The organism is Hyphococcus sp., from assembly GCF_041986965.1.
In the GTDB taxonomy this organism is placed as follows: domain Bacteria; phylum Pseudomonadota; class Alphaproteobacteria; order Caulobacterales; family Parvularculaceae; genus Hyphococcus.
This window is the reverse complement of the sequence record NZ_JBHIXB010000001.1, coordinates 1,225,826-1,454,339: the sequence shown is the minus strand read 5'-3', so window position 1 is coordinate 1,454,339 and position 228,514 is coordinate 1,225,826. Positions and strand designations below refer to the sequence as shown.

The following is a 228,514-nucleotide window of genomic DNA, read 5'->3' as shown; positions in this document are numbered from 1 at the left end:
GCAAGGTCGTTGAGGCTCATCTCGACGCCGGCGGTTTTGAGCGCTGCATATTGAAGAGCGGTTTTGATCGGCGGCACGTCCTTTGGCGGGGCGCCGGCCGCCGCAGCAAAGAACAGCGCTTCATCCGCCTGGGAAAGCGCGCCGCGTTCACGCAGCAGATTCATGGTGAGATCGAAAGCGTCCAGTTCGCCGGCCCGAGCGTAACAGAAGGCTCTGAGCCGCACCCAGAAGATCGCCTCGCGCCCGCCGGAAAGTCCCGCCCCGCGGCGGCAGGCGCTGTCTGCATCACCGCCCAGGAGGCTGATCGTCGCATCGGCTTCCGCCACGGCAAGATCGTTGCGTCCTGTGGTGGCGAGACTTGCAATATTGCGGGCTTCGTCAACAAACCCGGCGCGCGCCAGCGCCAACAGCTTTTTCCCGCCAAGAGAGGGATCCGCACCTGCCGGTTTCGCGCCCGGCGACAGAAGGGTGCGCCGCATGGCATCGCCGAGGCTCGGTGAGGCCGGGCGCACCGGCGCATGGGACAACAGAAAATCAAGCACCTGCGGATCGGCGTCGGCCCAGAGCGTGCCGGGCAGCGCCCGGTCCCCCTCTTCAAGCCCGCCAATAGCGAATGCATCTGTCGGGAGCTGGGCGGTTTCGACGCTTTCGGGAGCGGCGATCTGAGCCATGGCGAAAGGGGCGAAGGGGGCGATCGCCCCGGCGACAAAAGCGGAGGCGGCCGCCACGAGGAGCTTATTGCGCGTCATAATTGGCTTCCGTTTGAATTTCGCGGGTCTCGGGCTCCATCATCTGGCCGTAAACGAAAAGTCCGATCAGCCCGGCCAGAGCCGCCAGCAACAAAATTCCTACAAACCGCACGAAACCGCTCCCTTCGAGGCCCCTCGCCCGTCAGCGCGCCATTCTCCCGGCGAGCCGCCCGCTTTTCCTCACACGGGCGCTCCGATCTGCATCCTAGCTAGCATCCCGAAGCGCGCTCCCCTACATCTAGCCTTCATGGGGCAAGCTCGTAAACACCCTGACCTTTCCTGCGCCCGGCCAGTGGTCCTTGTCGGTATGATGGGCGTTGGGAAAACCACTGTAGGACGGCGCCTTGCGTCGCGCCTGGACTTGCCTTTCTTCGACGCCGATCACGAGATTGAAAAAGCCGCCGGCATGACCGTTTCCGATCTGTTCGCCGCTCATGGAGAGCAAAGCTTCCGCGAGGGCGAGGCCCGGGTGATCAAGCGCCTGCTCGAAGGGCCGCCCCATGTCCTCGCCACAGGGGGCGGCGCGGTGGTCAATCCCGAGACGCGCGCGCTGATCGCCGAACAGGCTGTCTCGATCTGGATCCGGGCGGATGTGGACACCATCGTCAAGCGGGCGACCAAGCGGAATACACGGCCCCTGCTCCAGAACGATGACCCGCGGGAGACGGTGATCAGGCTGATGAAAGAACGCGAGCCTTTTTACGCAAGCGCCGATATTCATGTCGACAGCCATCCGGGACCGCATGCAAATACGGTGGAACTGATTCTCGACGCGTTGCGCGCCCGTCCGGATCTCCTGACGGCAACCAAGGAGCCTTCTTCATGACCACCGAAACCGTGCGGGTCCCGCTGGGCGGCCGGTCATATGACATCACCATTGGCGCCGGCCTGATCGACAAGGCCGGAGCGCTGTTAAAGCCGCATCTCAAACGGCCGCGCATCGTCGTCGTGACGGATGAAAATGTTTTCGTGACGCAAGGCGAACGCCTCCGCGAAGGGCTGGCGTCAGCGGGCGTCGATGCCGACTTCATCACGCTGGCGCCCGGCGAAGCGACAAAGTCCTTTTCGGAGCTTGAAAAACTGACCGCCCGCCTGCTCGATCTTGGCGTTGAGCGCGACGATGTTGTCATTGCGTTCGGCGGCGGCGTGATCGGCGATCTGACAGGGTTTGCCGCATCGGTCCTTCGCCGGGGCTGCCGCTTCGCACAAATACCGACAACCCTGCTTGCCCAGGTCGACAGCGCGGTGGGCGGCAAGACGGCGATCAATGTTCCGCAAGGTAAAAACCTCATCGGCGCTTTTCACCAGCCCGTAGCGGTCATTGCCGACATTGCCTCGCTCGACACGCTGCCCATGCGCGAGCTCAAGGCGGGTTACGCCGAAGTGGTGAAATACGGGCTGATTTCGGATCCCGGCTTTTTCCGCTGGCTTGAAGACAATGGACCCGCCCTTCTTGAGGGCGACGGTGCGGCGCGCATCCAGGCCGTCAAGAAATCCTGTGAGGCCAAGGCGGCGATCGTCGGCGCCGATGAAAAGGAAAAAGGAAAGCGGGCGCTCCTTAATCTCGGCCACACTTTCGGCCATGCTTTTGAGGCGCATTTCGGTTATTCGAGCAAGCTGCTTCACGGCGAAGGCGTCGCTCTGGGGATGGCGCTCGCTTTCGACTATTCGGTCAGTGAAGGGCTGTGCCCGGCTTCTGACGCCGACCGGGTCAAGGCGCATCTCATAACCACAGGACTTCCAGCCGAAATCGCCGACCTCAAGTCAGACATAACAGCCGATATCATCGCCAAATACATGATGCAGGACAAAAAGATCGAGCAAGGAAAGCTGACGCTGATCCTTGCCAAAGCGATCGGCGACGCCTTTATCGCCAAAGACGCAGATCTTTCCCGCGTCACCGCCTTCCTCAAGGAGAAAACCGGCGAATAGCCGGCGAGAATTATCCCATGCCAAATTTTGACCCGGCTCTCTTCCTGCCTATCGGAACCATCATTTTCCTGCTTTTTCTTTCCGCCTTCTTTTCGGGATCGGAAACAGCGCTGACGGCAACGTCCAAAGCGCGGATGCACAAGCTGGAAGGCGACGGCAATCTGAATGCGCGCCGCGTCAATCTTCTCATCAAGGATCGCGAACGGCTTATCGGCGCCATTCTCCTGGGTAACAACCTTGTGAATATTCTTGCGTCGGTAATCGCTGCAAGCGTCTTTAACCAGCTCTTCGGCGCATCTCTAATTGCAACCGGTCTTGCAACCGCAACCATGACGGTGCTCGTGCTTGTATTCGCTGAAGTGACCCCAAAGACAGCAGCCATCACGCGCCCGGATACCGTGGCGATGCTGGTCGCGCCAGTGATGCGGTGGATTGTGTATATCCTCGCGCCCATCACCTGGCTGGTGCAAATGGTTGTGCGCGGCGTCTTCCACGTTTTCGGATTGGACATTTCAAAAGACAGCGCCGTCTTCTCAGCAGAAGAAGAGATTCGCGGAACGATCGACCTCCATCACTCTGAGGGGCGGGTCGACAAGGAAGCCCGCGACCTTATTCGCGGCGCGCTCGATCTCAATGAGATCCGCACGGAAGAGATCATGATCCACCGCAAGTCGATTGAGATGCTCGATATCGACATGGCGAAGGACGCGCTGATCCGGCAGGCGCTGAAAAGCGCCCACACACGCCTGCCGCTTTACCGTGAGAATCCCGACAATATTATCGGCATTCTCCACGCCAAGGACCTCTTGCGCGCGCTCTGGGATGCGGAAGGCGCCGCGGACGCAATCGATTTCGAGGCGCTGGCCCGCGAGCCTTATTTTGCGCCGGAAACGACCACGCTTCAGGAACAGCTCGACGCCTTCAAGGTAAAGCAGGAACATTTCGCCCTCATCGTCGATGAATATGGCGCGCTGATGGGCCTCGTCACCCTTGAAGACATTCTCGAGGAGATCGTCGGCGAAATCGAAGACGAATATGACAGTCCGGTTCAGGGCGTGCGCCCGCAAGGCGACGGTTCCTTGACGGTGGACGGCGATGTCACCTTGCGCGATTTGAACCGCGCCATGGACTGGAACCTCCCCGACGAAGAAGCCGTGACCGTCGCAGGTCTTGTCATTCACGAAGCCCAGAGTATTCCGGATGTAGGCCAGACCTTTTCGTTTTACGGGTTCCGGTTCAAAATCCTGCGTCGCCGGCGCAACCAGATCACGGCGCTCAAGATCACGCCCATCACCTGATACGATAAAGAAAGAAGCCGGACATGGCGAAAACTGCTGGCAAAAGCGCCTTCGTTTTCATTTTCATCACCATCCTTCTGAACATGATCGGCTTTGGCGTGATCATGCCGGTGATGCCGCAGCTCATCATGCAGGTGACGGGCGAAGACGTTTCTCATGCGGCGAAATGGGGCGGGTATCTTTCCGTCGTCTACGCCATCATGCAGTTTTTCATGATGCCGGTCATCGGCGGGCTTTCCGACCGTTTCGGCCGCCGCCCCGTCATGCTGACATCGCTAGCCGCCTATTCCTTCGACTTCTTCATCATGGCGATCGCCCCGACCATCGGGATTATGCTCGTCGCCCGGATTCTCGCCGGCGCCTTCGCCGCAACATTCTCGACAGCAAACGCCTATATCGCCGACATCTCACCCCCTGAAAAACGCGCCGCTAATTTCGGCCTCGTCGGCGCCGCATTCGGCGTCGGCTTCATCATCGGGCCAGGCATCGGCGGATTTCTCGGCGAACATTTCGGCCCCCGTGCGCCGTTTTATTTCGTCGCCGCCACCGGCGCCGTCAATTTCATCTTTGGCTTCTTCGCCATGCCGGAAACCCTGGATCCGGAAAACCGGCGGCCCTTCGATTGGCGGCGCGCCAACGCTCTCGGGAATTTCAAGCAATTCGCGCAATATCCGATCATGTTGCCAATTGCGGCGGTCCTCTTTTTCGGACAGCTCGCCCATTGGACCTATCCATCGATCTGGTCATATTACGCGATTGAGAAATTCTCCTGGAGCGAGGCGATGATCGGCGCGTCGCTCATGTATATGGGCCTCATGTCGGGGCTTGTTCAGGGTGGACTGACGCGCGTCGCGATTCCAAAACTCGGTGAGCGCAGAGCCGCTCTCATCGGCCTCAGCATCACGGCGGTCGGCTATCTTTGCTTCGCACTCGCCGGAAAAGGGTGGATGATTTTCGTCATTCTCACCTTCACCGCCCTGGGCGGGCTCGCCCAGCCGTCGCTGCAAGGCATCATGTCGCGCACCATTCCGCCGAACGCACAAGGGGAACTGCAAGGCACCATCGCGGCGCTCAACAGTCTCACCATGGTGTTCAGCCCATGGATCATGACGCAGCTTTTCGCCGCTTTCTCTTCGCCGGGCGAACCGTTCACGCTTTTCGGCGCGACGATCCTGCCCGAAGGGGCGCCATTCTACTTTCCGGGCGCGCCATTGGTGTTCGCTTTCGTGCTGGAGCTGTTTGCGCTTGCGCTCTTGTTCCTCGCTTTCAAGCGCATTCAGCGGCCGCGAGAAAATGCGGCCGAGGCGGCGGAAGAAGCGGCGGAGACGTCGTCGCCAACCAACCTCTAAACAGGCGCGCGGTGATAGACGCCGCCGCGCATGGGCGATGGAACCCGCGTTGTCTTGGGATAGCTGATCGGCAGTTTCTTCAGGTTGCGGACGGCGAGATAGGCGAAGCATTCCGCCTCGAGATCATCGCCGCGCCAGCCTGCGTCTTCAGCCGTGATGACCTTGGCTTCGAGGCGATCCCGCAGCGCCTGCATCATCGCCGGATTGTGCCGGCCGCCGCCGCAGACAATGTAACCGCCCGGCAGGTCGGGCAGAAATGTCTCTGACTGCGCAATGCACGCCGCGGTAAAAGCGGTCAGCGTGGCGGCGCCGTCTTCCACCGATAATTTTTTCACCTGATCGAGTTTGAAGTCGTAACGGTCGAGCGACTTTGGCGGCTTGCGGCGCAGATAAGGGTTGAGCAGCATCATGCGAAGCGCTTCTTCATTGACCTTGCCCGCCAACGCCAGCGCGCCGTCTTGGTCCATAGGCTCACCGGTTTTCATCTCGACCCATTCATCAACCAGGCCGTTGCCGGGCCCGCAATCGAAGGCGACGAGATCAAGGGCGTGACAGCCTTCAGGCACATAAGTGACATTGGAAACGCCGCCGAGATTGATCACGCCGACCGGACAGTCCGGCCGCTCCTTCATCGCCGCGACAAGGGCGCGATGATAGATCGGCGCGAACGGCGCGCCTTCCCCACCAGCCGCAACATCATTCGAGCGAAAGTCGTTGACGACATCGATACGGACCTCATCAGCCAGCGTGCGGCCATTGCCCAGCTGCCAGGTGCGCCCTGCGATGCCCGCTTCTTTCGACGGGCGGTGCAATATCGTCTGTCCGTGAAAGCCGATGACGTCGACTTTCTTGCGGTTAAGCCCCGCCTTTTCGAGAAGCTGCTCCACGGCGGCGACATGAGCGTAGGTGACCTCCCCCGCCGCCTTGCCGATCTCTTCTGCTCCTTCACGGCCTTCCAGCGCCGCCTTGATCGCGCGCCGCACCCAGATTTTGAGATCGCGGCTGTAAGGAACATGGATCGCCGGCCCCGGCTCCACCCGGTCATCGCCGTCGGTGATCAGCACCGCCGCGTCGATCCCATCAAGGGAAGTACCGCTCATCAAACCGATGGCTGTCAAAGTGTCGGACATGGATCAATCCCGTCAGAGGCGAGGCAAGCCTATCCAGACTCGCGGCGAAAACTGAAATGTCTCTTAACCATACGCTCTCAATCCTCGCCAATACGTTGGAATTCAAAGCGTAAGGTGCTAGGGGCTGCCGTCCCGGCAGGCAGAACAACCCCGAGAGCGGCCCCATGAGCGGCAAGACGATTTACAAATCAGACTTCCTCAACGTGCTTGAGAGCCGCGGTTTCATCGCGCAAGGCACCAATCTCGAAGGCCTCGACGAAAAGGCCTCGTCCGGGGTCGTGACCGCTTATATCGGCTTTGACGCAACGGCGAAGTCGCTTCATGCCGGAAGCCTGATCCAGATCATGATGCTTCACTGGTTGCAGCAGACCGGCCACCGGCCGATCGCGCTCATGGGCGGCGGCACCACCAAAGTCGGCGATCCGACTGGCAAGGACGAACAACGGAAGCTTCTTACAGACGCAGATATCGAAGCGAATATCGCCGGCATCAAGACCGCCTTCGCAAAGTTCCTCAAATTCGGCGACGGCGCGACGGACGCCATGATGGTCAATAATGACGATTGGCTGTCAAAACTCGGCTATGTGGAATTCCTGCGCGACTATGGCGTTCACTTCACCATCAACCGCATGCTGACCTTCGATTCAGTCAAGCTGCGGCTCGAGCGTGAAAGCCCGATGACGTTCCTCGAATTCAATTACATGCTGATGCAGGCCTATGACTTTCATGAGCTTTACAACCGTCATGGCTGCATCCTGCAACTCGGCGGCACGGACCAGTGGGGCAATATCGTCAACGGCGTGGAGCTTTGCCGCCGCAAGGATGGCGCGGAAGTTTTCGGCCTGACGACGCCGCTGCTGACCACCGCCTCCGGCAAGAAGATGGGCAAGACTGAAGGCGGCGCCGTGTGGCTGAACCCCGACATGTTCAGCCCTTACGATTATTGGCAATATTGGCGCAACGCCGAAGACGCCGATGTCGCGACGTTGCTCGCACGGTTTACGACGCTTCCCATGGATGAGGTGAACCGGCTTGCCGCGCTTCAGGGCGCTGAAATCAACGACGCTAAAAAAGTGCTGGCGACGGAAGCGACAGCCCTTCTTCATGGCCGCGACGCGGCGGAGAGCGCTGCGGCGACAGCGCAGAAAACATTCGAACAAGGCGGGCTCGGCGGCGACTTGCCCACGATCGACATTGCGGCAAGCGATCTTGCGAACGCCGCCCTTGTGGACCAGTTCATCGCCGCCGGCCTTTGCGCTTCCAAAGGCGAAGCGCGCCGTCATATCAAAGCCGGCGCCCTTAAAGTGAATGACGAGGCCGTCAGAGAAGAACGCAATCTCGCACAGAGCGACATACGCGACGGCGCGGTAAAGCTTTCCGTCGGAAAGAAAAAACACGCGATCATCCGCGTGCAGTAATTATTGCTGTGACGGCTCTGTTTGCTCAGATTGGGCTTCTGGCGCCTCTTCCTCACGCAGCGGCGCTTCTTCGTCACCCGCACTCTCTTCCGCAGCCTCCGGCGTGCGCGAAGGTTGCATCAGCTTGCGGAAAATCCCGGGCGTCAGCACTGACAGGGGATTGACGAAAACGCGTGGATCGCTGGTCTCGCCGCTGACGCTATAGGAAAAGGCGACGATCCCCTCGCCTTTTTTTCCGACCAGAATGTCGCCGATGATCGGCGCGCTGCCGAGAATGGAATTGAGCGCATAGACTGGCGCAACCGCGCCGGTGAGATGCGCGACGCCGCCCGGGCCAAGACCAATATCGCCATCCGCTGTAATCCCGACAGAAGCTCCCGTGGCGCGCATGTCATCGACGGAGACCACGCCGTCCTTGTAGTCGAACTGACCATAGGCGTAGTCGAAATCGATGCCTTCTCCGTTCATAAGATTGGCGAGCCCGTCAAGCGATCCAGCGGACAGGATGCGCGCCAGCAACGGGGCATTGGCGATTTGCAGATTGCGCGCCTCAAGCTCGCCCGCGAACCCCGGCACGCCGGGCTGATGCAGGGCGATCCGCATCGAGCCCTCGCCGCCTTCAATGGATTGAATGCCGAAAACGCCTCGCAACAACTCGCCGATGGCGCTTGTGCGTGCATCCAGCGCGCGCTGCGGGCCTTCCGCCGCGCCGGTCAGCGCCATGTTGACGCGCAAAGGTTTCCCCTCGGAGCCGAAAGCGGAAAAATCAAGCGCCTGCAACCGCGCCGCATCGCGATTGAAATCCAGGGCGCCGTCGCGATAAACGACGCCGTTGCGCACGGCAATTTCATCGATGCGCGCCTGCAAATTGACGCCAGCCCCCCAGTTAAAGGGCTCCCCTTCCTCACCGCCTGTTTCTTCCAGAATCTGTTCGATCATGGGGCCGGCATTGAGGAACGGCCCGACCGCCGTAAGGCTGAGCCCGCCCGTGGCGTCTCGCGCCGCCGTCATCTTGAAATCCGCGGCGTCGGAAAAATAAAACCGGCTTAAATCCGCTTCCTGCAAGGCGCCATGTTTGTCAAAGGAGAGCGTGCCGCCAACATCGACGCCGTCGCCCGCAATCGTCAGGCTGTCCACGATGACGCGGTCGGATTTGAACGTCATGGACAGATCACCGACGGCGGCCGTGCCCGCCGGCTTGCGCCAGCCGAGCGGCCCAAGAGTGACGACCGCGTCCGCGAAATCAGCTTTGATATCCATGCTCTGGAAATCGCCAAGATCACCGATGGCTTTTGCGTCAAACCTCACCGGGCCGCGCAGAAACTGTCGGGACGAAACACCGAAAACATCGCCTGCGGAGGAATTGAAGACGCCGGAGATGGCGATATCGGATGGACCGTCACTCTCAAAGAAGTTCTGGCGCCACACCATTTTGATCGGCGCATCTTCAGCGATAGCGGCGTCCGCCCGAACCGTCATCGAACGGGGCCTCAGATCAAGATCGCCTTTCGCGTTCATGATCTGAATATCGCCGATCAGCCCATCGAGCTTCATGTTTTCAAACGTCGCTGTGCCCGTATAAGCGTATTCTTCCGGATCGACTTCACTTTTGTTCGGACGCATGATCTCCACGACCGCGCGCGCGTCACCCGTGAACTGGTCCGGAGACAAATTCACCTTTGACAACAAAAGAAGAGGTTTCTGGTCAAGAATGCCGAGCATGGCTTCAGCCTTGCCAGTCGCTGTGAAGCGGTAATAAGTCGGCTCCCATTTCGGAATGAAGACCGGGAACGCCACCTCCCCCTTGCTGATCGCAACATCGCCGACGCTTGCGCTATCGACCTTCAGCGTAAACGAGTTCCCGCGTACGATACCGCTTCCCCTGCCGCCGCGCAGCGGAGTCATCCCCTTCACATAGTGTGCCTTGGCGTCGCGCGCATCAAAAGTGAGCTGCAGCGCGTCATCGGGAAAACCGCCATCTTCCCCAATCGCGCCGGGCAAGAGGTTCATCGTGAAAGCGAGATTGTCGATATGAGCGGTTGCAAGGCGATCCTCGACCCATTCGCGCGCGCCGTTCGCCAATAATTTCGGCCAGACAGTGAGCAGTCTTTCCGGATCGAGCGCGCCTTCAATATCGAGGTCGGCGATAGCCCCGGGAGACGGCGGCGGCGCGCCATCAGCGCCTCTCGGCCGCAGCAAAGTCACATTGCCCGTGATCGCGAGACCGGCGAAAGAAGCTTCTGTCTGCCGCAGCGCGAGGCGCCGGTCGGAGACAAAATACTGGCCATCGAGAAACAGCGCACTGACCGGCAAAGGCTCGGGTAGCTGCTCCGGCGCAGTGACGACAATTTCATCGGAAGAAAGGGTGAAGGAAATGCTCTCAGGGTCCCGGATATCTTCACCGAAAGAGATCGACACCTCGCCGGCAAGCGCCCCTTTGGCGCCTTCGAGATCAAAGTTGAAATGATCGATGGAAAAGCGGTTCGCCTCCGGATCAAACCGGGTCTCCCATTCAATGAAGGAAACTTTTCGCGGGACGCCGCCAATGCGCAAGGCGCCTTCGCCCAGTCGCGCATTGAACTTCGATGACAAGACCGCCCCTTCAGGCGTAAAGGCGATATCGGCATGACCGCTCGCCGGCGCATCAACGATCGCGGCGACATCGCCATAAAAAGTGCTGAGCACATCGCCGACCGGGAAGTTCTCGCCATCGACCATGACATTGATGACGCCGCTTTCGGAACGATAATCAGCGGTTGCTTTCACGCCGGCTTTGACCTCGCCCATGTCGATGTCACCATCGAGCATCGCCGTCAGCCCTTCGTCACCACGGCGAAGGCGCACCTGCGTCGACGGCGCCGTCCATGATCGTTCAGAGGCCTCATCGAAGAAGATGATTTCCGCGTTCGACAATTCCGCTTCTTCGAATGCGCTTTTCAGCAACCTGCCTTCAAGCAGCGCAGAGAGGCCAAGGCCCTTTTTTCGGGTCGCTTTCGCCTGAACGATGGGAATATCGACATTGAGGTTTTCACGACGAATGATGCTGAACCGGGCGCCGCCCGAGATGACGGTTTTCGGTCCGATTTCACCTGCGAGAAAATCGCCCAGATCGAATGTCATCAACAATTGCGGCGCGCTCGCCGCTTCATGATCGTCTGTATCGAGAATGGAAATATTGTTTACAGCGAGACGGTATTCACCGCGCGTCTCCGTACGTCGCAATTCGATTTCACCGAGTTTTGCGTCATATCCTTTGGGCAGACGCCGTTCGATCGCGAATTCAACGCTTGGTTTGAATAAATTGAGAAAGACCGGCCCCTGGCCGAGCCGCCAGGTCAGAAAGATCAGCGCGGCGGCGGCGATAGCGATCACCAGGGCGATGACTTCAAGCGCTATGACAGCCGATTTCAACGCCCGCTTTTTCATGCAAGCCGCAACCCTCGCGACACTCTAACCTGTCCGCGGCCCCCGCCCCATCCATCACCGGCGCCGCAAACGTCTACGGGTACCGGCCAACGCTGCTGTCGGCAAGGGAGCGGACGAAAAACTCGCGGCAAGACCACGCACGCACTGGAGATTTCGGCAAAGGCCGATATGGTGCCCGCCATCAACAACATTCTTAGGACATCACCATGACGAAAGCGCTTGCCGAGGGCTCGAAAGCCCCGGCTTTCACCCTGCCCCTTGATGATGGGACCACACTGAAACTCAAGGATCTCGCGGGACAGAAGGCGGTTCTGTATTTCTATCCCAAGGACGACACGTCAGGCTGCACCAAAGAAGCCATCGCTTTTTCTGAAGACATGGCGAAGTTCAAACGCGCCAAGACCCGGATCATCGGCGTGTCGCGCGACACCATCGCCAAGCACCAGAAATTCAAGGAAAAACATGGCCTTAAAGTCGATCTTGGCGCTGACGAGACTGGCGCCGTCACAGAGAAATACGGCGTCTGGGTCGAAAAGAGCATGTATGGCCGCAAATATATGGGCATCGAACGGGCGACCTTCCTGATCGACGAAAAAGGCGTGATCCGGAAGATCTGGCGCAAAGTGAAGGTCGCGGGCCACGCCGAAGACGTGCTGGCGGCGGTGAAAGCGCTTTGAACGGCCCCGACACCCTTTTGGCGGCTGCGGCCGCCGTGCTGACCGCAGCTGAACCGGCGCAAAAAGCAGACGCGGCGGAGAAAGCCGACACTCTGCGGCGCGCCGGCGCTCCGCTGGGAGAGGCCCAAAGCCCGCCAGACCGGCCCGCCCGGCCGAAAGCCCCAAGACTAGTGCCGCCGGGCAAGGCGCCGCGCCGCCGTTTTGGCAGCCCTGAAGGCCGCGCCGCCCTTCTCCACGCCATCGCCCATATCGAGTTCAACGCCATCGACCTCGCCTTCGACATGGCCGCACGCTTTGCGCCTGCGATCGCCGATGCGGGCCTCGACGAAGCCGCTTTCACGCGAGACTGGGTCCGGGTGGGAGGCGAAGAGGCGCGACATTTCCGCATGGTCGACGCGCGCCTCGCCGAGCTCAATTGCCGTTATGGAGACCTCCCCGCCCATGACGGGCTCTGGGAGGCGGCCGAAACAACAAGCCATGACGCCCTTGCGCGGCTAGCAATCGCACCACTCATTTTGGAAGCGAGAGGACTTGACGTCACGCCGGACATGATCGAAAGGCTAAGGTCTGTGGGAGATGAGGCCAGCGTTGCTGTGCTCGAGGTCATCTATCGAGAAGAGGTCGGTCACGTCGCCTGTGGAAAACGCTGGTTCGACGCCCTCGCTGCGGCCAGAGGCCTTGAACCGGAATCCGCCTTCAAGGACCTGCGAAGCCGCTATTTTAAGGGCCAGCTGAAACCGCCCTTTAACCATGAAGCGAGAGCGAAAGCCGGACTGTCACGAGGGTTTTATGAACCTATTGGAAACGAAACCCGGGTTTAATCATAACTTATGATAAAGACGGCGAAAAATAGCGTTACAGCATCACATAACTATTGCGTAATGCGCAATTTTGCGCTTCCCTGCGAGCAGGGGTGGCTAGGTTGCGTGTGTAAGCGCGTGCAAGGGGCGTTCGTTTGATGAGCCGTCGTTCCGGCAAAATGAGGCGCGTACTCAGCCGTATCTTCAAGGAACGGCAGATTTACCATCGCAGCGATGGTGTCGTTCACTTCATTTCCATGTCGTCCAAGACCCAGATCGCACTTGCGGTCATTGTCGGCGCGGCGCTTTTGTGGGTCGCCTACGCCTCGGTCAATGTGGTCTTCAAAGAGCAGATCATTGTCGCCAAGGATCGCGACAGCCGGATCATGGAGACCACCTACTCCAAACGCCTCCATGACGCTCAGCGCGCTTATGACGACGTCAGCGAGCTGAACCAGATCATCAAGCAGAATTTCGACGAAACGCTCTCGGACATTTCGGCCCGCCACCAGCTCCTTCAGAACATGGTGGAGCGCAAGGCGGTGATTGATGAAGGCCTGAACGCCCTGGCCAAGGGCCTTTCTGAAGCGGGCGGGCCCAACGGCCAGCGTCCGACCAATGGCAACCGCATCATGATTGACATCGCGCCGGGCGAGCCGACCCCGCGTCAATCACGCATGTCCGCCGCCCGCAAGCTTGGCGCAGGCCAGCCCGCCAAGTCCGAAGCGAAGGGCGGCGCGTCAGAAGCCATCAAGGCCATGAATCACGCTGCAGCGGATCTTTATTCCGAACAGATGCTCCTCATTGCCGCTCTCGAAGAAAAGGCGGTGGCAGAGCGCGAAAGCCTGACCCTGTTGTTATCGAGCGTGGGCGTGCCGGCGGAATCGCTAGTAACGCCTGCGAAAATCTCCAACACCATGCTGGCCCAGGGCGGTCCTTTCATTGACATCGCCGCCGGCGGCGAAGCCGCCGCAGTGTTCTACGAGCACGCCAATCGCGCGGCCGCCGCCGTGGACGACCTCGCCGCGATCTACAAGGCGCTGCAAAATGTGCCCCTTTCCTCTCCGCTCGTGGTCGGCCGCCGCTTCACCAGCGGCTTCGGCATCCGCCGGGACCCGATCAATGGTAAATATTCCCGCCATAACGGCATTGATTTTGCTGCGCCCTGGGCGTCGCCAGTGACGGCGACGGCTGACGGCGTGGTCCATTTTTCGGGTACACGCTCTGGTTTCGGTCGCGTAGTTGAAATCAACCATGGGAACGGGTTCATTACCCGTTACGCGCATTTGAACCGGAGATCGGTGAAGACAGGCGAAAAAGTCTCTCTTCACGATAAGATTGGGGAGCTGGGGTCTAGCGGCCGTTCAACAGGACCGCACGTTCATTACGAAGTGCTGTACAAAGGCAAGCCGCTCAATCCTCGCCGTTTTATAGAGGCAGGTAGATATGTTTTCGAAAGCTAAACCAGCTAAGCAGCAAGGCGATCTGAAAACCATGAACAATGCGTCTCAGGAGGCGCCTGTTCAGCAGTCAAGCATGCAATCTGCGCCAAGAAAGGGATCAGGCGTTATGAAATCCGCCGGAGTGCCGTCCATCATCTCTTCCGACGTCGTCATGCGCGGCAACGTCAATTCAGCCGGCGAGATCCAGTTTGACGGCTCGCTTGAGGGCGACATCAAAGCAGGCTCTTTGATCATCGGTGAGAAAGCGTCGGTCAAAGGCGAAGTGATCTGCGAGACGGTCACCGTGCGCGGCCGCGTCGAGGGCGGCATTCGCGCCAAGTCCGTCTCCCTCGCCTCCACCGCTCATATTCAGGGCGACATTCTTCACAGCTCGCTTTCTGTAGAGACTGGGGCGCATTTCGAAGGCAATTGCCGTCATTCCGACGATCCCTTGTCGGAAACCTCAGCAAAAGATTTCCGCCGCGCGCGTCCGTCGAGCCCGGCCCCCGCGCCGCGTCCGGTTGCAAATGCAAGCGACGAAGCGGAGCCTGCAGCGCCAGCGAACGAAACGCCGTCGTTCCTCAGCGTCGGACGTTCGCCCCTGCGTTAAACGCGAATAAAACAGAATTAAAAAAGGCCGCCTCTTTTCAGGCGGCCTTTTTATTTACCCACTCGGCAATTGCCGGCTCAGCAGGCGCTATCGCCCGCGCATGCCGGAAAGCCCTGTAATCGTGGTCAAAAGCGACAGCCCCGCCGCAAGGTAAGCGCCCCATTGAACGCCGCCCAGTCCGGCATCTGACCCGATCATGCCCATCATGAAAAGCCCCATGGCGCCCAGCGAAGCGAGCCCCGAGGCGAGTGTGACAACACTCGTCAGACGGCCAATCACCGGCAAAAGACCTGGAATGCCGAGAATGGCGGCGATCCCGCAAAGGACGCACGCCCAGGTCAGCGCGCTGCCAACAGTCGTGCCGTCATTCATCCGCCCTTCGGTTGCGCATTCCTCGCCCAAGGGCAGCCGCATATCCATGACGCAATCAACCGCATTGCCGATGAAATAATCTCCTGTGACGACGGACATGCTTTCGCCGCGTACAGGGTCCGTGGTTTCGACCGCAAACATCGGTCCAAAGAATATCGCCGCGACAATCGCCAACGGCAGCAAAATCCGGATCATCTGGAATCCCCATCCTTACCCAAGCCCAGTATCGGGAGCTTACCGGCTCCGGCGCGCCAAGCCAAGCAGGTGCGGGAATGAAGCCTAACCCGTCAACGCGCTGGCTTCAGACCGGTTTTATGCTGCACCGCAATCAACCTGGCGCCCGCCTGCCAGGATCACGCCGCTTTTGCTTTATCAGAAGATGTCGCGCCGAGCCCGCGCAGTTTCCTGGAGAGGTCGCCAAATTCCGCAAACGGATTGAATTGCGCCGGCGCATCGCCGCTCTCGTCTTCGATTGTCACCGCGGCGAGCCCGCTGGCCACAACAGTCTCTCCGGATGGGCCGAGAACGATCAGATATTCAAGATCATCACACCGGACAATCGCAAGACGCCGGCGCGCATCAAGCGGCAGCGATTCAGAGAGCGCAAGCCTGCGCTTTTTTCCCGAGGCGCCTGCAAGGTTTGCCAGCCCGGCTTTGCGCGCCAGAAAAGCAGAACCGCCAATCATACCGAGAACGGCGATGAAGCCGAAAACAAGACGCAGTATTTCAGTCGCCGGCATGTTCAGTTCCTCACAGCTCTGTGCAGGATATTAAAATACCGGCCTCATGCTTAACGCGGTGTTAAGGCTGCTCCGCCGCAGCATAAAGATCGGTGAGCTCACCAAGGGAAATAATGTCGCCGCCAGTGGCCTCCCTGAACCAGCGCAGATAGGCCGCGCTTGTCCGCAGCAATTCATCAACCTGTTCCCCATCAGTCGCATAGGCGTTGGCGCCAGCGGTTAGGGAAGTTGAATGAAGCGTAAAGGTGAAAACAGGCGTCTTGTCTTTGACGAGACGGCGAGTGAGCGCCTGAAGTTCTACAAGGCTCGTTCCTTCGGGCGACAGGCGCATGGCCCGCGACATCTCCGGCGATTTTTGTTTCACATAGTCGGGAAAGCCGGGCGCGGCGTTCTCTTGCGACAAAAAACTGCGTGTGCGCGCTATCGCCCGCGCGCCGCAAACCGGCGTCACCTTTATCAGCCAGTCTTCGTCAAAAGCCGTGAAAGGGCGATTGGACATGGATGAAAAATCAGGACCGCCACGGCTGGAAAAGTCAAAACCGGCGCTCGGGCTGAAGTCCTGTTCGATCCCCACTTCCGCCAGCAATCCGTAGCATCCTTTAGAAATACCGTAGCGCCCGGCGCGATGAGTGCGCGCTTTTTCGCCAAAAAGATTTTCATAAGCCTGGGCAAGCGTTTTCAGTTTTTGGCGCTGCGCCTCGCGGGGAAGGTTCTTCTGAAAGGAATAAAATTCGCTCCAATACTCGCCTGGCGGCGTCACCCACTGATGAAGATGCAGCCCAAACGACGCACGCCCGTGCGCATGCAGGGTCTTGAACAGCGCTGCTGTTTTCTCGTCTTCCATCATCGGCAGAGTGAGAAAATAGATCGGTTTAGCGCCTGCATCCTCGCAAAGCGTCTGAAAGCGCTCGACGCCTGACGGATCGCAAACCCGCCATCCGGCGTCATCAAAACGCGACCAGTCGAACGCTTCTTCTGTATCGACCGTCACGATCAGACGCGGTCTGTATGAATCATTTTTGATTTTAATAGGCGCTATCTTCAGCGATTTCGCCGCCGCTTTACCGGCCAGCTCTTCAAAAATCCGGTGCATTCCATCAGCGGTTTCATCCCAGGAATGACGCTCCGCATACGCCCTCGTTTGCTTGCGGCCGGGCGGCGCGGCCAATAGCGCCTTTATTTCTCGAGCGATCGCTTCAGGACTTTGTTCCTGAACAAGCCGGCCGGCCTCGGGCGCCGAGATAACTTCACCCGATCCGCCAACGTCCGTCGCAATGCAGGGAGTCCCGCAAGCCATAGCTTCAAGCAAGACATTTGCCCAGCCTTCGCGCGAGGAAGCCAGCACCAACATATCAGCCGCCGAATAGATGCTGCGGAGTTCATGATGGCCGACCTCCCCCAAAAATCGCACGCGATCGGAAACGCCCGCCGCTCCGGCCCGGCTTTTGAGCGACGCCTCCAGCGGCCCCTCACCGGCGATCAACAAGGTCGCGCCTGGCAGGGATTTCAGCGCATCAATAACAAGACCGTGCCCCTTGCGTTCAATCAGCTGACCGACGCTCGCCAGCACCAGCCCCTCCACACCGAGAATGCGCCGCTCCTGCTCACGATCCGCAGGGGCGAACTTTTGAAGATCGACGCCGTTGCGCAAAACGGAAATTTTTTGCTCAGGCGCGCCCAACCGGACAAGCTCCTGCTTTAACGACGACGCCACCGCGATAATCGCGTCAGCGCGTTGCGCCGTATCCTGAATGATCCGGCGCGGCCCCTCGAAAGACGGCAGCAAGGTGACATCGGTGCCGCGGGCCGTGATTACGAAAGGCTTATCAAATTCACGCGCAATCTGCGCCGCAGCGGCGCCGTCAGGGTAGAAATAATGGGCGTCGATAAAGTCGAAATCCCAGCCGTTGTCGATCAGGTCACGCGCCGCTTTTCGCAGACATCGCGTCAATGACGCCGGGGCCACATGCATGGCGACTTTTGGCGCGATCAGATAGCGTGGATGAAAAACTTCGATCCCATTGCGGGTCTCACGCAAGGGCGCGCGCGCGAAGTCTGCATATTTTCCGAACGCTCCATGCTGGAAGGGAAACCATGGAACCGGGGCGATCACTTTTACGTCCGCCTCATACTTTTGACAGTAGGCGGCAAGACGGTTCTCCACAAAAACGCCGTGAGCCGGACGGGCGCCGTTCGGATAAAGCGTGGAAAACAAAAGAATGCGCATGGACCTCACGCCGTTCAGCGTAGCGGATTGTGATGTGACTGCGCCGCTCGTCGCCAGCCGTCTCCGAACGGGCCGCCAATGTGAACCCTCATTAACAGTTCTTTGTTCACTGTCCGGTTAAGCTCGCCACAGGACTGACCCGGAATGGAACAGATGCCCCTCGCAACCCACGCCAATTTGGTACGCGCCGCGTCGGCAAACAAAGAGCGGCTGCCGGCCCTTGCTTGCATTTCCGTCTGGTTTGCAATCTCGGGTGGAATCTGGGTCGCCATCATCGCTTTTCTGGGCCGCTGAGCGCCGCAAAACGCGGCTCCCCCGCGCGAAACGCCGCTCATTCTTGATCTTGTCACAATAAATTTCTTAACTTTTCGTTAGGCATGCATTATGCGGAAACAGTCTCGACTGTCGAATTCTGGGACATTGAGACTGCCGGGGGCGCGCCTCCGCAAAATGGAACTGGGGGAATGTTCTTTCATTACGCCATTGCGCTGGCCGCCGCTGCGGCAGGCGCGGCCGCGACCAGATATGCATTCGGCCCGGCGTCGCGCCGCGACCGTCATCGCACCACGCTTTACCGCGATGCGACAGCGGAACAGCATGAGCAAGCTCCTGGCCAAGCCACTTCCTACGGTGAAGCGCTAAACCTCGAGACGGCTCATTGGGATGAGATCGAAAACGCCGCGAAACGGGGCCGCACGCCTTTTTCAGCCGCAATCAAGCGCGGGCTCGACATTGTTTTGAGCCTTTGTTTGCTGGCTTTTTTGGCGCCGCTCCTCGTCTTGACCGCGATCGCAATCAAACTCGACAGCCACGGTCCGGTCCTATACCGCCAGCGCCGGGTGGGCCTTAAAGGCAAGGAATTCGAGGTTTTCAAATTCCGCTCCATGATTGCTGACGCGGAAGCAAACGGGCCCCAATACGCCGCTGTGAAAGACAACAGAATTACGCGCGTCGGGTCGATTATCCGGAAATTCAGGATCGACGAGATCCCGCAGGCCATCAACGTTTTACGCGGGGAAATGAGCTTTGTCGGCCCGCGGCCGGAGCGTCCCGAATTCGTGCGCGAGCTTGAACGGGAAATCCCGCTCTATCACTGCCGCCATCTCGTCAAACCCGGAATCACCGGGTGGGCGCAGGTCAAATATGAATACGCCGCCTCTGTCGCGGGCGCCCGCAACAAGCTTCGCTACGACCTTTACTATATCCGGCATTCTTCCCCATTCCTGGACCTCCTGATCGTCCTGATGACCGTCAGGGTCGCCCTGTTCGGGCTGGGCAGCCGATAAAACCCTTTAAGGTTACTGACTTTCGCGGAATCAGGGAAAGAAAGGCTGGCTGTGAAACCGCCCGGACCCAAGGATTCCAAGGTTTTGCATGGCGCCGCGCAAGGGGGAGGCATGGCAAAGATTTTGCGTTGCCTTTAAACTGACGTGCGATTTCTGAGGCTTCCGCGCCGGCCTGACGCGCATTGGCGCCATTGAGGTGATGAACATGATGAAAATTCTCGACAATTTCCGCATTCTGGCCGCGGTCGGCGCAGCCATGGCGCTATCCGCCTGCAGCGCCGTCGGCCTTGGCGGAGAAAAACTCGCCGCCGCGCCGGCAAATACGTCCGAAGCCGCCGCGACGGCCCCGGATTATCTTATCGGACCGCTCGACCAGCTTGAAATCTTCGTCTGGCGTGCGCCAGAGTTGTCGACCAAGGTGACCGTGCGCCCGGATGGCCGCATTTCGACGCCTCTGGTCGAAGACATGGTCGCCGCCGGCAAAACCCCGTCAAAGCTCGCCAACGATCTTGAGGGCGTCTTGCGTGAATATGTGCGCACGCCGGAAGTAACCGTCATCGTCAGCGACTTCTCATCGACCTATGACCAGCAAGTGCGTGTCCTCGGGGAAGCGCAACAGCCGGTCGCCCTCGCCTATCAGGCCGGCATGACCGTTCTTGACGTCATGGTCGCCGTGGGCGGGCTCACCGAATTCGCCGCCGGCAACAAGGCCGTGCTGATCCGCGGGCAAGGCGAAGACCGTCAATCCTATCGCCTGCGCCTCGACGATCTCCTGCGCAAGGGCAACATTTCGGCGAACGTCCCGGTCCTGCCGGGCGACGTCATTTTGATCCCGGAAAGCGTTCTTTAAACGGAACGCCCGAAGGGTTTGGGGAAAGCAGTAGTGTTTAAGTTTTCCGATCTGCCGCAACCGGTCCTGCGCAGCCTTAACGGGCTCTGGCGCAGGCGCTGGTTGGTGATCGCTGTGGCCTGGGCCGCGGCGCTCGTCGGCTGGCTCGCCGTGTGGCTCATACCCGACAAGTATGAGTCGCGCGCGCAGGTCTTCGTACAAACGGAAACAATTCTCGAACCCGTGCTCAATGGCTTCACGGCGCGCCCGGATTATTCCCGGCGCGTCGAGGTCATGCGCCTTCAGCTTCTGACGCGGCCGAATGTGGAGGAAATCATCCTGCGCTCCGGCCTCGACAAAACAATTGAGGCGCGCTCTCCCCTCGAACGCCGCGCAAAAATGCAAGGCATGGTCGATTGGGTGGCGGGCCAGATCAATATCGAAAGCCCGCGGGAGATGTATTTCATCATCTCCTACAAAAATAATGATCCGAAGATCGCGCGCGCTGTCGTCGACGCTGTCCTCAACATGCTGATCGAGCAGGATCTCGGCGCCAGCCTGACCGAGAGCGAGGCGGCGCGGCGCAGGCTCGACCTGCAAATCGAAGAGTATGAAGAAAAGCTGGTCTCCAATGAACGCGCCGTCGCTGCGTTCCGCGCCGAGCACGCAGCCGAGCTCACTTCACTTCAGGGTGCGAGCCGCCAGCGCGAGCTCAAAGAAAACGAGATCGTTCGCGTCGGCGATGAACTTGAACGCACCAAAGGCCGCGTTCTCACGCTGCAAAATCTCATTTCCGCCACGCCGCGCCGCGCCTCCGGCGGCGAGCTCGACCGGCTCAGGGTCGAACTCGCGGCGCTGCGCAGTCAGTATGAAGAAAATCACCCTGACATTCGCGGCGTTGTCGCGCGGATCGAAGAACTCGAAAAAGAGAACGCCGCCCTCTCCGCCAATCCGGAATATATTCGCCTGCAATCGGAGCTTCGGGTCGCGCATGATTCCGTCGCTGCGCTCGAAGCACGCGAAGCGCGCCTCAAGGAAGAACTCGGCGCCCTGGACTTCGCCGCCGGCCAGGCGCCTGCGGTCGAGGCCGAGCTCCGCCAGATCGTGCGCGAATACGAACAAACGCAAAAGACCTATGAGGAATTGCTGTCGCGCCGCGACCGCCTCGACTTGACCCGCAATCTCGGCGCAGCAGGACGCGGCGTTGAGTATCAGGTATTCGAATGGCCCTCCGAAGCGCTTGAGCCCAGCGATCCGCCGAGGCTTCTTCTTATTCTTGGCGTCTGCATCGCAGCCTTGGGCGCCGGCGCCGCGGCGGCGCTTGGCCTCAGCTTGCTGGACAAAAGCTATACGCAGGCAAGCGAGCTTCAGTCCGCTTTTGGTCTGCCCGTCCTCGGCGCCGTTAGCGAGACACCGTCGGATGAAATTTTTGCCGCCCGCAAACAAGACCGCATGCGCATCGCTTTGGCGAGCGTCAGCTTTGTCGCTATTGCCGGGCTATATGCTTACCTGACCGTTTTCCGCCTGCCTTCGACGGACCCCGCGCTTGAAAAAACGGCGTCCGCCTTCTCTCTACAAATGGAGGCGTCATCATGAGCGTTGTTGAAAAAGCCGGCGCCAATGTCCTTAAAGCCGCCTTCGCCAAGAAAGATAAAAAGAACAAGAAGGACAAGAAAAAGCGAGACGCCGCCGAACTGACGGAAACGCCGCAAACAGGAGAGCCTGAAAAGATCGATCTCGACTTTTCGGCGATGGCGCATCACGGGTTTTACAACCCTCAGGACCGCTCGAGCCAGCTCGCGCTGGAAATGCGCGCCGTTAAGCGCCGCCTGTTGCGCCGCATCGGCTATCTTCGTTCCAGCGGCGAACGCCAGGCGTTCCGCACGCCCGGCAAACAACGCAATGTTATTCTCATCACGTCGACAAGGGCTGGTGAAGGCAAAACCTTTACGGCAATCAATCTCGCGCTCAGCCTGGCGCTCGAAGACCAGATTGAAACGCTCCTGATCGATGCAGACCTCTCACGCCCAAAAATTCGTGAGCGGCTGAACCTGCCTGAAGCGGCCGGCCTGCATGACCGCATTCGCAATCCAAAACTCGATGTGGAAAGCCTCGGGTGGCGTCTCAATGCAGCGCCCCTTACGATCATGCCCGAGGGCGCGCAGGCGGAACGGCCAACCGATCTCTTTGCGACCAAAAACGCCCAGGATATGTGGACTGAACTTTCCACCGCCAATCCTCAACGCCTGATCATCATTGATGCGCCGCCGGTGCTGGCCGCGACGGACGCCGTCATGCTCGCCAAATACGCTGACGAGATTGTCTTCGTGGTTGAAGCCAATTCAACGCCGGAAGCCGCGGTCGCCGCCGCGGTCGACGAACTGATCGACATCAATCCGAATGTCAGCCTGATGCTCAACCGTTGTCAGATTGGCGCCGGCGGCGCCCATTACGGCTCTTACGAATATTACGACCGCAGCGAGAGCGCGCCCGCGCCCGCCGGCAAACCCTCAAGTGAAGGATAGTCTCATGGGGAAGCACACCAACATTCTGGCCGCCGCGCCGCGCACGAAAGCAGCGCTCCTCGCCAGCGCCGGCATCGGCGTCTTTGCGACAGCCTCCTTCGCCCAGGTCGCGGCGCCCGATGCGCCGCTGAAAATGCAGACCGATTATTTCGGTTACGCCGCCAGCGCCTCTGTCCGCGCCGGATACTCCGACAACATCAATCTTCAGCGTTCCGGGTTGGAAGAGGACGAATATATTCTCTCGACCTTACTTTCCGGCGGCGCCATTTATTCAACGAAGCGCGTCACCGCCATTGTTCTCGGCGATCTCGACTTTTCTTACCTTCTCAATCAGAGCGATTTTGCGGTGAACCAGAATATCGCCGGCACAAGCACTTTTACCGGCGTTGAAAACTGGCTTTATTTCGATTTTTCCGGATCAACATCGCGGCAACTGCTCGGCGATCAGGCGCGGTTTTCCGGCAACATCAACGCCGGGCGCAACCAGCGCGCTAATGTGCACACCTATGCGGCGAGCCCCTATATTTTTCATGAGTTCTCCGACGACTCGAGCGCCGAGCTGCGCTACCGCTTCTCCCAGGTGTTTGTGGATGACAGCGGCTCGCTCTCTTCTTTCTTCGCCGGCAACTCCATCAACGATTCCCTCACCCACGAAGTGCTTGCGCAATATGACAGCGGGCGCAAGCTGGACCGCATGCGCTTCCGCCTGACCGCCTATGGCAGCGACACGACGGAGGACGGCGTCAGCTTCTTCCCGGACTTTGGTTACAGGCAGGGCGCTCTTTCGGCTGACATGCAGTTCTCGCTGACCGACCGTTTCGCCCTGTCCGGCGGCGTCGGCTATGATGAACTGGAAACCGAAGGCGCCGCGTCCATCTTTTTCAATGACGCCGATCTATCGGGCTTTTTCTGGCGCGCGGGCTTCACCGCCCAACCTGGGCCGCGCTCTTCAATCAGGCTCGAATATGGCGAACGCTACGGTGATGACTTCATCGACGCCAGCGCACGCTATCAGATCTCTCAACGGTTCGCCTTCACCGCCGGGGCCAGCCGGTCTTTCCGCACACGGGCGCAATCGGTGACGTCGCAATTCCAGACCACCCAGCGCGAAACCCTGGAATTCGCCGACCGCTTGCGTGAAGGACAACAGCTTTCGGCGCGCGACGTGATCGAAGCGGCGACCTTCTACGCAACCAGCCGCAATTTCGGCAGCGCCCAGACCAATGGCGTTTCGGTTTCCGATTCCGCATATGTTTCCCTGACTGGCGATTTCGATCTTACGGAACTGTCGCTCAACGGCTTTTATTCGGACGATGATTTCGGCTTTCGACAAATCGAAACCTACGGCGCAAGCCTGAACCTCAACCGGCGTCTAGCGCGCCGCATCACCGGCTACGGCTCGGTATCCTTCCGTCGCACCGATACCGCCTTTGAGGAGGCGACCTGCGTGGCGAACCCGCTGATTTTCGGCATCGACACCATGGATCCGTTATTCGACGCCGTTGCAGACTGCGCTTCGCTGGCTTCAACCAACGGCGTCACCAACACGCTTATTGGCCAGATCGGGGCGTCCTATCGGATTTACAAAAACGCTTCCGTCTTTGTCGAGGCGACGCATACGGAACGCTTTTCGCCAAACGCGCTCCTCGAATATAACGAGAACAACTTCCTGGCGGGCATCACCGTGGATTTCTAACCATGTATGAAGAGTATTTTCGTCTTACCGATGCGCCTTTCCGTCTCAACCCGGATCCGCGTTTCTTTTATGGCAGCCGCAGCCATAACAAGGCGATGGCCTATCTCCATTACGGCCTGAAGCAGTCGGAAGGCTTTATCGTCATCACCGGCCCTGTCGGCGCGGGCAAATCCATGGTGATCAGCCACCTTCTCGATCAACTCAATGCGTCCAACATTGTCGCCGCCAATCTCCTCACATCGAATATCGAAGCCGAAGACCTGCTCAGCCAGATTTTGTCGGCCTTCCGCATCGAGCCGGAAAGCGAAGGACGCGCCGGTGAGATCGAAGCCTTCGAGGATTATCTTTTCGACCAGCTTAATCGTGGACGGCGCGTTCTTCTGATCATTGACGAGGCGCAGAACCTGCCTTTCAAAACGCTCGAAGAACTGCGCATGCTGTCCAATATCGACTATGAAGGAACGCCCCTGTTCCAGGTTTTTCTGGTCGGCCAGCCGGAATTCCGCACGATCATGGAACAACCCAATATGGAGCAATTGCGCCAGCGCGTGATCGCTTCCTACCATCTGGAAAACCTTTCAGAGGAAGAGACCCGCGACTATGTCCTGCATCGCCTTTCAGTCGCAGGTTGGCGCGAAGACCCGGCATTCACTGATGACGCTTTCCGCGCCATCCACGAACAAACAACCGGCCTTCCCCGCCGCATCAACACGCTTTGCAACCGGCTGATGCTCTATTGCTCGCTGGAGGAAAAGCACGAGGTGACCGCCGACGTCGTCGAAACCGTTTGCGCTGAATTAAAGGAAGAAAAACTCGACGCGCGCAAACCCGCAGACGCCATGCCCCCTGTTGCAAGGATCGAAGACGAACCGGCGCCGCAGCAAGAGCGGGAAAAAGAGCCTGTCGCCGAGAAGGCGGCAACACCTGAGGAAACGCCCGCCGAAACACCAGCCGAAACCTCCGGGACCGATGAGGCTCCCGGTGACGACGCGGAAACCAATATTGTCTCGCTGGAAAGCAAGCGAGCGCGCAAAAGCGCCGCCGCCGTTGAGCCCGACCTGGAGAGCCCTGTGGAACAAGAGCCGGAAATCGTTTCCTCATCCATGAGCGTTCTCGATCGACTGCGCGCAAAAAAACATGACACCGCACCGCAAGAGGCCACGCTGACTGATGTGGCAAGCGCCATCAAGGCGGCGAGCGAAGGGGCGGCTTCTACAGCGGAAGAAGCGGCGCCGGACCAGGACGACGCACTGCTGGCTTCAGCCGCTGCGGACGGCCCACAATGGAGAAGCGCCCTCACCCGCTCCATTGACGAAACGCGTGAGGAGTTGAAACGCGCCCATTCCAATGTCGTTGACCTCACCCGCACCGTCGGCGCGGGCGAACAAACGCGAAGCGAGCGGCGTCAGAAAATTGCCGACAGTCTCGGTCGCGCCGAAGCCTTGCTCGATGCTATGCGCGCCGCTGAAGGCTGACCCAGCGCGCCGGAGAGAGAAACATGAGCGACGCCGACGGCACATCTCGGCCCTGCTTCGCGCTTTCCGTTGACGTGGAAGACTATTTTCAGGTTTGGGCGTTTTCCGGCGTCGTCTCGCGCGCATCATGGGACGGCTTCGCCTTGCGCGTTGGCGACAACACGCGTCGGTGCCTCGACCTTTTCGACGCGCATGGCGCCAAAGCGACGTTTTTCACGCTCGGATGGGTGGCGGAGCGCGACACGGCCCTCATCAGGGAAATCGTAGCGCGCGGTCATGAACTGGCGAGTCATGGTTACGACCACACAAAGGTCAACGAGCAGACGCGTGAGCAATTCCGCGCGGATGTCAAAAAGACAAAAGCGCTGCTGGAAGACCTTTCCGGCAACGCTGTGAACGGCTATCGCGCCGCCGGGTTTTCTATCGGCAAACAAACGCCCTGGGCCCACGAGACCCTTGCCGAGGCTGGCCATATTTACTCATCCAGCACACATCCAATCACGCATGATCATTACGGCGACGCATCGGCGCCGCAATCGCCTTACAAAATTTCGGGTCTGATTGAAGCGCCGGTGGCGACGGTTGATCTCTTTGGCAGGAGGGTCAGCGCCGCAGGCGGCGGATGGTTCCGCGCGGCGCCGCTTGGACTGTCAAAAGCGTTGCTCACAAAAGCATCAAGGACGCTCAACGGCCCGGTGATCTTTTACTTTCATCCCTGGGAAATCGATCCGGACCAGCCGCGCCTTACCCGCGCCCCGCTCAAATCGAAGCTGCGCCATTATCTCAATCTGAGCCGCATGGAAGGCAAGCTTTCGAAAACGCTCGACGCCTTTTCCTGGGGGCGCATCGATGGCGCGCTAGGCCTGCAATGAACACGCTTTCACCGATAACGCCCAGCGCATCCCTTTCCGTGAGCTGCGACACGCAATGCGACACGGCCGAATGGGACAGCTATGTGCGCGCTGAACGCCAGGGAACATTCTTCCAGCTTTCAGGATGGGCGAAGGTCGCAAAAACCGCTTATGGGTATGATGCGTTCTACATAACCGCGCGTAGAAACGGTGCGCTCGCGGGCGTGTTGCCGCTGACTTTCGCCAAAACATCGCTGCTGGGCGCTTCGCTGATTTCCACCGCATTCTCGGTAGGCGGCGGACCGTTGGCTCGTGATGGCGAAGCGCTTCAGGCGCTCCTCCACGCGGCGCAGCAACTCGGTGAAGACAATAATGTTCGCTATATCGAGTGCCGGTCGGATTTCGACGCTGACAGCTGGCTGAAAAAAAGGGGGCTACATGCGGGCTTTGAGATCGCTTTGGTGGAAGATGAAGCAGAGGCGCTGTCTGCAGTCCCCCGCAAGCGTCGCGCGGAAATACGCAAAGCCATTGCTGCGGCAAATGAAGGTTTATTGAGCATCCGGCACAATGGCGAGCCGGACCTCTTTTATAAACTCTACGCAACATCGCTCCACCGGCTAGGCACGCCGGTTTTTCCACGGCGGTTCTTGAGTACGCTGATGGATGCCTTCCCTACGGAAACAGAAATTTCCGTAGTCGAATATCGTGGCGAACCGGTCGCGGCGCTGGTGAGTTTTTATTTCAAGGATAAAGTTCTGCCTTACTACATAGGCGCATCGGAGAAGGCCCGATCCACGCGGGCGTTTGACTGTGTTTACTGGGCGGTAATGCGCCGCGCCGCAGAAAAGGGATGTGCAGTGTTCGATTTTGGGCGCAGCAAAGTCGACACTGGCGCCTATGCGTATAAAAGACTGTGGGGCGCCGAACCGCGCCCCGTTACATATCGCATCAACCTCATCGGCGATGAGGCGCTTCCGGATATCAATGCAAACAACCCAAAGTTTGCCGCTTTTTCAAAGCTCTGGCCGCACCTTCCCGGCTTCGCCGCGAACCGCCTCGGCCCCTTGCTGGCGCCGAATTTCCCATGAAACCGGAAATCTTGTTTCTGGCGCACCGCATCCCCTATCCACCGGATAAGGGCGACAAAATCCGCTCCTGGCGCATTCTGAAATTTCTGGCGGAACACTATCGCGTCCACCTCGCCTCTTTTGCTGACGACCCGAGAGACCTTGCGCACAAAGAGTTTCTGGCTCGCTTATGTGAAAGCGTCACCATCATATCGCTTGATCCACGCACCGCGCGTCTTAACAGCATAAAAGGTCTTCTCTTGGGAAGCCCTTTGAGTTTTCAATATTTTCGCGACGCCCGCATGTCGGCGGCAATCCGCGAGCTTCGAAAAAAACCGCTAGGCGCTGAAATTGTCTTTTCTTCTTCCATGGCGCCTTACATTGAAAAGCCTGTTGAAGGCCGAAAGCGCATTGTCGACTTTTGCGATGCGGACGCTGAAAAATGGCGCGGCTACGCAGCAGAATTAAAAGGCCCGATGAAGCTGGTCTATGCCCGCGAGGCGAAAACATTGGCGCGTAAAGAAACCGACATCGCAAACTGGTCTGATGCAAGCTTCGCCATCAGTTCAGAGGAAGCGGCGATCTTCAATGCGCGCGCCGGCATGACAAAGACGGTCGCAGCCTTTTCAAATGGCGTTGACGCCGTTTATTTCGATTCCCATGCAATCGACGCTTCAGAGGCGCCATGCCATGACTGCGTCTTTACCGGCGCCATGGACTACCGCGCCAATATCGACGGCGTTATCCACTTCGTAAAACATGTCTGGCCAGCAGTGCGAAGTGCGCGGCCAGACGCCAGCTTCGCTATTGTCGGCGCCAATCCAGCCGCCGCAATATCTGCACTCCATGGCACTGAAGGCATCATCGTCACCGGCCGCGTTGATGACATTCGTCCCTGGCTTGCTAACGCAAAAATCGCCGTGGCGCCTTTGCGCGTCGCCCGAGGCATTCAAAATAAAGTGTTGGAAGCCATGGCGATGGCCAGGCCGGTTGTCGCCAGCGCGGAAGCCATGACCGGCATCGCCGCGCCGCGCGATGCCGCGCTTACGGCTGAAACAGACGAGGCCATGGCGGCGTCAATCCTGGCGCTCCTTGAAGACGCGCCTCAATGCGAACGCATGGGCCGGGCCGCGCGGCACTTCGTTCTCACGCATCATCAATGGGATCAGGCATTGAAGCCGCTTGAAGACAAGCTCACAGCACTGGGCCTTTGAGCCTATTTCTTCTTTTCTTCGGCCAGGACTTTTTTCACATAGGCGTCGATATCGACATCGCCGGAAACGCGCCCTTCAATCTGCTTGCGGATTTGTGACGGCAATTGCGCGGGATCGATCGATCCCGCGCTTTTTATGGTCGCGCGAATGAGTTCTTTCAAACTCTCTTCATCGTCAGGCTTCCATTTTTTATCCGTCATCTCTCGCCTCAGTTCAGCAACGCTCCGGCGGCCGGCTCATCGGGATGCCCGCCGCTGAGTGAGAAGGCATCACGCCCGCCCACCGGCTTGCCATTGATGGTGAGACCGGCGTCATCCGCCGAGATCTCCAGCGTTTCGCCGTCACCGACCTCTCCGGAAAGGATCAACTCCGCGAGCGGGTCCTGAAGCTTTTTCTGGATGACCCGTTTCAACGGACGCGCGCCATAGATCGGATCATAGCCACTGTCGCCAAGCCAGTGCCGCGCCTTATCGTCCAGCTCCAGCGTGATCTTGCGATCGGCAAGCAGCTTTTGCAGGCGCGCCATTTGAATATCGACGATGGCGTCCATATTCCCGCGCGAAAGACGGTGGAACAGAATGATCTCGTCGAGACGGTTGAGGAATTCAGGGCGGAATTTGGCGCGCACCGCTTCCATCACTTGCGGGCGCACGGCGTCGCTATCCTGACCTTCCGGCTGGTTGGCGAGATATTCAGCGCCCAGATTCGAGGTCATGATAATCAGCGTGTTCTTGAAGTCGACGGTGTGGCCCTGACCGTCAGTGAGGCGGCCGTCATCAAGCACCTGTAAAAGCACATTGAAAACGTCGGGATGCGCTTTTTCGATCTCATCGAACAGCACGACCTGATAAGGCCGCCGGCGCACGCGTTCGGTCAGAACGCCGCCTTCTTCATAGCCGACATAGCCCGGCGGGGCGCCGATGAGGCGGGCGACTGAGTGCTTCTCCATGAATTCCGACATGTCGATGCGCGCAATTGCGGTTTCATCGTCGAACAGGAATTCGGCGAGCGCTTTCGTCAGCTCGGTCTTGCCGACACCGGTGGGCCCGAGAAACAGGAACGATCCCATCGGCCGGTTCGGGTCTTTCAGCCCGGCTCTCGCCCGGCGCACCGCCGATGAAACGGCTTCCACCGCTTCATGCTGGCCGATGACACGCTTACCAAGCGCTTTATCCATGGCGAGAAGCTTTTCACGCTCGCCCTCAAGCATCTTGTCGACGGGAACGCCGGTCCAGCGCGACACGACGGCGGCGATGTTTTCGTCATCGACGACCTCATGCACCAACGCTTTGGACTGGTCGGCTTCCTTTTCCTCGCTCGTGGCGAGCTGTTTTTCGAGGGCGGGAATTTCGCCATATTTCAGTTCTGACGCGCGGCCCAGATCGCCTCTTCGTTCCGCGTCCGCCAGTTGCTGGCGCGCATGGTCGAGCGCTTCCTTGACCTTGGTGGCGGAGGCGAGGTTTTCCTTTTCCGCTTTCCAGCGCGCGGTGAGATCTGCTGATTTCTGCTCAAGCTCGGACAATTCCTTGTCGAGCTTTTCGAGACGGTCTTTCGATGCGTTATCGCTTTCTTTTTTCAGCGCTTCGCGCTCGATCTTCATCTGGATGATGCGCCGATCAAGCTCATCAAGCTCTTCCGGTTTGGAGTCCACTTCCATACGAAGGCGCGAAGCCGCCTCATCCACAAGGTCGATGGCCTTGTCGGGGAGGAATCGGTCGGTGATATAGCGGTTGGACAGGGTCGCCGCCGCAACAATAGCGCTGTCTGAGATCCGCACGCCATGGTGCATCTCGTACTTTTCCTTGAGACCGCGCAGGATCGAGATCGTATCCTCAACCGTCGGCTCATCGACAAACACGGCCTGGAAGCGGCGGGCAAGCGCGGCGTCTTTCTCCACATATTTACGGTATTCATCGAGAGTCGTCGCGCCGACACAGTGGAGCTCACCGCGCGCCAATGCCGGTTTCAACAGGTTCGAGGCGTCCATGGCGCCGTCGCTTTTGCCGGCGCCGACGAGCGTGTGCATTTCGTCGATGAAAAGAATGATCTTGCCGGCGGCGGCCGTGACTTCGTTCAGCACGGCTTTGAGGCGCTCCTCAAACTCGCCGCGATATTTCGCGCCGGCGATAAGCGCGCCCATGTCGAGGGCAAGCAGAGATTTGTCCTTGAGGCTTTCCGGCACGTCGCCATTGACGATGCGGAGCGCCAGGCCCTCCGCGATGGCGGTTTTACCGACGCCAGGCTCGCCAATCAGGACCGGATTGTTTTTCGTCCGGCGCGACAAAACCTGCATCGTGCGGCGAATCTCCTCATCGCGGCCGATGACGGGATCGAGCTTGCCTTCCCGCGCCGCTTCGGTGAGGTCACGGGCGTAGCGCTTCAGCGCGTCATAGGCCTGCTCCGCAGACGCAGTATCGGCGGTGCGTCCCTTGCGAATATCATTAATCGCTTCGTTGAGTTTCGTGGCGGTGACGCCGGAGTCTTTCAATATCTTCGCTGTGCCTGCGCTCGCCTCCACTGCAAGGGCGGTCAACAAACGTTCGGCGGTGACGAATTTATCGCCGGCTTTCTTGCCAATCTCTTCAGCCGTCGCGAACACCTTGGCGGTCGGCGGCGCCATGTAGATCTGACCATTCCCGCCCTCAACCTTGGGCAGCTTGCCCAGCGCCTCATCGGTCAGCTGGAGCGCTTTTTCCGGCTGGCCACCGGCGGCGCGGATGAGGTTGGCGGCGAGTCCTTCCTGATCATCCAAGAGAGCTTTAAGGACATGTTCAGGGGTGAATTGCTGATGGCCGTCACGTAGCGCGATGGTCTGGGCGGCCTGAATGAGACCGCGGGCGCGGTCCGTATAATTTTCAAATTGCATATCGACCTCAGGTGAGCGTCAAAAAGGATAATAGCGTCCCGTCAGCGGCAACGCCTTGTTCTATCTCAAGATGGTGGCCAGAGGGCCAAGATCAAGCGGCTGCGGCAAAATTTCAGCCATTTTGACGACCGCCCAAGCTCAGGCGGCAAGCCATTTTTCCCGGTTCAGCCCCCGAATCAGGAGCCACAGCATTAGCGTCCCCTCGCCCAAGAGCGCCGGCAAAATGACAACGTAAAGGCCGGCGCCAGAAATGCCGAAATATCCCAGATCAAGGATGTTGTTGAAGCCATCGATAATGTAGCCGGCGCCCGCGATCATCACCAAACCCCCGATCAGGGTCGGCAGAAATGAAGACCGGATCACCAGATACCCAAGCAACAATAGATGCAGCCCGAAAAAGATCAGCGTCAGGGTGAAGCCCGTATTATGGGCGCTTAGATAATAATACGGCCATGCGCTTTCGTTCAGCGCCGCTAAAGCATTTGCCGGGTCTGAAGACGCCACGAAATCAAGGACGCTCACAAGATTCAACAAAACGCCGATCTGGGCGACGGTATAGGTCAGGCGAAACAACGCCGCCAGCAGCGACAGGTTCGGATCGACCTTTTGAAAGATCAGATACAACGCCCATGATATGAAAACATCGCAGATGAGAACGACGAAAAACGCTGCGATAGCGAGGCGAAAAAGACTCTCATTTGACGCGATATTAGCGGCGGTCGCATCCGCGTCGCCATCAACCATCAATTTCGACAGCACAAACACCTGCGCGAAAATCGCAAAAACAAAGATCAGGAGATAGTTTAATCCGGCAAAGCGCGCAAAGGCCCGCGGCGCCGTGATCGTTGCGAATTGTCCCATATCCCCCCTCGCTGTTCTTGTCGTTAAATCTATCCCGCCATCATATTAAGCCAGCAAGCGGGCTCGACGGATCGGCATAGCGCTTTTTCGGCATCCGCCCGGCGAGATAGGCCTCCCGTCCCGCAATGACGGCGTGTTTCATGGCGCTCGCCATAAGGATCGGGTCTTTCGCTTCCGCGATGGCCGTGTTCATCAAGACACCGTCGCAGCCGAGCTCCATGGCCATGGCCGCATCCGATGCTGTGCCGACGCCGGCGTCGACAATGACGGGCACGGAGGATTGTTCGACGATGAGGCGGATGTTCACCGGATTCATGATCCCGAGCCCCGAGCCGATCAACGATCCCAAGGGCATGATGGCGCAACAGCCGGCGTCTTCGAGCTTGCGCGCATAGACCGGGTCGTCAGAACAATAGACCATGACGTCGAAGCCTTCCTTGATGAGGAGCTTCGCGGCGCGCAGCGTTTCCTCCATATCCGGATAAAGCGTCTTCTGATCGGAGAGGACTTCAAGCTTTACGAGCTCCCATCCGCCCGCCTCGCGCGCGAGCCGTAATGTGCGGATCGCATCCTCGGCGGTGAAACACCCGGCGGTGTTCGGCAGATAGACGTATTTTTCCGGGTCGAGATAATCGACCAACATAGGTTTGTCGCGATCCGTGAGGTTCACCCGGCGCACGGCGACCGTAACCATCTCGGCGCCCGCAGCCTCGGCAGCCTGCGCGTTCTGTTCATATGTCTCGTATTTGCCGGTGCCGATAATCAGGCGCGACTTCAGCTTCCTGCCGGCAACTTCCAGAATATCCGTCATCTTCAAACCCTAATCGCCGCCCCTAGCCGCCGCCCACAAACTGGACGATTTCGATCTTGTCCCCGTCGCAAAGCCCCGTTTCGTCAAAAAGCGACTTCGGGACGATTTCGAGATTGCGCTCGACAGCGATCTTGCGGGGCTGGAGCTCCAGCGCCGCGAGGAGCCCCGCCACGGTGATCGGCCCCTCGACCCGCTTTTTCTCGCCATTCACGGTAATATCCATGAAAATTCAATCTCTTCAGTCTATTGCGCCAGACAAAGGCCCGTTTTACTAGGGCGTTCGCGCCGCTTTCGGGCGCAAGATGTATTCAGGCGCGGCGGGCCCCGCAAGGAACCAGAGGGCGAAAACATGGCTTCGAAGACGATCTATGTCCTCAACGGCCCGAATCTCAACCTTCTGGGGACCCGAGAGCCCGAAATCTACGGCAAAACCACCCTCGCCGACATTGAGGCGGCCGTGAAGGCGAAAGCCAGGGAACTGGGCTTTTCCGTCGAATTCCGCCAGTCCAACACCGAAGGCACCCTGGTCGACTGGGTGCAGGAGGCCGCCGCCAAAGGGGCCGGTCTCATCATCAATCCCGGCGCCTACACCCACACGTCTATCGCCTTGCTCGACGCGCTGTCCGCGGCAAAGCTGCCCAAAATCGAGTTGCACCTGTCGAATATTCACGCCCGGGAGGCGTTTCGGCGGCAATCCGTCACGGCGGCGGCGGTGGACGGCGCCATTATGGGGTTCGGCGCGCCGGGCTATCGTTTGGCGCTCGAAGCCCTTAAAAGCCTTATCGAAAGCCGCACGGCCTCCTGACGGCCGCCCCGTAACAGGGGTTTGGGCGGCGCGTTGCATTAAAGAAGCGGGAACTGCATGTCCGACAAGAAAGACCACAAAGATCACGGATTGGAAGCGGCGTGGATTCGCGAGCTCGCCGGGATCCTCGAAGAAACCGGCCTCACGGAAATCGAAATCGAAAAAGACAATACGCGACTGCGCGTATCGCGTCAGGGCGGCATGGCTGCCTATGCGGCGCCTGCGCCTGTTGCGGCGCCGGCGGCGACCACAGCCGCCGCTCCTGCGCCGGCGGCGCCTGCGGCAAGCCATCCGGGCACGGTCAAATCGCCCATGGTCGGGACCGCTTATCTTTCGCCCTCCCCTGGCGCTGACCCGTTTGTACGCGAAGGAACACAAGTCACCGAAGGCCAGACGCTCATGATCGTCGAGGCCATGAAAACCATGAACCCCATTGCGGCGCCGCGTTCCGGCAAGGTGACAAAGATCATTGTTTCTGACGCACAGCCGGTAGAGTTCGACGAACCGCTGCTCATCATCGAATAAACGGGATTGGCGGGTAAGACATGTTCAACAAGGTCCTGATCGCCAATCGTGGTGAAATCGCCCTCCGCATTCACAGGGCGTGCAAGGAGCTCGGCATTTCCACCGTCGCCGTGCACTCGACCGCTGACGCGGACGCCATGCATGTGCGCCTCGCCGATGAAAGCGTCTGCATTGGCCCGCCCGCGCCAAAAGACAGCTATCTCAACATTCCGGCGATTATCTCTGCGGCTGAAATCACTGACGCAGACGCCATCCATCCCGGTTACGGCTTTCTGTCAGAGAACGCGCGTTTCGCCGAGATCGTCGCCGCGCATAACATCACCTTTATCGGTCCGGATGCTGAACATATTCGCGTCATGGGCGATAAAATCGCCGCCAAGGAAGCTGTTGGCAAAGCGGGCATTCCGCTGGTGCCGGGTTCTGACGGCGCCATCCTTTCCTATGAAGACGCAAAGGAAGCCGCCGAAAAGATCGGTTTCCCGGTGCTGGTCAAGGCGGCGGCCGGCGGCGGCGGGCGGGGCATGAAGCTGGCGCGGACGCCGGCTGACCTTGCCGAAGCGCTCTCCACGGCAAAAGCGGAAGCCAAAGCGGCGTTTGGCGATGACGCCGTCTATCTTGAAAAATATCTTGAGCTTCCGCGCCATATCGAACTGCAGATCATCGCCGACAGCCACGGCAATGTGGTCCAGCTCGGAGAACGAGACTGTTCGCTGCAACGGCGCAATCAGAAAGTTCTGGAAGAAGCGCTCTCCCCGGCGCTGGATGACAAAGAACGCGCAAGGATTGGCGAGACCGTCAGGAAGGCGATTGAGAAGATCGGTTATCTCGGCGCTGGCACAATCGAGTTCCTTTATGAGAACGGTGAGTTCTATTTCATCGAAATGAACACCCGCCTGCAGGTGGAGCACCCGATCACCGAACAGGTGACCCGCACCGACCTCGTGCGCGAACAAATCCTCGTCGCCGCCGGGAATAAACTCAGCATGAAGCAGGAAGATGTGGTCTTCAAAGGCCACGCCATCGAATGCCGGGTCAATGCGGAAAATCCGAGAACGTTCCGTCCCTCGCCGGGCGAAATCAAGCAATTTCACCCTGCCGGCGGTCCCGGCGTGCGCTTCGATTCAGCCGTTTATACGGGCTATAAAATTCCGCCCTATTACGACTCTATGATCGGCAAGCTGATCGTCTATGGCGACGACCGCGCCCATTGCATTGCGCGTCTCAAACGCGCGCTTTCCGAGATGGTATTTGTCGGCGTTGAAACGACGGTGCCGCTTTTCATGGACCTTGTTGACGATCCCGCCTTCCAGAAAGGCGACTATCACATCCACTGGCTCGAAGAGTGGCTGGAGAACCAGGACTAATCCAGCGTTCGCTGGAAGCGCAAAAGAGCGACGCCTGCGAGCACCAGGAGGATCAGCAGCAGCGGCCCGAGGTCGCCGGCGATGTCCCCCATCCCCGCGCCTTTCAGCATGATCTCACGGACCATCCGCAGGAAATGTGTGTTCGGAATGGCTTCGCCCAGCGCGCGCGCCCAGCCCGGCATCGCGCGAAACGGAAACATGAACCCCGACAACAGGATCGACGGCAGGAAGACAAAGAATGTCATCTGCATCGCCTGCATCTGCGTCTTCGCCACCGTCGAAATGAGATAGCCAAGCATTAAATTGGTCAGAATGAAGAGGGAAACGACCAGCAGAAAAGCCAGCGCATCTCCCATAAACGGAATGTGAAAAACATACCGCGCAGCGAGAAGGATGATCGCTGTCTGGATGGCGCCAACGATAATATAGGGCGTTGTTTTGCCGACCATGATCTCAAGCGGGCGCACCGGCGTCGACAAGAGCGCTTCATAGGTGCCGCGTTCGCGCTCGCGGGTAAGCGCAATTGATGTGATCATGGTCATTGTCATGGTCAAAATCACACCGAGCAGCCCGGGAACGATATTAAAAGCGGTCACGCCCTCCGGGTTATATTGCCGGTGGATGACGACCTCATAAGGCGGCGCGCCGCTACGCAAGTTCCTAGGCAACCGGTCAAGCTCCGGCGCAAAAGCGCGACGCGCGATCTCGTTTATGGCGCCGACGACGCCCGACGCCGCCACCGGATCTGACGCATCAGCGGCGACCAAAAGTTGCGGGCGCTCGCCGCGCACGAACTCTTTTTCAAAATTTTCCGGAATGACGATGAGAAAGTTGACCTTGCCGGAACGCAGAAGGTCCTCGCCCTCTGCGTCACTGTGAACAATCTCCGTAATCTCCACATAAGTCGATTGCCGGAGACTGGCGAGCAAGGCCCGGCTTAGCGGGCCATCGTCACGCAGCTCTACCGCCGTCGGCAGATGACGTGGATCGGTGTTGATGGCGAAGCCGAAAAGCGCGAGCTGCATCACCGGCACCATGATCATGATCGCAAATGTCGGCCGGTCCCGGCGCATCTGCACCAGCTCTTTGATGAAGACAGCCGCGATGCGCGAGAAGGAGATCATGCGGCCGTTTCCACGCTGAAATTGTCGTCGCTCTCGGTCATCAGATAGATGAACGCTTCTTCAAGGCCAGCCTCAATTTCCGAAATCCGAACGCCTGGCTCCCCCCTCACACTGTCGACTGCGGCGGCGAGCTTGTCTCTGTCGCGACCGCAAACATGAATGGAAGCGCCAAAACGCGCGAGAATGTCGACGCCGGGCGCGCCTTTCAGCGTCGCCGACAATTTTTCAAGATCGCCATTGTCGATCTTGAACGCATGCAACCCGAGACGGCCCGGAATTTCCGCCGTCGGCGCGTCGAGCAGTTTCTTGCCATAGGCGATATAGGCGATGCGATCGCATTGCACCGCTTCATCCATGTAGTGCGTGGAAACCAGCGTCGTCACGCCTTCGCGCGCATAAGCCCTGATCGTATCCCAAAAATCACGGCGCGCTTTCGGATCGACACCAGCGGTCGGCTCATCAAGCAGCAATAATTGCGGTTCATGAATCATACAGGCTGCAAGGGCGAGACGTTGCTTCCAGCCACCGGAAAGACTGCCGGCAAGCTGGGTCGCCCGCCCTTCCAGCCCCAATGATGCAATCGCCTCATCAACACGGCGGCGCATATTGTCGAGACCATAAAGCCGCGTGAAAAATTCCAGGTTCTCGCGAATGCTTAAATCTTCATAGAGCGAGAAGCGTTGCGTCATGTAGCCCACATGGGTCTTGATCTGCACGCTGTCATGAAGAACATCGTAGCCGAGACAGGTCCCTTCGCCTTCGTCAGGCTTCAAAAGACCACAAACCATCCGAATGGTCGTCGTTTTGCCGGACCCGTTCGGTCCGAGAAATCCATAGATCGATCCGCGCGGCACTTTGAGATCAAAATGATCGACGACGGTCTTGTCGCCAAAACGCTTGGTGAGGCCGCGCACATCAATGACAGCCTCGCCCTTCATGGCGCCTCAACGTCGACCGGCAGGCCGGTTCTCAACCCTTCCGGATTGAGGGGGCGCGCTTCAATGAGAAAGACCAGCTTCTCGCGTTCATCGAGACTGTAGATCACGGGGGGTGTGAATTGCGGCTCCGCCGCCACATAGGTGATGCGCGCCTTCAGGCCTTCGGCGCAGCCATCGCAATCAAAACCAATCTCCTTGCCGGGCGCGAACGAGGCTAGCATGCGTTCCGGCGCATAAAAGCGCAGCTTGAGATTATCCGGCGGCAACAGCGCAACCACAGGATCGCCGGCGGCGGCGATTTCACCGGCGCGGCGATAAATACGCTCGATGCTTCCCGCTTCCGGCGCCGTGACCGCAAGATCGTCTAGGCGCTGTTTGGCAAAGCCTGCCTGCGCCTGAACCGATTGGTAGTCTTCTTCCGCCGCGTCCCTTTCTGCACGCGCCCGCTCGAGCCGCGCCTCCGCCGCCGTCAACGCGGCGCGGTCGGCGTCGTAACGCGCCTTGGCGACAAAACCGTCAAGATAGAGCTTTTCAGTCCGGACGAAGTCAGAAGATAAACGATCAAGATTGGCCGCCGCCTCCGCCACCCCCTTGGCGAGAGCGCCATTATCATTGGCGCGTTTTTCCGCTGCGGACGCCGCCGCTTCCGCCTGTTCCGCCTGATAGGCGATCCTGTTGGCGCGCATCCGGAACAGCGTGTCGCCGGCCCGGACCCGGTCACCCTCCCTGACCAGAAGCGCATCAACAACGCCCGCCTCCTGCGGCGCCAGGTAAAGCATTTCCGCTTCAACATACCCGCTCAGGCGGTCAGGCGAAGCTTCCGAGCATCCAGCAAGAAACGCTGCGAGGGATATGAAAACGATGTTTCTCATGGCCGCAGGGTCAATCCATTGAATAAAATATCCGTATGCGCCTTAACGCGCGCCTCGGCGCTAAGCGTGCCTGGGTCTCCAAGCAGGACATGAGTGTAAAAACCATGGAGGAAGATCGGCCCAAGAAACATGCGGGCGGCGATGTCCGGCTCGCAAGGCCGGAAGACGCCTTTCTCAACGCCTGCCTTCAACAATGCCGATATGGCGGAGAGGCCCTGCTCCACCACATTCTCTCGGTAATAGGCGGCGATATCCGGATACCGCCCCGCGAGCGACAGGACGAGGCGGGGCACGGCGAATTTTCTTTTATCGCTCGCCAGTTCCGTCAGGGCCGCCGCAATCATGCGCAATGCGCTGACCGGATTTTCAACACCCGTCTCTGCGACAACGCGAAGATTGCGCGCCACGGGCGCCACCTCGCGCTCGATTAGCCCACGCAGGATAGCGTCCTTGGCCTCGAAATAGAGATAGACGCCCGCCTTGGACAGATTCGCCGCCTTGGCGATGTCTTCGACCCGCGCCGCATCAAACCCGTCCTGTTCAAAGATCTCTAGCGCCGCATCCAGAATCTCATCCGGCCGGCTTTCAGCGCGGCGGCGCCATTTCGGCTTTTGTCTGGCGAGCGGGCTCATATTTCGGACTACAACTAACTAACCCGCCAGTCATATATCCTCAGCGCTTAAAAAATCAATAAGCAGTGCCAGTTAGCAGGCAGGTGACGGACGACGCCAGGCCAGCCTAGACTGGGCCCATGGCCCGCGATTCGGCGAATTCGATTTCTACCGAGGACCTCTTAAAGGCCTACACCCTCGGCTATTTCCCCATGGCGCGTTCGCGAGAGGACGCCAGCGTGGTCTGGGTCCTGCCTGATGAGCGGGGGGTCATTCCGCTGAACGCGCCGCACATCCCGAAAAAACTGGCCAGACTTCTAAAAAAAGAGCCCTTCGAAATCCGCATCAATTCCGCTTTCCCGGAGGTCATCCTGGCCTGCGCCGAGGCAACGAACGCCCGGCCCGACACCTGGATCAACGACGCCATTATCGAAGCCTATTCAGAACTGCACTATCAGGGGCGCGCCCATTCTGTGGAGTGTTGGCGCGAGGGGCGTCTTGTCGGCGGCCTTTACGGCGTTGTCCTCGGCGCGGCTTTTTGCGGCGAGAGTATGTTTTCGCGTGAGAGTGGCGCGTCAAAGATCGCCATGCTGCATTTGATGGCGCGGCTTAAAATCGGCGGCTTCCATTTCATTGACGCACAATTTTTCAATGAGCATCTGGTGCAGTTCGGCCTCGTCGGCATGGATGACGCAGACTATCAGGTCATTTTAGAAAAAGCGCTAAAGGCTCATGCGAATTTCTTCGCCGCGCCGGATCAATTGTCGGCGGATTTGGTTTTGCAGTCGATCACCCAGACATCGTAGACTGGATGTTCAAGCGCGTTGAGCGCTGGCGTTGAAGCAAACATCCAGCCGCGAAAAATATTGACGCCTTCCGCCTGCGGACCGTCAAGAACTTCCGGCGCGGGCATGTTCACTGCCTCGCTTTGCCGGTCATCCGCAATCGGCGCCTCACCCACGGCTTCACCTGGCAAAACGTCAAGCTCTGTCGCCGCGATCTCATCCTCGATGACTTCGGGCTCCTGAATTTTCAAATCGCTCTGACGGTTTTCGAATTCCTTATCGAAGATTTCCAGAAAGGCCGATGTTTCGGGAAATTCTTCCGGCGGGCGCTTGTCGCAAGTGCGCGGCTGAATTTCGAGCGACCCGAAATGCGCAATCTCATTCATCTTGATTTCAAGATCGGTGTAACGCGCGGTTATCTTGTTCAATGCCCGCAATGTCACTGAAACCGGTTCGCGGGCCTCAGTATCAGCAACCGCGGCAAACGGATCATCCTCCGCCTGCGAAAGCAGATCCAGCTCACTCAAAATGTCATCAACCGGCGCTTGTTCGTCCTGCGCCGTCGCAGCGGCGGACACAAAACACAACGCCGCAAGAATGGAAACGCAACGCATTACATATCTCCCAGCGGATCAGCGGCCTTGTCGTCTTTATCGTCGCTTTTGCCGCCGCCCGATGTGAAAGCCTGAACAGCCAGACTTAGCAAATCGACGGAGCCTTGGGTGATGGTGAGCTTGTCGCCTTCCAGAAGCATTTCCTCTGCCGCGCCAGGCTCGATCGCAATATGCGCGCCGCCGAGAATGCCGTCGGAGACGACCTTGGCGACAGAGTCCTGCGGGATTGCAACGCCGCGATCAATCGCAAGCTCCACATTCGCTTCATAGGTCATGGGATCAAGGCTGTTGCCGGCGACCGAGCCGACCTTGACGCCGGCGATCCTGACTTCCGATCCGACCGTCACGCCATCGACGCGGCCGAAGACGGCGCCGACACGATAATGATCGCGCCCGACGCCTTTGCCGCTGACCCCATAGGCATAGGCGAGAAACCCTGCGGCGACGGCGATCACCAGCGCTCCGACAATGGTCTCAAAAAATCCGGCGCGGCTCATAGGTCAGCCTCCCCTTTTTCCGGCCTCACGCGCTTTCCGGCGTCCAGGCCTCATAATCGTCATTCACATCGGCCGGACCGCCAGCGCGCGACAGGCTCCCCTTCGGATGATAGGCGAGCGGCGTGCCGGTCATATTCGGCAGATGATCCTTCTCGAAAGCGCGGCGCGTCAAGGGCGAGACCGTCGGCGCTTCCTCAAATGTGTGGTGCAGCCAGCCATGCCAGTCGGCGGGCACGCGCGAGGCTTCGGCGATCCCGTGATAGATCACCCACCGGCGGCGGCGCTTGCCGTTGCCGCCCGGCAGGGTCGGCTCTTTTTCTTCAAAATAGCGGTTTCCCTGCTCATCCGTTCCCACGAGGCGCGCGCCCTTGCGCCAGAGGGTGAAGGAGGTGCCGAAGGTGGTTGAGTTCCACCAGGTAAAAAGCTGCGAAAACATGCAAGGATTCCTGAATCTCCGGGGTCCATAATAGCCCCTTGTCGCGGCGCGAATATGGCGCCCGTCGCCGGGGCCCGCAAGAGACCGCGCCGGAGCCGCCGACAGGCCCCATACCGGGCGCTTTTCCCTTGAAATTAGGGGAAAATTAGCCGACCCCCTCAAAAAGGCCGTGAGCTGACAGGGGCTTGGCGGGCCCGGTGGAGCCGGAGCGCTCAGACGACTATATTGTAATCAGGGCCCGCCCTGGCGAAAACCGGGAGCCCTGAAGGACAGGAACGAATGCGTATTGATCGGCGATATTCGGAAAGCTCGGGCGCGCCTTATGGCGGCGCCGTCTTCCGGCGCGCCGATTCGGAAATCCGCACCTTTTCCGGTGAGATCATTTTCGAGATGCGCGACCTTGAGGTTCCCAAAAGCTGGAGCCAGACCGCCGTCGACATCCTCGCTCAGAAATATCTGAGGAAGGCTGGCGTTCCCGCCCGCACCAAGCGGGTGAAAGAAAAAGGCGTGCCGGACTTCCTGCAACGCTCCATGCCCGACATTGCGGCCCTTGCAAAACTTCCCGCCGACGAACGCTACGGGCCGGAGACATCGGCGAAGCAGGTGTTTGACCGGATGGCCGGCGCCTGGGCCTATTGGGGATGGAAAGGCGGCTATTTCGACGATGAGAAAGCGGCGCTTTCTTACTTGGACGAGATGCGCGCCATGCTCGCGCAGCAGGTCGGCGCCCCGAACTCTCCGCAATGGTTCAACACCGGCCTTCACTGGGCTTACGGGATCGACGCCGCCGGCCAAGGGCACTTCTATGTCGACCACGCCACCGGCGCGCTTACCGAATCCGAAAGCGCCTATGAACGCCCGCAGCCGCACGCCTGTTTCATTCAGTCCGTCGATGACAGCCTGACAGGCGATGGCGGCGTCATGGATTTGTGGAAACGCGAAGCGCTGCTGTTCAAATACGGCTCCGGCTCCGGCACGAATTTTTCCAACATTCGAGGGCAAGACGAACCGCTTTCGAGCGGCGGCAAAAGCTCCGGTCTGTTGAGCTTTTTGAAAGTCGGCGACGCTGCAGCGGGCGCGGTTAAATCCGGCGGCACCACAAGGCGCGCCGCCAAGATGGTTGTTGTCGACGCTGATCATCCGGACATCGAAGACTTCGTTTCATGGAAAACGCGTGAAGAAGAAAAAGTCGCCGCGCTGGTGACGGGATCGCGCGTGCTCGCCAGGCACCTGCCTCGCGTGCTCGAAGCCTGCTGGCAGGATGAGGACGCGGAAACCCGCTTTGATCCGAAAGCAAACGAGACCCTCAAAGCTGCGGTCAAAGAAGCGAAAAAAGCCTATGTCCCTGACGCGTCGATCCGGCGGGTCATTGACTTCGCACGGCAAGGCTATCGCCGGATCGAGGTTGAAACCTTCGATCTCGACTGGGATTCAGAAGGCTACCGCACGGTCTCCGGCCAGAACGCCAACAATTCGGTGCGCATCACCGACGCCTTCCTGAAAGCCGTCAATGACGATGGGCCGTGGCCCCTTACCCGGCGCACCGATGGCGAGGCGATGAAAACCATCCGCGCCCGCGCGCTCTGGAGCAATATCTGTTCGGCGGCGTGGACCTGCGCCGATCCGGGCCTGCAATTCCATGACACGATCAACGCCTGGCACACCTGCCCGGCGGGCGGCGATATCCGCGCCTCCAATCCGTGTTCGGAATATATGTTTCTCGACGATACGGCCTGCAATCTCGCCTCGCTGAACCTTTTGAAGTTCAAGACCGAAACCGGCTTTGACGCCGATCTTTTTGAACATGCCTGCCGCCTCTGGACGCTGACCCTCGAAATCTCCGTCATGATGGCGCAATATCCGTCTGCGGAAATCGCCCGGCGCTCTTTCGATTACCGCACGCTTGGCCTCGGCTTCGCCAACCTTGGCGGCCTGTTGATGTCGTCGGGGCTGGCTTATGACAGCGAGGAAGGCCGCGCGGTCGCCGCCGGGATTTCCGCGCTCATGACCGGCGCAGCCTACCGCGCCTCAGCCGAAATGGCGTCTGTCGCCGGCCCCTTCGCCCAATTCTCTGACAATCGCGAAGACATGCTGCGGGTCATGCGCAATCACCGCCGCGCCTGCGCCGGCACCGCGATTGGCGGCGCCTTTGAAGGGCTGGCGGTCGAACCTGCGCAATTCGACGCTGACGCCTGCCCCTTTGAGACGGTGACGGAGGCGGCGCGGCGGGTCTGGAACGAGGCCTATGAACTCGGCGCCATTAACGGCTTCCGCAATGCGCAAGTGACCGTGGTGGCGCCGACCGGCACGATCGGTCTGGTCATGGATTGCGATACGACCGGCATCGAACCCGATTTCGCGCTCGTCAAATTCAAGAAGCTCGCTGGCGGCGGGATGTTCAAAATCGTCAACCGCTCCGTCCCCGCAGCGCTGAAGGCGCTTGGCTATACGGACACGGAGATCGAGGATATCGGCCACTACGCCGCCGGTCGCGGCACGCTGGAGGATGCGCCCGGCGTCTGTCTTGACGATCTTCGCCGCGAAGGTTTCGAAGACCGCCACATCAAGGCGCTGGAAGAACGTCTCAAAACAACCTTCGATCTCACCTACGCTTTCACGCCGCAGGCGCTGGGCGAGGATTTCTGCGTTCATGTGCTCGGCATGCATGAAAGCGAATTGACGCTGACCGGCTATGAGGTCCTTCAATATCTCGGTTTTTCCGATGAAGAGATCCATCAGGCCAATCTCTTCTGCTGCGGGGCGATGACCGTTGAAGGCGCGCCGCATCTGAAAGAAGACCATTACGCCGTTTTTGACTGCGCCAATCCATGCGGCCGGATCGGAACGCGGGCGCTTTCCGTCGAGGCGCATCTTAAAATGATGGCGGCGGCGCAACCCTTTATCTCCGGCGCCATTTCAAAGACCGTGAACCTGCCCAATTTCGCCAGCATCGGGGATTGCGCCAAATCCTATATGCTCGCCTGGCGCATGGGGCTGAAATCCATCGCCCTTTACCGCGACGGCTCAAAACTGTCGCAACCGCTTGCTGCGGCCCTCCTTGCGTCGGACACGCAGGAAGAAGAAGACGATCTTCAAGATGACATCGCCGCGGCGCCCGCGGCGGAGAAATCTAAAATCGTCGCCGAGCGCATTGTCGAGCGCATCATTGAGCGCACGCCCGGGCGGCGGCGGCTCCCCGACCGGCGCAAGGGCTACATCCAGAAAGCCATTGTCGGCGGCCATAAAGTCTATCTCCATACCGGTGAATTCGACGACGGCGAGCTCGGTGAAGTCTTTATCGACATGCACAAGGAAGGCGCCGCTTTCCGCTCGCTCATGAACAACTTCGCTATCGCCGTCTCGCTCGGCCTGCAATATGGCGTGCCGCTCGAGGAATTTGTCGACGCTTATGTCTTCACGCGGTTCGAACCGGCGGGGCCTGTGCAGGGCAACGACCAGATCAAGAACGCCACATCGATCCTCGACTATATCTTCCGCGAGCTGGCGATTTCCTATCTTGGCCGCGGCGATCTCGCCCATGTTCACCCGGAAGAATCCGCCGTCGACGCCATCGGCCGCGGGGTGAGCGAGGAAAAAACGCAGGCCGACGCCACGAAACTCATTTCCAAAGGGTTCTCGCGCTCCACCGTCACCGACAATCTTGTGATCCTCAGAGGCGGCGACTTCGATCGCTTGCGCCATTCGGCCAAGGAAGCGCACGGGCCCGATGAAGAGGAAGAAGACATCGATGTCGAGATTGAAGACATTGAGGAGCCGGTGCGCGCCGAAAGCCCGCCGGAAATCGAAGCGCAAATCGCCAAGCTTGCTGACGCGGTGAACCAGAAGGCGCCGCGCGGCGTTCTGGCGACGCCCGGCAACGCTCGCACCGAAGCGCGCATAAAGGGCTATGAAGGCGACGCCTGCGCGGAATGCGGACAATTCACCCTTGTCCGCAACGGCGCCTGCCTCAAATGCGACAGTTGCGGGGCGTCCTCGGGATGTTCTTAACAACTCCCTAACAGCCTGCGCTGTGACAATTCGAATTTTATCCTTAATCGGACATTGACCCGGCCTGCCGTAACTTGTGAGGGAGGAAGAACCCGGGAGCCCCGCGATGAAGTTGATCGCGTTTATAATGGTTTTGATGATCGTCTTGATGTCCGTGATTACGACAATCACGCCAGGATCAAAAAACTATAATAAATCCAATCCTGTCGCGGAAATCGGCAAGGAGATCGCCAAACCTTTGACACAGGTGGAGCAGATCGGGCCTGAGCTGGAGAAAGTGCTCGACGGCGCTGGTGTGAAACTTCCCGGCATCAATGTCGGCGGCGCCAAGGCGGTTAAAGAAGACCTGAAACATGTGGCGCAGGATTTCAGCGGCGAAAGCTTTTCAAACCAGGACCTTCCAAAGTCGAATTTCGCAAGCTCTTATCTGTCGCAAGCGCTTTTCAATGAAGCGTTGCTGGACGGCGCCAGCCTCGAAGGCGCCACCGGCGATACGGTGAATTTCAAAGGCGCGCGCATGGCGAAGTCGAACCTCAATGCCGCCATGTTCATCAATAGCGACTTTTCCGGCGCCGAGCTGCGCGAAGCGAAAGCGCGTGCGGGCGATTTCACCGGCGCCAAATTTATTGACGCCGATCTGTCCTTCTCAAGCTTCGCCGGCGCCAATCTTTCCAAAACAGATTTCCGCGCCGCTTACGCGACCGGCGCCTCCTTCAATGGCGCGAATGCAACCGGCGCGCAGTTTGACGGCGCAGATTTGACCGGGGTCCGGTTCATCAATGCAACGCTCGGCAATGCGACTTTCACCGGCGCCGATGTGAAAGCGGCTGATTTTTCCGGCGCGATCCTTCGGGGCGCCGATCTCTCCGGCGCCGTTAATCTGACGACGGAACAGCTTGCGAAAGCCTGCGCCGCAACGGATACGAAACTGCCGGAAGGCGTCACCGCCCCGCGCTGCTGAACAATAGCTTCTCAGATTTAGACTACGCTATGACCGGTCCTGGTCGTCACGATCCTTGCGAAGGGATGTCGGGTCAAGCGCATCGAGAACGGCGAGCGCCGTCGCGCTATAGCCACTGACCGGCGCCTTCTTGATGGGTGATGTGAACGCATCAACGATCTGATGCATATAGCTGCGCACCGGAGAAAAGTCTCGCGTGGATTGTGTTTGCGCCGCCGCCGGGACGCCGCCGGTCACATTGGCTGCGCCGCCCATGGAAGTTGCGATGGAGGCGACCACTTCGCCCACGCTTTTTGCGCGCGCGCCGTCATAAAAGACATTGCGGTTCGCCGCCGCCGCCTGCGGTAACAAATCGGCGGCTTTCATGCTTGCGCCCGCAGAAAGAAGCTTCACCGCGCCGGCGGGTCCGAGAAAATGCGCCGTATAAAGGTCAGCGCTGGTCGCGGCGCGGCCAAGCCGGCCTTCAATCATCATTTTGTTTTCATTCGCCAGCTCGCCCGCCATGGCGGAAGCCGCTTCAGCGTTGAAACGCAGATTCAAAATCTTTTCGCGCGCCGCCGGATCGCTCACCTGATAACGTCCGTTGGCGTTCTGGGAGATCGCGTTCGCCGCCGCGCCGAGCCCATGTTCGGCGCCGTATTTTTTGACCGTCGAAAACCATGTCTGTTCAATAAACTGAAACAGCCCCGCAGCACTCGACGTCTTCGCCTGCGCATTGGGGTCGAAGCCGCTTTCGCGGGCGGCCATTTTCATCAGGAAATCAAAGCCGGCGCCGGTGGACGCGCTTGCGCGTTTAACCGCGCCTGTCACAGACGCAGCGCCGGTAGTCGCAGCGGCGGCGATTTCGGCAGTCATGGGCATCCCTCTGGCGGCGTTTACAGCTCAGCCCGCTCAATTTGGCGGCCAATCGTCAACAAAGCGCTAACCATCGCGTCCCGAACTGAAACGGCTTTTCGAAAACGGCGCGAGATCGAAGGGCGGCGTTTCGCCGAGGATCAGCGCCGCCATGGCCTGCGCCGCCGCTGGGGCGTGGAGGATGCCGTTGCGGAAATGACCAAGGGCGAGAAATCGCCCTTTCTCGTCCTGGCCCATGATCGGGGCGCCGTCCGGCGTGCCGGGCCGCAGGCCGGCCCAGCGCTCCAGCTCCTCAGCGTCTTCAAGCGCCGGGACGGCGCGGGCCGCATTGGCGCGAAGCCCTGCGATCGCCGCCGGAGAAACGGAATGATGGTCGAGGGGGCCGATCTCCTCGGTCGCGCCGATGACCAGACGGCCTTCGGCTTTGGGACAGATATAAGCCCCGGGCGCGCGCACGACGCGGCTAACGGCGCCCTCACTCGCAATCGCCGTCGCCTCTCCTTTTACAGGATAGACCAGTCCCATGGGCGTCAAGCCGCTGACGGCGCCGGCGGCGAGCACGATTGTCTCGGCTTCATAATCATCGCCTTCGACGCTGATGAACTGGCGCGAAGCGTCGCCGTCGCCAAGAGACAGGACCCGCGCCTTGATGATGTCAACCTGCCGCCGTTCAAGAGACGCGGTGAGCGCCGCCATCACCCGGCGCGGATCGACCTGGGTGTCCTTCGGCGCATGAAGCGCAGCGACAATCTCCGCCGACAGCGCCGGCTCCAGCTCGCGGGCTTCATCGCCGGAAATCATTTCCGCGGCGCCGCCAAGGCTTGTCACCCGCGCCGCCTGTTCGGCGAGGATCTGTGTCTGGGCGTCGCGATAGGAAAGCCCTAACGCGCCATCGCCGCGATAGTCGACAAAAACGCCAGTCTCTTCTTCCAGCACCGCCGCGTAGTCTTTCCACATGGCGAGACTGAGGGCGCCAAGGCGATAAACGGCCTCCGCCGGGCCGCCGAACTCTTCGCCATATTCAAAAGACGGCGCGAGCATGCCGGCGGCGGCATGTGTCGCCTGGGGCACGGCCGACCCGGCGTCGATCACGGCGATGGCCGCGCCGCGGTCGGCGAGCGCGCGGGCGAGCGTCAGGCCAATCACCCCGCCGCCAATGATCGCGATATCAAAACCCCTGGCTTTCATCCCATCCTTTTGGCGTTTGCCGGACCCGTTGTCATCCCGCATCCATGCGCTATTTCTTCGCGGTCGTCTCCATGCTTTCACGCGCGGCCCCTTCAGGAACCGGGAAGGCGATGAGCCGCGTCTTTTCCCGTGACCCGGCGGAAGAACCGAAAAAATAATTGACCACCGCCGCCGTCATGGTGGCGAGCGCGCCGAGCATGATCGAAAATTCAGTCTCGGCGCCCGGCGGCAGTTTTTTCGCGACCATAATCGCAAGCACCGCGAAGAAACCGATAATGACGACCGCGCCCAAAACCGAAGGTGTCCAATCGTTCATCTTTATCTGCCGCTCGCGCGCATCTGACCGGTCGCCAGCGGCGATGCGCAATTCGTCAACGCCGGCCTGGCGCAACGCGATCTGAAAATCCTGTTCTGCTTTTTTGATCGCCAGAAGCTGTTCCGGGGTTGCGACAGCAAGCGCTTCGGCAAGCGCATCTTCGTCAACAACATTGTCGCCAAAAATTGCGCGCGACAATTGCTCCACCGCAGCGCCCGCAAGCGGACCGCCCAGAGCGCGGGCAAGCCCCGGCGCCGCGCGCGCAATGGCGCGTTTTATCCGCCCTCTCGGTTTCGATGTTTTGTTCTCGCCCGACGACGCGCTCATTTTTTTCGCCTCTTTGAAAACTCATTTGGCGCATAGTCTAAGGCCGAAAAAAAATCCGTGAAAAATTATCCACCACTTTCATTTTCGTGGTACACTGGAGCAGCACCGGCTACCCCCCTGTTACACATTCAAGAATGCATTCCCGTTTAAGGCGAAAAATCCGCCGTATGCGGTCTATTCTTGCGAAAAATTCAATTTGCAATTGTCGCCGGATCAATTCATCTTCGCGGGAAATGATTCGGCGCGCGTGGAAAGCCCCATAACGATGTCGAATCGCAACGGCGGTCAAAAAAATCCCTATGGCGTTCGCAGGTGCGGCGGCTCTCCTCGCCGCTTTATTTTTGATTCTTGGAAAGTCCAAAGGCGCGGCCTTGAAGGCGGTGGACGCCGCTGCGCGCGCGCCGGCCCTGCTTCTGGCGGCAGGCGCCGCCGGCTCTCTTCTCTGGCGCTTTTCAGGCGGGCCTTTCGCCCCGTCCGAATGGACCGCCGCCGGGGCTGACGCGCTTCTTGCGGCGCTGGCTTTCGCCGCCGCCGCCCAGTTCCGGATCACGAGGCTCGCCAGCGTCTGCCCGGCCTCCTTCCGGCTGACCCTTGGCGGCGCGCCTTTATTCCTCATCGTCTGCGGGCTCGCGGCCTTCATCCTTGCGCCGCAACTCTCCTTCAGCGCCGCGTTCCTGCTTGCGGGCGCGCTGACCCTCAATGGCGCAGCCTTCGACCGCCGGGCGGTCACCGGCGCGCCGGCTCCCCAGACCATCAAGGCGGCGGTCCGGCTGGAGAGCGCCGCGATCCTTGCGCTCGGCCTTCCCTTCGCCGTCATCCTTGAATCCATCGCCACAGCAGCGCCGCAGGATATGCCGGCTGTGACGCCGCTGTTCGAAGCCTCACGCAGCTTTCTCATCGCATTTGCCTTGGGCGGCGCCTTAGGCCTCGCCGCAGCTTTTTATGGCAACAAGTTGAAATTGAAGAAAAAAGCCGCCGAACTTGCAATCCTGTCCGGCCTTGTTTCTTTCCTCCTCGCGCCGGTACTCGGCGGCCACCCGGTCCTCGCCGCAGCGGCGGCGGGCCTCCTCTGGGGCGAGCAGTCGAGCGCCCTCGCCGTCACTCGGGTCCGCCTGCGCCGCATGGCTGAGCGCGTCGTCGCGCCACTCGCCTATATCGCCTTCGGCGTGGCGCTGGCCCCGCGGGTGTTTCAGGCCGACCTCCTGACCATCCTCTTCGCCGCCGCCGCCGTCACCATCATGCGGGCCGGCCCCCGCCTCGCGGCCTTGAAGAAAACGAGCCTGCCGCGAGAGAGCCAGATGTTCCTCGCCTGGTTCGGCGGCGCCCCCGGCGCAGCCTCGGCCCTGTTCCTGATTTCCCTTTTCGATGCGCCCTCCATCGTGGCGCAGGACGCGATCCTCACCGTCGGCGCCGTCGCCGTCACCTTCGGCGTCTTCGCCGCCCGCCTCACCTCGCGCCCGCTGGTCAAGCTGTTCCTGAAACAGTCGGCGCTGGCGAAACGGCGCGCAAGGTTCGCAGACTAGACTTAGCCGTCACTTCATCGGCGCGCTGGCTACCACTCAAAGGTCTCCAGATGCGCGCGGAGATGAAACACCGTCGGAAACTTCTTGAGAATTAAATCCGAGCGGTTGCCCATGCAGATGTCGCGGATCGCCTGGGGCTGTTTCTTGTAATGCTCGCGCCCGCCAACCATGTCGTAAAGCAGCCGCGCCACACACAGGATGTCCGAGCGGCGCTCCACCGCCGGGGTGCGGCCCCAGTCGTGAAAGTCGATCGTGCGCAACTTGAAGAAAACGCCTGTGCGCTCGACGAAAATATTGCCCTTGTGAAGATCGCCGTGAAACTCCTTGCGGGCGTGGATTTCTTCGATGCCGATGGTCAGGGCGTAGATAAGACTGAGCGCCTCAAAGGCCGGCATGCGCCCGCCGCGATAGGTTTTCAGCAAATCCTCTAAAAGCGCGCCCTCGAAATATTCCGAGATCATGCAGTAGATGAACCGGTCATTGATCCACACCTCTTCGGCGTGGAGATATTTAACGACGATGTCGCAATCCCTGAGCGCATCGAGCTTGCGGGCGTGGCGGATGAAGACCGGCGCGGTCTTTTCCTTGGTTTCAAAATAAAGCTTCGCCGCGCGCGTTAGGCCCGTCGCTTTCTCCCGGATCTTGTAGACTTCCCCTTCCGAGCCCGAACCGATGCGCTCAATCACTTCATAGCGCCAGGTCAGCCGGTCGCCCTTGGAAAGGCCGAAACTGTTCTTGTTGGTCATGGCCGTGAAAGTCGCATTTTTTGCGCCCGGCGAAAAGCGGGGGCGCCAGCCTTTACCGGCGCGCCTTAAAAGCTCTTGCGGATCGCAATTTCCCATGTCCGCGGGGGACCGACAAAGACATTATAGCCGATGAACCCGAAGCCTGAGACGGCGTAATCCTTGTCGAGGAGATTGCGGCCCCGCAGCGCAAGCGCCAGCCCGTTGTCAAAGACCAGCGCCGCCTCGGCGTCGGCGATGGTGTAGCCTTCCTGACGGCGGTCCTCGAGGCCTTCGGCGTCGAGATAAAAGGCGCTTTGATATTTGGCGTTCGCCTGCAAGGCGAAGCTGACCCCGCCACCAAGCTCGCGGACATAGCGGGCAAAGCCGGTGGCCGAAACCTCAGAGGCGAAGGGCAAGGGATTGCCGTCGAAAAGGGCGGCGTTGCCGCCGATGTCTGTTGTCTGGCTGATCTCTGTTTCGAGCAGCGTCACCGACCCGCCAAGCGTGAAAGCGGGCGACGGCGTCCAGTCGAAACTTCCTTCAAGACCGTAAGCTTCGGCCTTGTCGAGATTGGAAAGCGAGTTGGAAATGATCGATCCGCCGCCCGGCAGCGCAAAATTGACGAAGATGCGCGCCTGCGGCGCGTCATAGTCCTGATAAAACGCAGCGGCCCGGAGCGCGAGGCCCGGGGATGGCTCGCCCTTATAACCAACCTCATAGGCGTTGACGGTCTCGGCGCGGAAGAGGCCTTCATCGCGAAAATGCGCGGCGTTGTTTTGCACCTCGCCATTAAAGCCGCCGCTTTTATAGCCGTTGGAGAAGGACGCATAAATCATCGCCGCATCAGAGAACCGGTAAGACAGCGCCGCATTGCCGCTGAACCGGTTTTCCTTGATGCGGTTTTCACCGACTGCCGGACCGAGGCCGTCGCGATTGTTGAAGGCGATGACGCCGTCATCGAAAATGTGAACGCCCTGGCCTTCGCCTTTGATGTCTTCATAGGTGTAGCGCCCGCCAAGGGTCAGCGTCAGCGCGTCAGTGAGGTTGATGTCGTTATAGGTGAAGATCGCGGCGGTTTTGCGCGTCTGATCGATGTCGGTGATGAGGGTTGTTGCAACGCCCGGCGACGCCGGCGACGGGCCAACACGTCCCGGCGCGCCCACATAACGGCAGGTTCCCAGCAGCGTCGCGGGATCAAGCTCGCCGCACCAGATCAGATATTCCTGTTCGAAATCCTCGCCCGCCGCAGAAACGCCAATCAGGCTGTGGCCGAGGGCCCAGTCGCCCTGCAAGCGGATCTCTTCACTCCATTGCAGAAATTCGCGGTCGTAATGGAGGTTGGCGTTCAAGGTTGGATCGCCAAAGGGCGCCGGCGCCCCGTCGAAATCGAAACCGTAATCCTGACCATAGCCTTCAAGCGCCGTCAGCGAAAACAGCTCCCATTCACCGACGGGAATGACAGACTCCAGCGAGACGCCGTAAAATTCATTGTCGGTGTCCTGTATGCCGTCGGCGCCAACAGAAATCTCATGCTTGCCAAGGTCGAGATTGAGATTGCGCGGCGCCGGATTGACGCCATTGTCTTCTTCGTAATGCGCGCGGAAGAGAAAACGCGCCGCCTCCCCTTCCCATTGCAATGACCCGCGCAATCCGAACTCATCGCGTTCGCCGCCAGCGCGCTTCGGCGCAGAAATATCCGGGTCGGTCTGAACATTATCGAGCGCCGCATCCTGTTTCAGATAGCGCCCGGCGATGCGCCCGGAAAATCCGCCGCCAAGAGCGCCGCCAATGGCGCCCGACGCATCGAGCCGGTCGAAGCGGCCATAAGACCAGCCAAGATAGCCTGTCGTTTCTTCACTTGGCGCCGCGGAAATAAAATTAACCGCACCGGAGGATGCGTTGCGCCCATAGAGCGAGCCTTGCGGACCTTTCAGAACTTCGATCCGTTCAAGATCGTAAAGCAAGGGCCCCGTCTGCACATTGGTCGCGAGAAAAACGCCGTCCAGATAAACGGCGGCGGCCGTCGGCGTCAGCGCCTGATGGTCGACGGCGCCGATGCCGCGAATCTGGAACGCAATCTGGTTGCCATTGGCGACAGCGGCCTGAACGCCCGACAAAAGCTGCGTGATTTCTTCCGCGCTGTTGAAACCGTTCGCCTTGTCGATTTGCGCCCCGCCGATCACATCGACACTCGCCGCAATATCGCTGAGGCTTTGCACGCGTTTTGACGCTGTGACGGTGATAACATCTGTTTCCGCCAGCGCTGTTTGAAAAAGGCACGGGACTGTAACCGCCGCAAAGAGAGGTAGACTGATTAGTTTTCTACGCAACATCAAAACCGTTGTTAACTGCGGCCCGAAGCCCTATCCGCATCCTCACGCGATGTCCATTGCAGAAATTCTGATGACGCCGTTAGCGAGTGCGGCGCGACTGTTAAGTCAATCAAATGTGATCGCAAACATGTAGATGTTGCATACTATTCAACGCGCCGCGCCAGCTCTTCTTTCAGAGCCTTGATCTCCCGCAGGATCGCCCGCTGGTTTTCCAGAACGTCGTCGACGACGGGCTCTGAATCCTCCTCAACGACGCGCACCACGATAGCGACGAAAAGATTGAGCATGGTGAACGTCGCGATCAATACGAAAGAGAGAAAAAATATCCATGACCGCTTATGCGTTTCGGCGACTTGCGACGCGATATCCGGCCAGCCTTCCAGCGTCATCACCTGAAACAGCGTATACATGGCGTGAAAGACATCGCCGAAAAGGTTAGGATGCGCCGGCCCGTAAAGATTGGCGGCGATCACCGCAAAGACATAGACGATCAGCGCCAAGACAACGCCGACCGAGGCGATGCCCGGGATCGAATCGAGCAGCGCCGACACGACGACCCGCATGCGCGGAATGACCGTGATGACCCTTAAAACCCGCAACACACGGAAGGCCCGGAGCGCCGCAAGCCCAGATGTGGCGGCGCCGATGGAAACAAGGACAATCAGGAAATCGAAAATATTCCAGCCATTGCGGAAATAGGCCCCGCGCCAGGCGATGATCCTCATGCCGATTTCCACCACAAAGGCGTAGACGATGACGCGGTCGACAATTTTGAGGAGCGGCGCGTCCTTGAACGCCGGAAAGGTCTCCGCGCCTAAAATAACGGCGTTGACGATAATCAGCGACAGAACGACCGCCTGAAAGGCCGAACTTTCTACAAAACGCTGTAAAGACGTTCGTTTCGGTTCCGTCATCCGCCTTGAGAGCCCTTGAAATGGAGCTGGCTGGGGAAAACCCGGCGAGCTTTCTTCACGACTTTGCTAGGCGGATTCTGCGCTACGCGGAAAGCGCCGGAAATTGAAGGTCTTTCCTTTAGTCGGCCGGCTGCGCAATCATTGCCAAATAGAAAGTCGCCGATCTTCCGGCAATTGGCCGCAAACGATTGGCTGGCTTCACAAAATCAGCTATGCGGGGCGTTTGCGGCGCATATGGGGGGCAGTCCCCATGAGGTGAGCGAAGACGTGAGCGATCTCGACGACGAACAGGAAAAAGCCGGAGGCGATGACGCTGGAGACAGCGCTCCTCGCATGCGCTTCAAGGGCATCGTCGAAGCAGAGCGCCGCGACGCCGCCAGACGCGACGATGGGCGCGAAGGCGGGCGCGACGACGGCGAGCTGATCTACTTCACGTCCAACGAGCAACGCTGGAACGCGCGCAGCCGTCAGATCTGGCACGCCGCGCGGATGACGGCGGTGTTTGTCTTTTTCTCGACCCTTGTCGGTCTGCCGCTCGGCAACTGGTTCGCCCATAAGCAAATCACAGCGCTGACCGGCGTCGACCGGCCATGGAACCCCCTTGGCGCTTTTGAAATCGAGACCGTGCTGTTCGCTTTCATCATTCCGGCGCTGGTGTTGTTTACAGGCTACGCCGTTTCACGGCTAATGGAGATGATCCGCGCCGCCGAAGCGATCGCAATCGCCGCGCAGCGTTTTGTAACGCCCGATGTCACTGCGGCGCATAATGTGGAAACAGTCGGCGCCGTCGTTCAGACACAAGTGAACGCGCTCAATCAGGGACTTGACGGCGCCCTCTCCCGCCTTGCTTCTGTGGAAGCCATGATCCGCCAGCATGTGGAGGCGATCGAAATCGCCGGCGAAGCGATTGAGGCGAAAGCCACCGGCGCCGCCGGACGCGTCGCCGATGAACGTTCGCGATTGATGGAGCTTACCGAAAGCCTCAACGCCCATGCCGACAGTTTCGCCGCCGCGATTGCGGAAAAAGCGAAGGCGGCGATTTCGTCTCTGGAGTCGGCGGAATCCACATCCGTGCAGGCGGAAAAGGATTTCGACGAGCGCCTCCATCGCCTTGAAACGGCGGCGGAGCGCGCCTTCAACTCATTTGAATCCCTGCGTGATGCGCTGCGCGATGTGGATGAAACGATGCGCGCCTCGGCGCAAGCTGTCGATCAGTCTGCAGAAGAAACCCGCGGCGCCACCGAACGCGCCAAAGCCGCCGCTGACGCCGCGGCGGAATCGGCCGCGCGCAACGCCGCCAATATCGGCTCAGCAGCCCGCGCCGCTGCAGAACAGGCGAAGAAAGCCGCCGATGACGCTGTTGAAGCTGCGCGGGCCGAGGCCGAACGCACAGCAAAAGGCGCCGTCGACGCCACCAACGAAGAAGCCATCCGCGTGCAGGACGCCACGGCGCAGGCGCTGAAAGACATTTCAGGCTCCACCGCCGACGCCCTCGCCGCAGCGGCGGAAGGCGCCGCCAAAGCAACCCGCGCCGCGGAAGACGTCACCGAAGCCGCGCGCCGCACGGGCGAAGCGGCGGAAAAAGCCTCCAGCGATGTCACCGCCGCCAGCGAACGCGCCCGCAAATCCTCGGAAGACGCCATGAAGTTCTCGGAAACCGAAGCCCAGCGTATCGAAGAGCGCAATCAGGCCCTGGCCGAAGCACGCGCCGCGCTGGAACAGGAAAATGCGCGCCTTGAATCGCTGATCGATGAACAACGCAAACGCGCTGACCGTCTCGCCGAGGCCATTGCCTCACAAACCGACCGCCTGTCGCGCCTCGCGGAAGCGCAATTGCGCGAACAGGAAGCGGCCGCGCGCCTGGCCGAAGCGCAAAACGAGATGCAGGCCCGCGCCGACCGTCAGGCAGCTGAAAAGAAAAAATCTGAAGAGGGCGAACGCAAGGCGGCGGCGGAAGAAACGGCTATTAAAGCCGACAAAGAAGCGCAGGAGACGCTGGACCTCACCCCCGCCGCCCGGCGCAAGGAACCGCCGCTCACCGCAAAGACCGCCGATCCGGCGGCGCAAAAGGCGGAAAAGAAATCCAACGGCGCCGCCCGTCTCGACGAGCTTGCGCGGGACATCGCTGAACGGCGCCCAAGCAAACAGGCGCCGCCGCAAGAACAGCCGCTCACGCTGGGCAAAGACGCCCAGAAAGGCCCGGGCGCCGCGCCCGGCAAGCGCATGAAAGGCGACGTCTCGTGGAAGGAAATCCTTGACGCCGCCGATGAAGGCGAACCGCTCGATCTCGGCAAGGCGACGAAAAAATCCGACGCGGAAGACGAAGCGCGCCGCGCGGCCGACAACGCTATCCGCATCATCGCCAGCCTGCAGGATTTCACGCAGGAACTTGAAACCCGCCTCTATGGCGATCCGCCGCCCGCGTTGCAGGAACGGTTCGATCGCGGCGACCGCAATGTCTTCGCCAATCGCCTGCTGCGCCTCAATGAAGCCGACGTAAAACGCCGCATCCGGTCGGAATCGGGCCGCGACCGCAATTTTGAACATGGCGTGCACGACTTTCTGCAAGGCTTTGAAAAACTGCTGGAAGACGCAACGACATCAGAGACCGCCGACGAAGAACTAGAGGAATATCTCTCCTCGCCGCTGGGCCGCGTCTATCTGTTAATCGGGGCGACAGTGGGGTATTTTGCGTAAGGCAGGTCTCTTGGGGAGCGCCGAATGCAAAAGACAAAGACGCCTGACGCTTATTTTAAAAATGCAACAAAGTGGCGCGACGAGCTGATCGCGTTGCGTAAGATTCTTGTGTCGACAGGCCTCACTGAAGAAATCAAATGGGGGTCGCCTTTTTACACTCTGGACGGCAAACACATTGTCGGATTGACAGCCTTCAAGACTTTTTTCTGTCTCTGGTTTCCGCAGGGCGCGCTGTTGAAAGACGAACGACAAGTCCTCATGAATGCGCAGGAAGGCGTCACCAAGGCCCAGCGCCAATGGCGGATGCAGAGCGCCAGGGACATCAAGCCCGCGATCATCAAAGCCTATGTGAAGGAGGCGGTTGCCCTCGCCAAAGCCGGCAAGGAGATCAAGCCGCAGCGCAAGGGCGCGCTCGTGCTGCCGGAAGAGCTCAAAACGGCGCTTTCAAAAAACAAACGCGCGGGCGCCGCCTTTGAAAAGCTGACGCCCGGTAAACAGCGCGAATATGCGGATTACATCGCCGAGGCGAAACAAGCGGCGACGAAAGAACGCCGTCTTGAAAAGATCCTGCCCATGATCGCCGCCGGCGGCGGCTTGAATGACAAATACAAAAACTTCTGACCTTTACTATTCGGCGGTCACAACCTCGTCGATTTCTGCAAGCGCTTCGCCGCCGCATAAGACAATTACGCCGCCATAGGTTTTTGTCAGCGCCGGTCCTTCATATTTCACGCTTTCGGTGGTGACGACTTGCGCCGCCATGCCGTCCGGCGGCGTCAGCGTCAGCATGAGGCGTTGCACCGGCGTCGCACTGCGATCAGCCATGCCTTCTTGCCAGGCGATGTCGTAACCCGGCGTCGGCAGATCAACATCGCCCGCAACATGCAGCATCGGTTTGGCGTCCGGCCCCGGCATGGCGTTCACCCAGGCGGACCAGTTGCGCGCCTCGATTACCGGACACTCCGCGGCGGCTTGCGGCGTTGACGTTTCACTGACCTCCGGGGAGTCCGCCCCGGCTTCCGTATTGTCTGCGCCGCCGCAAGCGGCGAGCGGGAAAAACGCAACACAGGATAACAGGGATATCGCCTTGTTCATGACGTCAGCTCCTTTTCGGCTGACGCCAAGAGTAGGCGCGCGGCGCGGCGAAGTCTAATGACGGCGCATGAATTCGGGGTCAGGCGCCAATCAGGAGTTGGCCCGGACGGAGGCGCCAGTGTCGAAGGTCCATTCCACGATGCCTGAAATGACCTGATCGAAGGCGCTGTCGAAAGCGGCGTAAACATCGTCTGGTTTTGTTGAGGCGGCGGAGATGCGGGCGTCAAATTTGCGCGCCGCGTAAACGGCGCCTTTGCCGTTTGAAAGACGCGCATAGATGGAAACAACCGCCGCATCGGCGCCTTCGACATCAAGCTCCAGCCGGCGAATATCTGTTTGCAAAACAAGATCGGCGACGGGAATAGCGGCGCGATCGCCAACCGCCAGAATGCGCCCAGCGTCTTCGAAAGTCTGGATCATCGCCGTCTGGAAGAGGCGCGGCGCACGATCAGCCCATTCAGCGCCCGCGAGATATTCGATGCGGCCGGGCGCAGCGGAGACGGCAATGCGCGGGGCGTCGTAGACGCGTGTGGCGCGCGGTTCGTCGACAACCAGCGAAAACTGAAGCGCGTCGCCGGCCAGCGCGTCGCCGTCAGCAGCGGCGATGTGGAAACGCGGCTTCGGGGGCGCTGCTTCCGGCAAGACGGAAACACAAGCCGGAAGGGCAAGCGCAGAAAGGAGAGCGACGCTTTTCAGCAACATCTTCATTGTCATTCGCCTCCAGCATATTCCGGCGCGCGTTCGCCGAAGAAATAGGCGTTCGGGTCGCGGTCGATTTCACGCAACACCGCATCAAGCGTGCGCATCAAACGGCGCGCCTCGGCAAGCGCCGGCGCAACCTGGCCCAGCCCCTGATCTGCAAACACCCGGATCGACGCGCGGTTCTCATTCGTAATGGCGCGCAGATCCGTGACGAGCGCGCGCGATTCAGACAACAGCGCTTCAACGTCTTCAACAGCGCCTTGCGCGTCCTCCTCCATGAAATTCTGGAGGCTTGTCGCCGCAGCGTCGAGCTTCGAAGTGACTTGCGCAAGGTCGGTCGTAATGGTGTTCAGATTGTCCAGCGTCGCCGTGATGTCATCTTCATTATTGGCGAAAGCCGCCGTCAAGGTCTCCACATTCGAGATGATGCCGGAAATGCCGTTGATATTGTCATCGGAAAGAAGACGGTTGGCCTGGGCGAGAACATCGCCGGAGCCTTCGAGAAACGCGCCGAAACCGGACATGTCGGCCGAAAGCTGCGGCACGCGCATATCGCTGACTTCTTTCAATAACGGGGCGTCGCGGCTGCCGCCGACAAACTGGATAATCGCGAGGCCGGTGAAACCGACAAATTCAAGTTCGGCCTTTGTGTCGGTTTTCACTGGCGTGTCTTTATCGACGCGCACGCGCGCAATCACGATGGACGGGTTTTCCGGATCGATGGAAAGCGTTTCCACCTCGCCTTTCTGAATACCGTTAAACCGCACCGCGGCGCCGACGGACAGGCCGGAAACACGCTCAGTGAAGATCACATCGTACTGATCATACTCACTGCTCGTCTGACTCATTTTTATGATGATATAAAACGCGAGCGCGATGGCGCTTAACACCACCGCTCCGATTACAACATATGGCGCACGCGTTTCCATCGGACTCTACTTATCCCCTAGCTCGCCTTGACGGCGAGCGCGGCCCTGCCCCGGGGGCCTGAAAAATATTCCTGTATCCACGCGTGGTCGGTCTTGCGGACTTCCTCAAGAGGTCCGCAGGCGATGACGTGCTTTTCAGCCAGCACCGCCACCCGGTCACAGGTTGCATGCAGCGTATCAAGATCATGGGTTACCATAAACACTGTTAACCCTAAGGATTCCTTGAGATTGACGATAAGCTCATCGAATCTGGCCGCGCCGATGGGATCAAGGCCGGCGGTCGGCTCGTCGAGAAAAACAACTTCCGGATCAAGCGCAAGGGCGCGCGCGAGGCCCGCCCGCTTCTTCATGCCGCCCGAAAGCTCTGAAGGATATTTCGCCCCTGCCTCTTCCGGCAGACCGGACATGGAAATCTTAAGCGCGGCGATGTCCTTAGCTAATTCTTCAGGAAGTTTAAGATGTTCCCTAATGGGGGCCATCACATTCTGGGCGACGGTCAGTGAGGAAAATAACGCACCGCCCTGAAAGAGAACGCCCCAGCGCTGTTCAATAACCTCACGCGCCTTGTCGCTGGCCTGATAATAATCTTCACCGAAAATGCGCACGGTCCCGGCGCTCGGCCGTTTGAGGCCGATAATGGCGCGCATGAGCACGGACTTGCCCGTGCCCGACCCGCCGACAACGCCGAGGATCTCTCCCGACCTCACATTGAGATCGAGATCTTCATGCACAACAAAGTCGCCGAACTGCGTTTTCAGCGCTTCGACTTCAATAACGTGCTCATGTTCTTTTCTCTGGTCCGTCAAAAGTCGATCTCCAGATAGAACATGGCGAAGAAGGCGTCGATGACGATGACAAGAAACAGAGACTGCACCACGGAAAGCGTTGTGCGCTGACCGAGAGATTCGGCGCTGCCTTCCACCTCCATCCCCTGAAAGCAACCGATGATGGCGATCACGAAGGCGAAGAACGGCGCCTTGATGAGGCCCGCCCAGAAATGATTGATGACGATGGTTTCCTGAAAGCGCGCCACAAAAAGCGCGGGAGAAATATCCATCGCCGTCGCGGCGACAAGCCCGCCGCCGACAACCCCAAGAACCGCAGCGACCAGCGCCAGAATGGGAAGCATGATCACCAGGGCAATCACACGCGGCAGAACAAGCACCTCCATGGGATCGAGACCGAGCACCTTCATGGCGTCGATTTCCTCCCGGATTTTCATGGAGCCGATTTGCGCCGTGAAGGCGCTGCCCGACCGGCCGGCGATGAGAATGGCGCTTAACAAAACGCCGAACTCCCGCAACACCGAGATGCCGACCAGTTCCACCGTGAAGATGTCGGCGTTGAACATGCTGAGGATTTTTGCGCCCATATAGGCGACAACGGCGCCGATCAGGAATGACATGAGGCCGATGATCGGCATGGCGTTCAGACCCGCTTCCTCCATGTGATACACAGTGGAAGTCCAGCGCATTCTTTGGGGCTGGAGCGCAACGCGCCCGGCCGTCGACAAGGTGCGGCCGACGAAACTCATGACCTCAAGCGCTGCGTAGTAAGCGTCGGCGACGCCCTTGCCGAGGCGATTGACCACCGCCAGGAAAGGATTGCTATGCGTCGGCTCCACATGGCAGGGCTGCAGATGGCTTTCGACCTGCGCCAGCAGCGCCGCCTGCGCCTCATTGGCGCCGGTGAACTGTGACTCGGTCCCCCGATTCGAGCAGCAATGCATGGTCCGCTGCAGCATCATCGCCCCGACCGTATCGAGACGATCCACCCTGGACATGTCGATGACGAGATCGCGGCCAATCGAATCATCGGCGAAATCTCGCAGATCATCGTCAAGATCGCCCAGAAAGCGCGCACGCCAGTCGCCCCTCGGAACCAGTTTCAAAGTTCCTTGCGACATATCTATGTCGAAATGCGCCGCCGAATCCGCCATGGTTAACGCTTCCTTAAGGGACTGGACGCTGGCCAACGTAAATAGGCCCGCCCCTTGCAGTGTTATGGTTTAAAGCAGGATAATAAATTCATCCTGAAGAAAGGCTTGCAAGGCGGATGTGAAGGCCTAAGCCCTTATTCGGAGTGAGTGGAAAGGGTCGTTCTTGACCAAACGCATGTTTTCCAAGCCGTTTCAGTGGCTGACCGCGCTGCCGCTGCTGGTGGTGACGGGTGCCTTGGCCGTAATTGCGCTCGGCGCGCTCGCCGGGGCCCAATCGCCGGACGCCCGCTGGCGCGAACGGCTTTTCGATTATTTTCAACGGCTTGACCCGGCTGACGGCGAGGCTGTGGAAAACTTCCATCTGGTTCTCATCGACCGCGAGAGCGTTGACGCCGTCGGCCCCTGGCCATGGCCGCGGACCGTTCTGGCCGGCCTTGTGGAGGCCGCCGGAACAGCCGGCGCCAAGGGGGTCATCCTCACTGAGGCCGTGGACGCCCCTGACCCGCTGTCGCCGGAAACAATCGGCGAATTCTGGCTTTCCGGCGCCCGGGACGAGGTTTTCGCCCAGCAGCTCGCGCTCCTGCCCCGCACGGATGAGCGGCTCGCCGAGGCTTTCAGGAATGTCGACGGCGCCGTCGCGGTGTCGCTCACGGCGCCGTCGGACCCGAACCGGGCCTCGTCGTTCCAGCGCACGGACACGCAAGACGCAAACTGGCTCAACACTGGCGATACGGATTTTCTCGCCCTGCCCGCGGCCCGTTATTTCTACGCCATCAATCCCGATCTCGCCGCGGCGGCGCGTCCGGCGGTCTCATCGCTCGCCCCAGACAGCGACGGCGTGTTGCGACGCGCGCCGCTCCTCTGGTCGCTGAATAATGCGCCTGCGCCGGCGATTGCACTGGAAGCGGCGCGGCTCGCCGCCGGCGATGTCACCGTGACCGCCGTCATGCGCAGCTCAGCCGCCAGCGCGCAAGGCCGGACCGTTCAAAATCTCAGCCTCAACGACCACAACCTGCCGGTGTCGGAGACGACGTCGCTGCGGCTTTATCTGCCGAAAAATATTTCCGTCCCCACCACATCCGCATCACGCCTGCTGTCAGGTTTTAACGGCGCGCCCGCGACCATCGCCGGCTCAAACCCGCAATTGAAAGACGCCGTCGTCATCATCGGTCTTGATACGGAGCTTGGCACGCCGGTGCGCACCGCCCGCGGATCGGTCTCACCGGCCGCCGCCCATGCGCTGACAGCCGCGCAAATCCTTTCGGGCGAAGCGCCAACCCGTCCGGGGTGGGCCGGCTATATCGAAGCGCTCGCAGTGATGCTGTTTGGCGCCGCGGCGATCATGACCGCGCAGCGCCTTGAGTTCTGGCAGGCCGCCGGTTTCGCCGCGCTCCTCTCGGTTATCCTGATGCTCGGCGCCTATGGCGCTTTTGCATTCGGGAATCTGCTTCTCAATCCCATACCGCCGGCCATGGCGCTGTTTCTCGGCGCCTTCTCCGTCGCCGGCGGCAAGTCGATCGGCGGCGTCCTGCGCGACGATAATTTGCGCGGCTCGTTCCATGACACGCTGCCTGAACCGGCGATGAAGCGCCTGCGCGAAGACACCGGCAGCGACTTGCTGAAAGGCGTGCGCCGGGACATCACCGTGCTTGCCTGTGAGTTGCGCATCGCCGACGAAGATCTGCGCACTATGGAGAACTTGCCCGACGACATCACCAAGCTGCTCGCCGCCGCCTCGCTCGATCTCCGGCAGACGATCATCGACGCAGGCGGCGCCGCCGACCAAGCGGAGGGCGGGCGCCTGTTCGCCTATTTCAATGCGCCGCTTGAAAACGCCGACCATGTGCAGGCGGGCTGCGCCGCTGCGCTGCGCCTCATCGAAAGCATGGACAAGGTCAACGCCGATCTCGATGCGTCGAGCCGCACGCGGGGCTTGCAAATCCATCTCGCCATCGGCGTCGCCACGGGTCCCTGCTTTGTCGGGCCCATGGGTCATGGCCGCAATAATCGCTATTCGGCGGTCGGTCCCGCTGTCGACCGCGCCGCCTTCTTGCGCAGCCAGTCGGAGTTTTACGGCCCCGCGATGATCTGCGACGAACAAGTCTACAAGGAAACCCATCATCATTTTGCGTTTCTGGAACTCGACAAGCTGAAGCTGCGCGGCGAGACGCGGCCTGTTTCGATCTATGCGCTGATCGGCAATCCGTTCATCAAATCATCGAAAGCGTTCCGCGCCCTTGATGACGCCCACCGCCAGCTTCTTGCGTCTTATCGCTCCGGCGACATGGCGGCGGCGCGCGCCAGCCTTGAAAAAGCGAAGTCCTCGCCCGGCGCCAAGATCGCCCTCTTCGACATCTATGAAGAGCGCATCAAACAATATGCGGAAAAAGGCCTGCCCGAAAACTGGGACGGCGCTCATACAGCGGGCGTTTGAGCGTTACTCAAACAACTTCCCGCCGCTCCAGACACGCCGGAGCAATAGCGACAGCAAAAGTGCAAGCGCGCCCATCCCCGCCATCATGAAATAGGCCGCCGTCGGCCCGGCGCCGTTCCAGACATAGCCCGCGGTGACGGTCGCAACGCCGGTGACTGCGCCGACGCCGGTGGTCGACATGATGGTCATGCCTGTGTTGACGAGACGCAGCGGCGCCGCGCGATCCAGAAATTCAATCGAGCCGAGATAAGCGCTGGCGAAGGTGAGCGCATGAAGAAGCTGCACGGCGAAGAGCACCGGCAAAGGCGGCTCCAGCCCGATCACCGTCCAGCGCAGCGCCGCCGCCGCGCCGCCGACGGCCAGCAATGTCGCCGGGCCGAAGCGTTTCGCAAGTCCGCGCGCGCGCGCCAGCAAGAAGATTTCCGCAACAACGCCTGTGGCCCAAAGGCAGCCGATGATCAGGGTTGAATAGCCAAGCTGTTCCCAGCGCAAGAATGAAAACGCGTAATAAACCGCATGCGCGCCCTGAATGAGCCCGGCGGCGGCGAGCACGATCAGGAACGCCGGATTGGAAACAAGCTTGGGCGCTTCGCGCCAGGAAACCGGTTTCGCGCCGCCCCGCCCGCCTGCGCCCGCAGGCAAGGCGAAGGTCATCAAAAACGCAAATGCCGCCGCAATCGCCATGGCCGGCGCCACAGCGATGACGCCCGCGCGCGCCAGCAAGGCGCCGCCCAGAATATTGGTCGCCAGAAAAAAGACCGAGCCGGCGGCGCGCGTCTGTCCGTAATGAAGCCAGCCATTACGGTCGGCGCGCAACACCGCCGTATCCGTCAGCGGCACCAACAACCCGAAACACCACATCATCAGCGCCGCTGCGGCGCCAATGAGGATTTTTCCCGGCGCGAAGATCAGACCCGCGGCGCCAAGCGCAAAGAAAAAAGTGACAATGCGCAAGGACCGGCGTTCGTCGCTCTGGTGATCCGCCCAATAGGCGACGAAAGGACCTAGCAACAGCCGCGCAATTAACGCGGCGCCGGTGATCCATCCGATTTCCGACGGATCAAAGCCTTTGAGCGCAAGCCAGCCCGCAAAGAACGGCAATTGAAAACCGAGCAGGACAAACTGGCCGCCATAATAGAGCGCATAAAGCGGTCCGGCCTTTTTGTGAGCGGCGTCGGTCAATGGGCCTCTTTATTGCGGTATCCGGCCCAGCCTTTGGCGCGCAAGTCGCAAGCGGGACAATCCCCGCAACCATAGCCCCAGTCATGGCGCTTTCCCCGCACGCCGCGATAACAAGTGTGGCTATGCTCATTCACGATATCGACCAGCGCCTTGCCGCCGAGCTTTTCCGCCAGACGCCAGCTTTCCGCCTTGTCGATATGCATCAACGGCGTTTCGAGTTCAAAATTCCCGTCCATACCGAGACGCAACGCTTCAAGCTGGGCCGCCAGGGCGCTTTCGCGGCAATCGGGATACCCTGAATAGTCCGCCTCGCACATGCCGGCGACGAGCACGCCGAGATTGCGGCGATAGGCGAGCCCGCCCGCAAGGGAGAGAAATACGAGATTTCGGCCGGGCACGAAGGTGTTGGGCAGACCGTCATTGCCAAGGACGATTTCCGTTTCATGGGTCATGGCGGTCTCGCCAAGATCTTTCAGCCCCCGCGCATCGACGAGTGTGTCTTCGCCCAGCTTGCCGGCCCATTTTGGGAATGCGTCAGCGATGGACTTCCGCACGCCAAGCCGCGCGCCCAGCTCCACCGAATGGCGCTGCCCATAGATAAAGCCGACCGTCTCCACGTGCTTGTAACGGTCGAGGGCCCAGGCGAGGGAAATCGACGAGTCCTGCCCGCCGGAGAAAAGAACAAGGGCGCGGGAATGATCGAGCTTGCGCATGCTATCCTGGCGCGCGGGAACGGCGCGCTCCATATTGCTGAGGGCTGGTTTAGGCCGGAGCCGCCAAAGCTGCAATGGGAGGCCGGGAATGTCCGGAATCGTTTTTCTTTACGTCACTGCGCCCAACGCCGAGACGGCCGCGCGCATCGCCCGGTCTCTCGTGGAGGAAAAGCTTGCGGCCTGCGTCAACATCCACGCCGAAATGCGCTCGGTCTATGAGTGGGAGGGCAAGGTCGAAATCGGGCTTGAAACCCCGCTGATCGTCAAGACCACGACAGCCGCCGCAAACGCCGCGCGGGACCGGATCATCGCGCTCCATCCTTATGAGGAGCCCTGCGTCGCCGCCCTGCCTGTCTCGCCCGAGGGATCAAGCGCAAGTTTTCTCGACTGGATTAGAGGGGCCACAAAAACGTGATGGGGCTTGCAGTCATGGCGTTTCGCCCCTTTATCATGGCCACAAACTGGCAGGAGACTTTTTATGACCGAGACCGCTATATTCGCCGCCGGATGCTTCTGGGGCGTTGAACAGGTCTTTCGCGACACCAACGGCGTCACCGCGACGGAAGTCGGCTATACCGGCGGCCATAAGGAGAACCCGACCTATCGCGAAGTCTGCGCCAAGACCACGGGCCACGCCGAAGCCGTGAAGATCGAGTTCGACCCGGCGGTCGTTTCCTATGACAGGCTTCTCGACATTTTCTGGGCGTGTCACGACCCGACACAAGTCAATCGCCAAGGTCCCGATGTGGGCGACCAGTACCGCACGGCGATCTTCACCCTCAATGACGCCCAGCGCGACGCGGCCCTTGCCTCCCTTGCGGCCGAAGACGCGTCCGGCCGCCACGCCCGCCCCATCGCCACGAAGATCGAACCGCTCTGCCCGTGGTGGAAGGCGGAGGAATATCACCAGCAATATTTCGAGAAAAACGGCGGCGGCGCCTGTCACATCGCGCCGCGTTAGCGGGCGACAATCCCCACAATAATTCCTTAAGCCTGCTTGCCTATGATTTGATCTGTTGCGGCAAACAAACACGCCTTTAAAGGCGCCGGGTTCTGCTCCCCTCACCATGCCAAGCCCGGGTTGACCTGCCGCAATGCGATAAGCGCGCCGAGTAACGTTGTTTTCGCGCTTACCAATTGAAACGCCGCGGCAACGTCAAACGACGTCCGCGGCGTTTCTGGTTTCGACAGTGATAGCGGTCAGACGGCGTGGTTCAACGCACGCCCTTTAGAAGCCCCTCTCATCGCAGCGCGCCTTTTCACCGGCGCGCTGCGCATCCTCCCACGAACAAGATTGGAGCCCACGAGAAGACCCGTCAGCAAAATGGCGAGCCCCATAACATCGCCGATACGCTCAATAGTTCTTTTAAGAAACATCGCGCGCTCCATTTGATTCGTCTTCGCCATTTTGCCTGCGGCGTATGACAATTGCGTGAAACAGCGCACAAACTTCAAGGCGCGCACATGATGCGTCCTGCGCAAATTGAGGAAGACGATTTGCAGGAGAAAGAGCATAATTTCATTTGGGTTATTTTATTTCCAGGCGCGATTTCATCGGCGCCCTTCATCTGACAAATGCAACAAGTACGCATTTGTCACAAAAACTTTCCTTGAAGAAAAAGCGCCGCCCACGCCACTAAACCGGTGGGGTTCGCACAGGTCAGGCGGGGCGTATTTTTGTGTCAGGAAATCCGGCGTCGCTTACGCTCTGTGATCTAACGCAATCCTACGCCGCAAAAGGCGGCGGCGTGAAAACCTATCTTCTGGAAAAGCGCCGTTTCATTCTTGAGCGCACAGCCGCCAATCATTGTCTTATTGTTCCGGGCGAGCGCGACAGGATCACGCGCGAGGGACGGGCCACAACGATCGAAATCGCATCGCCGCAAGTGCCCGGCAGCCCCAATTACAGATTGCTGTTGCGCACAAAAGCGGTGCTGGAGGCGTTCCGTTACGCACAGCCAAACCTTATCGAATGTCAGGACGCGTATAATCTTCCCTGGACGGCGCTTTATTACCGCGGCCGCAACCCGCAAACCGCACTCGTCGCAGGCTATCACACGGATTTTCCGAGCGTTTATGTGGAGCGTTATCTCGCGCCACGTGCCGGCGCTTATGTCGCGCGGCAAGTCAAACGCCTCGCCTATCGCTACGCCGCCAATCTGTATCAACGGTTCGACGGGTTTTATACGCTGACGCAAATGGCGGCGGAGCATTATGGCGCGCTCGGGATCGACAACCCATTCATTCTTTCACTCGGCGCCGATACGAGCCTGTTCACGAAGGCCCAGCGCAGCGAGGATCTGCGCGCCCGGGTTGGCGTTCCGTCTTCCGCGCCATTGCTGATTTACGCCGGGCGCATCGACTATGAAAAGAAAGCACGGCTGGTTGTTGAGGCGTTTCGAAAACTGCCGCCAAGCTGGAACGCAAGTCTCGTGATGCTTGGCGACGGCAAGGACCGGCTCGCGCTGATGAGCGAATGCGCCGATGAAAACATTCACTTTCCCGGCTTTGTGGATGACCGGGAAACCCTCGCCGCCTATTTCGCCTCATCGGATATTTACGTTTCCGCGATGGAGAACGAGACCTTTGGCATATCTGTCATCGAGGCGCAGGCCGCCGGTCTTCCCGTTGTAGGCGTCAGGGCCGGCGCCATGATCGACCGGGTGCCGCCCTCGCTTGGCCGCCTCGGTCCGTGCGGCGACGCCGACGCCATGAGCGCAAACATCGCCGCCGTCTGGATGGACCGTCTTTCCGGCATTGGCGAACGCGCCCGCGCCCATGCGCAGGAGAATTTCTCCTGGCCCAAAACATTTGAAAAACTGATCTTTGAGATCTATCCGGCGGCGTTGAAAAAACGCAGCGGCGCCGGGCTTTGCGGTCTTCTCGACCAGCCGCAACGCCCCCGCGCGCAGGCGGGTTAAGACACCACCCTAAGCTTTTCCCGACTCTCTTCCCCATTCTCTTCCCAGGGGCGTTCGCGCAATTTCAATTCATCATGCGCGCGCGCCGCCATGCGGGGGCCGAGAAAGCGATAAAAATACCAATCTTTCAGTTGAAAGGGCGTTAGGTGATAGAGAACACGCTCAAACAGCGTCCAGCGCTTTTGCAGGACGGCGCTGCGGCGGTCGCTCGCCCGGCACCAGAGCATTGGATCGTGCAGGACCCGCCCCTCTTTCCAGACGCGATGGATGAGTTCGTGATCCTTGCGCAAATGCGGCCAGAGGCGCCGGGAATAACCGCCCGCGCGTTTCAGCGCATCGGTGCGAAAGGTATGCGCATATCCCCCGGCGTGACACTGACGACGCAAAAGATGCGGCACGATGCGCATTTTTAACCGGCGCAGCTTGCTGTCCAAACAATGCGGGGCGTCATAAAGCGCTGTTGCCAGAATGGCGACGACCTTTCTTCCTTCGCTATCATAACGCGACTGCGCGCGTGCCAGATATTCCGGCGGATATATGGTGTCGGCGTCGCAAATCGCGACGAATTCGGTTGATGCATTTGCAATGCCGAGTTTCAGCGCCGCCGCCTGTCCGGGCGTGTCTTCGTGGATGAACAGAACGTCTATGCCCTGAGCATCGGCGAGTTCGGCGCGTGCAATTTCCGAAGATCCATCCGTCGACGCATTATCAACCAGAATCAATCGTAGCGGCCGCACCGTTTGCGCCTTGAGCGACGCCAGAGTCGCCGCCAGAAAGTCCCGCTCATTATAATAGGGAACAACGACCGACCATCCTTCGGTTCGTTCCTGCGCCATCTTCGCCTCTCAAACGCCGACGAGGTTTCATAGGCGGAGAATATCCCAACTTGATGACACCCATACGCGCTGCACATGCCGCCTTGCGGTATGTCGCGGGGCCTGTGCGCGTTGCGTAGCTTGTGTATTTCGCGATGACCGGGATCAAAAACCCGACGGTTTCTATTGCCGGTCCCCTGCCGCCTCAAGTCGGCTTTCGATCCACGCTGCGCAGTCGCGCCAGACCCGTTTGGCCTGAAGGTCGCGGAACAGCATGTGCCAGCCTTGGGGGTAGCGGCGGAACGTGACGTCCCCGGACAGCCGCATAGCGGTTTTTTCCATGGCCTTCAGCGGGATGATTTCATCCTTCTCTCCCATGAGAAAAAGAATGCTTCCGCGAACTTCGTCAGCGCCGCCATAGGCCGAGCCCATGACGCGCGTGACGCCAAGCACCGCATCGACGCGCGTCTCCTTGATGACCAGCGGATCTTTTCCCATTTCGCGCAAGGCTTCGATATTATCCGTGGCCTGCCGGGCGGCGCGCTCACCGGTTAGTGTTTTTCCAGGCGTCACCATCGCGGCGAGATTTGCGCCGATGCGATAGGGAACGGGCAGCGCCGCCCCGCCCCAGACACCGGGCGCGGCAAGAATGATCCCGTCAGCGCCGAGCGGCGCTTCCGCTTCGGCGGCGAGAATGACGCCCGCGCCCATGGAATGGCCGGCGACAAAAACAGGCAACCCCGGATGCGCGTCCCGCGCAGCGACAATGGCCGCGCGAAGATCGGCGACCATCGTCTCCTCGCCGGGCCAGTGTCCGAATTGCGGCGACCGGCCAAAGCCGCGCTGATCGATGGCGTAGGTCGTAATCCCTTCACCCGCCCAGAACGCAGCGGGCCCTTCGAACATGTGCGAGTAATCATTCATGCCATGGAGCGCGATAATGATTGCATGGGGAGCCGCCGCCTCCCAGCGCCTCAGGCCGAGCTCTGCGCCGTCAATGGAATGAAAGCTGTCTTGCTCAAAGCGCGGCGCAAATTCCGCCGGCGGCGCGTCGGGAAAGGACACGCATGCGGTGAGCGAGATGGCCGTCAACGCAGCCAACACCAGATTCTTCATATAGCTGCGCAGCATCTTCCCCCACTCATTCCCGCGAAAGCGGGGATCCATAACACGAAGAACTACTCTTCAATTTCTGGATTCCCGCTTTCGCGGGAATGTGCGGATTTTGATAGGATTGGGATTTAGAAACAAGCTTGGAAGAAAGCTGGCGGCGACTACTCGCCGTTTTCCAGCGCTTTCGCTTCAAGCTTTTCAAGCGCCAGCCGGAACGCCGCCGCTTCTTCGGGATCAAGCGTTGAAAGAAGGCTGTCCTCATAGTCAAGCGCCAGCGCCGCAACCCGGTCGAACACCTTGCGGCCATCGGTTGACAAGGACAGCATGGAAACGCGGCGGTCGCTCACATCCGGCGCCCGATTGACAAAGCCTTTCTGTTCGAGGCTCGCAACAGCGCGGCTGACCGTCATCTTGTCCATGGGGGTGCGCTTGACGACATCGCGCGCCGCAACGCGCTCCGCCTCGCCAATGACGGCGAGAACCCGCCATTCGGGAATGGTGATGTTTTCGTCGCGATAGGCGCGCGCCAACCGGCCTGAGATCGCATGGCCAAGCGCAACGATCCGGTAGGGCGCAAACTGGTCCAGGACAAGTTTGCGTTTGGCGCCGGGCTTGGTCTTTCGCGATACGCAGGCGACGGTCATGCGCAGACTTTACGCAGATTCTTTCAGAACGCCGCGGCGAATCTGATCTTCCTCGATCGATTCGAACAGCGCCTTGAAGTTGCCTTCACCGAACCCTTCATTCCCCTTGCGCTGGATGATCTCATAAAAGATTGGTCCAATCGCGTCCTGGGTGAAGATTTGCAGGAGCAGGCCCTGGCCTTGCGTCGGTGCGCCGTCGATCAGAATGCGGTTCTTGCGCAGGCGCTCCAGATCTTCGCCGTGATCCCCGACGCGCTCGTCAACCTTGTCGTAATAGGTGTCGGGCGTGTCCTGGAACGGAACGTCGCGGGCGCGCAACGCCTCAACGGTTTCATAGATATCGCCAGTCCCAAGCGCGATATGCTGAATGCCTTCGCCATTATAGCGCTCAAGGAATTCCTCGATCTGGGATTTATCGTCGCGGCTTTCGTTGAGGGGGATGCGGATCTTGCCGCAGGGGCTCGTCATCGCTTTTGAGACGAGACCGGTCATTTTACCTTCAATGTCGAAATAGCGGATCTCGCGGAAATTGAAGATGTCCTCATAATAGGCCGCCCATTTGTCCATATTGCCGCGATGGAGATTGTGCGTGAGGTGATCGATATAAGTAAGGCCCATATCGTTCTTCGACGGATCGGCGCCCTCGATGGGTTCGAAGTCGACATCATAAATTGTACGCGCGCCATAGCGGTCGACGAGATAGACGTTGAGGCCGCCGATCCCTTCAATGCCCGGAATATTCAATTCCATGGGGCCGGCCTTCGCTTCGATGGGCTTGGCGCCGCGCTTTATCGCTTCCTCGAAGGCGGCCTGTGCGTCTTTCACGCGGAACGCCATGGCGTTGGCGCCGGCGCCGTGCTGGCCACAGAAAATTTTCGGCTGGCCGGTCTGTTCGCGATTCAACAGAAAGTTGATGTCGCCCTGACGATAATGAATGACATCCTTGGAGCGGTGCTTGCCAACCGCTGTAAAGCCGAGGCGCTCGAACAGGGCGGCGAGCTCGTCCGGATTGCTGCTCGTATATTCGACGAATTCAAAACCGTCGGTTCCGATCGGGTTTTCGAAAAGGTCCGCCATGGCTATTCCTTTCGGAGTTAGATGTGATTTTGCGGCAGTTAGTAACATATGTTACTAATTTGACGCAAGGAAAGTTGCACCGCCTGCAACAATAGAGGCAAGCACATGAAATTATTCGGTTATTGGCGCTCCAGCGCGACCTATCGGGTGCGGATCGCCCTCGCCCTGAAAAATCTGTCTTACGATTATGAGCCAGTGAACCTCCTGAAAGGCGAGCAGCGGAGCGACGCCTATCTCAATAAAAACCCCACCGGGCTCGTGCCGACGCTCGTCACCGATGACGGCGCGCTCATCACCCAGTCGGTCGCGATCATCGAATATCTGGAAGAAACCCATCCCGACCCTTCGCTTCTTGCCGGGAATGCAGTCGCGCGCGCCAACGCCAGGGCGATCGCCGCGACGCTCGCTTGCGAAGCGCAACCCTTCGGCAATGTCCGTATCCAGAATTATCTCAAGAACGAGCGCGGTTTCGACGCCGAGGCGATGAAGGACTGGATGAACCGCTGGCCCGGCGGCGCCATGGCGGCGGTCGAAAAAATGCTGGCGCGCACCGCCGGCGATTATTGCGTCGGCGATGTGCCGGGCCTCGCCGATTGTCTCCTAGTTCCGCAGATGTATGCCGCGGCGCGGTTCGGCGTTGAAACCTCAGGCCTTGCAAAAATGAATGAGATTTACGAACGCTGCTCGCAACATCCTGCGTTCATCAAGGCGCATCCCGATAACCAGCCGGATGCGGTGAAAGGATGATTAAGGCGTAGCCTTTATACATACGGGACCATCTCACTGTTGTCGTTTTCTCACCCCCCACCTATGCTTTACAGTAACTGCGAATTTTGGAGGGGGTTTTGCGGTATATAATATTTGCTCTACTGCCCGTGATGATGTGGGGCAGCGCGACCGCCATGCGCTACCGATTGCCGGATATACCTTCCGACCCAGCAATTCCGCTAAGCGCCCCCTTACCGTCATTGCCTGAAGCTTGTGCTGGTCAACCAACCGTAAGCGGTGATGGTTTGCGCTTCATAACACTCTTCGGCTCGATTGACTGGGAAGGGCGCGCAACACAGGCCCAAGTTCAGGAACCGTCTGACAGCTGCCTCAAAGAAGCAGCCATCGAAACCGTCCGGCAATGGAGATTTGAAGCCGTTGACCCAAAAACTGAGGACTACTGGCGGCTCGGTTTCGAAACGACATTGATTTATCCAGCTAATGACGCGCCTCGATTCGAAATGTCTGCAAATGATGCAATTAAGCGTTATCCGCCACGCTATCCTGAGAGATGCTTTTCCAAGGCAAGGTCTGTCGAAGTCGTCTCCGTTACTTTCGATGTCACCGAAGACGGCGTTACGGAAAACATTGAGAGTGTGTTTTCAACCTTTCCTTGCCTGACAAGCGCGGCTGAAACCTCCATAGAAAAATGGTCATACGCCCGCCGGCTGATCAATGGCCGTTCCTATCCAAGAAAGCAGGTGCATACGGAAGTAAGTTTCCAGCTTGCTGACAACCTGACTGAAACTAATCGACGCAACATCGCAAACGCCTTTGTATCCGTCGGCATTGCTTTAGACCGAAAGCTTGATGCAAGAATTGCTCTCGAAAAAATCGCCGCGATTGAAAAAAGATTTGAAAGTAGACTGACTGAAAGCGAAAGGGCTGCATTGTTGCGTTATCGCGGCGCTGCAAAAATTGACGCCCTGGAGTATTCGAGCGCACTGGAAGACCTTCGCGCCGCCCTTGAGCTTGAAAAGAATAAAACGACCGCAAAGGGCATTGAGAATGTTATCAGCCAGCTTGAAACGGCGCTGGCGTCACCGGATGAGGCTACCCCTGAAGAACCCTCGGATATTGATGCGCAATAAGCGCCTGCATAATTAATGACAACCGGCCCAGCCGGTTGCGCTTAAGCCGCCATCTTTACCGATCACCAACTTCTAGCCGCTAAAATTATCCGTATCGAAAACATGACTAACGAATGGTTACCCGTTCGAGAGATGAACGATGCGGATAGAACGACGTCAGGACGTTGCGCGGGAAACGCGCACTATCGATGACAGCCTTGAAGAGATGGCGCACGCCGCCATTCGCTCGGGACCTGTCTGCGCGTCCAACTGCGCGCGCGCCGGAACATGTCCTTGCGTCAGAGACTGTCCGCATATTCCCGAAACGCTGTCCAGCGACCCACAGAATTTTCCAATTGAAAAGGGCGTTGCGCCGCTGGCCTTCGAAATCAAAAAGCTTGGCGTCTTTACGCCCTGCTGGTCCTGCGAGGGACACAATGACGCCGACGGCGCCATGCGCAATGCGCCCGCTGTCTGGTTTTACGCCCACTCCGTCACTCATGTGCGCGTCCTCAGCGATGCGGTCGCCGACATGTTATATGACAAGCGTCTTTCCTCACCCTGGCAAGTGCGCCTTACCTTTTCCGATCCGGGTAATCTGAGCGCCGCGTTTTCGCTGGAGCCGGTAGCCGGCGCGCCGGATCTTTCAGCGCTTCAGCGCGATCTCGCGCATCTCGCAGAAGACATTGACTGGCGCGTTTCCTCCCGCATCGCTGCGCTGAAACGCAGCATTGCACCTTAAGAGCGGGCGTGACAGGCTTGAGGGATCAACAATCCGGAAAAGCCTCGCCTCTTATGAAACCGCTCATTTTCGCCATTGGCGACAAGAAACCGAAAATCCACGAAACCGCCTTCATCGCGCCGGGCGCCGTCGTCTGCGGCGATGTCGAACTGCATGAAAACGCGTCCGTCTGGTATGGGTGCGTCTTGCGCGGCGACACCAACAAGATCGTGGTCGGCAAGGGATCGAATGTGCAGGACGGCACGGTCATTCATGTGGACGATCCGGCGTGGGGCGGTCTGCCGACGATCATCGGCGAGAATGCGCTCATCGGCCACAAATGCATGCTTCATGGCGCAACGGTTAAGGATGGCGGCTTTGTCGGCATGTGCGCGACCATGCTCGACGGATCGATTGTCGAAACCGGCGCCCTGCTCGCGGCTGGCGCTTTCCTGTCGCCCAAGAAAGTCGTCCCCGCCGGAGAGATGTGGGCCGGAATGCCGGCGAAGAAGTTCCGTGACTTGCGTGAAGGCGAAGACAAAATGGCGCTGATAGGCGCCGGTCATTATGTCGAGGAAGCAAAAGCGCACGCGCAAGCGTTGAAAGCGCTTTAAAGCGCAAGCTTGTTCCGGATTTCAGCCACGATAATCGGCGTGGCGTCCAGCGGCTGGCGCGCATAAAACGGCGCCTCATCCTCAAACAGCCGCGCATGCCCTTCCGCAATGACCTGCGCGACAAACCAGACGATCTTGGGGGCGATATATTCCGGCCGCCAGATATACACCGGCGCAGATGAGGCCAGCGCTTCGCTCGTCATGTTGTGTGAGTCGCCCGGAACAATCAGCGCCGCCGCCCGCGCCAGAATATCCCGGTACGGATTGTCGCCCGTGCGATCCCAGACAAAGACATGATCGTGCGTAAGGTGACGTTTCAACATCGCTGTGAAGTCTTGCGGCGTTCGGCGCGAAGGCGTCACCGCAATCGCCCCATAGGCCTCACCCGCCTTTGACAGCCGCATTGCGAGATCGCGCGCAGCGCCGCCGGAATAATCGGCGCCGCCGGAGGGACCCCCTAGAACGACGCCGAGAAACGGCGCCGACAGATCCGCGATCGCCGCGCAAGGGGGACCGGCCTGGGTCAATGCCGGCCCGAGACTATGAGGCGTCGTCAAAGTTGAAATGACATTGGCGCCCTCAAGCTGATCATGCGCCGGCGCCCAGAGAACATCCGGCACGTCCCGCGCAAAACGCGGATCTTTGAGCATGACGATGCGCACCGCGCCGCCGCTGGCTTTTTTCAGCGCGCGCGCATGGGGAACCGCCCGCCGCCCGGAAATGATCGCAATATCGGGCATGGGCCCGGCGAGCGGGCCGCCCGCACGTCCCGGGGCCTCGCCCGGGTCCACCGGCCCCCAGGGCGCCATCCATTCCCATGGCGGGCGCGGCGTGACTTTACGTTCCTCGAAAGGCAAGCCGAGCGCCTCGGCGACCGCCATGCACTGGACAGCGTCGCCGGCCTTGCCGTCGGTCAGCACCCAGACCTGCATTACCGCGCCCCTCCCTCGCCTTTAAGCGGGCTCACGCTGCACATGTCTTCACTGCTCCTGCGAACGGGATGTGGTCAGAAGAACCGATTTTATTAGATAAAAGTATTCGTATTTTGGCACTTTCTACCATTTTTTGTTTTTGGGGAAACATTTTGCGATTTGAGGCCCTTTTTGGATGCTGCGCCGCAATATTTTCTTGCGCCCGCTCCGAATCTTAACGCAGACTAAGGCGACACGTCGGCGTGAGCACCTTGCGCCGAATAATGGCTGTCGCGGAAAAAACAAAACAGGGGCTTAATGACCATGAGCGCAGAAGCCGTCCTAAGACGCATCAAGGACGAAAAAATCAAGTTCGTCGACCTTCGTTTCACCGATCCCAAAGGCAAATGGCAACATGTGACGTTCGATGAATCGCTCGTCGACGCCGACCTTATGTCTGAAGGCACAATGTTCGACGGATCCTCCATCGCCGGCTGGAAGGCGATCAACGAGTCCGACATGATCTTGATGCCGGACACAGATACAGCGGTAATGGATCCCTTCTTCGCACAGCCGACTTTATCGATCACCTGCGATATTCTCGAACCGTCGACCGGCCAGCCTTACGGCCGCGACCCGCGCACCACCGCAAAAGCCGCGGAGGCCTATCTTAAATCTTCAGGCGCCGGCGATACGGCGTTCTTCGGTCCGGAAGCAGAGTTCTTCGTTTTCGACGACGTCCGCTGGTCCACCGAACAGAACAATATGGGCTACGCTGTGGACAGCGTCGAAGGTCCGTATAACAGCTCAACCGATTTCGACGGCGGCAACCTCGCCCACCGGCCGGGCCCCAAAGGCGGTTACTTCCCGGTGCCGCCGGTGGACAGCTGTCAGGACATGCGTTCTGAAATGCTGGCGCTGATGGGCGAGATGGGCCTTGAGCCTGAAAAGCACCACCATGAAGTCGCGCCCTCGCAGCACGAACTCGGGATGAAATTCTCAACGCTGACGGTGATGGCCGACCGGCTGCAGATGTATAAATATATCGTCCATCAGGTCGCCGCCGGTTACGGCAAGACGGCGACCTTCATGCCAAAACCGATTTTTGGCGATAACGGCTCAGGCATGCACGTCCACCAGTCGATCTGGAAGGGCGGCCAGCCGACCTTCGCCGGCAACAAATACGCCGATCTGTCCGACACATGCCTCTATTACATTGGCGGCATCATCAAACACGCACGCGCAATCAACGCCTTCACCAACCCGCTGACCAATTCCTACAAGCGTCTGGTGCCGGGCTTTGAAGCGCCTGTTCTGCTCGCCTATTCGGCGCGCAACCGCTCCGCGTCCGTTCGTATTCCCTGGGTGTCGTCACCGAAAGGCAAGCGTCTCGAAACGCGCTTCCCCGATCCCGGCGCGAACCCCTATCTCGCCTTCTCGGCGCTCCTCATGGCGGGCCTCGACGGCATCGAGAACAAGATCCATCCGGGCGATCCCATGGACAAGGATCTTTACGATCTGCCGCCGGAAGAGCTGAAAGACATTCCGACGGTTTGCGCCTCCTTGCGTGAAGCGCTCGGTGCCCTCGACGCCGATCGCGACTTCCTGAAAAAAGGCAACGTCTTCAACGACGATCAGATCGACGCTTATATCGACCTGAAAATGGAAGATGTCCTTCGGTTTGAAACGACCCCGCACCCGGTCGAATTCTCCATGTACTATTCGGTCTGACGGCCGCTGGATAAACGCCCCATAGACGGGAGCGAAGAACGGGGCCCCTTTCGGGGCCCCGTTTTTTATGCGCGCGCGCTCGACATCTGCTGACCGAGCGCTGCAACCGCTGAACCGTCGAGTGGTTTGCGGACAGCCTGGGCGTATTTTTCGTGATAGAGCGGATGCTCCGTGCCCATCAGCCGGTCCCACCAGGTGAAATAAAGACCGTAGTTCCAGCCCGCTTGCGCATGATGAAGGTCGTGATGAGTGACCGTCGTCATCCAGTCGAAAAGCGGGCGCCCGTCGCGGCGGCTGGGAAAGAGTTCGTAGCCGCAATGGCCGATGGCGTTGCGCAGGATCATATGCAGCAGGAACAGGATGATCGCCTGCACGGACGTGGGCATGAGAAAGAGGATCAGCGGCAAATAGGCGGCGTTGATCGCAGCCTCTGCAACATCAAAGGAATAAGCCGTCCATGGCGACGGGTTGTGCGACTTGTGGTGCGTGCGGTGTACCCGTCGAAAGAGGCGCGGATGGTGGATCAGCCGGTGCGTCCAGTAAAACCAGGCGTCATGCGCCACAATGAGAACCGCCAGGGTGAAGGCGAAATAGGCCCAGCCACGCTCCGCGATCACATAATAAGTGGCGAGCCAGCCCGCCTTCGCCGCCAGCACCGTAGCGACGCCGGAGAGCGTAAAGATCAGCGTCGTGCGCAGGGAGATCACAACCTCCCGCTTCATCTGCTCAGCCTTGGGCGAAGAGGGGCGGATTTTGCGCCCCGCCAGCCGGCCCGCGAAAAGCACGTTCACCAGCAAAAACACGCCGCCAGCGCCGAGCACATAACGGGCGAGGTCATTGGGCAGGATGTGCAGGAAAATGCCGATAGCGGCGGTCACCGGGTCGGCGGCTTCAATCAGGCTGGCTTGGGCTTCCACGTCTGTCTCCATGATTTGCGATGGGCAAAACATGCCGGCAGGCGCGCGCAACCTCTCCGCAAAACCAGAAAACATGCGGCTTATTCAAAAATGATCAGGCTTTTTCGGAACTGATCAGCCCATTTTCGAGCGCTGACTTGCGAAATTCCGTCGGCGTCTGTCCCGTCGCCTGTTTGAAGGCGCGGTTGAACGGCGCGATGGAGCCATAGCCGAGATCGAGAGCGATCTGAATGATCTGCTTGCGGGCGTTTTTTCCGTCGCCAAGCTCTGCTTTGGCGTCCTCAATGCGGCGCGCATTGAGGAAGGAAGAGAAGTTCCGGAACCCAAGGGCGCCGTTAATGAGCTTTCTCAACTGGTGCTCGGGCACGCCGACTTTTTCCGCAAGCGCGGCGACCGACAGGCCCTCCTCGCGATAGACGCCCTCATCCATCAACGCCAGCAGGCGGTCATAGGCTGGCCGGTCAGCCGCCGGCACGCTTTGCGCCTGCGCCGCCCAGCCGGGCTCGCCCGCCGGCGCCGCTGGAGGGTCGGCGAACAGCGCCGCGCGCGGCCGCAAGAGCCACGACCCGAAGATCAGATTGAGGACGCAGATCGCAACCGCATGAATCATGCGCAGCGTATCCGGCAGCAAATAATTGCGCTCGATGGTTTCGGCGCTGGCGATAATCAGTCCGAACACCCCCACCGTCACGGCGATCGCAAACCGGAAGCGCCGGCGCGGCGTGACAAGGTCATCGCCGGCGTCAACCAGCGCCAGACGCAACGCATCCAGAAATATCAGCGCATTAAGGCCGATATGGCCGTACCAGAGCGTTTTTTCGACCCATCCGGGCGGCGCGAGGATATGGCCGATATGCAGGAACGGAATGACAACCGCAGGAGCGATCCGCCACCAGCGCCAGCGAAAATCATCGTCGAACAGCGCCGCCGCAAACCACCAGAAAAAGATCGTGCCGTAGATTGCAATAAACGAAACCGGAATGAGCGCCGGACCGAAAAGCGCGCGCGAGGCCTCGCCTGCAAGAAGGACATAAACGCCAGTTGAGAAAATAAAGAGCGCGCCCAGTCGCCGGACCTGCACACCCTCGCCCCCTCTCAAGGCGAATACAAAGGCAAGCAGGAATGACGTGCCCGCGCCGGCGCCGCGCAATGCCGTCTCCAAAATGTCGGCAAGATCGTACATGGAAGGCGGACGCTGGCCGCAACCCTTTCTTCTGTCAACGGAAAATCAGAACTGCGCGAAACAGGCCCATGGGGAGTTGACGGCTGGCGTTTTTTATGTAACCTATACGTTACATATGATAAACGCAAAAGATATGGACGCCGTTTTTCAGGCGCTGGCGCATGAAAGCCGCAGACGCATGCTCGACATCGTGAAAGAGGAGCCGGGCATCGGAGTCGGCGCGCTTGCAAGCGAATTCGACGTCAGCCGCATTGCCGTGATGAAGCACCTTGCGGTGCTGGAGGAAGCGAACCTCATCATTTCGGAAAAGGACGGCCGGACGCGCAAGCTCTATTTCAACGCCGCGCCGATCCAGATGATCCACGACCGCTGGACCACCGAGTACAGCGCCTATTGGGCGGGTCAGATGACACGTCTCAAATATCTCGCCGAAGCCCGGCACGACGCCGAGAGGGTGAACAAGAAAAAGGGGACCGACAAGTGAGTGAAGAAAAAAGATTTGTGGAGAAACAGTTTTATCGCGTTGTCATCAACGCGCCGATCGAAACGGTCTGGTCTGAGCTGGTCAATACAAAATCACCGCGTCCTTTTTTCTGGAACGGACGCTGGGATACGAAGGCTATGGCGGCTGGCAACCGGTACCGCATCGCCGCCAATAACGATAAAGTCGTGGCCGTCATCGGTGATATCATTGAAATGGAGCCGCCGAACAAACTGGTGACGACCTTTCAACTCACATCCCTGCCCGATCCCGCTTCAACCGTCACTTATCTCCTAAAAGAAGTCGACGGCGGCACCGAGTTTTCTCTTGTCACGGAACACATCATCGCCGGCTCCAAGAGCGAGAAGTCGATGGAAGCGGGAGCGAAGTTCATCGTCGAGAATTTCAAGGCCTATGTGGAGACCGGCAAGGTCACACTCAGCGCACGCATCATGAATGCGCTTTACGGATTGATGGCGCCGATCACGCCCAAAGCCATGCGCGCTGAAAACTGGCCTCTGGATTAAGGGAGAAAGATAATGGCTAAATCACCCGAAGAAATGGCGAACGCAATGATCGCCAATATGAAGGAAAAGACCGGCAAAACGCTGGCGCAATGGATCGCGATCGCAAAAAAATCCGGCGAAGAAAAACATGGGCAAGTCGTCAAACATCTCAAGGCTGAGCACGGCCTCACCCACGGCTTCGCCAATCTTGTCGCGCATAAATATCTGAAAAGCGACGCGGGCAGCGCCGACGGCGGCGGTGATGCCCTCGTCGCCGCGCAATATGCGGGACCGAAGGCGGACTTAAAGCCGATTTACGACGCGCTCATCAAGGCCGCGAGCGCGCTCGGCAAAGACGTCGAAGCAGCGCCGAAAAAAACCTATGTGAGCCTGCGCCGGAAAAAACAGTTTGCGCTTATCCAGCCATCGACAAAAACCCGTGTCGATCTCGGCATCAATCTGAAAGACGAACCGGCCAAGGGCCGTCTTGAAAAATCGGGGAGCTTCAACGCCATGGTCTCTCATCGCGTTAAGCTCGAAAAACCCGGCGACGTCGACAAGGACGTCAAAGCCTGGCTCAAAAAAGCCTACAGCCAAGCGTGAGATGAAATCGAAAATGGAGGGAGTTATGTCACAATCATCAAAATTGCCGGTCTGGTTCTGGATACTCGCGGCGCTGGCGCTGGTCTGGAATTTACTTGGCGTTTTCGCCTACATTCAGCAAATGACCATAAGCGACGAAGCGCTTGCCGCTTTGCCTGCCGCAGAACGCGCGCTTTATGACGCTTATCCAGCATGGGCGGCGGCCGCGTTCGCCGTCGCCGTTTTCGGCGGCGCCGCTGGTTGTGCTTTGCTCCTCTTGCGCAACAAACTCGCCATCCCCGTCTTCGGCGCTTCGCTCGCAGGGATCGCTGTGCAGATGGTTCATTCCCTGTTCATCGCCAATTCCGTCGCCGTCTATGGCCCCGGCGCCGCGATCATGCCGGTGATGATCGTCGTCATCAGCGCCGCGCTTTTATGGTGGTCGATGCAGCTAAAAGCCAAAGGCTGGATCGGCTGACGCGAACTGCTTTTCACACTTGCATGGCGGCGATTCCGGACCGACCATAACGCCTATGAGCGAGGAACCCTCTGTTCTCACAAAAGCTGACGGGCCGGTGCTGATCGTCACGATCAACCGGCCCGACCGGCGCAACGCCGTCGACAGCGCCGCTGCGAAGACACTGTTTGAAACTTTTCAAAAATTCGATGACGACAAGGACCTCTCTGTCGCGATCCTCACCGGGGCGGGGAGCAACTTCTGCGCCGGTGCCGATTTAAAAGCGCTCGCTTCCGGCGATCAGCGCGAGCTCGCCGAAGACAAAACCGCCGTGAACACGCTGGCGCCCATGGGCCCGACGCGGATGCGGCTGTCAAAACCCGTTATCGCAGCGGTCGAAGGGTTTGCGGTTGCAGGCGGGATAGAGCTCGCGCTCTGGTGCGACCTGCGCGTCGCGGCTGAGGGCGCAACCTTCGGTGTTTTCTGCCGCCGCTTTGGCGTGCCGCTGATTGATCTCGGCACGGTGCGCCTGCCCCGTCTGATCGGTCATTCCCGCGCCATGGATATGATCCTCACCGGCCGTTCGGTCGATGCGAGAGAAGCTTTGGAGTTCGGTCTCGCCAATCGGCTGGCGCCGAAGGGCAAAGCGCTTCACACAGCTCTTGGCCTTGCAAAAGACCTTGCCGCCCTGCCCCAGGGCTGCTTGAAGAACGACCGGCTCTCAGCGCTGGAACAATGGGACCTTTCAGAAGATGAGGCCATGCGCAATGAAATGCGCCGCGGTCTTCAGACTATTTCTTCCGGTGAGACGTTATCGGGCGCGGCCGCCTTCACCGGCGGCGCCGGGCGCGGCGGTCAAAAACGGTGACGTCAGGCGGCGGGCCGCCGCGAGACGAACCCGACGCAATCATATTTCTTCTCTTTCGAAGACAGCGCCGTTTCCATCAGCAGGCGAACGGTTTCAGCCTTTGAATGAACAGGCGGCATAACGCTCGCGTCACCCCCATCTTTGACGATGCCTTCGCGAATATGGTTCTCGGTCGCGCGCCAGGCGTTCTGGAAATGCCGCAGGAAGCCATCGTAATAATCGCTTTCAACCACAAAGCCCGCTTGCTCAATCGCCTTGCGAAGATTGTCCGGTGTGAAGAAATAAAGATGACGCGGCGTATCGAACATTTCCGACATGATGTTGAAGCGTTCAAAATGAGCGCAGGCACAGTTCGGCACCTCGCATAGAAACACGCCGCCCGGGCGCACCAGCGAAAACGCTGTCGCCAGCGTCTTCACAGGGTCGAGGCAATGCTCCAGCGAATGGGTCATCGCGACAATGTCGAAAACCTGGCCCTCCAGCGACGCCGCGGGCGCTTCACCCGTGCCCTGATGCGCCTCAATGCCCGCCTCTTTAAGATGCGCTAGCGCATCGGGATCCGGGTCGAGCCCGGCGGGCCGGGCGCCGAGTTTTTGAAAGCGCTTCAGGAGATCGCCATGGCCGCAACCGATATCGAGGACTCGCGTCTCCGCCGCCGGTTTGCCGGCAAGCGCGATCAACGCCTCAGGCTTTACCGGCTCGCCCTTGTCGAAACGCCAGGCGAGATGATCGCGAATGCGGTCGGGAAAGCTTTGCGCCTCACCTTTCTGGAAATGCGATTCGCCATGGGTGTAATAGGCTTCAAGCTGGTAGAACGCCGGAAGCTCCGCCGCCGAGGGCAGCGGCTCGACGGCGCCAAGGCCGCAATTGCGGCAACGCGTGACGCGCCCATAGGGTGTCGGCGCCAGCGTCTTGGCGTCGATGGGACAATTGAGCCAGTCCTCGCGCTCGCCTCCGCAGAGTATGCAGCCTGCCATCAAGTTTTCCCCAATCTCAGCGGCGCGGATTTCCCCGGACCGATTGCGCTTTGCGCTCTAACAACAACCGGTCTAAATCGTTCTGCCATCAAGCGATTCCCGAAGTGTTAATGAATAGAAAATTATGAGTAAACGTGGCGGTAAAAACGGTTCCGGCGGCAAAAACGGCTCTGGAGGCGACGATCTTTTCGGCGATTATTCCGCCAAGGACATCGAGGTCCTTGAGGGGCTGGAGCCGGTGCGCAAACGGCCGGGGATGTATATCGGCGGCACCGACGAAAAGGCGCTGCATCACCTTTTCGCCGAAGTGCTCGACAACTCCATGGACGAAGCGGTCGCAGGCCACGCCACGCGGATCGAGGTGGAGCTGCATGATGACGGCTATCTTTCCGTCGCCGACAATGGCCGCGGCATCCCCGTGGACGCGCATCCGAAATTCAAGAACAAGTCGGCGCTGGAAGTCATCATGACCACGCTGCATTCGGGCGGCAAGTTCGAGGGCAAGGCCTATGTCACGTCAGGCGGCCTTCACGGCGTCGGCGTTTCCGTCGTCAATGCGCTGTCAGACGATTTGATCGTCGAAGTCTGCCGCGCGCGCACCATGTATCGCCAGTCCTATGCCGAGGGGCATCCGCGCTCGAAACTGGAAAAAGTCGGGCCTGCGCCGAACAAGCGCGGCACCATGATCATGTTCCACCCGGACCCGAAAATTTTTGGGCAAAACGCGAAATTCAAACCGGCGCGGCTTTTCAAAATGGCGCGCTCCAAAGCCTATCTTTTCGGCGGGGTCGAGATCCGCTGGAAATGCGCGCCTTCCCTCATCAAGGACGACACGCCCGCCGAAGCCGTCTTTCACTTCGAGCGCGGACTGACCGATTATCTGAAGACCCTCGCCGGGTCGAAGCCGACCGTCACCGAAGATATTTTCTCCGGCAATGTGCAAAAGAAAGAGGATGGCGGTCACGGCAATCTTGAATGGGCCGTCATCTGGGGCGCGGCCGGTTTCGGTGAAGCCGACGGTTTCGTTCACTCCTATTGCAACACCGTGCCGACGCCCGAGGGCGGCACCCATGAAGCGGGACTGCGCGCCGCGCTGACCAAGGGGCTTAAAGGCTACGCCGAACTCGCAGGCGTCAAGCGCGCGGCGAACATCACCGCCGAAGACGTCCTCGGCACCGCGGGCGCCCTTCTCTCCGTCTTTGTGCGCAACCCGGAGTTTCAGGGCCAGACCAAGGACAAGCTGGCGACCGCCGAAGCCCAGCGCATCGTTGAAAACACCGTGCGCCCGGCCTTTGACCACTGGCTCGCCTCAAACCCGAAACAGGCGGGCACCCTTGTGGACTGGGTCGCCGACCGCGCTGACGAACGCATGCGCCGCCGCAAGGAAAAGGAAGTCTCGCGCCAGCAGGCGACGCGCAAGCTTCGCCTTCCCGGCAAGCTCGCCGACTGTTCCAACGCCAACCGGTCGGGCACGGAGATCTTTCTGGTCGAGGGCGACTCGGCCGGCGGGTCTGCGAAACAGGCGCGCAACCGCGCGACACAGGCGATCCTTCCCCTGCGCGGTAAAATCCTGAACGTCGCAAGCGCGAGCCGCGACAAGATTCTCGCCAATCAGGAAATCGCCGACATGGTTCAGGCGCTCGGCGCCGGGATCGGCGCGAAATTCAATCTCGAAAATCTGCGCTATGAAAAAGTCATCATCATGACCGACGCCGATGTGGACGGCGCCCATATCGCCGCGCTCCTCATCACGTTCTTTCATCAGGAAATGCCGGAGCTCATTCGCGCAGGACGTCTCTATATGGCGCAACCGCCGCTGTTCCGGTTGAGCGCAGGCGGAAAGTCCATCTACGCCATGACCGAAGAAGAGCGCGAAAAGCTCCTCAAGACCGAGTTCAAAGCAAGCCAGAAGGTTGAGGTCGGCCGCTTTAAAGGTCTCGGCGAAATGATGCCGGCGCAGCTCAAAGAAACCACCATGAACCCGGAGACCCGGGCCCTCGCCCGCGTCGTCATCGCCGAAGACAAGGAAGATGAGAGCAGCGACCTCGTCAATCGCCTCATGGGCAAAAAACCCGAAGCGCGCTTCCAGTTCATTCAGGAAAACGCCGCGTTCGTGCGGGATGAGCTGGATATATAGGCGCCTCCTTTTTTCTCCTCCCCCGCCTGCGGGGGAGGTGTCAGACCGAGCGACAGCTCGGGATGACGGAGGGGGCCGCCCCCATCCCCGGCTTCGCCGGTACTTCCCCCGTAAACGGGGGAAGAAGGTCTTCCCGTGAAACAATTCCCGTTTTTCGCCCTCTCCCGCCAGTTTTCGCTAACGTCTTTACTGGGCTGTAGCGCGATCTGGCGCCATTTGACATTTTCTGCTCGCACCATTTTCACTCCATGACTGGCGCGCAAATCACGCCAGCCTGAGAGACGTATACGGCCAAAAGAAAAGTGGTGAAATTTTATCCACGGGTTCCGGTTTGGCCTTATACTACGGCCCGCCGCCGCACGACTATCTCCGGGAACGCCACGCGCTTCCGGGATATTTTTGGAAAAACCTTCCCAGTAATTCTCCCATGTTTCCATATCGCGCTCATACTGAACTTGAGCGTTCCGGTAATTTTCGTAGCAGACATGCAACCGCTTGAAATCGGCATAGGTGGGCGAATCCTTGCTCAGAAAAATTTCTTCCGGCGGTAAATGCAAATCGTTGTCATATCCCGGCCATTCCGGTTTGCGCGCGAGAGGCGGAGGCGGATAGTCATAGCTCCAGTTATCTCTGACATCGTATTCATTGATGAGCTCGTGTTCTTCTGACAATCTTACTCGATCATAGAACACGGAAACGACACGCGCGACCTGCGCCTGACTTGGCGTAGCATAGGGAAAGAAATACGCTTTCTGGGCCAGAAACGCGCCGCAAAGTCCGAGGATGAACACGAATTGGAACACCGTTTCCAAACGGTTTAAGTTTTTGCAATCAAACAAGCGCAATAGCCAAACCACCGCGCATAATACAATTGCGAGTCCAACGATCTGGAACGGCGACCAAAAGCTCTCCCAACCGTCAAGCCATGACAAAGGATACTCACACCCAACCATTAGTGTGGTGGTGTAAAAGTGAAAGAACCAATAGCTGAGACCAAAGCCTAGAAGAAAAATTGTGAAGGGCGAGACAGCAATCGGATGCTTTGAGCGGGCCGCTCGTTTGATTTTTATCCAATTGGCTAAACGCTTACCCATTTCCCCTCCTGTCGAAAAATATGGTGGCGCAAATTACATGGGACAAGGTCACAAGCGTGGAAACGCAGTGCAGCATTCTCAAAAAAAACGCCTTGACATTCTCTCTGAACGAACTATTCACCCCTCCCCACGCGTGAACGGTCACGCGCAATGGGCTGGAGCCCATAAGGAGCAATGGATGAAAACGCGCAATTACAATTGGCTTATCGCCGTCTGAACCGCGCCGCCCTCTCTTCCGTAGGCGGAGCGTGACGACTACGCCGCCCTTGTATTTTCATTGAAGAGAGACATCCGATGACTTTCCATCAAGCAAATGGACTGCGGGCGCTCGCGCCTGTGGTCAGCGCGCCTGACCCGCCCGCCGCGGCCGCCATGACCGGCGGCGCCTATGGCTGGCTCACGCCCTATATCGCCGCACTCGCCGCGAGGAATGCGCGCATCGCCGCATGCGCGCTGACCTTGAAGCGCCGGGAGCTGCATTTTATCGGGCTATGCCTGGCGCTGATGGGCGACAAGCGCGACGACGCCGATCATTTCGCTGCTTTTGCTGCGGACTATGGCCGGCTGCCGCAACGCTCCGTCCTTGCAAATCATATCGATCCGTCGGGACCGGCTTACTCGCCGAAAGTCGTCACCCTCGCCTCCCGCCTCGCCGGGGCGCCGTGGCGGGTGAACGGCTATCGCAAGCTGGAGGCGCTGTTCTCAGAGTCGCACGCCCGCAAGACGCTGCGTCACATGCCGGCGATCACGCGCCGCACGGTTGCGATTCTCTGGCGTCTGCCGCCCGAATACCGGACGACGGGCGTTTTGAAGATGGTGCGCCGGCGCCGTGATTTGAGTGAGGTTATCTTCGCCATTGAGATTGTGCGCCGCGTGCGCATTGATCTTGATGACCGGCAGATTATCGCCTCGCTCGAAAAAGCGGATGGCGGCTATATCCGCGAATGGGTGATGCGCCACTATGAGCGCATCCCTTTTCCGGAACCGCCGACACCGGCTTTGGTGATCGACGGTGTCGAAGCTTTGCGCCCACTCGCTTGCTTCGACGCCTTGGCCGAGGCCGCGCGTGAGTTCGACAATTGCATTCGCGACTATCTGTGGCGGGTGCTGAAAGGCGATACTTATTTCTACCGCTATGCGCCGAAAGCGGGAGAAAAAGGCGTCGCCATCGTCGAGCTGCGCCGGGCGCCGGTGATCGGCTGGGTCGTGCATGAAGCGCTCGGCCCGAAAAACGACGCCATCAAGGGCGCTGAGCGCGCGGCGATCCTCAGCGCTTTCCGCAAGGCTGGCGTCGGCGCGGCGCCGCAGGCGGTAAATCCGGACGCCTGGTTCGATCTGGGCTAAGGCTTAGTAAGGGCGCGTCATGACCAAACTGGACATGGCGCGCCCACTCCCCATATTGCATGGGTCTTATGAACCTTCTCATCATCACTCTCATCGCCGGGGCCGGGCTTTTCATCGGCGGTCGCTGGGCGTTGCAACGGCGCAAGACCGAAGCGCTGATGGCGGCGCCGTTGCCCGCGGAGCACCGGAAAATCCTGCGGTCGCGCGTGCCGATCTATAACGCGCTGCCTCATGAGCTGCGCAAACGCCTCGACGGTCTCATCAACCGATTTCTCGCCGAGAAAAAATTCTACGGCGCGCAAGGCTTCGAGATCACGGATGAGGTGCGCGTCGTCATCGCGGCGCAGGCCTGCCTCCTCATCGTCAACAAGGAAAACCGCTGGTTCAAAACGCTTCACACCATTCATGTCTATCCCGCCGTGTTCACAAGCCGCATGGCGCGTGTTGAGGGTAATGTGATGATGGAGCACCGGCCTGTGCGCTCCGGGGAAAGCTGGGCGCGCGGACCCGTCATTCTTTCCTGGGATCAGGCGGCCTATGGCGCCTTCGCCGCCCATGACGGGCATAATGTGGTGATGCATGAATTCGCGCATCAGCTCGACAATGAAACCGGCGTCACCGACGGCTCACCGTTGCTCGACAAGGACCAGAGCGCGTCCCGCTGGGCGCACGTCTTTCAGGATGCTTACGCCCGGCTGCGCGCCGACCTTGAGGCGGGACGCGCGAACATTCTCGATCCTTACGGCGCGACCAATCCGGCGGAGTTTTTTGCTGTGGCGACGGAAGTCTTTTTCGAACGGCCGCGCGAGTTGCGTGAGGAAGAGCCCGCGCTTTATGGAGAGCTCAGCGCGTATTATCAGCTTGACCCGGCGGAGTGGTTTTAACCTCTAGATATGCAACGCATGTCCGAGGGTTCTAAGGGCGGCTTCCTGGAAGGCCTCGCCGAGGGTCGGGTGGGCGTGGATGGTTCCGGCGATGTCGTCGAGGGTCGCGCCCATTTCGATGGCGAGGCCGAAGGCGGTTGAAAGTTCCGAGACGCCTTTGCCCGCCGCCTGAACGCCCAGCACCAGACTGTTGTCGGCGCGCGCGACGATGCGGATGAAGCCGTCTTCCGCCTCCATCGACATGGCGCGGCCATTGGCGCTGAAAGGAAAGTTTTGCACTTTCACGTCATAGCCTGACGATTTCGCCTCTTCCGGCAAAAGCCCAACCGAAACGATTTCAGGATCGGTGAAACAGACGGCGGGGATAGCGCGCTTGTCCCAGGAGCGGTTTTCACCGGCGATGATTTCCGCGACCATCTCGCCCTGCGCCATGGCGCGGTGCGCCAGCATGGGCTCACCCGTGACGTCGCCGATGGCGTAGACGCCGCTCATCGACGTCCGGCATTCCTCGTCGATTTTGATGAACTTGCCATCCATATCGAGAACGAGCTTGTCGCGGCCCCAGCCTTCGGTTTTCGGGGCGCGGCCCACCGTGACGAGGATCTTTTCCGCTTTCACCGTTTGCGCTTCGCCATCCTTCGTTTCGATGTCGAGGCCTTTTTTCGATTGACCTTTGGCTTTCGCGCCGAGCAGCACCTCAACGCCGAGGCGTTTCAATGTTTTTTCGACAGGCCGCGTCAGCTCCTTGTCGTAAAGCGGGAGGATCTTCTCCATCGCCTCGACGACGGTGACTTTTGCGCCGAGTTTCGCAAACGCAATGCCGAGCTCCAGCCCGATATAGCCCGCGCCGACAACCGCCAGCGTTTTCGGCGGCGTTTCAAGCGACAGCGCTTCCGTCGATGAGATAACGTTATCGCCGAACGGCAGGAACGGCAGCTCCACCGGAACGGACCCTGTCGCAATGATGATATTCTCCGCGCGGATGCGATAATCGTCATCGCCGCCTGTCACATCGACTGTCTTGCCGTCGACAAACGTCGCCCAGCCGGCAATGCTGCGCACCTTGCTTTTCTTCAACAGCCCGCCGACGCCGCCCGTCAGGCGCTTGACGATGCCGTCTTTCCATTCAAGCGTTTTGGCGAAGTCGATCCCGGGCTTGCCGGCCTTGACGCCAATCGCAGACTCGCCAGCGAAGTGCGTTGCTTTTTCAAACTCATCGGCGGCGTGAATGATCGCCTTCGACGGAATGCAGCCGACATTCAAACAGGTGCCGCCGTGATATTGCCCCTCGACAATGACGCAATCGAGACCGAGCTGGCCGGCGCGGATCGCCGCCACATAACCGCCCGGGCCGGCGCCGATGACGAGAAGTTTGCAGGTCAGGTCTTCCATATACTCAATCAATCCGTATGCGAATATTTGATTGGGGCCCCAACCCCAATCAATCAATAAAAATCATCGCCGGGGTTTCGAGCAGCGCTTTCAAGCGCTGGACAAAGACCGCCGCGTCCCAGCCGTCGATCACGCGATGATCGAAGCTGGAGGAAAGGTTCATGATTTTGCGCGGCGTGAACTCGGTTCCGTTCCAGCGCGGCAGGGTCTGCATCTTGTTGACGCCGACAATCGCGACTTCCGGATGATTGATCACCGGCGTCGTGACGATGCCGCCCATGGCGCCGAGCGACGTAATCGTGATGGTGGAGCCGGAGAGTTCCTCGCGGCTCGCCTTGCCTTCTTTAGCGGCTTCGGAAAGCCTTGCGACTTCCGCCGCGCAGTCCCAGAGGTCGCGCGCCTCGGCGTGTTTCACCACCGGCACCATGAGGCCGTTCGGCGTTTGCGCGGCGACGCCGATATGCACGCCGCCATATTGATGGATGACGCCGGCCTCATCGTCATAAATCGCATTCAAATGCGGCTGTTCCGAGATCGCTTTCACCATGGCGCGCATCAGGAAAGGCAGGATCGTGAGCTTCGGCCTTCCTTCCTTGCGCGTCCGGTTCAGCTCGGCGCGCAAATCTTCGAGCGCGGTGACATCCACCTCATCAACATAGGTGATGGGCACGATGCGGTTGTTCGCCGCTTCCATCTTTTCCGCGATCTTACGGCGCAGGCCAATCACCGGCACATCGGTGACGGCGGTGTTGCGCCTTAAGACGGCGCCCGGAACCGAGGCCGTTTGCCCGTCGCTGGCGAAGAACGCGTCGAGATCCTCATGGGTGATGCGGCCCGCCGGGCCCGTTCCCGGCACGCGGCGCAAATCGGCGCCGGCGTCGGCCGCGCGTTTTCTCACCGCAGGCGAGGCCAGCGGTTTTTCGCCTTCTTGTCTCGGGGCGCCGGCCGGCGCGGGGCGCGGCATGGCGGACTTCGGGGCCGAAGCCGGCGCCGCGCCATTGGGTTTCGGTTTTTCCGCGTTCGGCGCCGGTTTTTCTTCCGCCTTCTTTTCTTCTTTCTTTGTCTCCGGCTCGGCGGCAGGCGCCGCAGCGGGGGCCTCCCCCGGCTTCACATTGCCGGCGCCGTCGACTTCAAGGCGCACCAGCGGCGAGCCGACCGCCAGCACTTCACCGATCTCGCCGCCGCGCCAGATGATCTTGCCTTCGACAGGCGACGGGATCTCCACCGTCGCCTTGTCGGTCATCACCGACGCAATCACCTCGTCCTCGCGCACATTGGCGCCGAGATCGACCAGCCATTCCACGAGCTCAGCTTCAGCAACGCCCTCGCCCACATCGGGCAGCTTGATGACATGTTCGCCCATCAGGCGGCCTCCATCACTTTTTTGAATGCATCGCCCACGCGCTTCGGTCCCGGGAAATAATCCCACTCATGGGCGTGCGGATAAGGCAGGTCATAACCGGTCACGCGTATCACCGGCGCCTCGAGATGGTAAAAACAATTCTCCGCGACAATCGCCGCGAGTTCCGCGCCATAGCCGCAGGTCCGCGTCGCCTCATGCACGATAACACAGCGGCCGGTTTTCTTCACGGATGTTTCGATCGCTTCCATGTCGAGCGGCAGGAGCGTGCGCAAGTCGATGATCTCCGCATCGACGCCGGCTTCTTCCGCCGCGGCTTCGGCGACATAGACCATGGTGCCGTAAACAAGGACGGTAACCTCAGATCCTTCACGCCGGATCGCCGCCTTGCCAAGCGGCGTGGTGTAATAGTCGTCGGGAACTTCGCCCAGTTCATGTTTTGACCAGGGCGTCACCGGACGGTCGTGATGCCCGTCGAAAGGCCCGTTATAAAGACGCTTCGGTTCCAGGAACATCACCGGGTCATCGTCTTCGATGGACGCAATCAGGAGCCCCTTGGCATCGTAAGGGTTCGATGGAATGACCGTCTTGATGCCGGAAATATGCGCAAACAGCGCTTCGGGGCTTTGGCTGTGGGTCTGGCCGCCGAAAATACCGCCGCCCGTGGGCATGCGCACCACCATCGGCACGGTGAAATCGTTGTTTGAACGATAGCGGATACGCGCCGCTTCCGATGCGATCTGGTCAAATCCCGGATAAACATAGTCCGCAAACTGAATTTCGACGCAAGGACGGAGGCCGTAGGCCCCCATCCCGACTGCAGCGCCGATAATGCCGGTCTCGCTGATCGGCGCATCGAAACAGCGCTCGCGGCCGTATTTTTCCTGGAGGCCTTGCGTGCAGCGGAAAACACCGCCGAAGAAACCCACATCCTCCCCGAAGACGACAACGTTGTCGTCGCGCGCCATGGCGTTATCCATGGCGCTGCGGATCGATTGAATCATGGTCATGCGCGACATCGTTTAAAACCCCGCTTCCTGACGCTGACGGCGAAGATGCAGCGGCATTTCCTTGTACACATCGTCGAACATGCTGGCGGGAGAGGAGTGCGGCCCGTCATGGAGCGTGCCGTTCTTTTCCGCCTGCTTTTGCGCCTCGGCGACTTCCGTCTCCAGAAGCTGCTGCATCTGATGATGTTGCGCATCAGACCAGACGCCGCGCTTGATAAGATAATCTTTGAGGCGCTCCACCGGATCGCCCAGCGGCCACGATGTCGACTCTTCTTTCGCGCGATAGGCCGACGGGTCGTCTGACGTTGAATGGGCGCCCATGCGATAAGTGACATGTTCAATTAGCGTTGGCCCCAACCCCATGCGCGCACGCTCCGTCGCCCATTTGGCGACGGCGTAAACAGCAAGATAGTCGTTGCCGTCAACGCGCAAGGACGGAATGCCAAAACCGAGACCTCTGGAGGCGAACGTCGCGGCGCCGCCGCGCGCAATGCCCTGAAAGGTTGAGATCGCCCACTGATTATTGACGATGTTCAACACGACGGGCGCGCGATAGGTCGATGCAAACACCAGAGCCGAATGGAAATCGTTCTCCGCCGTCGAGCCTTCGCCAATCCATGATGTCGCGATCTTGGTGTCGCCCTTGATCGCCGACGCCATGGCCCAGCCAACGCCCTGAATGAATTGCGTCGCGAGATTGCCGGAGATGGTGAAGAAGCCATGTTCTTTCGAACAATACATAATCGGCAGCTGTCTGCCTTTCAGCGGGTCAGCAGCATTCGAATAGATCTGGTTCATCATGTCGACCATGGGATAGTCGGTCGACAAAAGAAGCCCCTGCTGACGATAGGTCGGGAAGTTCATATCGCCCGGCTTCAACACTTTCGAGAATGCGCAGGCGATCGCCTCTTCCCCGAGGCACTGCATGTAAAAGCTGGTCTTGCCCTGACGCTGGGCCATGGTCATGCGCGCATCAAAGGCGCGCACCCGCAACATGTCTTCCAGGCCCGCCTTCACCTGTTCATCGTCGAGCATGCCCGCCCACGGGCCGACCGCTTCGCCTTCCCGGTTCATGACGCGGATAATCGTGTAAGCCAGATCGCGAATATCGCCCGCATCCCCATCCACCGGCGGCATCAGCGCGGCGCCGGCCTTAGGGATCGGGACATTGGAAAAATCCGGCTTGTCGCCGGGGCGAAATTCAGGCTCTGGAACGTATAACGATAGCGGCGGTCTGTCGCTCATCCGTCTCTCCGGTTTCCTCCCGCCCATCTTACACAACGCCTATGGACGGTTCGTTTACGCCAATCTTAAAGGCTTGTTTTCCGGGCGGTTTACCGCGCCCGGCATGAACCGCGCAATGGCGCAGGAGCACTATGGCGAAAAAGAGCGTGGACGCGTTTCTTACTGAGACTTCAAGGTTGAATCTGCCACCCGCCTTGGCGCGCGTAGCAGAAGATAAAGAGCCCGATTACCAGCCGCCCCCACCGCCGCCGCCTCCGCCGCCGCCGGAAAAACCGCCGCCGCTTGAACCGGAAGACGAGGAACTTTGCGGCAAGGCGCTCGACACGCCGGAAGACATGCTCGACACGAGTGCGCTGTTGAGACCGTTTAGGGAGCGATAGCCTCGCCTGTGCATAGTTGCCCAGCGAGGCTGATAGCTCGCCGCCTCTTCGGGAATCAGTTTTTCGAAATGGCGCGTCCAGGGCTCCTCGACGCCGAGCGCGACAGCGTAGGGGAGAAAACGCTCATAGCGCTCCACTGTCATGGGCGGCGGGGCGTCACTGCCCACTTTCACAGCGTTCAGCTGTAGCTTTTCAGCGGTTTTGAGATAAAGGCGGAAACCTTCGATCTCGGTCCGCACGCGCTGTCCACGTTCCGTCGGCGCCGGCAGAAAATAGGAAAAGACAACACTTAAAATAATAAGCGCGACGACAGCGGCTGCCTGCCATCCTGTCCAGCCAAGAGACATAATGCTCGCCAGGACAACCGCACCGATTGTCAGCCATACGCCGAATATCAAAAATCCCGTATTCCATTTGAAAAACGGTTTGCCGAAATCTTTGCCGACTTCCCGCTTTAGCCCGTTATAGGCATGGGTAAAAGCTGAATCATAACCGTCGCCGAGCGTAAACGACTTACGCGGATTGAATATCCGGTCGAGCAACGCCGCTTCTTCCGGCGCAAGCTCGCTATGCGACTTTGTAATCCTCGTTAGCGTTGTTTTCTTTTTATCCTCTGCATCAATCTTGATGCGGTCCTTGACGGCAAGGCTCATGAGCGTCGCGATCAAGGCGCGATGACCTGAAAAACGCCGGTGATAGATGTGATGCACTGCGGCCGGCGACAAGTCATCCGGCGGCGCGTAACGCGGAAAAACAGGTCCCTTCGCCGGGTCGCGCCCCACCCTGTCATAGGTGTAAAGGTAAAACGCCGTCAGCAATGACAAGGCAATCGCAAGAATAATCGACGACGCATTGCGCCGCAGCCATTCGGCAAACCGGTCGGACGCCGAGGGCGGATCGACCACACCTTTTTCAAAGCCAACCGCAACGGTCAGCCCTTCGCGAAGGGCAAGCGGCTCAGTCGTCGTAAAAACATGCGCGCCATTCTCATAGGCGTATTGGTAGTTGCGTTCTGCAGCGCCGAGCGACCCGGTATAGCCCGCCGTCGATACGGCGCCCGCGCCGCCGGGAAGACGAACCACAGCGCGCGCCTTTAGAATCGGGAAGTTCCAGTAATTTCCGGTCGCGTTCCAGTAGACTTCATCATAGCCATCGAAATAGCGGATCTGATTTTTCACCTCATATTCGATTTCATACTCATAGACGCCGCTATCCAGATAGACATCCGCATCGCCGATGCGGATGCGATAGGCGTTGCCTACGCGCTCAATGGCGTAGGGTTCCTTTCGTCCATCGCGTTCAACGCTTTTTACTTTGTAACTGTAGGGAAGATCGACACCGCCTTTTTCATAATACCGCGGCAGATCGCGGAATATGCCGCGCCGGATCTGCCGTCCTTCCGAGGTGACCTGAATTTTTTCCGTGACCGTGATGTCGCCATTTTTGCGAACACCGATTTCAACATCGAAATTCTCGATCTGCTCCGCAGCTTGCGCCAGCGCGGGCCATAACAGCGCCGCCAGTGCAATCAGCAACACGCGCATCGTCATGCGCCGATCCCCAAAGATGGAACCGCGCGATCAGCAGTCTCTATCTCAAAATAGTCCCGTCTGGAAAATCCGAACGGCGCCGCGAACAAATTGACGGGAAAACTTTCGATGAGCGTATTCAACTCGCGCACGGCGCCATTGTAAAATCGTCGCGCCATTTCAATCTTGTCTTCGGCATCCGACAGCTCCTTTTGTAACTCAAGAAAATTGCCGCTCGCCTTGAGGTCGGGATAATCTTCAGCGACGGCGATCATCTGGCGCACCGGTTGCGACAGCGCGCTTTCCGCCTCGCCGCGCGCCGCCGGATCGTCCCCCGCCGCCAGGGCCGCATTACGTTTTGCGATCACATCCTCAAACAATTGCCGCTCATGTACAGCATAGCCCCGCACCGTCTCCGCCAATTGCGGAATGAGGTCGGCCCGTCGTTTTAACTGCACGTCGATATCGGCCCAGCCATTCCTGGTCATCTGCCGCTTTTGCACGAGGAGATTGTAAACAACCGCCAGCGCGACAGCCAAAATGACGATCAGCCCAAGGACAATGAAACCAAAATTCATGAAAATCCCTCCCGCCTGTTCCTATATATAAACGCGTTTCAGGGAATTTTAAGAGCGGCCCCGCGCTATCCCTTGGCGAGTTTCGCCCATTCCGCTTCGGTCAGCACCGCTATGCCCAACTCTTCGGCTTTTTTAAGCTTCGATCCGGCGCCGGGTCCGGCGACAACGTAATCCGTCTTCGCCGACACTGAACCAGAGACTTTGGCGCCGAGGGCCTGCGCCCGCGCTTTAGCTTCCTCACGGGTCATGGTCTCAAGCGTGCCGGTGAAAACCATCGTCTTGCCGGCGACAGCGCTGGACGCATTCACAGTTTCCGCTTTTTCCGGCGTCACTTCTTTTAACAGGTGGTCGACGGCGTCACGATTATGCTCTTCGTCGAAAAAATCGATGACGCCGCGCGCCACCAGCGCGCCGACGCCGTCAATGGACAGCATATCCTGATAGGCTTCGCTCTCTTCGTCGCGAGCTTTCACTGCCGCGGCGTAGAAGGCGTTGAAATCGCCGTAATGGTTCGCGAAAAGCCGCGCATTGGTTTCACCCACATGCCGGATGCCGAGCGCATTGATAAACCGCGCCGTCGAGATCGATCGCCGCTCCTCAATGGCGTCAAAAAGATTGTGGACAGACTTTTTATTGGTCGCAACCGGATGGCCGTCTTTCAGCGCCAGATCGCCATCCGCCTTTTTCTTATATGTAAAGAGATCGACCTTCCCGTCATTTTGGCGCTGGCGCAGCGTAAAGATGTCAGCCGGCTCCTTGATGATCCCTTCTTCGTGGAAGGCGGCGATCTGTTTCTCGCCGAGCCCTTCAATATCAAAGGCCAGCCGCGATACGAAATGCTTCAACCGCTCGACAGCCTGGGCGTCGCAGACAAGACCGCCGGTGCAACGCCGGTCTACATCCGCCTTGCCGGTGTTGGGATTGACCTCATTGACGGCGTGACTGCCGCAAACGGGGCAATGATCGGGAAAGACATATTGCTTCGCGCTTTTGGGCCGCTTTTCCTTCAGGACCTCCACCACTTGCGGAATGACGTCGCCGGCGCGCTGTATGATCACCGTGTCGCCTTCGCGGATGTCCTTTTCCTCGATGTAATCCGCGTTGTGCAAAGTGGCGTTCGACACGACAACGCCGCCGACAGTGACCGGCGTCAGGCGCGCCACGGGCGTCAGCTTGCCCGTGCGGCCCACCTGAATGTCGATCTTTTCAAGGACGGTCGTTGCTTTTTCAGCCGGAAATTTATGAGCGATCGCCCAGCGCGGCGCGCGTGAGACATAGCCAAGGCGTAGCTGGTAATCGAGCCGGTCCACCTTGTAGACGACGCCGTCAATATCGTAGCCCAGCGTCGCGCGCTCAGCCTCAATTTGGCGGTAATGGGCCAGCATCTCGTCAACGCTGTCACAACGTTTGGCGAGCGGATTGATTTTGAACCCCAGCTTTTTGAACCGCTGGATCGCATCCCATTGCGTTTTGGCGAGCGGCTCGCTCACCTCCCCCCAGGCATAGGCGAAGAAATGGAGCGGGCGAGACGCCGTGATCGCCGCGTCGAGCTGGCGGAGCGACCCGGCGGCGGCGTTGCGTGGATTGGCGAACGGCTCGTGCGCTTTTCCTTCTTCCTCGGCCTCGCGCTCAAGGCGCTCGTTCAGCGCCTCGAATTCTTCAAGGCTCATATAGACCTCGCCGCGCACTTCAAAAATCTCAGGCGCGGCTTTCAGCGCTGTGGGGATGTCGCCGATGGTCAGCACATTGCCGGTGACATTCTCGCCGGTCTCTCCATCGCCGCGTGTCGCCGCAACCTTAAGGGCGCCGCCTTCATAGCGAAGGTTGAGCGATAACCCGTCAATTTTCGGCTCGGCTGTAAATGAGAGTTTTTCATCCTCACTCAGCCCCAGAAACCGCCGCACACGCTTTTCAAAGTCGAAAACGTCTTCATCATTGAAGGCGTTGTCGAGAGACAGCATGGGAACGGCGTGTTTTGATTTTTCGAACTTCGTCGACGGGGCGGCGCCGACCTTGTCCGAAGGCGAGTCTTTGCGCTTCAGTTTCGGGAAGCGCTTTTCGATGAGCAGGTTGCGCCGGCGCAGCGCGTCATATTGCGCGTCCGTGATCTCCGGCTTGTCATGCTCATAATAAGCCTGGTCCGCACGCGTGATGACTTCCGCAAGGCGCTCAAGCTCCGCTTCCGCCTCTTCGGACGAAAGCTTGTTTACCGGAATCGAAGAAAAGTCTCTTGCTTTTTTTTTCGCGGCCATGATCTGTCAGCTTCGGCGTTACGCGCGTTTGCGCGCCGGCGTTTTCCTTGACGCCGCTTTTTTGGACGCAGCCTTTTTGGCCGTAACTGGTTTTGAGGTAAAGGGGGCGCCAAGCAAGCGTCTTGCGGCCGCACGGGCTTCGTTGGTCACTTCAGCGCCGGAAAGCATGCGCGCAATTTCCTCAATACGATCCTCAGACTCCAGCGGTGTGACTTTCGTCAGGGTTGACGATTTGGTCTGGGTCTTTTCGATGCGCCAATGAGCGCCGGCCCGGGCCGCCACCTGTGGCGAGTGGGTGACCACCAGAACCTGCGCATCCGCAGCAAGGCGCGCGAGACGTTCGCCAACCGCATCAGCGACAGCGCCGCCGACGCCGGCGTCAACTTCATCAAAGATGATGACAGTGCGGTTTTCCTTGGCGGCGAGCGCAGCCTTCATGGCGAGGACGAAGCGCGAAAGTTCGCCGCCTGACGCAATGGTTTTCAGTGGCCCCGCCGGAGCCCCAGGATTGGTCGCCACCATAAATTCAACGGCGTCATACCCTTCCGATGCAGGATGATTTTCATCCGTTCGAATGCGGGTGGAAAAAGCCGCCTTGCCAAGCTTTAAGGGCGCAAGCTCCCTCGCAACGGCGCTGTCGAGTTTTTTCGCCGCCGCATTGCGGTCTTTTGAGAGCGCCCGCGCCGCCTTGTCATAAGCGTCGCCGGTTTTTTTCACGTCTGCTTCCAGCGCTTCAAAAGCGGCCTCGCCCAATTCCAGCTCTTCAAGCGCTTGTCGCGCCTTTTGCAGAAATCCTGCGAGCGCATCGGGCGTCACGCCATGTTTGCGGGCTTCCGCACGAAGCGCAAACAAACGCTCTTCAACATGGTCAAGCTCATCGGGATCGGCGCCGAAGCGGTCAATCGCGGCTTCAAGGGCGCTGCGCGCCTCCGCCGCCTCATTCAGCGCCGCGTCGAGACGCGTCGCGGCCTGATGAAGCGGATTGTCTTCGCCTTCGATTTGCGCCGCCGCCCGTTCAATCCGGCGCAAGGCGGTTGCGAGCTTATCATCGAAGGCGCCTTCGCCGATCGCTGTCATGGCCGCATTCAGATCTTCGGCGATTTTATCGGAAGCCATCAGTTCCGTGCGGCGTCCCGCAAGGGCGACTTCTTCATCGGCTTGCGGATCAAGCTTGCCAAGCCGGTCGACGACATGGCGCAGATAATCCGCTTCACGCAGATTGGCGTCACGCTCGCGCTTTTTCTCATCGAGCGCTTCCACAGCGTCACGCCATCGCCGCCAAAGATCGGAGACGGCTGCGACCTTTTTCTGCAGACCGCCGAATTCATCAAGCATGCCGCGATGCGCCGAAGCCGTTAACAACCCGCGGCCGTCATGTTGACCGTGAATTTCGATCAGCGTTTCACCGACTGAACGCAACATCGCAATCGACACCGGCTGGTCATTGACAAAACCGCGCCCGCGGCCGTCCGCTGTCTGCACACGCCGGAGGATCACCTGATCCTCTCCGGTGTCGAGACCGTTTTCTTCCAGCACTTTCCAGACCGGGTGGTTTGCTTGCGGTTCGAAGATGACGGAGACGACGCCCTGCTTCGCGCCCTGCCGCACGGCGCCGCGCTCGGCGCGTCCGCCCACGGCGAGGCCCAGCGCATCGAGCAGGATCGACTTGCCCGCCCCGGTTTCCCCGGTCAGCGCCGTCATGCCGGGCCCAAGCGCGAGGCGCGCCTGATCGATCAGCACGAAATCCTGAATATGAAGCGCGGTGAGCATTGGCGACGCGAATACCCCTTTCACGGGAGAGCGCCCCGCGAATGACAGACAAAGGATTTATCGCAGTTTGACGGCCGGTTAAAGCTCGTCCTGAACCTCTTCCAGCGGGTTCTCCGGCAGATTATCGGACGGCCCCAGCGCTTCCAGCTCGGACGGGCTTGGCGGCTCGATGGCGCGCAATTCGTCAGGATCAATGTTTTCCACCGACGGAGCGGCTTCTTTGAGCTTTTCAGGCTTGCGGCGCACTGGCTGGGCGCCTTCGGCGACAATGTTGCGCTGCTCGAAAAGCTTGTAACTGTCCTGATACCAGCGGCTGCCGGGATAGTTATAACCCAGAACGGCAGCGGCGGCGCGCGCCTCATCAATAATGCCAAGTTCGATATAGGCCTCGGTGAGGCGGTGCAGCGCCTCCGGCACATGGCTCGTCGTCTGATAGTCGGTGATGACTTTCTTGAACCGGTTGATGGCGGCGATGTGCTTGTTCTGCTTCAGATAGAAGCGGCCGATATACATCTCCTTGCCGGCGAGGTGGTCGTTGGTGAGATCGAGTTTCAGACGCGCATCGCGCGCATATTCCGTATCCGGATAACGGCGCACGACATCAGTCAGCGCTTCAACCGCATTATTAGTGAATTCCTGATCGCGGCCCACATCGCGAATGCGTTCATAGTGACACATCGCTTTCAGGTAATAAGCGTAGGCTGCATCCTTGTTGCCAGGATGGAGCGCAAGAAACTGGTCTGCCGCCGTGACCGCCTCTTCATAGTCATTGCCTTGATAATAAGCGAAGGCTTTCATCAACATCGCGCGTCGCGCCCAGGCGGAATAAGGGTGCTGGCGCTCGACTTCCTCAAAATATGCGATGGCGCGCTCATAGCGCTTGCGCTCAAGATCCTTCACCGCAAGGTCGTAAAGAATCTCCACCGGCCGCTCCACATAGGCAAAGCGCTGTTTCTTTTTGCCGGAAGAGCCGCACGCCACAACGGCGAACGAAGCGGCAAGAATGAGGAGGAGTTTGGCCAGGAACGCAAAACGCATTTTCACGGGGGAAAGCACCTTCCATCTACAGCCCATGGGCGAGGTCCGAAGACCTCGCCTGAACGCCGACCGCCGGCGATTGAGCAACGGGCCGGAATATCTAGTTGGCCCCGAGCCCTCGTGTCAAACGCCGCCGGCGTCCAACAGCGGCTCAGGCCGTGGCGCGCGCGGGCTGAGGGGTCTCGGCTTGCGCCTGTTTGAGATAGAGGGCGGCGCGGGTGTTGAGGTCATGTCCGGGTTTGACTGCATGAATGCGCCCGATCACCGGCCCGCCGAGGAGGTAGAGATCGCCAATCAGGTCGAGCGCCTTGTGCAGTGCAAACTCCGCCGGATCGCGCAAAGGCTCTTCATTGAGCACGCGATCGCCATCAACAACAATGCCATTCGACAAGGCGCCGCCACGGATCAGGCCCGCTGCGCGCAGCGCCTCCACCTCATTGAGCCTGCAAAAAGTGCGCGCACTGGCGAGGCGCGCGATCACCGCCGGATCATCGAGATCGAGACACAAAGACTGGCGGCCAATCAGGCAGTCGTCAAAATCGATCTCGATTTCCACAAGCCTGCCCGCATGAGGCGCTACCTTGATGGAGCGCTCCCCGTCGGCGACGCGCTCCGTCTCCGTAATCACCAGAGGCCGGCGGCGCGACCGCAGCTCGGAGAGACCCGCCTGTGCGATCTCTGTCACAAAGGCGGCGGCGCTGCCGTCAAGAATGGGAATTTCCGGTCCGTCAATCTCGACTGTCACATTATCGACGCCAGTGAGCGCCAAGGCCGCCATTAAATGCTCGACGGTCGCAACGCTCACACCAGCCTCATTTATGAGCGTGGTGCCGTGATTGGCGCAGGCGACATTTTCAGGAATAGCGGCAATTACATTGTCGGGCGCGGCGAGATCAGTGCGCTGGAATATAATCCCCGCATCGGCGGCGGCCGGCGTCAATACAACCCGGCAGGCTTCGCCGGAATGCAAGCCCACCCCCGCAAACTCCACCGTTTTCTTGAGCGTCCGCTGGAAGGCGGGATTACGCATATCTTGCTCACTCGTCAGGCGCGAAACGACGTCCCCCACACCGCCCTTCGGACCCCCCGCCGGGCGGCGCGCCAAGTTCCAAGACCATAACGATTTCTTGCGAGTGCGAATAGCGGTCATGATGAATGTTTGTTTCCAATTGCTACAGCGACGCGCCGGCTCCAAACGCAAACCGCGCTCGCAGCCCTTAGGCTGGAGCGCGATTCATTTCTTATAACAGCACCTTAGGGGATTCCCCTAATACTCAACCTGTCTTCTTCTTGCGGAGAAAGGACGGGATTTCGAGATCGGCGTCCGCCTGGTCGTCGAACAGATCCCCCCGCGGTCCAGCCGCCGGTTTGGGCGATTCAGGCGCGCGCGGCGGGGCAATGTCCCGGCGATCGTCGCCGCCGCCGAGCGACTTGAACATGTCTACGGCCGCCTCGAGCGAATGTTTGCCGAGCGCCTGGGCGCCGCGGAAAGGGTTGGCGTTCTGCTGTTTCGGCTCCGCAGCGGGGCGGGCCGGACGCTGGGCGCGAACCGGCTCACGCTGCGCCTGCTGCTGCGGGCGGGCCTCAGCGGGCTGGCCCTCGGTCAGCATCTTGCGGATCCGCTCGTGAACGTCGCCGACCGGATTGACCGCCGGCGCCGCCGCAGCGGAGCCCCGCGCAACCGGAGCCGGGCTTGCAGCCGTGGCCGGAGATGAAAGCGGACGCGATGCCGGAACGGATGGCGCCGACATCGTAGTAGCCTGCGCCGACGCCTGAGCCGGGGCGGCGGCCGGGCGATCGACCGGAGTCGGCTCGCGCCAGGGTTTGGAAACGGCGCCCGTATTGATCTTGATCTGCGGACGTGACTGATCTCTTTCTTCAATGTCGATTCCGGTCGCGACGACGGAAACACGAACCTTGCCTTCAAGATCCTGATTGAAGGTGGAGCCGACAATGATGTTGGCGTCGGGGTCGACTTCAGCGCGGATACGGTTCGCGGCCTCGTCGACTTCGAACAGAGTCATATCCATGGACCCAGTGATGTTGATGAGGACGCCCTTCGCGCCTTTCATGGATTGCTCATCCAGGAGCGGATTTGAAATCGCGGCTTCGGCGGCCTGAATGGCGCGTTTTTCGCCTTCCGCTTCGCCCGTGCCCATCATCGCCTTGCCCATTTCACTCATCACCGTGCGCACATCGGCGAAGTCGAGATTGATGAGACCCGGCATGACCATCAGATCGGTGATGCCTCTGACGCCTGAATGCAGCACCTGGTCCGCCATGGCGAAGGCTTCATGGAACGTCGTGCGCTCATTGGCGATCGCAAAGAGATTCTGGTTCGGAATGATCAAAAGCGTATCCACATGCTTTTGCAATTCTTCAATGCCCGCGGTGGCGAGGCGCATGCGCCGCGCGCCTTCGAAGTGAAACGGCTTCGTGACGACGCCGACCGTCAGGATGTCGCGTTCCTTGGCGGCCTTGGCGATGACCGGCGCGGCGCCCGTGCCTGTGCCGCCGCCCATGCCGGCGGTGACGAACAGCATATGCGCATTGCCGACATGTTCGAGGATTTCATCGAGAGACTCTTCGGCGGCCGCACGCCCGATATCAGGAATGGACCCAGCGCCGAGCCCTTGCGTGGTTTTGACGCCGAGCTGGATCTTGTTCGGCGCCTTAGCAAGCCCCACCGCCTGCGCGTCGGTGTTGGCGACCACGAACTCCACGCCCTCAAGCTGGCTTTCGATCATGTTGTTGACGGCGTTTCCGCCTGCCCCGCCAACGCCGATAACGGTGATGCGGGGTTTCAGTTCTGTCAGTTCCGGCACGCTGAGATTAAGTGGCATGGAGTTCTCCGATGATGCGCATTTTGTCGGGGCTGTCGGGGCGCCCTTTCCCCCTTGGTAAATCCTTCGTTAAAGAATCGTTCAGAACCCTTTCCAAATGGTTAACAGGCTCTTAACGACTCCCGGCTGGCTCTCTTTTTTTCAAGAGAAACGCCGCCGGCGGTGTGATGCTTTGGCGCGGTCTTCGGAATGAGATAAGCAACGACCCGAAAACGCGGTTTTAGAACTTCGCACGCAGCCAGGATTCCACCCCGCCAAGCACGGATGATCTGTTTCCTGCTTGGGGTGATTGGCGCAAAAGGCCAAGACCTGTTTCACGTTCGGCGCCTAAATTTGCGTAATGCTGAACAAGCCCGGCGCAGACGGCGAAGCCGGGCGCAGATGCAGCTTCCGGCGAACCGGCGAGCGTCGCCGGACGGCCGAGCCGGCTTTTCATCACCAGCGTGCGTTCGGCGACTTCACGGGCGCCGACAAGGAGGGAGCCGCCGCCGGTCAGCACGACCCGGCGCAAACCAGAACGGCGCATGCCGTCATCGGGAAGCTGGCCGGAAACAAGTTCGAAAATTTCTTCAAGGCGCGGCAGGATCACTTCGCAAATATCGGCGCGGGACGCGCGCGCGGTTTCGCCCGGAACGCCAAGCTGCGGGAAGTCGACAAAACGATGTTCGTCGCCCGGCCCCATCAACGCAGAGCCGTAGAGCGTTTTCACGCGCTCCGCATGCGCGAGCGAGGCGCCGAAAATCTGTGCGATGTCGCGGGTGATATGGCCGGCGCCGACGGGCACGCCGCCGCATTCCACAAGCGCGCCATTGTCATAGACGGCGAAATCGGTCGACGCCCCGCCAATATCGATCATGATGACGCCAAGTTCTTTTTCGTCTTCAAGGAGAACCGCCTCAGCGGCGGCGTAAGGCGCGGCGGCGAATTCCTCAACTTTCAAATCGCAGCGTTCGATCAGGTCAGCGAGATTATCGAGATAGCTCTGGCGCGCGCCCACGGCGAACATCTGTGTCGACAGAATGCTGCCGGAAAGGCCGATGGGATCGCCCAGCCCCTCCTCGCCATCGAGCTTGAAGCCCGCCGCAATGGCGTGAAGCGGCGCGCAATCGGGCGGCGTCGCGATTTTCATGCCTTCGGCGAGGCTGTCGTCAACATCTTCGCGGGCGACGACGCCGCCGGCGATTTCAAGATCGACGCCGATGCGCCGCGCGCGCAAATGTTTGCCCGGCACGGCGACAACAAGACGGCCCACATGTTCGCCCGCCATGCGTTCGGCGGCCTCGACGGCGCCGCGCACAGCCGTTTCCACCGCCTCCACGGCCGCGCTGCCGCGCGCATGCGCCGGTGCGCCATAACACCCGACGCCGACGATTTCAGCATGAAGACCGTGGCCTTCTTCTTCATTGATGCGGGCAATAAAGCAGGAAACCTTGGACGCGCCGATGTCGAGCGCGGCGGCAAGCGTTTCATCCTTGCGGCGTTTTCTGGCTTTGGATTTTGGCGCCACTTTTGCCCTCACTCGCGGCGTTGCGTTTTATTGGTTTATCTGTCCGAGCGGCATGTCCAGCTCGACAGCGCCTCTTTTTCTGTACACGAAATTGTCAGCGTTGCGCAGATCGACATATTCGAGCGGCTCGTCAAGCAAGCCGGTTTTCGCTTCGATGCGCGACAGATAATGCATGGCGTCAGCCAGATCCTTTTCAGGAAACCGGACCTCGACCCCATCTTTGGTTTTCAAATTCCAGCGCCGGTCGCTAACGCGGATCAGCGCGGAAACACGGCGCTGAACATCCGGCGCGCTTTGCAGCACCTGCAACATTTCCGTTGCGGCGCCCGGGGCGCCGGCGCCGACAATCAGCGGCAAGTCGGAATATTCGTAAGCACTCACTTCGCGAATGACCGCGCCCTGATTGTCAATGAGATGGAGATTGCCGGACAGTTGCCAGACCGCCGCGGGCTCCCGCTCACGCACGGAAACATGCACTGTATTCGGCAATAAACGCGAAACCGCAGCCGTACGCACCCAGCCAAGCTCCTCCACCCGGGCGCGGGCGCGATCCGCATCGAAGTGGACAATCGAGGACCCGACAACCGGGCCTACTGCGGATAAGAGATCGTCTTCTTCGGTTTTGGAAAATCCGCGCGCCGTAATCCGCGTGATTTCAAACCCGGCGCTGACGGCGCCGGCGTCGGCGACCCGATTCAGTTTTTCGCCGAGCAACCCGATATAGCCGCCCGCCCAGAGAAAGCCGAGCGCCACAACGGCGACCAGAAGCGAGCCCGCCACCGCCGCGCGCGACATGTTGGTCCACACCGCAGCAAGGCGGTCAAAAAAGCCGCTCGGCTTTTTACGCGACTTGCGGCGCGATTTTGCGGGCGTTTTCTTTTTTACCTTTGGCATGATGCGTCCTCCACCATCCAGGCGCAAAGCTCCGGAAATGAAACGCCGAGATGGCCCGCCTGCTCCGGCGCAAGCGACGTGGCGGTGAGTCCCGGCTGGGTGTTCACCTCAAGGCAATAGACCTGTTCGTTTTCGGCGTCAGGGTCATAGCGGAAATCGGCGCGCGAGACGCCCCGGCACCCGAGGGCGTTATGGGCGCGCAGGGCGAGATTGAGGCAACGTTCGGTGATCGCGTCCGGCACATCGGCCGGCAACACATGTTTCGACCCGCCGGCCGCATATTTCGCTTCATAATCGTAAAACTGGAGCGCCGTCGTGATTTCCGTGACGCAAAGGGCGCGGTCGCCCATGACGGCGACGGTCAGCTCGCGGCCGGGAATGAATTTTTCGACCAGCACTTCCTCACCGAGCGACCACTCTTTCGATGTCAGCTCCGCGGGGGGGCGGTTGTCGCCCTTGCGCACAATATAGACGCCGACAGAAGAGCCTTGCGCGTTCGGCTTCACCACATAGGGCGGCTCCATGACGTGGCCGCCGGCGGCCTCGCCGCGCGAAACGATCTTGCCGAAGGGAGACGGGATATTCGCGTCCTCGAACACGGCTTTCGCGCGCTGCTTGTCCATAGCGAGAGAGGACGCCAGCACGCCGGAATGGGTGTAGGGAATGCCCATCACTTCCAAAAGACCCTGAACGCAGCCATCCTCGCCCCATTGGCCATGAAGCGCATTGAAGACGGCGTCGGGTTTGGCTTCGGCGAGGCGCTGGCCCAGATCGCGCTGGGCGTCGATCTCGAACACATCGTAACCGGCCTCTGAAAGCGCCTTCGCCGCCGCAGCGCCGGAATTCAGCGAGACTTCGCGCTCCGGCGACCAGCCGCCTTTAATGACGGCGATGCGGTTATAGCGTTTGCTCACTGGTCCGGCTCTCCTATGCGCTTGATCTCCCAGTGCAACTCAACGCCGGTCTTGGTTAACACATCTTTACGAAGTGACTCGATTAGCGCCTCGAGGTCCGCCGCGGTCGCTTTTCCGCGGTTGATCATGAAATTGCAGTGCTGCTCGGAGACCTGTGCATCGCCTATGACGCGGCCGCGGCCCCCGATTTCATCGATCAGCTGCCAGGATTTCCTGCCGCCGGAGGTTTCCGGGTCCGGATTGGCGAAAGTCGACCCGCCCGTGCGCTCACGGATCGGCTGGCTTTCCTCGCGCATTTCGCTGATCTGGTCCATGCGCTTCAAAATCGCGGCGGGTTCATCCGGGCGCCCCTCAAAGGTCGCGCTTGTGAAGATAAAATCCTCCGGCGCCGAGCAATGGCGATAGGAAAACCCAAGACCGTCCTTCGACAGAATGCGACGCCTGCCTTTGCGATCATAAGCGACAGCGGCGACCAGCACGTCTTTCACCTCGCCGCCATAGGCGCCGGCGTTCATGGCGATCGCGCCGCCGATCGTCCCCGGCACACCACGAAAAAATTCTAGCCCCGCGACGCCGGCCTGCGCCGCCGCTTTCGCAACCTGCGCATCAATGCAGCCAGCGCCGGTGGTGACGCGCATGCCCGACACGCTCACCTGTCTGAAAGGCGAACCGAAACGGATGACGACACCGCGCACGCCGCCGTCGCGCACGAGCAGGTTCGAGCCAACGCCCATCACATGAACCGGAATCTCCTCCGGCGTTTCTTTCAGGAAGTGCGCGAGGTCGTCTTCATCGGCGGGCGAGAACAAAACATCCGCCGGTCCACCGACACGAAACCAGGTGAGCGCGGAGAGGTCTGCGTTTTCGGTATATTTCCCGCGAACGGTGGGAAGGTCTTGGACAGTTATTTGCGCCATTACCCGCGCGCCTTGAGTTCACCCGCCAACGCATTCGCATGTTTCGTGATGTCGCCTGCGCCAAGGCAGATGACATAGTCGCCCTCTTCCGCCACATCGGCGATGACGCCCGGCAGATCATCGAATGATTTCAACGCGCGCGCGCCCTGATGGCCATGACTTTCAAGACCGGCGACAAGACTGTCGCGATTGTAGCCTTCGAGCGGCGCCTCGCCCGCAGCGTAAACATCGGCGATGAGCGCAATATCCGCCTCGTTCATGGACGCGCAGAACTCGTCAAACAAATCCTTCAGACGCGAATAACGGTGCGGCTGCACGACGGCGATGACCTTGCCCTTGGCGATATTGCGCGCCGCGCGCAGGACCGCTGCGATCTCCGCCGGGTGATGGCCATAATCATCGATGATATGAACGCCTTTCCACTCGCCCGCCGGAGAGAAACGGCGTTTGACGCCCGCGAATTTGGATAGCCCTGATTTAATCTGGTCGTTGCTAGCGCCGAGCCGTTTGGCGACAATCGCAGCAGGGAGCGAATTCAGGACATTATGCGTGCCCGGCATGGGCAGGCTGACATTTTGAATACGGTCGATTTCCTGGCCGCGCTCGCGGAAGATGATGTCGTAATGGCTGGCGCCGTCTTCATGGCGGATATTGGCGGCGCGCACATCGGCCTGCGGATTGACGCCATAAGTGATCAGGCGGCGGTCGGTGACGCGGCCCACCAGCGCCTGCACCTCCGGATGATCGAGGCAGACGACGCCGAAACCGTAAAACGGCGTGTTCTCGATAAAGCGGTCGAACGCCGCGCGGAGTTTTTCAAACCCGCCCCAGTGATCCAAGTGCTCCGGGTCGATATTGGTGACAATGGCGACGGTTGTCGGCAGGCGGATGAAGGTGCCGTCGCTTTCGTCGGCTTCCACCACCATCCAGTCGCCTTCGCCGATGCGCGCATTGGCGCCATAGGCGTTGATGACGCCGCCATTGATGACGGTGGGATCGAGGTTCGCTTCATCAAGCAGCGCCGCGACCATGGTCGTCGTCGTCGTCTTGCCATGGGTGCCCGCAACGGACACCGTCCATTTGAGGCGCATCAATTCGGCAAGCATGTCGGCGCGTTTAACGACCGGAATATGCCGAGCGCGCGCCGCGGCGACTTCCGGATTGTCGCGCTTGATTGCGGTTGAGATAATCACCGCATCGGCGCCTTCGACATTCTCCGGTTTGTGGCCGATGACGACGGGAATGCCCTTTTCACGCAGGCGCTGCACATTGGCGCCGTCGGCGACGTCGGAGCCGCGCACATCATAGCCGAGCGTTCGCATCACATCAGCGATGCCGCTCATACCGATGCCGCCGATCCCGACAAAATGCACGACGCCCGCGCCGAAGGGCAGGCGCACCTTGATCGCCGGTGGATCCAGTTTTGAATATTGGTCTTTACCCGTCATAATACTCTTTACTCAGGCCGCCGCTTTTTTCGCGACGATGTTCTCGACAAGATCGGCGAGCGATGCGCTGGCGCCGGATTTCACTGCGCCTTTCGCCTTCGCCGCCATGGATTTCAGCCGCTCCGGATTGGCGAGCAAGGCCTCCAGCGGCGCGGCGAGTTCATACTGATTAAACTCATTTTCCGGCAAAATCACGGCGGCGGTTTTATCCTTTAGCGCCCGGGCGTTGCCGGTCTGGTGGTCATCCATGGCGATGGCGAGCGGCACGAGGATCGAGGGCCGGCCGATGGCGGCAAGCTCCGTCACCGTGGACGCGCCGGCGCGGGAAATGACGAGATGCGCCGCCGCCATACGTTGCGGCAAATCCGTGAAAAACGGCGCGACCTCAGCGCGGACGCCCGCGCCCGCATAGCCGGCCTTTACGACCTCGATCTCTCCTTCACGCGCCTGATGGGTTACGACGAGGCGGCGCCGCAAATCTGACGTTAAATTCGCAATCGCCTTCACCGGCGCTTCGGAAAAAATGCTCGCGCCCTGACTGCCCCCAAAAATGAGGAGATGGATATCGCCTTCAAGCGGCGGGTAAGGCGTGTTCGCGACGGCGTTCACCGCATCGCGCACAGGATTGCCGACCTCAATCGTTTCAACGCCCGCCGGTAAGTTTTCCAGATTGGGAAAGGCGTGCGCCGTGAAGGCCGCCCCTTTCACTAGCATTCTGTTCGCCCGGCCGAGAACGCCATTTTGTTCGTGAACGCCGTAAGGGATTTTCATCATCGCCGCCGCCTTCATGGCTGGCAACGAAGGATAGCCGCCAAACCCGACAGCGGCGACCGGTTGTCTTTTTTTGAATTCGCGCAGCGAAGTGAAAAGCCCGGATGCAATCGAGATCGCCGCCGCCGCTTTCGCCACCGGCCCGCCAATGGAAGGCGTCGCTGCAGAAATCTCAAACCGCTCATCCGCCGGAAAATTCTGCGCATAGCGCGCGCCGCGCGCATCAGTCACGAGCAGCACGCGATGGCCGCGCCGCTTTAGCTCCTGCGCCAGCGCTTCGGCGGGAAACAGATGCCCGCCCGTGCCGCCGGCGGCGAGCGCGATGGGGCCATCCATCCTCACGGCATGATGTCCTTGCGGCGGAAAACGCCCTGATGCGTGCGGGTCAGCGCGAAAATAAGCCCGACCGTCAGCCCTGTCGCAAGCAACGACGAACCGCCATAGGAAATGAACGGCAGGGTCATGCCCTTGGCTGGCAACGCACGAAGGGAAACGCCGATATTGATGATCGCCTGAAACCCGATGATCGCCGCAAGACCCGTCGCCGCGCATTGCGCGAAGACGCTTTTCAGGCCCGCCGCCACCGCCATAATGCGCGCGGTGAAAATCGCAAACAGCATGATGATGAGAAGCGCGAGCAGGAACCCGAACTCCTCTCCCGCCACGGCGAAAATGAAATCCGTGTGCGCGTCGGGGAGCATGGCTTTCACCGGCGGCGCATCCCCCCGGCCAATAAGCCCGCCATTGGCGATCGTTTCCATGGCCCGGTCCACCTGATAGGTTTCGGTTCCATCCGGATTGAAAAACCCGTCGACGCGCGCCGCAACATGATCCGACAAATAATAGCCGGCGGTGAGCGCGCCCATACCGGCGGCGCCGAGCAGACCGATCCACAACCAGCTCCATCCGGCGACGAAAAACATCACCGCCCACACGGCAGTGATCAGCGCCCACTGGCCAAAATCAGGCTGGAGCAACAACAGCAATGCAAAAAACCCGTATATGCCAATGGCGATGGCGCCGCCGGGAAATTTCGGATCGCGCGCGCCTTCAGCCATCATCCAGGCGGCTGCGATGACAAAGCCGGGCTTGGCGAATTCCGAAGGTTGCAGCGACATGCCGCCCAGATAGAGCCAACGTTTGGCGCCATTCACTTCGGTTCCAAAGAGAAGCAGGAAAATCATCAACGCCAGCGCGCCCAAGAACACGACCACGCCAAGCCGGCGCGCCTGCAGCGGCGTCGACAGCGCAACGACGGTCATAATCATGAGCGACGGGCCCATAAACAACAATTGGCGCAACGGAAAATGGAACTCGCTGCCAATATTCTTCCGCAACGCCGCCGTAGGCCCCGCCGCCATCAAAACAACGCCGCCGATGACAATAATGAGAAACAAAACGCCCAGCGCCGGACGGTCTATGGACCACCACAGGCGCGCAAACGGGGACGTATCAAGTCGCGACAAACGCCTCACGCCGCTTCTCCATTGGTTGCGGAAAGCTCGGACACGAAATTGCGGAACGCGTCGCCGCGCTCTGCGAAATTCTTGAACTGGTCATAAGATGCGCAGGCCGGGGACAGGAGAACGACGGGGTTTTTCGCCTCCGATTTCGCCGCATCCTTCGCCGCCGCAACGACCGCTTTTTCCAGATCACCGCACTGCACGCATTTGACAGCGTCTTTAAGTTGCGTTTCGAATTCCGTCGCGGCTTCGCCGATGAGATAGACCGCCTGAACCCGGTCAAGAAGCGGAAGAAGGCTTTCAACGCCGCCGTCTTTCGGCTTGCCGCCGGCGATCCAGAAAATATCCGTAAAGGCGACAAGCGCGCGCGCCGCCGCATCGGCGTTGGTCGCTTTTGAATCGTTGATGAACAATATTTTTCCGTTGCGGCCAACCTCTTCGATCCGGTGGGGCAACCCTTCGAAACGAAGCGCCGATTTCACCGCAAGCGCCGGATCGACGCCAAACTTTTCACAGACGGCGACAGCAGCAGCAGCGTTCTGTTGATTATGGACGCCGCGCAGGGATCGCGCCCGGGTCAGGTCGCCAGCAAGAGCAGTCTTGCCGTCAAGGTTGTAATAAACCTTGTCTTCAAGCGCATAGACGCCGCGCCCGAGCGCGCTCCCGGCCGACACGGGCCTCACCGCGGCGGGGCCGCGCGCCATCAGCTCGGTGCAGACGCCTTGGGCGTAATCATCGTCAACGCCGATAACCGCGAGATCCTCCGCCGTCTGATTGAGGAAGATGCGTTTTTTCGCGTCGAGATAGCCGTCAACTGAGCCGTGCCGTTCGATATGGTCGGGCGAGAGATTCAAAAAGACAGCCGCATTCAGCCGAAGGGAATGGGTCAGGTCGAGCTGAAACGACGACAGCTCCAAAACATAGATCGCATCATTTTCGAACGCCGGCAGAGAAAGCACAGCCTCCCCGATATTGCCGCCCACATAGGCGTCTTCGCCCGCCTGTTTTAAAATATGGCCGATCAGCGCCGTCGTCGTCGACTTTCCGTTGGAGCCGGTGACGCCGATAACGCGCGGGCGCGCCCGCGGTTCAAGCGCATTCAACGCCCGCGCGAACAATTCCGTATCGCCGATGACCTCAACCTTTTCCAGTTTCGCCTTCCTGACAATCGCATGAGGCTTTGGATGGGTAAGCGGCACACCCGGCGAAACGATGACCGCTTCAAGCTCTTTCCACGGCCAGTTTTTAGGATGCTCGCAGCGATATTCCGTATCGGCGACCTTGTCGCGCGCCTGACGATTTTCGTCGAAAGAAAAAACCTGGGCGCCAGATTTCGCCAGCGCTTCGCACGTCGCGACGCCGGAAACGCCGAGGCCGAAGACGCCGAATTTCTTCTTCTTTACGTCAGGGATCAGGATCATCTTGGCCCTACCGCAATTTCAAGGTTGCAAGGCCGATCATCGCAAGCACGAAAGCAATAATCCAGAAACGGATGACGATGGTGGATTCTTTCCAGCCGAGTTGTTCAAAATGGTGATGGATCGGCGCCATACGGAAGACACGCTTGCCTGTCAGTTTGAACGACGCGATCTGGATCATCACCGACAAGCCTTCCAGCACAAAAAGGCCGCCGACAATTGCGAGCACGATCTCGTGTTTTGCAGCGACGGCAATCGTGCCGATGGCGCCGCCGAGCGCCAGCGACCCCGTGTCACCCATGAAGATCGCCGCGGGCGGCGCATTGTACCAGAGAAAACCGAGCCCGGCGCCAATGATGGCGCCGCAAATCACCGTCAACTCACCAACGCCCGGCACAAAAGGAACGCCGAGATAATTGGCGTAAATCGCGTTGCCGACAAGATAGGCGATGAGAGCGTATGCGCCCGCTGCGATCATCACCGGCACGGTCGCAAGCCCGTCGAGCCCGTCGGTGAGGTTGACCGTGTTGGAGGCGCCGACAATCACGAACGCCGCAAAAGGAATGATGAAAATGCCGAGCGGCACACCCGGCGCCTTGAACCAGTTCTCAAAGATGGAGAGCGGCACGAAAGGAACGCCGACCGATGTCGCCAGCCCCGCCGGCGCATCGGGCGCCTGGGAAAGAGCGTCCATGCACATCCAGGCGGCGAGCAGCGCCACGGCGAACTGGACAAGAAGCTTCAGGCTGCCGACGACGCCGTCAGACGACTGCTTGGTCACTTTCATATAATCGTCGATAAACCCTAGCGCGCCAAAGGCGAGCGTGACGCCCATGACGATCCAGACATAAATATTGTCGAGGCGCGCCCATAGAAAAGTGGCGATGGTCAGCGACAACAAAATCAGGATGCCGCCCATGGTGGGCGTGCCCGCTTTTTCGATGATGTGCGTTTGCGGGCCGTCAGTGCGGATCGGTTGTCCGCGGCCCTGCTTGCGCCGCATCCACCGGATCAGCGACGGCCCCATTAAAAATGAAATGATCAACGCCGTCATCACCGCGCCGCCTGTGCGGAACGTCAGGTAATTGAATAGGTTGAAAAGTTGGAACTGATCCGCAAGCGGGGTCAGCAGATGATACAACATTTAAGTCCGGCTTTCCTTGTTTTCTTCTTTGTGGCCGCTTTCTTTCAGCGCGCGCGCAACGGCGCTGACTTTCGACGCGTTCGATCCCTTGACCATGACGACATCTCCGGGCGCGACAGCATCAAGCACAGGCCCCACAAGGCCGACCGCGTCGCCGGCGTGAAGGCCGCGCATGTCAGGCGGCAGCGCATCCCAGAGATGGCGCATCAATTGGCCCGCTGCGTAAACCCGGTCAACCTTCGCCGCAACAAGTTCGCTTACAAGTTTTTCATGCAGGGCGGCGCTTTCCGGCCCAAGCTCCAGCATTTCGCCAAGAATGGCGATCCTCCGGCCGCCCCCGTCCGGATTGCCCTGACCGGGCTCGGAGGCGCCGAGAAGACCGATAGCCGCCGCCATGGAGGCCGGATTGGCGTTGTAGCTTTCGTCGATCAAGGTCGCCATTCCGCCTTCGACCGCTATTTGCGTCCGGGCGCCTCGGCCTTCGGAGGGTGTGATGCCCGCCAGGGCGCGGATCGCGCCGTCAAGCGGACACCCCACCGCATCGGCGGCGGCGAGCGCAGCGAGCATATTGGTCGCCTGATGGCGGCCGGGGACGCCCGCAAAAAATTCGATGGTCTCACCCTTGATCTTTGCTTTCAGCTTCGCACCGGCGCCCTCCGCCTTGTAGTCGAGCAATTGAAAATCAGCGCCGTCTTTTTCGCCAAAGGAAATGAAGCTCGCGGCGCCCGCCTCCTCCGCTCGTTTTTTAAGGAGCGGGAAGAATTCATTATCAAAGGGCAACACCGCGACGCCGCCGGACGCCAGTCCGGAGAAGATCTCCGCCTTCGCTTCGGCAATCTCCTCAACGGACTTGAAAAATTCCAGATGCGCCGCCGCGACCGTCGTCACAATGGCGGCGTGTGGGCGCACAAGTCCCGTTAATGGCGTTATCTCACCCGGATGATTCATGCCGATTTCAAACACGCCGTAATCGGACCGCATGGGAAGGCGCGCAAGGGTCAGCGGCACACCCCAATGATTGTTGAAACTCTTGTCCGCAGCATGAACAACGCCGTCGCTGCCGAGAACCGCGCGCAGGATTTCCTTAGTGGAGGTTTTACCGGCGCTTCCCGTCACCGCGACGCGCTTGCCGAAATTGCGGGTGCGCGCTGCGCGGGCGAGATCGCGCAAACCTTCCAGCGTATCCCCAACCACCAGCAAAGGCGCGCCTTCCGGCGCATCTTCCGGCGCCCGCGCCACCAGCGCCGCGGAGGCCCCGGCCTCGAAGGCGCTCTTCAGAAACTCATGCCCGTCGCGCGCATCGCGCAAGGCGACGAAAATATCGCCCGGCTTTAATGTGCGCGTGTCAATGGAAACACCGCCAGCCGACCACTCTTCAGCCGTCCAGCTTTTGGGGTCCCCGCCGCGCGCACATAAGGCGCCGCCTGTCGCAGCGGCGGCCTCATACGCATTCCACAGATTGTCCAGCATTTCTTTCACCATCACCCGAGCTCCTTCATCCGATCCGCAACGGCGTCGCGCGCAACGCTCGCATCGTCGAACGGAAAGATCTGATCCCCCACCTGTTGCCCCGCCTCGTGCCCCTTTCCCAAAATCAGAAGCACATCCCCCTCGTCGAGCATTGCAACCCCCGCTGCAATCGCTTCACCCCGGTCGCCGATTTCTTTTGCGTCCGGACATCCTTTCAGAACCTCTGCACGGATCGCAGAAGGGTCCTCTGTGCGCGGATTATCATCCGTCACAATCACAAAATCCGCATTCGCCTTGGCCGCCGCGCCCATGAACGGACGTTTCGTGCGGTCGCGATCGCCGCCGGCGCCGACGATGGCGATTACGCGGCGCGGGGCGTGGGGACGGATCGCCTTGAGCGCCGTCGAAACAGCGTCAGGCGTGTGCGCATAGTCCACATAAACGCCGCCGCCGGCCGCTTCGGCCACAAACTCCATGCGCCCCGGCGCGCCTTCAAGATTGGCGAGCTGCACCATAACGTCGCCGCCCTTGGCGCCGGCGCCAATCGCGATCCCGGCGGCGAGCAGCGCATTTTCCGCCTGAAACGCGCCGATCAAGGGCGGATCGGCGCGATAGACATAGCCGCCGCATTCAATCTCAAGGGCCAGCCCGCTCATATGCGGCTCACAACGCACGAGTTTGATGTCGCGCCCGTTCCACCCCGTCTGCACGGTCGGTATGTTGCGCGCGCGCGCAATCTCGATAATCCCTTCCGCGCCCTCGCCATCCATATTCACGATTGCCGTTCCGCCCTTCGACAGAAGACCGGAAAACAACCGGCCTTTCGCCGCGAAGTAATCTTCAAAAGTCGGATGATAATCGAGATGGTCCTGCGTGATATTTGTGAAGGCCGCGACGCGAAAATGAACGCCGTCGGCGCGATGCTGGGCGAGGCCGTGGCTCGATACCTCCATCGCGAGATGCGTGACGCCGGCGCGGGCCATGGCGTCCATGGTTTCGTGCAGGATGACGGGGTCCGGCGTCGTATGCGCCAGCTCACGTTCGTAAACCCGGGACTGCGCACCGAGCGTGCCCATACTGCCTGCTTCATAGCCCAGCAGAGTCCAGAGCTGCGCCGCAAAACGCGCGGTCGATGTCTTGCCATTGGTGCCGGTTATTCCGGCGATCACTTCTGGCTGACGCGGGTAAAAGCGCGCCGCCATTTGCGCGAGGCGCCGCCGCGGTTCGGCGTCGGCAATCACCGGCAATTTCGACGTGACGCCGGGCGGCGCCAAGATTGCGGCCGCGCCGTTTTCCTCCGCCTGCGGGATAAATTTGGCGCCATCGGCGTTGACGCCCGGCAAGGCCGCAAACAGAAAACCGCGCGAGACGGCGCGGCTGTCAGCGGTCAGCCCGTCAATCTGCGGATCGGGCGTGATCGTTTCATAGGCGAGTTCGGATAGCCTCATGGGGCGCCGCCTCCCCTGTTGGCCCCTCTTTTGGCGCCCGTTTTCTCGCTCGCTTGCGTCGTGAGCTTCGCTTCCCGGCGAAGCGCCGGCGGTGCGCCTGTTACGAAAGAAGCGAGCGCTGTCGATTCATTGACTGTTGAAAGCCCAAGCAGCGGCGCAGCACGCTCTACAAACCGTGAAAAGGCCGGCGCTGCGTTCCAGCCTGCGGTTGCGTAGCCATAGGTCCCTTCCGCCGGCTGCGGATTGTCATAGGTAATAAGGATCGCATAGCGCGGCGCATAACCCGGAACAGCGCCGACAAAGCTCGCGATGCGCGCATTGGTCTGATAGCCGCCAGTGAGCGACCGCTTGTCCGCCGTCGCTGTCTTGCCGATCGGGAAGAAGCCGTCCGCTTCGGCATAGCTCGCCGTGCCGTCCGTGATAACGCGGCGCAGAATACGCCTCATGGCGGCGCTTGTGTCGTCAGAAAAGACACGGGCGCCGTCCTCTTGCTGCGCCGATGCAAGAAAATGCGGCGTGCGGTAGACGCCGCCATTCACAACAGCGGAAAAGGCCGCCAACAAATGCAGGGGCGTCACAGCTATGCCATGCCCATAGGAAATTGTCGCCGTCTCAACAGGCCCCCACTGCCATGGCAGCTCAGGCTCACGGTTTTCCGCAATCTCGATCGGCAGCGCCGAAAACAACCCCAGCGCTTGCAAGTAGCGCTGTTGTTTTTCCGCGCCGAGATCGAGCGCCATGCGCGCAGCGCCGATATTGGACGAATACTGCACCACTTCAGACAGGCTCAGGATACGGTTCTCACCGTGAAAATCCGTAATTCGCCGGTCCGCGACTTTGAAACTTCCGCGCGCATCATAGGTTGTCGACTCCCGCCCGAGCCCTTCTTCGATTACCGCCGCCGCTGTAAAACTCTTGAAAGCGGAGCCGAGCTCATAGCGGTCATAGGTGGCGCGATTGCGGCGGGAATCCGCCCCGAAGGCGCCCGGCGCATTGGGATCGAAATCGGGCAGGCTCGCAAGCGCAATCACCTCGCCCGTCTCCACATCCATGACGGCGCCCCAGGCGGCTTCCGGCGTGAATTTCTCCATGTCGGCCGCAAGCTCTTCTTCAAGGATCTGTTGCACGCGGATGTCGATGCTCGCGCGCATAGGGCCTTTGCCGCGAAAACGGTTGGCGGTTTTTTCAAGCCCCATGACGCCGCCCTTGCCAGGCTCGTCATGTCCGATCACATGGGCGGCGAGCTCACCTTGAGGGAAAAAGCGTTTCACACGCGCAGCGAAACGCACGCCGGGAAGCCCAAGATCGAAAACCGCCTTGCGTTCCGCGGGCGTTAAATCGGCGCGCACTTCCACATAACGGCCCTCGGCCAGCTTTTCTTCAAGCCCGACAATATCAATGTCGGGAAGCACGCCAGCCAGTTTTTCCGCCGCCTCTTTTGCATCCCAGACTTCATTGCCCGCCACTTCGAGCGCGATCACCGGCACATCGACGGCGAGAAGCGCGCCATTGCGATCGACAATTTCAGCGCGCGGCGCATCGGCCTGCGGCGCCGAAGCGTAATTGCCTGCGGGCGCCAGGCCGCCAAAGGAAATAAACGCCAGCCGCACACCAAGAGCTGCAAACACAAACACAAAAACCGAAGCGCACATCATGATGCGCGTACGTGCGCGCTCTGCGACACGTCCCCGCGCGCCCGTCGCGCGAACTTTTAACGCCTTGGCGTCGGATTCCGCGTCGCCAGCCTCTGCGATGAGATAGGCGTTCGGCTTTGCTCGTTTTGGTTTCCTCGAAAACACCGGCGGGGCTTTCTATGTCTGGCCCTTTTGAGGCGTGAAAATCCTACTGCGCATCCGTCAACTGCGCCATGGCGAGCGCATGAAGGATGACGTCGCTTTCCGGCGCGGGCGCGTCTTCTTCAGCCACATAGTCCGCATCGCCGAGAAGCGCGGCAAACTCACGCGCATTCACAAGCTGCGCGCTGTCGGACGGGCGAAGGTCAGTTTTCGTTCCGGCGACTTTCGCCAGCCGGTCAGGATTTTCAAGATAGGCGATTTCCGCCCGCAACATCTGGATCGAGCGCAGCTCTTCGACCTGGCTCGTTTCAGTTTGTTGAATATCCTCGCGCAATTCGCGCACAGACACTTCTGCGCGATATCGCCCGAAAGCCGCCGCCGCCAATAGCACGCATAAGAATATAGTTGTTATACGGATCATTTTATTTCCCTCCGTGCATAAATGATAGTCTAATCTCTTTGGGCGCGCCAAGGGCGTCGCCATCGGGCGCAGGAGGCGCCTCGGTCCTGACGCCAGCGCGCAACTTCGCAGAGCGCGCGCGCGGGTTTTGGTCAGTTTCTTCCTGCGCGGGCTCAACAGCACGCGGATAAAGAAGCTCGAATGACGCCGGCGGCAAATCCTCGGGCGGCAAATGCCGCGATCCGCCGCGCTTGCCTTCCGTACGGCCCGCAAGGAAACGTTTGACGATCCGGTCTTCGAGCGAATGAAAGGCGACAACCACAAGCCGTCCCGCAGGACGGAGCAGTCGTTCCGCCGCGCGAAGTCCCGCAATCAACTGGCCGAGCTCATCGTTGACGAAAATCCGCAAGGCCTGAAAGGCGCGGGTCGCCGGATGAATCTTTTGGCGCGCCGCGCCCGGGGTCGCTTTTTCGATGATGGCGGCCAGCGCCGCTGTCGTCGTAATCGGCGCCTTTTCACGCTCGCGGATGATCGCGCGGGCAATGGCGCTGGCGCGGTTTTCCTCGCCATAACGGCGGAAAATGGCGGCGAGATCCTGCGCATCGGCGCGGGCGATAATATCGGCGGCGTCCGGCTTGCCGCCATCCATCCGCATGGACAAAGGCCCGTCATAGCGGAAAGAAAAGCCCCGCTCCGCCTCATCCAGTTGCATCGACGACACGCCGAGGTCAAAGACGACGCCGTCCACCATCTCAACGCCTTCTTCGGCGAGCGCTTCGCGCATTTCTGCAAAAGGCCGGTTGATCAGGAACAGGCGTCCGGCGAACTCCTTCGCCCATTCCTTCGCGCGTTCGATCGCCGTTGGGTCACGATCAAATCCGTAAACGGTGCAATCGGCGGCGTTCAAAATCGCACGTGAATAGCCGCCGGCGCCGAAGGTCGCGTCAACATAAACGCCGCCCTTTTTCGGCGCGAGGGCGGCCACAACTTCCTTCAACATGACGGGCGTATGAGGCGCAGACGCGTTCATTCGGCGCCTCCATTCGCTGTTGGATTACGCAGAGAGCGCTTCGCCTCATTGGCGATCTTTTTCGCCGCATCCAAGGGCGCAGAGAAGAGCTCCGGATTCCAGATCTGGAAAGACCGGATATGGCCGGCGAACAACGCCTTGCCATTGAGCTGCGCATGGGTGCGCAAGTCTTCGGGCAGATTGATGCGGCCCTCAGGGTCGGTGTTGACGGGCGTCATCTGAGTGGCGATGGCGCGCTCAAGGGCGATGCGCTTTTCGGAATAAGGATCGAGGTCCTCAATCATCTCCAGGAGGTAGTCGATATATTCAGCGCCGCCGCATTCAAGGCACGGCTCCTCCGTCGACGGAAGACAATAGATGACATTCTCGGTCGCGAGATCGAGCACACGCCGGAACGCCGCCGGCGTCGCCAGGCGTCCCTTCGCATCGATCTTGTTGACATAGGACCCAAAAAACCGGGCCCCGGCCCCGCGCCGCATGCCGTTCCCTCCGCATCGGCGCGCGCAAATTACGCCCGCGCGCGCGCCGTCTCGCACCCGAAATTTGGGCTTTCATGGGATAACATGGGAATTTATGGGCGGTCAAAGGATGAATCGCCTTGGACCGCGGTTTTCTCCCGGTGATTACGGAACAGAAACAGAACATCTGCGAATCACTTCGCAGCAAGAATCGGTAAACACCGGTTAACAAAAGGTGAATTTTCCACGCCCTGTGTGGAAAAGTTTCAGCGGTCAGGCTGAACAGCGCAGTTTTGCGGCCGCCCGGAAAAAAAGCGGCGCTGTCGTGACGCCGGTTTTGACCATCAGATTTTCAAGCCGGCGCGCGCTGTCGGAAGCGATCGTGAGCTTCTTTTGCACGGCTTCCTCGGCCTGCTCATAGGTCGTCAGCATCGCTGCAAGTTTCAGGCGACGGCTCGCATGACGGTCCCCGGCGTCCGTGCGCGCCTTCCCGTCCAACTGCGCCAGAGAAAGCTCCGCCGCTTTTCGCGCACTCTTGAGATCGGCGAGATCTTCGCGCAACGCCGCATGCTCTTCGCGCGCAAGCCGCAACAGTCTGACAAGCGCAGTGTGTTCTTTTTTGTCGCCGACCATGCCTGCCCCTTCTATCGCCATTGAGCGACGCTTCGCGATGGCTGTCCAACATTTCCGCGCGAAAAAGCTGGGTCCAACCTTCACACTCATCAGCCTGTAAAAAAGGACAAGCTATTTCGAATGCGATATGACGCCTGACGCGAAAGCTATTGAGCTCTTAACAGCTCGTGCTTAAAGACCGGTGAATTGGTGAACCGCTTTAACGTCAAAAAAGTCGAACATGCTTAATGACAGCGCCCGCAAATCAAGCAAACACTGGGGCTCGCCAGTAACAAGTGTTTTCGCGGCCTTAAAAAGCCCCCGATAAAGCAGCGAATTTGATTCATGCTGTTAACCATTATGAAAGCTATCGTCGTTAACTTCCCGGCGACAACACGAAAAGAGCGCGATGTGTTCGAGGGGAACAGAGCGCCAATAGGAGACGGACTATGCGGGTTCTGCTGATCGAAGACGACGGCGCCACGGCACAAAGCATCGAACTGATGCTGAAGTCAGACGGTTTCAATGTTTACACCACCGATCTTGGTGAAGAAGGCGTCGACCTCGGTAAAGTCTACGACTACGACATCATCCTTCTCGACCTTAACCTGCCGGACATGACTGGCTTTGATGTGCTGAAGTCTCTGCGCGTCGCCAAGGTCAATACGCCGATCCTTATTCTTACGGGTCAGGGCGACATCGAAACGAAAGTGCGGGGCCTCGGCTTCGGCGCTGACGATTATATGACGAAGCCCTTCCACAAGGACGAACTCGTCGCGCGCATCCACGCCATCGTGCGCCGCTCGAAGGGCCATTCGCAATCGGTTATTACGACAGGCCGCCTTGTCGTTAATCTCGATGCGAAAACCGTTGAGGTCGCCGGCCAGCGCGTCCACCTCACCGGCAAGGAATATCAGATGCTGGAGCTTCTCTCGCTCCGCAAGGGCACCACGCTGACGAAAGAGATGTTCCTCAACCATCTCTATGGCGGCATGGACGAGCCCGAACTCAAAATCATCGACGTGTTTATCTGTAAGCTGCGTAAAAAACTCGCCGCTGCGACACAAGGCGAGCATTATATCGAAACAGTCTGGGGGCGCGGCTATGTTCTTCGCGACCCGCAGGAGGAAAAAGCCCAATCCGTCGCGTAAGTCTCCCACGATTATCGCGACGTTTATTCTAGCCTTGCACCAATGAAAAACGCCCCGGAAAAATCCGGGGCGTTTTTTTTGCTTTCAACAAGCTTGCTTACGCCGCGCTTACAGCTTCTTCCATCGCCAGCACGGTTTTTTTCCGCGCGACGCCCCAGCGATAATTGTGAATGACGCCGGAAGAGAGGATCACCCGGTGACAGGGAATAAGCACTGAAATGAGATTTGCGCCCACGGCCGCGCCTACCGCGCGATTGGCCTTCGGCTTGCCGATGTTGGACGCAATGTCGCCATAAGTGCAACGCGCGCCATAGGGGATTCTCAATAATGCTTCCCAGACTTTCAACTGAAAATTCGTGCCGCGCACATGAAGGCGCAAAGGCTCGTCGAGCTTGCGGTTCAGCGCGAAGGCAAAAGCCTGCGCCGCGAACGGCGCCACATAGTCCCTGTCTTGAACAAATTCCGCCGCTTCCCAGTCATGGGTCATTTCAGCGAGGTGCAAGTCATCGCCCCCGTCTTCAGCGAAACTCATCCAGCAAACGCCTTTGTCTGTCGCCGCGATGAGAACCCGGCCAAGCGGCCCGTTAAGAAACGCGTAACGAATGACGAGCCCCTGCCCCCGGCGGCGATATTCGCCCGGCGTCATCGCCTCGGACGCAAGAAACAAATCATGGAGCCGCGACGAGCCTGACAGTCCGGCGGAAAAGGACGCGGACAACACATCCTCCCCCTCAGCCAGCGCGCGTTTGGCCTCCTGCGCTGCGAGATATTGCAGGAAACGCTTGGGCGAAACACCGGCGCCGGCCTTGAACATGCGCTGGAAATGCGCCGGAGAGAGCCCGACATGGGCCGCCGTCTCCTCAAGACCGGGGTGGGTCTCCGCATTGGCGGTGAGAAAGTCGATAGCCCTGGCCACAGGCTCCAAAGTCTCGAAGCGAATGGCGGGGTTTATGGAAGAGATCGTGTTCATGCGCCTATTTATGCGGGAAAAAGCGCTCTGCGACACCCGAATCTTGCGGGTCCGGCCCCCTTCTTTTACGCGCCATTAACCCTAATGGCGCCTAAATATCCACGCAACAATCCGGAGGAGATCCTCAAATGGAAGATCTCAATTATATTATCGGTATCGGTTTTTCCGGCGCAGATCTGCCTCGCGCCGTGATCCTCGCTTTCCTGTTCGCCATGTTCGCCCAGGGCAATGGCAACATCTGGAAAGCCGGCCTCCTGGCCCTGCTCATCGACCGCACGGTCTGGCCGATCGCGGCCATGGGCGCATCGGGCGCGGAGCTGCAATCCGTTTATGCGGCGATCGCCGGCATGGCGAAAACGTTCAAGGCTGACATCGGCATTTACATCGTCCGTTATATCGGACTGGTGCTGATGATCGGCGGCTTCCGCTGGATGCGGGCGGGCATTCACGGGATGTCGCCGAAAAAGGCCGCAGCCTAGATTGGGCTAGACTTTTTCGAACGCCGTTACGGCGTTAAGGCCGCCAAAGGCAAATGAATTGGAGAGCGCGACAGCAATGTCGCGCTTTTTTGCTTCATTGGGGACGTAATCAAGGTCGCATTCCGGATCGGCTTCATCGTAATTGACCGTAGGCGGAACAACGCCTTCACGCAGGGCGAGGATCGCCGTGATCGCCTCAATGCCGCCGGCGGCGCCGAGCAGATGCCCATGCATGGACTTGGTGGAGGAAACCGCAAGCGCATCTGCGCCAGAGCCGAAGACCGAGCGGATCGCCTTTGTCTCTGTCGGGTCGTTCAACAGCGTGCCGGTGCCATGAGCGTTGACATAAACGCGCGAGGGCTCGTCAATGGAAATATCCTTAAGGGCGAGGTTCATGGCGCCCGCCGCGCCATTGACGTCAGGATTGATCATATCCTTGCCGTCGGCGTTCATGCCAAAGCCGGAAAGACGGCAAAGAATGTCGGCGCCGCGCTTTTTGGCGTGCTCTTCTTCTTCAAGCACCAAAACACCCGCGCCTTCACCAATAACGAGGCCTTTGCGGTTTTTCGAAAACGGCCGGCAAGTCTCATCGGAGAGGATGTGCATCGCCTTCCAGGCTTCAAGCGCGCCATAGCAGAGGATCGCCTCGCTGGCGCCGGCAAAGGCGACATCGGCGGCGCCGGATTTGATCAGCTCCGCGCTGACCCCAATCGCATGGGCGCCGGTGGCGCAAGCGCTGGATACGGCGAAGGCCGGACCGCGGACGCCGTATTTAATCGTAAGATGACTGGCGGCCGCGTTCGGAATGACTTTAAGGATCGTCAGCGGATGCGGGCGGCGTTCGCGACACAACATCGACACATAACCATTGTCGAATGTTGACTGTCCGCCAATCCCCGTGCCGATGATGCAGGCTGTACGCGCGCCCAGCGCCTCGTCGAATTCAAGACCCGACTGCGCCGCCGCCTCTTCCGCCGCAAGCGCTGCCAGCTGGGAAAACCGGTCGGCGCGCATCAACTGCGGGCTTAATTCCTTGATGCGATCTTCCAGCCCGTCGATTGGCGCAACGGGGAGCGTCAGCGAAAATCTGTCGGCGCTGTATTCACGTTCCTGAATGGCGCAACGCCCGGCGAAAAGTCCGTCGCGAAATTCCGCAACGCTGGCGCCCAGCGGCGTAACGGCGCCCAATCCCGTAACGACAACATTTCTACTCATTGGAGGCGGGCCATGCCTTGCATCTATTTCTTGATGAGTTTTTCGAGGGCGTCGATCAAATCGCCGACGCTCGCCATATCGCCGAATGGATTTTCATTGGCGTTGAACGGCACTTCCACGCCAAGCTTCTCCTCAACCTCATAAATGATTTCGACGACGGAAAATGAATCGATCCCAAGATCAGCGATCGGCGTTTCACGCGTGGGCTCGCCAGTGAGCCCAACCGCATGGTCCTTGATAATCTCGAGCAGGGTCGGTTCCAGTTCGGCCATTGATCACTCCATTCCTCCCCTTCGGTCTTAACCGACACCGCCGGAAATGCCTAGGCCGGAAGCTTTCCAGAACCGTCAATCCCTGAAATTCTGGTACTGAAGAGGCTGTTCGAGCTTCATTCCCTTGACGAAGGCGATCACTTCCTGAAGGTCGTCGCGCTTTTTACCGGTGACGCGCAGCTCCTCGCCCTGGATCGCAACTTGCACCTTCAATTTTTCGCCCTTGATCGCCTTGACGATTTTCTTGGCAAGTTCCTTGTCGATGCCTTCCTTGATCTTCACCTGCTGGCGCACGGATTGTCCGGCCGCAGGCTCTTCCTTCTGATAGTCGAGCGAGCCCGGTTCGATGCCGCGCTTTTGCATGTTGCCTTGTAAAATTTCATGCATCTGACGAAGCTTCAAGTCGTCATCGGCGAAGATCGTGATGACGCCGTCTTTCAATTCAACGGTCGACTTCGATCCCTTGAAATCGTAGCGCGTCGAAATTTCGCGCGTCACATTTTGAATGGCGTTGTCCGCTTCGGAAAGATCAACTTCGGAAACAATGTCGAAAGATGGCATGGGCTTGTCTCTTTTTCATTTCATCAAATCTTCGCGGGATTCAGGCGCTCCCGCAAGCAAGTCAACATAAACGCCAGACGGTCTGTAAGCCGGGTTCTGTACGCCTTGCGGCGCGACGACCATTCCTCTAGGCGCGCCATTGCTGACGCGCTCAAGCAACCAACCCGGACAGCTCGGCGCGGAAACACGCCTGCCCGCAAAAAGGGGCGCGCCATCCCTATTCGGTCTTGCTCCAGGCGGGGCTTGCCATGCCCGTCCCATTGCTGGGCCGGCGGTGCGCTCTTACCGCACCTTTTCACCCTTACCTCTATAAGAGGCGGTTCATTCTCTGTGGCGCTTTCCCTCAAGTCCCCCATTTTCAGGGCGACCCGGCCGGGCGTTACCCGGCGCCTTGTCTCCATGGAGCCCGGACTTTCCTCCCGCGGCAAAAGCCGCCGGCGGCCGTCCGACCGTCTGGCGGGGAGTGATGTGGCCGTCAAAGGGGATGAGGTCAAGGCTGCGCAACCCGCCATTCACGGCGCGGCCCGGGGGCCGTATACCTCCTGCATGAAGCGAATTTCCCTTTTCCGCCACGCGGAAGCCATCGACGGACCGCCGGGCATGGCGGATATCGACCGCCCCCTCACCGCGCGGGGACGGCAGGATGCGGCGGCCATAGGCGCCGTGATCGCCAGACGCGCGCCCCTGCCCGATGCGGTCCTGTGCTCGCCTTCCATCAGGACCCGCGAGACCCTCGATTGCGCGCACCTGCCCGGAGAGCGCGAAACCATCTTCAATCCGGCGATCTATCTTGCTCCGGCGAAACAGATCCTGGCGGCCATCAAGGCCCTCCCCGATTCCCGGACCCACATCCTCGTCATTGGGCACAATCCGGGCTTCCACGACCTTGCGCTGAAACTCGCAGAGCCAACCACCAGCGACGCCAACGCTCTTAAACGCGTGACGAAGAAATTTCCGAAAGGCGCCCTGGCGTCCTTCGAATTTGATGCCCCCGTATGGCGTGACATCGAGCGTAACGCCGGCCGCCTGACCGGCTTTACAAGGCCAAAAGATTTGCGCCGGCGATAAACTGCCGCTAGAGCCAAGCGCGTTTATGGCGGGCGATGATGGCGGCTCTTTATCATTATCAAAACGAGGCGGAGGTGATCCGCATCGGCGAGGAGTTTGCGGCGGCGCGCTTGCCCAAGGCGGAATGGACCCATGGCGCCCACTGGGCCGCCGCCTTCTGGCTGATCTCAAAGCGCCCGGACGTCAATCCCGAGCATGACATGCCGGGCATGATCCGGCGTTACAACGAGGCTGTCGGCACGCCGAACACAGACAGTGAGGGCTATCACGAGACGATTACGCAGGCCTCGCTGATCGTCGCCAGAGGCTTTATCGCGGCCAGTGGAGAGCATTCGCCTCTTCATGAGCTCTGCAATCGCCTCTTCGCCTCACGTTTCGGGCGCAGCGACTGGCTCTTCGAGCACTGGTCAAAAGAGCTCCTGTTTTCAGTGAAAGCGCGCCGGGATTGGGTCGCGCCGAACCTCAAGCCTCTGGCCGTGTGAAAGAGAAAATGGCGAAGAACGCGCAAGTCGCTTAGACTGCCTCAAAACAATGGGGGGCGTTCCTATGAGATTTCTTGCTGCACTGGCCGTTATCATTGTCGCGCTGTTGCATTTCGGCTTTCTGGCGCTCGAAATGTTCTTCTGGGATCATCCTGTCGGCCAAAAAGTATTTTCCATGACGCCGCAACAATCGGCGGAAACCGCCGCGCTCGCCGCCAATCAGGGCCTTTATAACGGGTTTCTCGCAATCGGCTTATTGTGGGGTGTGATCGCGCGCAAAACCGATGTCGTGATCTTCTTTTTGTTATGCGTGCTGGCCGCCGGGATATTCGGCGCTGTCACTGCAAAACCGACAATCCTGTTCATTCAGGCCGCGCCTGCCGTGCTCGCCCTTTTGCTCACGGCGGTCGCCGGGCGGCGCTAGCGCAAAACATCGTAAACAATTCATTGAGACTTTTGATCGGACTGCGCAGCAAACGATCAAATGAAATTAAAAATACTATCCTACTTGTCACCCGACCCACGCATTGGAAGTGACATGCAGACCCTGATCGAACGACATTTCGCCGCCCTTGGATTTCTCATCGGCGCCGGCGCCTCGGTGATTGTGCTCAATTTCCCGTGGTTCGCCTTCCTGTCGACCATACTGGTCTGGACGGCATTGCGGGCGCCGAAAGATTTCGGGTTTGGCCATCTGGCCAAGATCCCTTCAGCGCCGACAATTTCCGACGCCGCCTATGAAGGGCTGTGGGCCGCGGTCGCGATTGTGTTCGGCGTGACGATCTTGTTTGAAGGCGTAACGGCAGCCGTCTGGGTGTAGAGGATTAGCTGAAGCGCCGATACGACACTTCCCCGGATCCCACCACGCGCTCGGCTTTGCCATTGACGATATTGTCAAAGCGCACCCATTCGGCGGATTGCTCATCTCCATCAAAACGCCAGCCGCCATTGTCGGCGCGAACCAGCATGTTTCCATAATTGGCGCTTTTCACAGCCAGCGTGTCACCGCGCGCGAAGACACGCGACGGCAGCGCCCACCGGTCATCGCTATCATAAAGGCCTTCAAGCGCCTTCAGATCTTCATCGACCGGTAGATAGCCTGTTGCCGGGTCTGCAAGATACTCAACATTCCCCGCCCAAACGCGCGCAACCGCATCGTCCTTCATTTCGAAGTCGAGCCCTGTAATTTCAAACGCCTTATCCGCGCAGGCGAAATAATTTCCGCCGACGGACTGCATGCTGACGACGCTTCCATCCCGCCGCAACGCAACACCGCCGTCGATTGCTACAATTTCAAAACTGTCGCCGCTCTCCGCCGTATAACGGCCGGCGAGCTGCTCGGGATTTTCAACAACCGGTTTCGTCGGCTTGGCTTCGGGGAAGACCGTTGCTTCTTGCGCCGCGCGCAGGAGGTCACATCCCAGAAGGCTGACATCGCGTGGCCTGTAGCCATGTGCGTAATGGATATTGGACGAGGCAAAACAGGCGACGCCCGCCGCCGGGTCTACATGGAGGGAAGAAGAAAACGACACCATCCCGCCTGTATGATGCAGATAAGGGCGGTCATTGGCGTTGATATGCGCAATCCCGTTTCCATAGCGCGCGTCTTCGGACCAGCCGGGCGCCGCGGCAGGGTCCGCCATAAATCGCGCCGCCGTTTCGTCAGAGAAAACCGCCCCACCCTTGCCCCCGGCAAGCCCGATCAGGAAACGCAAAAATATCGCCATGTCGCCCGCCGTGGCGGCGACGCAGCCAGAGGCGCCGTCATAGTCCACCCATGGCGCCGCTGTGATCGCGCCGGCGCGCATATGCGGCCTGTCAAAAAGCGCCGGTTCATAGCCTTGCGCGTAACGGGGCCGGTCAACCTTGCGAAGCGCACTGACGGACTGATCCATACCGAGCGGGCGCAAGACTCGCGCTTCAAGGGCTTCAGGAAAGAGACGGCCGTCAACACGCTCAATGATCTTTCCGGCAATCTTGTAGCCTGTGTTGCTATACGCCCAATAGGTTCCGGGCGCGCTCCCGGTCCACAAGCCGTCATTCATGAACAGGGGCGCGCCATTGGGCAAACCGGACGTATGATTGAGAAGGTGCTGAAGCGTAATCGCCTCTCCGCCGCGCACGGAAAGTTCGGGCATCAGCTCCGCCAGCCTGGCGTCGGGAGAGAGCTTGCCTTCATCAACAAGCGACCACGCCGCGAGCGACGTCATCATCTTCGTGATGGAGCCGACCTGAAAAAGATGATCCGGACCGACCTTTATTTTCTTGTCTATATCGGCAAGGCCGGAAGTCGCAAAGCCTGCAAAGCCGTTGCTATCGACCATGCAGGCGGTCATGCCGGGCAGGCCCCAATCGGCGCAATGCTGGTCCATATAATCTTCAAGTCTGGACAGCGCTTTCGCCTGCGCGGCGCCGCCGCCGGATTTGCGCGTTTTCGCTTGCGCAGACGTGACAAGTCCCGCCGCCGTTACGCCGCCCATAAAGGCTCTTCGATTGACTTGCATGATCGCCCCTCAAAACATCTTCGATGTTCAGGGAAGCATTTTTTTCGTCTCAATCAAAGCCGCCTTGGTGCGCGGATCGAACCCTTGCCCCAAAGACTGCGGACAAAACCGCCGCTGAAAGGCGAGCAGCGCGGCGGCATGATCGCCCTTGGGCGCGTCATACCCAATCTCGTAAAGCGCCGTCAGCGCGTCTTCGTAAGCAATGGCGAGGCCCGCCTTTGCGGGGCCGCCATAAGGCACCAGCGCAAGCCCCTCTTTCGCAAGGCGGTCCCACGGAAACTTCTCGCCCGGGTCTTCCTTGCGCCGCGGCGCCACGTCGGAATGGCCGAGCACATGATGCGGGCGAACGCTATGACGAGTGCGGATATCTTTCAGGAGGTCGATCACCGATGTGACCTGCGCGTCCGGAAAGTCGCGATAGCCCCATTCGTGGCCGGGATTGACGATTTCAATCCCGATGGAGCGGGCGTTGATGTCGCCCTCGCCTTTCCAGCTTGAAACGCCCGCATGCCAGGCGCGCATACGCTCATCGACGAGGTGATAGACGTCGCCGTTTTCTTCCACGAGGTAATGGGCGCTGACCCGCGCCTCAGGGCTTTGCAGGCGTTGAAGCGCCTCGGGCCCCGTCTCCATTCCCGTATAATGCAGGATCACCATGTCGATATTCGCCCCGCGGGCGTCGAAATTCGGCGATGGCGCGTCGATCAGTTTCAAGCCCCTTCTCCCTGCGGCGCTACAAGGGCGTCATTATTGGCCTGTTTCTTTACATTCCGCAAAAGGACGAGGCCAACGCCGCAAAGCGTCATGAACCCGCCGATCATCATGCGGACCCCAAACGGGTCGCCCATAAGGAGCACACCGAAAAATACGGCGCAGACTGTGGTCAAGAGGACGCTCGGCGCGACGACGCTGATCGGCAGGCGCTGCAACAGCCAGTAATACGTCGTATGCCCGAAAAGCGAGGCGCCGAGCGCGGAATAGAGAATGGCCCCTGTAAGGAAAAGCTTGTCGCTATGCTGAAAGGCACCGAACTGTCCTTCCTCGAAGATAAACGACATTGCGGAAAGGGTGACGGCGCCGACAAGCGAGAACCAGGCGAGCAGTTCATGAGGTTTGAAAGCCGTCGTGCGTTTGACAATGACGGCGCCCACCGCTTCGGAAAAGGCGCCCGCCGCCACAAGGCCGACGCCGAGGCCCACATGGTCGCCGCCGCCATTACCGCCAAGAGCGATCACGGCGACGCCTGCAAAAGCGAGCGTTATGCCAAGAATGCGCGGCAAGCCGGGACGGTCGCCGAGAAACAAAAACGCCAACAGCGTTGCAAACGGCACGTTCAGTTCAATGGCGATGGCCGCAGCTGAAGCGGTCGCGAATTTCAGCCCCGTGAACATCAGCGCATAGTTCAGCGCACCGATGCAAACGCCGCCGATCAACACGAACCGCATCTCTCCTTTACGCCATTTGAGAAAGCGCGCCAGGATCGCGGCGACGAGCACCATGCGGATCGCCGCGTAAAACATCGGCGGCATGACGTCCACCGCCGTTTTGATAACGACAAAATGAAAGCCCCAAACAAGGCAAACCAAAAGCAGGAGGCTGATTTCGCGAACGGACACGGGGGCTGGCCAATCAATGAAAGGATGACGGATCATCCGGCCTTAAGCCGAACCACCGCACCGCCGCAATCGAAAAAATCTGTTGGAAAGAGAAGGAAAACGGCGGCGCCGCCCTATGCCGCCCTGTCAGGCGGAAACCGGCCGCCAGCTGCGCGCGCTGTTTTTATTAGTCACCAGTCCGGCAAGAGCAGAGGCCGCGAGCACGAATGGCGCCGCAATGGCGAGCGCAATCACCGCGAGAGAGGAAAGAAGAATTACGCCGGCGAAAAACAACGCCTCGCCCGCCCGCTTGAATACAGAAGGCCGGGGAGCCTCAGCATGGCTCTCCTCGGAAACTGTCTCTGAAATGGTCTTTTCCACCGAACCCCGTCAACGCGACTCTATCTGTGCATCAGATCAAAAAGCGGACCGGACGTCCATAGGCTGACGCAACCTTTGCGCCCTGACTAGCTGTAATCCGTTAATATCTGCTCATAGGCGGCGTTAATCGCCGCCATTCGCCCCTCGGAAATACTAACGAGATCAGGGGGAACGCCGCGCCCCATCAGCGCATCGGGGTGATGGTCCCTGGAAAGCGCGCGATAAGCGGATTTTACAGCCTCAAGACTGACACCGGGCTCGATTCCCAAAATGAGATAGGGATCGTCCGCGCCGAGGCCCAGATGGGCGGCCCTGAGGCGGTGATAGGCGGGTTTGGAAACCTTGAAGACGGCCGCCGCCTCTTCCAGAAGCTCAAGCTCCCGGGGATGGGCGACGCCATCCGCCACAGCCACATGGAAAAGACAATCGAGCACGTCCTCCAACACCTCCGGGGCGTCCTCAAAAATTTTGGCGACCCGGGTCAGATATTCCCGGAACCCGGCCACATCCTGTTGGGCGAGCTGATAGACCATGCGGACCTTGTCCGCCTCACTCTCGGGAAAATGGAAATAGCTGCGAAACGCGTCGATTTCGTCATCGGTGACGATTCCGTCGGCTTTCGCCATTTTTGCGGAAAGCGCAATCAGTGCAATCGAGAACGCGGCCTCGTTACGGCGCTGCTTTTGCGCGGCAAGCGCGTCCAGGAGCGCGCCGATGGTGCGCCGCTTGGTCTCGGCGATCCCCGCCTCTATTTTTTCCCAGAAAGCCATGAGCCGGGCTCTTACAGGCCCGCGGAAGCAAAATCCAGAACCGCCAGCCGGGCTTTGTGGAAAACTAGTTGGCAATTTATTTTTCCATACTCCGCAGGGATTTATCCACCGCCGCGCGCACCCCTTGCGCTTCCGCGTCAAGGCGCACCCTTTGCCACTGGCGTTTTGAAGGACACACTTCCCCCGGGCGGTGCGGGAAAAGGCCGCCCGGGCGCAAAGCCCCGCTGAGGGCAGGCGCAATAACAGGAGACGGGCGATGGGGCGTACGTTTCAGGAAGTTGGCGTATTGGTCAGCGGACTGTTTTGCGGGGCGGCGTTCACGCTGATCGCGCTGGCGGTCGCCGGCGTTTTGCAATAGCCGAACAAATTTTCCGCTTACGGATGGTGTTGTCAGGTCGCTAGACAGCGCCAGATCTTCACCGTCAGCCGCTCCGTGTCGCCCGGTGACGGCGACAGCGTTTCCACCTTATCAAGGGTAAGGCCTGAAGCCGCGCACCAGTCCGCAACCTCTGCATCAGAAAAGCCGAGCCTTCTGTGCGCATGTTCCTCGCGAAGAAACTCAAGATCATGCGGGGCGAAGTCGGAAATGATCAGCAACCCGCCTTTTTTCAAAATGCGCGCCGCTTCTGCAACTGCCGCCCCCGGTTCACCGAGATAATGCAGCACCTGATGCAGGCAGGCGGCGTCAGCGCAATTATCCTCAAGCGGCAGAGATAAAAGATCGCCATGGCGCACTTGCGCATGGGTGACGCCAACACGATCGAGATTAGCGCGCGCAAGCGCAAGCATTTCATGGGAGAGGTCATAGCCCACCGCATTCTCATATCGGTCGGCGAAAATCTCCAGCATCCGTCCGGCCCCGGTGCCGAGATCCACAAAAAGCGGCATGGGGGCGTCAGCCGCCTGCGCCAGAATCCGCGCCTCAATATCCTGCTCAGGCAGATGGAGCGCGCGCAGACGGCTCCATTCCCCGGCATTGGCCTCGAAATAGGCGGCCGCCTGCGCCGCGCGCGCATGGCGCGTCTGCTCAAACCGCTCGGCGTCGCGGGCGAGCAACCGGTCGCCCAACCTCCCGATCGCCCGGGCCGCCTCAATCACCGCTTCGCAAGACGGATCGCCGCCGGCGGGCGCGGCGCGGTAAAACATCCAGGCCCCTTCGCGATGCCGCTCGGCCAATCCGGCGTCAGCCAGAATTTTCAGATGCCGGCTCACCCGAGGCTGGCTTTGGCCGAGGATCGTCGTGATCTCGCTCACCGTCAGCTCGCCACGGATCAGAAGGACCATGATCCTGAGCCGGGTCTCCTCCCCGATAGCGCGAAAAATGTTGAGCGCGGCGTCGAGCGCCATAAAGCTTTCCCCGGTGATTGCCGCCAAGGCGTTGATACATAAAGATATCTTTATGAGAGGGCAATCTCCGGCGGAACCCCACGCAAACGTGCGGGTTTGTTCATTGTTCCGGCGCCCCGAAGCCATATATGTTAGGCGCAATGGAGCCGAAAACGGCCCGCAAGTGTTATGGACCGCCAGAGGGGGCGCTTTTATGAGATTGATTGCTGCATCATGGGTCGCCCCTTGGGCTGCGTTCTGCCTGGCTTTTACCGGGACAGCCTCGGCTCAGCTTTCCGGCGCCGGCGACGATCCGGACGCCCTCGCCAGGGAGCTGGAAGCAGCCGACACGCAGGCCGACGGCTCGGTCCCCGATCCGTGGGAAGGCTTCAACCGCAAGATGTTCGCTTTCAATGACGGGCTCGACCGCAAAATCATGACGCCGACGGCGAAAGCCTATCGCGCCGTCACCCACAAAAAGCAACGCAAGGGCTTTCGAAACTTTCTCGCCAATCTCAGAACGCCGGTGATTTTTGTGAATGACCTTCTGCAGGGAGAGCCAAAACGCGCCGGCGAAACCCTTGGCCGGTTCTTCATCAACTCGACAATCGGCTTTGGCGGCATGGGCGATCCGGCCGAACGTATGGGCATTGCTCAGCATTCGGAAGATTTCGGCCAGACGCTCGCAGTATGGGGCGTCGATTCCGGTCCCTATATGGTGTTGCCGTTTCTTGGCCCCAGCACCATGCGCGATGGTTTCGGCGCAGGCGTCGATTTGACTCTGGACCCTGGGTTCTGGATAGCAACTGACACGGCCAGGTATCTACAATGGTCAAAAGCCGGCGCCGGCGTCATTACATCGCGCGAACCGCTGATCGAACCGCTCGACGGCATCCGCGCGGACTCGCTCGACTTTTACGCCTCGATCCGCAGCTTTTACCTGCAGTCGCGCAAGCGCGAGATCAACAATGGCCGCACCACTTATGAAGATTTGCCGGATATCGGCGACTTCGAAGAATTCGATGAACTCGAGTAGTTCCTTCGGGAGAGTATTCATGACGACAATGACCCGCCGTTCCTTCGCCGCCTGCGCCGCCGCATGTTTTATGGCTGCCGGTTTTGCTCAGCCTGCCGCCGCCGATCAGGCGGCCGAAACCTACGTTCAGAACATCCTTGATGAAGCCACGCCAAGACTGACAAGCGGCGATCAGCAGGCCATGTTCGCGGCCGTCGATGAACTGGTCGACAAATATGTGGACATGCGCCGGGTCGGGCGCTTCGTTCTCGGCCGCGCTGCGCGGCAAATGACGGACGAACAGGCGGCGGAATATTTTCCGCTCTTCAATGATTATGCGAAAATGGTCTATCGCAACACGATGGAAAATTACGCCGGCCAACGGCTTGCCGTGACCGGCTCTGTCGACCGCGCCGCCTATGACATCATCGTCAATTCCAAAATCGCCAATCCCGCGCCGGGCGACCAGTTCGCCGACGCCATCATTCACTGGCGCATCTATCGCGACAGGGAAGGCAATATGTCGATCTTCGATGCAGGCGCGAATGAAATCTGGCTCGCCATTGAACAGCAGGAGCAGTTCACGTCGATCATCGCCAATAATGGCGGCGGCGTGAAAGGCATTGACGCCCTGATCGCGGAGATGAAAGCGCGCCTGAACGAATAAATTTGGGCGCACCCTAAAAAACAAAAAGGCCGCCCGAAGGCGGCCTTTTTTTATTCCAACGGAACGCCATCTTACGACGAGTAGTATTCGACCACCAGATTCGGCTCCATAGTGCACTGATAAGGCACCTCAGCGAATTCCGGCACGCGCAGATAAGTCGCCGTCATTTTCTTCGGATCGACTTCGATATAGTCCGGGATGTCACGCTCAGCGCTTTGCAGCGCTTCCAGCACCAGCGCCATATTCTTGGACTTTTCCTTGATCTCGACGACATCACCGACCTTCAGGCGCATGGACGGGATGTTGGTGCGCACGCCGTTCACTTTCACATGGCCGTGATTGATGAACTGGCGGGCCGCAAACACCGTCGGCACGAATTTCGAGCGATAGACGATTGCGTCGAGGCGGCTTTCAAGGAGGCCAATCAGAAGCTCGGCGGTGTTGCCGCGCTGGCGAACCGCTTCGTTATAGGTCCGCTCGAAATGCTTTTCCGAGATGTTGCCGTAATAGCCTTTCAGCTTCTGCTTCGCCATGAGCTGAAGGCCGAAGTCCGACAGCTTGCCCTTGCGGCGCTGGCCATGCATGCCCGGGCCGTAATCGCGTTTGTTAATAGGAGATTTCGGCCGGCCCCAGACGTTTTCGCCGACCCGGCGGTCAAGCTTGTGCTTGGCGCTAATGCGCTTTGACATCGTATCCTCAATTTCCGGCGCGGCCCGGCGCGCGGGGCCCATCCCCGGCGCAATCAAAACGGCGGTCCACGCGCCACCCGTTCGAAGCGGCGGGAAGTACCCAAGCGGGGCGGCGCTGTCAACGCCAGCCCGGGCAAAAACGCCCGCGATTTCCCGATTTTCGGCCTCAAAAAGCAAAAGGCCCGCCAGATGGCGGGCCTTTGCAAAAATCGTTGGAGCCGAAGCGGTTTAGGCGGCCTTGCGGCGGCCGGCGAAGCCGAGCCCGCCAAGACCGGCGATCATCAGCCAGGCTGCGGCCGGAAGCGGCACTTCAGAAGGAGGCGTACTCACGAAAGCGTCGCTTTCCCCCTCAAGCAGCGAACGCACATGCAGCCCGATGCGGAGTTGGCCGCCAGAAAGTGCGGCAAGCACATCCGAGAAATCCATGCCGCCAGCGTAAGTCAGCGCAAGAACCAGCGTCTCACCGACCGTCAGACCGGTCGCATTGTTGCCGCTGGCTTCAGCGACAAGACCGGCGGTCGTGACAAAACCTGGCGTGGCGTTGTTTGCGCCTGGCAGTTCGCCCGGCGTAACGGAACCGTCAGCCTCAAAGCTCACGCCCGCGCTTTGGGAATCAATGCTCGGCATGCCGCTGAACAGCCCGGAAACATCCGAGAAGTAGATTTCGGTGATGTTGGCGCCTGGGTTGGAGCCCGCCGCCACCGCAAATGAAATGAGCACACCCGTGCCATTATCGGTGATGTCTGCGGAAAGCTGACCCGCGGCGTCCGCCGGCGAGTTACTCGTAATACGGTCAAAACCAACTGTGACGGCGCCCGCAGCAGAAACAGAAACGAACGAGAACGCTACGACAGCTAACGCAACGGATACTAACTTTTTGATCACTTGGATCCCCCTGAACTAGAAACTGTCAGCAAAAAGCATGAGACCGCGCGCCATGCAATATGTTTGCCTAACGTCCAGCATAAAATTTTATCGTTAATTCGCCGCCGCGAAGAGCCGCCCCTCAACACACAACCAGAACGCGAAAAAATTCCGGATAGCAGGATTAAATCACCGCCGATTGCGGCGTTCGGGTGATTTCAAATTCCGTAAAGTCGGGCTCGCGCATATCGCGGATATAGGTGCGAACGTCGTGCGGATAGAGCGTAAAATTACGTCCGTTCTCGTCCACATACCAGGCGCCGCAGCGTGACGCCCAGACCCGGTCCTGAAGGTCGTGCTGCAGGCGCTCGTCATAAGCCTTCGCCGCTTCCGGACGCGGCGCGATCTGTCCGTTTTCGCCCGCACGCTTAATGAGATCGATGGCGTATTTCACCTGCGCCTCGATCATCAGAATGACGGAATTGTGGCCAAGGCCGGAATTGGGCCCAAGCAGCATGAAGAAATTCGGAAAGCCGGGCGCCATCATGGTCCGATGCGCTGCGATTCCGTTTTTCCATGTGTCGCGCAAGCTCGTCCCGGCGGGACCGACGACATCGATCGATTCGAGAATATCGAACGGTTTGAAACCGGTGGCGAGAATGATGACATCGGCGGGATGGTCGCGGCCGTCCTTTGTTTTTACGCCTGTAGCCGTCACGCCTTCGATCCCGTCAACGATGAGATCAACATTCGGCTTTTGAATGGCGGGGAGATAATCGTCCGAGATCAAAATACGTTTGCAGCCCACGGGATAAGACGGCGTCAGCTTCGCGCGTAATTCCGGATCGGCGACCTGATTTTCCAGATGCTTTTGAAAAACCTTGCGGACGGTCGCCTTGACCCGGTTTTCATCTTTTTTGAACGCGCCGAAACGCCATTCCGCCATGGAAAAATAGAACCCGCGGTAAAGGCGCGCGAGGAACGGCGCCTTTGCGAAGAGTCCCTTCAGCCAGTTCGGATAATAATAACTCTGGCGCGGCATCACCCAATTGGGCGTGCGCTGATAAAGATCGAGATGAGAGACTTCATCGACGATCGCCGGCACGACCTGCACCGCGCTCGCCGCAGAGCCGAACATGGCGATACGCTTTCCTGAAAGGTCGACATCGTCACGCCATTGCGCTGTGTGAAAGACGGGACCTTTGAACTCATCAAGGCCCGGAATGTCCGGAATATTCGGTTCATGAAGGCCGCCAAGCCCGCTCACGACATAGTCGGCTTTCGCCGAAGACCCGTCAGCGAAGTCCACTGTCCATTCCGTTCCGTCATGACGGATCGCCGTGATGGTCTTGTTGAATTCGATGAAGGGATAGAGCCCGTATTTCCGGGCGCAGTGCTTCATGTAATCCCAGATTTCGCCGCCCGGCGAATAACGGCGCGACCAGTTGGGATTAGGCTCGAAGGAAAAGGAATAAAGATGGGAAGGCACGTCGCAGGCGACGCCGGGATAACGGTTTTCGCGCCACGTCCCGCCAACCTCATCGGCCTTTTCGTAGATCGTGAAATTATCGAAGCCTTGCTGCTTCAGGCGTATGGCCATGCCCATGCCTGAAAAGCCGGCGCCGAGAATGGCGATGCGCGGCCCCTTCCCCGGGCGGGAAAGCGTGCCTGGCGCCGCCAAGTCGGTTCTGTGATCGTCCGCCATGTCTCCCCGGTTTTTTTCTGGGTTATTGGTAAGGCGTTACACCGACCAGTTTACCTCATAGTTCAGCGAAACTTCAAGCGCGATACACAGCCAGATAAGGCCGCCGGCTAGGAACTGATCGAAAACGGCGTGAAATTGGTCTCTGCGTCATAGACATCGACGCCCTCGGCCCGCTTCAACGCTGCAACCACGCGATAGGTCACCGGCGTCAGGAGCGCCTCCCACAAGACTTTCAACAGGTAGTTTGTGGCGAGGACCGTCAGCACCTGGCTCGTCGACCAGACGCCAAGAAACGCGATGGGGTAGAAAAGCAGGCTGTCGACGCCCTGCCCCACCACCGTCGACCCGATTGTCCGTTGCCAGAGATGTTTCCCGCCGGAAGCGACTTTCATCCGCGCCATGACGAAGGCGTTTGCAAGTTCGCCCGCCCAAAAAGCAACGACGGAAGCGAAAACGATGCGCGGGGTGAGACCGAAAACGGCTTCATAGGCGTCCTGCCCCTCCCAACCGGGCGCCGGCGGCATGGAGACGACGACCCACGCCATGAACGCCATGAACAAGACCGCCGCAAAACCCGCCCAGACGACGCGGCGGGCGCGGGCGTAACCATAGACTTCTGTCAGAACATCGCCGAGCACATAAGAGAGCGGAAAGAACAGAATGCCCGCGCCGAACATGCCCGCATTCCAGCTTCCGATTTTGAGTTCGAAAAACTGAACCAGTTTCGCCGCGCCGATAAGATTCGAACAAATAAGGATCGCGACAAACGCCGCCATGGCGAAGTCGTAATATTTAAAGCGATGTTCCCTGAGCGCATCGGCGTGGTCGATGCGTTCGATTGATTGTTGCGCCAAGTGACCGCCCCTCTTCGCTTTAGTGATCCGCCGCTCAGTGATCCGCTGCGTCGTCCCAGCCTGTCCAGCCCGGACCGCGCACCACGCGCCCCGCCTTCGCCCCGGTATGCGTACCGTCTTTCAGCGTCTGAACGCCATTGACGAAAACATCGCTGACGCCAACGGAAAGCTGGTGCGGCTCGGCGAAGCTCGCCTTGTCCTGAATGGTTTCCGGATCGAAAATAACGACGTCAGCATAGTAGCCCGGCGCCAACATGCCGCGGTCTTTCAATTTGAGATTGCCTGCTGGCAACGACGTTAATTTACGAATGGCCTCCTCAATCGTCAGCACCCCTTCATCGCGCACATATTTGGCGAAGACGCGGGCGAAATTGCCGTATGCGCGCGGATGCGTGCTTTGCTCAAGGAAGACGCCCTCGGGCGCCATGGAGCCGCCGTCAGACCCGAAACTGACCCAGGGGAGCGCAATCTTCTTTTTGATGTTGTCTTCGGACATGGAGAAATAAACGACCTGCACCCGGCTGCCGTCTTCGATCACAAGATCCATCGCCGTTTCAGGATAAGACGTCCCACGCTCTTCAGCGACTTCCGCCAGCGACTTGCCGATATATGGACGCAAGTCGGGATTGCGAAAGCCGACCAGCAAGACGCCTTCCGGTCCGCCGGCGTTGGTGATGCCGCTGACAAACTCTTCTGATGGATTGAGAATGGCGTCAGCGACGCGGGCGCGGATCTCCGGATCGCGCAAGCGTTCGGCCCATTTTTCGTACCCGCCTTCCTGAACCCATAAAGGCATCGCCGCATCAAGCCCGGTCGAGCTGGCGGGATAGGAATACATGTCGGCGGTGATTTTAAGACCGCGCGCCTGCGCGGCTTCAACCTTTGCGATCACCTGGTCAAGCTTGTCCCAATTCGCCTGCCCGCTTGCTTTCAAATGATAGATTTCCGCGGGCACGCCCGCTTTTTCCGCGATCTCGATCAGTTCATCGACCGCTTCCAGAAGTTGCTGCGACTCTGAGCGGATGTGAGAGATATACATGCCGCCGAATTCACTCACGACGGCGTTCAGCGCGATCAATTCCTCGGTGTTTGCAAAATTCGCCGGCGCATAGATCAGAGAGGAGCCTACGCCCATGGCGCCTTCGCGCATGGCCTCACGCACCATGCCTTGCATTTCTTCAAGTTCTTCCGGCGTCGCTGCGCGGTTGTCATAACCAATCACCGAAGCGCGCAAGGTCGTCGCGCCGACAAAGGACGCCACATTAGGTGAAACGCCCTTGGTTTCGAGATATTCCAGATACTCACCCAGCGTCGACCATTCGATATCATAATGAATATCGGTCTGGCGCGCCTTCGCCTGGAGCTTGATCTCATCCGACCACGGGCCATAGGAGACGCCCTCACCGAAAACTTCGAGGGTCACGCCCTGGGAAATATCGCCAAGACTGCGGCCATCCTCGATGAGGTCCTCGACCGCCCAGCTCAGCATGTTGATGAAACCCGGTGCGACGGCGAGGCCTTCGGCGTCGATCACAAGATCAGCGTCAGCGCCGTCAACCTGGCCGACGGCGGCGATGCGGTCGCCGGTGATCGCCACATCCGCAAGCGCGCCCTGCGCGCCTGAGCCGTCATAGACCGTCCCGCCACGGATAATGACATCGTAATGGGTGGAAGCCGCCTTTTCCTCAGACGCATCCGGGCCACCGCTGCAAGCGGCAAGGAAAAGCGCCAATCCGGCGATGAATTTTTTCAGCATAGTCCCCGCTCCGTTGCTGAAGCGAATTTCAGCTGTTTTGCCGCCTTCGCGCAAGCTGGCGCCGGCTCAACCGCTCAGATTGACATTCAACGAAGATTTTGCGGCGGCCGGCAGCGCGGCGAGATTCATCGCAATGGAAATTCTCTCGCCCGGGCCTGAATGAGGCCGGACGCCATGAGTAAGCCATGAAGGAAAGATCACGATCCGCCCGGGCGTCGGGGAAAACCGCTCCTTGGTGCTGCGGCGCGGGCCTTTTTCATCCGCAAAGACAAGATCCGCCGAATACATCCGGTTCATGGGAAATCGCGGATCGAGAAGCACCAGCGGACCGCCCTCCGGGTCGCCGCCGTCATCCACATAATAGACGCCTGACCAAAGACATCCGGGATGCACATGATACTGGTTCGAGGCGCCGGCGGGAGAAACATTCGCCCACATATCGAGCACCATCTTGTATCGCGGCGCCTTGCCTGCGGCGCCTGTATCCTGAGTGTATTGTCCGCATAGCTGCATCATCGCGCCCGCGAGCCGCTGGGCGGCCTCTCCGCCCCATTGCAACATCTTGTTGTCGGAATGCCATCCCAGGACATTTGACCGCTCCAACCCTTCGGAAACAGCCTTGCGGGCGACTATCGCCTCGCGCAACGCTTCATTCAACGCCGGCGCATCTTCCACATCCGCAACGATAATCTGCGTCGGGAAAAGTTCGCGCACTTCGTGATGAGCGATGCTCGCCTGTTTTGTATGCAAGGTCATGGCGGCTGCGTCTTGTCTCAAAAGACTGCTTCGGAGCAGCGCCCATTTTTACCGGCGGCCAGCTGTCAGTCCAGATGCCCGTCAAATTATTTATGGCGGATTACGGCCGTTTCGCCAGCGCCTTAATGACGCCGCGCAAGGACCGCACTTCACCGTCCGTCAGCCCGGCGCGCGTGAAAGCGACCCTCAGATTTCGCTCCATATTGGCGCGCTTTACCTCGGGAAAGAAATAGCCGGCCTTATCGAGTTCCTCGACAAGGTGGGCGAAGAACCGCTCAAAATCCTCTTTTGGCGCCGGGACGGCTTTATCGAGTTCCGAGGCTTGCGCCTCACGGCCATCCGCCTGGGCCCACTCATAGGCGACGATCAGCGCCGCCTGAGCAAGGTTGAGCGAGGCGAAGGCCGGATTGACGGGAATGGAGACAATCGCGTCGGCGCGCGTCACGTCATCATTGGAAAGTCCGGCCCGCTCGCCGCCGAACAGCACAGCGCAGGTCTCGCCCCGGTCGATCCGCCGCTTCATCTCCGCCGCCGCCGCCGCCGGTTCGAACACCGGCATCAGGGTTTCGCGCGCACGCGCCGTCGTGGCCAGAACATAATTACAGCCGGCGAGCGCCTCTGAGGTGGTCTCAAAAACCCGGGTCTGATCAATGACGATGGAGGCGCCGGCCGCCATGGCGCCTGCTTTTTCATTGGGCCAGCCATCCCGCGGCTTGACCAGCCGGAGACCCGACAGCCCGAAATTGAGCATGGCCCGGGCCGCGGCGCCGATATTCTCGCCCATCTGCGGTTCGACCAGCACGAATATCGGCGCCGGCCGGAGCTCGGTCTGCCCATCCCGGCGAGCGATCCGGGCTCGATTCTGGTTCTCCTTGCCGTTTTCGGGCGTTGTCATCAGGACTTTTCCCATTTTATGAGCGGTTTTCCCGCCAATCGGGCCGCCCCCCTTTTCATATCGGCCTTGCGGGTGCTAATAGCGCCGCAAAATCCGTCCAGAATCATCATCCATGGGCGCACCTATCCGTGTGCGCCAGCAAGTCCGGTAGGGAATTCCATGCAAAAAATCAAAGTCGATAATCCAGTCGTTGAAATGGACGGGGACGAGATGACCCGGATCATCTGGCAGATGATCAAGGACAAGCTCATCTACCCCTATCTCGATCTGGATCTGAAATATTTCGACCTCGGCATGGAAAGCCGCGACGCCAGCGACGACCAGATCACGATCGATGCGGCCGAAGCCACGAAGAAATACGGCGTCGCCGTCAAATGCGCAACGATCACCCCCGATGAGGCGCGGGTGGAAGAATTCGGCCTGAAAAAAATGTGGCGCTCGCCCAACGGCACGATCCGCAACATCCTCGGCGGCGTCGTCTTCCGCGAGCCGATCATCATGCGCAATGTGCCGCGCCTCGTGCCGGGCTGGACCCAGCCGGTCATCATCGGGCGTCACGCTTTCGGCGACCAGTACCGCGCGTCGGACATGCTCTTCCCCGGGAAAGGCAAGCTGACCATGAAGTGGGAAGGCGAAGACGGAAAAGTGATCGAACAGGACGTCTTCGACGCGCCGTCCTCAGGCATTTACATGGGCATGTACAATCTCGATGATTCCATCAACGATTTCGCACGCGCCTGCTTTAACTACGCCCTGCAGCGCAAATATCCGCTCTACCTTTCGACCAAGAACACGATCCTCAAAAAATATGACGGCCGTTTCAAGGATCTCTTTGCGGAGATGTATGAAACGGAATTCAAGGAAAAGTTCGCCGAACACGGCCTCACTTATGAACACCGCCTGATCGACGATATGGTCGCGGCGTGCCTGAAATGGTCCGGCGGTTATGTCTGGGCGTGCAAGAACTATGACGGCGACGTCCAGTCCGACACCGTGGCGCAAGGCTACGGCTCACTCGGCCTGATGACATCAGTGCTGATGTCGCCGGACGGAAAAACCGTCGAAGCCGAAGCCGCCCATGGCACGGTGACGCGCCATTACCGCGCTCATCAGCGCGGCGAAGAGACCTCCACGAACTCAATCGCATCGATCTACGCCTGGACGCGCGGTCTCGCCCATCGCGGCAAGCTCGACAGTAATGACGCGCTCATCAAGTTCGCAACAACCCTCGAGCAAACCGTCGTGAAGACCGTTGAATCCGGCTACATGACCAAGGACCTCGCGCTTCTCATCGGCGCCGAGCAGAAATGGCTGACCACCACCGGCTTCCTTGAAAAGGTTGACGAAAACTTCCGCAAAGCGATGGCGGCCTAGCCAAAGCGCCCCAAAAAGGGAAAATCAGGTGGAAAATAAGGGTTTTCCGCCCTTCCTCGCAGAATTGGGGCGGCTCGGCGCATTCGGCTCGCATTCCGGCCCGCCCCATGGCAGCATAAAGGCCTTGGGGCGTTGCGTAGACCCTTAGGAGCTGTGACCCATGTTGAGACCCTTTTTCCTTTCCGGCATCGCCGCCTGTGCGCTGAGTCTTCCAGCCGCCGCGGAAAGCCGGAGCTATGACCTCGCCGATTTTGACAGCATCGACATTTCCGCCGGCCTTCAGCTGGTGGCCACAGCCGGCAGCCGTCAGTCTGTCGAGGTCCAGACGGAAGAAGGCGATTTCAGCGACTTTGAAATCGAGGTCAAAGACGGCGTTCTCTACATCTCCCGGGAATGGAACCGGCTGCGCTGGCACCAGAAGAAAGCCGATTACAAAGTCATCATAACAGCGCCGCAGATCAAAGGCCTCGAAGCCTCGTCAGGCTCTCACTCCAAGCTTGAAGACATCGATTCGCGCCGTTTCAACGCCGACCTGTCGAGCGGCGCTCTCGTCTTCATTGCTGGCCGCAGCGACGATTGCTCCATCGACATTTCCAGCGGCGCCAATCTCGATGCGCGCGCGCTGATTTGCGGCAGCGCGAATGTAGATGTCTCAAGCGGCGGTCATGGCGAGGTCACCGTCATCAAGGCGCTGGTTGGCGACGCTTCAAGCGGCGGCCACATGGCGGTGTTCGGATCGCCCGAGCGCGTCAATATCGACCGGTCGTCGGGCGGGCGCATCAAGATCAAAACGCCGGTCACGGCGACGCGGGACTAATCCCGCAACAGACCAAAATTAAGAAGCGCACCAAAGCGCCAGCGAAAAAGAAAGGGAAATCCAATGACCAAATCCGCGAAATTTTTCATTGCGGCCGGCGCCGCGTCTTTGAGCGCTCTGGCCTTCGCCCATGCCGAAACCCAGTCTTACGATTTTTCCGGCTTCACCTATCTCGACACCTCTGCGGGCGTCGATGTCGAGGTTACTGTCGGCGGCGCCTATTCCATTCGCGCGGAAGGCGAACCGGAAGCGCTGGAGCGCCTGCGCATCGAACGCGACGGCGACACGCTGGAGATCGGCCGCGTGCGCGACCGGTCTTTCTTTTCCCCGGGCCGCAAATGGCGCGTCACCGTTTATGTCAGCATGCCCGAGCTTAATGGCGTCGACGCCTCAAGCGGATCGGATGTGACCGCAACCGGCATCGATGCTGGCGAGTTTCGCGCCTCGGTGTCGAGCGGCGCGGATGCGGATCTTCGCGGCCGCTGTTCGACGATCAAAGCCGACGGCAGCAGCGGCGCCGACTTGGAAGCCGAAGGTCTTGAGTGTGACAACGCCATTGCCGACGTCTCTTCCGGCGCCGATCTGACGCTTTACGCTTCGCAAAGCCTCGAAGCGGACGCCTCAAGCGGCGGCGACATCACGGTTTATGGCGGACCGAAAAACACCAATATCGACAAGTCTTCCGGCGGCGACGTCCACATCCGCGACTAAGACAGGCGTTAAACGCTGATCGCTTTTTCGATCGCCTTGATGGCGTCGCCTGCAAGGGCGCCGTCAGGGCCGCCTGCCTGCGCCATATCCGGGCGCCCGCCGCCGCCTTTGCCGCCCATCGCCTCCGCGCCGGCGCGCACAAGATCAACCGCCGAGAGCCGCTCTTTCAGATCGTCTGTCACGCCCACGGCGAGCGCCGCCTTGCCGTCATTAACCCCGACAAAGGCGGCGACGCCCGACCCGATTTTCTGTTTCGCCTGATCGACAAGACCGCGCAGATCTTTCGCAGCAACGCCGTCAAGGACACGCCCGATAAATTTGACGCCGCCAATGTCGGCGACCTCGTCTTCAACCGCAGCGCCGGAAGCGCCGCCGCCAAGGGCCAGTTGCTTTTTCGCCTCGGCGAGGTCGCGTTCAAGTTTCTTGCGCTCCACCATAAGGGCTTCAATGCGCGCCGGAAGCTCGTCAGTCGTCGTCTTCAGGGCGTCGGACGCCTGGCGCGCCAGCGCCGCCTGATCTTCAAGATAGGTCCGGGCCGCCTCACCTGTGAGCGCTTCGATCCGGCGCACACCCGCCGACACTGCGCTCTCGCCAATGATCTTGAAGAGCGCAATATCACCGACCCGGCTTACATGCGTGCCGCCGCAAAGCTCAACAGAATAAGGCTTTTCCGCCTCCGCAAGCGAGCGCCCCATGGTCAGTACACGGACATCATCGTCGTATTTTTCACCGAAAAGCGCGATGGCGCCTGACTCAACCGCGTCGTCATAAGACATCACCCGGGTTTCGACCGGCCCATTCTGGCGAATGACGGCGTTCACGCGGGCTTCAACCTCAGCGATTTCCTTGGCGCTGATCGCTTTCGGGTTCGTTATGTCGAAACGCATACGCTCAGGCGCAACGAGCGAACCTTTCTGCGCCACATGAGGGCCGAGCACTTCACGAAGCGCCGCATGAGCAAGATGCGTTACCGAATGATTGGCGCGAATGCGGTTGCGGCGCGCAACATCAATCGCAAGATGCACGGCCTCGCCTTTTTGGATGACGCCCTTTTCCACCTTGCCGATATGGCCATGAAGCGCGCCGGCGCGTTTCTTGACATCGTCAATGACGATAACGGCGCCGTCATCCGTTGTGATGCGGCCGGCGTCGCCCACCTGACCGCCTGATTCGGCGTAGAACGGCGTCTGGTTGACGATGATTTCAACATCATCGCCTTCTTTCGCTTCATCGACGACTTTGCCGCCGGAAACGATCGCCTGAACAACGCCTTCTGCTTCATCATGAATATAACCGAGGAATTCAGTGGCGCCGTGTTCGGCGCGGAGATCGAACCAGACGCTTTCATCGGCGGCGTCGCCCGACCCCGCCCAGGCGGCGCGGGCCGCCGCCTTTTGCGCGGCCATCGCCTTGTCAAAACCTTCAACATCAACGCTGCGGCCTTCGCGGCGGAGCGCATCCTGCGTCAGATCCAGCGGAAACCCGTAAGTATCGTAAAGCCGGAACGCCGCTTCGCCCGGAAGCGCGGCGCCGTCGGACAGCTTGGCGGTTTCCTCATCCAGAAGCTTCAGCCCCCGGTCGAGCAGGCTGCGGAATTTTTCTTCTTCCGAGCGCAGCGTCTCGATAATCAGCGGCTCAGCGCGTTGAAGCTCCGGGAAGGCGCCGCCCATTTCGCGCACCAGCACCGGCGCCAGACGCGCAAGCAACGGATCGCGTGCGCCGAGCCCATGTGCATAGCGCATCGCGCGGCGCATGATCCGGCGCAGAACATAGCCGCGGCCTTCATTGGAAGGGCCGACGCCATCGGCAATGAGGAAGCTTGAAGCGCGCAAGTGGTCGGCAATAACGCGGTGGGCGGGTTTGTCGGCGCCGTCCGCTTTCCGTCCTGTCAACTCCACCGACGCAGCAATCAGGGTGCGGAACAAATCGACATCGTAATTGTCGTGAACGCCTTGCAGCACCGCCGCAATCCGCTCCAGCCCCATACCCGTGTCGATCGACGGCTTCGGCAATTCCACCTGACGCCCGTCGGCGTGTTTTTCAAACTGCATGAAGACGAGATTCCAGATCTCGACAAAACGATCACCATCCTCGTCAGGCGAACCTGGAGGCCCCCCGGGAATATCGTCGCCATGATCGTAGAAAATCTCCGAGCACGGCCCGCAAGGACCGGTGTCGCCCATGGCCCAGAAATTGTCGTTGGTCGCAATGCGGATGATGCGCTCTTCCGGCAAGCCTGAGATCTTGCGCCAGAGATCGAAAGCCTCATCATCGGTATGATAAACGGTGACCGTGAGACGATCCGCAGACAGACCGAAATCCTTGTGGACGAGAGTCCAGGCCGCATCGATCGCTTCCTCCTTGAAGTAGTCGCCAAAGGAGAAGTTACCGAGCATCTCGAAGAAAGTATGGTGGCGCGCCGTGTAACCGACATTGTCGAGGTCATTATGCTTGCCGCCCGCGCGCACGCATTTCTGCGACGAGGCGGCGCGTGAATAGTCGCGTTTTTCCGCGCCGGTGAAGATGTTCTTGAACGGCACCATGCCGGCGTTGACGAACATGAGCGTCGGGTCGTTTTGCGGCACGAGCGGGGCCGACGGCACAATGCAATGATCGCGCGCGGCGAAGAAATTCAAAAACTGAGAGCGGATATCTTTCAGCGACGTCATAGAAGGGGCCTGCTTCGTCTTGCCTTGTTGTCTTGCCATCCGACCGGGCCGCACCCGCCGGAGCAAGTGTGACCGTCTTGATATAGAAACTGCGCCGGCCCCCATGAAGGAGCCGGCGCAGGAAAAGGTCTTAAGCTGATGATCCCGCCCCGTCTAGGCGGGGGGAGCGGCAGGCAAGCGCTTGGCCGGGCGCCTGGGTGGGATGGGGGCGAAGCCCTTCTCCACCCCATTTTCCGCACCCGTCAGCCCATGCAGAAGACATTGAGCTTGTTGCCGTCCGGATCGCGGAAATAGCCGGCGTAAAAGCCGCTGTCGCCGCGCGGGCCAGCCGCGCCTTCATCCTTAGCGCCGAGTTCGATGGCCTTGTTATAGACCCGGTCGACGGTTTCCGGCTTATCGCAGGCAAGCGCCACCATGGTCCCATTGCCCACCGTCGCGGCTTTTCCGTCATAAGGCTTGATGATGCCGAGCCCCGGGCCGCCGCCGCCCCAGGCGATGAAAGTATCGCCTTCCATCTGGCGCTTGGCGCCAAGCTCGGCGAGCAGCGCATCATAAAATTTCGCCGATTTTTCCATGTCGTTCGTGCCGACAGTCACATACCCAATCATCTCTTTCTCCCGTTTAATCCCGTCAATGCATGCGTGAAGATCAGTCCGGCATCTCACATCCTGCGCCTTCGCCGCCGATAGGCAAAGACGTTTCCGCAGGTCCCGCTCCTTCCTTCGATAGAAGAAAAGAGCGGCCTGCTGAAATCACACAACGACGTTCCGACGCGATTAAGCCTCCGCGGCGACCGCGTCGTCATCATCCTTGTTGTCGCCAGTGAGCATTTCTTCGGCGACAAGGCCGGCATTGGCGCGAACCGCCGCCTCAATCTGCGCCGCCATGTCCGGATTCTCCCGCAGGAACTGTTTGGCGTTTTCGCGGCCCTGGCCGATGCGTTCGGAATTATAGGAGAACCAGGAGCCTGATTTCTCGACCACATTCGCCTTGACGCCAAGGTCGATAAGCTCGCCCATCTTGGAGACGCCTTCGCCATACATGATGTCGAACTCCACCTGCTTGAAGGGCGGCGCAACCTTGTTTTTCACGACTTTGACGCGGGTCTGGTTGCCCACCACCTCATCGCGGTTCTTGATGGCGCCGATACGGCGGATGTCGAGACGCACGGAGGAATAGAATTTCAGGGCGTTGCCGCCGGTGGTCGTCTCGGGCGACCCGAACATGACGCCGATTTTCATGCGGATCTGGTTGATGAAGATCACCAGCGTGTTGGATTTTGAAATCGAGCCCGTGAGCTTGCGCAGGGCCTGGCTCATCAGCCGCGCCTGAAGCCCGGGCAGCGAGTCGCCCATTTCCCCTTCAAGCTCGGCGCGCGGCGTGAGCGCGGCCACCGAGTCAATAATCAGAACGTCAACCGCGCCGGAACGGACCAGGGTGTCGGCGATTTCCAGCGCCTGCTCGCCGGTGTCAGGCTGCGAAATCAAAAGCTCATCAAGATTGACGCCAAGCTTTTGCGCGTAAACCGGGTCCAGCGCATGTTCGGCGTCGATGAAGGCGGCCGTGCCGCCGACTTTCTGCGTTTCCGCCGCCACATGCAGGGACAGAGTGGTTTTGCCGGAACTTTCCGGTCCGTAAATTTCAACGACCCGGCCCTTGGGCAGACCGCCAATCCCCAGCGCGATGTCGAGGCCCAGCGAGCCTGTGGAGATCGATTCAATGTCCACCACCTCGCGGTCGCCAAGGCGCATGAGCGAGCCTTTGCCGAACGCCTTGTCGATTTGAGAAATCGCCGATTCCAGCGCCTTCGTCTTGTCCATGCCGCCCGTCTCCACTACTCGCAATCCGCCTTTGATCATCACCGCCTCCGTTGCCCGACAAGGGCCGTCCCTGTCAATGGCGGCTTTTGTACGCTATTTGTTCTCTTTTTGCAACAAGATATATACCTCTGAATTTGCTTACTTATTCCATTTTGTTCCAAATTTGTCCCGCTCGTTATATAGGGGCATATTATAGATGACAAACCCATGGGCGGCGCGGGGGTTAAGAAGGTGATTCCCGGCTGGCCGCGGCGCTACACAAGGGTCATATTCCAATGCTAAAGCGCGGCGGAACATTCCCGCCCCACGGGTCTTAGATATATACACCTCCCGCGCGCCGCGCGGCCCGGTAACAGCAAAGCTGAAAGACGCCATGAACCGCATTCTTTTCTTTCTCATCGCCCTTATCGCCCTCGCCCTTGCGATCCTCCTTTTCCTGCCCGGTCTTGTGCCGGTGGCCGCCTTCAAAGGCCGGATCGAAACCCAGGCGTCGAACGCGCTCGGACGCGAGGTGACCATCGGCGACGATCTTTCCTTCCGGATTTTTCCGCGGACTGCGTTTCGCGTCACCGATCTCGTCATCGCCAATGCAGAGGGATTTTCCGGCGACTATCTCGCCAGCGTCGAGGAAGCCGATATCGGCGTAAAGCTCCTGCCGCTTCTGTCGGACAGTGTAGAGATCGACCGCTTTGTCCTGACGCGGCCGGACATTCGCCTGACCCGCGCGCAAAACGGCGCCGTCAACTGGAATCTCGCCCAAACGGAAACAGCGGAGACAAGCGAAACGCAATCCGGCGGGGCGCCGCGCGAGTTGAAACTCGGCGATGTGCGCATCGTCGACGGCGCCGCACGCTATGAAGACCTCGCCGCGGGCGCCAGCTATGTCGCCGATGACATTGACATGACCGTTGTCCTGAAAAGCCTTTCCGAACCGCTGGAAGCCAAAGGCTCCATGCAGTTTCAAGGCGCGCCCGCGACTGTCGACATGGTGCTGACGAGCCTTCGCGCCATCATGGACAAGGAGCCCGGCAATCTGAAGCTTGATCTGCAAGTTGGCGACGCGGAAATCGGCGCCGACCTTGCGCTCGCCCTGAAGGATGGTCTGCGCTATTCGGGTCCGGCGAGCCTTTCCGCGCCCGACCTTCCCGCCTTCGCGGCGCTCGCCGGCACGCAACTCGCCGATGCGCCGGGCTTCGACAAGCTCTCCGTGAAGGGCGATGTCGACGGCAATGACACTTCGGTGCGGCTTGAAAACGCCTCGATCAATTTTGACGAGATCGCGGCCCAAGGCGCCGTCACGCTCAACTGGGCGGGCGCGCGGCCAAAGGCGAGCGGCGTTCTGTCTACGGACAAACTCGATCTTCGCCCCTATATGCCGCCGCCGGCGACCAGCGCAGACGGCTTCCCCGCCTGGTCGGACGCGAAGATGGATTTCGCGAGCCTCAACAATATCGACGCCGACTTCGATATTTCGACCGACGCGGTCTATGTGAACGATCTCGAATTCGGTGAAAGCCGCATCAAGCTCCTGGTCGATTCCGGGCGGCTCACCGCCGAGATCCCCGAGCTCTCCATGTATGGCGGGCAAGGCTCCGGCCGGGTCGTGGTCAACGCCCGCGGCGCCACGCCGTCCTTCGCCGGGAATTTCGATGTCGGCGCCGTGCAGGCCCAGCCCCTCACCCATGATCTGATGAAGCATGACAATCTGTTGGGGCTCGGCTCCTTCAAGTTGAATTTCGCCGCGACGGGCGCGAGCCAGGCGGCGATCATGCGCACCATTGACGGCTCCGGCGGATTCGATCTCGCTGACGGGGCGCTGAAAGGCGTCAACATCGCCGGGCTTGTCCGCGCGGCGGGTGAGTTCACTGAAGGCTTCAATCCGGCGGCGCTGCAGCGCGCGGTCGCCGAAGCGCGCGGCCCGCAGCAGCAGACGGACTTTTCGGAATTCCTGTCCGATTTCTCCATCACAAATGGCCTTGTGACGGCGCCGACAATCACCTTGAACGGACCTTATCTTTCCATGTCCGGCCAAGGCACGATCAACCTCGCCGAACAGAAGATCGATTTGCGCCTTCTGCCCAAAGGCACGACCGTGCTGGAAGGCCAGGAAGGCGGGCGCACCGTGACCATTCCGGTTCGCGTCGGCGGCACGTTTGCACAACCGACCATCGGGATCGACGCTGAGTCGCTCGCGCGCACCGGCCTTCAAAGAACGCTTGGCAACGTATTCTCGAACAAGAATGAGAAAGAAGACGGCGAAGAGGGCGCGGAAGACGAAGAGGTCGATCCCGCGCGCGCCATCATTGAAGGCATTATCGGCGGCCAGAAAAAAGAGACCGGCGATCAACCGGACGAGACACAAGAGAGCACGGCGACGCCGGAAGAAACGCTGATCAATGAGGGCCTCAACGCGCTTTTCGGTAAAAAGAAAGCCGCGCCTAAGGAAGAAACGAAAGAGGAAGAACCGCAGCAATAATCACAGCGGCCGCTCATCCATGAAAAACGCCCCGCATTGCTGCGGGGCGTTTTCACGTTTCCTCCCGGAAAACTTTTTGCTTTACGCGTCCTCCGGAAACCGGGCGGCCGGTTTTTATCTTATTGATGAGCCGCCGGATCGGGACAGTCCGATTTTGATTTACGCATAAGAAGAAAGATCAAAACGATCGCCAAGATCGGCGAGCCGATGATGAAGAGCGTCATGGCGACAGCGCCGCCCGCGGCGACAATGCCAATCAGCGCGCCCACAAGGCTCAGCGCGACGCCAAACAGCGCGATGAACAAGCCGGCGATGATAGCCGCGAGCCCGCCATAACCGGCGACAATCGACTCTGCGATTGTCAGCGGCGTATCGCTCGCAAAATAAGCGCCGACGGACAAGGCACCGCCTAAAAACAAAATCAGGATGACCGGCGCATAGAGCCAGGCCATGCCGCTTGAACGTGAACGTTCGGGATAGTCGGTTGCCATATTCGCACCCCTTTCGAGCGGGCGTTCCGCTCGCCTTTTCTTTGTTGGTTCGGATACGCGTTACTTGAGATGATAATGGGATGAATGGCCTTTAGGCTCAAGCCGCTCTGGCGCAGGAAAAGCCCGACTCGTCGCGCATCAGCGTCTTTGGCGCGCCCTTGCGAGGCCACCGGCGCTTTGCTAGGCGGTGCGCCTCATCAGCGCCCGAAAGGAATGACATGGCGTCCCGCTCCACCGCCTCCCGCAAGGCCGCCTCTGCCGCCACAGAGCCGCCGCGCGCATGGCAGCGCATGCTATCCGGGCGTCGTCTCGACCTTCTCGACCCCTCGCCGATGGATGTGGAGATTGAGGATATCGCCCATGGCCTTGCGCGCGTCGCGCGCTGGAACGGTCAGACCAAGGGACCAATCCCGTTCAACGTGGCGCAGCATTCCCTGATTGTCGAAAATTTTTGCGGCGAGTTGAAACCCGGCTGGCCGGTGAAGTGGCGGCTGGCGGCGCTGCTTCACGATGCGCCCGAATTTGTCATTGGCGATATGATTTCGCCTTTCAAGGCGCAGCTCGGCGAACATTACAAGGCAATCGAAAGCCGGCTCATGCAAGCGATCCATCTGCGCTTTGAGCTGCCGGCCCATCTTCCTGACACCGTCGAAAAGCTGATCAAGCGCGGCGACCGCGCCTCAGCCTATTTCGAGGCGGTGCAACTGGCCGGGTTCGAAGCGGGCGAAGCGCGAAAATTCTTCGGCGAGCCCAAGGGCGTGACGCCTCTGACGCTCAACGCCATGACCACGCTTGAGGCGCAGGAAGCCTATCTGAAACGCTTTGAAAGCCTCATAAAACAACACCTCGGAGCATAACGCAGCCACGCCTTTAGGGCGGTAACATTTGCGGCGCCTCAAGCGGCTGTGAGCGGCGGCGGATTTTCTTCGCGCCCGGAAACGCCTATTTAAGATGGGCGAATTATTGTCAGGAAAGGCGAAAATCCCTCTCGTTATGAATGTAATCCGGCCGCCCATGTCTTCAAAGTCATGCCCCAAGTAATCGTCAGTTCTCTCGACGCCGCCGCTGACGCCTTTGCGCGCAGCCGGCCGGGCTATGTCATTTCCATTCTCGACAGCGACGACGTCGTGCCAGAGCCCTTCCGGCAACTGCCCCGGGAGCGCCATCTCCGGCTCGACCCTGCGGCTTGCGAGAAGACGATGGCGCCGGCCATTGTCGACTTCGCCAGGGAATGGGCGGCAAGCGACGAGGACATCCTCATTCACTGCCACCGCGGCGTGGCCCGCTCCATGGCCATCGCCTATATTCTTCTTTGCATGCGCGAAGGCGGGGAATGCGAGGAAAAGATCGCTGTACGCCTTCGCACCGCTGCGCCGCACGCCGATCCCAATCTGCGCTTGGTCTCCGAAGCCGACCGGCTGTTAAACCGTGAGGACCGCATGGTCGGCGCCATTCTTGACCTCTGCCCCTGTTGCTCCACCGTCTGCGCGCCGGTGGTGACCTTGCCTGCGGCCCCGTAAATCCCCCATAGACGGGGCATGAGAAAAGCGCCCTCGCCGCCGCTGGTTTCCAATGTCGCCATCGCCCTTAATGCGGTGATCGCGGTTGTTGACGGCGACCGCCCGGAAGTCCTGTGCGTGCGCGCGCCCCTGGACAGCGATGCAGAGGGACCGGCGCGCGACCTTGCGCTCCCCTATGGGCCTTTCGACCCTGAGCGCCACCGGACTTTTGAAATCGGCATGCGCGAATGGGTGGAACGCCAGACCCATGTCAGCCTCGGCTATGTGGAGCAGCTTTACACCTTCGGCGACAAGGGCCGGGAGGCGCCGGCAGCCGCGTTGTCCGGCGGCGCCGGCGAGCGCGTCATTTCTGTAGGCTATCTGGCGCTCGCGCCATCGCCCGCCGAGCTACTGGCGGAAGATGCGGCCTGGGCCGATTGGTATTCTTTCTTTCCCTGGGAAGACTGGCGCGGAGGAGAGCCGCCAATCCTCCGGGAGCGGATCATCCCGGCGCTCGAAGCATGGGCTGGCCGCGCGAAAAAAGCCGACATACGCGAATCGCGGAAAATGCGGGTGAATTTATCTTTCGGCCGCGACGGGTTCGGCTGGGAAGAAGAGCGCACGCTTGACCGTTATGAGCTCATGTATGAAGCAGGCCTTGTTATTGAGGCCTGGCGCGACCGAAAGACGGCGCAGCTGGAGCCGCCGCCGGGCGAAGAACCGGGCAGAGGCGATGTTGGAATCTCCATGATTTCAGATCACCGGCGCATCCTCGCCACCGCCATCGGACGCCTGCGCGGCAAATTGAAATACCGGCCGGTTATTTTTGAAATGGTGGGCCCCGCCTTCACGCTGCTTCAACTGCAGCGCACGGTGGAGGCGATTGTCGGTTTTGAATTCCACAAACAGAATTTCCGCCGCAGCGTCGAAAAGTCGGGCTTCGTGGAGGCGACCGGAGAAACCACAGGCGAAACCGGCGGCCGCCCGGCCGCTCTTTTCCGCGTCGACCGCGCCGGGCTGAAAGACCGCGCCGCCGCCGGGCTCGCGATACCGAGACTGCGCCGCGCCGGCGACTAGACACGAGATCAAACAGAACCGGCGTAAAGCGCCAAGACGCCATCCCAGCCGCCATTATAGTTTTCGCGCCACTCAGCGCCGTCTTCGCGATTTTCCCAGCCGCGATGAATGAGGGTCAGCGTTGATTTCCCGGCGCCTTCTTCCGCGAACTGAACTTCGATTTCCGTTGCTTTCTCCGGTGCCTCAAGAACCCAGGAAAAGACTAGACGGTTTGGCGCCTCGCATATTTTGACGACGCCCCATTCACGCTCGCGGCCCGATTTTTCGATTTCATAAATCCGCCCACTCTTGCGCGCTTCAAAAACGACGCTCTGCGCCTCACCCTGCGACAGGGAGTGGCCTGCCAATGGCCACCAAAGATGTATGTTGGCCGTAAAATGATGAAATGCTTTTTCCACCGACACATTAAGCGCCAATGTCTTCACAACCGGTTCGATCTTTTCCATGACGGACATTTCCTCTCTCCCTTATGCGTCTTTTGCTTCAAGCGAGCGGCGATAGGCGTCCAGGGCTGTATCCCAGAAGCGGTCGAAATAGTCCCGCATCTCACGCACACCTTCCGTATCAAGACGATAAATGCGCTTGACGCCCTCTCTATGTTCCAGAACCAGCCCGGCGTCTTTCAAGACTTTCAGATGCTGCGAGACCGCCGGACGCGACACCGGCAAGCCCTCGGCCAGCGCGCCCACCGAAGACGGCCCGGCCCTGAGCTTTTCAAACACGGCGCGCCGCGTCGGAACCGCCAGGGCTTCAAATTTCATTTCGTAAGTCATGACTAACGGATAGGGCGCCTAATTCCGTAAGTCAATACTTACGGAGTGTGCCGTCTTTCCACAGTGAAGGAAGCTGTTACCGCCATTCCAGCGACGACGACTGGTGATTCCATGACGGTTTGTTGACGACCCTACTTTTTCCACTAGGTTGCAGCCTTCAGCCCTTGCGGGCTGATTTTTTCAGCCTATATATGCTCTAGTTGAGCATAAATGCTCTCTGAGAATAAGGCCTGGGCGTCATTCAGGCTGACCATGGGAGGCGATGAAATGCCTGATTCTGCTGGACCTGAATTAAAACCGGCGCCGCTGCCTTACACCGATGAAGTGAAGGCAAAGACCGATCACCTATATCCACGCGTCGCCAAATCGATTCCCGAAATCGAGTGGCGCACCATGGCTCCCTATATCGCCGCCATCAACGATCTTAAAAAGCAAAAAAACGCCGTCATCCTGGCGCATAACTATATGACGCCGGAGATCTTTTACTGCGTCGGCGATTTCGCCGGCGACTCGCTCCAGCTCGCCAAGGAAGCCGCGAAGTCTGACGCCGATGTGATCGTTCAGGCGGGCGTTCACTTCATGGCCGAGACGTCAAAGATCCTCTGCCCGGACAAAACCGTGCTGATCCCCGATCCGCGCGCGGGCTGCTCCCTCGCCTCGTCGATCACCGGCGCCGATGTGCGGCTCCTGAAGCAGAAATATCCGGGCGTGCCAGTCGTCACCTATGTGAACACAACGGCCGACGTCAAAGCCGAAACCGACATCTGCTGCACGTCATCCAACGCGGTCGAGGTCGTTGAACACGCCGCGAAGGAATTCGGCACAGACACGGTGATCCTCATCCCTGACCAGTATCTCGCGAAAAACGTCGCGGCCATGACCGACATCAAGATCGTCACCTGGGCCGGCGCCTGCGAAGTGCATGAGCGCTTCACGGCCGAAGACATCCGCGAAATCCGCGAAGGCAATCCGGGCGTCATCGTCCTCGCTCACCCCGAATGCCCGCCGGACGTTCTGGTGGAAGCCGATTTCGCCGGCTCCACCAGCGGAATGTCGAACTACGTCAAGGAAAACCAGCCCAACAATGTGGTGCTCATTACCGAATGCTCCATGTCGGACAATGTGGCGCTGGAAAATCCGAAGGTGAATTTCGTCCGGCCCTGCAATCTCTGCCCTTACATGAAGATGATCAGCCTGCCGAAGATTCTGCGCTCGCTTCAGACCATGGAGTACGAGGCTCTGATCGATCCGGAGATCATCGAAAAGGCGCGCCGCCCCATCGAGCGGATGATCGCGCTGCCTCTGAAACGGCAGTCCATGTATAACCACCAGCGCCCGCCGGAAGTCGCGGCGATCGAGGCGCGGGCGTCATAGTTTGCAATCCGACATCCTCATCATCGGCGCCGGCGTTGCGGGGCTTTACACGGCGCTGAAGCTCAGCCCCCGGCCGGTGACCGTCGTCACGGCGCGCCCGCTCGGCAAGGGCGGCGCCACGCGCTGGGCGCAGGGCGGGCTCGCCGCCGCCGTCGGCGACAACGACACGCCCAATCTTCACTTCGCCGACACCATGCAGGCAGGCGCCGGACTCGTCGATCCGGAAGCGGCGCATGTCCTCGCAACAGGCGGACCGGAAGCTGTTGAGGACCTCCTGCGTCTCGGCGTTGAATTCGACCGCGACGATCATGGCAAACTCAAGCTCGGGCGCGAAGCCGCCCATTGCCGCGACCGCATCGTCCACGCCACCGGCGATCAGGCGGGCGCCGCGATCATGGAAGCGATGGTGAAGGCCGCGCGCGCCGCCGAGCACATCACCATTGTCGAACGCATCGTCGTTGAAGATCTCCTTATCGACGACAACAATGTCATTGGCGGGGCGCTTGTCTATGATGTCGATGCGGGCGCACGCGAAGCCTTTGAGGCAGGCGAAACAATCCTAGCGACCGGCGGCCTTGGTGGGCTTTACGCCGTCACCACCAATCCGAAACCGGCGCAAGGCCATGGCCTTGCCTTTGCGGCGCGCGCGGGCGCCATGATCCGCGATCCGGAATTCGTGCAGTTCCATCCGACGGCGCTCAATATCGGTCTGGACCCCGCCCCGCTCGCCACTGAAGCCTTGCGCGGCGACGGCGCCGTTCTCGTCAACAAGGACGGCAAACCGTTCATGCCGGCCTATCACCACGACGCAGACCTCGCGCCGCGCGACATCGTCGCCCGCGCCGTCGAAGCGGAAATCAAGGCCGGACGCGGCGCATTTCTCGATGCGCGCGACGCCATCGGCGCGAAGTTTCCCGACGCCTTCCCCACCGTCTTCGCTTCCTGTCAGACGGCGAAAATCGATCCGCGAACAGAACTGATGCCCGTCGCCCCGGCGGCGCATTACCATATGGGCGGCGTTGAAACAGATCTCGACGGCCGGACAAGCCTTCTTGGCCTTTGGGCCGTCGGCGAAGTCGCCTCCACCGGCGTTCACGGCGCCAACCGTCTGGCGTCAAATTCTCTGCTTGAGGCCATCGTTTTCGGCGCGCGCATCGCAGATCAGTTGCGCGAGGCGCCGATTGACCTCTCGGAAGAAGCCGGCGCGCCGGGCGACAGAATGGAAATGGCGCCCCTGCCCGCGCCAGCATCGGAGATGATGAAGCTGCGCAAGGCCATGACGGAACATTGCGCGCTGATCCGCGACGGCGAAGGCCTCGCCGATCTCCTTGATCTCATCCACGAAATGCACGAAAGCCCGGCCATGACCAGCGGCTTTAAGAGCGCGCTCGTCACGGCGGAACTGATTGCGCAAGGCGCCCTCGCCCGCGAGGAGTCGCGCGGCGGTCATTTCCGCAGCGACTTTCCTGAAAAAGAGGAAGAAGCTTTTCACACGGAAATCGCCGCAACCCAAATTTATGACGACGAGGAGTCTGTATGACCGCGCGCCTGTCGTCCTTGATTGTTGAAGACGCGGTCGCCCGCGCCCTGAAAGAAGATTTCGGCGACGCTGGCGACATCACGACCAACGCCACGATCCCCGCGGCGGCAAACGCCAAAGCCGTCATCGCCGCACGCAAACCGGGCGTCATCGCCGGTGTTGACGCCGCGCTTGCCGCCTTCCGCCTTACCGATCCGGCGATTAATATCACCGTTGAAAAGCAAGATGGCGCACGCGTGCAAAAAGGCGACGTCATCCTTTCGATCGACGGCCCGGCGCGCGGCGTTCTTTCGGCTGAGCGGGTGGCGCTCAATTTCATGGGCCATCTTTCCGGCATCGCGACGGCGACGGCGGCGCTCGTCGACGCGGTGAAAGGAACCGGCGTCAAAATCGCCTGCACACGCAAGACGGCGCCGGGCCTTCGCGCTTTTCAAAAACACGCCGTCAAATGCGGCGGCGGTCACAATCACCGCTTCGGGCTCTATGACGCCGTCATGATCAAGGACAATCATATCGCCGCGGCGGGCGGCATCGCCGAGGCGCTTAGCGCGGCGCGCGCAGATGTCGGCCATATGGTCAAAATCCAGATCGAGGTCGACGGGTTCGACCAACTTGAAGACGCCCTCGCCAACGGCGCCGATGTCATCCTTCTCGATAATTTCGAGCCTGAAACCATGAAACGCGCCGTTGAGATCAATAAAGGCCGCGCGGTGCTGGAAGCCTCCGGCAATATCACCATCGACACGGTGCGCACCGTGGCTGAAACCGGCGTCGACGTGATCTCCTCCGGCTGGATCACCCATTCGGCGCCCAATCTCGATGTCGGGCTCGATTTCCTTTAAGCTCGCCGCATGAAACGATTATACGCTCTTGTCACATGCCTCCTGCTCGGCGCCTGCGCGCAGGAAACAACTGTAAGTGAGACGCCACAATGCGACGTCTCCCTCCTCGTACTCGGCGTCGCGCAGGACGCCGGCAAACCGCAAATCGGAAATCCTGATGATCCCTCATGGGATGATCCGTCGCTGCGCCGCTTGGCTTCATCAATCGCGTTAATCGACCGGCGGGGTGAAAAGCCAAAACGCTGGCTCTTTGACGCCACGCCGGACATCAAGTTCCAGCTTCATCGCCTCAACAAAGCCGCGCCGACGGACAAGCCGGCGCATGTAAACGGCGTCTTTCTCACCCATGCTCATATCGGTCACTATGCCGGACTGATGATGTTCGGCCATGAAGCGGCGGGCGCGCAAAACATTCAGGTGTTCGCGATGCCGCGTATGTCGGACTTCATCGCGCAAAATGGCCCGTGGTCGCAGCTACTGACCTATCACAACATCTTCGGCGCGATCATGCAGGACGGCGAGGCGGAGAGCCTGGCTGACGGGATCTCCGTAACGCCCTTTCTCGTACCCCATCGCCAGGAGTTTTCCGAAGTTGTGGGATTTCTTATCGAGGGGCCGGAAAAGTCCGCGATATATCTTCCCGACATTGACAGTTGGGAGAAATGGGACGCCGAAGGAACGCGTATTGAGGACAAGATCGCCGAGGTCGATTACGCCTTTCTGGACGCGACGTTCTATTCAGGCGATGAATTGCCCGGGCGGGATATGTCAAAGGTCCCGCACCCGACTGTAAGCCATTCCATGGAGCGCTTCGCCCAGCTGCCGCCGGAAACCAAGGCGAAAGTTCATTTCATCCATATGAACCATACCAACCCGCTTCATAATCCAAACGCGCCAGAACGAGATATGGTTCACCGCAAAGGATTCAACATCGCTCAGGAAGGCCGTCGCTACTGCCTTTAATGCAGTTGGAAAATTTCTATTCGCGACGCATTATTTCGCGCGAAACTTAACGGTTTCCGCCGGATAGTCTATGACGAGACCACCAAGCTTTGACATGACATCCATTCCGAGAATGAGGGCCGGACCACTGTTGATGGCAAGCTGTTCGAAAACATGAAGGTCGGCAATCTTGATCGGCGCATTCTCAATCACAGCTTTACCAAGCTGAACATTCCCTTTGAAGCCTTCGAACACCTCAACCGCATGGGCCGTCGCGCCCATCGTCTCTTCCTTTTGCATCATACCGGCGTCTTCAACGCTTCTGCGCAGCGCCGTCAGTAAGGCCTTGTTGGCGATCGTTTCTTGCGCCCCTGTATCGATGAGCGCCGCTGTCTCGACCCCGTTAATCCTGATATTTACGACAGCAAGACTACCAAACTTTATTTCAGCTGATGCAAGGTCATAGTCATTCTCTTCGAAGAAAGGCGTTTCGGCGTCTAGAGAGAACCGTTTTCCAGAAAAATCGAATTCCATGTTTGTGTTGCGAAAAACATCTGCGCCAATAAGGCCATCATGCGCAGTATCGTCGTGCTCGGCAGGCGACGTGATCAGATATAGTCCCTCACGAACAACCCCTCCAATTCTGATGCTTTCGATGCGATATAGCGGCGTCTCCGTAACGCCGCCCGCGCCATGCACCATGGCGCGACGATGCGGGTCCGGTTTAACGCCCAGCTTATCCAGAATCGGCTTGCTCACCGACGAGGCTGTCGCCGCCGTATCGATCGCAAAGATCAGGGGGCCTTCACCGTTTATCAGGACCTCAGCGGCCGGCCGGCCGTCGCCATCGAAATGCAACGGGATGTCCGTATGGTCTGTTTCAGCGCGCGCAGCGTTTCCCGCGATTGACGGCCAGCCCGCAATGACGGCCAACACCAGCAAAGTTTTCAGCTTCATGATCTGCATCCTCGCCAATTCACACGCCAGCTTCACAAACTTGCGGCGCAAACGCTTGTACGATTGTGATCAAGAATGCTCTGCCACCCGGATTTGCGATGGAACGACCCCAAGCGCACGGCGAAGCGAATGCGTCAAGTGACTTTGATCGAAGTAACCAGCTTCGGCGGCGACCTCAGCCTGCGTCGCTGCGCCGCCAGCAAGCAATCGAAGGGCCTTTGCCAATCTCTGCGCCGAAGAATACTCGCTTGGCGCATAACCGAAATAATGGCGGAACCGACGCGAAAAATGTTCACGGCGAACGCCGGCGGCGTCCGCGAGCGATGCGATGCTGACGGGCTTGTCGCTACTCTCAAGGCGCATGCGGGTTTCTTCCAGCCATGGAGGCGGCGCCTCGAGGCAGCCCGACCCCAGTAAGCGGAGCCTGTTGAGCGCCTCTTTGACCTTCAGATCCAAGAGCGGCGCCGCGGTAATGTCCGCCAGTTGATGAGACGCTTCCGCCAGAGCGCGCACGACCTTCTCATCATGCGTAAAAAAATCCCCTGCTGACGCAGAACTCTCGAAACCGGCCATCATGGATGCATCTGCGACGTGCAGCACAAGGCAGCGCCCACCTTCAGCGCCGAAATCAATGGCGTGCCGCCGATCCTTCGATGAAACCCTGACGCCCGCCTTTTTTACAGTGACGCTGTTCTCCCCGGCGGCCTGCTCCATATCGCCGCCGAGCAGCATGAAAACATGCCAGTTGTCATGGCCATGATTTCTAATTTTCGTTCCCGCGGCCACATCAAAACGGGAGAACCGGAACCGGCCGCGCGGGCCTGAAACAGACCGTGCTTTAATGTCAGCGTAAGGTGAAAGCGGCTGCAATGCGCAGACTACATCGCCGCAGGGGCCGCCGCGACATTGCGACGACTACGGAACTTGTAAAATTTATGCGTGCCGATCGTCGCTGTTGGCGTCAGCGAGTCCGCCCAGTGAGGCGTCACATAATTGGCGTGATAATGTGTGGCGTTCCGGCTGATGGGCGCCCGCAGGCCGGCGAGAATAGCGCCGGCAAGGTCATCGGACTCTTTCCATTTGCGCTTGTTGAGACGCGCCTGCATGGAGCCGTCGCAGGTGAAGGAAAACTGACAGCCTGTGCGCCGCTCCGATCCCTGAAACACCACCTGGCAAATCGTATTCGGATAAACCGCGCTCGCTACACGATTGAGCACAACATCAGCGACGGCGAGCTGGCCGATACGCGGCTCGGAACGCGCCTCATAGTAGATCGCCTGAGCCAGACAAGTGCGCTCTTGCGCGTCAAGCTTGGCGATCGTGAGTTCCGTGAAGTCAAACGATGTCAGCGCCTCGATAGGATCGGCGGACGCCAGAACATCGGTCGTCGCTTTCGCCGGCTTGAGGCGCGGCCCGTCCATGGCTTCGCGCGCGGCGGCGGTTTCAGCCGCGAGATAGTTAGCGAGATCGGCGACAAGCTCAGCCTCTTCGGCGATGGCCGCCTGCGCCTTGCGCTCTTCTTCCGCGCGGCTCGCATTGACGGTGGCGCTCATGGCGCTCGCCACGGCGCAAATCGACAACAGGCCCGCCGCCGCAAGGCTGCGCAGGGTCCAGTTGACCTCAAAGCCGTGATGTTCGTGTCCGTCTTTCACTTCAACAGTCTTTCAATTCACACCGGCTGTCTGTCGCCAGTCCGGCGAGGCCCCAAAAGCCTCGACCGCAAACCTTTACCAATTCGTAAGACGCAAAAAACGCGCTCTCAAAGCGCGCCCTTCCAAGCCGGAATATGGCGCCCGCAAAGAGGTTTTACAAATGATTTTGGCCCGCGTTAACCCTTTGTTAACCTTATCGCCAAAACCCAAGCCTTTGTTTTTGTGAGGAAATATTTCTCCTCACATTAATATTAACCCTTTAGTTGGTTGAACCGCCCTGACTTTTTTCAAGTTTTGCTTGCGCTGCAGCAAGGCGGGCGATTGGCGTCCGGTATGGCGAACAGGACACATAATCGAGCCCTGCCCCCTCCACAAAACGGATCGAATCGGGGTCCCCGCCATGCTCACCGCAAATGCCGAGCTTGATCTCGGGGCGGGTCGACCGGCCCTTTTCGGCGGCGATTTTGATCAACTGACCAACGCCGTCCGGATCGAGCGTGACAAACGGATCGCGCTCGAAAATGCCCTGGCGCAAATAATCCGGCAGGAACGCCGCCGAGTCGTCACGCGACAGGCCAAAAGTCGTCTGCGTCAGATCGTTGGTGCCGAAGGAGAAGAACTCCGCTTCTTTCGCAATCTCGTCGGCGGTCAGGGCGGCGCGCGGCAGCTCGATCATGGTGCCCACAAGATAGTCGAGCTTTGTCTTGTTTTCCTTCAAGACAGCCAGCGCAATCGCATCGACACGCGCCTTCAGCATGGCAAGTTCTTCGCGCTTGGCCACCAGCGGGATCATGATTTCCGGCGTGACTTTTTCGCCCGTCTCTTTGGCGATGGCGCAAGCCGCCTCCATAATGGCGCGCGCCTGCATCTCGTAGATCTCCGGATAGGAAACACCAAGACGGCAACCGCGATGGCCAAGCATGGGATTGAACTCATGCAGTTTATGGACGCGCTCTTTCAGCTTTTGCGCATCCATGCCGGAGGATTTGGCGACTTCTTCAATCTCATCGTCAGAATGCGGAAGGAATTCATGCAACGGCGGATCGAGAAGCCGGATCGTCACCGGCAGACCGCTCATCACCCGGAACAGTTCTTCAAAATCCGAGCGCTGCATCGGGAGAAGTTTGGCGAGCGCCGTCTCACGGCCTTTTTTGTCTTCAGCCAAAATCATCTCGCGCACGGCGATGATGCGGTCAGCCTCAAAGAACATGTGTTCCGTGCGGCAAAGGCCGATGCCTTCAGCGCCAAAATCACGCGCGACGCGCGCATCATGAGGCGTTTCGGCGTTGGCGCGCACTTTCATGCGGCGCACAGCGTCGGCCCAGCCCATGAGCTTGGCGAAATCGCCGGACAGCTCCGGCTGCACCGTCGGCACGGCGCCGGCGTAGACCCGGCCTGCGGCGCCGTCGATGGTGACGATATCGCCTTTTTTCACTTGACGCCCGGCGACCGAGAAAAAGTCTTCACTCTTGTCGATTTTGAGATCCCCTGCGCCGCAAACGCATGGACGGCCCATGCCCCGCGCAACGACCGCCGCGTGAGACGTCATACCGCCCCGCGCCGTGACGATGCCTTTCGCCGCGTGCATGCCATGAATGTCTTCAGGGCTTGTCTCGACGCGCACAAGAATGACGGACTTGCCTTCCTGGGCGAGACGTTCGGCCTCGTCGGAATTGAAAACCACTTCGCCCGACGCGGCGCCCGGCGACGCCGGCAGTCCGGAGAGCACCTGATCGCGCGGCGCATCGGGATCGAGCGAAGGATGCAGAAGCTGGTCGAGGGAATGCGGATCAACCCGCATGACAGCCTCTTCCTGCGTAATACGCCCCTCTTCACAAAGATCAACGGCGATTTTGAGCGCCGCTTTGGCGGTCCGTTTGCCGTTCCGCGTTTGCAGCATCCAGAGCTTTTCATTCTGGATGGTGAACTCAATGTCCTGCATGTCGCGGTAATGTTTTTCGAGCTTGTCGAAAACCGCCGCCAGCTCGGCATAGGCTTTCGGCATCGCTTCTTCCATGGAAGGCGCTTCATCGCCCATCGCTTCGCGTGCGCGCTTGGTCAGCGCCTGCGGCGTGCGGATGCCGGCGACCACGTCTTCGCCTTGAGCATTGATCAGGAACTCGCCGTAATAATGATTATCGCCCGTCGATGGATCGCGCGTGAAAGCAACGCCCGTCGCTGACGTATCGCCCATATTGCCGAACACCATCGCCTGGACATTGACGGCCGTGCCCCAGCTTTCAGGGATGTTATGCAAACGGCGATAGGTGTCGGCGCGGTCATTGCGCCAGGAGCCGAAGACGGCGTTGATGGCGCCCCAGAGCTGTTCTTCCGGATCTTGCGGGAAGGGTTTGCCGAGCTCGTCAGCGACGACTTTCTTGTAACCGTCGATCACGGCCTTCCAGTCGTCGGCGGTCATTTCCGTATCGAGGAAATAATCGCGCTCTTCCTTGTAGGTCTCGAGCAGCTCCTCGAAAGAATGATGATCGACCTCAAGCACCACATCCGAATACATCTGGATGAAGCGGCGATAGCTGTCATAGGCGAAGCGTTCGTCGCCGGAGAGTTTCGCAAGCCCCTTCACCGTTTCATCAGTGAGACCGAGATTGAGGACTGTATCCATCATCCCCGGCATGGAGGCGCGCGCGCCCGACCGCACCGACACCAAAAGCGGTTTCGACGTGTCGCCGAAATTCATGCCGACCGCCTTGCCCACATTGGCGAGCGCCGCGGCGACTTCTTCGGTGAGGCCTGCAGGATGCGTGCAGTCATTGTCGTAAAAAGCCGAACAGACTTCGGTGGTGATGGTGAACCCTGGCGGCACGGGGAGCCCAAGGCTCGCCATTTCGGCCAGGTTCGCGCCCTTGCCGCCCAAAAGATTACGCATGGAAGCGTCGCCTTCCGCACTCCCTGCGCCGAATGAGTAAACCCATTTTGTCTTGTTCTTCATCGGGTCTCCGCCTGTCTTCGTCAGTCCACTTGGCCGCCCGTCGTCCACACTGCGGACGGCATCCTGCCTTAGGGCGCCGCAGTGCAACATCCAAGCCGGAAATTGTCACATCGCGCCGGTTTGGCCATTTCTTTCAATACCGTACTATAAGCGCCCTCTCGGCGCCGTGGATAACTATTCACCACTTTTTTTTCCGTGTTAGGCTGGGCGGCCAGCCCCCGTTTAGCCCGGGGCGACACAGGGGATTTTGCGGGGATCAGATGGGGCGGATCGGCTTACCGATCATGTGTCTGGCTGGCGCGGCCGGATTTTCCGGCGCGGTCGCGCAGGATACGGGCGGGGCCGGTGGATATTCCCTGACCGCCATCGCCGGCGCGAGCGCCGTCATCGCCATTATCGGCCTTGTCCTGATCGGCGCTCTCGCCTCGCCGCGCCTTAAAGGGTCTTCCCTGTTCAACCGGCTTTTCGTCGTGGTCGCGGTCACCGCCGGATTTTTCAGCGCCATCAGCTCCGCCATCGGTTTCGGCCTCATCACGTCGCAGGAATCCGCCGACATCTTCCGCAATTCGATCCTGCCGCCGGCTTTTGGCGTTTTCGTCTTTTGTCTCGCTGTCGCCATCTGGGTCGGCGGCGCGGATTTCGTGCGCCATCGCGACTGGTTCCGCGGATTGAAGTCGAGTTTCTTGGGCGACCTTATTTTCTTTATCGAACGCGCCTTCAAACTGTTCATTGTCGTCCCGATCCTTGCGGCGATTTTGTTTTTCGTCTCCACCTGGACGACCGTTGTCGGGATCGGCGGCGTCGACGCCGTGCGCCATACCTATAACTTCGAGATCGATCGCCTCGCCGCTGAATGCGCCGGCATCACCGCCTGGCGACAGCGTGATTTTCTGTTTCTGGAAGATTTAAGGCTCTCCGTGCGCGACGTCACCCGCGTCGCCGACGGGGAACGCGTGGGCGGGGCGCAATCAGGCGCATCGGGCGCGGGAGCCGTCACCGATTATTTCAACGGCATCGCCGACTGGTATCGCGGTCTTGAAGAAAGCGTCGCCGCGACGCTGGCCGCGCCCGACCCGTCCGGTGTTGATCCTTACGATCCAGAAATCTGCGCGGCGAAAACCGATGAGCTTAAAAAACTTCTCTCGCGCAACGCCTATGACAATGTGGACCGCTGGAACCGGGAATTCGAAACCGCCTTTAACGACTTCGCCAGCGTCCTCAATCGCTGGCGTCACGACAAGCGCATTGAGCGCTTCCTCGACCAGCAACTTGACAGTTTCGCCCGCGCCAATCCGAAACCGGTTCGCGTATCCCCAAGTCAGCAGACAGCCATTGACCGCTACGCGGAGGAAGTGGAAGGCGCGCTTGCCTCCATCATCCGCTCCCAAAAACTGCAAAAACCGGCCGTGCCGCTGAAATCAGCGGCGGAATTATCGCCGGCGCGCGGGCTCGATATTTTCCGGGAGCTGATCAACCCGCCGCCGCCGCCCGAAGAGCCGGAAAAAGTCTCGCGCCGTCAGTCTGTCGTCGATGCGGAATTCGTGCCGGGTCTTTCCACGATCACGCCGCGTGACGCGGTGTTGAAGAACGCCAGCATCTTTTCCGATGTCTGGGCGCTGGCGATTTCCTGGGATTATGCGCCTTACATATTGATGCTGGCGTTTCTGTTCTTCCCGAGCGCAGAACGCGCGGCGGGGTTTAAGGATTAGCTTCTAGTTTCCGCGAGATTTATTTTTCTCTGCCTTTACGTCTGGAACAAACCCAGAAGCAACTGCCGTACCTGCACCGGGCGTTAGAACAACACCTTCCAACTTGGAGAAATCAGCCACCTTTGCCGTGGCAGCCGTCAGGCGCGCAAGAAGCGACAAGCGGTTAGCGCGCAGTTTCGCGTCATCGGCATTAACCGTGACTTTTTCGAAGAAGGCGTCGAGCGGCGCGCGAAGCTGCGCCAGCGCAGACATGGCCGCTTCGAAATCTTCACTGGCGACGGCTCTTTCGGCAGCCGCCTCGGCGTCTTTCAGCGCAGAGAACAGCGCCTGTTCTTCCTTTTCGGCGAGCGCGCTTTCCTCCACCGCATTCGGATCGGCGGGCGCTTTATCTTTTTTCTCTTCAGCTTTGAGGATGTTGCCCGCGCGCTTATAGGCCGCCGCGAGATTGGCGCCGTCATCGGTTTTCAGGAACGCGGCCAGCGCTTCGAGTTTCGCGACGACTAAAACCAGATCGTCATGCAGCTCACCCTTGGCGTCTTCAAGCACTGAATCAACATGATCGTGAGCAAAACCACGCTCGCGCAGGTGCACTTTCAACCGGTCATGGAAAAATTCAACAAGGTTTGAGCCATGGGTCAGGTGGGCGGCGACGGCATCAGGGTGCACGCTTTCGAGATTCTTGAAGGCGGGCATAAGCACATGAAAAAGATTCTGCCGAATGCCGTTGTTGAGTGTGATTGCGATCACCCCTAACGCTGCGCGCCGCAACGCAAACGGATCGCTCGATCCTGTCGGTTTTTTGTCGATAGCCCAGAACGCCGCCAGCGTGTCGATCTTGTCCGCAAGCGCGACCGCCACGCTGACCGCCGCGGTCGGCACGTCATCGTCCTGACCGGCGGGCTTGTAGTGATCGCGGATCGCGTCAGCGATGGTCGCCGGCAAATCTTCTTCTATTGCGTAATAGCGCCCCATGACGCCTTGCAGCTCCGGGAACTCATAGACCATGCCGGTGACGAGGTCGGCCTTGGCGAGCATCGCCGCGCGTTCCGCCGCCTCCGGATCGGCGCCCACGGATGGCGCAATCTCTTTCGCCAGCGCCGCGACGCGTCGCGCCTTGTCGCCAACGGAACCGAGCCCTTCGAAGAACGTCACTTTGTCCAGATCTTCGATGCGGGCCTCGAGCGGGCGCTTCAGATCCTGATGATAGAGATACCACGCGTCGGAAAGCCGCGCTGTCAGGACGCGCTCATAACCGGTGCGCATGGCCTTGCCGCCATCGGGCGATTCAATATTGGCGACATAAATAAATTTATTGGCGAGGCGTCCGGTCTTCGGGTCTTTCACCGAAAAATATTTCTGGTGTCCGCGCATGGAAGCGGTAAGCACTTCGTCAGGCACGGACAGGAATTTTTCGTCGAACGATCCCATCATCGCGACCGGCCATTCGGCGAGGCCTGAGACTTCGTTCAAGAGCCCCGTATCTTCGACAAGCTCAAGCCCCTGCGCCTTGCACAAGGTCGCGGCGTCGCCCGCGATCATTTCCTTGCGCTCTTCGGCGTCGAGAATGACTTTGGCTTTTTTGAGCGCCTCGGCATAGGCCTCGAAGGAGCGCGCCTGAATGACGTCCGGCGCCATGAAACGATGGCCCTGGGTCTTGTCACTCGACTTGATCCCGTCGATCTCGAAATTCACGACCTCGCCGTCAAAGACGCAGAGGATGGAATGAAGCGGGCGCACCCAGCGCAAATCGCCATCGCCCCAGCGCATGGACTTCGGCCATGAAAAGCCGCGCAGGATTTGCGGCATGAACTCGGCGATGAGCTCCGCTGTATCGCGGCCCTTCTGGTCGATAACGGCGACCCAATAAGCGCCTTTTTTGTCCTCGCGCTGCTCGCATTGATCGAGGGACGTCAGCCCCGCCGATTTCAAAAACCCCTCGACGGCCCTGTCGGGCGCCCCGACCCGCGGGCCCTTTTTCTCCTCGCGCCGGTCGGGCTGGCGCGCAGGCACGCCCGCCGCAACAAGCGTGAGACGCCGGGGCCCGGCAAAGCCCTTAACCCCTTCGGGCATGAAGCCGGCGTCCATGAGCGCCTTGTTGACCGCCTTTTCCAGGTCGGCGGCGGCTTTCCCTTGCATGCGCGCAGGGATCTCTTCGGAGAACAATTCGAGAAGCAATTCTGACATGGGCGGGTTTCTACGGGCGGTTAGGGCCCTGCGCAAGCTGCCTACCCCGTCATCCGGCGCACCTGCACCGCATAGACCCGCGCGGCGAGCTTTTCTTCGGCATTAAGGAAATCCGCCTCCACATGGATGAGGGTCGCGGACGCATTGGTCACCCGCCCCTCAAGCGTCGCCAGCGGCGCCATAAGGGGGCGAAAGTAATTGGTCTCGAGCCGCGAGGTGCGAAAGCGTTCGCGATTGTCGGTAAGGACGGTCATCGCCGTCAGTCCGGCCACATGATCGGCGACCGAGGCGATATGCCCGCCAAACATGACGCCGTCGGGCATGATGAAGCGGTGGTCGATGTCCCAGCGCATGGAGATGTGGCCCCAGGACCAGTCGAGCAGCGCAAACTCGCCGAGCTTTTCCCGCGACCAGTCGTTAAAGCGCGAACCGCCGGCCTTGTAGCCGTTCAGAATATCCGTGTGGCGTTCAGAGGTTGTGCGGGCCATGAGCTTATTCTTTTGCGCCGTAAAAATCCTCACGCGGGCCGATCATGTCGTCAATATCAAGAACGGCGTCCATGGCGAGGACCATCTCGTCAAAGCTTTCACGGCCGTCAAACCTGCAACCCTGATAGAGGTTCACTTCATGATTAAGGCGTTTGCCCTCAAACGAAACAATTATGCTCGGCATGTCAGTGGGGATAGGACCGCAATTGTCGCCCGCCTCATTGGGATAGCGGGCATCGAATTCTGAAAATTTATGGGCTTTCGCGATGTCGACGAGTTTTTTGAACGAGCCGTCCGGGAGACGTTTGCTGACGGCGCCGCCGGTTTCGGCGACAAAGCGCTCGCCGTGAAAAATCAGGACGTCGTTCTCATAGACCGTCACGTCATAGATAGGACAAAACCCGAAACAGGCCGTGCGCTGCAAGGTGATCTGGTCAAGATCCGTCTGTTCGCCATTGCCGCCCGGCGTTGCATAATAAGGAGTGTAGCCCTGCGGAGCGCAGGCCGACAGGAAAAGGGCCGCGAGCACCGCCGCCGGAACAAGCCGCAAGCATTTCATCATCATATTCTGCATCTCATTTGCCGCACTCACCTTATGACGCGAGATCGACCGGCGCAAAAGGAGAAAACATCTGTTTCGCCTCAGCAAGATCGCCGATGGTCACAAAGTCGCAAAGTTCGGCGTATTTTTCCCACATGGCGAGAACATTCGGGTTTTCATGAGCAGCATCGATCGCCGCTTGGGATTTCCAGCAAAACACCTCGACAAAACTTCCATCCGCGGCGCGCCCGCACAGCGAAGGCTCCTCGCCGACGAGCCCTTCAGCGCGCAGGACCGGCAAATGGGCTTTCATGAGCTCGAACAGCGCGGCGCCCTTGCCGGGCTTCGGCCGGTAACAGGCGATGACCATAACGCTCATAAACCACCTCTCATCGTCAGTCGCTATGAGCCTTAGGCCAATCGCGCCTCACTTCGTTTGCGAATGCGTTCGCGTGTTCTGTTTATCGGTTTATCAATAAATCTAACGACCAAATAGGACGCAATCAACGTCATTGGAAAGCTGACGGCCATAAGCATTGCGCCGTCGATCCCAAAGGAAGGCGCTTTGAGGCCGAGCAATGCGCCCGCAATCAAAGCGAATATCCAGTGGGAGATATAGACTGGATAGGATAAATCGCCGAGCAGCGTATCGAGTTTCTTCGGAAAAATCCGTCCGCCCCCGGAAATGAGCGTCGCCACGGCAAGCGCAGCCGGCGCCGCTGTTAAGGGCATCATGATGTTCTGAACAAACGCACTCTCCAACTTGAACATCGCCAGGTATCTAATGATGACAATCGCCAGCATTAAGCCTCCTGACGACAGCAACAACAGCCAGTATGCGGCGAGGCTTTTTCCGGCGAAAATTTTCGCCATGCGCTCGCGCTGAAAATAGATAAGAGCGCCGATTGAGAATGGCAGCGACCCCGAAAAAATCGAAAAATAAGACCATTTAAAATCTAGAATGAGCGCCGCCCACACCGAATATACCGCCGACAAAGCCAGCCAGATCAGCGTTCGCTTCAGCGTTTTCGAAATACCGAGGCTGATCAGAAAATAGAAAACCAGTTCGACAGTCAACGCCCAGGCCGCCGGGGAGACGCGCGGCACGACTTCATTAGGCGTCAGGCTGAAAAACAGCATGGATACATTCTGAATCCACTCAGCAAAAGTCGATGGAAGATAAAGGCCGCCCCTGAACGCACGTGAGACGTCCTTTCCCAGGATCGCCAGGACCAGACACGAGAATAACAAGACAGCAAGATATGCAGGGTATAAACGAAGCGCGCGGTTCTCCCAGAAATCTCTCAAGCCTTTTCCGGAATAACCGTACCGCTCATGCATCACCAGTGTCATGAGATAGCCGGACAAAACGTAAAAGAAGAGAACCGCGTGCTGGCCTACATATGGCGCACCGCCCACATGATGAACGACAACCAATGCAGCAAGAAGGAAACGCACTGTACCCATAAAACTGGTTTTAGCCCCACCAAGAAAAGCCTGCGAATGCGATCCCCAACAACTTCGGCATGCTTGTCTGGAAGACTATCGGCCTCATTCAAAAAAAGGCCAATCGAAACCCATTTTATATTAATTTTTGGCGCGAGCGTCTAAATGCACTTTTACGCTACGTCATTTCTATTGACGAAAAACGCAAGCGTCAAGCCCGTCACGGCGCACCTGATCCATCCGTGAACGGATGGTATAGCTTCTGGAACGCACATAGGGGCCCGGCGGGTCAACGCGCCATTTATGCGGGTTCGGCAGGACGCTGGCCAGCAGCGCCGCTTCATGAGGCGTCAGGTCTTTGGCGCTCTTGCCGAACCGCGCCTGCGCCGCCGCCTCGGCACCGAAATGGCCATCGCCCCATTCGGCGATATTGAGATAGACTTCCATGATCCGGCGCTTCGGCCAGAAGCTCTCGATCAGCACGGTCATCCACGCCTCACCGCCCTTGCGCACCCAGCCGCCGCCGTTCCACAAGAAGGCGTTTTTCGCAGTCTGTTGCGAAATCGTCGAAGCCCCGCGCAGGCGTTTGCCGTTTTTGGATTCCTCCAGCGCTTTGTCGATCGCTTCAAAGTCGATGCCCTTGTGAAGACAAAACCGCGTGTCCTCCGCGGCGATCACCGCCCTGACAAGATGCGGCGAAATTTGCTCCAGCGGCGTCCAGGGATGCGTAATCGCCTCGCCGCTCAGCTTTCGCTCCATCATGACTAGCGTTCCCGGCGGCGCGCTAACCGCATAAAGCCCGGCCCATAGGACCGACCCGCCGATAAGGACAGCGCCGCAACCCGCGAGAACAGCCACCGCCTTTTTAAAGCGCGATGCCTGTTTCTTTTTCTTCGTTCTTTTCCTGCGCCGCGGCTTTCGCCGTTTCGGCGCAATAAGATCGGCCATCTAAAAACCCCGGACAAACAAAAGGGGCGGCGCGGCGGCCGCCCCCTTCCCGTAAAATGGCCAACAGGACCTATTTAATCAAGCGCAGCACCACCGCCGAAACGACCCAGCCCACGAGGAGATGCGAGGCGTCGATCATCATCATGGTCGAGTCATGCGCCGGCCCGTAAAGATAGGCGTACATGGCGAAAGGCAGCGCGAGGAAAAACCACAACACGACCGCCGTCATCGCCCCGGCCATGGGACTGACGTCGCCCTTCCACTTCATGACGAGGCCGAGCCCGATCACCTGCAGAATGGTGATAAGAAAACCGCCAGCCATCCAGATGTCGAATGCGCCGCTCCCTTCATCGGTGGCGATCCCCATGGACTCCATATAGGCGTCCATGAACAGGATGCCGTACCAGAGCCACCCCACCAGGAAGAACGCAACCGACGCCACAATCACTGCGACAATATTCAAACCGAGAATTTTGGGCATAGCACCCTCCCTCTGTTGGTCTCAGAGGAGTTTACCGTGCAGCGCCGGAACCCGGCAATGGCGAATTCGTCCGTGCGCCGCACAATTCAATGCTGCGTCTGCGAATGATCCGGATGCGGTTTAATTAGGAAAAATGCCGAAACTGCGAAAGCGCTCCACATAAGGCCCGTAATCCGTAGGCTGTTCATCGCAGAGGAGATCGTCCTTCTCGAACTTGATCCAGCCTTGCGCGCTTTTTACCCAGATATGCCCGGCAGGCCGCACCCAGGACGTGTCGTCGAATGTGCCTGCGCGAAGGCTTAAGAAAGGCGCGCCGCCCTCCTGGCCGTTTGCGATGCGGCTGCCGCAATCTTTGCAGTAATAGCCGTAGCGCGGGTTGCCGGCGTCGGATGTCCATGTCGTCTTGCCGGGCTTGCCTTTTGTGAACTTAAACGCGGCTTCCGGAATGATCGTAGACAATACGAATGCGCTGCCGGTCTGTTTCTGACAATTCGTGCAGTGACAGGCGTAAAGCGTCATCGGCGGCGCGGAAAGTTCGTATCGCAACTCGCCACACTGGCATCCGCCTTCGAGGGGAAGCGCGACGGTCATGATTTACGCCGTTTCATAATCAACAACACCGGCGCCTTCGGTGCGCCCTTGCGGACTTTCGAGCCAGGCCTCGCAGCAGGCTTTGGCAAGCGTCCTGACGCGCAGGATATAAGACTGGCGTTCGGTCGCGGAGATGACGCCGCGCGCATCAAGCAGGTTGAAGAGATGCGAGGCCTTGATGCACTGCTCATAGGCGGGCAGCGGATAGGCCTTGCCGTCTTTCTTTCCCGCTTCGATGATCGCCATGCAGTTTTCTTCCGCCTCCTTGAACTGGCGGAAGAGAATTTCGGTGTTCGCGAGTTCGAAATTGTAAGCCGACTGTTCGACTTCGTTCTGATGGAAGACGTCGCCATAGGTGAAAGGCGAGCCGTCTGGCTTTGCGCCGCCATAGACAAGATCGAAACCGTTATCGACGCCTTGCACATACATGGCGAGACGTTCGAGCCCGTAGGTGATTTCGCCTGTCACGGGTTTGCAGTCGAAGCCGCCGACCTGCTGGAAGTAAGTGAACTGCGTCACTTCCATGCCGTCGCACCAGACTTCCCAACCGAGGCCCCAGGCGCCGAGAGTCGGGCTTTCCCAATCGTCTTCGACAAAACGGATATCATGGACAGAGCGGTCGACGCCGATGGCGTCAAGGCTGCCGAGATAAAGCTCCTGGATATTGTCGGGGCTCGGCTTCAAGGCCACCTGAAACTGAAAATAATGCTGGAAGCGGTTTGGGTTGGCGCCATAGCGCCCGTCGGTCGGCCGCCGGCAGGGCTGTACATAAGCCGCATTCCACGGTTTCGGTCCGAGGGAGCGCAGCGTCGTCGCCGGGTGAAACGTCCCCGCCCCCATCTCCATATCGTAAGGCTGAAGAATGACGCAGCCATTATCCGCCCAGTAGGTCTGGAGCGTCAGAATGAGGTCCTGAAAGGTCTGTTTTTTCTGGTCTGTCATAGCGCGGCGGACGCTATGCGGCGACGCAGCGCCGGTCAAGCATTTGGTTCCGGGGGTGGCCGGGACTGCTGTTTGTAGCGTGCGGTTGACCAATAATAGATCGGCAGACCGGCAATGAGCAGCACAGCGCCCCACAACAGCGTACTGATCCCGGCGCCGGCCATGGCGATGATGGAGTAAACAAGCGCCGCAAGCGCGATGATGAGCCAGCCCCGCGCAGACCGCCAGTCCGCTTTGATTTCGGCAAGCGCCGACAACACATAAGGCGCGAGCGTAGCAAGCGTCGACATGGCGATCATGAAAGTGAAGGCCGCAACCAGGCCATCCGTGTAATTCATCAGGAGCACCACCGTGCCGATCACACCTGTAACGATCAATGCGTCCGCAGGCGCCGCGCCGGTGTTTTTCCTGGCGAGAAATTTCGGCGCAAATCCGTCCCGCGCCGTCGCCATCGCGGTCTGGGCGCCGATAAAGACACAGCCATTGAGCGAGCCCGCGGTCGAGATGAGTGCGCCTACGGCGATGACGATGGCGCCTGCAGGTCCCAATATCCGCGCCGCATCCGCAAAAGGCGCTTCGGAAACAGCAAGATCTTCCACTGGCAGAATTAGCATCACCGCGGCTGTCGAGGCGACATACAGCACGGCAACGCAAATCGTTGCGGACGCGATCGCCCGTGGGATCGTCCGCTTGGCGTCGATAACATCTTCCGCCGCGACGACACCGGCCTCAATACCGATAAACGCCCACATGGTGAGCAGCGCCGTAGCCGCAAGCCCCTTTATGAACGGCTCGCCTGTCGGATTAAACGGAGGAATATTTTCAAGAGCGCCGAAGAAAACCCCGAGACCGATGACAAGAAGCAGCGGCGCAATTTTCAGGATCGTCATGACGAGCTGCGCTTTGGCCGCCGCTTCAACGCCGCGAATATTGATCGCCGTGATCATCCAAACCAGGGCTACGGCGACAAACGCCTGCGCAACCGAATTGCCCGCAAGCGCTGGAAAAATGGCGCCGGCATAGCCTGCAAACGCGACAGCGATAGCCGCCGTTGCAAAGACAATGCTCAGCCAATAGCTCCACCCCATCAAAAACCCGGCGACATCGCCAAAGGCGTCGCGCGCATAGACATAAAAACCGCCGCTTTTATGGGTGCGGCTGGCGAGACGCCCGAGCGTCAACGCAATGCAAATCGCTCCGGCGGTCGTGAACAGCCACCCGATAAAACTTATGGAGCCGTAGGCCGCCAATACAGCCGGCAACAGAAAGATGCCCGACCCGATCATCACGCCGGCGGACATTGACCAGACTTGCCAGAATCCCATGGAAGGCGGGCGGACCCCTTCGCCCGATTGATCAGAGGACTGATTCATCTATGGAGCTTGGCCCGCGCATCATGCGCCTGTCAATCGCCAAGACCTACTCGCAGAAACCAGCACGGTTAAATCAGGCGCGCCGCCAGCGGAGAGACATGCAGGATAGCCCCGCATCAATCTTGCCGATCTCGGATGTTTTCAAAGGAACAATTTTATATCCAAGACCGTCAAGACGCTCGATCGTGCTCGGAAAATCCGCACCGACCATCACGACATCATTGACTCGCAAGGCGTTCGCCGCGGCTCCCTCCCCTTCCGGGACGATCACCGTTGCAAAATCATCAAAGACGCCTGAATGCGCGAGACGCTCTGTCACCAAAATGGTTTCATCATCAAGAAGCGAGCAATCTGTCTTGAAATGCAGGACGCCCTCGGGCGTTTCAACGATTCGGCTTTCAAGCCCGAGGCTGGACAGACAGGCTTGCAGCGCCTGCGCGCCCGCAAGATCAGTACGGTTCGATAAACCGATCATCACGCCTTGCGGCGTCAACAAGATATCACCGCCATCGGCGAAACCGGGCGCCGGCAATTCCAGCACCGTCTCAAACTTTTCTTTCAGGACGGGCGCAAGTTCCGCAGCTTCACCGGCCCGGCTTTCGGCGCCCGGCCGCAAGACAATCGCCCCTTGCGCAAAGACAAGCGCCGGGTCTTCGACAAAAACGCAATCCGGAAACGCCTCCAGCGGCGGCAGGACCTCAACGTCAACGCCCGCTGACCGCATAGCCGCAATATAAGCGTCGTGCTCTGCGACGACGCCTTCATAGGTGGGGTCGCCGCTGTTATGGGCGCGCAGCCCCTTGACCACGGACTTCGCCGGACGGCGAACGATGGCGGCGTCGAACACATATGCTGGCCGGTCGCCGCTCATCGCATCGCTCATCCCTATGCGCCCTACATCTTCACTTCGGTTTTCTTGAAGCCTTCAAGGCCCTGCACCCGCTCGTTCCAGGCGCAAACATTTTTGTAATCGGCAAGCGGCAGGCCCATGGCGTCAGCATGGGTGAGGCCCGCCCCGGCGGCGAAATCAGCGAGCGTCGGCGCGTCGCCCACAAGCCAGTCCTTGCCTTCGAGCGCGCCGTTCAGATAGGCGGCCTCGCGCGCGAATTTCAGCAAGGTCGCTTCGACCACCGCCTCATCCGTGTCGCCAAGGCCGAGCATGCCTTTAACAATGCGCTCAAACTGGATTGGCTGATAGGCGGGCGTCCAATGGGCGACATCCCAGAACAAAAATTGATTGACGAGGCCGCGCTCCTTGGGGTCTTCCGGGTACAGATCATTCTTCGTCTTGGAGCAAAGATAGATCATGATGGCGTTCGATTCACAAATCCGGAAACCGTCATCATCGAGCAAGGGAATGCGCCCCGCAGGATGCAGGTCCTTGAACGCCGGATCGTTGGGCGCCAGCGGCGGGTTTTCGACATCGAGCCCGAGGTGATGCGCGACCGCGAGCGGCTTTCTGACATTCTGTGAAAACGGAACGCCGATAATTTTTATGGGATTAGCCATGGGGGTCTCTCCTTTTCATGGAGAGGGGACGCTATGGGCGGGTCCAGGAACGGTCAAGACGCGAAGGCAGGGTTCACGAAGCTGTTACGGAAATCCAGCCCGATCAAAGCTCGCGCATGGCGGCGACAATACGGGTCGATTCTTCCATTGGCGGCGGCGCGTCGAGCGCATTTTGAAAATAGCGGCGCGCAACGCTTTTCTCGCCTGCTTCAAGCGCAATCAGCGCGCGCCCCACATAAGCTTCGTAATTGTCTGGCGTGTATTCAAGAATGCGCGCCAGCGTTGCATCCGCCGTTTCAGATTTGCCGGCGGCGGCTTCGCAAAGGCCGACATCGACCATGGCGCCAAGAGCCCAGGGATCGCTCTGGAGCGTCGCGCGCGCCGAGGCGCAATAGCCGGGCGTCAGCTTCTTGCCGAGAAGCCCCTCAACCTGTGCGGCATAATCGAATTTTTGCGGCGCGGGCGCAGGCAAAGGCCGCTCCTCGCGAATGACGGGCCGGGCCGTCTCCACCGGTTTTTGCACGGGCTGAACGCTGGCGAGTCGCGCTGGTTGCGGCGGCGCCAGTCTTTCAGGGGGAGCAAGCGCTGCAAACCTTGAAAGACGATCCGGCGCGCTTTCGCGCAGGGTGGGTTTCGGGGCAACCCTGGCTGGCGCCGGGTTCACTTCCGCCTTGGAAGCAAGGCTCGGCGTCGACAACGCCGCCTGCTGCGCCACCGCATCAGCATAAAAGAGATCGACGCAGGTCGCCGAGCGCCCGGAAATCACACAGGACTTCGTGTTGGCGTATTCTAAAATCCGCCGGGACGCGACATTGAGGAGACTCCCCTCCGCATCCGGGACCATGGTGAAGCCTGCAATATTGTGGCTGCGCGTCGACAGATCGAGGCTCATCTCGGCCGTGACGCCGCGCAGGAAGAAAACACCGTCGCCGCGCTTTTCAAGGCTGCAAGGACCGTCGCAGATCAACGCGATGCGCGTCTGCAGGTCCTTTTCGCCGACCTGCACGTCTTCCAGCCCCTGGCCCGGGGCGGCCTGCGCCGCGCCGAACGCCCCGGACGCTATGAGCGGGACGCAGAGCGCGAGGGCGAAAATCCCTGCGGCGATAGCGGTGTTTCGGAACATGAGCGGTACGTCTTGCAGCGCGCGAGTGAAAACAGTCGGTTGACCGCTCCTTGTCCACAGAGTCGGGGCATCCGGTCAATGAGGGCGAATCAGCGGGCGAAAGCCCGCCCATAACAAAACGGGCGCCCCGAAAGGCGCCCGTTTCACCTGATTTTCCAAATCCTAGTATTGGCGATAGACGCGGCGGCTGCCCGGCTTGATATAGCCATAGCCCCAGGCGTCGTAGCACAGCAGCGCCACTTCTTCGTATCGCCGCCCGCGGCGATAGAAAGTCTGGGAGACAACATCGCAATTGCCGATGTAATCCCAGGAATAAAGATCCCAGCCAAAGCTCACATAGAGCCAGCCAAACGGATCATATCCCTTGTGGTAGTGGAAGATGTTGTGATGCGAACACCAGTAGCCGTGTCCCCGGCGCGGCCCGTGTCCATGACGGTAATATTTGCCGCCATAACGCACTGACGGATGCCGGTAGGAGCCGTGACGGCGCTGATGATAACGGCGCGCATCCCGGCGGCCGTCACGATAGGCGCGGCGTGAGCCGCCGCGGTCGCTGTAACGTTGATCGCGCCTTCCATCGCGGTAGCCGTCCCGTCGGCCATCGCGATACTTGCGGCCGCTGTCGCGACGCCCGTCACGATATCCATCCCGGCGGCCATCGCGATAGCCATCCCTACGCCCGTCGCGCACACGGTCCCTGCCACCGTCGCGACGCCCATCACGCACTCCGTCCCGGCGACCATCTCGCCTACCATCACGGGCTCCATCGCGACGACCGGAATTATCCGCGACCCGGCGCTGGCCGGATTGACGACGTTCCTGACCGTTGGCGCCGGTGCGGCGCTGATCATTATTCCCGGCGGCGCGGCGCCGGGTGTCGTTATCAGCGGCGCGGCGCGTACCGCCATTATTGCCGGCCCGCCTTTCGCCGCTACGGCGTTCACTCGCTCCCGTAGCCCGGCGTTGCTGCGCGGTGCGTTGGCCGTCGCTGCGCTGGCGCGGCGGTCCGCTGCGGGAGCGGTCTTTTTGTCTGTATTCTTCGCGCCCTTCGCTGCGTTGAACGCGCTGTCTTTCACGCGGAGTCTGGCTTCGCGGCCTGTCTCCACGAGAACGCTCACCGCGAGCGCGATCGCCACGCGACCGTTCTCCGCCGCGCCGGTCCGACCGCTGGCCGCGATCACGCTCATCGAGCATAGCGAGCTTTATCGGCGCCGAAGCAGCGCCGGCCGATAACATGGTTACATTCTGATTTGCGGATGCGGGCGCCGCCACAGCGAGTCCCACGGCCGTAATCGCCGCGATCGCCGCAGCCTTGAAAACCGAAAACGGTTTGATTTCCATCCAGGGCATTCGCCTCTCCTTTGGAAAGCGAGCCCCCTTAGCGCCCATCGTCACTTTGCGTGACGAACAACATTGCGTCAACGTAAAGTTCGTCACAGTACTGCGATTAACTGCTTGAAATAAGGCGGAAACACGGCAATCGTGACGTAATTAAGGCGCAAGCGCTGCGTGTGCGGATGAATGTGGCGGCAATGCGGCGGGAACGACATTGGGAAAAATAACCTCACCAGAGATGAGTGCAAAAAAAACCTTTCTCGAATTCTTCGCAGGCGGCGGCATGGCGCGAATCGGTCTCGGACCCGCGTGGCGATGCCTGCTCGCCAACGATATCGATGCCGCGAAATGCGCCTCTTATCGCGCCAATTTCGGCGGCGATCATCTTGTCGAAGGCGATATCGCCGCGATCAACGTCGAGGATCTGCCGCGTCAGGCTGTCGATCTCGTCTGGGGATCGTTTCCATGTCAGGACCTGTCGCTCGCCGGCGCGCGCGGCGGCATGAACGCCAGACGGTCCGGCGCCTTTTTCCCTTTCTGGTCGCTCATCGAAGGGCTGGCCGCGACCGGCCGCGCGCCGCGCATCATCGCCATTGAAAATGTCGCCGGTTTGCTGACGTCAAATGGCGGGCGTGACTTCGCCTGCGTCGCCGATCTGATGGCGCAAGCCGGATACGCCGTCACGGCCGCGGTGCTCGACGCCCGGCATTTCACACCCCAATCGCGGCCGCGGCTTTTCATTTTGGGATTCGCCAACGGCCTGAGGCCGCCGGAAGCGTCTGCGCCCCTGTCGGAGGAAACGGCGCCGCCAGCGCTTGCCGCCGCCCAGGCGCTGCTTTCAACATCAGCGCAATCGCGCTGGTTCTGGCTCGGCGCCGCGCCGCACCTGTCACGCAATATACGCCTTTCCCACATCGTCGACTGGGACGCGCCTGACTGGCATGAGCCGGAACAGACGCAAAAGCTCATTGCCATGATGGCGCCGCATCAGCGGGCGCGCATCGATAATATCATCAGAAACGGCGCCCGGCGCGCAGGCGCAGCCTTCCGCCGGACGCGCACTGAAAACGGCGAAACGGTGCAGCGCGTTGAAGCGCGTTTCGACGGGCTCGCGGGGTGTCTCAGGACACCCGCCGGGGGATCCTCGCGCCAGATCATTTTCGCGATCGAGAACGGCGCCGTCCGCTCGCGCCTTTTATCACCGCGCGAAGCGGCCCGGCTCATGGGGCTTCCCGAAGACTACATCCTTCCGCAAAGCGCCAACGCCGCGCTTAAACTATGTGGCGATGGCGTCGCCGTTCCGGTGGTGCGCTGGCTTGCTGATACGGTTTTCGAACCCGCTCTTACCGGCGCTAAAGCGCGCAAGGCCGCCTAGAACATAAAAGTATAAAAAAAGGCCGGCGTTTCGCCGGCCTTTTTCAAATTATTGAGCTAAGGCTCAAACTGAGGCCTTGCGGCGTGAACGGCGCCAGAGAACAAAAAGGCCCGTCGCCATGAGCGGGATCGCGCCGGGAACCGGCACTTCGCTGCCGATGATCTCGCGGCCGATCTTGGTCAACACGGCGGACGCAAAATCTTCAAATGTGTTGGCGACAACGAGGAAACCGCCGGCGCCGCCGACGATATTGGCCATATAAAAGTCCTGCAAGCTCGTGCTGGTGCCGATGACAAGCCCGTTAATGGCGTCAACGCCGCCAGCAAGCGCGGCGTCCCGCGCAGCAGCCGTATCGCTCGCGGTTCCGGTTCCGTCGCCGGAAACATCCATCACGAGGCGGGAGCCTTCATAACCGTTGTCGTTGAACAGCGGCGCGCCATAATTGATGGCGTCATCCGGTTGCGTGCCGCCCGTGAAAGGCCGGGCCGCAGCAGCGACCGCATCCGCAAAAGCATTGGCAGACGTCCCGTCGCTGATCAGCGCCCAATCGACGCCAATCTGTTGCGAAGAGGCGCTCGACCAGTAAATCAGCTGAACGGCGATCGAACCGATCGTTCCGTTTTCAATCGCGGAAATGATGCCCGCGTCGCGGAACGCGGCCTCATAACCATCCTGCTGAAGGGTGAATTCGCCGCTGTCGATCGAACCGGAAACATCGACCAGAAGCTGAAGCTCCAGATCCACCGGCACAGCGTGGCCAGGCGTGGCGACCACAGACATCGCCGCAGCCGACATGGCCGCTACTAAGTGCTTGAAATTCATGGTACTCCCCCAATATTGCATTGCACTATCGTTAACCATAACGAAAATATCAGTACGCTCAAGCGTCGGCCGGAATTTTGTCGGGGCCAATTGAACGGGCAAACCGTGGGAACAGACACTTTTAACAAGAAAAAACGCTCCGAGATCATGCGCGCCGTCAAAAGCCGCGACACCAAGCCGGAAATCACCCTGCGAAAACAACTTTTCGCCCTCGGTCTGCGCTATCGCCTCAATGTCAAAGACCTGCCGGGCAAGCCGGACCTCGTTTTCCCCAGGCACAAAACCGTCGTCTTCGTTCACGGCTGTTTCTGGCACGGACATCACTGCAAGCGTGGAAACCGCCAGCCGAAACAGAACGCGGAATACTGGAAAGATAAAATCGCGCGCAACAAGGCGCGCGACAAAAAGAATGCGAAGGCGCTCGAAAAGCTTGGCTGGCGGGTCATCACTGTCTGGGAATGCGAGCTGAAAACGCTCGACCCGGCGAAGCTGCCGATCAAGCAAGATTGAGCGGAACCGGCTCGCCGCCAGGACTGTTTGCGACTAGATAACAATCGAAAGCCCGCACCCGGAGGCGCTTCAATGTCAGGCGAAACCATCGACATCCAGCATGAACGGCAAGGCGAAAAAGGCCGCTACTGGGCGCTCGCCGGCAATGGCGAGGCGGAGCTGACCTATCGAATGCGCGGCGACGTCATGGTGATTGATCACACCTTCACCCCGCCGGAAGCGCGCGGGAAAAACATCGCCCGTCAGCTTGTGGAGCGCGCCGTCGAGGAGGCGCGCGAAACCGGCCTCAAGATCGATCCCGTTTGCCCCTATGTGGCGAAGCTGTTTCAGCGGCGCCCGGAATGGGCGCCGCTGAAAGCCCCAACCTAACTCGCCTTTTGCGTCTCGACCCACTCGTCGACGCGGCGCTCAAGAATGTCGAGGGGCAGCGCGCCGCCGCCCAGCACTGTGTCATGGAAGCCTCGGATATCGAACTTGTCGCCAAGCTCGGCCTTGGCGGCTTCGCGCAACTCCAAAATCTTCAGCATACCGATTTTATAGGCCGTCGCCTGGCCCGGCCAGACGATGTAGCGCTGAACTTCCGAGCGGATCTGCCCTTCAGCCGCCGGAGAGTTTTCCATGAAATACTGAACGCCCTCTTCTTCGGTCCAGCCTTTGTAGTGAAAGCCGGTGTCAAGAACGAGGCGGATGGCGCGCCAGATTTCCGTCGTCAGGCGCCCGAAGTCGGAATAGGGATCTTCATAGGCGCCCATTTCCTTGGCGAGGAGCTCCGAATACAGACCCCACCCTTCCGAATAAGCCGTGAACCCTGCCTGGGTGCGGAATGTCGGCACACTGGTCAGCTCCTGCGCGATCGATATCTGCATGTGGTGGCCGGGATTGCCCTCGTGATAGGCGATCACTTCGAGCTGCGGGATCGGCATCATGCTCATGTCAGAAAGATGCGCGTAATAAACGCCGGGGCGTGAGCCGTCAGGCGTTCCCGGGAAGTAGTGTTGCGCGGCGCCGTCCTGTTCACGGAACGGTTCGACCCGCTTCACAACAAGATCCGCCTTCGGCAGGATGCCGAAATATTCCGGTAATTTTTCACCGATGAAATCGAGGTGCTCCGTCGCCGCATCGATATAGGCTTGCCGCCCCTCATCCGTGTTCGGGTAGTAGAACTGCGGATCGTCGCGCACAAACACGAAAAATTCCTGCAGCGTGCCGTCGAAGCCAACCTGTTCCTTGATCGCCTCCATCTCGCCCTTGATGCGCGCAACCTCGGAAAGACCAAGCTGGTGGACTTCTTCAGGCGTCATGTCTGTCGTGGTCGACGCCGCCAAACGGTCTGCATAGTATGCCGCGCCATTCGGGTTTTTGCCGACCCCTGTGGCGACTTCATCGGCGTTGACTTTGTCTTCCTCAAACCAGTCTATGAGTTCCTGATAGGCCGGAGCCCATTCTTCGATCAACGCTGTGCGGGCCGCTGCTTCCAATTCATCAGCCTTCGCCTGATCGATCTCACCGGCATCGAGAAGCGCAGCGATTTTCCCTTTGGCGTCGGCCCAGACCGGACTGTCGCCCTCGCCTTCGAACGGCGCGCCGGTGATCAGCGCACGCGATTGTTCCAGGACGCCTTCATAGGCGAAAAGCGGCGGACGCGAGCCCGCCTCGGCGTTCAGTTTCGCCGACTCCAAAAGCTGGCCCAGCGCGCGGGCGCCGCCGCCGATCCGCGTAATATAAGCCTCCATATCGGACGGCTCTTCAACCTTGTGGAAGGCGATCAGGAACTGCGCGAGGAAGGCCTGGGGGCCCTGCATCTGTGTGAACACATAGTCATTGCGGCGAAATTTATCGGCTGAGGCCGCGCGCTCATATTGATAAATCCAGACGTCGTAAGATGTCTGCGCTTCGGGCGTCAGCTTCGCCCGGTCGAAATTCGCCTTCAGCTCCTCAACAGTTTGACGTTGCCATTCGAGCCTTTCGTCCTGCGCTTCTTCAGAAAGATCATCAATCTTGTCGTAGTCTTTCTTGTCCCCAAGAAAAGTGCGCTGGATTGGACTGAAATCGAGTTCTTCTTCAAATTTGGCGTCGAACCATTCATTGAGCCGCGCGGTCTCCGCAGCAATCTCTTCCGTGCTTGGCGCGGTTCCCGCTTCGGCTGAAACCGCTGCACCTGCTGCCGGCTCTTTTACGGCGGTCTGTTCGCCGCATCCGGCGAGCATCGCCGCACTCATCAATAACGCAATCGTCAAACGCATCTGGCGCCCCTTTTTCCATTCTGCGGGAGAAAGCCACCCGCAATTCGGGCGCATCCTATAGGTTTCGCGCCCGACGGCAATCGCCAGAGGCCGAAGCGTCAGGCGGCGGGCTCAGATGACGCAGCTGTGGCAAGCGTCCTATTCGCGATAGGCGGAATGGACGTGGCGTCCGCGTTTTTCAAAACCGAAAACGGCGGCGGCCCCGGGGGTCGACCGCAACAAATCGAAGGTCCGTTCCTGCGCGCCGATATTGTGGCACGATTGCGTGCAACGGCGGACAATCTTGCCGGCGCCGTTCAGAACCTCGAATTCATAGGTGGGCTTACGCATTACTTTCTCCTTACGCTGTACTGACTGAACGGTTCTGCAACAGCGCTCGAAGACGCCTGTTCCATCCGCATCCTGACAGTTTTCATAAAAAGAAAGTCAATCAGCCGGGCGGAAGCAAAAACCGCCCCCCGCTTGGTGCAATGTCATGCGCTTGCCCGGTTAACCAGACCTTAAAAAGCGATGCTGCACTGCATGACAAATCGGTTAGCGACGGCGCGCATTCAAGCGACTCCGGCGCTCTCTAACGCGCCTCTCACGCCTTCGTTCGGCGTGACAACATAGGCCTGCATGCCCGCGCGCCGCGCCGCCGCCGCATTGGCTTCAATATCATCAAAAAACACAATGCCGGAAGCGTCGCCGCCCAGCGCGGCAATCACTTTTTCATAGGCGTGCGTCTCAGGCTTACGGGCGCCAATTTCGTGCGAAAGCAGCGCATGGTCAAACAGCGGCGCAACGCCCAATGCCTCAGCCTGGCGCCAGTGGGGAATATTGATGTTGGAGAAACAGGCGAGCCTGTATTGCCCGCCCAGCGCTTCAATCGTTTCGCGCGCGCCGGGCAGAAAACGCTCGGGCCAGGTTTCGAAATCGGCGATAAAATCTCCGGGCGTCACATCAAGCCCCCAACCCGTCACCGCGTGTTCTGCAAACGCCAAAGGGGACAACTCACCACGCTCAAACTCGTGCAGCGCCGGCGTTATTGACAAGGCCTCGTGGGCCTCGGCGAGGGAAAGGCGTCCATTCGACAACGCCGCAAGCCGCTCGGGGCCGCGATAATCAACCACGACCCCGCCGAGATCAAAAAGAAGCGTGTGGATTTGAGCGCTGATTAAAACGCCTCCGCATCGAGCGCCATCATCGCTTCAGAACCGGATTTGATTTTTGCAAGATGCGCAGACCGTTCGGGAAGAATCCGGTCGACGAAATATTTCGCCGTAATCAGCTTGTTCTTGTAGAAATCATCGCCTGAATCTTTTTTCTCAAGCGCCGCTTTCGCAGAGAGCGCCCACGCATAGGCGAGGCTGGTCAGCGCCGACAGGCAAAGATAATCCATGGAGCTTGCGCCGGCATTGTTCGGATTTTGCATGGCGTTCGCCATGAACCACTGCGTCGCCTCGACAAGATCGGCCTTCACGGCGGCGAGCCCGTCGAGATACGGCTTCAGCTCTTCATTGCCGCCATTGTCTTTCACGAACTCATCGACTTCGGCGAAGAAGGCCATGATCGCGCGCCCGCCGTCTTTCGGCAATTTGCGGCCCACAAGATCAAGCGCCTGAATACCGTTGGCGCCTTCATAGATCATGGCGATGCGCGCATCGCGCACAAACTGCTCCATGCCCCATTCAGCTATATAGCCGTGACCGCCCAGCACCTGTTGCGCGTTGGTGGCGTGCCAGTAGCCTTTTTCGGTGAGATAGGATTTCAGGACCGGCGTCATCAGGCCCATATAATCGTCCGCTTTCTGACGCGTTTCATCATCCTCGGCCTTGGTGTGCAGATCGCCCCAGAGCGCGGACCAGTACATCCAGGCGCGCGCGCCTTCGGTAAAGGCGCGATGATCCATGAGCATGCGGCGCACATCCGGGTGAACGATGATCGGGTCTGCGGGCTTTTCCGGCTCTTTCGCGCCGGTGAGCGCGCGGCCTTGGAGGCGGTCTTTCGCATAGCCGGCGCCGTTCTGATAGGCGACTTCGGAAATCGCCATGCCTTGCAGGCCGACGCCGAGCCGCGCTTCGTTCATCATCGTGAACATGGCGCGAAGGCCCTTGTTTTCTTCGCCGAGGAGATAGCCCGTCGCATCGTCATAGTTGAGAACGCAGGTCGAGTTTGCGTGAATGCCCATCTTCTCTTCGATGGAGCCACACATGACTCCATTGCGATCTCCGAGCGATCCATCCTCATTGATGTGATATTTCGGCACGATGAAAAGCGAGATGCCTTTGACACCTTCCGGGGCGCCTTCAATGCGCGCGAGCACAAGGTGGATGATCTGGTCAGTGAGATCGTGCTCGCCGGCCGAGATAAAAATCTTGGTGCCGGTGATCTTGTAGGAGCCGTCGCCTTGCGGAACGGCCTTCGTGCGCAAGAGCCCCAGATCGGTGCCGCAATGAGGCTCGGTGAGGTTCATGGTCCCGCCCCACTCGCCGGCGATCATGTTGGGGAGATATTTCTGTTTCTGTTCGTCGGTGCCATGAGCGTAGATGGCGTCCGCGGCGCCGCGGGCGAGACCCGGATACATGCCGAACGCCATGTTCGCCGCTGACACCATTTCCGAAACCGCCACCGCGAGAATATAAGGCAGCCCCTGTCCGCCATAGTCAGGGTCGAAGGAAAGCCCCTGCCAGCCGCCCTGCTTGTAAACCTCATAGGCTTCCTTGAACCCCTTGGGCGTCGTCACCGAGCCGTCGTCATGGCGGGTGCAGCCTTCCTTGTCGCCGGAATGGTTGATGGGGTGAAGGACGTTGGACGCCATCTTCGCGCCTTCCTCGAGGATGGCGGAGACGACATCTTCAGAGGCGTCCGCAAAACCGGGCAGGTTCGAATATTTCGAAATCTGCAAGACCTCATTGAGGACAAACTGCATGTCTTTGAGCGGCGCGGTGTAGGTGGTCATGTGTGATCCTTAATCTTCAGTGCGGCCTTGATCAGCCGTTACGGCCCAAGGGGAGCGTTTCAGCGGCCATTTTGCCTGCAAGGCGAGAGAATTTCACCCATGAATGGCAGCGCCCGGGGCCTGACGGCAAGATTTTATTAAGGACTCCAGGGCCCGGCCTTCAAGGCCGGTGCGCATCCACCATAAAAACGCCCGCCGGTTACCCTGCGTAAAGCATTACGTAAGCATAATTGCACCAAAACAGGCGGCTAAAAACGGCCTCCGAACAAGAAAACAAGCCGAAATAAGCATTACGAGGAAACGCCCAGGGAACGCTTGCGCCATGACCAAGCAACGGCAGGCTGAAATCGACCGTCTCACCAGCGACTGCGACGCACTGGCTGCGCTCGTTGACCAGCATCATATGCTGGTCAACGCCGTCCACGCCATGCCGCAGATGTTCTACATCGTGAAAGACGACAAGCTTCTGTTCTGCAACAGACAGCTTGCGGAGTTCTACGATCTGCCGGAAGGCGTCACCGCCGCCGGCACACCCTGGAACGTCATGATGAAGGCCATGCTCGAAACGCATCTGCCGGATCAGGCGACGCTTGTCGACGAAATGAAAGCCGAAACCCTGAGGCAAATCCAGGAAAAGGGAAAGTTTCGCATTTCCTGGGCCCTTGAAGATAATCGCCATCTGCTGATTGAAGCGATTAAAGATCAAGACGACGCCATCATCGTCACCTATTCCGATATTTCTGTTCTCAAGAACGCGCAGCGTAAAGCCGAGGCGGCGGAAAAAGCCAAAGCGGCATTCCTGGCGAATATGAGCCACGAAATCCGCACGCCCATGAACGGCGTGATGGGCATGGCGGAGCTGTTGTGCTCGACGCCGCTCGATGAAACGCAATCCACCTACGCCTCGACAATTTTGAAGTCCGGCGAAGCGCTGTTGACCATCATCAACGACATTCTCGACTTTTCAAAGATCGACGCAGGCCAGCTGAAACTTCATCCGGCGCCGTTCTCCATCGCAGAAGCCGTTGAGGATGTGGCGCTGCTTATTTCCTCCCGCGTTCTTGAAAAAGACCTTGAACTCGCCGTACGCGTTCAACCGGACCTGCCGGCGATGTTTGTCGGCGACGCCGGCCGCCTGCGCCAGATCATCACCAATCTCATGGGCAATGCCGCAAAGTTCACGGATGAGGGGCATATCCTGGCGGACCTCTCGGGCGAACCCGTTGAAGAAGGCTATAAGCTGACTTTTAAAATCGAAGACACAGGCGTCGGCATCCCCGCCGAGAAATGCGCCTCCATCTTCGATAAATTCAGTCAGGTCGATGACTCCGCCACGCGCAAACACGAGGGTACCGGTCTTGGCCTTGCTATTTCCGCGTCGCTTGTTGAACTCATGGGCGGCGAAATCGGCGTCGAGAGCAAGGAAGGCGAAGGCTCGACCTTCTGGTTCGAGATTATTCTTCCCGTTCACGAGGGCGAAGAAAAACCCGCGCTGGCGCCGGTCGATCTTTCCGGCGCGCGTATCGCCGTCATCGACGACAACGCCGTCAACCGGAAAATCCTCAAGGAACAGCTTGCGAGCTGGGGCTTTGACTGCGCTCTTTATAAGAATGCACAGGAAGGCCTTGTCGCGCTTCGAAACGAAGAGACCGGCAAACCCGATCTGTTAATTCTCGATCACCACATGCCCGGCATGACCGGCGCTGATCTCGCCATGGTCTTACGCGCAGATCCCGCCTTCAACGATATGCCGATTGTCATGCTCACTTCGGTGGATGAGGCGGCGGGGGGGGCCGGATTTATGTCCCTCGGCGTCAACGCGCATCTCACCAAACCGGCCCGCGCCACGCGTCTGTTCGAGACCATTGTACGCGTGCTTCATGAAAAGCCCGACACCGAAGAAAACAAGCCGGCAGCGCCCGAGGTGCCGCCGGCGGCCGAGCCAGCATCGCAGACAGCATCACAGGCAACGCTGCCGGAAAGCTCGGGCGGCCTCGACATCCTTGTCGCCGAAGACAATGAAGTGAACCGGCTTGTGCTCACCCATATCCTGAAAGAAACCGGCCTCTCCTATAAAATCGCCCACAACGGCCGCGAGGCGCTGGCGCTCTACGCCGAATGCCAGCCCGCCGTCATTCTCATGGATGTTTCCATGCCGGAAATGAACGGCTTCGAAGCCGCCAAGGCGATTCGCGAGTCGGAGGCCGAATCCGGCCTGCACACACCGATCATCGCCATCACCGCCCACGCCCTCAAGGACGACAAGGAAAAATGCCTCGCCGCGGGCATGGATGACTACGTCTCGAAACCGATCTCGGCCGCCCGCCTCAAGGACCGCATCAACCACTGGATGCGCGTCGCCTCTGAAGCCGCCGCCTGAGCCCGTTTCATTGCGCCTGCCGTTCGGCGCCCGTTATTCAACGCCCCGGCGCCGGTTTTCCACTGTCGGCCATTTCCGCCCCCGAAAGGCGGCGAATCAGCTTTAACCTTTCATTAAGAATTGGTGCTTTTTCCTGTCCCATTAAGGCTTTGCGGGCGCCGCGAAGCACCTTAACGGTGACCTGTTCGGCTTGAGACCGGGGCGGGTGTCTCGCGCCTTTTCAGCCGGGTGGGACGGGGAAACGCCCCAGCGAATGACGGTGGACAACCATGAAATCGAACGCGCCCTGGAGCGTCAAAGGCATTGAGCGCGATGCGCGCGAGACCGCAAAGGAAGCTGCGCGGCGCGAAGGCATGACGGTGGGCGAATGGCTGAACCAGATGATCTACAGCCAGGCCGAAGGCGGCGCTGAAGGCGCCTTTTCAGAAGGCGAAGTCGAAGGCCTGAAGCTTCGCGACATCGTCACGGCCATTGAACATTTGCGCAATCGCGTTGCCGAAGCGGAATCGAAAAACGCCGCTGGTGTCGCCGATCTCAGCCGCAATATGGGCGGCTTCGTCGAGCGCATGCAGCGCCTCGAACGGGTGAAGCCCGCCGAAGGATCTTATGAAGATGTCGTCGAGCGTGTTGCAAAGCTTGAACGCGCCGGCGGCGACCGCGGCCGTATCGAAGCCTTAAAAGCGCTCGAAAAAGCCCTCGCGCAAGTGGCGGTTCAGTTCAACAACGCCCAGCGCACCACCCTCACCCGGCTTGATTCCGCCGAGGCCCAGCTTCAGGAATTCGCCGAACGGATCGACCGCGTCGGCGCCGGCTCAGCCGGCGAACCGGCAGAGCTTGGCCCCCTGAAATCGGCGATCGAAGATCTCGCCGACCGCGTCGCAAAGGCTGAGCGCATCGCTGAAGAAGCCGCTGCGCTGAAAACTGAAGCGGCCACATCCTCCGATCCGGAATTTGTGGAACGCACCGGCGCCAGGCTGCGCGTTCTCGGAGATGAGATTAAACGCGGCGGCGATCAGATCCGCGCCCTTGAAGGGACGATCACAAAACTGTCCGGCCAGATCGAAGCTGCGGAAAAACGCAGCGCCGATGGCGTTCAGAAAGTCACCGACACCATCGCCGAAGTGCGCACCCAGCTTGAGGCCGAGGATAAGAGCGGCGGCCCGGATGTGGAAGCCATTCTCGCCGCCGCGCGTTCGGAAACAGAAGGCAAGCTCGAAGCGCTGCAGCGCTCGCTCGAAGAGATCAACGCTCGCTTTGAGACGCTTGGCCGCGATGAACCGGCGCCGGAAGCGCCTGCAGCCTTAGAAGCTGCGGAGCCGGCGGCGGCGGCGCAACCCGAACCGGAACCCGTTGTCAGCGACAGCGACGACCTTGACGAGGTGGTCGACGAAATCGAGGAGGCTGTCGCCGCCATGGAGGCGGAGGACGACAGCGCCGAGGAAGACCCTTTCGCCTTCGCCGACGAGGCCGATGCCGCCGCCGATACTGAAGAACCGCTTGAAGCGGAAGCCGACGACGAACCTGCCGACGATTTCAGTTTCCAGATTGACGACGACACTCAAGATGGCGCCGAGCAGGATGAAGGCGATGACGACATCACCGTCAGCGCCACGGTCGACGAAGATGACGCTGGCGACGCGATGGATGACGCGGAATCATTGCTCGCCGAAGTCAGAAACGCACTCACCGGCGAAGGTCTCGCCGATGATGATGAAGACGATGACGATGAGCTCGGCGCCGCAGAAATGGAAACGCCGGCCGCAGCGGACGACATCGAAGACGAAGATGACGAGCAGGCGCCAAACACGGCGTCTCTCTCGGCTGCAATGGACGTCGATTCGGGCGCCACGGAAGACGAGGCGCTGGCTGCGCCCGCCGCCAAAGAAGACATGCTGCAGGCCGCCCGTCGGCGCGCCCGCGAAGCCGCCGCCCGCGGCGGTGAAGACGGTCGGCCCCGCCGCAGCCAGCTGACAGCGAAGCAACGCGCCATTCTCGCCGCGCGCGCGCGACAGAAGCGCGCCGCTGAAAGCGGCGGCGAAACGGATATGGCCTCCCATGATGAGGCGGAAGTCGTTGCACAGACGCCTGCGACGCAAGCTGATGACGCCGCTGAGCCGCTCGCCTTTGGAGAGGCCGATGCCGCGCCGGAAGAAGAAGAGACGCCCGGGCGGTTCGGCAAGTTCGCTGCAGCGCTCGCATCCGCCAAGGCGCGCCTCGGCCGGAAGAAAGATGACGATGCGGACGACGGCGCCTTTGCGTCGCAACCTGAAGCCACATCATTTGACGAAGACGATCAGGAAGACCGCCGCGGCAATGGCGACCGAGCCGCACTCGAAACCCTGAAATCCACAAATTCGGCGAAGCCCCTCACGATTGCACTCGGCGTCGCCATTCTGCTCGCCGTCGCCGCGCTCGTTTATCTCGTGAAAGACTTCGTGTTCAAACCCGACACCGGCAATGCGCCAGCGCCGAAGCCGGCGATCGAGCACACCGAGCCTGCCGCAACGGCGCCTGACGGAGAAACAGCTTCCACTCTTCCATCGGTGCCCGCCGCGCCCGCGACCGATCCGCAAGCCCTTTATATTGAGAGCATGGATGCGCTTGCCGCTGCAACGAACGAAACGGACGCCCAGGCCGCCATTGCCGATCTTCAGGACGCCGCCGCGCTCGGCTATCCCCCGGCGCAGCTTCAGCTTGGCGAGCTTTATAAAACAGGCCAGGGCGTTGAGCAGGATCTCGGCCAGGCCCGGGTATGGTTCCGGCGCGCGGCCAATGGCGGCAATGTGCTCGCCATGCACCGCATCGGTGTGATGACGGCCCGCGGCGACGGCGGCCCTGCCGACAGCCAGGAAGCCATCGCCTGGTTCGAAAAGGCGGCGAATTTCGGCCTCGTTGATTCCCAATACAATCTCGGCGCGATCTATCACCCGAGCGACGAAGGCGGCTCGTCCGTTCAGGACGCGGCGAAAGCCTATTACTGGTATTCGCTCGCCGCGCGGAATGGCGACGCGCAGGCGCAGCCGCTTGCCGCCGGCGTCGCCGTGGCGCTTTCGCCGGACACGCGGTCGGAAGTTGACGCCGATGTCGCCGCCTGGACGGCCGAGCAAGCCGACCAAAGCGCTAATCTGAACGCCGCCGGCTAAAACGCCGCAAAGGCGGCGTCGCCTTTGCTTGTTTCACAGCCGCGGCCGCGCTTATAACCCCTGCATCCGCGCTGGCGTCGACGGAAAACCAGAACGAACGCCTGCGCTGCATCGCGTTTCAGGGGTTCGCCAACTTCCCATGCAGCTTTATCTCCCCATTGCGGAGATGCCGGTCGATCCGTTTGTGGTCATCACCATGGGCGCGGCCGTCGGCTTTCTGTCCGGCATGTTCGGCGTCGGCGGCGGTTTTTTGATGACGCCGCTTCTGATCTTTTACGGCATTCCGCCGGCCGTCGCTGTCGGCACCGAAGCCTCGCAGATCGTCGCCTCCTCCGTTTCCGGCGCGCTCGCTCATCTCAAACGCAAGACCGTCGACTTTCAGATGGGCGGATTTCTCGTCGCCGGCGGCGCCGTCGGCTCGGTGATCGGCGTTCTGGTTTTCCGCATGCTTATCAAGACCGGTCAGATTGATACGCTGATCTCGGTTTCCTATGTGATTTTTCTGGGCCTCATTGGCGGGCTGATGTTGTGGGAAAGCATCCGCACGCTTTTGCGTTCACCGGAAGACAAAAAGCGACATGCCCGAAAGCGCCGCAGCCCCGTCTGGCTGGCGGCGCTTCCCTTCGCCATGCGATTTCGGGCCTCTTCGCTTTACATCAGCCCTATTGCGCCGATCACGCTTGGTTTCCTCGTCGGCATTCTTGCCTCCATGCTGGGCGTCGGCGGCGGCTTCATCATGGTCCCGGCGATGCTCTACATCCTCAACATGCCGACCAATGTGGTCGTCGGCACATCGCTGTTCCAGATCATTTTTGTCACCGCCATCACCACAGTTCTCCACGCCGCCGCCAACCAGACCGTAGACATTGCACTGGCGCTTTTGTTGCTCAGCGGCGGCGTCGTCGGCGCACAGCTTGGCGTGCGCGTCGGCGCCAGGCTCAAGGCCGAACATCTGCGCGCCCTTCTCGCGCTATTGGTGCTGGGCGTGTGCGCCCGGCTTCTCATCGACCTCGCTTTGCCGCCTGAGTCCCTGTTCATCATGGATGGCGGGCGATGAGAGCTTTCTTCCTCGCACTCGCCTTGATCATCGCGCCTGCGCAGGCGGCGAATATTGAAGTTGCGCTGACGGACGACCGCGTGGAAGTGGATACCGGCTTCGCCGGCGCACGCCTCGTTTTATTCGGCGCCATCACGGGGCTGGACGATCCCGCATCCGTTGACATCATTTCCGTCATCAAAGGGCCGGAAGCGCAGTTTCAAGTGCGCCAGATGGAAAAGAACAATCTCATCTGGACACCCGGCCCTGCGCATCTCATTGAGCGCGCGCCGGGACTTCACCTCACTTATGCGACCCGGCCCGTTGACGATATCGCTCCCCTGCCGTTGCAGGACCAGTATCGTCTCGATGCGGATTATCTCGACATCGCCGTCGAGGCGCACGAATCTGCACGCGAAGGAGATATCGGCCTTTTCCGCAGCGCCTTTCTCAGCGAGGCGGAAGCGCTCGGGCTCTATCGCACTCATGTGGGCGGTATCGAGTTTAAAAAAGGCGCGCTTTTCACCATTACCGCGCGCCTTCCCACCAACACCCCTGTGGGCGAATATGAAGTCGCCGTGTATCTTTTCCGCAATGGGACCCTCATTGGCTCTGACGAAGCGGCGCTGGCGGTCAATCGCGTGGGGCTCGAGCGCCGCGTTTACGATTTCGCCCATCAACGCCCGGTCTCCTACGGGATATTCTGCGTTGCGCTAGCGCTGATCGCCGGCTGGGTCGCGAGCCTTGCATTCCGCAAATAGAATTTTTGGTCTATTCTCCCCATACGGGTAGCGTTCGGGAGGGGGCCGTATGGCAAAAAGCAAGCAAAAAGCGGAAATGACGCGGCTTGGTTTTTACGGGCTTGCGCCATTCTTTATCGCCGCCGCCGCGCTGTGGCTGAGCCCCGCCATCATTCCCAGTCACATTGCGCTCGATTTTCACCTTCTCGCCCTTGCCTATGGCGCGGTCATCGTCGCCTATCTTTCCGGGGCCGGGGCGGGCGCGACGCTCAATCCCGGCCAAAAACTGCAAGAGTCATTTGTGCCGGGACAGCTGATTGCCCTTGTCGCCTTCGCCGCGATCCTCCCCGACGGGGTCTTTATGATGTCGCTGGGCGCCGCCTGGCGCCATGTCATCATTCTCATCCTCCTTTTCTATCTGTTGATGCGCGACCTTGCCGCGACAAACGCCGGCATCTTCCCCAAATGGTATGGCGCGTTAAGGCTTCGGCTCACCTTCTGGGCGGGGCTCGCCATTGTGCTCATCATGAGCCGGTTGTTGCTTTGGGGATATCACTAGCCTCATGAAAACTCCGCTGCGCAGCGCCATTCTGTTTTTCGCGATTGGCGGTTAAAAGCCGCGCATGGACGCTCTCACCCTCGATCAAGTCACGGTCGCGCTTTCGCCCTCGTCGCAGGCCATGCTGTCGGCGGCGATTATCATTATGATTTTCGCTATCGCGCTCAGCCTGAAGCCCGAGCATTTTTCATTTCTGAAAACGGACCCGAAACTGTTCTGGGGCGGACTGGCGGCGCAGCTCATCGGGCTTCCCGCCATGACGCTGCTTCTCGTCACGATCATGGCGCCGCATCCCTCGATCGCGCTCGGCATGATCGTCGTCGCCGCCTGTCCCGGCGGCAATGTCTCGAACTTCATGACCTGGAGCGCCCGGGGCGACACGGCCTATTCCGTGTCGCTCACGGCGGGATCGAGCGTCATCGCCGCGTTGTGGACGCCTGCCGCGATCCTGTTCTGGTCGGCCCTTTACCCTCCCACCGATGCGCTTCTCGATACGATTGACTTCAACCGCGTGGCCTTTGTCGCCCAAACGACAGTCATGCTCGCAGCGCCGCTGGCGCTCGGGATGACCGCAGCGCATAAATTTCCCGCAGCAGCGGAGAAAATTCGCAAACCCCTCGCGCTCTTCGGCGCAGGCATGCTGGCCATTGTCATCCTTGACGGCTTCATCAAATTGACAGGCGTGCTGCTTCCGGCCTGGGCGCTTATTCTCATCCCCGTCGCCGTGCACAACGCCTGCGCCTTTGCGCTGGGCGCCGGCGTTGGCCGCCTGCTCGGCGCCTCACCCGCCCGGCGGCGCAGCCTCGCCTTTGAAGTGGGCATCCAGAACGCCGGTCTCGCCATCGTCCTTCTTCTCGCGCAGTTGAAGGGGCTTGGGGGCGCCGCGGCTATCGCAGCTGTATGGGGTGTTTGGCACTTCTTTTCCGGCGGCGTTATGATCCTTCTCTACAGAACAATAGACTCCCGAAAACGCCCATAGGAAACGCACATGACCTTCGATTTTAAAATCACTGGCGGCTTAATTTATGACGGTGACGGCGGCGCGCCCGTTCACGCCAATATCGGCGTCAAGGACGGCAGGATCGCCGAGATCGGCGCCTGCGCGGGCGACGCGAAACAGGTGATCGACGCAGACGGCGCCATAGTCACGCCGGGCTTTATCGACCTTCACACCCATTACGATGGGCAGATTTCCTGGGACGAAGAATTAAAACCTTCCGTCAATCACGGCGTCACCACCATCATCATGGGCAATTGCGGCGTCGGTTTTGCGCCCGTGAAAAAGAGCGACCATGACCGCCTCGTGCGATTGATGGAAGGCGTTGAAGACATCCCCGGCACGGCCCTGCATGAAGGGCTTACCTGGGACTGGGAGAGCTTTCCGGAATATATGAACGCCATCGACGCCATGCCGCACACCATCGACTTCGGCGTGATGATTGGCCACGACCCGGTGCGGGTCTACGCCATGGGAGAACGCGCCAGCGCATTTGAAGAAGCTACCGATGAAGACATCGCCGAGATGCAAAAGATAGTGCGTGAGGCATTGGAAGCCGGCGCCGCAGGGTTTTCCATTGGGCGCACCGATGTTCACCGCACCGCCGACGGCGACTGGACGCCGAGCGCCGAAGCGAGCGAGAAAGAACTGACCGCGCTTTCCGGCGCGCTCGCCGATCTCGATCATGGCGTGTTACAGATCGTCAATGACTTTAATCTCGAACGCGAAGGCGACCAGTTCCAGGACGAGTTCAAAATCGTCGAAAGCTTCGTGCGGGCGGGGCGAGGAAAACCTGCCTCCATTTCCCTCATGCAGCGGGATATGGCCCCGAATGACTGGAAGCGTATCCTCGAACAGACCGAACGACTGAACAAGGACGGCGTGGATTTCAACGTACAGGTGGCGCCGCGCGCCATCGGCGTCTTTCAGGGCCTCCAATGCACCTTCCACCCGATCATGGCGCAGCCGAGCTATATCGCCATCAAGGACAAGCCGCTGGAAGAGCGGGTGGCGATCATGCGCGATCCGGAGTTTAAAAAGAAATGCCTAGCGGAAACGCCGGTGAAGCTCGCCGGGCCCGGCTCCTCCGTGCCGCCCATCGCCGACACCATGATCGCGGCGATTGAACTTGTCGCCAACAAATTCTTCCGCCTCGGTGAAGACCCCGATTATGAACAGGCGCAGGATCAATCACTAGGCGCCGAAGCGCGGCGCGACGGCGTATCGGCGATGGAAAAACTTTACGACACGCTACTCGAGCTTGACGGAAAACAGCTCATCTATTTCCCGATCTATAACTACACCGAGTTCAATTACGACAATGTGCACAAGATGCTGACCCACCCCAACGCCCTGCCCGGTCTTTCCGACGGCGGCGCTCATGTGGGCACCATCTGCGACGCAAGCCTGCCGACCTATCTCCTGACCCATTGGTGCCGCGACCGCGATCACGGAAAAATTCCGCTGGAGCGCGCAATCCAGATGCTCACCGCTGACGGCGCCGATTATCTCGGGCTGAAGGATCGCGGGCGGTTGAAGGTCGGGATGCGCGCCGACATCAACATCATCGATCATGAAAAACTGAAGTTAGGCCCGCCGCGCATGGTGAAAGACCTTCCCGCCGGCGGCCAGCGCCTGTTGCAACCCGTCTCCGGTTACCGCGCGACTTTCGTCAATGGCGAACAGGTCATCGCCAATGACGAAGTGACGAAAGCACGGCCGGGCCGGCTGGTGAGGTTTCATTGATTGAGGCGATCAAAAAACTTTTCGAGCCGTCAAAAGGCTCACAAATATGGTTTAGATTATACCGCCGAAGCCGAAGCGATGTATCGACAGATCGCATCGGACCTTGGGCTTGAAATTGCCAAAGAACCAGATGCCCCTGTGGAACTATCGATGATTTTTCCGAAACAGGAAAAATTGAGATCGGAAGTTTGGGTATGCTTACAGAATCTAGATGAACTCTGGTTCGTTGTCGACGGCTATACCTGCAGCATGTTTCCATTTGAAGACGTAAAGGAAGAGTTTGAGCGCTGCCTCCGCAAAGCACTGACCGGGGAATACCGCATCCGGAAGTTTGTACGTCGCCGTGATGGGAAGATCTTCAGAGCGTACCTACAGCAAAGCATTGGCGATAAATGGGTGAACGTTTCTGGGTACCGTCAAATCATAGGATTTTTCCCAACGTTGGTCTACGATATACGTGATGAATTCCTCACCACGGACGAAGCTGAATCAATTTCCAGCATCTGAGAGTCGATCATGAACTTCACCTTCGACACCGTTCCCAACGTCATATTCGAAACCGGCGCGGCGGCGCGTTTGGGCGAGATTGTAAGTCCTCGCATGAAGCGCCCCTTTGTGGTCACCGATAAAGGCGTCGTTGGCGCCGGACTGATCGATGGCGCCCTGAAAGGCCTTGAAGCGGCGGATCTTGACTATGCGCTGTTCGATGGCGTCGAGGCCGACCCGCCCGCGAAAGTCGTGAAAGGCGCGATTGAAACCGCGCGCAAGCACAAGGCCGACGGCGTCATCGGTTTCGGCGGCGGCTCCTCCATGGATACGGCGAAAGTCATCGCCTGCCTCATCAATTCATCGCAAAGCCTTGAAGAGATTTACGGCATCGATCAGGCGAAAGGCGACCGGGTTCCGCTGGCGCTTCTTCCCACGACCGCGGGCACCGGCTCTGAAGTCACGAACATTTCCGTCATCACCACCGAAGACGATCAAAAAATGGGCGTCCTCGGTCCGCAGCTTTACGCCGACCTCGCCGTTCTTGACGCCTCGCTAACGCTTTCCATGCCGCGCCATGTGACAAGCGCAACCGGCATCGACGCGATGGTCCACGCCATCGAAGCTTACACGACCAAGCTTAAAAAGAATCCGGTTTCCGACGCCCTTGCCGCAAAAGCCTTGAAGCTTTTGTCGTCGAATATCCAGCGCGCTTGCGATACGCCGGACGACATCGAGGCGCGCGAGGCGATGCTGCTCGGCGCCATGCTGGCGGGGCAGGCGTTTGCCAACGCCCCTTGCGCCGCCGTGCACGCCATGGCCTATCCGTTGGGCGTTCATTTTCATGTGCCTCATGGGCTCGCCAACTCGCTGATGCTGGCGCCAGTGTTGAAATTCAACATTCCCGCCGCGGCGCCGCTTTACGCCGAGCTTGGCGATGTCATCGGCGCCAATGACACCGGCGATTTTACGACACGTGCGGAAAGCTTTGTCGCCAAGATGGTGGATATCTGCGCGGCCACGGGCGTCAAAAGCCGCCTGTCGGAAGTCGGCGTGTCGCATAACGTCCTGCCCAAGCTTGCTGAAGACGCGGCAAAGATCGAACGCCTCATGAAAAACAACCCGCGGCCGGTGTCTGAAGAGGACGCCTTGGCGCTCTATACGGAAGTGCTCTGATGGCGGCGGGCTATTCTGGCACGCCTCTCCTTAAGAAACTCGGCGTCAAGGACGGTCAGTCGGCGCTGCTGGTTGCGGTCCCCGAAGACATTCCCGCACTTTCGAGCTTCAAAAACTGGGCGCGCGTCAAATCCGCCAAAACAACGCGCGGCGTTAATGGAGGCCCCTATGACTATGTGCATTTTTTCACCTCTAGTGCGGCGCAGCTCTCAAATACGCTGCCGAAACTCAAAACAGAACTCGTCCAGGATGGCATGATCTGGGTGTCATGGCCGAAAAAGTCCTCGGGCGTGCCGTCTTCGGTCACAGAAGACACCGTGCGCCGGCTCGCGCTGAAAATCGGCCTTGTCGATGTGAAAGTTTGCGCTGTTGACGATGTGTGGTCCGGATTGAAACTGGTGATCCCGGTGAAAGACAGGAAAAAATGAAAACGACAACGACCCGCGCTGACTACAAACATTTTCTGCCGCTGCAAACGCGCTGGGCCGACAATGATATTTACGGCCATGTGAATAATGTCGCCTATTATGGTTATTTCGACACCATCGTGAATGAGTATCTGATCGCCGAAGGCGCGCTCGACATTCATGACGGCGCCGTCATCGGTCTGGTGGTTGAGACAGGCTGCAAATATTTTGCACCGCTGGAATTCCCGCAACAACTCGACGGCGCCTTGCGCGTCGCAAAGATCGGCAATTCATCGGTGCGGTATGAACTGGCGATTTTCAAACAAGGCGAGGATGCACCCGCCGCCGAAGGCCAATTCGTGCATGTTTATGTGGACCGGGAGACGCGACGCCCAGCAAACCTTCCAGCCTCGCTCAAAGCCGCTCTGGAGAAAATCAGCATTTAGCGCGCGCCAATCGTTGTCCGATGCATCAACCGCGCATGACCTTCATAGCCGCCGGTCGCGCGATGCAGGACAGAGCGATTGTCCCACATGATAAGCATGTTGGGTTTCCATTTGTGTTCATACACAAATTCATCGCGCGTCTGCCATTGATAGAGCTCGGCGAGAAGCGCCATGGAGGCGCTCTCCTCCATATCCGCAAAGCCGGTGATATAGCCGATACAACCGAAGATTCCTTCGCGTCCTGTTTCGGGGTGCTTTGCAATAATCGGGTGACGATGTTCCGCCGTTAGCGCCTCATCCGAAGCGCGAATGTCCATGGAGCGTGTCTTGCGATCCTCGTCGCCATAGACGCCGCCTTTGGCATAAGGAATGCGCGCAGAGTGAACTGCGATCTTCCCTTCAAGCTTCACGCGTAACGCATCGGGCATCCGCTCGAGCGCAAGATGCTGGTTTGCAAAATGGGTGTCGCCGCCATGAGGCGGCACGGTGACCCCCAAAAGGCACGTCCCTGCCGGCGGCTTTTCCTGAAAGCTCCAGTCCGTGTGCCAGCTTTCAGCGAAAATCGGCGAGGTTTCATCGGCCTTACGCTGCACCGCAATGATATGTTTGCGCCCCGGAATGGGAGAAATGAAAGGATCGTCTCCGAACGGACCAAAATAAAGCGTGAACCGCTCCAGATCGTCATCGCTCATGGCCTGATCGGGAAAAGTAAGGACATGATGGGCGAGCCAGGCGTCGCGAATGTCTGCGATCGTCTGATCGTCCAGAGGTTTCGTCAGATCCAGCCCGGTGACGCTTGCGCCGCAGGGGCCGCCGCTTGGGACGATGTCCATCGCCGCCTCCTGTTTCCTTCCCCTTCCCGCTTTGATAGACCGTCCAAAACCAAAGGGAAACGCGCTTCGGCAGTTTCAGGGCATAAGGAACGGCAATGTCAGAACAGGTCCTCATCACCACGATCGATTCCAGCGGCGTCGCGCGGCTCACCATGAACAGACCGGATATCCGCAACGCCTTTAATGAAGAGTTGATCAGCGAGATTTGCGAAGCCATGGGCCGGCTGAACGCCGACCCCAATGTGCGTGTCGTCGTTCTGACCGGCGCAGGCAAAGCCTTCTCCGCCGGCGCCGATCTCAACATGATGAAGCGCGCCGCAAAATATTCAGCCGCAGAAAACAAGGACGATGCGCGCCGCCTCGCCCACATGCTCTATTCCATCTACCATTCGCCCAAACCCACCGTCGCGCTCGTCAACGGGCCGGCTATGGGCGGCGGACTTGGACTTATCGCCGCCTGCGATATCGCCATCGGCGCCGACACAGCTTTTTTTGCACTATCGGAAGTGCGCGTCGGCCTTATCCCCGCAGTGATTTCACCTTTCGTGATTCAGGCGATCACCGTGCGTCAGGCCCGGCGCTATTTCACCTCAGGCGAACGTTTCGATGCAGCCGAAGCGCGGCGCATCGGCCTGTTGCACAAGATCGTCAACGCCGATGCGCTTAATGACGCGCTTGAAGACATGCTCGGCGAATTGCTGTTATGCGGGCCTCATTCACAAGCGCTGGCGCAGGAGCTTATTCATAAAGTCGCCTATCGCCCGCTCGCCGATGCAGTGATGGAAGAAACGGCCGGTATGATCGCCAAGACCCGCGCCAGCGATGAAGGCAAGGAAGGCGTCACCGCATTTCTTGAAAAACGAAAGCCGACCTGGCTGAAAGACTGACAACAAGCCCTGCCGCATATTACGGGAAACAAATCTTATGACCCTTTCACGCCGCACACTGCTTCAGTCCTCCGTCGCAACGATGGCGATCGCCGCCCTGCCTTCCTGCTCAGCAAGGAAAGCCGCCAGTGAAGCAGGCAGCCTGGAAGCCGGCGGGCCGCTCGACGTCATTACCGATCAGATCCTTCAAGCCTATCCCGAAAGCGCATCCAGCGCGGGCATAGATACCGGGAAATATAAACATCTAAAGTCACTCCTTACCGACCGCTCAGCAGAGGGACAGACAAAAATCGCCGACATGGTGCGCAGCACGCGCGACTTGCTGAGCGCAATCGACACGACAACGCTGCCCGCTGATGAAGCGCTAGATGTCGATGTGGTGCGCACTGTCTTTGAGACGGCCTCCGAGGGGTTCGATTTCCCCTATGGCGATATGGCGCTGCTCAACACCAACTGGTCTTATCGCAACAGCCCTTATGCGGTCGCGCAGAACACCGGGGCGTTTGTCGAAATTCCGAGTTTTCTCGACTCCGCGCACTCCATCGAAACAAGCGAAGACGCCGACGCCTATCTTTCGCGAATGGAAGCCTATGCGGACCAGCTCAACGGAGAGACGGAGCGCACCGCCGCCGCCGGCGAAATTGGCGTCATCCTGCCGGATTTCCTGATGACAAAAACGCTCGGCCAGTTGCGCGGCGGCGCCGGAACGCCCGTGGAGAATTGGGGCATTGTCGCCTCTCTCGCCTCGCGCGCCGCAGATTTTCCCGGCGGCTACGCAGAAAAAGCCAAAGCGATCGCCGAAACCAAAATCGGTCCAGCGATTGAACGCCAAATCGCGGCGCTGGAAGCCTTGGCGCCGCGCGCAACAAATAACGCCGGTGTCTGGGCGCAGCCGGACGGCGACGCTTATTACGCATGGGCGCTTAAAGCCGGCACGACGACAACCATGTCGCCCGATGAGGTCCACGAAATGGGCCTTGAGGAACTCGCCGCCCTGCATGGGCGTATGGACCCGATCCTGCGCTCTATCGGGTACACGGAAGGTACGGTCGGCGCGCGCATGACCGCGCTTTCCGCCGATCCCCGTTACAAATTCTCCGACGGCGATGAAGGCCGCGCGGAAATCATGGCGTTCATCGATCAAACGCTAGAAGACATTCGCGCACGCATGCCGCAAGCTTTCGAAACGCTCGTGCCCGGTTTTCTTGAAGTGACGCGCATCGCGCCGGAGGTCGAGGCGGGTGCGCCCGGCGCCTATGGCGGCGCGGGCTCCATCGACGGCAAACAACCGGGTCATTTCTGGATCAATTTGCGCACGCCGGACCTTCATAACCGCTATTCGCTGGCGGACCTCACCTATCACGAGGCGATTCCCGGCCATGTCTGGCAGGGTGAATATACCTTCAAGCAACCACTGATCCGGTCGCTACTGGCGTTTAACGCTTATTCCGAAGGATGGGCGCTTTATGCCGAACAGATCGCGGACGAACTCGGCGTCTATGACGACTTCCCGGTTGGACGGCTCGGTTATCTTCAATCTCTCGCCTTCCGCGCTTGCCGGCTGGTGGTCGACACCGGGCTTCACGCCAAGCGTTGGACGCGCCAACAGGCGATTGACTGGTTTGTCACGAATAACGGGTCAAATCCGGACGAAGTGCAAAGCGAGGTCGACCGCTATTGCGCATGGCCGGGACAGGCTTGCGGCTACAAGGTCGGTCATTCTGCAATTGTGGGCTTGCGCGAAAAGGCAAAGGCTGCGCTGGGCGAACGCTACGACTTCCGGCGTTTCAATGACGCCGTCGTTCTCGGCGGCAGCGTACCCATGACAGTGCTTGGCCGCGTCATTGACGATTATATTGCGCGGGAAAAATCCGCCTAAAGGATGGGCTTATCCATCTCGACTTTCGCCACCACATAACCACGCTTCAGGTCGGCGATGTGTTTGGCCATCCATTCTTCGGCAAGATTTTCGTCGCGCGCAGAAAACGCATCGAGAATATTCTTTTGGGCGTTGAAGATACGCGTACGAGCGTTTGGCGCCTTGCCGATGACCTGCCGCAGGCTTTCGCCGATCATCAGGTTTAAGGATTGAAGCATCGCGAGCATGACGCGGTTGTCGAGCCCCTTGGCGAGAGACTGGAAAAACTCAACAGCGCATTCAACAGTCTTATCATGATTGTCGTCGTCATTAGCTTCTAATGTACGCCAGACATCATTCAACGCTGCAAGGCTCTCCTCATCAAGCCGGGTTGCAGCCAGACGGGCCGCTTGCGGATAATAGATCGCGAGCGTTTCCCAGACTTCGTTAAAGGTGACGCCGCCGAGCGCAAGGCTGCGGCTCGCCGCCACCGCCACGTCTGACGCATTGGGCCGCTTTACAATGAATTTCTTGTGGGAGCCGCGCGCAATCAGCCCGGACTGTTCCAATAACCGCAAGCCTTCACGCACCGTCGATCGCGTCACCTGAAACTGTTCGCAAAGCTCAGCTTCAATCGGCAAGGCCTCGCCGTCAGAAAGACGACCCTCGACGATGTTCTCTTCGATCGCCCGATAGACCTTGAGATAAGCGGGCTCACGGTGCAACGCAGCGAATTTTGTTTTCTGTTCCGACATGACCTCAGGCCGTCTTCGAAAAGAGCTCACGGCCGATCAGCATACGGCGCACTTCCGACGTGCCGGCGCCAATTTCATAAAGCTTGGCGTCGCGCAACAATCTCCCGGTAGGGTATTCGTTAATATACCCATTGCCGCCGAGCAGCTGGATCGCATCGAGCGCAATTTGCGTCGCCTTTTCCGCTGCAAAAAGAATGCAGCCGGCCGCGTCCTGGCGCGTTGTTTCTCCGCGGTCGCAAGCCTTCGCCACCTGATAAACATAGGACTTCGCGGCGTTGGTCGTCACATACATGTCGGCGAGCTTCCCCTGCACCAGCTGGAATTCACCGATGGATTTGCCGAATTGCTGGCGGTCATGGACATAAGGAATGACAACATCGAGGCAGGCTTGCATGATCCCAAGCGAGCCGCCGGCAAGCACAGTGCGTTCATAATCGAGACCCGACATCAATACGCGCACGCCATTGTTGACTTCGCCGAGCACATTTTCCTCGGGCACTTCGCAGTCCTCGAAAACAAGTTCGCAGGTGTCGGAGCCGCGCATACCCAGCTTGTCGAGCTTTTGCGCCGTCGAAAATCCCTTAAAATCTTTTTCGATCAGGAAGGCGGTTATGCCGCGCGGACCCGCGTCCGGATCCGTTTTTGCGTAGACCACCAGCGTGTCAGCGCCGGGGCCATTGGTGATCCACATCTTGTTGCCATTCAGGATATAGCGGTCGCCTTTTTTCTCCGCCCGCGTTTTCATGCCGACAACGTCGGAGCCGGCGCCCGGTTCAGACATAGCGAGGGCGCCGAGATGCTCACCGGAAATCAGCTTCGGCAGATATTTCGCCTTCTGCTCTTTCGAGCCGTTGAGACTGATCTGGTTGACGCAGAGATTTGAATGCGCGCCATAGGAAAGACCGACGCTGCCAGACGCGCGGGAGATTTCCTCCATGGCCACCACATGGGCCACATAGCCAAGACCGGTTCCGCCGAACTCTTCATCGGCGGTAATGCCGAGAAGCCCGAGTTCACCGAGCTCCGGCCAGAGATCGCGGGGAAAGAGGTTTTTTTCGTCGATTTCCGCCGCCCGGGGCGCAAGGCGGTCAGACGCCCAGCGCGCCACCATGTCCCGCATTTCCTCGATCATCGGATCGAGATCGAATTTCATGAAAGCCTGACTGTTGGAAAGCATGAAGAGCGCTCCTCGCGATTAGGGGCTTTGGGGGCATCGCCGCCAAAATGGGCGCGAAACCGCAGAAAATTGGCCGAATTTTTAATAATCCTATTGTCGGACAATGCTATTATAGGCTAATATTCAACTCAAAGGCAAGATGGAAAAAAGCGGATGCCTGTCATTCAATCCAAGATCGACCCACGCTCTGAAGGCTTCGCCGCCAATGCGGCGGCGATGCGAGCGCTTGTCGATGATCTTCGCGCCAATATGGACAAAGTCGCCGAAGGCGGCGGCGCGCGCTACGCCGACCGGCATAAATCCCGCGGCAAGCTCCTCGCCCGTGAGCGGGTGACGCGGCTTCTCGATCCCGGCTCTGCTTTTCTGGAGATCGGTCAGTTCGCCGCCTGGGAAATGTATTCGGGCGATGTGATGAGCGCCGGCGTCGTCGCCGGCATCGGCCGCGTCAATGGGGTCGAGTGCATGATCGTCGCCAATGACCCGACCGTCAAAGGCGGCACCTATCACCCCATGACGGTCAAGAAGCATTTGCGCGCGCAGGAGATCGCGCTCGAAAACCGCCTGCCTTGCATCTATCTCGTTGAAAGCGGCGGCGCCTTCCTGCCCATGCAGGACGAAGTCTTTCCGGACAAGGATGATTTTGGCCGCATCTTTTTCAATCAGGCGCAAATGTCGTCAAAAGGCATTCCGCAGATCGCGATTGTCCATGGCTCCTGCACCGCCGGCGGCGCCTATGTTCCGGCCATGTCGGATGAAGCGGTGATCGTGAAAAAGCAGGGCACGATTTTCCTTGGCGGCCCGCCGCTTGTTAAGGCCGCCACGGGCGAGGTCGTTTCCGCCGAAGATCTCGGCGGCGGCGACACCCATACGCGCATGTCGGGCGTCGCCGATCACCTCGCCGAAGACGACGATCATGCGCTGGGCATCGCACGCCAGATTGTCGGCCGTCTCAACTGGGTCAAGCTCGGCGACGTCGTCATGGCCGACCCTTGCGCCCCGCTTTATGACGCCGAAGAACTCTATGGCGTGGTCGAAGCGGACGCCCGAAAGCCCTATGACGCACGGGAGATTATCGCCCGTATTGTCGACGGATCGGAATTTGACGAGTTCAAACCCCTTTACGGTTCGACCCTGGTCACCGGCTTTGCGCGGCTTCACGGCTTTCCCGTTGGCATTCTCGCCAATAACGGCATTCTCTTTTCTGAAAGCGCCAAGAAAGGCGCCCATTTCATCGAACTTTGCTGTCAGCGAAAAATTCCGCTGATCTTTCTGCAGAACATCACCGGCTTCATGGTGGGCCGCGCCGCTGAAGAAGGCGGCATCGCCAAAGACGGCGCCAAGCTTGTCACCGCCGTCGCCACAGCTGCTGTGCCGAAATTCACAGTGGTCGTTGGCGGCTCCTACGGCGCCGGCAATTACGGCATGTGCGGACGAGCCTATGGACCGCGCTTTATGTTCATGTGGCCGAATGCGCGCATCTCGGTCATGGGCGGCGAACAAGCAGCGAGCGTCCTCGCCACCGTCAAACGCGATGGCCTGCGCGACGGCGAAACATGGCCTGCGGAAGAGGAAGAGGCGTTCAAAAACAAAATCCGCGCCGGCTATGACGAACAGGGCTCGCCCTATTATTCTTCCGCACGCCTCTGGGATGACGGCATCATCGATCCGGCGCAAACGCGCGATGTCCTGGGCCTGTCCCTTTCGGCGTCCATGAATGCGCCTGTTGAGGATACGCGCTTTGGCGTGTTCAGGATGTAGAGATGCCATGTTGAGCAGAAGCATCAAATTTGTTTTCAGCGCAGTCATTCTTTTGACGGCCGCTTGCGTGAAAACGCCTGAACCTGCAACGAATCTCGAAGCGACGCTTGCAACTTTTTCCCAAGCATTTCGTTCCGGAGACTCTGTGACGGTTGAAGCCCATCTTGCTGAAGACTATGTCCATGTGAATAGCGGCGCCGCGCCCTATGATCGCGCGCAATGGCTCGGCTGGTATGAGGGCTACGCTAGGGAAATCGCCCGCGGCGATCATGTATTTGAGGACTACGCAGTTCAGTCGCTCCAGATCACACAGCATGAGGATGCGGCTTATGTGACAGGCGTCGTGCACGCGACCGGAACGCGGTATGGAGAAGCCTTTGTACAACGCATCCGATTCACCAATATGTGGATTATTGAAGGCGGGCGATGGAAACGCGCCGGCTTTCACGATGCCTCAAGCAGCGAAAAAAACTGAATGACCCTTGGCCTTCTCGTTCGCGACGTTGTCGAAGACGATCATGATAGTCTTCATGGTCTCCTTGCTAGCGCATTTGCGCGTGAGGATGAGGCGGCGCTCATGCGCAAATTATGGTCCGAACATGCGGTCACGATTGAACTTGCCGCGGAAACGGGCGGCGTCATTGTCGGCTATTGCGCCTTTACGCCTGTGAGCTGCAAGCCGGACCTTGATGGTTTGCTGCTGGGTCTCGGCCCCCTCGCCGTCGCGCCGGAACATCAGCGTCAGGGCGTTGGCGCGGCCCTGGTGAAAAAAGGGCTGGAGCTTTGCAGGAAACACAATGCGAGGCTGATCGCCGTTCTCGGCGACCCGGATTATTACGCCCGGTTCGGATTTGAACCCGCGGCGAAGCGCAAAATGACATGGGCCGGTTTCGACGCTGGTGACGCCTTTCGGATTATCGCCCGGGCGGATGACGATTTTGGCGGCGTTGCGCCCGATGATGTCCGCACCATCCACTATCATCCCGCTTTCGACATGGTGAGCTAATGTTCAAAAAAATCCTCATCGCCAATCGCGGGGAAATCGCCGTCCGCGTCGCAAGAACGGCCCGCAAAATGGGCGTCGCGACGGTTGCTGTTTATTCCGATGCAGACAGGAATGCGCCGCATGTGAGAGCCTGCGACGAAGCCGTCCATATCGGTCCGTCCGCGGCGGCGGAAAGTTATCTCAAAGCCGACAGGATCATCGACGCCTGTAAAAAAACGCAAGCCGAAGCCGTGCATCCGGGTTACGGTTTTCTTTCCGAGAACGCCGGCTTCGCCGAGGCGCTCGACAAAGCCGGAATCGTTTTCATCGGCCCGACGGCGGAAACGATCCGCGCAATGGGATCAAAATCGGCTGCGAAAGATCTGATGGAAGCCGCCAATGTGCCGACCACACCCGGCTATCAGGGCGAGGAGCAGTCTGTCGCGACCTTCAAACGTGAAGCCGAACGCATCGGCTATCCCGTGCTTCTGAAAGCCACGGCCGGCGGCGGCGGCAAGGGCATGCGCATGGTCGCGCGCGAGGAAGACCTCGAAGACGCCCTCGTCTCGGCCCAACGAGAAGCGAAATCCGCCTTTGGCGACGACCGCTTTTTGATCGAAAAATATGTGACCCGCGCGCGCCATGTGGAGGTCCAGATCTTCGGCGACGGCAATGGCGATGTGGTTCATATGTTCGAGCGCGATTGTTCCGTGCAGCGCCGCCACCAGAAAGTCATTGAAGAGGCGCCGGCGCCGGATCTGCCCGCCGGGACGCGCACAGCGCTATTGAAAGCAGGCGTGGACGCCGGCAAGGCCGTCAATTATCGCGGCGCCGGGACGGTGGAGTTTCTTTACGACGCCGACAATGACGCCGTTTATTTCATGGAAATGAACACGCGCCTTCAGGTTGAACACCCGGTTTCAGAGATGATCACCGGGCTCGACTTTGTGGAATGGCAGTTGCGTATCGCTGCGGGCGAAAGCTTGCCCCTGACGCAAGATCAAATTTCTGAAAGCGGCCACGCCTTCGAAGCGCGGCTTTATGCGGAAAACCCGAACCAGAATTTCGCACCGTCTATCGGGACGCTGACGACGCTGCGCCTTCCTTCTGAAACCGCGCGCATCGATAGCGGCGTGGAAGAAGGGCAGGCGATCACGCCGTTTTACGATCCCATGATCGCGAAGATCATTACGGCCGGGTCGACGCGCGAAGAAGCCCTCGGGGCCATGCGTGCGGCTTTGTCCGAAACGCGGGTCGCCGGACTGGAGACAAACGCGGCCTTTCTTTACGCCCTCGCCGCCGAACCGGACTTCATCAAGGGCGACGTCTCAACGAAATTCATTGAAGAGCATGACGACGCGCTGTTTGCGCAAACGCCAGCCGGCCCGAAACAGTGGGCGGCGGCGGCGCTGTGGAAACGTAAGAATGGCTCAAGCCACGATCACGATCCCTGGAGCGCGCTGACCGGCTTTCGTCTCAACCGGCCGCGCCATGAAGTGACCTGGATCGAGCATGAAGGCCATCCGGCGATCCTGCGCCTTTCCAACGCGGGCGAAGTCTTTAACGCGACACTGGAGCCCGACGCCTCCGCCGCTGCGCGGCGTGAAGGCAGAGAAACCCTGCCGCCCCTGGCGTTTTCCTTTTCCGGCAGCATGAACGACACCGAAATGCGCCTCACCCATGAGGGCGAAGACTTCACCGTCTTTGCCGCCCCCCACGGTGACAAACTTCGCATCTGGATAGACGCTGACCATTGGGACATCGGCTTCCCCGATCCCCTCGCCGGCATTTCCGCCCATCATTCGAGCGAAGGCTCGTTGACCGCCCCCATGCCTGGCGTCGTAACACTGCTCTCGGCGAAACCGGGCGACGTTATTGAGGCGGGCAAGCCGCTCCTAGTGATGGAGGCGATGAAAATGGAGCACGCCATCAAGGCCCCCTTTGACGGCGTCATCAAGGCTTACAAGTTCCAGCCCGGCGATCAGGTGAAGGACGGCGATTTGCTGGTCGAATTTGAGGAAAGCGCTTGAGGAATTGAAATGCGCCAGTCAAAGACAAATATTTGAAACATGACCCATCCCATCACCCTTGTTGAAGTCGGTCCGCGCGATGGTTTGCAAAACGAAGCGCAAATCATCGATGTCGCTACGAAAGTCGAACTGATCGAGCGGCTCGCTAACTCCGGCTTTAAGAACGTCGAAGGCGGGGCGTTCGTGTCGCCGAAATGGGTGCCGCAAATGGCGGCCTCCGACGAGGTGATGGCGACGATCAAGCGGGCAAAAGGCGTCTCCTACCCCGTCCTGACGCCAAATAGGAAGGGCTATGAGGGCGCGCGCGCGGCAAAAGCCGACACGGTCGCTGTCTTTGGCGCAGCGTCCGAAAGCTTTTCACAGAAAAATATCAACTGCTCCATCGCGGAAAGCCTTGAGCGCTTCAAACCGGTGATTGAGGCGGCGAAGGCCGATGGCGTCAATGTGCGCGGCTATGTCTCCTGCGTCCTTGGCTGTCCTTATGAAGGCAAGATCACGCCGGAACAGGTCGTTCCCGTCGCCAGGACGCTTTACGAGATGGGCTGTTATGAAATTTCACTCGGCGACACGATCGGCGTCAGTACGCCGGAAGAAACCAGGGCGCTGATCCGCGCCGTATCAGGCGAAGTTCCCGTTGCCGCTCTCGCCGGGCATTTCCACGACACTTACGGACAGGCGCTGGCCAATATCTGGGCCGCCATCGGCGAAGGCGTAACCGTCTTCGACTGTTCCGTTTCAGGCCTTGGGGGCTGCCCCTATGCGAAGGGCGCCAGCGGCAATGTGGCGAGCGAGGATGTGGTCTATTCCCTCGCCCGCTCCGGTTACGAGACCGGCGTCGATCTCGACGCCCTGATCGAGACGAGCGTCTGGATCTCTGATAAGCTCGGACGCAAACCCGGCTCCAAAGTGACGCTCGCCCGCAAAGGCGGTTAAGCCGCTTTTCTCAACCGGCTGATTTCGGCCGCGATCGCCTCAACGTGGCGCAAGTCCGTGCCGCAACAGCCGCCGAAAATGTTCAGCGACGGAACGAGACGACGAAGCGCTGCGTTTTCCAGCCCCAACTCGTCCGGATTGCCATCGTCCAGTGTCTCCGCTTCGTCGAGTTCGGCGTGAGAACATTTCGAGGCGTTGGCGCGGACGCCTTTCAGCCGTGACAACCAATGATCCCCTTCACGCAGCACCGATGTGAAATGGGTCGGATGCGCGCAATTGATCATGTAATAGGCCGGCGCCTTGCGGGCTTCGAAGTCCGTTTCCATGATTGCGTCGCCTAGAAGCTGGCCCGATGGCAAGCGCCCATCGGTTTCCACGGTGAACGACACGGCGCAGGGCATACCCGCCGCCGCCGCCGCATTGACGAAACCAATTGCTTCCAGCGTGTTGTTCATGGTGAGCGCCGTAATCATGTCCGCCGACGTATCGGCGAAGATCTCCGCCTGAAACGAATGATAATCCTCCGCTTCTTGCACGGTCATCAATTCACCGGCCTGATAGCCGTCGCCGCGCGGACCGACATTGGCCGATATGACGAAAGGCTGGTCGAGCGCCGCTTCATCACGGACTTCTTCCACCAGCGCGATTGCATCACGATTGACCGTCTCCAGTGCCGCGCGCTCAAGCCCGAGCTTCACGCCCCAGTCGGGACTCGCCCGCCAGGTCGCCGTTTCAAAAATGAACCCGAAGCCATGTTTTTTCGCGAGCTTTGCGTGCTCCAGACAATAGTCACGCATAGCCGCGCGGCCTTTCGGATCTTTCAACAGAGTGAAAGACGCAAAATACGGAAGCTCAAACCCCTTGTTAAAAAGCAGGTCGGTCTCCATACCGCTGTCAGTCAGAAATATCTCCGACCCGAGCTGCGGCAGCTCTTTTCTATATCTCCCCATGGGAACTCTCCTTTTCCTTTGAGCGCTGGAGATAGGGAGGCGATTTCACCGCTGTTACTGGCGAATGGGCGCCAGAAAGTCCTGACTTTAGTAAGGAATGCGGCCACGCGCGCCGCCTGTTTACTCGCCCAGCGCAGCGACCGCGTCGGCAGAGAATTTCGCAATATCAAAACCGCCGCCATCGTCAAAGCCGCGGCGGACGATCAGCGTGTTTCGTGAAGGAATAATCACCAGATATTGTCCGCGATTTCCCTGCGCCGCATAGGTTCCTTCCGGAAGCCCGTGACGCTCTCCGAAGAGCCAGAACTGCGCGCCGTAACCGGGCATTTGCGCGCCATTGGCACGGGTCAGGGGCGGTTGTGACGGAGCGGGAGCAGCCACGTAGTTCGCCCAGCCTTTTGGCAAGATGCGCTCTCCCTCCCAGACGCCGTCGCTGAGATAAAGAAGTCCGATCCGCGCGAGGTCGCGCGCCGTCGTCCATACCTGGGAGGACATGACGAAATCGCCATTCCAGTCGGTTTCAAGAAATGTGTGCTCCATCCCGAGCGGCAGCAAAACTCGCCAGAACGGGTATTCAATATATTGCTGATCGTTTTTCATGCGCTCACGCAAGGCGCGCATCGCCGACATTGTATCGTTATTGGCGTAACGCCAGCGGGTTCCCGGTTTCGCCACAAGACGGTTGGTGATCGCATGATCGACGATGCGGCCGCCGCCGAAATAAACATCGTCCGTACGATTGCCCGCAGTTGGAGAGGTCAGCCCGCTCGACATGTGCAACAGGTTTTCAAGGGTGATCTTTCCGCGGGGATCGCCGGGCGAAGACCAGGCTTTCAGGCCCGCCGGCTCATCAACTCCGATGAGGCCGTCATGAACGGCGGCGCCGATCACCGTTGCGGCGATGGACTTCGCCACGGACCAGGTGCGTTGAGGCGTTGTTGCGTCAAAGCCTTCGCGATATTTCTCCGCAACAACCGCGCCGTCCTTGATGACGAGAACCGCCGTCGTTTCCGTTCCCTCGCCATAAGTGGCGCGGTCGAAGGCGGCGTCAACAATATCCAGCAAGGCAGGGTCATTGCTGAGGCGCTCCGTCAACGGGGCCGGCGCCGCACGATCCCAAAAAGATTTCACATAAGGGAGCGTTCCGGCGGCGCCTTCACCCGTCATGGTAGGCAGTTGCGCACAGCCAAGATAAGGCCGCCAGGCGGCGATACGCGCGCCGCCGTCATAGCGCACTGAAACGGTCTTTGCATCTTCGTCGATCACCGCTTCAGGCAGCTCAGCCATCGCTTCACGATAGTCGCTATAGATGCGGTTGAGTTCGTCGCCGGCGATTAGCTCCACCGGACGCCCGGCGTTGAAATGCGCCGAACAGGTGAACGCCGCCTTATAGCCCGCGACGAGCGACACATGCGCTGGATCGGGGGCCTGCGCATGGGCAGCGCCCAGCGCGAGACTAATCGTCAGGGCCGCTTTGACCGCGTTCTTCATAGATTTTTCCCCGTTTATACCAAAGCCAGGACGTCAGCGCGCCGCTTATAAAGCAAACAGCGATCCCGGCCGCCAATCCAATCCGAATGACCTTATCATCGGCCAGGAATAGCGCGCCAACAAGGATCGCCCCAAAAATAAGAGCATTGATGACTATAAGCGGTTTCATCATATAGCCGGGTAGAGATTGCACCGGCCCGGACACCTCCAGGCCGGCAGAATCTTTGTTTTCAGCCTACAGCTTGTCCTCATACACCGGCTGAATATCCACCGGCAGGTCCGTCAGCGAGGCGATGACAGCCTCTGCGTGTTCATCAAGCTTGGCGTAGGTGTTGAGGAAGGCTTTCGCTTTTTCATAATTTCCATCGCCCTGCACCACCACGACATCGCGCGTCAGATCGGAAATCGCCTGCTCAAGCTTTGCGAAATCGAGAACGAAGCGTTTCGCATCCTCATCCCACGCAAAAGCGCCGGCTTCCTTGAAATAGGAATACTGGAACGCGGCGCCCTGCCCATGGGCTTCATTGATGCCGAAGCGCATGGCGCGGAAGAGGCCGACAAAATAAGTGGCGAGGAAGTTTTCTTTTTCCGCCGCCGGCATGTCGCCCCGCTCCATCATATAAAGAATGTTATAGGCGCCCATGACATCGGCCTTGCCCTCCTCAACCGCAGAATAAAGCTCCTGCAATTGAGCGTTCACTGTCGTTTCTTCTCCATCGACCATAATCGTGCCCGGCCCGAGGCTGTGTGAGAGTTCGTGGAACAGGGTTTCGCCGGACATGTATTTCTTCATGAGCAGCGCCGCCTGATCCGCGATCAGCACTTCATCGGCCATGGGCGCGAGAATGCGGTCGAACTTGGCGCCGAGCACATTGTTCAAGAGGACTTTCTTGGCGCCTTTCGCTTCACGCACGCGCTCATCGTTGGGCAGGTTAAACGCGATGGTCTGAACGCCCGGCACATTGTCGCCGCCGCCATGGACCTGATAGGTGACGGCGATGGGCGATTCAAACCCGCGCTTGAAGTTTTTATAGCCCTCCTCGACCGGCAGGTTCGCCTCCATATCGCGGAGATAATCCTTATATTTGGCGAGCGCCGCGCTTTCTTCCGGGTTCTTGATGGTGATGAACGCTTCAAACGCCGTCTTGTAGCCGAAAAGACCGTCCGTATAGACCTCGTAAGGGCCGATCGCGGCCTCAATGGGGCCTTCGAGATCCATCCACGCCATTTCCGATTCATAGTAGTCATCCGTCAGGAATGACTCCGCGCGCAAACTCAAAAATGTCTTGAGGCTTTCATTGGTGGTGATATCCGCCGCCTCGCGTAATAGCTGCGCCGCAGGCTCCAGCCATTCACGATAATGCTCTGAATACGGAATGGCTTTCAGCCCGCCGTCATCGGTGCGGCGGATCACTGTATAACCGCTCGTGAACGCTTCCTCGTCTTCCGGATGGGATGCGACCCAGGCGGCGAATTCCTCTTTGGTCATGTCGGCCGGATAGAACGCTGCGCCTTCCGGCATTTCCATGTCGCCATAAAACGGCTTGTTGTGATCGAGTGTGTCCCAGGGGCCGAAATGCAGATCGAACATTTCGAGCAGAAGCTCATTGCCGCTGGCTTCTATTTCTGCGCGCCATTCAGGGTTTTTTTCGCTGCGCTGGCGCAGATAGATTTCCGACATCAAATTGCCGACCTGATTTAGCTTGTTAACAACTTGACGCTCTTCATCACTGAGGAACGACGTGTCGGCGTCCATCTCCACCATCGCAAACTGGGCGCGCATGGTTTTCAACGCCTCGTCATCCGCCATCATTTTCCCCTCCTCTTTCCCCGCCGACATTTCCGGCGCCGCCGCCTCCGGCGCGTTTGAGGCGTCTTCGCCTGAACAGGCCGCGGCAAGCGCCAACACCGAAACGGCGAAAAGGGAAGTAAATTTGCGGTTGAACATGTCGAATCCTTAACACTTCGGGCGGCGGACGCCGCCCCTTTGCGGCGCAATCTACCCCGTCCGCCGCATCCCCGCAAAGCTTGCCATAATCCGGCCTTGCGAGGACGGTAGGGTTTGAATATTGCTTTGGCGGCAGAAATTTTGGCCGATTGTATGATTCGCGTGCGACCAAAGGGGACGGCATGAAAAACTGGCTCATCAGTCTCGGGGCATTCGCCGCCGTCAGCCTGTCCAGCGCACAGGCCGCGCCTGCGGATTTTGAGCGCTGGCTCGAGAGCTTCCGCGCAGAAGCCGCCGCCGCCGGCATTTCCCAAAGCGTTCTCGACGAAGCGCTGACCGGCCTGACCATCAATCCACGGGTCTACGAACTCAACGACAACCAGCCGGAATTCTCCCGCGGCATCTGGGATTATCTCGACAGCGCCGTCTCCGCGACGCGGGTCAACAACGGCAAGACAAAATATCTTGAAAACCAGCGCCTCCTTACGCTGATCGAAAGCGCCTATGGCGTCGACGCGGAAATCGTCGCGGCAATCTGGGGGCTTGAATCCTCTTACGGCGCAATCATGGGCAGCCATGACGCCATTCAGGCGCTGGCGACGCTCGCCTTTGAAGGGCGCCGCACCGGCTATGGCCGCAGCCAATTGATTGGCGCACTCAAGATCATCCAGCATGGATATGCAGAACGTGATGAGTTGAAAGGCTCCTGGGCCGGGGCCATGGGCCATACGCAATTCATTCCAACCACCTATCTTGCCTATGCTGTCGATCATGACGGCGACGGCAAACGCGATATCTGGTCCAATCTCGGCGACGTGTTCGCCTCGACAGCGAATTATTTGAGCGTGTCCGGCTATCGCGCGGGCGATCCGTGGGGGCTTGAAGTCAGGCTGCCCGCCGGTTTCGATTACGCCCTCGCCGACAGCGACGTGAAGAAAGCAGTTGTTGAATGGGCAGCGGGCGGCGTCGAGGCGATCAGAGGCCCCGGCCTTATCGAACGGTTCGACCCGAATATGCGCGGGCGCCTGATCATTCCCGCCGGCGCGCGCGGTCCGGCCTTTATCGTGTTCGATAATTTCGGCGCTATTTTGAAATATAACCGCTCCACCGCTTACGCGCTCGCGGTGTCCCTGCTCTCCGAAGAGATCGCAGGACGCAACGGCGCCATCGTCACGGCATGGCCGCGCGATGACAGGCCCCTGTCCCTGGACGAGCGCAAGGCATTGCAGCAGGCGCTAAAAGACCGCGGCTTCGACCCCGGCCCCGTAGACGGGATCATCGGCGCCGGGACCAAGCGCGCGCTTCGCGCCTGGCAGATACAGGCGGGTCTGCCGGCGGATGGCTACGCCTCCGCGAAAGTGCTGGACGCCTTGCGATAAGCGGGTTTCAAGCCGTTTTAGCGGTTTCCTCCAATAACCCTTGCTGCACTGCAAAAATGCGCCTATATCCCGCGGCAATTGCTGCGCCGCACAATCATCGGCGCTGCGCCAAAAAAGGGATAAGGAGCGCCAATATGGCCACCACCAAAAAGACTGCGGCGAAAAAAGTCGCCGCCGCCGCAACCGCCACCAAAGCCGTTGAAACCCAGGAACTGCCGGATGTGATGTCTTTTTCGTCCGCAACTGACTGGGCGGAAAACGCCAGGGAACAGTTTGAAACGATGATGTCGTCTTTCACGGGCAATTTCGGCGACATGCGCGCACAAGCCGAAGACCTGGCGGAAACAGCCCAGACCCGCATGAAAACCGTTCAGGACCACGCTGCGGAAACCAACGCCCGCCTCATGGAAGCGGCGCAGGAAGAAGTGAACGACGCCGTTCAATTCGCTTCCGATCTCAGCAAGGCCAAAAGCTTCGCCGACGCGCTGAGCGTTCAGCAATCCTATTGGACGAAGCTGATCGAGACCCGCATGGGCCATGCGCGCGCGATCACCGAGCGCTCCGTCGAAACAGCGCGTGAAACCATGACGCCCGTCGAGACGCCGTTTGCGAATATGAAAGCCTTCGAGAAATTTTTCGCCTTTCCAATGAAGGCCTAGGGCGTAAAGACTTTTCTTTCGTCTTGAGCTAAATCTCGTCTCATGAGCGGCGGGAAGAAGATCAGCGAAGCAGACATTGAATGGGGCGCGCCTGATAGTGACGGCGCGCCCTCTTCTTTTGCGCCGCGCTCCACTCAGTTCGATGATGTTTATTTTTCCGGCGAAGGTCTTGCGGAAACGCAGCATATTTTTCTCGCCGGCAACAATCTGCCCGCGCGCTTCAATGCGCCGCGCTTTCACATTGGTGAGTTGGGTTTCGGCACAGGGCTTAATTTTATCGCCGCCTGGGACGCGTGGAATCGGGCGGAAAAGCCCACAGGCGCGCGTCTCAATTTTCTTTCCTTCGAAGCCTACCCTCTTTCCACAACGCAACTGGCCCACGCGCATCAGGCCTGGCCAGCGCTTGAAAGCCTTTCTACAAGGCTGCGCGCCGCCCTGCCCCCGCCTCAACCGGGGTTTCACTTTCTCCGTTTCGATGACGTCTCCCTGACGCTTTTTTATGGCGATGCGCGCGAAGGGCTTGCGCATGCGGAAGGCCATGTTGACGCGTGGTTTCTCGACGGTTTTTCACCGGCAAAAAATCCTGGCCTGTGGTCGGAGGAAATCTTCAGCGAGCTTGCACGACTGTCTAGGCCGGACGCTTCATTCGCCACCTTCACCGTCGCTGGCGGCGTGCGCCGCGCGCTCGAAGCCGCAGGGTTCCAATGGGAGAAGTGCGAAGGCTTTGGCCGCAAGAAGGAAATGCTGGCTGGAAACATCGATGCGCCGCCGCAAAAAACCAGCCGCGCGCCATGGCTGCCGCCCGGATCACCGCTTCGCGCCGGCGCCCGCATTGCGATCATCGGCGCCGGGATCGCCGGCGCAAGCCTTGCCCATGAACTGCGCGCCGCAGGGTTTCATCCGTCTGTCTACGAAGCATCGGCGCCCGCAAGCGGCGCATCGGGCAATCCGGCGGGCCTTATCATGCCCCGGCTCGATGTCGGCGACACGCCTGCGGGACTATTTCACGCAAACGCCTATCTTCATACGGTGCAGCTCCTGTCGGCCCTGGGTGGTGACATATTCACATCTTGCGGCGTTCTTCATCATGGCGCCAGCGACAGAGACCGTGAGCGTCAGGCGAAATTGCTGGCGCAGGGCGCGCTTGCTGACGGCTTTATGGAAGACCGGAAGGACGGGTTGTTTTTCCCGCAGGCAGGCGTCGTTGACCCGGCCATGTTCGTCAAGGCGCTGCTGGTTGACACACCGCTTATCGCTGAACGCGTTACCCGCATGCGCCAAACCGCAAAGGGATGGCGCATCATTACAGATAAAAGCGATGACGAGTTCGATGCGGCCGTGATCGCCAATGGGCTCGACGCCATTCGTTTCGCCGAAGCGCGCACCCTGCCGCTTACCGGCTCTGCGGGGCAGGTCGACTGGTTTTCAGATGCGGATGCGCCGGACCACGCGCACGCCTTCGGTCCTTATGCGGCGCCATGTCCGAAAGGCGGCGCGATTATCGGGGCCACCTACGCGCCGGTCGCCATTGGCGCTGAAGCGCGCTTCACGCCGGAAGCGACACAATCAAACATCGCCGCAGTTGCGCGGACGCTTCCCGATTTCGCAGCAACGCTGGACGCTGGCAAATCCCGGCCGCGCGCCTCCATCCGCTGTACGACGCCGGACCGGCTGCCCGTCTGCGGTCCTCTTCCCGATTGGGGCTTTTACAGCGGCGCTTATGACGGCCTTAGAACCGGAAAAAAAGTGGACTACCCGCGCGGAGAAATGCGGCCCGGCCTCTACATCCTGACGGGCCTTGGCTCGCGCGGACTGGTCACCGCCCCATACGCCGCCGCCCTCCTCGCTGCCGAGCTCTCGGGCGCGCCAACAGACGCAACAATCCTGCAAGCGTTGCATCCCGCGCGCTTTTTTATCCGCGATTTAAAGCGCGGCGGCGCCCGATAATCCCGCGCCTTGCGGGACTGGCTGGCTTTGGGGTAAGCCCGCGGCACGCCCCGAATGCAAGGAAGCCCCTCATGCGTGAAACGCCCTTCGGTCCTGTTTATGAAAATGTGCTTGAAGGCGTCGGCAAAACGCCGATGGTGAAGGTCTCGCGCCTCGACGCGGGGCCGTGCGAGCTCTATCTCAAACTCGAATCGTCCAATCCGGGCGGCTCCATTAAAGACCGCATCGGCGTCGCCATGATCGAGGCGGCAGAACGCGAAGGCAAGCTGAAACCCGGCGGCACCATTATTGAGGCGACGGCTGGGAACACCGGCCTCGCACTGGCGCTCGTCGCGGCGCAAAAAGGCTACAACACCATCATCGTCGTTCCCGACAAGATGGCGCAGGAGAAGATCTTTCATCTGAAAGCGCTCGGCGCGGATGTGCGCCTCACCCGGTCTGATGTGGGCAAAGGCCATCCTGAATATTATCAAGATGTCGCACAGAGCATCGCCGACGAAACCGGGGCTTTTTACGTCAACCAGTTCTGTAATGAGGCGAACCCGCACGCCCATGAAGACACGACGGGCCCGGAAATTCTTGGCCAGCTCGACGGCAAGGTTGACGCTGTCGTCGCCGGCGTCGGTTCCGGCGGCACGATCAGCGGTCTGTCGCATTTTTTCAAAGAGAAATCCCCTGAAACGGAAATCATCCTCGCTGATCCCAAGGGATCTATCCTCACTGACTATGTGAACAAGGGCGCGCCGCCCAATGAGGTCGGCTCCTGGCTGGTGGAAGGCATCGGCGAGGATTTCATCCCCGACATCGCCGACCTTTCCCATGTCAAACGCGCCTATGAGATAACCGACAAGGAAAGTTTTGAAGCGGCGCGCGACCTCCTCAAGAAAGAAGGCATCCTCGGCGGATCGTCGTCAGGCACCATTCTTGCGGCGGCGTTAAAATATTGCCGCGAGCAGACGGAGAAGAAGCGCGTTGTCGCTTTTGTCTGCGACCGCGGCGACAAATATCTCTCCAAGATGTTCAACGACTACTGGATGTATGATCAGGGCTTCCTGAAGCGTCCGCCGAAAGGCGACCTCACCGACCTCATCACCCGCCGCCATTCGGAACGCGCGACGGTGACGGTAAAGCCCGACGATACGCTGATGAGCGCTTACGGCAAAATGAAACTCTATGACATCTCGCAATTGCCAGTGCTTGATGACAATGGCGACGTCTCCGGCCTTCTGGATGAAGAGGACTTACTGTTCGCGATCGTCCGCAATCGCGACAAGTTCAAGGACCCTGTGAAGTCGGCCATGACCTATCGCGTTGAAACCGTCGAGGCGAAGCAGGACATGCAGTCCCTCCTCCCCATCTTCGCCAAGGGCCATGTGGCGGTTGTATTGAATGAAGGCAAATTCGAGGGCCTGATTACCCGGACGGATTTGCTGAACTATCTGCGGCTGCAGGTGGCGTAATGATCCTCTACGGCCTCAAAAACTGCGACACCTGCAAAAAAGCGCGCAAAGCGCTGGAAGCAGCGGGCGAAGATGTAACGTTTCACGATGTGCGCGCCGACGGCGTCACCAAAACGCAGATCGCGAAATGGGCGAAGGCGGCCGGCTGGGAAAAACTACTCAACAAATCATCGACCACCTGGCGCGGGCTCGATGACGCTGAAAAAGACGGCGTCACGGAGAAGAAAGCGCTCGCGCTCATGGCTGAACATCCGACTCTGATCAAGAGGCCGGTGATCGAGAACGGACCAACGCAAGTGTTCGTCGGCTGGTCGAAAGACGTTCAGGAAAAGCTTTTATAAACCGGGTCCAGGCCGGGCCGCTCAGTTCACTTCCGGCAACGCGGCGCGGCAGTCCGATGCGCATTCACGGCACATTTTGGCGCAGCGTTCGCAATGCGGGTTATCATGCTTTTCGCATTCTTCAGCACATACGTCGCACGCCATAATGCAAGCCTGAAGCTGGGCGCGCAGCACGACAATATTCTGCGCCGTTCGCCGCAGCCCGGTTTTCGCGGTGGCTTCGCAGATATCCGAACAGTCGAGGCAATTGCGGATGCACTGCCGCATATCCTTGGCTGTGCTCTCAGCGATGCAGGCGTCGGCGCATGAGGCGCATATCTCTGCGCAATACATGGCGTGGCGCACGGCAACGCCAAGTTCTTGGGTAAAGTCGTCACCCACCTGGGGGTGCTCCTTGATCATTTCCATTACGCGCATGACGCCGCCTCCTTTGACCTTTATTTGATCTCGTCTTAGGAAACACACGGATGGGGAGAGCGTTCCGCGCGCGCCGCCTTCTTAAGGGTCGTCATGGTCAAATCGCTGGAAATCCTTGTAGACGCTGACGCTTGCCCCGTTAAGGAGGAGGTTTACAAGGTCGCTTTCCGGCATGAAATTTCTGTCACAGTCGTCGCCAATGCGCCGATCCGCATTCCCCGCCATGAGCTGATCACCCGCGTCACCGTCAATGATCATTATGATGCGGCGGATGATTATGTGGCCGAGCACGCACACTCCCGCGCCATCGTCATCACGGCTGACATCCTCCTCGCCGAGCGGTGTCTGAAAGCGGACGCAACGGTGATCAGCCCCAAGGGCGAGCCCTTCACCAAGGACTCCATTGGCGGCGCCATCGCCGCGCGCGCCTTGATGGCGGATTTACGCGCCGGCGCGGAAGGGGCTGTGGGCGGCCCGGCGCCTTTCCAGAAGGCGGACCGCTCACGCTTCCTTCAGGCGCTCGACGAGGCCCTGATGCGCTTAAAACGGCAGGCTTAAGCGTCTTTTCTGAGACGCACTATCATTTGCGGAAAAACGTCGCACTTGAACCGCGTGCGTCCGTTAATATCTCTCATGCGTCAACAGGAACGACCTGGTTGGCGTTCCCGTTCGATGTTGTCTGTTTCGAATTTCACGCGACAGGAGACAATGTCATGTTCAAACCGCTAAGCGTTTTTAATCGTAACCGTAACGCGCCGGCGCTCAACGAAGACGCTGACGCACCCTTTTTCCAGCTGCATCGGGAGATGAACCGTCTTTTCGACGACTTCTTCTCTGATTTCGGCGCCCCGGCACCGTTCGCCGCACAAGGCGGCAATGGCGCTCGCGCCATTCACGTCGATTATAAAGATACCGACAAGGCCCTTGAAATTGAAGCCGAACTTCCCGGCGTTGACGAAGATGACGTCGATGTGGAGCTTCATGACAACCTTCTCACCATCCGCGGCGAGCGCAAGAACGAGGAAGAAAAGGAGGGCGTCTCCCGGCGCTCCTACGCCTCGTTTCAACGGTCCATGTCGCTGCCCTTTGATGTGGATCCCGACGCAATCGACGCGAAGTTCAAAA

Annotated in this window: 214 protein-coding genes and 1 other RNA gene (2 of these 215 cut by a window edge); 92 read left to right on the top strand and 123 right to left on the bottom strand. The window is 59.5% G+C overall.

Annotated features, from left to right (window positions below):
• Both ACFC5L_RS07250 and ACFC5L_RS07245 read right to left on the bottom strand, forming a co-directional pair.
• Window positions 1–749 carry the 5' end (the start) of a hypothetical protein gene (locus tag ACFC5L_RS07250; RefSeq protein ID WP_375200940.1) on the bottom strand. It extends 943 nt beyond the left edge of the window, so 749 of the gene's 1,692 nt are visible here — the first part of the coding sequence; the start codon lies at window positions 747–749; the stop codon falls past the left edge of the window.
• On the bottom strand, window positions 736–861 hold the full coding sequence (locus tag ACFC5L_RS07245; protein WP_375200941.1) for a hypothetical protein: 126 nt from the start codon (window positions 859–861) through the stop codon (window positions 736–738). Before ACFC5L_RS07245 ends, ACFC5L_RS07250 begins: the two co-directional genes overlap by 14 nt.
• 135 nt (window positions 862–996) lie before the next feature.
• On the opposite strand from ACFC5L_RS07245, the gene ACFC5L_RS07240 reads away from it, so the two are divergent.
• The 4 genes from ACFC5L_RS07240 to ACFC5L_RS07225 are packed head-to-tail and all read left to right on the top strand — an operon-like array spanning window position 997 to window position 5,328.
• The gene (locus ACFC5L_RS07240; protein ID WP_375200942.1) at window positions 997–1,575 is read left to right on the top strand and encodes a shikimate kinase; all 579 of its coding nucleotides are present in this window, start codon (window positions 997–999) and stop codon (window positions 1,573–1,575) included.
• Window positions 1,572–2,681 carry a 3-dehydroquinate synthase gene (gene aroB, locus ACFC5L_RS07235; protein ID WP_375200943.1) on the top strand — a complete coding sequence of 370 codons (1,110 nt, stop codon included), beginning with the start codon at window positions 1,572–1,574 and terminating at the stop codon, window positions 2,679–2,681. Before ACFC5L_RS07240 ends, aroB begins: the two co-directional genes overlap by 4 nt.
• 17 nt (window positions 2,682–2,698) lie before the next feature.
• Window positions 2,699–3,979: an HlyC/CorC family transporter gene (locus ACFC5L_RS07230; RefSeq protein ID WP_375200944.1), complete on the top strand. Its 1,281-nt coding sequence runs from the start codon at window positions 2,699–2,701 to the stop codon at window positions 3,977–3,979.
• A gap of 23 nt (window positions 3,980–4,002) precedes the next feature.
• Window positions 4,003–5,328 carry a TCR/Tet family MFS transporter gene (locus tag ACFC5L_RS07225; RefSeq protein WP_375200945.1) on the top strand — a complete coding sequence of 442 codons (1,326 nt, stop codon included), beginning with the start codon at window positions 4,003–4,005 and terminating at the stop codon, window positions 5,326–5,328.
• Here ACFC5L_RS07225 and ACFC5L_RS07220 read toward each other — a convergent pair.
• Window positions 5,325–6,458, bottom strand: coding sequence for an anhydro-N-acetylmuramic acid kinase (locus tag ACFC5L_RS07220; RefSeq protein WP_375200946.1), 1,134 nt, complete (start codon window positions 6,456–6,458; stop codon window positions 5,325–5,327). The two genes, ACFC5L_RS07225 and ACFC5L_RS07220, sit on opposite strands and share 4 nt — an antisense overlap.
• 164 nt (window positions 6,459–6,622) lie before the next feature.
• Between ACFC5L_RS07220 and tyrS the strand changes: the two genes are divergently transcribed.
• Window positions 6,623–7,876, top strand: a complete 1,254-nt coding sequence (gene tyrS / locus ACFC5L_RS07215) for a tyrosine--tRNA ligase (protein ID WP_375200947.1) — start codon at window positions 6,623–6,625, stop codon at window positions 7,874–7,876.
• On the opposite strand, the gene ACFC5L_RS07210 is transcribed toward tyrS, so the two are convergent.
• Window positions 7,877–11,302: a YhdP family protein gene (locus ACFC5L_RS07210; RefSeq protein WP_375200948.1), complete on the bottom strand. Its 3,426-nt coding sequence runs from the start codon at window positions 11,300–11,302 to the stop codon at window positions 7,877–7,879.
• A gap of 206 nt (window positions 11,303–11,508) precedes the next feature.
• Here ACFC5L_RS07210 and bcp point away from each other — a divergent pair, with 206 nt between their 5' ends.
• The 4 genes from bcp to ACFC5L_RS07190 all read left to right on the top strand — a co-directional run bounded on the left by bcp (window position 11,509) and on the right by ACFC5L_RS07190 (window position 14,831).
• The gene (gene bcp, locus ACFC5L_RS07205) at window positions 11,509–11,979 is read left to right on the top strand and encodes a thioredoxin-dependent thiol peroxidase (RefSeq protein ID WP_375200949.1); all 471 of its coding nucleotides are present in this window, start codon (window positions 11,509–11,511) and stop codon (window positions 11,977–11,979) included.
• Between the two features lie 35 nt (window positions 11,980–12,014).
• Window positions 12,015–12,800, top strand: coding sequence for a ferritin-like domain-containing protein (locus tag ACFC5L_RS07200; RefSeq protein WP_375210738.1), 786 nt, complete (start codon window positions 12,015–12,017; stop codon window positions 12,798–12,800).
• Between the two features lie 137 nt (window positions 12,801–12,937).
• Window positions 12,938–14,242 (top strand): M23 family metallopeptidase, encoded by a 1,305-nt coding sequence (locus ACFC5L_RS07195; RefSeq protein ID WP_375200951.1) that lies wholly within the window; start codon window positions 12,938–12,940, stop codon window positions 14,240–14,242.
• A 106-nt stretch (window positions 14,243–14,348) separates the two neighbouring features.
• Entirely contained in the window at window positions 14,349–14,831 is a 483-nt protein-coding gene (locus ACFC5L_RS07190) for a bactofilin family protein (protein WP_375200952.1), read from the top strand.
• A gap of 87 nt (window positions 14,832–14,918) precedes the next feature.
• On the opposite strand, the gene ACFC5L_RS07185 is transcribed toward ACFC5L_RS07190, so the two are convergent.
• The 3 genes from ACFC5L_RS07185 to ACFC5L_RS07175 form a co-directional block, all read right to left on the bottom strand.
• Window positions 14,919–15,398 carry a hypothetical protein gene (locus ACFC5L_RS07185; protein WP_375200953.1) on the bottom strand — a complete coding sequence of 160 codons (480 nt, stop codon included), beginning with the start codon at window positions 15,396–15,398 and terminating at the stop codon, window positions 14,919–14,921.
• 158 nt (window positions 15,399–15,556) lie between these two features.
• Window positions 15,557–15,943, bottom strand: coding sequence for a FliO/MopB family protein (locus ACFC5L_RS07180; protein ID WP_375200954.1), 387 nt, complete (start codon window positions 15,941–15,943; stop codon window positions 15,557–15,559).
• A 61-nt stretch (window positions 15,944–16,004) separates the two neighbouring features.
• Complete coding sequence (locus ACFC5L_RS07175) at window positions 16,005–18,170, bottom strand: glycosyltransferase (protein WP_375200955.1); 2,166 nt, start codon at window positions 18,168–18,170, stop codon at window positions 16,005–16,007.
• Window positions 18,171–18,634: 464 nt separating this feature from the next.
• Here ACFC5L_RS07175 and ACFC5L_RS07170 point away from each other — a divergent pair, with 464 nt between their 5' ends.
• The 9 genes from ACFC5L_RS07170 (at window position 18,635) to ACFC5L_RS07130 (ending at window position 29,113) form a co-directional block, all read left to right on the top strand.
• Complete coding sequence (locus tag ACFC5L_RS07170) at window positions 18,635–19,456, top strand: exopolysaccharide biosynthesis polyprenyl glycosylphosphotransferase (protein ID WP_375200956.1); 822 nt, start codon at window positions 18,635–18,637, stop codon at window positions 19,454–19,456.
• A gap of 205 nt (window positions 19,457–19,661) precedes the next feature.
• Window positions 19,662–20,306, top strand: a complete 645-nt coding sequence (locus ACFC5L_RS07165) for an XrtA/PEP-CTERM system exopolysaccharide export protein (RefSeq protein WP_375200957.1) — start codon at window positions 19,662–19,664, stop codon at window positions 20,304–20,306.
• Window positions 20,307–20,339: 33 nt separating this feature from the next.
• The gene (locus ACFC5L_RS07160) at window positions 20,340–21,881 is read left to right on the top strand and encodes an XrtA system polysaccharide chain length determinant (protein ID WP_375200958.1); all 1,542 of its coding nucleotides are present in this window, start codon (window positions 20,340–20,342) and stop codon (window positions 21,879–21,881) included.
• Entirely contained in the window at window positions 21,878–22,810 is a 933-nt protein-coding gene (locus ACFC5L_RS07155) for a nucleotide-binding protein (protein ID WP_375200959.1), read from the top strand. Before ACFC5L_RS07160 ends, ACFC5L_RS07155 begins: the two co-directional genes overlap by 4 nt.
• Window positions 22,811–22,814: 4 nt before the next feature.
• Window positions 22,815–24,506, top strand: coding sequence for a hypothetical protein (locus ACFC5L_RS07150; protein ID WP_375200960.1), 1,692 nt, complete (start codon window positions 22,815–22,817; stop codon window positions 24,504–24,506).
• Window positions 24,507–24,508: 2 nt separating this feature from the next.
• Window positions 24,509–25,981 carry an XrtA/PEP-CTERM system-associated ATPase gene (locus ACFC5L_RS07145; RefSeq protein WP_375200961.1) on the top strand — a complete coding sequence of 491 codons (1,473 nt, stop codon included), beginning with the start codon at window positions 24,509–24,511 and terminating at the stop codon, window positions 25,979–25,981.
• Between the two features lie 23 nt (window positions 25,982–26,004).
• Complete coding sequence (locus ACFC5L_RS07140) at window positions 26,005–26,853, top strand: XrtA system polysaccharide deacetylase (RefSeq protein WP_375200962.1); 849 nt, start codon at window positions 26,005–26,007, stop codon at window positions 26,851–26,853.
• Window positions 26,850–27,920 (top strand): FemAB family XrtA/PEP-CTERM system-associated protein, encoded by a 1,071-nt coding sequence (locus ACFC5L_RS07135; protein WP_375200963.1) that lies wholly within the window; start codon window positions 26,850–26,852, stop codon window positions 27,918–27,920. The genes ACFC5L_RS07140 and ACFC5L_RS07135 overlap by 4 nt, the downstream gene beginning before the upstream one ends.
• The gene (locus tag ACFC5L_RS07130) at window positions 27,917–29,113 is read left to right on the top strand and encodes a TIGR03087 family PEP-CTERM/XrtA system glycosyltransferase (protein ID WP_375200964.1); all 1,197 of its coding nucleotides are present in this window, start codon (window positions 27,917–27,919) and stop codon (window positions 29,111–29,113) included. The genes ACFC5L_RS07135 and ACFC5L_RS07130 overlap by 4 nt, the downstream gene beginning before the upstream one ends.
• Before the next feature lie 2 nt (window positions 29,114–29,115).
• Here the strand turns inward: ACFC5L_RS07130 and ACFC5L_RS07125 are convergent, their stop codons facing one another.
• The 5 genes from ACFC5L_RS07125 to thiS form a co-directional block, all read right to left on the bottom strand.
• Complete coding sequence (locus ACFC5L_RS07125; protein WP_375200965.1) at window positions 29,116–29,313, bottom strand: hypothetical protein; 198 nt, start codon at window positions 29,311–29,313, stop codon at window positions 29,116–29,118.
• Window positions 29,314–29,321: 8 nt separating this feature from the next.
• Entirely contained in the window at window positions 29,322–31,979 is a 2,658-nt protein-coding gene (clpB, locus tag ACFC5L_RS07120; protein ID WP_375200966.1) for an ATP-dependent chaperone ClpB, read from the bottom strand.
• A 138-nt stretch (window positions 31,980–32,117) separates the two neighbouring features.
• Complete coding sequence (locus tag ACFC5L_RS07115; RefSeq protein WP_375200967.1) at window positions 32,118–32,840, bottom strand: DUF4386 domain-containing protein; 723 nt, start codon at window positions 32,838–32,840, stop codon at window positions 32,118–32,120.
• A gap of 40 nt (window positions 32,841–32,880) precedes the next feature.
• Window positions 32,881–33,651 carry a thiazole synthase gene (locus tag ACFC5L_RS07110; protein ID WP_375200968.1) on the bottom strand — a complete coding sequence of 257 codons (771 nt, stop codon included), beginning with the start codon at window positions 33,649–33,651 and terminating at the stop codon, window positions 32,881–32,883.
• Window positions 33,652–33,673: 22 nt separating this feature from the next.
• On the bottom strand, window positions 33,674–33,874 hold the full coding sequence (thiS, locus tag ACFC5L_RS07105) for a sulfur carrier protein ThiS (RefSeq protein WP_375200969.1): 201 nt from the start codon (window positions 33,872–33,874) through the stop codon (window positions 33,674–33,676).
• 126 nt (window positions 33,875–34,000) lie between these two features.
• Between thiS and aroQ the strand changes: the two genes are divergently transcribed.
• Genes aroQ through accC form a run of 3 tightly spaced genes read left to right on the top strand, consistent with a single transcriptional unit; the run spans window position 34,001 to window position 36,345 of the window.
• Window positions 34,001–34,456, top strand: a complete 456-nt coding sequence (gene aroQ / locus ACFC5L_RS07100; RefSeq protein WP_375200970.1) for a type II 3-dehydroquinate dehydratase — start codon at window positions 34,001–34,003, stop codon at window positions 34,454–34,456.
• Between the two features lie 57 nt (window positions 34,457–34,513).
• Window positions 34,514–34,981 carry an acetyl-CoA carboxylase biotin carboxyl carrier protein gene (gene accB / locus ACFC5L_RS07095; RefSeq protein ID WP_375200971.1) on the top strand — a complete coding sequence of 156 codons (468 nt, stop codon included), beginning with the start codon at window positions 34,514–34,516 and terminating at the stop codon, window positions 34,979–34,981.
• Between the two features lie 20 nt (window positions 34,982–35,001).
• The gene (gene accC / locus ACFC5L_RS07090) at window positions 35,002–36,345 is read left to right on the top strand and encodes an acetyl-CoA carboxylase biotin carboxylase subunit (RefSeq protein ID WP_375200972.1); all 1,344 of its coding nucleotides are present in this window, start codon (window positions 35,002–35,004) and stop codon (window positions 36,343–36,345) included.
• On the opposite strand, the gene ACFC5L_RS07085 is transcribed toward accC, so the two are convergent.
• From ACFC5L_RS07085 to ACFC5L_RS07070, 4 genes are read right to left on the bottom strand one after another with little or no spacing between them, the layout of a single operon-like run.
• Entirely contained in the window at window positions 36,342–37,469 is a 1,128-nt protein-coding gene (locus tag ACFC5L_RS07085) for an ABC transporter permease (RefSeq protein WP_375200973.1), read from the bottom strand. The genes accC and ACFC5L_RS07085 overlap by 4 nt on opposite strands.
• On the bottom strand, window positions 37,466–38,407 hold the full coding sequence (locus ACFC5L_RS07080) for an ATP-binding cassette domain-containing protein (RefSeq protein ID WP_375200974.1): 942 nt from the start codon (window positions 38,405–38,407) through the stop codon (window positions 37,466–37,468). The genes ACFC5L_RS07085 and ACFC5L_RS07080 overlap by 4 nt, the downstream gene beginning before the upstream one ends.
• Complete coding sequence (locus ACFC5L_RS07075; protein WP_375200975.1) at window positions 38,404–39,279, bottom strand: HlyD family secretion protein; 876 nt, start codon at window positions 39,277–39,279, stop codon at window positions 38,404–38,406. The genes ACFC5L_RS07080 and ACFC5L_RS07075 overlap by 4 nt, the downstream gene beginning before the upstream one ends.
• Window positions 39,276–39,911, bottom strand: a complete 636-nt coding sequence (locus tag ACFC5L_RS07070; protein ID WP_375200976.1) for a TetR family transcriptional regulator — start codon at window positions 39,909–39,911, stop codon at window positions 39,276–39,278. The genes ACFC5L_RS07075 and ACFC5L_RS07070 overlap by 4 nt, the downstream gene beginning before the upstream one ends.
• A gap of 119 nt (window positions 39,912–40,030) precedes the next feature.
• On the opposite strand from ACFC5L_RS07070, the gene aat reads away from it, so the two are divergent.
• Window positions 40,031–40,696: a leucyl/phenylalanyl-tRNA--protein transferase gene (aat, locus tag ACFC5L_RS07065; protein WP_375200977.1), complete on the top strand. Its 666-nt coding sequence runs from the start codon at window positions 40,031–40,033 to the stop codon at window positions 40,694–40,696.
• Here aat and ACFC5L_RS07060 read toward each other — a convergent pair.
• The 3 genes from ACFC5L_RS07060 to ACFC5L_RS07050 are packed head-to-tail and all read right to left on the bottom strand — an operon-like array spanning window position 40,648 to window position 42,222.
• Window positions 40,648–41,289 (bottom strand): DUF2155 domain-containing protein, encoded by a 642-nt coding sequence (locus ACFC5L_RS07060; protein ID WP_375200978.1) that lies wholly within the window; start codon window positions 41,287–41,289, stop codon window positions 40,648–40,650. The two genes, aat and ACFC5L_RS07060, sit on opposite strands and share 49 nt — an antisense overlap.
• Complete coding sequence (gene mlaD, locus ACFC5L_RS07055) at window positions 41,289–41,786, bottom strand: outer membrane lipid asymmetry maintenance protein MlaD (protein ID WP_375200979.1); 498 nt, start codon at window positions 41,784–41,786, stop codon at window positions 41,289–41,291. Before mlaD ends, ACFC5L_RS07060 begins: the two co-directional genes overlap by 1 nt.
• A gap of 25 nt (window positions 41,787–41,811) precedes the next feature.
• On the bottom strand, window positions 41,812–42,222 hold the full coding sequence (locus ACFC5L_RS07050; protein WP_375200980.1) for an NADH:ubiquinone oxidoreductase subunit NDUFA12: 411 nt from the start codon (window positions 42,220–42,222) through the stop codon (window positions 41,812–41,814).
• 279 nt (window positions 42,223–42,501) lie between these two features.
• Between ACFC5L_RS07050 and ACFC5L_RS07045 the strand changes: the two genes are divergently transcribed.
• Complete coding sequence (locus tag ACFC5L_RS07045; RefSeq protein ID WP_375200981.1) at window positions 42,502–46,230, top strand: vitamin B12-dependent ribonucleotide reductase; 3,729 nt, start codon at window positions 42,502–42,504, stop codon at window positions 46,228–46,230.
• Window positions 46,231–46,336: 106 nt separating this feature from the next.
• Entirely contained in the window at window positions 46,337–47,191 is an 855-nt protein-coding gene (locus ACFC5L_RS07040) for a pentapeptide repeat-containing protein (RefSeq protein WP_375200982.1), read from the top strand.
• A 27-nt stretch (window positions 47,192–47,218) separates the two neighbouring features.
• On the opposite strand, the gene ACFC5L_RS07035 is transcribed toward ACFC5L_RS07040, so the two are convergent.
• From ACFC5L_RS07035 to ACFC5L_RS07025, 3 genes are all read right to left on the bottom strand, one after another.
• Window positions 47,219–48,046, bottom strand: coding sequence for a lytic transglycosylase domain-containing protein (locus ACFC5L_RS07035; protein WP_375200983.1), 828 nt, complete (start codon window positions 48,044–48,046; stop codon window positions 47,219–47,221).
• Between the two features lie 66 nt (window positions 48,047–48,112).
• Window positions 48,113–49,234: a glycine oxidase ThiO gene (gene thiO, locus ACFC5L_RS07030; protein ID WP_375200984.1), complete on the bottom strand. Its 1,122-nt coding sequence runs from the start codon at window positions 49,232–49,234 to the stop codon at window positions 48,113–48,115.
• Window positions 49,235–49,283: 49 nt separating this feature from the next.
• A complete protein-coding gene (locus ACFC5L_RS07025) occupies window positions 49,284–49,877 on the bottom strand; it encodes a hypothetical protein (protein ID WP_375200985.1) in 594 nt (197 codons plus the stop codon).
• A 299-nt stretch (window positions 49,878–50,176) separates the two neighbouring features.
• On the opposite strand from ACFC5L_RS07025, the gene ACFC5L_RS07020 reads away from it, so the two are divergent.
• Entirely contained in the window at window positions 50,177–51,400 is a 1,224-nt protein-coding gene (locus ACFC5L_RS07020; RefSeq protein WP_375200986.1) for a cation:proton antiporter domain-containing protein, read from the top strand.
• A 29-nt stretch (window positions 51,401–51,429) separates the two neighbouring features.
• Here ACFC5L_RS07020 and ACFC5L_RS07015 read toward each other — a convergent pair whose 3' ends face one another.
• The 3 genes from ACFC5L_RS07015 to ACFC5L_RS07005 all read right to left on the bottom strand — a co-directional run bounded on the left by ACFC5L_RS07015 (window position 51,430) and on the right by ACFC5L_RS07005 (window position 55,372).
• Complete coding sequence (locus ACFC5L_RS07015) at window positions 51,430–52,146, bottom strand: protein kinase domain-containing protein (RefSeq protein ID WP_375200987.1); 717 nt, start codon at window positions 52,144–52,146, stop codon at window positions 51,430–51,432.
• A 65-nt stretch (window positions 52,147–52,211) separates the two neighbouring features.
• Complete coding sequence (locus ACFC5L_RS07010; RefSeq protein WP_375200988.1) at window positions 52,212–54,458, bottom strand: TonB-dependent receptor; 2,247 nt, start codon at window positions 54,456–54,458, stop codon at window positions 52,212–52,214.
• Window positions 54,459–54,601: 143 nt separating this feature from the next.
• Entirely contained in the window at window positions 54,602–55,372 is a 771-nt protein-coding gene (locus tag ACFC5L_RS07005) for an ion transporter (protein WP_375200989.1), read from the bottom strand.
• A gap of 234 nt (window positions 55,373–55,606) precedes the next feature.
• On the opposite strand from ACFC5L_RS07005, the gene ACFC5L_RS07000 reads away from it, so the two are divergent.
• Both ACFC5L_RS07000 and ACFC5L_RS06995 read left to right on the top strand, forming a co-directional pair.
• A complete protein-coding gene (locus ACFC5L_RS07000) occupies window positions 55,607–58,069 on the top strand; it encodes a hypothetical protein (protein WP_375200990.1) in 2,463 nt (820 codons plus the stop codon).
• 24 nt (window positions 58,070–58,093) lie between these two features.
• Window positions 58,094–58,690: a YdeI/OmpD-associated family protein gene (locus tag ACFC5L_RS06995; RefSeq protein WP_375200991.1), complete on the top strand. Its 597-nt coding sequence runs from the start codon at window positions 58,094–58,096 to the stop codon at window positions 58,688–58,690.
• A 6-nt stretch (window positions 58,691–58,696) separates the two neighbouring features.
• Here ACFC5L_RS06995 and ACFC5L_RS06990 read toward each other — a convergent pair whose 3' ends face one another.
• The 5 genes from ACFC5L_RS06990 to ACFC5L_RS06970 form a co-directional block, all read right to left on the bottom strand.
• Complete coding sequence (locus tag ACFC5L_RS06990; RefSeq protein ID WP_375200992.1) at window positions 58,697–59,164, bottom strand: hypothetical protein; 468 nt, start codon at window positions 59,162–59,164, stop codon at window positions 58,697–58,699.
• Window positions 59,165–59,254: 90 nt separating this feature from the next.
• A complete protein-coding gene (locus ACFC5L_RS06985) occupies window positions 59,255–59,878 on the bottom strand; it encodes an ABC-type transport auxiliary lipoprotein family protein (RefSeq protein WP_375200993.1) in 624 nt (207 codons plus the stop codon).
• Window positions 59,875–60,795, bottom strand: coding sequence for an MlaD family protein (locus ACFC5L_RS06980; RefSeq protein ID WP_375200994.1), 921 nt, complete (start codon window positions 60,793–60,795; stop codon window positions 59,875–59,877). Before ACFC5L_RS06980 ends, ACFC5L_RS06985 begins: the two co-directional genes overlap by 4 nt.
• A gap of 17 nt (window positions 60,796–60,812) precedes the next feature.
• A complete protein-coding gene (locus tag ACFC5L_RS06975) occupies window positions 60,813–61,601 on the bottom strand; it encodes an ABC transporter ATP-binding protein (protein ID WP_375200995.1) in 789 nt (262 codons plus the stop codon).
• Window positions 61,598–62,734, bottom strand: coding sequence for an MlaE family ABC transporter permease (locus ACFC5L_RS06970; RefSeq protein WP_375200996.1), 1,137 nt, complete (start codon window positions 62,732–62,734; stop codon window positions 61,598–61,600). The genes ACFC5L_RS06975 and ACFC5L_RS06970 overlap by 4 nt, the downstream gene beginning before the upstream one ends.
• Window positions 62,735–62,897: 163 nt before the next feature.
• On the opposite strand from ACFC5L_RS06970, the gene ACFC5L_RS06965 reads away from it, so the two are divergent.
• Window positions 62,898–65,168 carry a CHASE2 domain-containing protein gene (locus ACFC5L_RS06965; RefSeq protein ID WP_375200997.1) on the top strand — a complete coding sequence of 757 codons (2,271 nt, stop codon included), beginning with the start codon at window positions 62,898–62,900 and terminating at the stop codon, window positions 65,166–65,168.
• 3 nt (window positions 65,169–65,171) lie between these two features.
• On the opposite strand, the gene ACFC5L_RS06960 is transcribed toward ACFC5L_RS06965, so the two are convergent.
• A complete protein-coding gene (locus tag ACFC5L_RS06960; protein ID WP_375200998.1) occupies window positions 65,172–66,350 on the bottom strand; it encodes an MFS transporter in 1,179 nt (392 codons plus the stop codon).
• Complete coding sequence (queC, locus tag ACFC5L_RS06955) at window positions 66,347–67,063, bottom strand: 7-cyano-7-deazaguanine synthase QueC (RefSeq protein WP_375200999.1); 717 nt, start codon at window positions 67,061–67,063, stop codon at window positions 66,347–66,349. The genes ACFC5L_RS06960 and queC overlap by 4 nt, the downstream gene beginning before the upstream one ends.
• Window positions 67,064–67,151: 88 nt before the next feature.
• Here queC and cutA point away from each other — a divergent pair, with 88 nt between their 5' ends.
• Both cutA and msrA read left to right on the top strand, forming a co-directional pair.
• The gene (gene cutA / locus ACFC5L_RS06950; protein ID WP_375201000.1) at window positions 67,152–67,478 is read left to right on the top strand and encodes a divalent-cation tolerance protein CutA; all 327 of its coding nucleotides are present in this window, start codon (window positions 67,152–67,154) and stop codon (window positions 67,476–67,478) included.
• A 63-nt stretch (window positions 67,479–67,541) separates the two neighbouring features.
• On the top strand, window positions 67,542–68,024 hold the full coding sequence (gene msrA, locus ACFC5L_RS06945) for a peptide-methionine (S)-S-oxide reductase MsrA (RefSeq protein WP_375201001.1): 483 nt from the start codon (window positions 67,542–67,544) through the stop codon (window positions 68,022–68,024).
• A gap of 239 nt (window positions 68,025–68,263) precedes the next feature.
• Here msrA and ACFC5L_RS06940 read toward each other — a convergent pair whose 3' ends face one another.
• The gene (locus ACFC5L_RS06940; protein WP_375201002.1) at window positions 68,264–68,578 is read right to left on the bottom strand and encodes a hypothetical protein; all 315 of its coding nucleotides are present in this window, start codon (window positions 68,576–68,578) and stop codon (window positions 68,264–68,266) included.
• 233 nt (window positions 68,579–68,811) lie between these two features.
• Here ACFC5L_RS06940 and ACFC5L_RS06935 point away from each other — a divergent pair, with 233 nt between their 5' ends.
• Entirely contained in the window at window positions 68,812–69,984 is a 1,173-nt protein-coding gene (locus ACFC5L_RS06935; protein ID WP_375201003.1) for a glycosyltransferase, read from the top strand.
• Here ACFC5L_RS06935 and ACFC5L_RS06930 read toward each other — a convergent pair.
• From ACFC5L_RS06930 to hppD, 4 genes are all read right to left on the bottom strand, one after another.
• On the bottom strand, window positions 69,981–70,820 hold the full coding sequence (locus ACFC5L_RS06930; protein ID WP_375201004.1) for a glycosyltransferase family 2 protein: 840 nt from the start codon (window positions 70,818–70,820) through the stop codon (window positions 69,981–69,983). The genes ACFC5L_RS06935 and ACFC5L_RS06930 overlap by 4 nt on opposite strands.
• 162 nt (window positions 70,821–70,982) lie before the next feature.
• Window positions 70,983–71,930, bottom strand: a complete 948-nt coding sequence (locus ACFC5L_RS06925; protein ID WP_375201005.1) for an alpha/beta fold hydrolase — start codon at window positions 71,928–71,930, stop codon at window positions 70,983–70,985.
• A gap of 143 nt (window positions 71,931–72,073) precedes the next feature.
• Window positions 72,074–72,556, bottom strand: a complete 483-nt coding sequence (locus tag ACFC5L_RS06920) for a MarR family winged helix-turn-helix transcriptional regulator (RefSeq protein ID WP_375201006.1) — start codon at window positions 72,554–72,556, stop codon at window positions 72,074–72,076.
• A 9-nt stretch (window positions 72,557–72,565) separates the two neighbouring features.
• Complete coding sequence (gene hppD, locus ACFC5L_RS06915) at window positions 72,566–73,633, bottom strand: 4-hydroxyphenylpyruvate dioxygenase (protein ID WP_375201007.1); 1,068 nt, start codon at window positions 73,631–73,633, stop codon at window positions 72,566–72,568.
• A gap of 105 nt (window positions 73,634–73,738) precedes the next feature.
• Here hppD and maiA point away from each other — a divergent pair, with 105 nt between their 5' ends.
• The 4 genes from maiA to ACFC5L_RS06895 all read left to right on the top strand — a co-directional run bounded on the left by maiA (window position 73,739) and on the right by ACFC5L_RS06895 (window position 76,806).
• Window positions 73,739–74,380, top strand: a complete 642-nt coding sequence (gene maiA / locus ACFC5L_RS06910) for a maleylacetoacetate isomerase (RefSeq protein WP_375201008.1) — start codon at window positions 73,739–73,741, stop codon at window positions 74,378–74,380.
• Between the two features lie 155 nt (window positions 74,381–74,535).
• Window positions 74,536–75,492 carry a hypothetical protein gene (locus ACFC5L_RS06905; protein ID WP_375201009.1) on the top strand — a complete coding sequence of 319 codons (957 nt, stop codon included), beginning with the start codon at window positions 74,536–74,538 and terminating at the stop codon, window positions 75,490–75,492.
• Between the two features lie 139 nt (window positions 75,493–75,631).
• A complete protein-coding gene (locus tag ACFC5L_RS06900; protein ID WP_375201010.1) occupies window positions 75,632–76,213 on the top strand; it encodes a hypothetical protein in 582 nt (193 codons plus the stop codon).
• Window positions 76,214–76,266: 53 nt separating this feature from the next.
• Window positions 76,267–76,806 (top strand): gamma carbonic anhydrase family protein, encoded by a 540-nt coding sequence (locus tag ACFC5L_RS06895; protein WP_375201011.1) that lies wholly within the window; start codon window positions 76,267–76,269, stop codon window positions 76,804–76,806.
• On the opposite strand, the gene ACFC5L_RS06890 is transcribed toward ACFC5L_RS06895, so the two are convergent.
• Complete coding sequence (locus ACFC5L_RS06890; RefSeq protein ID WP_375201012.1) at window positions 76,803–77,738, bottom strand: mitochondrial fission ELM1 family protein; 936 nt, start codon at window positions 77,736–77,738, stop codon at window positions 76,803–76,805. The genes ACFC5L_RS06895 and ACFC5L_RS06890 overlap by 4 nt on opposite strands.
• 303 nt (window positions 77,739–78,041) lie before the next feature.
• Here ACFC5L_RS06890 and glnA point away from each other — a divergent pair, with 303 nt between their 5' ends.
• Window positions 78,042–79,448 carry a type I glutamate--ammonia ligase gene (gene glnA / locus ACFC5L_RS06885; protein WP_375201013.1) on the top strand — a complete coding sequence of 469 codons (1,407 nt, stop codon included), beginning with the start codon at window positions 78,042–78,044 and terminating at the stop codon, window positions 79,446–79,448.
• A gap of 65 nt (window positions 79,449–79,513) precedes the next feature.
• On the opposite strand, the gene ACFC5L_RS06880 is transcribed toward glnA, so the two are convergent.
• Together ACFC5L_RS06880 and ACFC5L_RS06875 are read right to left on the bottom strand one after the other, a co-directional pair.
• Window positions 79,514–80,365, bottom strand: a complete 852-nt coding sequence (locus ACFC5L_RS06880) for a sterol desaturase family protein (protein WP_375201014.1) — start codon at window positions 80,363–80,365, stop codon at window positions 79,514–79,516.
• Between the two features lie 94 nt (window positions 80,366–80,459).
• Complete coding sequence (locus ACFC5L_RS06875; RefSeq protein ID WP_375201015.1) at window positions 80,460–81,548, bottom strand: helix-turn-helix domain-containing protein; 1,089 nt, start codon at window positions 81,546–81,548, stop codon at window positions 80,460–80,462.
• A 133-nt stretch (window positions 81,549–81,681) separates the two neighbouring features.
• Here ACFC5L_RS06875 and ACFC5L_RS06870 point away from each other — a divergent pair, with 133 nt between their 5' ends.
• The 5 genes from ACFC5L_RS06870 to ACFC5L_RS06850 are packed head-to-tail and all read left to right on the top strand — an operon-like array spanning window position 81,682 to window position 84,442.
• Entirely contained in the window at window positions 81,682–82,032 is a 351-nt protein-coding gene (locus ACFC5L_RS06870) for an ArsR/SmtB family transcription factor (protein ID WP_375201016.1), read from the top strand.
• A complete protein-coding gene (locus ACFC5L_RS06865; protein ID WP_375201017.1) occupies window positions 82,029–82,556 on the top strand; it encodes an SRPBCC domain-containing protein in 528 nt (175 codons plus the stop codon). Before ACFC5L_RS06870 ends, ACFC5L_RS06865 begins: the two co-directional genes overlap by 4 nt.
• 12 nt (window positions 82,557–82,568) lie before the next feature.
• The gene (locus ACFC5L_RS06860) at window positions 82,569–83,138 is read left to right on the top strand and encodes a DUF4287 domain-containing protein (RefSeq protein ID WP_375201018.1); all 570 of its coding nucleotides are present in this window, start codon (window positions 82,569–82,571) and stop codon (window positions 83,136–83,138) included.
• Window positions 83,139–83,163: 25 nt separating this feature from the next.
• A complete protein-coding gene (locus ACFC5L_RS06855) occupies window positions 83,164–83,595 on the top strand; it encodes a hypothetical protein (RefSeq protein WP_375201019.1) in 432 nt (143 codons plus the stop codon).
• Between the two features lie 55 nt (window positions 83,596–83,650).
• A complete protein-coding gene (locus ACFC5L_RS06850) occupies window positions 83,651–84,442 on the top strand; it encodes a crotonase/enoyl-CoA hydratase family protein (RefSeq protein ID WP_375201020.1) in 792 nt (263 codons plus the stop codon).
• Between the two features lie 2 nt (window positions 84,443–84,444).
• Here ACFC5L_RS06850 and ACFC5L_RS06845 read toward each other — a convergent pair whose 3' ends face one another.
• A complete protein-coding gene (locus ACFC5L_RS06845) occupies window positions 84,445–85,419 on the bottom strand; it encodes a class I SAM-dependent methyltransferase (RefSeq protein ID WP_375201021.1) in 975 nt (324 codons plus the stop codon).
• A gap of 124 nt (window positions 85,420–85,543) precedes the next feature.
• Between ACFC5L_RS06845 and parE the strand changes: the two genes are divergently transcribed.
• Window positions 85,544–87,556: a DNA topoisomerase IV subunit B gene (parE, locus tag ACFC5L_RS06840; protein ID WP_375201022.1), complete on the top strand. Its 2,013-nt coding sequence runs from the start codon at window positions 85,544–85,546 to the stop codon at window positions 87,554–87,556.
• Here the strand turns inward: parE and ACFC5L_RS06835 are convergent.
• A complete protein-coding gene (locus ACFC5L_RS06835; RefSeq protein WP_375201023.1) occupies window positions 87,514–88,650 on the bottom strand; it encodes a hypothetical protein in 1,137 nt (378 codons plus the stop codon). The two genes, parE and ACFC5L_RS06835, sit on opposite strands and share 43 nt — an antisense overlap.
• A 294-nt stretch (window positions 88,651–88,944) precedes the next feature.
• On the opposite strand from ACFC5L_RS06835, the gene ACFC5L_RS06830 reads away from it, so the two are divergent.
• Complete coding sequence (locus tag ACFC5L_RS06830; RefSeq protein ID WP_375201024.1) at window positions 88,945–89,994, top strand: hypothetical protein; 1,050 nt, start codon at window positions 88,945–88,947, stop codon at window positions 89,992–89,994.
• 68 nt (window positions 89,995–90,062) lie between these two features.
• Entirely contained in the window at window positions 90,063–90,878 is an 816-nt protein-coding gene (locus tag ACFC5L_RS06825; protein ID WP_375201025.1) for a M90 family metallopeptidase, read from the top strand.
• A gap of 3 nt (window positions 90,879–90,881) precedes the next feature.
• Here ACFC5L_RS06825 and lpdA read toward each other — a convergent pair whose 3' ends face one another.
• The 27 genes from lpdA to ACFC5L_RS06690 form a co-directional block, all read right to left on the bottom strand.
• On the bottom strand, window positions 90,882–92,270 hold the full coding sequence (gene lpdA, locus ACFC5L_RS06820) for a dihydrolipoyl dehydrogenase (RefSeq protein ID WP_375201026.1): 1,389 nt from the start codon (window positions 92,268–92,270) through the stop codon (window positions 90,882–90,884).
• 49 nt (window positions 92,271–92,319) lie between these two features.
• The gene (locus tag ACFC5L_RS06815; RefSeq protein ID WP_375201027.1) at window positions 92,320–93,633 is read right to left on the bottom strand and encodes a dihydrolipoamide acetyltransferase family protein; all 1,314 of its coding nucleotides are present in this window, start codon (window positions 93,631–93,633) and stop codon (window positions 92,320–92,322) included.
• Complete coding sequence (locus tag ACFC5L_RS06810) at window positions 93,633–94,649, bottom strand: alpha-ketoacid dehydrogenase subunit beta (protein ID WP_375201028.1); 1,017 nt, start codon at window positions 94,647–94,649, stop codon at window positions 93,633–93,635. Before ACFC5L_RS06810 ends, ACFC5L_RS06815 begins: the two co-directional genes overlap by 1 nt.
• Window positions 94,650–94,652: 3 nt before the next feature.
• The gene (locus tag ACFC5L_RS06805; RefSeq protein ID WP_375201029.1) at window positions 94,653–95,885 is read right to left on the bottom strand and encodes a 3-methyl-2-oxobutanoate dehydrogenase (2-methylpropanoyl-transferring) subunit alpha; all 1,233 of its coding nucleotides are present in this window, start codon (window positions 95,883–95,885) and stop codon (window positions 94,653–94,655) included.
• Between the two features lie 226 nt (window positions 95,886–96,111).
• The gene (locus ACFC5L_RS06800) at window positions 96,112–97,815 is read right to left on the bottom strand and encodes a DUF2207 domain-containing protein (protein WP_375201030.1); all 1,704 of its coding nucleotides are present in this window, start codon (window positions 97,813–97,815) and stop codon (window positions 96,112–96,114) included.
• A complete protein-coding gene (locus ACFC5L_RS06795) occupies window positions 97,812–98,372 on the bottom strand; it encodes a LemA family protein (protein ID WP_375201031.1) in 561 nt (186 codons plus the stop codon). Before ACFC5L_RS06795 ends, ACFC5L_RS06800 begins: the two co-directional genes overlap by 4 nt.
• Window positions 98,373–98,437: 65 nt before the next feature.
• Window positions 98,438–100,624, bottom strand: coding sequence for an NAD-dependent DNA ligase LigA (ligA, locus tag ACFC5L_RS06790; protein ID WP_375201032.1), 2,187 nt, complete (start codon window positions 100,622–100,624; stop codon window positions 98,438–98,440).
• Between the two features lie 18 nt (window positions 100,625–100,642).
• Window positions 100,643–102,394, bottom strand: a complete 1,752-nt coding sequence (gene recN, locus ACFC5L_RS06785; RefSeq protein WP_375201033.1) for a DNA repair protein RecN — start codon at window positions 102,392–102,394, stop codon at window positions 100,643–100,645.
• 78 nt (window positions 102,395–102,472) lie between these two features.
• Window positions 102,473–103,432 carry an outer membrane protein assembly factor BamD gene (locus ACFC5L_RS06780; protein WP_375202337.1) on the bottom strand — a complete coding sequence of 320 codons (960 nt, stop codon included), beginning with the start codon at window positions 103,430–103,432 and terminating at the stop codon, window positions 102,473–102,475.
• A gap of 151 nt (window positions 103,433–103,583) precedes the next feature.
• Entirely contained in the window at window positions 103,584–104,462 is an 879-nt protein-coding gene (lpxC, locus tag ACFC5L_RS06775; RefSeq protein ID WP_375201034.1) for a UDP-3-O-acyl-N-acetylglucosamine deacetylase, read from the bottom strand.
• Between the two features lie 244 nt (window positions 104,463–104,706).
• Window positions 104,707–106,275 (bottom strand): cell division protein FtsZ, encoded by a 1,569-nt coding sequence (ftsZ, locus tag ACFC5L_RS06770; protein ID WP_375201035.1) that lies wholly within the window; start codon window positions 106,273–106,275, stop codon window positions 104,707–104,709.
• A 220-nt stretch (window positions 106,276–106,495) separates the two neighbouring features.
• The gene (gene ftsA, locus ACFC5L_RS06765) at window positions 106,496–107,782 is read right to left on the bottom strand and encodes a cell division protein FtsA (protein ID WP_375201036.1); all 1,287 of its coding nucleotides are present in this window, start codon (window positions 107,780–107,782) and stop codon (window positions 106,496–106,498) included.
• Between the two features lie 27 nt (window positions 107,783–107,809).
• Window positions 107,810–108,676, bottom strand: a complete 867-nt coding sequence (locus tag ACFC5L_RS06760) for a cell division protein FtsQ/DivIB (RefSeq protein WP_375201037.1) — start codon at window positions 108,674–108,676, stop codon at window positions 107,810–107,812.
• Entirely contained in the window at window positions 108,664–109,590 is a 927-nt protein-coding gene (locus tag ACFC5L_RS06755; RefSeq protein WP_375201038.1) for a D-alanine--D-alanine ligase, read from the bottom strand. Before ACFC5L_RS06755 ends, ACFC5L_RS06760 begins: the two co-directional genes overlap by 13 nt.
• Complete coding sequence (gene murB, locus ACFC5L_RS06750) at window positions 109,587–110,507, bottom strand: UDP-N-acetylmuramate dehydrogenase (RefSeq protein WP_375201039.1); 921 nt, start codon at window positions 110,505–110,507, stop codon at window positions 109,587–109,589. The genes ACFC5L_RS06755 and murB overlap by 4 nt, the downstream gene beginning before the upstream one ends.
• Complete coding sequence (gene murC / locus ACFC5L_RS06745; RefSeq protein ID WP_375202338.1) at window positions 110,507–111,907, bottom strand: UDP-N-acetylmuramate--L-alanine ligase; 1,401 nt, start codon at window positions 111,905–111,907, stop codon at window positions 110,507–110,509. Before murC ends, murB begins: the two co-directional genes overlap by 1 nt.
• A gap of 60 nt (window positions 111,908–111,967) precedes the next feature.
• Window positions 111,968–113,062, bottom strand: coding sequence for a UDP-N-acetylglucosamine--N-acetylmuramyl-(pentapeptide) pyrophosphoryl-undecaprenol N-acetylglucosamine transferase (locus tag ACFC5L_RS06740; RefSeq protein ID WP_375201040.1), 1,095 nt, complete (start codon window positions 113,060–113,062; stop codon window positions 111,968–111,970).
• Between the two features lie 2 nt (window positions 113,063–113,064).
• Complete coding sequence (locus tag ACFC5L_RS06735) at window positions 113,065–114,201, bottom strand: FtsW/RodA/SpoVE family cell cycle protein (RefSeq protein ID WP_375201041.1); 1,137 nt, start codon at window positions 114,199–114,201, stop codon at window positions 113,065–113,067.
• Entirely contained in the window at window positions 114,198–115,610 is a 1,413-nt protein-coding gene (gene murD / locus ACFC5L_RS06730) for a UDP-N-acetylmuramoyl-L-alanine--D-glutamate ligase (protein ID WP_375201042.1), read from the bottom strand. Before murD ends, ACFC5L_RS06735 begins: the two co-directional genes overlap by 4 nt.
• A gap of 7 nt (window positions 115,611–115,617) precedes the next feature.
• Window positions 115,618–116,751, bottom strand: coding sequence for a phospho-N-acetylmuramoyl-pentapeptide-transferase (mraY, locus tag ACFC5L_RS06725; RefSeq protein WP_375201043.1), 1,134 nt, complete (start codon window positions 116,749–116,751; stop codon window positions 115,618–115,620).
• Entirely contained in the window at window positions 116,752–118,233 is a 1,482-nt protein-coding gene (locus ACFC5L_RS06720) for a UDP-N-acetylmuramoylalanyl-D-glutamyl-2,6-diaminopimelate--D-alanyl-D-alanine ligase (protein WP_375201044.1), read from the bottom strand. It lies immediately after the preceding gene.
• Complete coding sequence (locus ACFC5L_RS06715) at window positions 118,233–119,669, bottom strand: UDP-N-acetylmuramoyl-L-alanyl-D-glutamate--2,6-diaminopimelate ligase (RefSeq protein ID WP_375201045.1); 1,437 nt, start codon at window positions 119,667–119,669, stop codon at window positions 118,233–118,235. Before ACFC5L_RS06715 ends, ACFC5L_RS06720 begins: the two co-directional genes overlap by 1 nt.
• Window positions 119,666–121,468 carry a peptidoglycan D,D-transpeptidase FtsI family protein gene (locus ACFC5L_RS06710; RefSeq protein WP_375201046.1) on the bottom strand — a complete coding sequence of 601 codons (1,803 nt, stop codon included), beginning with the start codon at window positions 121,466–121,468 and terminating at the stop codon, window positions 119,666–119,668. Before ACFC5L_RS06710 ends, ACFC5L_RS06715 begins: the two co-directional genes overlap by 4 nt.
• 43 nt (window positions 121,469–121,511) lie before the next feature.
• On the bottom strand, window positions 121,512–121,886 hold the full coding sequence (gene ftsL / locus ACFC5L_RS06705) for a cell division protein FtsL (protein WP_375201047.1): 375 nt from the start codon (window positions 121,884–121,886) through the stop codon (window positions 121,512–121,514).
• Between the two features lies 1 nt (window position 121,887).
• Window positions 121,888–122,895, bottom strand: coding sequence for a 16S rRNA (cytosine(1402)-N(4))-methyltransferase RsmH (rsmH, locus tag ACFC5L_RS06700; protein ID WP_375201048.1), 1,008 nt, complete (start codon window positions 122,893–122,895; stop codon window positions 121,888–121,890).
• A complete protein-coding gene (locus ACFC5L_RS06695; protein WP_375201049.1) occupies window positions 122,892–123,374 on the bottom strand; it encodes a division/cell wall cluster transcriptional repressor MraZ in 483 nt (160 codons plus the stop codon). Before ACFC5L_RS06695 ends, rsmH begins: the two co-directional genes overlap by 4 nt.
• A gap of 252 nt (window positions 123,375–123,626) precedes the next feature.
• A complete protein-coding gene (locus ACFC5L_RS06690; protein ID WP_375201050.1) occupies window positions 123,627–124,007 on the bottom strand; it encodes a hypothetical protein in 381 nt (126 codons plus the stop codon).
• Window positions 124,008–124,414: 407 nt separating this feature from the next.
• Here ACFC5L_RS06690 and ctrA point away from each other — a divergent pair, with 407 nt between their 5' ends.
• Complete coding sequence (gene ctrA / locus ACFC5L_RS06685; protein ID WP_375201051.1) at window positions 124,415–125,116, top strand: response regulator transcription factor CtrA; 702 nt, start codon at window positions 124,415–124,417, stop codon at window positions 125,114–125,116.
• Window positions 125,117–125,213: 97 nt separating this feature from the next.
• Here the strand turns inward: ctrA and ACFC5L_RS06680 are convergent, their stop codons facing one another.
• Window positions 125,214–126,086: a bifunctional transcriptional activator/DNA repair enzyme AdaA gene (locus ACFC5L_RS06680; protein ID WP_375201052.1), complete on the bottom strand. Its 873-nt coding sequence runs from the start codon at window positions 126,084–126,086 to the stop codon at window positions 125,214–125,216.
• Window positions 126,087–126,214: 128 nt separating this feature from the next.
• Between ACFC5L_RS06680 and ACFC5L_RS06675 the strand changes: the two genes are divergently transcribed.
• The gene (locus ACFC5L_RS06675; protein WP_375201053.1) at window positions 126,215–126,565 is read left to right on the top strand and encodes a hypothetical protein; all 351 of its coding nucleotides are present in this window, start codon (window positions 126,215–126,217) and stop codon (window positions 126,563–126,565) included.
• A gap of 6 nt (window positions 126,566–126,571) precedes the next feature.
• On the opposite strand, the gene ACFC5L_RS06670 is transcribed toward ACFC5L_RS06675, so the two are convergent.
• The 4 genes from ACFC5L_RS06670 to rnpB form a co-directional block, all read right to left on the bottom strand.
• Entirely contained in the window at window positions 126,572–127,780 is a 1,209-nt protein-coding gene (locus ACFC5L_RS06670) for a beta-ketoacyl-[acyl-carrier-protein] synthase family protein (protein WP_375201054.1), read from the bottom strand.
• 23 nt (window positions 127,781–127,803) lie between these two features.
• Window positions 127,804–128,052 (bottom strand): acyl carrier protein, encoded by a 249-nt coding sequence (locus ACFC5L_RS06665; RefSeq protein ID WP_375201055.1) that lies wholly within the window; start codon window positions 128,050–128,052, stop codon window positions 127,804–127,806.
• 75 nt (window positions 128,053–128,127) lie between these two features.
• On the bottom strand, window positions 128,128–128,613 hold the full coding sequence (locus tag ACFC5L_RS06660; protein WP_375201056.1) for a YajQ family cyclic di-GMP-binding protein: 486 nt from the start codon (window positions 128,611–128,613) through the stop codon (window positions 128,128–128,130).
• A 69-nt stretch (window positions 128,614–128,682) separates the two neighbouring features.
• Window positions 128,683–129,070, bottom strand: an RNA gene (gene rnpB / locus ACFC5L_RS06655) — RNase P RNA component class A.
• An 11-nt stretch (window positions 129,071–129,081) separates the two neighbouring features.
• Between rnpB and ACFC5L_RS06650 the strand changes: the two genes are divergently transcribed.
• The 4 genes from ACFC5L_RS06650 (at window position 129,082) to ACFC5L_RS06635 (ending at window position 130,983) form a co-directional block, all read left to right on the top strand.
• On the top strand, window positions 129,082–129,681 hold the full coding sequence (locus ACFC5L_RS06650) for a SixA phosphatase family protein (RefSeq protein ID WP_375201057.1): 600 nt from the start codon (window positions 129,082–129,084) through the stop codon (window positions 129,679–129,681).
• A 35-nt stretch (window positions 129,682–129,716) separates the two neighbouring features.
• Entirely contained in the window at window positions 129,717–130,163 is a 447-nt protein-coding gene (locus tag ACFC5L_RS06645; RefSeq protein WP_375201058.1) for a hypothetical protein, read from the top strand.
• Window positions 130,164–130,227: 64 nt separating this feature from the next.
• Entirely contained in the window at window positions 130,228–130,587 is a 360-nt protein-coding gene (locus tag ACFC5L_RS06640) for a DUF1304 domain-containing protein (protein ID WP_375201059.1), read from the top strand.
• A 114-nt stretch (window positions 130,588–130,701) separates the two neighbouring features.
• Entirely contained in the window at window positions 130,702–130,983 is a 282-nt protein-coding gene (locus tag ACFC5L_RS06635) for a hypothetical protein (protein ID WP_375201060.1), read from the top strand.
• A 4-nt stretch (window positions 130,984–130,987) separates the two neighbouring features.
• Here ACFC5L_RS06635 and ACFC5L_RS06630 read toward each other — a convergent pair whose 3' ends face one another.
• The 6 genes from ACFC5L_RS06630 to ACFC5L_RS06605 all read right to left on the bottom strand — a co-directional run bounded on the left by ACFC5L_RS06630 (window position 130,988) and on the right by ACFC5L_RS06605 (window position 136,760).
• Complete coding sequence (locus ACFC5L_RS06630; protein WP_375201061.1) at window positions 130,988–132,667, bottom strand: serine hydrolase domain-containing protein; 1,680 nt, start codon at window positions 132,665–132,667, stop codon at window positions 130,988–130,990.
• 27 nt (window positions 132,668–132,694) lie between these two features.
• Window positions 132,695–133,381 (bottom strand): N-acetylmuramoyl-L-alanine amidase, encoded by a 687-nt coding sequence (locus ACFC5L_RS06625; protein ID WP_375201062.1) that lies wholly within the window; start codon window positions 133,379–133,381, stop codon window positions 132,695–132,697.
• On the bottom strand, window positions 133,378–134,283 hold the full coding sequence (locus tag ACFC5L_RS06620; RefSeq protein WP_375201063.1) for a DMT family transporter: 906 nt from the start codon (window positions 134,281–134,283) through the stop codon (window positions 133,378–133,380). Before ACFC5L_RS06620 ends, ACFC5L_RS06625 begins: the two co-directional genes overlap by 4 nt.
• Window positions 134,284–134,409: 126 nt before the next feature.
• On the bottom strand, window positions 134,410–134,643 hold the full coding sequence (locus tag ACFC5L_RS06615) for a hypothetical protein (protein WP_375201064.1): 234 nt from the start codon (window positions 134,641–134,643) through the stop codon (window positions 134,410–134,412).
• Between the two features lie 86 nt (window positions 134,644–134,729).
• Window positions 134,730–135,413 carry a TerB family tellurite resistance protein gene (locus tag ACFC5L_RS06610; protein WP_375201065.1) on the bottom strand — a complete coding sequence of 228 codons (684 nt, stop codon included), beginning with the start codon at window positions 135,411–135,413 and terminating at the stop codon, window positions 134,730–134,732.
• Between the two features lie 390 nt (window positions 135,414–135,803).
• Window positions 135,804–136,760 (bottom strand): ArsR/SmtB family transcription factor, encoded by a 957-nt coding sequence (locus ACFC5L_RS06605; RefSeq protein ID WP_375201066.1) that lies wholly within the window; start codon window positions 136,758–136,760, stop codon window positions 135,804–135,806.
• A 193-nt stretch (window positions 136,761–136,953) separates the two neighbouring features.
• Here ACFC5L_RS06605 and ACFC5L_RS06600 point away from each other — a divergent pair, with 193 nt between their 5' ends.
• Both ACFC5L_RS06600 and ACFC5L_RS06595 read left to right on the top strand, forming a co-directional pair.
• Window positions 136,954–137,775 (top strand): MlaA family lipoprotein, encoded by an 822-nt coding sequence (locus ACFC5L_RS06600; RefSeq protein ID WP_375201067.1) that lies wholly within the window; start codon window positions 136,954–136,956, stop codon window positions 137,773–137,775.
• Window positions 137,776–137,794: 19 nt separating this feature from the next.
• Window positions 137,795–138,421 carry an MlaC/ttg2D family ABC transporter substrate-binding protein gene (locus ACFC5L_RS06595; protein WP_375201068.1) on the top strand — a complete coding sequence of 209 codons (627 nt, stop codon included), beginning with the start codon at window positions 137,795–137,797 and terminating at the stop codon, window positions 138,419–138,421.
• Window positions 138,422–138,492: 71 nt separating this feature from the next.
• On the opposite strand, the gene rpsD is transcribed toward ACFC5L_RS06595, so the two are convergent.
• From rpsD to ACFC5L_RS06560, 7 genes are all read right to left on the bottom strand, one after another.
• Complete coding sequence (rpsD, locus tag ACFC5L_RS06590) at window positions 138,493–139,110, bottom strand: 30S ribosomal protein S4 (RefSeq protein ID WP_375201069.1); 618 nt, start codon at window positions 139,108–139,110, stop codon at window positions 138,493–138,495.
• Between the two features lie 228 nt (window positions 139,111–139,338).
• Window positions 139,339–139,995, bottom strand: coding sequence for a VPLPA-CTERM sorting domain-containing protein (locus tag ACFC5L_RS06585; protein ID WP_375201070.1), 657 nt, complete (start codon window positions 139,993–139,995; stop codon window positions 139,339–139,341).
• 163 nt (window positions 139,996–140,158) lie between these two features.
• The gene (locus ACFC5L_RS06580) at window positions 140,159–141,679 is read right to left on the bottom strand and encodes a flavin-containing monooxygenase (RefSeq protein WP_375201071.1); all 1,521 of its coding nucleotides are present in this window, start codon (window positions 141,677–141,679) and stop codon (window positions 140,159–140,161) included.
• A gap of 107 nt (window positions 141,680–141,786) precedes the next feature.
• Complete coding sequence (locus tag ACFC5L_RS06575; protein WP_375201072.1) at window positions 141,787–142,533, bottom strand: queuosine precursor transporter; 747 nt, start codon at window positions 142,531–142,533, stop codon at window positions 141,787–141,789.
• A 34-nt stretch (window positions 142,534–142,567) separates the two neighbouring features.
• On the bottom strand, window positions 142,568–144,289 hold the full coding sequence (locus ACFC5L_RS06570) for an N-acyl-D-amino-acid deacylase family protein (RefSeq protein ID WP_375201073.1): 1,722 nt from the start codon (window positions 144,287–144,289) through the stop codon (window positions 142,568–142,570).
• A gap of 66 nt (window positions 144,290–144,355) precedes the next feature.
• Complete coding sequence (locus tag ACFC5L_RS06565) at window positions 144,356–145,045, bottom strand: 2OG-Fe(II) oxygenase family protein (RefSeq protein WP_375201074.1); 690 nt, start codon at window positions 145,043–145,045, stop codon at window positions 144,356–144,358.
• Window positions 145,046–145,145: 100 nt separating this feature from the next.
• Window positions 145,146–145,940 carry an RNA methyltransferase gene (locus ACFC5L_RS06560; protein WP_375201075.1) on the bottom strand — a complete coding sequence of 265 codons (795 nt, stop codon included), beginning with the start codon at window positions 145,938–145,940 and terminating at the stop codon, window positions 145,146–145,148.
• A 159-nt stretch (window positions 145,941–146,099) separates the two neighbouring features.
• On the opposite strand from ACFC5L_RS06560, the gene ACFC5L_RS06555 reads away from it, so the two are divergent.
• From ACFC5L_RS06555 to ACFC5L_RS06545, 3 genes are all read left to right on the top strand, one after another.
• Window positions 146,100–147,314: an NADP-dependent isocitrate dehydrogenase gene (locus tag ACFC5L_RS06555; RefSeq protein WP_375201076.1), complete on the top strand. Its 1,215-nt coding sequence runs from the start codon at window positions 146,100–146,102 to the stop codon at window positions 147,312–147,314.
• A gap of 160 nt (window positions 147,315–147,474) precedes the next feature.
• The gene (locus ACFC5L_RS06550; protein ID WP_375201077.1) at window positions 147,475–148,131 is read left to right on the top strand and encodes a GIN domain-containing protein; all 657 of its coding nucleotides are present in this window, start codon (window positions 147,475–147,477) and stop codon (window positions 148,129–148,131) included.
• A 63-nt stretch (window positions 148,132–148,194) separates the two neighbouring features.
• Complete coding sequence (locus ACFC5L_RS06545; RefSeq protein ID WP_375201078.1) at window positions 148,195–148,842, top strand: head GIN domain-containing protein; 648 nt, start codon at window positions 148,195–148,197, stop codon at window positions 148,840–148,842.
• Window positions 148,843–148,850: 8 nt separating this feature from the next.
• On the opposite strand, the gene alaS is transcribed toward ACFC5L_RS06545, so the two are convergent.
• The 3 genes from alaS to recA all read right to left on the bottom strand — a co-directional run bounded on the left by alaS (window position 148,851) and on the right by recA (window position 153,370).
• Window positions 148,851–151,511, bottom strand: coding sequence for an alanine--tRNA ligase (gene alaS / locus ACFC5L_RS06540; protein ID WP_375201079.1), 2,661 nt, complete (start codon window positions 151,509–151,511; stop codon window positions 148,851–148,853).
• Between the two features lie 242 nt (window positions 151,512–151,753).
• Entirely contained in the window at window positions 151,754–152,119 is a 366-nt protein-coding gene (locus ACFC5L_RS06535; protein WP_375201080.1) for a VOC family protein, read from the bottom strand.
• 168 nt (window positions 152,120–152,287) lie between these two features.
• Window positions 152,288–153,370 (bottom strand): recombinase RecA, encoded by a 1,083-nt coding sequence (recA, locus tag ACFC5L_RS06530; protein ID WP_375201081.1) that lies wholly within the window; start codon window positions 153,368–153,370, stop codon window positions 152,288–152,290.
• Window positions 153,371–153,704: 334 nt separating this feature from the next.
• On the opposite strand from recA, the gene ACFC5L_RS06525 reads away from it, so the two are divergent.
• The gene (locus tag ACFC5L_RS06525) at window positions 153,705–155,807 is read left to right on the top strand and encodes an AsmA family protein (protein ID WP_375201082.1); all 2,103 of its coding nucleotides are present in this window, start codon (window positions 153,705–153,707) and stop codon (window positions 155,805–155,807) included.
• A gap of 119 nt (window positions 155,808–155,926) precedes the next feature.
• Here ACFC5L_RS06525 and ACFC5L_RS06520 read toward each other — a convergent pair whose 3' ends face one another.
• The gene (locus tag ACFC5L_RS06520; protein WP_375201083.1) at window positions 155,927–156,298 is read right to left on the bottom strand and encodes a hypothetical protein; all 372 of its coding nucleotides are present in this window, start codon (window positions 156,296–156,298) and stop codon (window positions 155,927–155,929) included.
• 218 nt (window positions 156,299–156,516) lie between these two features.
• On the opposite strand from ACFC5L_RS06520, the gene ACFC5L_RS06515 reads away from it, so the two are divergent.
• The 3 genes from ACFC5L_RS06515 to ACFC5L_RS06505 all read left to right on the top strand — a co-directional run bounded on the left by ACFC5L_RS06515 (window position 156,517) and on the right by ACFC5L_RS06505 (window position 158,874).
• Window positions 156,517–157,155 (top strand): YfbR-like 5'-deoxynucleotidase, encoded by a 639-nt coding sequence (locus ACFC5L_RS06515; protein WP_375201084.1) that lies wholly within the window; start codon window positions 156,517–156,519, stop codon window positions 157,153–157,155.
• A 171-nt stretch (window positions 157,156–157,326) separates the two neighbouring features.
• Window positions 157,327–157,818 (top strand): hypothetical protein, encoded by a 492-nt coding sequence (locus ACFC5L_RS06510; RefSeq protein WP_375201085.1) that lies wholly within the window; start codon window positions 157,327–157,329, stop codon window positions 157,816–157,818.
• Between the two features lie 18 nt (window positions 157,819–157,836).
• A complete protein-coding gene (locus tag ACFC5L_RS06505) occupies window positions 157,837–158,874 on the top strand; it encodes an NUDIX hydrolase (protein WP_375201086.1) in 1,038 nt (345 codons plus the stop codon).
• Between the two features lie 8 nt (window positions 158,875–158,882).
• Here ACFC5L_RS06505 and ACFC5L_RS06500 read toward each other — a convergent pair whose 3' ends face one another.
• Entirely contained in the window at window positions 158,883–159,329 is a 447-nt protein-coding gene (locus ACFC5L_RS06500; RefSeq protein ID WP_375201087.1) for an SRPBCC domain-containing protein, read from the bottom strand.
• A gap of 12 nt (window positions 159,330–159,341) precedes the next feature.
• Window positions 159,342–159,647 (bottom strand): ArsR/SmtB family transcription factor, encoded by a 306-nt coding sequence (locus tag ACFC5L_RS06495; RefSeq protein ID WP_375201088.1) that lies wholly within the window; start codon window positions 159,645–159,647, stop codon window positions 159,342–159,344.
• A 267-nt stretch (window positions 159,648–159,914) separates the two neighbouring features.
• On the opposite strand from ACFC5L_RS06495, the gene nadA reads away from it, so the two are divergent.
• From nadA to ACFC5L_RS06475, 4 genes are read left to right on the top strand one after another with little or no spacing between them, the layout of a single operon-like run.
• Window positions 159,915–161,021 carry a quinolinate synthase NadA gene (gene nadA / locus ACFC5L_RS06490; RefSeq protein ID WP_375201089.1) on the top strand — a complete coding sequence of 369 codons (1,107 nt, stop codon included), beginning with the start codon at window positions 159,915–159,917 and terminating at the stop codon, window positions 161,019–161,021.
• Between the two features lies 1 nt (window position 161,022).
• On the top strand, window positions 161,023–162,561 hold the full coding sequence (locus tag ACFC5L_RS06485) for an L-aspartate oxidase (RefSeq protein WP_375201090.1): 1,539 nt from the start codon (window positions 161,023–161,025) through the stop codon (window positions 162,559–162,561).
• Entirely contained in the window at window positions 162,558–163,403 is an 846-nt protein-coding gene (nadC, locus tag ACFC5L_RS06480; protein WP_375201091.1) for a carboxylating nicotinate-nucleotide diphosphorylase, read from the top strand. The genes ACFC5L_RS06485 and nadC overlap by 4 nt, the downstream gene beginning before the upstream one ends.
• Window positions 163,404–163,412: 9 nt before the next feature.
• On the top strand, window positions 163,413–164,366 hold the full coding sequence (locus ACFC5L_RS06475) for an MBL fold metallo-hydrolase (RefSeq protein ID WP_375201092.1): 954 nt from the start codon (window positions 163,413–163,415) through the stop codon (window positions 164,364–164,366).
• 30 nt (window positions 164,367–164,396) lie between these two features.
• Here the strand turns inward: ACFC5L_RS06475 and ACFC5L_RS06470 are convergent, their stop codons facing one another.
• From ACFC5L_RS06470 to ppdK, 4 genes are all read right to left on the bottom strand, one after another.
• Window positions 164,397–165,302: an aspartyl protease family protein gene (locus tag ACFC5L_RS06470; protein WP_375201093.1), complete on the bottom strand. Its 906-nt coding sequence runs from the start codon at window positions 165,300–165,302 to the stop codon at window positions 164,397–164,399.
• 69 nt (window positions 165,303–165,371) lie between these two features.
• A complete protein-coding gene (locus ACFC5L_RS06465) occupies window positions 165,372–166,034 on the bottom strand; it encodes a helix-turn-helix transcriptional regulator (RefSeq protein WP_375210737.1) in 663 nt (220 codons plus the stop codon).
• Between the two features lie 146 nt (window positions 166,035–166,180).
• Window positions 166,181–166,954 carry a cell wall hydrolase gene (locus tag ACFC5L_RS06460; protein ID WP_375201095.1) on the bottom strand — a complete coding sequence of 258 codons (774 nt, stop codon included), beginning with the start codon at window positions 166,952–166,954 and terminating at the stop codon, window positions 166,181–166,183.
• Window positions 166,955–167,213: 259 nt separating this feature from the next.
• The gene (ppdK, locus tag ACFC5L_RS06455; protein WP_375201096.1) at window positions 167,214–169,904 is read right to left on the bottom strand and encodes a pyruvate, phosphate dikinase; all 2,691 of its coding nucleotides are present in this window, start codon (window positions 169,902–169,904) and stop codon (window positions 167,214–167,216) included.
• 260 nt (window positions 169,905–170,164) lie between these two features.
• Between ppdK and ACFC5L_RS06450 the strand changes: the two genes are divergently transcribed.
• Window positions 170,165–171,613 (top strand): hypothetical protein, encoded by a 1,449-nt coding sequence (locus ACFC5L_RS06450; RefSeq protein ID WP_375201097.1) that lies wholly within the window; start codon window positions 170,165–170,167, stop codon window positions 171,611–171,613.
• A gap of 3 nt (window positions 171,614–171,616) precedes the next feature.
• Here the strand turns inward: ACFC5L_RS06450 and glyS are convergent, their stop codons facing one another.
• The 14 genes from glyS to ACFC5L_RS06380 form a co-directional block, all read right to left on the bottom strand.
• Window positions 171,617–173,797 (bottom strand): glycine--tRNA ligase subunit beta, encoded by a 2,181-nt coding sequence (gene glyS / locus ACFC5L_RS06445; protein WP_375201098.1) that lies wholly within the window; start codon window positions 173,795–173,797, stop codon window positions 171,617–171,619.
• Window positions 173,798–173,838: 41 nt separating this feature from the next.
• Entirely contained in the window at window positions 173,839–174,285 is a 447-nt protein-coding gene (locus ACFC5L_RS06440; protein ID WP_375201099.1) for a PaaI family thioesterase, read from the bottom strand.
• Between the two features lie 4 nt (window positions 174,286–174,289).
• Complete coding sequence (locus ACFC5L_RS06435; RefSeq protein ID WP_375201100.1) at window positions 174,290–174,850, bottom strand: DUF6438 domain-containing protein; 561 nt, start codon at window positions 174,848–174,850, stop codon at window positions 174,290–174,292.
• A 28-nt stretch (window positions 174,851–174,878) separates the two neighbouring features.
• Window positions 174,879–175,205, bottom strand: coding sequence for a putative quinol monooxygenase (locus ACFC5L_RS06430; protein ID WP_375201101.1), 327 nt, complete (start codon window positions 175,203–175,205; stop codon window positions 174,879–174,881).
• A 32-nt stretch (window positions 175,206–175,237) separates the two neighbouring features.
• On the bottom strand, window positions 175,238–176,293 hold the full coding sequence (locus ACFC5L_RS06425; protein ID WP_375201102.1) for an acyltransferase family protein: 1,056 nt from the start codon (window positions 176,291–176,293) through the stop codon (window positions 175,238–175,240).
• A gap of 168 nt (window positions 176,294–176,461) precedes the next feature.
• A complete protein-coding gene (gene mtgA, locus ACFC5L_RS06420; protein WP_375201103.1) occupies window positions 176,462–177,220 on the bottom strand; it encodes a monofunctional biosynthetic peptidoglycan transglycosylase in 759 nt (252 codons plus the stop codon).
• A 70-nt stretch (window positions 177,221–177,290) separates the two neighbouring features.
• Window positions 177,291–177,701, bottom strand: coding sequence for a DUF1761 domain-containing protein (locus tag ACFC5L_RS06415; protein ID WP_375201104.1), 411 nt, complete (start codon window positions 177,699–177,701; stop codon window positions 177,291–177,293).
• A gap of 120 nt (window positions 177,702–177,821) precedes the next feature.
• Window positions 177,822–178,292, bottom strand: a complete 471-nt coding sequence (locus ACFC5L_RS06410; RefSeq protein ID WP_375201105.1) for a GFA family protein — start codon at window positions 178,290–178,292, stop codon at window positions 177,822–177,824.
• Window positions 178,293–178,295: 3 nt separating this feature from the next.
• A complete protein-coding gene (locus tag ACFC5L_RS06405) occupies window positions 178,296–179,234 on the bottom strand; it encodes a glycine--tRNA ligase subunit alpha (protein WP_375201106.1) in 939 nt (312 codons plus the stop codon).
• A gap of 35 nt (window positions 179,235–179,269) precedes the next feature.
• Complete coding sequence (locus tag ACFC5L_RS06400; protein WP_375201107.1) at window positions 179,270–180,559, bottom strand: APC family permease; 1,290 nt, start codon at window positions 180,557–180,559, stop codon at window positions 179,270–179,272.
• A gap of 121 nt (window positions 180,560–180,680) precedes the next feature.
• Window positions 180,681–181,490 (bottom strand): dimethylarginine dimethylaminohydrolase family protein, encoded by an 810-nt coding sequence (locus ACFC5L_RS06395; RefSeq protein ID WP_375201108.1) that lies wholly within the window; start codon window positions 181,488–181,490, stop codon window positions 180,681–180,683.
• 11 nt (window positions 181,491–181,501) lie between these two features.
• The gene (locus ACFC5L_RS06390; protein WP_375201109.1) at window positions 181,502–182,116 is read right to left on the bottom strand and encodes a glutathione S-transferase family protein; all 615 of its coding nucleotides are present in this window, start codon (window positions 182,114–182,116) and stop codon (window positions 181,502–181,504) included.
• A gap of 103 nt (window positions 182,117–182,219) precedes the next feature.
• A complete protein-coding gene (locus ACFC5L_RS06385; RefSeq protein ID WP_375201110.1) occupies window positions 182,220–183,239 on the bottom strand; it encodes a tetratricopeptide repeat protein in 1,020 nt (339 codons plus the stop codon).
• A 162-nt stretch (window positions 183,240–183,401) separates the two neighbouring features.
• Entirely contained in the window at window positions 183,402–184,589 is a 1,188-nt protein-coding gene (locus tag ACFC5L_RS06380; RefSeq protein WP_375201111.1) for a hypothetical protein, read from the bottom strand.
• Between the two features lie 223 nt (window positions 184,590–184,812).
• On the opposite strand from ACFC5L_RS06380, the gene ACFC5L_RS06375 reads away from it, so the two are divergent.
• On the top strand, window positions 184,813–185,949 hold the full coding sequence (locus tag ACFC5L_RS06375; RefSeq protein ID WP_375201112.1) for a DNA cytosine methyltransferase: 1,137 nt from the start codon (window positions 184,813–184,815) through the stop codon (window positions 185,947–185,949).
• A 63-nt stretch (window positions 185,950–186,012) separates the two neighbouring features.
• Here the strand turns inward: ACFC5L_RS06375 and ACFC5L_RS06370 are convergent, their stop codons facing one another.
• The gene (locus tag ACFC5L_RS06370) at window positions 186,013–186,771 is read right to left on the bottom strand and encodes a DUF1194 domain-containing protein (RefSeq protein WP_375201113.1); all 759 of its coding nucleotides are present in this window, start codon (window positions 186,769–186,771) and stop codon (window positions 186,013–186,015) included.
• A gap of 105 nt (window positions 186,772–186,876) precedes the next feature.
• Here ACFC5L_RS06370 and ACFC5L_RS06365 point away from each other — a divergent pair, with 105 nt between their 5' ends.
• Together ACFC5L_RS06365 and ACFC5L_RS06360 are read left to right on the top strand one after the other, a co-directional pair.
• Window positions 186,877–187,281, top strand: coding sequence for a very short patch repair endonuclease (locus ACFC5L_RS06365; protein ID WP_375201114.1), 405 nt, complete (start codon window positions 186,877–186,879; stop codon window positions 187,279–187,281).
• A gap of 72 nt (window positions 187,282–187,353) precedes the next feature.
• Window positions 187,354–187,650: a GNAT family N-acetyltransferase gene (locus ACFC5L_RS06360; RefSeq protein WP_375201115.1), complete on the top strand. Its 297-nt coding sequence runs from the start codon at window positions 187,354–187,356 to the stop codon at window positions 187,648–187,650.
• Here ACFC5L_RS06360 and ACFC5L_RS06355 read toward each other — a convergent pair.
• The 4 genes from ACFC5L_RS06355 to ACFC5L_RS06340 all read right to left on the bottom strand — a co-directional run bounded on the left by ACFC5L_RS06355 (window position 187,647) and on the right by ACFC5L_RS06340 (window position 192,465).
• Window positions 187,647–189,524, bottom strand: a complete 1,878-nt coding sequence (locus ACFC5L_RS06355) for a DUF885 domain-containing protein (protein WP_375201116.1) — start codon at window positions 189,522–189,524, stop codon at window positions 187,647–187,649. The genes ACFC5L_RS06360 and ACFC5L_RS06355 overlap by 4 nt on opposite strands.
• A 138-nt stretch (window positions 189,525–189,662) precedes the next feature.
• A complete protein-coding gene (locus tag ACFC5L_RS06350) occupies window positions 189,663–189,854 on the bottom strand; it encodes a hypothetical protein (protein ID WP_375201117.1) in 192 nt (63 codons plus the stop codon).
• 221 nt (window positions 189,855–190,075) lie between these two features.
• Window positions 190,076–190,669, bottom strand: a complete 594-nt coding sequence (locus tag ACFC5L_RS06345; RefSeq protein WP_375210744.1) for an HAD family hydrolase — start codon at window positions 190,667–190,669, stop codon at window positions 190,076–190,078.
• Between the two features lie 11 nt (window positions 190,670–190,680).
• Complete coding sequence (locus ACFC5L_RS06340) at window positions 190,681–192,465, bottom strand: acyl-CoA dehydrogenase C-terminal domain-containing protein (RefSeq protein WP_375201118.1); 1,785 nt, start codon at window positions 192,463–192,465, stop codon at window positions 190,681–190,683.
• A gap of 322 nt (window positions 192,466–192,787) precedes the next feature.
• Here ACFC5L_RS06340 and ACFC5L_RS06335 point away from each other — a divergent pair, with 322 nt between their 5' ends.
• The 11 genes from ACFC5L_RS06335 (at window position 192,788) to ACFC5L_RS06285 (ending at window position 205,581) form a co-directional block, all read left to right on the top strand.
• Window positions 192,788–194,845, top strand: a complete 2,058-nt coding sequence (locus tag ACFC5L_RS06335) for a response regulator (protein WP_375201119.1) — start codon at window positions 192,788–192,790, stop codon at window positions 194,843–194,845.
• Window positions 194,846–195,114: 269 nt separating this feature from the next.
• The gene (locus ACFC5L_RS06330; RefSeq protein ID WP_375201120.1) at window positions 195,115–197,988 is read left to right on the top strand and encodes a tetratricopeptide repeat protein; all 2,874 of its coding nucleotides are present in this window, start codon (window positions 195,115–195,117) and stop codon (window positions 197,986–197,988) included.
• A gap of 139 nt (window positions 197,989–198,127) precedes the next feature.
• Entirely contained in the window at window positions 198,128–199,045 is a 918-nt protein-coding gene (locus ACFC5L_RS06325) for a sulfite exporter TauE/SafE family protein (RefSeq protein ID WP_375201121.1), read from the top strand.
• On the top strand, window positions 199,042–199,785 hold the full coding sequence (locus ACFC5L_RS06320) for a TIGR02186 family protein (RefSeq protein WP_375201122.1): 744 nt from the start codon (window positions 199,042–199,044) through the stop codon (window positions 199,783–199,785). Before ACFC5L_RS06325 ends, ACFC5L_RS06320 begins: the two co-directional genes overlap by 4 nt.
• Window positions 199,786–199,834: 49 nt before the next feature.
• Window positions 199,835–200,323, top strand: a complete 489-nt coding sequence (locus tag ACFC5L_RS06315) for a DUF3429 domain-containing protein (protein WP_375201123.1) — start codon at window positions 199,835–199,837, stop codon at window positions 200,321–200,323.
• Between the two features lie 64 nt (window positions 200,324–200,387).
• The gene (locus tag ACFC5L_RS06310) at window positions 200,388–201,302 is read left to right on the top strand and encodes a bile acid:sodium symporter family protein (RefSeq protein WP_375201124.1); all 915 of its coding nucleotides are present in this window, start codon (window positions 200,388–200,390) and stop codon (window positions 201,300–201,302) included.
• 9 nt (window positions 201,303–201,311) lie between these two features.
• Complete coding sequence (locus tag ACFC5L_RS06305) at window positions 201,312–203,066, top strand: N-acyl-D-amino-acid deacylase family protein (RefSeq protein ID WP_375201125.1); 1,755 nt, start codon at window positions 201,312–201,314, stop codon at window positions 203,064–203,066.
• On the top strand, window positions 203,067–203,573 hold the full coding sequence (locus ACFC5L_RS06300) for a hypothetical protein (RefSeq protein ID WP_375201126.1): 507 nt from the start codon (window positions 203,067–203,069) through the stop codon (window positions 203,571–203,573).
• Between the two features lie 6 nt (window positions 203,574–203,579).
• Window positions 203,580–204,728, top strand: coding sequence for an iron-containing alcohol dehydrogenase (locus tag ACFC5L_RS06295; RefSeq protein WP_375202340.1), 1,149 nt, complete (start codon window positions 203,580–203,582; stop codon window positions 204,726–204,728).
• Window positions 204,728–205,156, top strand: coding sequence for a DUF3052 family protein (locus ACFC5L_RS06290; RefSeq protein ID WP_375201127.1), 429 nt, complete (start codon window positions 204,728–204,730; stop codon window positions 205,154–205,156). Before ACFC5L_RS06295 ends, ACFC5L_RS06290 begins: the two co-directional genes overlap by 1 nt.
• The gene (locus ACFC5L_RS06285; RefSeq protein WP_375201128.1) at window positions 205,153–205,581 is read left to right on the top strand and encodes an acyl-CoA thioesterase; all 429 of its coding nucleotides are present in this window, start codon (window positions 205,153–205,155) and stop codon (window positions 205,579–205,581) included. Before ACFC5L_RS06290 ends, ACFC5L_RS06285 begins: the two co-directional genes overlap by 4 nt.
• On the opposite strand, the gene ACFC5L_RS06280 is transcribed toward ACFC5L_RS06285, so the two are convergent.
• Window positions 205,578–206,414 carry a TauD/TfdA dioxygenase family protein gene (locus tag ACFC5L_RS06280; protein ID WP_375201129.1) on the bottom strand — a complete coding sequence of 279 codons (837 nt, stop codon included), beginning with the start codon at window positions 206,412–206,414 and terminating at the stop codon, window positions 205,578–205,580. The genes ACFC5L_RS06285 and ACFC5L_RS06280 overlap by 4 nt on opposite strands.
• 95 nt (window positions 206,415–206,509) lie before the next feature.
• On the opposite strand from ACFC5L_RS06280, the gene ACFC5L_RS06275 reads away from it, so the two are divergent.
• Together ACFC5L_RS06275 and ACFC5L_RS06270 are read left to right on the top strand one after the other, a co-directional pair.
• Complete coding sequence (locus tag ACFC5L_RS06275) at window positions 206,510–207,301, top strand: enoyl-CoA hydratase/isomerase family protein (protein ID WP_375201130.1); 792 nt, start codon at window positions 206,510–206,512, stop codon at window positions 207,299–207,301.
• A 37-nt stretch (window positions 207,302–207,338) separates the two neighbouring features.
• Window positions 207,339–209,180, top strand: a complete 1,842-nt coding sequence (locus ACFC5L_RS06270) for a DUF885 domain-containing protein (protein ID WP_375201131.1) — start codon at window positions 207,339–207,341, stop codon at window positions 209,178–209,180.
• Here ACFC5L_RS06270 and ACFC5L_RS06265 read toward each other — a convergent pair.
• Window positions 209,177–209,914, bottom strand: a complete 738-nt coding sequence (locus ACFC5L_RS06265; protein WP_375201132.1) for a FadR/GntR family transcriptional regulator — start codon at window positions 209,912–209,914, stop codon at window positions 209,177–209,179. The genes ACFC5L_RS06270 and ACFC5L_RS06265 overlap by 4 nt on opposite strands.
• A 4-nt stretch (window positions 209,915–209,918) precedes the next feature.
• A complete protein-coding gene (locus ACFC5L_RS06260; protein ID WP_375201133.1) occupies window positions 209,919–211,091 on the bottom strand; it encodes an isovaleryl-CoA dehydrogenase in 1,173 nt (390 codons plus the stop codon).
• A 153-nt stretch (window positions 211,092–211,244) separates the two neighbouring features.
• Between ACFC5L_RS06260 and ACFC5L_RS06255 the strand changes: the two genes are divergently transcribed.
• The 5 genes from ACFC5L_RS06255 to ACFC5L_RS06235 are packed head-to-tail and all read left to right on the top strand — an operon-like array spanning window position 211,245 to window position 216,797.
• The gene (locus ACFC5L_RS06255) at window positions 211,245–212,849 is read left to right on the top strand and encodes a carboxyl transferase domain-containing protein (RefSeq protein WP_375201134.1); all 1,605 of its coding nucleotides are present in this window, start codon (window positions 211,245–211,247) and stop codon (window positions 212,847–212,849) included.
• Between the two features lie 7 nt (window positions 212,850–212,856).
• The gene (locus ACFC5L_RS06250; RefSeq protein WP_375201135.1) at window positions 212,857–213,324 is read left to right on the top strand and encodes a nuclear transport factor 2 family protein; all 468 of its coding nucleotides are present in this window, start codon (window positions 212,857–212,859) and stop codon (window positions 213,322–213,324) included.
• The gene (locus ACFC5L_RS06245) at window positions 213,325–213,855 is read left to right on the top strand and encodes a GNAT family N-acetyltransferase (RefSeq protein ID WP_375201136.1); all 531 of its coding nucleotides are present in this window, start codon (window positions 213,325–213,327) and stop codon (window positions 213,853–213,855) included.
• Window positions 213,855–215,864 (top strand): acetyl/propionyl/methylcrotonyl-CoA carboxylase subunit alpha, encoded by a 2,010-nt coding sequence (locus tag ACFC5L_RS06240; RefSeq protein ID WP_375201137.1) that lies wholly within the window; start codon window positions 213,855–213,857, stop codon window positions 215,862–215,864. The genes ACFC5L_RS06245 and ACFC5L_RS06240 overlap by 1 nt, the downstream gene beginning before the upstream one ends.
• A 39-nt stretch (window positions 215,865–215,903) precedes the next feature.
• A complete protein-coding gene (locus ACFC5L_RS06235; protein WP_375201138.1) occupies window positions 215,904–216,797 on the top strand; it encodes a hydroxymethylglutaryl-CoA lyase in 894 nt (297 codons plus the stop codon).
• On the opposite strand, the gene ACFC5L_RS06230 is transcribed toward ACFC5L_RS06235, so the two are convergent.
• The 3 genes from ACFC5L_RS06230 to ACFC5L_RS06220 all read right to left on the bottom strand — a co-directional run bounded on the left by ACFC5L_RS06230 (window position 216,794) and on the right by ACFC5L_RS06220 (window position 221,186).
• Window positions 216,794–217,747 carry a homocysteine S-methyltransferase family protein gene (locus tag ACFC5L_RS06230; RefSeq protein WP_375201139.1) on the bottom strand — a complete coding sequence of 318 codons (954 nt, stop codon included), beginning with the start codon at window positions 217,745–217,747 and terminating at the stop codon, window positions 216,794–216,796. The genes ACFC5L_RS06235 and ACFC5L_RS06230 overlap by 4 nt on opposite strands.
• Before the next feature lie 120 nt (window positions 217,748–217,867).
• A complete protein-coding gene (locus tag ACFC5L_RS06225) occupies window positions 217,868–219,238 on the bottom strand; it encodes a serine hydrolase domain-containing protein (protein ID WP_375201140.1) in 1,371 nt (456 codons plus the stop codon).
• Between the two features lie 235 nt (window positions 219,239–219,473).
• Window positions 219,474–221,186, bottom strand: coding sequence for a dipeptidyl-peptidase 3 family protein (locus tag ACFC5L_RS06220; protein WP_375201141.1), 1,713 nt, complete (start codon window positions 221,184–221,186; stop codon window positions 219,474–219,476).
• Window positions 221,187–221,368: 182 nt separating this feature from the next.
• On the opposite strand from ACFC5L_RS06220, the gene ACFC5L_RS06215 reads away from it, so the two are divergent.
• The 5 genes from ACFC5L_RS06215 (at window position 221,369) to ACFC5L_RS06195 (ending at window position 226,972) form a co-directional block, all read left to right on the top strand.
• Window positions 221,369–222,565, top strand: a complete 1,197-nt coding sequence (locus ACFC5L_RS06215; protein WP_375201142.1) for a lytic murein transglycosylase — start codon at window positions 221,369–221,371, stop codon at window positions 222,563–222,565.
• Between the two features lie 134 nt (window positions 222,566–222,699).
• Window positions 222,700–223,224: a phasin family protein gene (locus tag ACFC5L_RS06210; protein ID WP_375201143.1), complete on the top strand. Its 525-nt coding sequence runs from the start codon at window positions 222,700–222,702 to the stop codon at window positions 223,222–223,224.
• 42 nt (window positions 223,225–223,266) lie between these two features.
• The gene (gene mnmC, locus ACFC5L_RS06205) at window positions 223,267–225,171 is read left to right on the top strand and encodes a bifunctional tRNA (5-methylaminomethyl-2-thiouridine)(34)-methyltransferase MnmD/FAD-dependent 5-carboxymethylaminomethyl-2-thiouridine(34) oxidoreductase MnmC (RefSeq protein WP_375201144.1); all 1,905 of its coding nucleotides are present in this window, start codon (window positions 223,267–223,269) and stop codon (window positions 225,169–225,171) included.
• A gap of 71 nt (window positions 225,172–225,242) precedes the next feature.
• The gene (locus tag ACFC5L_RS06200) at window positions 225,243–226,631 is read left to right on the top strand and encodes a pyridoxal-phosphate dependent enzyme (protein ID WP_375201145.1); all 1,389 of its coding nucleotides are present in this window, start codon (window positions 225,243–225,245) and stop codon (window positions 226,629–226,631) included.
• Window positions 226,631–226,972: an arsenate reductase gene (locus ACFC5L_RS06195; protein WP_375201146.1), complete on the top strand. Its 342-nt coding sequence runs from the start codon at window positions 226,631–226,633 to the stop codon at window positions 226,970–226,972. The genes ACFC5L_RS06200 and ACFC5L_RS06195 overlap by 1 nt, the downstream gene beginning before the upstream one ends.
• Before the next feature lie 21 nt (window positions 226,973–226,993).
• Here the strand turns inward: ACFC5L_RS06195 and ACFC5L_RS06190 are convergent, their stop codons facing one another.
• Window positions 226,994–227,389 carry a four-helix bundle copper-binding protein gene (locus ACFC5L_RS06190; RefSeq protein ID WP_375201147.1) on the bottom strand — a complete coding sequence of 132 codons (396 nt, stop codon included), beginning with the start codon at window positions 227,387–227,389 and terminating at the stop codon, window positions 226,994–226,996.
• Between the two features lie 105 nt (window positions 227,390–227,494).
• Between ACFC5L_RS06190 and ACFC5L_RS06185 the strand changes: the two genes are divergently transcribed.
• Window positions 227,495–227,947 (top strand): YaiI/YqxD family protein, encoded by a 453-nt coding sequence (locus tag ACFC5L_RS06185; protein ID WP_375202341.1) that lies wholly within the window; start codon window positions 227,495–227,497, stop codon window positions 227,945–227,947.
• Window positions 227,948–228,102: 155 nt separating this feature from the next.
• On the top strand, window positions 228,103–228,514 hold the 5' portion of the coding sequence (locus ACFC5L_RS06180) for an Hsp20/alpha crystallin family protein (RefSeq protein ID WP_375201148.1). It continues 80 nt past the right edge of the window; the window shows 412 of its 492 coding nt (coding positions 1–412); the start codon lies at window positions 228,103–228,105; the stop codon falls past the right edge of the window.

Coding starts and splice junctions, on each gene's coding strand:
- ACFC5L_RS07240 (WP_375200942.1), top strand. CDS start 997: ATGGGGCAAGCTCGTAAACACCCTGACCTTTCCTGCGCCCGGCCAGTG.
- aroB (WP_375200943.1), top strand. CDS start 1,572: ATGACCACCGAAACCGTGCGGGTCCCGCTGGGCGGCCGGTCATATGAC.
- ACFC5L_RS07230 (WP_375200944.1), top strand. CDS start 2,699: ATGCCAAATTTTGACCCGGCTCTCTTCCTGCCTATCGGAACCATCATT.
- ACFC5L_RS07225 (WP_375200945.1), top strand. CDS start 4,003: ATGGCGAAAACTGCTGGCAAAAGCGCCTTCGTTTTCATTTTCATCACC.
- ACFC5L_RS07220 (WP_375200946.1), bottom strand. CDS start 6,458: ATGTCCGACACTTTGACAGCCATCGGTTTGATGAGCGGTACTTCCCTT.
- tyrS (WP_375200947.1), top strand. CDS start 6,623: ATGAGCGGCAAGACGATTTACAAATCAGACTTCCTCAACGTGCTTGAG.
- ACFC5L_RS07210 (WP_375200948.1), bottom strand. CDS start 11,302: ATGAAAAAGCGGGCGTTGAAATCGGCTGTCATAGCGCTTGAAGTCATC.
- bcp (WP_375200949.1), top strand. CDS start 11,509: ATGACGAAAGCGCTTGCCGAGGGCTCGAAAGCCCCGGCTTTCACCCTG.
- ACFC5L_RS07195 (WP_375200951.1), top strand. CDS start 12,938: ATGAGCCGTCGTTCCGGCAAAATGAGGCGCGTACTCAGCCGTATCTTC.
- ACFC5L_RS07190 (WP_375200952.1), top strand. CDS start 14,349: ATGAAATCCGCCGGAGTGCCGTCCATCATCTCTTCCGACGTCGTCATG.
- ACFC5L_RS07185 (WP_375200953.1), bottom strand. CDS start 15,398: ATGATCCGGATTTTGCTGCCGTTGGCGATTGTCGCGGCGATATTCTTT.
- ACFC5L_RS07180 (WP_375200954.1), bottom strand. CDS start 15,943: ATGCCGGCGACTGAAATACTGCGTCTTGTTTTCGGCTTCATCGCCGTT.
- ACFC5L_RS07175 (WP_375200955.1), bottom strand. CDS start 18,170: ATGCGCATTCTTTTGTTTTCCACGCTTTATCCGAACGGCGCCCGTCCG.
- ACFC5L_RS07170 (WP_375200956.1), top strand. CDS start 18,635: ATGTTCTTTCATTACGCCATTGCGCTGGCCGCCGCTGCGGCAGGCGCG.
- ACFC5L_RS07165 (WP_375200957.1), top strand. CDS start 19,662: ATGATGAAAATTCTCGACAATTTCCGCATTCTGGCCGCGGTCGGCGCA.
- ACFC5L_RS07155 (WP_375200959.1), top strand. CDS start 21,878: ATGAGCGTTGTTGAAAAAGCCGGCGCCAATGTCCTTAAAGCCGCCTTC.
- ACFC5L_RS07150 (WP_375200960.1), top strand. CDS start 22,815: ATGGGGAAGCACACCAACATTCTGGCCGCCGCGCCGCGCACGAAAGCA.
- ACFC5L_RS07145 (WP_375200961.1), top strand. CDS start 24,509: ATGTATGAAGAGTATTTTCGTCTTACCGATGCGCCTTTCCGTCTCAAC.
- ACFC5L_RS07140 (WP_375200962.1), top strand. CDS start 26,005: ATGAGCGACGCCGACGGCACATCTCGGCCCTGCTTCGCGCTTTCCGTT.
- ACFC5L_RS07135 (WP_375200963.1), top strand. CDS start 26,850: ATGAACACGCTTTCACCGATAACGCCCAGCGCATCCCTTTCCGTGAGC.
- ACFC5L_RS07130 (WP_375200964.1), top strand. CDS start 27,917: ATGAAACCGGAAATCTTGTTTCTGGCGCACCGCATCCCCTATCCACCG.
- ACFC5L_RS07125 (WP_375200965.1), bottom strand. CDS start 29,313: ATGACGGATAAAAAATGGAAGCCTGACGATGAAGAGAGTTTGAAAGAA.
- clpB (WP_375200966.1), bottom strand. CDS start 31,979: ATGCAATTTGAAAATTATACGGACCGCGCCCGCGGTCTCATTCAGGCC.
- ACFC5L_RS07115 (WP_375200967.1), bottom strand. CDS start 32,840: ATGGGACAATTCGCAACGATCACGGCGCCGCGGGCCTTTGCGCGCTTT.
- ACFC5L_RS07110 (WP_375200968.1), bottom strand. CDS start 33,651: ATGACGGATATTCTGGAAGTTGCCGGCAGGAAGCTGAAGTCGCGCCTG.
- thiS (WP_375200969.1), bottom strand. CDS start 33,874: ATGGATATTACCGTGAATGGCGAGAAAAAGCGGGTCGAGGGGCCGATC.
- aroQ (WP_375200970.1), top strand. CDS start 34,001: ATGGCTTCGAAGACGATCTATGTCCTCAACGGCCCGAATCTCAACCTT.
- accB (WP_375200971.1), top strand. CDS start 34,514: ATGTCCGACAAGAAAGACCACAAAGATCACGGATTGGAAGCGGCGTGG.
- accC (WP_375200972.1), top strand. CDS start 35,002: ATGTTCAACAAGGTCCTGATCGCCAATCGTGGTGAAATCGCCCTCCGC.
- ACFC5L_RS07085 (WP_375200973.1), bottom strand. CDS start 37,469: ATGATCTCCTTCTCGCGCATCGCGGCTGTCTTCATCAAAGAGCTGGTG.
- ACFC5L_RS07080 (WP_375200974.1), bottom strand. CDS start 38,407: ATGAAGGGCGAGGCTGTCATTGATGTGCGCGGCCTCACCAAGCGTTTT.
- ACFC5L_RS07075 (WP_375200975.1), bottom strand. CDS start 39,279: ATGAGAAACATCGTTTTCATATCCCTCGCAGCGTTTCTTGCTGGATGC.
- ACFC5L_RS07070 (WP_375200976.1), bottom strand. CDS start 39,911: ATGAGCCCGCTCGCCAGACAAAAGCCGAAATGGCGCCGCCGCGCTGAA.
- aat (WP_375200977.1), top strand. CDS start 40,031: ATGGCCCGCGATTCGGCGAATTCGATTTCTACCGAGGACCTCTTAAAG.
- ACFC5L_RS07060 (WP_375200978.1), bottom strand. CDS start 41,289: ATGCGTTGCGTTTCCATTCTTGCGGCGTTGTGTTTTGTGTCCGCCGCT.
- mlaD (WP_375200979.1), bottom strand. CDS start 41,786: ATGAGCCGCGCCGGATTTTTTGAGACCATTGTCGGAGCGCTGGTGATC.
- ACFC5L_RS07050 (WP_375200980.1), bottom strand. CDS start 42,222: ATGTTTTCGCAGCTTTTTACCTGGTGGAACTCAACCACCTTCGGCACC.
- ACFC5L_RS07045 (WP_375200981.1), top strand. CDS start 42,502: ATGCGTATTGATCGGCGATATTCGGAAAGCTCGGGCGCGCCTTATGGC.
- ACFC5L_RS07040 (WP_375200982.1), top strand. CDS start 46,337: ATGAAGTTGATCGCGTTTATAATGGTTTTGATGATCGTCTTGATGTCC.
- ACFC5L_RS07035 (WP_375200983.1), bottom strand. CDS start 48,046: ATGACTGCCGAAATCGCCGCCGCTGCGACTACCGGCGCTGCGTCTGTG.
- thiO (WP_375200984.1), bottom strand. CDS start 49,234: ATGAAAGCCAGGGGTTTTGATATCGCGATCATTGGCGGCGGGGTGATT.
- ACFC5L_RS07025 (WP_375200985.1), bottom strand. CDS start 49,877: ATGAGCGCGTCGTCGGGCGAGAACAAAACATCGAAACCGAGAGGGCGG.
- ACFC5L_RS07020 (WP_375200986.1), top strand. CDS start 50,177: ATGGCGTTCGCAGGTGCGGCGGCTCTCCTCGCCGCTTTATTTTTGATT.
- ACFC5L_RS07015 (WP_375200987.1), bottom strand. CDS start 52,146: ATGACCAACAAGAACAGTTTCGGCCTTTCCAAGGGCGACCGGCTGACC.
- ACFC5L_RS07010 (WP_375200988.1), bottom strand. CDS start 54,458: ATGTTGCGTAGAAAACTAATCAGTCTACCTCTCTTTGCGGCGGTTACA.
- ACFC5L_RS07005 (WP_375200989.1), bottom strand. CDS start 55,372: ATGACGGAACCGAAACGAACGTCTTTACAGCGTTTTGTAGAAAGTTCG.
- ACFC5L_RS07000 (WP_375200990.1), top strand. CDS start 55,607: ATGGGGGGCAGTCCCCATGAGGTGAGCGAAGACGTGAGCGATCTCGAC.
- ACFC5L_RS06995 (WP_375200991.1), top strand. CDS start 58,094: ATGCAAAAGACAAAGACGCCTGACGCTTATTTTAAAAATGCAACAAAG.
- ACFC5L_RS06990 (WP_375200992.1), bottom strand. CDS start 59,164: ATGAACAAGGCGATATCCCTGTTATCCTGTGTTGCGTTTTTCCCGCTC.
- ACFC5L_RS06985 (WP_375200993.1), bottom strand. CDS start 59,878: ATGACAATGAAGATGTTGCTGAAAAGCGTCGCTCTCCTTTCTGCGCTT.
- ACFC5L_RS06980 (WP_375200994.1), bottom strand. CDS start 60,795: ATGGAAACGCGTGCGCCATATGTTGTAATCGGAGCGGTGGTGTTAAGC.
- ACFC5L_RS06970 (WP_375200996.1), bottom strand. CDS start 62,734: ATGGCGGATTCGGCGGCGCATTTCGACATAGATATGTCGCAAGGAACT.
- queC (WP_375200999.1), bottom strand. CDS start 67,063: ATGCGCAAGCTCGATCATTCCCGCGCCCTTGTTCTTTTCTCCGGCGGG.
- cutA (WP_375201000.1), top strand. CDS start 67,152: ATGTCCGGAATCGTTTTTCTTTACGTCACTGCGCCCAACGCCGAGACG.
- msrA (WP_375201001.1), top strand. CDS start 67,542: ATGACCGAGACCGCTATATTCGCCGCCGGATGCTTCTGGGGCGTTGAA.
- ACFC5L_RS06940 (WP_375201002.1), bottom strand. CDS start 68,578: ATGCTCTTTCTCCTGCAAATCGTCTTCCTCAATTTGCGCAGGACGCAT.
- ACFC5L_RS06930 (WP_375201004.1), bottom strand. CDS start 70,820: ATGGCGCAGGAACGAACCGAAGGATGGTCGGTCGTTGTTCCCTATTAT.
- ACFC5L_RS06925 (WP_375201005.1), bottom strand. CDS start 71,930: ATGCTGCGCAGCTATATGAAGAATCTGGTGTTGGCTGCGTTGACGGCC.
- ACFC5L_RS06920 (WP_375201006.1), bottom strand. CDS start 72,556: ATGACCGTCGCCTGCGTATCGCGAAAGACCAAGCCCGGCGCCAAACGC.
- hppD (WP_375201007.1), bottom strand. CDS start 73,633: ATGGCGGACCTTTTCGAAAACCCGATCGGAACCGACGGTTTTGAATTC.
- maiA (WP_375201008.1), top strand. CDS start 73,739: ATGAAATTATTCGGTTATTGGCGCTCCAGCGCGACCTATCGGGTGCGG.
- ACFC5L_RS06905 (WP_375201009.1), top strand. CDS start 74,536: ATGCGCTACCGATTGCCGGATATACCTTCCGACCCAGCAATTCCGCTA.
- ACFC5L_RS06900 (WP_375201010.1), top strand. CDS start 75,632: ATGCGGATAGAACGACGTCAGGACGTTGCGCGGGAAACGCGCACTATC.
- ACFC5L_RS06895 (WP_375201011.1), top strand. CDS start 76,267: ATGAAACCGCTCATTTTCGCCATTGGCGACAAGAAACCGAAAATCCAC.
- ACFC5L_RS06890 (WP_375201012.1), bottom strand. CDS start 77,738: ATGCAGGTCTGGGTGCTGACCGACGGCAAGGCCGGCGACGCTGTCCAG.
- glnA (WP_375201013.1), top strand. CDS start 78,042: ATGAGCGCAGAAGCCGTCCTAAGACGCATCAAGGACGAAAAAATCAAG.
- ACFC5L_RS06875 (WP_375201015.1), bottom strand. CDS start 81,548: ATGTACGATCTTGCCGACATTTTGGAGACGGCATTGCGCGGCGCCGGC.
- ACFC5L_RS06870 (WP_375201016.1), top strand. CDS start 81,682: ATGGACGCCGTTTTTCAGGCGCTGGCGCATGAAAGCCGCAGACGCATG.
- ACFC5L_RS06860 (WP_375201018.1), top strand. CDS start 82,569: ATGGCTAAATCACCCGAAGAAATGGCGAACGCAATGATCGCCAATATG.
- ACFC5L_RS06855 (WP_375201019.1), top strand. CDS start 83,164: ATGTCACAATCATCAAAATTGCCGGTCTGGTTCTGGATACTCGCGGCG.
- ACFC5L_RS06850 (WP_375201020.1), top strand. CDS start 83,651: ATGAGCGAGGAACCCTCTGTTCTCACAAAAGCTGACGGGCCGGTGCTG.
- ACFC5L_RS06845 (WP_375201021.1), bottom strand. CDS start 85,419: ATGGCAGGCTGCATACTCTGCGGAGGCGAGCGCGAGGACTGGCTCAAT.
- parE (WP_375201022.1), top strand. CDS start 85,544: ATGAGTAAACGTGGCGGTAAAAACGGTTCCGGCGGCAAAAACGGCTCT.
- ACFC5L_RS06835 (WP_375201023.1), bottom strand. CDS start 88,650: ATGGGTAAGCGTTTAGCCAATTGGATAAAAATCAAACGAGCGGCCCGC.
- ACFC5L_RS06830 (WP_375201024.1), top strand. CDS start 88,945: ATGACTTTCCATCAAGCAAATGGACTGCGGGCGCTCGCGCCTGTGGTC.
- ACFC5L_RS06825 (WP_375201025.1), top strand. CDS start 90,063: ATGAACCTTCTCATCATCACTCTCATCGCCGGGGCCGGGCTTTTCATC.
- lpdA (WP_375201026.1), bottom strand. CDS start 92,270: ATGGAAGACCTGACCTGCAAACTTCTCGTCATCGGCGCCGGCCCGGGC.
- ACFC5L_RS06815 (WP_375201027.1), bottom strand. CDS start 93,633: ATGGGCGAACATGTCATCAAGCTGCCCGATGTGGGCGAGGGCGTTGCT.
- ACFC5L_RS06810 (WP_375201028.1), bottom strand. CDS start 94,649: ATGTCGCGCATGACCATGATTCAATCGATCCGCAGCGCCATGGATAAC.
- ACFC5L_RS06805 (WP_375201029.1), bottom strand. CDS start 95,885: ATGAGCGACAGACCGCCGCTATCGTTATACGTTCCAGAGCCTGAATTT.
- ACFC5L_RS06800 (WP_375201030.1), bottom strand. CDS start 97,815: ATGACGATGCGCGTGTTGCTGATTGCACTGGCGGCGCTGTTATGGCCC.
- ACFC5L_RS06795 (WP_375201031.1), bottom strand. CDS start 98,372: ATGAATTTTGGTTTCATTGTCCTTGGGCTGATCGTCATTTTGGCTGTC.
- ligA (WP_375201032.1), bottom strand. CDS start 100,624: ATGGCCGCGAAAAAAAAAGCAAGAGACTTTTCTTCGATTCCGGTAAAC.
- recN (WP_375201033.1), bottom strand. CDS start 102,394: ATGCTCACCGCGCTTCATATTCAGGATTTCGTGCTGATCGATCAGGCG.
- ACFC5L_RS06780 (WP_375202337.1), bottom strand. CDS start 103,432: ATGCGTTTTGCGTTCCTGGCCAAACTCCTCCTCATTCTTGCCGCTTCG.
- lpxC (WP_375201034.1), bottom strand. CDS start 104,462: ATGCGTAATCCCGCCTTCCAGCGGACGCTCAAGAAAACGGTGGAGTTT.
- ftsZ (WP_375201035.1), bottom strand. CDS start 106,275: ATGCCACTTAATCTCAGCGTGCCGGAACTGACAGAACTGAAACCCCGC.
- ACFC5L_RS06760 (WP_375201037.1), bottom strand. CDS start 108,676: ATGCCAAAGGTAAAAAAGAAAACGCCCGCAAAATCGCGCCGCAAGTCG.
- murB (WP_375201039.1), bottom strand. CDS start 110,507: ATGGCGCAAATAACTGTCCAAGACCTTCCCACCGTTCGCGGGAAATAT.
- ACFC5L_RS06740 (WP_375201040.1), bottom strand. CDS start 113,062: ATGGATGGCCCCATCGCGCTCGCCGCCGGCGGCACGGGCGGGCATCTG.
- murD (WP_375201042.1), bottom strand. CDS start 115,610: ATGATCCTGATCCCTGACGTAAAGAAGAAGAAATTCGGCGTCTTCGGC.
- mraY (WP_375201043.1), bottom strand. CDS start 116,751: ATGTTGTATCATCTGCTGACCCCGCTTGCGGATCAGTTCCAACTTTTC.
- ACFC5L_RS06720 (WP_375201044.1), bottom strand. CDS start 118,233: ATGGTGAAAGAAATGCTGGACAATCTGTGGAATGCGTATGAGGCCGCC.
- ACFC5L_RS06715 (WP_375201045.1), bottom strand. CDS start 119,669: ATGAGGCTATCCGAACTCGCCTATGAAACGATCACGCCCGATCCGCAG.
- ftsL (WP_375201047.1), bottom strand. CDS start 121,886: ATGATCCGTATAACAACTATATTCTTATGCGTGCTATTGGCGGCGGCG.
- rsmH (WP_375201048.1), bottom strand. CDS start 122,895: ATGAACGCGTCTGCGCCTCATACGCCCGTCATGTTGAAGGAAGTTGTG.
- ACFC5L_RS06695 (WP_375201049.1), bottom strand. CDS start 123,374: ATGCGGCGCGGGGCCGGGGCCCGGTTTTTTGGGTCCTATGTCAACAAG.
- ACFC5L_RS06690 (WP_375201050.1), bottom strand. CDS start 124,007: ATGGCGATAGAAGGGGCAGGCATGGTCGGCGACAAAAAAGAACACACT.
- ctrA (WP_375201051.1), top strand. CDS start 124,415: ATGCGGGTTCTGCTGATCGAAGACGACGGCGCCACGGCACAAAGCATC.
- ACFC5L_RS06680 (WP_375201052.1), bottom strand. CDS start 126,086: ATGAACACGATCTCTTCCATAAACCCCGCCATTCGCTTCGAGACTTTG.
- ACFC5L_RS06675 (WP_375201053.1), top strand. CDS start 126,215: ATGGAAGATCTCAATTATATTATCGGTATCGGTTTTTCCGGCGCAGAT.
- ACFC5L_RS06670 (WP_375201054.1), bottom strand. CDS start 127,780: ATGAGTAGAAATGTTGTCGTTACGGGATTGGGCGCCGTTACGCCGCTG.
- ACFC5L_RS06665 (WP_375201055.1), bottom strand. CDS start 128,052: ATGGCCGAACTGGAACCGACCCTGCTCGAGATTATCAAGGACCATGCG.
- ACFC5L_RS06660 (WP_375201056.1), bottom strand. CDS start 128,613: ATGCCATCTTTCGACATTGTTTCCGAAGTTGATCTTTCCGAAGCGGAC.
- ACFC5L_RS06645 (WP_375201058.1), top strand. CDS start 129,717: ATGATGGCGGCTCTTTATCATTATCAAAACGAGGCGGAGGTGATCCGC.
- ACFC5L_RS06640 (WP_375201059.1), top strand. CDS start 130,228: ATGAGATTTCTTGCTGCACTGGCCGTTATCATTGTCGCGCTGTTGCAT.
- ACFC5L_RS06635 (WP_375201060.1), top strand. CDS start 130,702: ATGCAGACCCTGATCGAACGACATTTCGCCGCCCTTGGATTTCTCATC.
- ACFC5L_RS06630 (WP_375201061.1), bottom strand. CDS start 132,667: ATGCAAGTCAATCGAAGAGCCTTTATGGGCGGCGTAACGGCGGCGGGA.
- ACFC5L_RS06610 (WP_375201065.1), bottom strand. CDS start 135,413: ATGGCTTTCTGGGAAAAAATAGAGGCGGGGATCGCCGAGACCAAGCGG.
- ACFC5L_RS06605 (WP_375201066.1), bottom strand. CDS start 136,760: ATGGCGCTCGACGCCGCGCTCAACATTTTTCGCGCTATCGGGGAGGAG.
- ACFC5L_RS06600 (WP_375201067.1), top strand. CDS start 136,954: ATGAGATTGATTGCTGCATCATGGGTCGCCCCTTGGGCTGCGTTCTGC.
- ACFC5L_RS06595 (WP_375201068.1), top strand. CDS start 137,795: ATGACGACAATGACCCGCCGTTCCTTCGCCGCCTGCGCCGCCGCATGT.
- rpsD (WP_375201069.1), bottom strand. CDS start 139,110: ATGTCAAAGCGCATTAGCGCCAAGCACAAGCTTGACCGCCGGGTCGGC.
- ACFC5L_RS06580 (WP_375201071.1), bottom strand. CDS start 141,679: ATGGCGGACGATCACAGAACCGACTTGGCGGCGCCAGGCACGCTTTCC.
- ACFC5L_RS06570 (WP_375201073.1), bottom strand. CDS start 144,289: ATGCTGAAAAAATTCATCGCCGGATTGGCGCTTTTCCTTGCCGCTTGC.
- ACFC5L_RS06565 (WP_375201074.1), bottom strand. CDS start 145,045: ATGACCTTGCATACAAAACAGGCGAGCATCGCTCATCACGAAGTGCGC.
- ACFC5L_RS06560 (WP_375201075.1), bottom strand. CDS start 145,940: ATGACAACGCCCGAAAACGGCAAGGAGAACCAGAATCGAGCCCGGATC.
- ACFC5L_RS06555 (WP_375201076.1), top strand. CDS start 146,100: ATGCAAAAAATCAAAGTCGATAATCCAGTCGTTGAAATGGACGGGGAC.
- ACFC5L_RS06550 (WP_375201077.1), top strand. CDS start 147,475: ATGTTGAGACCCTTTTTCCTTTCCGGCATCGCCGCCTGTGCGCTGAGT.
- ACFC5L_RS06545 (WP_375201078.1), top strand. CDS start 148,195: ATGACCAAATCCGCGAAATTTTTCATTGCGGCCGGCGCCGCGTCTTTG.
- alaS (WP_375201079.1), bottom strand. CDS start 151,511: ATGACGTCGCTGAAAGATATCCGCTCTCAGTTTTTGAATTTCTTCGCC.
- ACFC5L_RS06535 (WP_375201080.1), bottom strand. CDS start 152,119: ATGATTGGGTATGTGACTGTCGGCACGAACGACATGGAAAAATCGGCG.
- recA (WP_375201081.1), bottom strand. CDS start 153,370: ATGATCAAAGGCGGATTGCGAGTAGTGGAGACGGGCGGCATGGACAAG.
- ACFC5L_RS06525 (WP_375201082.1), top strand. CDS start 153,705: ATGAACCGCATTCTTTTCTTTCTCATCGCCCTTATCGCCCTCGCCCTT.
- ACFC5L_RS06520 (WP_375201083.1), bottom strand. CDS start 156,298: ATGGCAACCGACTATCCCGAACGTTCACGTTCAAGCGGCATGGCCTGG.
- ACFC5L_RS06515 (WP_375201084.1), top strand. CDS start 156,517: ATGGCGTCCCGCTCCACCGCCTCCCGCAAGGCCGCCTCTGCCGCCACA.
- ACFC5L_RS06510 (WP_375201085.1), top strand. CDS start 157,327: ATGCCCCAAGTAATCGTCAGTTCTCTCGACGCCGCCGCTGACGCCTTT.
- ACFC5L_RS06505 (WP_375201086.1), top strand. CDS start 157,837: ATGAGAAAAGCGCCCTCGCCGCCGCTGGTTTCCAATGTCGCCATCGCC.
- ACFC5L_RS06500 (WP_375201087.1), bottom strand. CDS start 159,329: ATGTCCGTCATGGAAAAGATCGAACCGGTTGTGAAGACATTGGCGCTT.
- ACFC5L_RS06495 (WP_375201088.1), bottom strand. CDS start 159,647: ATGACTTACGAAATGAAATTTGAAGCCCTGGCGGTTCCGACGCGGCGC.
- nadA (WP_375201089.1), top strand. CDS start 159,915: ATGCCTGATTCTGCTGGACCTGAATTAAAACCGGCGCCGCTGCCTTAC.
- nadC (WP_375201091.1), top strand. CDS start 162,558: ATGACCGCGCGCCTGTCGTCCTTGATTGTTGAAGACGCGGTCGCCCGC.
- ACFC5L_RS06475 (WP_375201092.1), top strand. CDS start 163,413: ATGAAACGATTATACGCTCTTGTCACATGCCTCCTGCTCGGCGCCTGC.
- ACFC5L_RS06470 (WP_375201093.1), bottom strand. CDS start 165,302: ATGAAGCTGAAAACTTTGCTGGTGTTGGCCGTCATTGCGGGCTGGCCG.
- ACFC5L_RS06465 (WP_375210737.1), bottom strand. CDS start 166,034: ATGCTGCTCGGCGGCGATATGGAGCAGGCCGCCGGGGAGAACAGCGTC.
- ppdK (WP_375201096.1), bottom strand. CDS start 169,904: ATGAAGAACAAGACAAAATGGGTTTACTCATTCGGCGCAGGGAGTGCG.
- ACFC5L_RS06450 (WP_375201097.1), top strand. CDS start 170,165: ATGGGGCGGATCGGCTTACCGATCATGTGTCTGGCTGGCGCGGCCGGA.
- glyS (WP_375201098.1), bottom strand. CDS start 173,797: ATGTCAGAATTGCTTCTCGAATTGTTCTCCGAAGAGATCCCTGCGCGC.
- ACFC5L_RS06440 (WP_375201099.1), bottom strand. CDS start 174,285: ATGGCCCGCACAACCTCTGAACGCCACACGGATATTCTGAACGGCTAC.
- ACFC5L_RS06435 (WP_375201100.1), bottom strand. CDS start 174,850: ATGATGATGAAATGCTTGCGGCTTGTTCCGGCGGCGGTGCTCGCGGCC.
- ACFC5L_RS06430 (WP_375201101.1), bottom strand. CDS start 175,205: ATGAGCGTTATGGTCATCGCCTGTTACCGGCCGAAGCCCGGCAAGGGC.
- ACFC5L_RS06425 (WP_375201102.1), bottom strand. CDS start 176,293: ATGGGTACAGTGCGTTTCCTTCTTGCTGCATTGGTTGTCGTTCATCAT.
- mtgA (WP_375201103.1), bottom strand. CDS start 177,220: ATGGCCGATCTTATTGCGCCGAAACGGCGAAAGCCGCGGCGCAGGAAA.
- ACFC5L_RS06415 (WP_375201104.1), bottom strand. CDS start 177,701: ATGCCCAAAATTCTCGGTTTGAATATTGTCGCAGTGATTGTGGCGTCG.
- ACFC5L_RS06410 (WP_375201105.1), bottom strand. CDS start 178,292: ATGACCGTCGCGCTTCCCCTCGAAGGCGGATGCCAGTGTGGCGAGTTG.
- ACFC5L_RS06405 (WP_375201106.1), bottom strand. CDS start 179,234: ATGACAGACCAGAAAAAACAGACCTTTCAGGACCTCATTCTGACGCTC.
- ACFC5L_RS06400 (WP_375201107.1), bottom strand. CDS start 180,559: ATGGGATTCTGGCAAGTCTGGTCAATGTCCGCCGGCGTGATGATCGGG.
- ACFC5L_RS06395 (WP_375201108.1), bottom strand. CDS start 181,490: ATGAGCGATGCGATGAGCGGCGACCGGCCAGCATATGTGTTCGACGCC.
- ACFC5L_RS06390 (WP_375201109.1), bottom strand. CDS start 182,116: ATGGCTAATCCCATAAAAATTATCGGCGTTCCGTTTTCACAGAATGTC.
- ACFC5L_RS06385 (WP_375201110.1), bottom strand. CDS start 183,239: ATGTTCCGAAACACCGCTATCGCCGCAGGGATTTTCGCCCTCGCGCTC.
- ACFC5L_RS06380 (WP_375201111.1), bottom strand. CDS start 184,589: ATGCCCTGGATGGAAATCAAACCGTTTTCGGTTTTCAAGGCTGCGGCG.
- ACFC5L_RS06375 (WP_375201112.1), top strand. CDS start 184,813: ATGAGTGCAAAAAAAACCTTTCTCGAATTCTTCGCAGGCGGCGGCATG.
- ACFC5L_RS06370 (WP_375201113.1), bottom strand. CDS start 186,771: ATGAATTTCAAGCACTTAGTAGCGGCCATGTCGGCTGCGGCGATGTCT.
- ACFC5L_RS06360 (WP_375201115.1), top strand. CDS start 187,354: ATGTCAGGCGAAACCATCGACATCCAGCATGAACGGCAAGGCGAAAAA.
- ACFC5L_RS06355 (WP_375201116.1), bottom strand. CDS start 189,524: ATGCGTTTGACGATTGCGTTATTGATGAGTGCGGCGATGCTCGCCGGA.
- ACFC5L_RS06350 (WP_375201117.1), bottom strand. CDS start 189,854: ATGCGTAAGCCCACCTATGAATTCGAGGTTCTGAACGGCGCCGGCAAG.
- ACFC5L_RS06340 (WP_375201118.1), bottom strand. CDS start 192,465: ATGACCACCTACACCGCGCCGCTCAAAGACATGCAGTTTGTCCTCAAT.
- ACFC5L_RS06335 (WP_375201119.1), top strand. CDS start 192,788: ATGACCAAGCAACGGCAGGCTGAAATCGACCGTCTCACCAGCGACTGC.
- ACFC5L_RS06330 (WP_375201120.1), top strand. CDS start 195,115: ATGAAATCGAACGCGCCCTGGAGCGTCAAAGGCATTGAGCGCGATGCG.
- ACFC5L_RS06325 (WP_375201121.1), top strand. CDS start 198,128: ATGCAGCTTTATCTCCCCATTGCGGAGATGCCGGTCGATCCGTTTGTG.
- ACFC5L_RS06320 (WP_375201122.1), top strand. CDS start 199,042: ATGAGAGCTTTCTTCCTCGCACTCGCCTTGATCATCGCGCCTGCGCAG.
- ACFC5L_RS06315 (WP_375201123.1), top strand. CDS start 199,835: ATGGCAAAAAGCAAGCAAAAAGCGGAAATGACGCGGCTTGGTTTTTAC.
- ACFC5L_RS06310 (WP_375201124.1), top strand. CDS start 200,388: ATGGACGCTCTCACCCTCGATCAAGTCACGGTCGCGCTTTCGCCCTCG.
- ACFC5L_RS06305 (WP_375201125.1), top strand. CDS start 201,312: ATGACCTTCGATTTTAAAATCACTGGCGGCTTAATTTATGACGGTGAC.
- ACFC5L_RS06290 (WP_375201127.1), top strand. CDS start 204,728: ATGGCGGCGGGCTATTCTGGCACGCCTCTCCTTAAGAAACTCGGCGTC.
- ACFC5L_RS06285 (WP_375201128.1), top strand. CDS start 205,153: ATGAAAACGACAACGACCCGCGCTGACTACAAACATTTTCTGCCGCTG.
- ACFC5L_RS06280 (WP_375201129.1), bottom strand. CDS start 206,414: ATGGACATCGTCCCAAGCGGCGGCCCCTGCGGCGCAAGCGTCACCGGG.
- ACFC5L_RS06275 (WP_375201130.1), top strand. CDS start 206,510: ATGTCAGAACAGGTCCTCATCACCACGATCGATTCCAGCGGCGTCGCG.
- ACFC5L_RS06270 (WP_375201131.1), top strand. CDS start 207,339: ATGACCCTTTCACGCCGCACACTGCTTCAGTCCTCCGTCGCAACGATG.
- ACFC5L_RS06265 (WP_375201132.1), bottom strand. CDS start 209,914: ATGTCGGAACAGAAAACAAAATTCGCTGCGTTGCACCGTGAGCCCGCT.
- ACFC5L_RS06260 (WP_375201133.1), bottom strand. CDS start 211,091: ATGCTTTCCAACAGTCAGGCTTTCATGAAATTCGATCTCGATCCGATG.
- ACFC5L_RS06255 (WP_375201134.1), top strand. CDS start 211,245: ATGCCTGTCATTCAATCCAAGATCGACCCACGCTCTGAAGGCTTCGCC.
- ACFC5L_RS06250 (WP_375201135.1), top strand. CDS start 212,857: ATGTTGAGCAGAAGCATCAAATTTGTTTTCAGCGCAGTCATTCTTTTG.
- ACFC5L_RS06245 (WP_375201136.1), top strand. CDS start 213,325: ATGACCCTTGGCCTTCTCGTTCGCGACGTTGTCGAAGACGATCATGAT.
- ACFC5L_RS06240 (WP_375201137.1), top strand. CDS start 213,855: ATGTTCAAAAAAATCCTCATCGCCAATCGCGGGGAAATCGCCGTCCGC.
- ACFC5L_RS06235 (WP_375201138.1), top strand. CDS start 215,904: ATGACCCATCCCATCACCCTTGTTGAAGTCGGTCCGCGCGATGGTTTG.
- ACFC5L_RS06230 (WP_375201139.1), bottom strand. CDS start 217,747: ATGGGGAGATATAGAAAAGAGCTGCCGCAGCTCGGGTCGGAGATATTT.
- ACFC5L_RS06225 (WP_375201140.1), bottom strand. CDS start 219,238: ATGAAGAACGCGGTCAAAGCGGCCCTGACGATTAGTCTCGCGCTGGGC.
- ACFC5L_RS06220 (WP_375201141.1), bottom strand. CDS start 221,186: ATGTTCAACCGCAAATTTACTTCCCTTTTCGCCGTTTCGGTGTTGGCG.
- ACFC5L_RS06215 (WP_375201142.1), top strand. CDS start 221,369: ATGAAAAACTGGCTCATCAGTCTCGGGGCATTCGCCGCCGTCAGCCTG.
- ACFC5L_RS06210 (WP_375201143.1), top strand. CDS start 222,700: ATGGCCACCACCAAAAAGACTGCGGCGAAAAAAGTCGCCGCCGCCGCA.
- mnmC (WP_375201144.1), top strand. CDS start 223,267: ATGAGCGGCGGGAAGAAGATCAGCGAAGCAGACATTGAATGGGGCGCG.
- ACFC5L_RS06200 (WP_375201145.1), top strand. CDS start 225,243: ATGCGTGAAACGCCCTTCGGTCCTGTTTATGAAAATGTGCTTGAAGGC.
- ACFC5L_RS06195 (WP_375201146.1), top strand. CDS start 226,631: ATGATCCTCTACGGCCTCAAAAACTGCGACACCTGCAAAAAAGCGCGC.
- ACFC5L_RS06190 (WP_375201147.1), bottom strand. CDS start 227,389: ATGCGCGTAATGGAAATGATCAAGGAGCACCCCCAGGTGGGTGACGAC.